At 55.3% G+C, this 229,206-nt stretch carries 223 protein-coding genes, 5 tRNA genes, 1 other RNA gene and 3 pseudogenes (2 of these 232 cut by a window edge); 134 read left to right on the forward strand and 98 right to left on the reverse strand.

The genetic code is table 11. From position 1 onward, the window contains the following. The 9 genes from D9K61_RS21510 to D9K61_RS21550 all read left to right on the forward strand — a co-directional run. Positions 1-360, forward strand: partial view of an aminotransferase class V-fold PLP-dependent enzyme gene (locus D9K61_RS21510; RefSeq protein WP_120635249.1) — the end only. It extends 867 nt beyond the left edge of the window; the window shows 360 of its 1,227 coding nt (coding positions 868-1,227); its start codon lies beyond the left edge, outside the window; its stop codon occupies positions 358-360. Between the two features lie 48 nt (positions 361-408). Next, positions 409-1,833, forward strand: a complete 1,425-nt coding sequence (locus D9K61_RS21515; protein ID WP_120635250.1) for a deoxyribodipyrimidine photo-lyase — start codon at positions 409-411, stop codon at positions 1,831-1,833. Positions 1,834-1,902: 69 nt separating this feature from the next. Then, positions 1,903-3,111 (forward strand): cyclopropane-fatty-acyl-phospholipid synthase family protein, encoded by a 1,209-nt coding sequence (locus D9K61_RS21520; protein WP_120635251.1) that lies wholly within the window; start codon positions 1,903-1,905, stop codon positions 3,109-3,111. A 15-nt stretch (positions 3,112-3,126) separates the two neighbouring features. After that, positions 3,127-3,567, forward strand: a complete 441-nt coding sequence (locus tag D9K61_RS21525) for a TrgA family protein (RefSeq protein WP_120635252.1) — start codon at positions 3,127-3,129, stop codon at positions 3,565-3,567. A 30-nt stretch (positions 3,568-3,597) separates the two neighbouring features. After that, positions 3,598-4,713 (forward strand): NUDIX domain-containing protein, encoded by a 1,116-nt coding sequence (locus D9K61_RS21530; RefSeq protein ID WP_120635253.1) that lies wholly within the window; start codon positions 3,598-3,600, stop codon positions 4,711-4,713. Between the two features lie 68 nt (positions 4,714-4,781). Continuing rightward, entirely contained in the window at positions 4,782-5,816 is a 1,035-nt protein-coding gene (locus tag D9K61_RS21535) for a cysteine synthase A (protein WP_120635254.1), read from the forward strand. After that, positions 5,816-8,251 (forward strand): DUF3772 domain-containing protein, encoded by a 2,436-nt coding sequence (locus tag D9K61_RS21540; protein ID WP_120635648.1) that lies wholly within the window; start codon positions 5,816-5,818, stop codon positions 8,249-8,251. Before D9K61_RS21535 ends, D9K61_RS21540 begins: the two co-directional genes overlap by 1 nt. 158 nt (positions 8,252-8,409) lie before the next feature. Next, positions 8,410-8,499 (forward strand) — tRNA-Ser (locus D9K61_RS21545). A 120-nt stretch (positions 8,500-8,619) separates the two neighbouring features. Further along, positions 8,620-9,888, forward strand: a complete 1,269-nt coding sequence (locus D9K61_RS21550) for a tyrosine-type recombinase/integrase (protein WP_120635255.1) — start codon at positions 8,620-8,622, stop codon at positions 9,886-9,888. A gap of 693 nt (positions 9,889-10,581) precedes the next feature. Here the strand turns inward: D9K61_RS21550 and D9K61_RS21555 are convergent. From D9K61_RS21555 to D9K61_RS21570, 4 genes are read right to left on the reverse strand one after another with little or no spacing between them, the layout of a single operon-like run. Further along, positions 10,582-12,090 (reverse strand): DUF1524 domain-containing protein, encoded by a 1,509-nt coding sequence (locus tag D9K61_RS21555; RefSeq protein ID WP_120635256.1) that lies wholly within the window; start codon positions 12,088-12,090, stop codon positions 10,582-10,584. After that, positions 12,090-13,205, reverse strand: a complete 1,116-nt coding sequence (locus D9K61_RS21560) for a hypothetical protein (RefSeq protein ID WP_120635257.1) — start codon at positions 13,203-13,205, stop codon at positions 12,090-12,092. The genes D9K61_RS21555 and D9K61_RS21560 overlap by 1 nt, the downstream gene beginning before the upstream one ends. Positions 13,206-13,207: 2 nt before the next feature. Beyond that, positions 13,208-14,041, reverse strand: a complete 834-nt coding sequence (locus D9K61_RS21565) for a hypothetical protein (RefSeq protein ID WP_162946989.1) — start codon at positions 14,039-14,041, stop codon at positions 13,208-13,210. Next, on the reverse strand, positions 14,041-15,534 hold the full coding sequence (locus D9K61_RS21570) for a hypothetical protein (RefSeq protein ID WP_162946990.1): 1,494 nt from the start codon (positions 15,532-15,534) through the stop codon (positions 14,041-14,043). The genes D9K61_RS21565 and D9K61_RS21570 overlap by 1 nt, the downstream gene beginning before the upstream one ends. Positions 15,535-15,793: 259 nt before the next feature. Here D9K61_RS21570 and D9K61_RS21575 point away from each other — a divergent pair, with 259 nt between their 5' ends. After that, the gene (locus tag D9K61_RS21575) at positions 15,794-16,024 is read left to right on the forward strand and encodes a hypothetical protein (protein ID WP_120635260.1); all 231 of its coding nucleotides are present in this window, start codon (positions 15,794-15,796) and stop codon (positions 16,022-16,024) included. A 111-nt stretch (positions 16,025-16,135) separates the two neighbouring features. Then, entirely contained in the window at positions 16,136-17,494 is a 1,359-nt protein-coding gene (locus D9K61_RS21580) for a hypothetical protein (RefSeq protein ID WP_120635261.1), read from the forward strand. A 172-nt stretch (positions 17,495-17,666) separates the two neighbouring features. Here the strand turns inward: D9K61_RS21580 and D9K61_RS21585 are convergent, their stop codons facing one another. Together D9K61_RS21585 and D9K61_RS21590 are read right to left on the reverse strand one after the other, a co-directional pair. Continuing rightward, the gene (locus tag D9K61_RS21585; RefSeq protein WP_120635262.1) at positions 17,667-18,755 is read right to left on the reverse strand and encodes a hypothetical protein; all 1,089 of its coding nucleotides are present in this window, start codon (positions 18,753-18,755) and stop codon (positions 17,667-17,669) included. A gap of 78 nt (positions 18,756-18,833) precedes the next feature. Then, entirely contained in the window at positions 18,834-20,651 is a 1,818-nt protein-coding gene (locus D9K61_RS21590; protein WP_120635263.1) for a hypothetical protein, read from the reverse strand. Positions 20,652-20,809: 158 nt separating this feature from the next. On the opposite strand from D9K61_RS21590, the gene D9K61_RS21595 reads away from it, so the two are divergent. After that, on the forward strand, positions 20,810-21,391 hold the full coding sequence (locus D9K61_RS21595) for a hypothetical protein (protein WP_120635264.1): 582 nt from the start codon (positions 20,810-20,812) through the stop codon (positions 21,389-21,391). A 110-nt stretch (positions 21,392-21,501) separates the two neighbouring features. Here D9K61_RS21595 and D9K61_RS21600 read toward each other — a convergent pair whose 3' ends face one another. The 3 genes from D9K61_RS21600 to D9K61_RS21610 all read right to left on the reverse strand — a co-directional run bounded on the left by D9K61_RS21600 (position 21,502) and on the right by D9K61_RS21610 (position 26,503). Then, positions 21,502-22,335, reverse strand: coding sequence for an alpha/beta fold hydrolase (locus D9K61_RS21600; RefSeq protein WP_120635265.1), 834 nt, complete (start codon positions 22,333-22,335; stop codon positions 21,502-21,504). A 353-nt stretch (positions 22,336-22,688) separates the two neighbouring features. Next, on the reverse strand, positions 22,689-24,857 hold the full coding sequence (locus D9K61_RS21605) for a DEAD/DEAH box helicase (RefSeq protein WP_120635266.1): 2,169 nt from the start codon (positions 24,855-24,857) through the stop codon (positions 22,689-22,691). Next, positions 24,848-26,503, reverse strand: a complete 1,656-nt coding sequence (locus D9K61_RS21610; RefSeq protein ID WP_216825840.1) for a Hachiman antiphage defense system protein HamA — start codon at positions 26,501-26,503, stop codon at positions 24,848-24,850. Before D9K61_RS21610 ends, D9K61_RS21605 begins: the two co-directional genes overlap by 10 nt. 872 nt (positions 26,504-27,375) lie before the next feature. On the opposite strand from D9K61_RS21610, the gene D9K61_RS27065 reads away from it, so the two are divergent. From D9K61_RS27065 to D9K61_RS21630, 4 genes are all read left to right on the forward strand, one after another. Further along, on the forward strand, positions 27,376-27,528 hold the full coding sequence (locus tag D9K61_RS27065) for a hypothetical protein (protein WP_162946991.1): 153 nt from the start codon (positions 27,376-27,378) through the stop codon (positions 27,526-27,528). Positions 27,529-28,019: 491 nt separating this feature from the next. Continuing rightward, positions 28,020-29,156 carry an AAA family ATPase gene (locus tag D9K61_RS21620; protein WP_120635269.1) on the forward strand — a complete coding sequence of 379 codons (1,137 nt, stop codon included), beginning with the start codon at positions 28,020-28,022 and terminating at the stop codon, positions 29,154-29,156. Positions 29,157-29,388: 232 nt separating this feature from the next. After that, positions 29,389-29,685, forward strand: a complete 297-nt coding sequence (locus D9K61_RS21625) for a hypothetical protein (RefSeq protein ID WP_120635270.1) — start codon at positions 29,389-29,391, stop codon at positions 29,683-29,685. A gap of 98 nt (positions 29,686-29,783) precedes the next feature. After that, the gene (locus tag D9K61_RS21630) at positions 29,784-29,996 is read left to right on the forward strand and encodes a hypothetical protein (protein ID WP_120635271.1); all 213 of its coding nucleotides are present in this window, start codon (positions 29,784-29,786) and stop codon (positions 29,994-29,996) included. A 154-nt stretch (positions 29,997-30,150) separates the two neighbouring features. Here the strand turns inward: D9K61_RS21630 and D9K61_RS21635 are convergent, their stop codons facing one another. Together D9K61_RS21635 and D9K61_RS21640 are read right to left on the reverse strand one after the other, a co-directional pair. Further along, on the reverse strand, positions 30,151-30,729 hold the full coding sequence (locus D9K61_RS21635; protein WP_162946992.1) for a GIY-YIG nuclease family protein: 579 nt from the start codon (positions 30,727-30,729) through the stop codon (positions 30,151-30,153). A 514-nt stretch (positions 30,730-31,243) separates the two neighbouring features. Then, the gene (locus D9K61_RS21640; RefSeq protein WP_120635273.1) at positions 31,244-33,337 is read right to left on the reverse strand and encodes a tetratricopeptide repeat-containing sulfotransferase family protein; all 2,094 of its coding nucleotides are present in this window, start codon (positions 33,335-33,337) and stop codon (positions 31,244-31,246) included. A 273-nt stretch (positions 33,338-33,610) separates the two neighbouring features. Between D9K61_RS21640 and D9K61_RS21645 the strand changes: the two genes are divergently transcribed. The 5 genes from D9K61_RS21645 to D9K61_RS21665 all read left to right on the forward strand — a co-directional run bounded on the left by D9K61_RS21645 (position 33,611) and on the right by D9K61_RS21665 (position 40,560). Next, positions 33,611-35,239: a hypothetical protein gene (locus D9K61_RS21645; RefSeq protein WP_120635274.1), complete on the forward strand. Its 1,629-nt coding sequence runs from the start codon at positions 33,611-33,613 to the stop codon at positions 35,237-35,239. A 107-nt stretch (positions 35,240-35,346) separates the two neighbouring features. Continuing rightward, positions 35,347-38,430: an autotransporter domain-containing protein gene (locus tag D9K61_RS21650; RefSeq protein WP_120635275.1), complete on the forward strand. Its 3,084-nt coding sequence runs from the start codon at positions 35,347-35,349 to the stop codon at positions 38,428-38,430. Between the two features lie 364 nt (positions 38,431-38,794). Further along, on the forward strand, positions 38,795-39,664 hold the full coding sequence (locus tag D9K61_RS21655) for a DUF1989 domain-containing protein (RefSeq protein WP_120635276.1): 870 nt from the start codon (positions 38,795-38,797) through the stop codon (positions 39,662-39,664). Positions 39,665-39,787: 123 nt separating this feature from the next. Beyond that, a complete protein-coding gene (locus D9K61_RS21660; RefSeq protein WP_162946993.1) occupies positions 39,788-40,060 on the forward strand; it encodes a hypothetical protein in 273 nt (90 codons plus the stop codon). Positions 40,061-40,191: 131 nt separating this feature from the next. Then, positions 40,192-40,560 carry a group 1 truncated hemoglobin gene (locus D9K61_RS21665; RefSeq protein WP_120635278.1) on the forward strand — a complete coding sequence of 123 codons (369 nt, stop codon included), beginning with the start codon at positions 40,192-40,194 and terminating at the stop codon, positions 40,558-40,560. A gap of 225 nt (positions 40,561-40,785) precedes the next feature. Here D9K61_RS21665 and D9K61_RS21670 read toward each other — a convergent pair whose 3' ends face one another. The 11 genes from D9K61_RS21670 to guaA form a co-directional block, all read right to left on the reverse strand. After that, on the reverse strand, positions 40,786-41,400 hold the full coding sequence (locus tag D9K61_RS21670; RefSeq protein WP_120635279.1) for a TetR/AcrR family transcriptional regulator: 615 nt from the start codon (positions 41,398-41,400) through the stop codon (positions 40,786-40,788). Between the two features lie 114 nt (positions 41,401-41,514). Then, on the reverse strand, positions 41,515-42,465 hold the full coding sequence (locus D9K61_RS21675; RefSeq protein ID WP_162946994.1) for a sterol desaturase family protein: 951 nt from the start codon (positions 42,463-42,465) through the stop codon (positions 41,515-41,517). A gap of 211 nt (positions 42,466-42,676) precedes the next feature. Beyond that, a complete protein-coding gene (gene ppk2, locus D9K61_RS21680; RefSeq protein WP_120635281.1) occupies positions 42,677-43,546 on the reverse strand; it encodes a polyphosphate kinase 2 in 870 nt (289 codons plus the stop codon). 49 nt (positions 43,547-43,595) lie between these two features. Beyond that, entirely contained in the window at positions 43,596-44,555 is a 960-nt protein-coding gene (locus D9K61_RS21685) for an alpha/beta fold hydrolase (protein ID WP_162946995.1), read from the reverse strand. Beyond that, positions 44,539-45,456, reverse strand: coding sequence for a homoserine O-succinyltransferase (gene metA, locus D9K61_RS21690; RefSeq protein WP_120635282.1), 918 nt, complete (start codon positions 45,454-45,456; stop codon positions 44,539-44,541). The genes D9K61_RS21685 and metA overlap by 17 nt, the downstream gene beginning before the upstream one ends. 38 nt (positions 45,457-45,494) lie before the next feature. Further along, entirely contained in the window at positions 45,495-46,367 is an 873-nt protein-coding gene (locus tag D9K61_RS21695) for an ATPase (protein WP_120635283.1), read from the reverse strand. Between the two features lie 48 nt (positions 46,368-46,415). Then, entirely contained in the window at positions 46,416-47,312 is an 897-nt protein-coding gene (locus D9K61_RS21700; RefSeq protein ID WP_120635284.1) for a DMT family transporter, read from the reverse strand. Positions 47,313-47,413: 101 nt separating this feature from the next. Beyond that, positions 47,414-48,511, reverse strand: coding sequence for an OmpP1/FadL family transporter (locus D9K61_RS21705; RefSeq protein WP_120635285.1), 1,098 nt, complete (start codon positions 48,509-48,511; stop codon positions 47,414-47,416). A gap of 127 nt (positions 48,512-48,638) precedes the next feature. Then, positions 48,639-49,544, reverse strand: coding sequence for a DMT family transporter (locus tag D9K61_RS21710; RefSeq protein ID WP_256386774.1), 906 nt, complete (start codon positions 49,542-49,544; stop codon positions 48,639-48,641). A 129-nt stretch (positions 49,545-49,673) separates the two neighbouring features. Next, complete coding sequence (locus D9K61_RS21715; RefSeq protein ID WP_120635287.1) at positions 49,674-50,735, reverse strand: SGNH/GDSL hydrolase family protein; 1,062 nt, start codon at positions 50,733-50,735, stop codon at positions 49,674-49,676. A gap of 339 nt (positions 50,736-51,074) precedes the next feature. Next, on the reverse strand, positions 51,075-52,634 hold the full coding sequence (gene guaA, locus D9K61_RS21720) for a glutamine-hydrolyzing GMP synthase (RefSeq protein ID WP_120635288.1): 1,560 nt from the start codon (positions 52,632-52,634) through the stop codon (positions 51,075-51,077). 119 nt (positions 52,635-52,753) lie between these two features. On the opposite strand from guaA, the gene D9K61_RS21725 reads away from it, so the two are divergent. After that, complete coding sequence (locus tag D9K61_RS21725; protein ID WP_120635289.1) at positions 52,754-53,503, forward strand: MgtC/SapB family protein; 750 nt, start codon at positions 52,754-52,756, stop codon at positions 53,501-53,503. A gap of 145 nt (positions 53,504-53,648) precedes the next feature. Continuing rightward, the gene (locus D9K61_RS21730) at positions 53,649-55,193 is read left to right on the forward strand and encodes a trimethylamine methyltransferase family protein (protein WP_120635290.1); all 1,545 of its coding nucleotides are present in this window, start codon (positions 53,649-53,651) and stop codon (positions 55,191-55,193) included. Here D9K61_RS21730 and D9K61_RS21735 read toward each other — a convergent pair whose 3' ends face one another. Beyond that, on the reverse strand, positions 55,194-55,493 hold the full coding sequence (locus tag D9K61_RS21735; protein ID WP_120635291.1) for a DUF6477 family protein: 300 nt from the start codon (positions 55,491-55,493) through the stop codon (positions 55,194-55,196). It lies immediately after the preceding gene. A 240-nt stretch (positions 55,494-55,733) separates the two neighbouring features. Here D9K61_RS21735 and D9K61_RS21740 point away from each other — a divergent pair. Together D9K61_RS21740 and D9K61_RS21745 are read left to right on the forward strand one after the other, a co-directional pair. Continuing rightward, a pseudogene (locus tag D9K61_RS21740) lies at positions 55,734-56,815 on the forward strand (DUF6456 domain-containing protein). 50 nt (positions 56,816-56,865) lie between these two features. After that, positions 56,866-57,789 (forward strand): LysR substrate-binding domain-containing protein, encoded by a 924-nt coding sequence (locus tag D9K61_RS21745; RefSeq protein ID WP_120635292.1) that lies wholly within the window; start codon positions 56,866-56,868, stop codon positions 57,787-57,789. A gap of 45 nt (positions 57,790-57,834) precedes the next feature. Here the strand turns inward: D9K61_RS21745 and D9K61_RS21750 are convergent, their stop codons facing one another. After that, positions 57,835-58,383: a peroxiredoxin gene (locus D9K61_RS21750; protein WP_120635293.1), complete on the reverse strand. Its 549-nt coding sequence runs from the start codon at positions 58,381-58,383 to the stop codon at positions 57,835-57,837. A 262-nt stretch (positions 58,384-58,645) separates the two neighbouring features. On the opposite strand from D9K61_RS21750, the gene lipA reads away from it, so the two are divergent. Beyond that, positions 58,646-59,596, forward strand: a complete 951-nt coding sequence (gene lipA / locus D9K61_RS21755) for a lipoyl synthase (RefSeq protein ID WP_120635294.1) — start codon at positions 58,646-58,648, stop codon at positions 59,594-59,596. Continuing rightward, positions 59,593-60,735, forward strand: a complete 1,143-nt coding sequence (locus tag D9K61_RS21760; protein WP_120635295.1) for an amidohydrolase — start codon at positions 59,593-59,595, stop codon at positions 60,733-60,735. The genes lipA and D9K61_RS21760 overlap by 4 nt, the downstream gene beginning before the upstream one ends. Before the next feature lie 5 nt (positions 60,736-60,740). Here the strand turns inward: D9K61_RS21760 and D9K61_RS27070 are convergent, their stop codons facing one another. Then, positions 60,741-60,914, reverse strand: a complete 174-nt coding sequence (locus D9K61_RS27070; protein WP_162946996.1) for a hypothetical protein — start codon at positions 60,912-60,914, stop codon at positions 60,741-60,743. Next, entirely contained in the window at positions 60,915-61,457 is a 543-nt protein-coding gene (hpt, locus tag D9K61_RS21765; RefSeq protein WP_120635650.1) for a hypoxanthine phosphoribosyltransferase, read from the reverse strand. Between the two features lie 72 nt (positions 61,458-61,529). Between hpt and D9K61_RS21770 the strand changes: the two genes are divergently transcribed. Both D9K61_RS21770 and D9K61_RS21775 read left to right on the forward strand, forming a co-directional pair. Further along, complete coding sequence (locus D9K61_RS21770) at positions 61,530-61,976, forward strand: type II toxin-antitoxin system RatA family toxin (RefSeq protein WP_120635651.1); 447 nt, start codon at positions 61,530-61,532, stop codon at positions 61,974-61,976. A 37-nt stretch (positions 61,977-62,013) separates the two neighbouring features. Beyond that, the gene (locus tag D9K61_RS21775; RefSeq protein WP_120635296.1) at positions 62,014-63,309 is read left to right on the forward strand and encodes an MmgE/PrpD family protein; all 1,296 of its coding nucleotides are present in this window, start codon (positions 62,014-62,016) and stop codon (positions 63,307-63,309) included. Here the strand turns inward: D9K61_RS21775 and pyrC are convergent. Next, positions 63,306-64,343 (reverse strand): dihydroorotase, encoded by a 1,038-nt coding sequence (gene pyrC / locus D9K61_RS21780; protein WP_120635297.1) that lies wholly within the window; start codon positions 64,341-64,343, stop codon positions 63,306-63,308. The two genes, D9K61_RS21775 and pyrC, sit on opposite strands and share 4 nt — an antisense overlap. A 179-nt stretch (positions 64,344-64,522) precedes the next feature. Here pyrC and D9K61_RS21785 point away from each other — a divergent pair, with 179 nt between their 5' ends. Both D9K61_RS21785 and D9K61_RS21790 read left to right on the forward strand, forming a co-directional pair. Next, complete coding sequence (locus D9K61_RS21785; protein ID WP_120635298.1) at positions 64,523-65,431, forward strand: MoxR family ATPase; 909 nt, start codon at positions 64,523-64,525, stop codon at positions 65,429-65,431. Positions 65,432-65,489: 58 nt separating this feature from the next. After that, positions 65,490-66,746, forward strand: a complete 1,257-nt coding sequence (locus tag D9K61_RS21790) for a VWA domain-containing protein (RefSeq protein ID WP_120635652.1) — start codon at positions 65,490-65,492, stop codon at positions 66,744-66,746. A 3-nt stretch (positions 66,747-66,749) separates the two neighbouring features. Here the strand turns inward: D9K61_RS21790 and D9K61_RS21795 are convergent, their stop codons facing one another. Then, on the reverse strand, positions 66,750-67,250 hold the full coding sequence (locus tag D9K61_RS21795) for a hypothetical protein (protein ID WP_120635299.1): 501 nt from the start codon (positions 67,248-67,250) through the stop codon (positions 66,750-66,752). A gap of 234 nt (positions 67,251-67,484) precedes the next feature. Here D9K61_RS21795 and D9K61_RS21800 point away from each other — a divergent pair, with 234 nt between their 5' ends. The 5 genes from D9K61_RS21800 to D9K61_RS21820 all read left to right on the forward strand — a co-directional run bounded on the left by D9K61_RS21800 (position 67,485) and on the right by D9K61_RS21820 (position 73,414). Then, complete coding sequence (locus D9K61_RS21800) at positions 67,485-68,453, forward strand: XdhC family protein (RefSeq protein ID WP_120635300.1); 969 nt, start codon at positions 67,485-67,487, stop codon at positions 68,451-68,453. After that, on the forward strand, positions 68,450-69,451 hold the full coding sequence (locus D9K61_RS21805; protein WP_120635301.1) for a molybdopterin-binding protein: 1,002 nt from the start codon (positions 68,450-68,452) through the stop codon (positions 69,449-69,451). Before D9K61_RS21800 ends, D9K61_RS21805 begins: the two co-directional genes overlap by 4 nt. Positions 69,452-69,601: 150 nt before the next feature. Then, positions 69,602-70,087: a (2Fe-2S)-binding protein gene (locus D9K61_RS21810; protein WP_120635302.1), complete on the forward strand. Its 486-nt coding sequence runs from the start codon at positions 69,602-69,604 to the stop codon at positions 70,085-70,087. A gap of 81 nt (positions 70,088-70,168) precedes the next feature. After that, complete coding sequence (locus D9K61_RS21815; protein ID WP_120635303.1) at positions 70,169-72,529, forward strand: xanthine dehydrogenase family protein molybdopterin-binding subunit; 2,361 nt, start codon at positions 70,169-70,171, stop codon at positions 72,527-72,529. Between the two features lie 93 nt (positions 72,530-72,622). Next, positions 72,623-73,414 (forward strand): xanthine dehydrogenase family protein subunit M, encoded by a 792-nt coding sequence (locus D9K61_RS21820; protein ID WP_120635304.1) that lies wholly within the window; start codon positions 72,623-72,625, stop codon positions 73,412-73,414. A gap of 53 nt (positions 73,415-73,467) precedes the next feature. On the opposite strand, the gene D9K61_RS21825 is transcribed toward D9K61_RS21820, so the two are convergent. Continuing rightward, positions 73,468-74,364, reverse strand: coding sequence for a MurR/RpiR family transcriptional regulator (locus D9K61_RS21825; RefSeq protein WP_120635305.1), 897 nt, complete (start codon positions 74,362-74,364; stop codon positions 73,468-73,470). A gap of 87 nt (positions 74,365-74,451) precedes the next feature. Here D9K61_RS21825 and D9K61_RS21830 point away from each other — a divergent pair, with 87 nt between their 5' ends. The 3 genes from D9K61_RS21830 to D9K61_RS21840 all read left to right on the forward strand — a co-directional run bounded on the left by D9K61_RS21830 (position 74,452) and on the right by D9K61_RS21840 (position 77,043). Further along, positions 74,452-75,246 carry a 3-keto-5-aminohexanoate cleavage protein gene (locus tag D9K61_RS21830; protein WP_254055838.1) on the forward strand — a complete coding sequence of 265 codons (795 nt, stop codon included), beginning with the start codon at positions 74,452-74,454 and terminating at the stop codon, positions 75,244-75,246. Next, the gene (locus D9K61_RS21835; protein ID WP_120635306.1) at positions 75,243-76,559 is read left to right on the forward strand and encodes an aspartate aminotransferase family protein; all 1,317 of its coding nucleotides are present in this window, start codon (positions 75,243-75,245) and stop codon (positions 76,557-76,559) included. The genes D9K61_RS21830 and D9K61_RS21835 overlap by 4 nt, the downstream gene beginning before the upstream one ends. 76 nt (positions 76,560-76,635) lie before the next feature. After that, positions 76,636-77,043 carry a hypothetical protein gene (locus D9K61_RS21840; protein ID WP_120635307.1) on the forward strand — a complete coding sequence of 136 codons (408 nt, stop codon included), beginning with the start codon at positions 76,636-76,638 and terminating at the stop codon, positions 77,041-77,043. Between the two features lie 21 nt (positions 77,044-77,064). On the opposite strand, the gene infC is transcribed toward D9K61_RS21840, so the two are convergent. From infC to cobA, 7 genes are all read right to left on the reverse strand, one after another. Then, positions 77,065-77,613, reverse strand: a complete 549-nt coding sequence (infC, locus tag D9K61_RS21845; RefSeq protein WP_120635308.1) for a translation initiation factor IF-3 — start codon at positions 77,611-77,613, stop codon at positions 77,065-77,067. A 157-nt stretch (positions 77,614-77,770) separates the two neighbouring features. Further along, entirely contained in the window at positions 77,771-78,604 is an 834-nt protein-coding gene (locus D9K61_RS21850; protein WP_120635654.1) for a ferredoxin--NADP reductase, read from the reverse strand. Positions 78,605-78,709: 105 nt separating this feature from the next. After that, positions 78,710-79,117 carry a DUF934 domain-containing protein gene (locus tag D9K61_RS21855; protein ID WP_120635309.1) on the reverse strand — a complete coding sequence of 136 codons (408 nt, stop codon included), beginning with the start codon at positions 79,115-79,117 and terminating at the stop codon, positions 78,710-78,712. Beyond that, entirely contained in the window at positions 79,114-79,875 is a 762-nt protein-coding gene (locus D9K61_RS21860; protein WP_120635310.1) for a phosphoadenylyl-sulfate reductase, read from the reverse strand. The genes D9K61_RS21855 and D9K61_RS21860 overlap by 4 nt, the downstream gene beginning before the upstream one ends. After that, entirely contained in the window at positions 79,865-81,529 is a 1,665-nt protein-coding gene (locus D9K61_RS21865; RefSeq protein WP_120635311.1) for a nitrite/sulfite reductase, read from the reverse strand. Before D9K61_RS21865 ends, D9K61_RS21860 begins: the two co-directional genes overlap by 11 nt. Positions 81,530-81,592: 63 nt before the next feature. Then, on the reverse strand, positions 81,593-81,907 hold the full coding sequence (locus D9K61_RS21870) for a DUF2849 domain-containing protein (protein WP_120635312.1): 315 nt from the start codon (positions 81,905-81,907) through the stop codon (positions 81,593-81,595). Next, entirely contained in the window at positions 81,907-82,683 is a 777-nt protein-coding gene (cobA, locus tag D9K61_RS21875; protein ID WP_120635313.1) for a uroporphyrinogen-III C-methyltransferase, read from the reverse strand. The genes D9K61_RS21870 and cobA overlap by 1 nt, the downstream gene beginning before the upstream one ends. A gap of 144 nt (positions 82,684-82,827) precedes the next feature. On the opposite strand from cobA, the gene D9K61_RS21880 reads away from it, so the two are divergent. Then, complete coding sequence (locus D9K61_RS21880) at positions 82,828-83,307, forward strand: Lrp/AsnC family transcriptional regulator (protein ID WP_120635314.1); 480 nt, start codon at positions 82,828-82,830, stop codon at positions 83,305-83,307. Between the two features lie 5 nt (positions 83,308-83,312). Here D9K61_RS21880 and D9K61_RS21885 read toward each other — a convergent pair whose 3' ends face one another. Beyond that, a complete protein-coding gene (locus tag D9K61_RS21885) occupies positions 83,313-84,494 on the reverse strand; it encodes a cytochrome P450 (protein ID WP_120635655.1) in 1,182 nt (393 codons plus the stop codon). A 47-nt stretch (positions 84,495-84,541) separates the two neighbouring features. On the opposite strand from D9K61_RS21885, the gene D9K61_RS21890 reads away from it, so the two are divergent. The 7 genes from D9K61_RS21890 (at position 84,542) to D9K61_RS21920 (ending at position 92,027) form a co-directional block, all read left to right on the forward strand. After that, entirely contained in the window at positions 84,542-86,275 is a 1,734-nt protein-coding gene (locus D9K61_RS21890; protein WP_120635315.1) for an ATP-binding protein, read from the forward strand. After that, positions 86,272-87,501: a sigma-54 dependent transcriptional regulator gene (locus D9K61_RS21895; RefSeq protein WP_120635316.1), complete on the forward strand. Its 1,230-nt coding sequence runs from the start codon at positions 86,272-86,274 to the stop codon at positions 87,499-87,501. Before D9K61_RS21890 ends, D9K61_RS21895 begins: the two co-directional genes overlap by 4 nt. A gap of 365 nt (positions 87,502-87,866) precedes the next feature. Next, positions 87,867-88,868 carry a DctP family TRAP transporter solute-binding subunit gene (locus tag D9K61_RS21900; RefSeq protein WP_120635317.1) on the forward strand — a complete coding sequence of 334 codons (1,002 nt, stop codon included), beginning with the start codon at positions 87,867-87,869 and terminating at the stop codon, positions 88,866-88,868. Positions 88,869-88,983: 115 nt separating this feature from the next. After that, positions 88,984-89,661, forward strand: coding sequence for a TRAP transporter small permease (locus D9K61_RS21905; protein WP_120635318.1), 678 nt, complete (start codon positions 88,984-88,986; stop codon positions 89,659-89,661). Further along, on the forward strand, positions 89,661-91,037 hold the full coding sequence (locus tag D9K61_RS21910; RefSeq protein WP_120635319.1) for a TRAP transporter large permease: 1,377 nt from the start codon (positions 89,661-89,663) through the stop codon (positions 91,035-91,037). Before D9K61_RS21905 ends, D9K61_RS21910 begins: the two co-directional genes overlap by 1 nt. A gap of 154 nt (positions 91,038-91,191) precedes the next feature. Next, entirely contained in the window at positions 91,192-91,503 is a 312-nt protein-coding gene (locus D9K61_RS21915; RefSeq protein WP_120635320.1) for a multidrug efflux SMR transporter, read from the forward strand. Positions 91,504-91,580: 77 nt separating this feature from the next. Next, positions 91,581-92,027, forward strand: coding sequence for a nucleoside deaminase (locus D9K61_RS21920; RefSeq protein WP_120635321.1), 447 nt, complete (start codon positions 91,581-91,583; stop codon positions 92,025-92,027). Positions 92,028-92,051: 24 nt separating this feature from the next. On the opposite strand, the gene tpiA is transcribed toward D9K61_RS21920, so the two are convergent. After that, entirely contained in the window at positions 92,052-92,801 is a 750-nt protein-coding gene (gene tpiA / locus D9K61_RS21925; protein ID WP_120635322.1) for a triose-phosphate isomerase, read from the reverse strand. A 151-nt stretch (positions 92,802-92,952) separates the two neighbouring features. Further along, complete coding sequence (locus D9K61_RS21930) at positions 92,953-93,318, reverse strand: iron-sulfur cluster assembly accessory protein (protein ID WP_120635323.1); 366 nt, start codon at positions 93,316-93,318, stop codon at positions 92,953-92,955. Positions 93,319-93,536: 218 nt separating this feature from the next. On the opposite strand from D9K61_RS21930, the gene D9K61_RS21935 reads away from it, so the two are divergent. Next, on the forward strand, positions 93,537-93,878 hold the full coding sequence (locus tag D9K61_RS21935) for a hypothetical protein (RefSeq protein WP_254055839.1): 342 nt from the start codon (positions 93,537-93,539) through the stop codon (positions 93,876-93,878). 246 nt (positions 93,879-94,124) lie between these two features. Here D9K61_RS21935 and D9K61_RS21940 read toward each other — a convergent pair whose 3' ends face one another. From D9K61_RS21940 to D9K61_RS21950, 3 genes are all read right to left on the reverse strand, one after another. Then, positions 94,125-94,487, reverse strand: a complete 363-nt coding sequence (locus tag D9K61_RS21940; protein ID WP_120635324.1) for an SUF system Fe-S cluster assembly protein — start codon at positions 94,485-94,487, stop codon at positions 94,125-94,127. A 94-nt stretch (positions 94,488-94,581) separates the two neighbouring features. Continuing rightward, positions 94,582-94,860: an NfeD family protein gene (locus D9K61_RS21945; protein WP_120635656.1), complete on the reverse strand. Its 279-nt coding sequence runs from the start codon at positions 94,858-94,860 to the stop codon at positions 94,582-94,584. Then, entirely contained in the window at positions 94,860-95,750 is an 891-nt protein-coding gene (locus D9K61_RS21950) for an SPFH domain-containing protein (protein ID WP_120635325.1), read from the reverse strand. The genes D9K61_RS21945 and D9K61_RS21950 overlap by 1 nt, the downstream gene beginning before the upstream one ends. Positions 95,751-95,925: 175 nt before the next feature. Here D9K61_RS21950 and D9K61_RS21955 point away from each other — a divergent pair, with 175 nt between their 5' ends. From D9K61_RS21955 to D9K61_RS21985, 7 genes are all read left to right on the forward strand, one after another. Then, positions 95,926-96,837, forward strand: coding sequence for a nucleoside hydrolase (locus D9K61_RS21955; RefSeq protein ID WP_120635326.1), 912 nt, complete (start codon positions 95,926-95,928; stop codon positions 96,835-96,837). A 63-nt stretch (positions 96,838-96,900) separates the two neighbouring features. Next, positions 96,901-98,031 carry a tRNA guanosine(34) transglycosylase Tgt gene (tgt, locus tag D9K61_RS21960; RefSeq protein ID WP_120635657.1) on the forward strand — a complete coding sequence of 377 codons (1,131 nt, stop codon included), beginning with the start codon at positions 96,901-96,903 and terminating at the stop codon, positions 98,029-98,031. Positions 98,032-98,122: 91 nt separating this feature from the next. Next, a complete protein-coding gene (locus tag D9K61_RS21965; RefSeq protein WP_120635327.1) occupies positions 98,123-98,530 on the forward strand; it encodes a DUF6636 domain-containing protein in 408 nt (135 codons plus the stop codon). Between the two features lie 224 nt (positions 98,531-98,754). Next, complete coding sequence (lon, locus tag D9K61_RS21970) at positions 98,755-101,163, forward strand: endopeptidase La (RefSeq protein WP_120635328.1); 2,409 nt, start codon at positions 98,755-98,757, stop codon at positions 101,161-101,163. A gap of 256 nt (positions 101,164-101,419) precedes the next feature. Next, positions 101,420-102,979, forward strand: a complete 1,560-nt coding sequence (locus D9K61_RS21975; protein WP_254055851.1) for a phage integrase SAM-like domain-containing protein — start codon at positions 101,420-101,422, stop codon at positions 102,977-102,979. A gap of 195 nt (positions 102,980-103,174) precedes the next feature. Continuing rightward, complete coding sequence (locus tag D9K61_RS21980; protein WP_120635658.1) at positions 103,175-103,930, forward strand: SDR family oxidoreductase; 756 nt, start codon at positions 103,175-103,177, stop codon at positions 103,928-103,930. Positions 103,931-104,134: 204 nt separating this feature from the next. Further along, the gene (locus D9K61_RS21985) at positions 104,135-104,398 is read left to right on the forward strand and encodes a hypothetical protein (protein ID WP_120635330.1); all 264 of its coding nucleotides are present in this window, start codon (positions 104,135-104,137) and stop codon (positions 104,396-104,398) included. A gap of 437 nt (positions 104,399-104,835) precedes the next feature. Here D9K61_RS21985 and D9K61_RS21990 read toward each other — a convergent pair. Then, positions 104,836-104,910, reverse strand: a tRNA-Val gene (locus D9K61_RS21990). A 213-nt stretch (positions 104,911-105,123) separates the two neighbouring features. Here D9K61_RS21990 and D9K61_RS21995 point away from each other — a divergent pair. The 3 genes from D9K61_RS21995 to uvrA all read left to right on the forward strand — a co-directional run bounded on the left by D9K61_RS21995 (position 105,124) and on the right by uvrA (position 108,367). Then, positions 105,124-105,200: transfer RNA gene (locus D9K61_RS21995), tRNA-Asp, on the forward strand. Between the two features lie 43 nt (positions 105,201-105,243). Next, positions 105,244-105,320: transfer RNA gene (locus tag D9K61_RS22000), tRNA-Asp, on the forward strand. A 188-nt stretch (positions 105,321-105,508) separates the two neighbouring features. Beyond that, positions 105,509-108,367, forward strand: a complete 2,859-nt coding sequence (uvrA, locus tag D9K61_RS22005) for an excinuclease ABC subunit UvrA (RefSeq protein ID WP_120635331.1) — start codon at positions 105,509-105,511, stop codon at positions 108,365-108,367. A 15-nt stretch (positions 108,368-108,382) separates the two neighbouring features. On the opposite strand, the gene D9K61_RS22010 is transcribed toward uvrA, so the two are convergent. The 5 genes from D9K61_RS22010 to D9K61_RS22025 form a co-directional block, all read right to left on the reverse strand. Continuing rightward, positions 108,383-108,712, reverse strand: coding sequence for a hypothetical protein (locus tag D9K61_RS22010; RefSeq protein ID WP_120635332.1), 330 nt, complete (start codon positions 108,710-108,712; stop codon positions 108,383-108,385). Positions 108,713-108,820: 108 nt separating this feature from the next. After that, a complete protein-coding gene (gene mmsB / locus D9K61_RS27630) occupies positions 108,821-109,693 on the reverse strand; it encodes a 3-hydroxyisobutyrate dehydrogenase (RefSeq protein ID WP_254055840.1) in 873 nt (290 codons plus the stop codon). A 3-nt stretch (positions 109,694-109,696) separates the two neighbouring features. Continuing rightward, positions 109,697-110,737, reverse strand: coding sequence for an enoyl-CoA hydratase/isomerase family protein (locus D9K61_RS27635; RefSeq protein WP_254055841.1), 1,041 nt, complete (start codon positions 110,735-110,737; stop codon positions 109,697-109,699). A gap of 7 nt (positions 110,738-110,744) precedes the next feature. After that, positions 110,745-111,887: an acyl-CoA dehydrogenase family protein gene (locus D9K61_RS22020; protein WP_120635333.1), complete on the reverse strand. Its 1,143-nt coding sequence runs from the start codon at positions 111,885-111,887 to the stop codon at positions 110,745-110,747. A gap of 125 nt (positions 111,888-112,012) precedes the next feature. Further along, on the reverse strand, positions 112,013-113,128 hold the full coding sequence (locus tag D9K61_RS22025) for a carboxylate-amine ligase (protein WP_120635334.1): 1,116 nt from the start codon (positions 113,126-113,128) through the stop codon (positions 112,013-112,015). A 143-nt stretch (positions 113,129-113,271) separates the two neighbouring features. On the opposite strand from D9K61_RS22025, the gene D9K61_RS22030 reads away from it, so the two are divergent. Together D9K61_RS22030 and D9K61_RS22035 are read left to right on the forward strand one after the other, a co-directional pair. After that, positions 113,272-114,123 (forward strand): class I SAM-dependent methyltransferase, encoded by an 852-nt coding sequence (locus D9K61_RS22030; RefSeq protein ID WP_120635335.1) that lies wholly within the window; start codon positions 113,272-113,274, stop codon positions 114,121-114,123. A 70-nt stretch (positions 114,124-114,193) separates the two neighbouring features. Then, positions 114,194-114,670 (forward strand): fasciclin domain-containing protein, encoded by a 477-nt coding sequence (locus D9K61_RS22035; RefSeq protein ID WP_120635336.1) that lies wholly within the window; start codon positions 114,194-114,196, stop codon positions 114,668-114,670. Positions 114,671-114,725: 55 nt separating this feature from the next. Here the strand turns inward: D9K61_RS22035 and D9K61_RS22040 are convergent, their stop codons facing one another. Beyond that, positions 114,726-115,325, reverse strand: coding sequence for a L,D-transpeptidase (locus D9K61_RS22040; protein WP_120635337.1), 600 nt, complete (start codon positions 115,323-115,325; stop codon positions 114,726-114,728). Between the two features lie 290 nt (positions 115,326-115,615). Further along, the gene (locus tag D9K61_RS22045; RefSeq protein ID WP_120635338.1) at positions 115,616-117,115 is read right to left on the reverse strand and encodes a CoA-acylating methylmalonate-semialdehyde dehydrogenase; all 1,500 of its coding nucleotides are present in this window, start codon (positions 117,113-117,115) and stop codon (positions 115,616-115,618) included. A gap of 104 nt (positions 117,116-117,219) precedes the next feature. Between D9K61_RS22045 and D9K61_RS22050 the strand changes: the two genes are divergently transcribed. From D9K61_RS22050 to coaD, 3 genes are all read left to right on the forward strand, one after another. Beyond that, positions 117,220-118,122 carry a LysR family transcriptional regulator gene (locus D9K61_RS22050; RefSeq protein ID WP_120635339.1) on the forward strand — a complete coding sequence of 301 codons (903 nt, stop codon included), beginning with the start codon at positions 117,220-117,222 and terminating at the stop codon, positions 118,120-118,122. Positions 118,123-118,182: 60 nt separating this feature from the next. After that, entirely contained in the window at positions 118,183-118,620 is a 438-nt protein-coding gene (locus D9K61_RS22055; protein WP_120635340.1) for a CBS domain-containing protein, read from the forward strand. Between the two features lie 85 nt (positions 118,621-118,705). After that, positions 118,706-119,197, forward strand: a complete 492-nt coding sequence (gene coaD / locus D9K61_RS22060) for a pantetheine-phosphate adenylyltransferase (RefSeq protein ID WP_120635341.1) — start codon at positions 118,706-118,708, stop codon at positions 119,195-119,197. On the opposite strand, the gene gap (D9K61_RS22065) is transcribed toward coaD, so the two are convergent. From gap (D9K61_RS22065) to gap (D9K61_RS22070), 3 genes are all read right to left on the reverse strand, one after another. Beyond that, the gene (gap, locus tag D9K61_RS22065; RefSeq protein WP_120635342.1) at positions 119,189-120,193 is read right to left on the reverse strand and encodes a type I glyceraldehyde-3-phosphate dehydrogenase; all 1,005 of its coding nucleotides are present in this window, start codon (positions 120,191-120,193) and stop codon (positions 119,189-119,191) included. The two genes, coaD and gap (D9K61_RS22065), sit on opposite strands and share 9 nt — an antisense overlap. Before the next feature lie 93 nt (positions 120,194-120,286). Beyond that, positions 120,287-120,430: a hypothetical protein gene (locus D9K61_RS27075; RefSeq protein WP_162946997.1), complete on the reverse strand. Its 144-nt coding sequence runs from the start codon at positions 120,428-120,430 to the stop codon at positions 120,287-120,289. Positions 120,431-120,501: 71 nt separating this feature from the next. After that, positions 120,502-121,503, reverse strand: a complete 1,002-nt coding sequence (gap, locus tag D9K61_RS22070; protein ID WP_120635343.1) for a type I glyceraldehyde-3-phosphate dehydrogenase — start codon at positions 121,501-121,503, stop codon at positions 120,502-120,504. Between the two features lie 181 nt (positions 121,504-121,684). On the opposite strand from gap (D9K61_RS22070), the gene D9K61_RS22075 reads away from it, so the two are divergent. Further along, positions 121,685-122,647 (forward strand): DUF808 domain-containing protein, encoded by a 963-nt coding sequence (locus D9K61_RS22075; RefSeq protein WP_120635344.1) that lies wholly within the window; start codon positions 121,685-121,687, stop codon positions 122,645-122,647. 143 nt (positions 122,648-122,790) lie between these two features. Beyond that, positions 122,791-123,081 carry a hypothetical protein gene (locus D9K61_RS22080; RefSeq protein WP_120635345.1) on the forward strand — a complete coding sequence of 97 codons (291 nt, stop codon included), beginning with the start codon at positions 122,791-122,793 and terminating at the stop codon, positions 123,079-123,081. Positions 123,082-123,130: 49 nt separating this feature from the next. On the opposite strand, the gene tkt is transcribed toward D9K61_RS22080, so the two are convergent. Next, complete coding sequence (gene tkt, locus D9K61_RS22085) at positions 123,131-125,152, reverse strand: transketolase (protein WP_120635346.1); 2,022 nt, start codon at positions 125,150-125,152, stop codon at positions 123,131-123,133. Between the two features lie 236 nt (positions 125,153-125,388). Here tkt and D9K61_RS22090 point away from each other — a divergent pair, with 236 nt between their 5' ends. From D9K61_RS22090 to D9K61_RS22100, 3 genes are read left to right on the forward strand one after another with little or no spacing between them, the layout of a single operon-like run. Continuing rightward, the gene (locus D9K61_RS22090) at positions 125,389-126,246 is read left to right on the forward strand and encodes a hypothetical protein (protein WP_120635347.1); all 858 of its coding nucleotides are present in this window, start codon (positions 125,389-125,391) and stop codon (positions 126,244-126,246) included. Beyond that, on the forward strand, positions 126,246-126,641 hold the full coding sequence (locus tag D9K61_RS22095; RefSeq protein ID WP_120635348.1) for a cell division protein ZapA: 396 nt from the start codon (positions 126,246-126,248) through the stop codon (positions 126,639-126,641). Before D9K61_RS22090 ends, D9K61_RS22095 begins: the two co-directional genes overlap by 1 nt. Further along, on the forward strand, positions 126,638-126,988 hold the full coding sequence (locus D9K61_RS22100) for an MliC family protein (protein WP_120635349.1): 351 nt from the start codon (positions 126,638-126,640) through the stop codon (positions 126,986-126,988). Before D9K61_RS22095 ends, D9K61_RS22100 begins: the two co-directional genes overlap by 4 nt. 6 nt (positions 126,989-126,994) lie before the next feature. Here the strand turns inward: D9K61_RS22100 and grxD are convergent, their stop codons facing one another. The 5 genes from grxD to D9K61_RS22125 all read right to left on the reverse strand — a co-directional run bounded on the left by grxD (position 126,995) and on the right by D9K61_RS22125 (position 133,729). Then, positions 126,995-127,357: a Grx4 family monothiol glutaredoxin gene (grxD, locus tag D9K61_RS22105; protein WP_120635350.1), complete on the reverse strand. Its 363-nt coding sequence runs from the start codon at positions 127,355-127,357 to the stop codon at positions 126,995-126,997. Between the two features lie 182 nt (positions 127,358-127,539). Continuing rightward, positions 127,540-127,776, reverse strand: coding sequence for a BolA/IbaG family iron-sulfur metabolism protein (locus D9K61_RS22110; protein ID WP_120635351.1), 237 nt, complete (start codon positions 127,774-127,776; stop codon positions 127,540-127,542). A 145-nt stretch (positions 127,777-127,921) separates the two neighbouring features. Further along, positions 127,922-130,081 (reverse strand): phosphoribosylformylglycinamidine synthase subunit PurL, encoded by a 2,160-nt coding sequence (gene purL, locus D9K61_RS22115; protein ID WP_120635352.1) that lies wholly within the window; start codon positions 130,079-130,081, stop codon positions 127,922-127,924. 197 nt (positions 130,082-130,278) lie between these two features. Next, positions 130,279-132,543 (reverse strand): mechanosensitive ion channel family protein, encoded by a 2,265-nt coding sequence (locus D9K61_RS22120; protein WP_120635353.1) that lies wholly within the window; start codon positions 132,541-132,543, stop codon positions 130,279-130,281. A 277-nt stretch (positions 132,544-132,820) separates the two neighbouring features. Further along, a complete protein-coding gene (locus D9K61_RS22125; protein ID WP_120635354.1) occupies positions 132,821-133,729 on the reverse strand; it encodes a LysR family transcriptional regulator in 909 nt (302 codons plus the stop codon). Between the two features lie 169 nt (positions 133,730-133,898). Here D9K61_RS22125 and D9K61_RS22130 point away from each other — a divergent pair, with 169 nt between their 5' ends. The 10 genes from D9K61_RS22130 to D9K61_RS22175 all read left to right on the forward strand — a co-directional run bounded on the left by D9K61_RS22130 (position 133,899) and on the right by D9K61_RS22175 (position 145,310). Further along, positions 133,899-137,318, forward strand: a complete 3,420-nt coding sequence (locus tag D9K61_RS22130; protein ID WP_120635355.1) for an indolepyruvate ferredoxin oxidoreductase family protein — start codon at positions 133,899-133,901, stop codon at positions 137,316-137,318. Positions 137,319-137,396: 78 nt separating this feature from the next. Continuing rightward, complete coding sequence (locus D9K61_RS22135; RefSeq protein ID WP_120635356.1) at positions 137,397-138,275, forward strand: lysophospholipid acyltransferase family protein; 879 nt, start codon at positions 137,397-137,399, stop codon at positions 138,273-138,275. A gap of 8 nt (positions 138,276-138,283) precedes the next feature. Beyond that, the gene (locus tag D9K61_RS22140) at positions 138,284-139,093 is read left to right on the forward strand and encodes a glutamate racemase (RefSeq protein WP_120635357.1); all 810 of its coding nucleotides are present in this window, start codon (positions 138,284-138,286) and stop codon (positions 139,091-139,093) included. A gap of 94 nt (positions 139,094-139,187) precedes the next feature. After that, positions 139,188-140,216, forward strand: coding sequence for an N-acetyl-gamma-glutamyl-phosphate reductase (argC, locus tag D9K61_RS22145; protein ID WP_120635358.1), 1,029 nt, complete (start codon positions 139,188-139,190; stop codon positions 140,214-140,216). A 7-nt stretch (positions 140,217-140,223) separates the two neighbouring features. Then, positions 140,224-140,670 carry a cytochrome c maturation protein CcmE gene (gene ccmE / locus D9K61_RS22150; RefSeq protein ID WP_120635359.1) on the forward strand — a complete coding sequence of 149 codons (447 nt, stop codon included), beginning with the start codon at positions 140,224-140,226 and terminating at the stop codon, positions 140,668-140,670. Between the two features lie 118 nt (positions 140,671-140,788). Then, a complete protein-coding gene (locus D9K61_RS22155) occupies positions 140,789-141,400 on the forward strand; it encodes a holin-associated N-acetylmuramidase (RefSeq protein WP_120635360.1) in 612 nt (203 codons plus the stop codon). Continuing rightward, entirely contained in the window at positions 141,391-141,969 is a 579-nt protein-coding gene (locus D9K61_RS22160; protein ID WP_120635361.1) for a holin family protein, read from the forward strand. The genes D9K61_RS22155 and D9K61_RS22160 overlap by 10 nt, the downstream gene beginning before the upstream one ends. A gap of 74 nt (positions 141,970-142,043) precedes the next feature. Next, positions 142,044-144,008, forward strand: coding sequence for a heme lyase CcmF/NrfE family subunit (locus tag D9K61_RS22165; protein ID WP_120635362.1), 1,965 nt, complete (start codon positions 142,044-142,046; stop codon positions 144,006-144,008). Continuing rightward, positions 144,005-144,460, forward strand: coding sequence for a cytochrome c-type biogenesis protein (locus D9K61_RS22170; RefSeq protein WP_120635363.1), 456 nt, complete (start codon positions 144,005-144,007; stop codon positions 144,458-144,460). The genes D9K61_RS22165 and D9K61_RS22170 overlap by 4 nt, the downstream gene beginning before the upstream one ends. Before the next feature lie 73 nt (positions 144,461-144,533). After that, positions 144,534-145,310, forward strand: coding sequence for an enoyl-CoA hydratase-related protein (locus D9K61_RS22175; protein ID WP_120635364.1), 777 nt, complete (start codon positions 144,534-144,536; stop codon positions 145,308-145,310). 6 nt (positions 145,311-145,316) lie between these two features. On the opposite strand, the gene bmt is transcribed toward D9K61_RS22175, so the two are convergent. Both bmt and D9K61_RS22185 read right to left on the reverse strand, forming a co-directional pair. Further along, positions 145,317-146,330, reverse strand: coding sequence for a betaine--homocysteine S-methyltransferase (gene bmt / locus D9K61_RS22180; RefSeq protein ID WP_120635365.1), 1,014 nt, complete (start codon positions 146,328-146,330; stop codon positions 145,317-145,319). Between the two features lie 124 nt (positions 146,331-146,454). Next, a complete protein-coding gene (locus D9K61_RS22185; protein WP_120635366.1) occupies positions 146,455-146,775 on the reverse strand; it encodes a DUF1476 domain-containing protein in 321 nt (106 codons plus the stop codon). A 186-nt stretch (positions 146,776-146,961) separates the two neighbouring features. On the opposite strand from D9K61_RS22185, the gene purC reads away from it, so the two are divergent. The 8 genes from purC (at position 146,962) to D9K61_RS22230 (ending at position 156,953) form a co-directional block, all read left to right on the forward strand. Continuing rightward, positions 146,962-147,717: a phosphoribosylaminoimidazolesuccinocarboxamide synthase gene (gene purC / locus D9K61_RS22190; protein ID WP_120635367.1), complete on the forward strand. Its 756-nt coding sequence runs from the start codon at positions 146,962-146,964 to the stop codon at positions 147,715-147,717. A gap of 147 nt (positions 147,718-147,864) precedes the next feature. Next, entirely contained in the window at positions 147,865-148,539 is a 675-nt protein-coding gene (locus tag D9K61_RS22195; protein WP_120635368.1) for a MarC family protein, read from the forward strand. A 117-nt stretch (positions 148,540-148,656) separates the two neighbouring features. Beyond that, a complete protein-coding gene (purS, locus tag D9K61_RS22200) occupies positions 148,657-148,887 on the forward strand; it encodes a phosphoribosylformylglycinamidine synthase subunit PurS (RefSeq protein WP_120635659.1) in 231 nt (76 codons plus the stop codon). A gap of 4 nt (positions 148,888-148,891) precedes the next feature. Then, positions 148,892-149,935, forward strand: coding sequence for a zinc-dependent alcohol dehydrogenase family protein (locus tag D9K61_RS22205; RefSeq protein ID WP_120635369.1), 1,044 nt, complete (start codon positions 148,892-148,894; stop codon positions 149,933-149,935). 11 nt (positions 149,936-149,946) lie between these two features. Next, on the forward strand, positions 149,947-150,615 hold the full coding sequence (gene purQ / locus D9K61_RS22210; protein ID WP_120635370.1) for a phosphoribosylformylglycinamidine synthase subunit PurQ: 669 nt from the start codon (positions 149,947-149,949) through the stop codon (positions 150,613-150,615). Positions 150,616-150,651: 36 nt separating this feature from the next. Next, positions 150,652-152,430 carry an ATP-binding protein gene (locus D9K61_RS22215; RefSeq protein ID WP_120635371.1) on the forward strand — a complete coding sequence of 593 codons (1,779 nt, stop codon included), beginning with the start codon at positions 150,652-150,654 and terminating at the stop codon, positions 152,428-152,430. 12 nt (positions 152,431-152,442) lie between these two features. After that, positions 152,443-153,777 (forward strand): sigma-54 dependent transcriptional regulator, encoded by a 1,335-nt coding sequence (locus D9K61_RS22220; RefSeq protein ID WP_120635372.1) that lies wholly within the window; start codon positions 152,443-152,445, stop codon positions 153,775-153,777. Between the two features lie 476 nt (positions 153,778-154,253). Further along, on the forward strand, positions 154,254-156,953 hold the full coding sequence (locus D9K61_RS22230; protein WP_120635660.1) for a ribonuclease E/G: 2,700 nt from the start codon (positions 154,254-154,256) through the stop codon (positions 156,951-156,953). Positions 156,954-157,011: 58 nt separating this feature from the next. Here D9K61_RS22230 and D9K61_RS22235 read toward each other — a convergent pair whose 3' ends face one another. Beyond that, positions 157,012-157,245 carry a sulfurtransferase TusA family protein gene (locus D9K61_RS22235; RefSeq protein WP_120635661.1) on the reverse strand — a complete coding sequence of 78 codons (234 nt, stop codon included), beginning with the start codon at positions 157,243-157,245 and terminating at the stop codon, positions 157,012-157,014. A gap of 105 nt (positions 157,246-157,350) precedes the next feature. On the opposite strand from D9K61_RS22235, the gene D9K61_RS22240 reads away from it, so the two are divergent. The 4 genes from D9K61_RS22240 (at position 157,351) to D9K61_RS22255 (ending at position 161,682) form a co-directional block, all read left to right on the forward strand. Continuing rightward, positions 157,351-158,103, forward strand: coding sequence for a cytochrome c biogenesis CcdA family protein (locus D9K61_RS22240; protein ID WP_120635374.1), 753 nt, complete (start codon positions 157,351-157,353; stop codon positions 158,101-158,103). A 63-nt stretch (positions 158,104-158,166) separates the two neighbouring features. Then, positions 158,167-159,381 (forward strand): hypothetical protein, encoded by a 1,215-nt coding sequence (locus D9K61_RS22245; protein ID WP_120635375.1) that lies wholly within the window; start codon positions 158,167-158,169, stop codon positions 159,379-159,381. Then, positions 159,378-160,727: a cytochrome P450 gene (locus D9K61_RS22250; protein ID WP_120635376.1), complete on the forward strand. Its 1,350-nt coding sequence runs from the start codon at positions 159,378-159,380 to the stop codon at positions 160,725-160,727. The genes D9K61_RS22245 and D9K61_RS22250 overlap by 4 nt, the downstream gene beginning before the upstream one ends. Positions 160,728-160,800: 73 nt before the next feature. Next, positions 160,801-161,682 carry a fructose bisphosphate aldolase gene (locus tag D9K61_RS22255; protein WP_120635662.1) on the forward strand — a complete coding sequence of 294 codons (882 nt, stop codon included), beginning with the start codon at positions 160,801-160,803 and terminating at the stop codon, positions 161,680-161,682. A 27-nt stretch (positions 161,683-161,709) separates the two neighbouring features. Here D9K61_RS22255 and D9K61_RS22260 read toward each other — a convergent pair whose 3' ends face one another. From D9K61_RS22260 to fumC, 4 genes are read right to left on the reverse strand one after another with little or no spacing between them, the layout of a single operon-like run. Then, the gene (locus D9K61_RS22260) at positions 161,710-162,312 is read right to left on the reverse strand and encodes a DNA-3-methyladenine glycosylase I (protein ID WP_120635377.1); all 603 of its coding nucleotides are present in this window, start codon (positions 162,310-162,312) and stop codon (positions 161,710-161,712) included. Positions 162,313-162,370: 58 nt separating this feature from the next. Then, positions 162,371-162,592, reverse strand: coding sequence for a ribbon-helix-helix domain-containing protein (locus D9K61_RS22265; RefSeq protein WP_120635378.1), 222 nt, complete (start codon positions 162,590-162,592; stop codon positions 162,371-162,373). After that, positions 162,589-162,765 (reverse strand): DUF4169 family protein, encoded by a 177-nt coding sequence (locus tag D9K61_RS22270; protein ID WP_120635379.1) that lies wholly within the window; start codon positions 162,763-162,765, stop codon positions 162,589-162,591. The genes D9K61_RS22265 and D9K61_RS22270 overlap by 4 nt, the downstream gene beginning before the upstream one ends. Continuing rightward, on the reverse strand, positions 162,765-164,159 hold the full coding sequence (gene fumC / locus D9K61_RS22275; RefSeq protein WP_120635380.1) for a class II fumarate hydratase: 1,395 nt from the start codon (positions 164,157-164,159) through the stop codon (positions 162,765-162,767). The genes D9K61_RS22270 and fumC overlap by 1 nt, the downstream gene beginning before the upstream one ends. 234 nt (positions 164,160-164,393) lie before the next feature. Between fumC and D9K61_RS22280 the strand changes: the two genes are divergently transcribed. Beyond that, the gene (locus tag D9K61_RS22280; protein ID WP_120635381.1) at positions 164,394-164,930 is read left to right on the forward strand and encodes a hypothetical protein; all 537 of its coding nucleotides are present in this window, start codon (positions 164,394-164,396) and stop codon (positions 164,928-164,930) included. 30 nt (positions 164,931-164,960) lie between these two features. Here D9K61_RS22280 and D9K61_RS22285 read toward each other — a convergent pair whose 3' ends face one another. The 10 genes and pseudogenes from D9K61_RS22285 to D9K61_RS22330 all read right to left on the reverse strand — a co-directional run bounded on the left by D9K61_RS22285 (position 164,961) and on the right by D9K61_RS22330 (position 172,651). Further along, on the reverse strand, positions 164,961-165,419 hold the full coding sequence (locus D9K61_RS22285; protein ID WP_120635382.1) for an SspB family protein: 459 nt from the start codon (positions 165,417-165,419) through the stop codon (positions 164,961-164,963). A 76-nt stretch (positions 165,420-165,495) separates the two neighbouring features. After that, positions 165,496-166,749, reverse strand: a complete 1,254-nt coding sequence (gene chrA / locus D9K61_RS22290; protein ID WP_120635383.1) for a chromate efflux transporter — start codon at positions 166,747-166,749, stop codon at positions 165,496-165,498. Next, the gene (locus D9K61_RS22295) at positions 166,746-167,561 is read right to left on the reverse strand and encodes a sulfurtransferase/chromate resistance protein (protein ID WP_120635384.1); all 816 of its coding nucleotides are present in this window, start codon (positions 167,559-167,561) and stop codon (positions 166,746-166,748) included. The genes chrA and D9K61_RS22295 overlap by 4 nt, the downstream gene beginning before the upstream one ends. A gap of 129 nt (positions 167,562-167,690) precedes the next feature. Then, on the reverse strand, positions 167,691-168,122 hold the full coding sequence (locus D9K61_RS22300; RefSeq protein WP_120635385.1) for an ester cyclase: 432 nt from the start codon (positions 168,120-168,122) through the stop codon (positions 167,691-167,693). Positions 168,123-168,220: 98 nt separating this feature from the next. Continuing rightward, positions 168,221-168,592, reverse strand: a transfer-messenger RNA (tmRNA) gene (gene ssrA / locus D9K61_RS22305). Between the two features lie 36 nt (positions 168,593-168,628). Next, positions 168,629-168,991, reverse strand: a complete 363-nt coding sequence (locus tag D9K61_RS22310; protein WP_120635386.1) for a DUF4345 family protein — start codon at positions 168,989-168,991, stop codon at positions 168,629-168,631. Positions 168,992-169,009: 18 nt separating this feature from the next. Then, positions 169,010-169,660 (reverse strand): TenA family protein, encoded by a 651-nt coding sequence (locus D9K61_RS22315; RefSeq protein ID WP_120635387.1) that lies wholly within the window; start codon positions 169,658-169,660, stop codon positions 169,010-169,012. A gap of 59 nt (positions 169,661-169,719) precedes the next feature. Beyond that, entirely contained in the window at positions 169,720-170,373 is a 654-nt protein-coding gene (locus D9K61_RS22320) for a hypothetical protein (protein WP_120635663.1), read from the reverse strand. A gap of 13 nt (positions 170,374-170,386) precedes the next feature. After that, a pseudogene (locus tag D9K61_RS22325) lies at positions 170,387-171,787 on the reverse strand (selenium-binding protein SBP56-related protein). Between the two features lie 132 nt (positions 171,788-171,919). Continuing rightward, positions 171,920-172,651, reverse strand: a complete 732-nt coding sequence (locus D9K61_RS22330; RefSeq protein ID WP_120635388.1) for a FadR/GntR family transcriptional regulator — start codon at positions 172,649-172,651, stop codon at positions 171,920-171,922. Positions 172,652-172,749: 98 nt separating this feature from the next. Here D9K61_RS22330 and D9K61_RS22335 point away from each other — a divergent pair, with 98 nt between their 5' ends. The 18 genes from D9K61_RS22335 to D9K61_RS22415 all read left to right on the forward strand — a co-directional run bounded on the left by D9K61_RS22335 (position 172,750) and on the right by D9K61_RS22415 (position 188,905). After that, positions 172,750-173,529 carry a DUF2182 domain-containing protein gene (locus tag D9K61_RS22335; protein ID WP_120635389.1) on the forward strand — a complete coding sequence of 260 codons (780 nt, stop codon included), beginning with the start codon at positions 172,750-172,752 and terminating at the stop codon, positions 173,527-173,529. Positions 173,530-173,533: 4 nt separating this feature from the next. Further along, positions 173,534-174,238 carry a DUF1326 domain-containing protein gene (locus D9K61_RS22340; RefSeq protein ID WP_120635390.1) on the forward strand — a complete coding sequence of 235 codons (705 nt, stop codon included), beginning with the start codon at positions 173,534-173,536 and terminating at the stop codon, positions 174,236-174,238. Beyond that, positions 174,238-174,744, forward strand: a complete 507-nt coding sequence (locus D9K61_RS22345) for a DinB family protein (protein ID WP_120635391.1) — start codon at positions 174,238-174,240, stop codon at positions 174,742-174,744. Before D9K61_RS22340 ends, D9K61_RS22345 begins: the two co-directional genes overlap by 1 nt. Beyond that, the gene (locus D9K61_RS22350) at positions 174,745-175,848 is read left to right on the forward strand and encodes a dimethylsulfoniopropionate demethylase (RefSeq protein WP_120635392.1); all 1,104 of its coding nucleotides are present in this window, start codon (positions 174,745-174,747) and stop codon (positions 175,846-175,848) included. A gap of 103 nt (positions 175,849-175,951) precedes the next feature. After that, complete coding sequence (gene acuI / locus D9K61_RS22355; RefSeq protein ID WP_120635393.1) at positions 175,952-176,947, forward strand: acryloyl-CoA reductase; 996 nt, start codon at positions 175,952-175,954, stop codon at positions 176,945-176,947. A 184-nt stretch (positions 176,948-177,131) separates the two neighbouring features. Beyond that, on the forward strand, positions 177,132-177,695 hold the full coding sequence (gene frr, locus D9K61_RS22360; RefSeq protein WP_120635394.1) for a ribosome recycling factor: 564 nt from the start codon (positions 177,132-177,134) through the stop codon (positions 177,693-177,695). 9 nt (positions 177,696-177,704) lie between these two features. Next, the gene (locus D9K61_RS22365; RefSeq protein ID WP_120635395.1) at positions 177,705-178,436 is read left to right on the forward strand and encodes an isoprenyl transferase; all 732 of its coding nucleotides are present in this window, start codon (positions 177,705-177,707) and stop codon (positions 178,434-178,436) included. Then, entirely contained in the window at positions 178,433-179,215 is a 783-nt protein-coding gene (locus D9K61_RS22370; RefSeq protein ID WP_120635396.1) for a phosphatidate cytidylyltransferase, read from the forward strand. Before D9K61_RS22365 ends, D9K61_RS22370 begins: the two co-directional genes overlap by 4 nt. Next, complete coding sequence (dxr, locus tag D9K61_RS22375) at positions 179,215-180,387, forward strand: 1-deoxy-D-xylulose-5-phosphate reductoisomerase (RefSeq protein WP_120635397.1); 1,173 nt, start codon at positions 179,215-179,217, stop codon at positions 180,385-180,387. Before D9K61_RS22370 ends, dxr begins: the two co-directional genes overlap by 1 nt. Positions 180,388-180,391: 4 nt before the next feature. Further along, complete coding sequence (rseP, locus tag D9K61_RS22380) at positions 180,392-181,744, forward strand: RIP metalloprotease RseP (RefSeq protein ID WP_120635398.1); 1,353 nt, start codon at positions 180,392-180,394, stop codon at positions 181,742-181,744. A gap of 80 nt (positions 181,745-181,824) precedes the next feature. Continuing rightward, positions 181,825-181,953 carry a hypothetical protein gene (locus tag D9K61_RS27720; RefSeq protein WP_256386775.1) on the forward strand — a complete coding sequence of 43 codons (129 nt, stop codon included), beginning with the start codon at positions 181,825-181,827 and terminating at the stop codon, positions 181,951-181,953. Between the two features lie 128 nt (positions 181,954-182,081). Continuing rightward, the gene (gene bamA, locus D9K61_RS22385) at positions 182,082-184,442 is read left to right on the forward strand and encodes an outer membrane protein assembly factor BamA (RefSeq protein WP_120635399.1); all 2,361 of its coding nucleotides are present in this window, start codon (positions 182,082-182,084) and stop codon (positions 184,440-184,442) included. A gap of 6 nt (positions 184,443-184,448) precedes the next feature. Continuing rightward, positions 184,449-185,039 carry an OmpH family outer membrane protein gene (locus tag D9K61_RS22390; RefSeq protein WP_120635400.1) on the forward strand — a complete coding sequence of 197 codons (591 nt, stop codon included), beginning with the start codon at positions 184,449-184,451 and terminating at the stop codon, positions 185,037-185,039. A 73-nt stretch (positions 185,040-185,112) separates the two neighbouring features. Next, on the forward strand, positions 185,113-185,586 hold the full coding sequence (gene fabZ, locus D9K61_RS22395; protein WP_120635401.1) for a 3-hydroxyacyl-ACP dehydratase FabZ: 474 nt from the start codon (positions 185,113-185,115) through the stop codon (positions 185,584-185,586). Next, positions 185,583-186,368: an acyl-ACP--UDP-N-acetylglucosamine O-acyltransferase gene (gene lpxA / locus D9K61_RS22400; protein ID WP_120635402.1), complete on the forward strand. Its 786-nt coding sequence runs from the start codon at positions 185,583-185,585 to the stop codon at positions 186,366-186,368. The genes fabZ and lpxA overlap by 4 nt, the downstream gene beginning before the upstream one ends. Before the next feature lie 4 nt (positions 186,369-186,372). Next, on the forward strand, positions 186,373-187,167 hold the full coding sequence (locus D9K61_RS22405) for an LpxI family protein (protein ID WP_120635403.1): 795 nt from the start codon (positions 186,373-186,375) through the stop codon (positions 187,165-187,167). Next, positions 187,167-188,324, forward strand: a complete 1,158-nt coding sequence (lpxB, locus tag D9K61_RS22410; protein WP_120635404.1) for a lipid-A-disaccharide synthase — start codon at positions 187,167-187,169, stop codon at positions 188,322-188,324. Before D9K61_RS22405 ends, lpxB begins: the two co-directional genes overlap by 1 nt. Next, the gene (locus D9K61_RS22415; RefSeq protein ID WP_120635405.1) at positions 188,324-188,905 is read left to right on the forward strand and encodes a hypothetical protein; all 582 of its coding nucleotides are present in this window, start codon (positions 188,324-188,326) and stop codon (positions 188,903-188,905) included. Before lpxB ends, D9K61_RS22415 begins: the two co-directional genes overlap by 1 nt. Here D9K61_RS22415 and mnmA read toward each other — a convergent pair. Further along, the gene (gene mnmA, locus D9K61_RS22420; protein WP_120635406.1) at positions 188,902-190,047 is read right to left on the reverse strand and encodes a tRNA 2-thiouridine(34) synthase MnmA; all 1,146 of its coding nucleotides are present in this window, start codon (positions 190,045-190,047) and stop codon (positions 188,902-188,904) included. The two genes, D9K61_RS22415 and mnmA, sit on opposite strands and share 4 nt — an antisense overlap. A gap of 129 nt (positions 190,048-190,176) precedes the next feature. Between mnmA and D9K61_RS22425 the strand changes: the two genes are divergently transcribed. The 5 genes from D9K61_RS22425 (at position 190,177) to D9K61_RS27725 (ending at position 195,842) form a co-directional block, all read left to right on the forward strand. Then, on the forward strand, positions 190,177-190,470 hold the full coding sequence (locus tag D9K61_RS22425; RefSeq protein ID WP_120635407.1) for a DUF1153 domain-containing protein: 294 nt from the start codon (positions 190,177-190,179) through the stop codon (positions 190,468-190,470). Between the two features lie 84 nt (positions 190,471-190,554). After that, complete coding sequence (gene ctrA / locus D9K61_RS22430; RefSeq protein WP_120635408.1) at positions 190,555-191,271, forward strand: response regulator transcription factor CtrA; 717 nt, start codon at positions 190,555-190,557, stop codon at positions 191,269-191,271. 123 nt (positions 191,272-191,394) lie between these two features. Continuing rightward, positions 191,395-193,521, forward strand: a complete 2,127-nt coding sequence (ligA, locus tag D9K61_RS22435; protein WP_120635409.1) for an NAD-dependent DNA ligase LigA — start codon at positions 191,395-191,397, stop codon at positions 193,519-193,521. Further along, on the forward strand, positions 193,518-195,608 hold the full coding sequence (recG, locus tag D9K61_RS22440) for an ATP-dependent DNA helicase RecG (RefSeq protein WP_120635410.1): 2,091 nt from the start codon (positions 193,518-193,520) through the stop codon (positions 195,606-195,608). Before ligA ends, recG begins: the two co-directional genes overlap by 4 nt. A 111-nt stretch (positions 195,609-195,719) precedes the next feature. Beyond that, positions 195,720-195,842: a hypothetical protein gene (locus D9K61_RS27725; RefSeq protein ID WP_256386776.1), complete on the forward strand. Its 123-nt coding sequence runs from the start codon at positions 195,720-195,722 to the stop codon at positions 195,840-195,842. A 183-nt stretch (positions 195,843-196,025) separates the two neighbouring features. Here the strand turns inward: D9K61_RS27725 and D9K61_RS22445 are convergent, their stop codons facing one another. Next, positions 196,026-196,664 (reverse strand): MarC family protein, encoded by a 639-nt coding sequence (locus D9K61_RS22445; protein ID WP_120635664.1) that lies wholly within the window; start codon positions 196,662-196,664, stop codon positions 196,026-196,028. Positions 196,665-196,722: 58 nt separating this feature from the next. Then, a complete protein-coding gene (locus D9K61_RS22450) occupies positions 196,723-197,175 on the reverse strand; it encodes an iron-sulfur cluster assembly scaffold protein (protein ID WP_120635411.1) in 453 nt (150 codons plus the stop codon). 48 nt (positions 197,176-197,223) lie between these two features. Between D9K61_RS22450 and hisI the strand changes: the two genes are divergently transcribed. Continuing rightward, positions 197,224-197,613 carry a phosphoribosyl-AMP cyclohydrolase gene (gene hisI / locus D9K61_RS22455; RefSeq protein ID WP_120635412.1) on the forward strand — a complete coding sequence of 130 codons (390 nt, stop codon included), beginning with the start codon at positions 197,224-197,226 and terminating at the stop codon, positions 197,611-197,613. Positions 197,614-197,623: 10 nt separating this feature from the next. Here the strand turns inward: hisI and gluQRS are convergent, their stop codons facing one another. From gluQRS to D9K61_RS22475, 4 genes and pseudogenes are all read right to left on the reverse strand, one after another. Next, positions 197,624-198,511 (reverse strand): tRNA glutamyl-Q(34) synthetase GluQRS, encoded by an 888-nt coding sequence (gene gluQRS, locus D9K61_RS22460; protein ID WP_120635413.1) that lies wholly within the window; start codon positions 198,509-198,511, stop codon positions 197,624-197,626. Next, on the reverse strand, positions 198,508-199,122 hold the full coding sequence (locus tag D9K61_RS22465) for a class I SAM-dependent methyltransferase (RefSeq protein ID WP_120635414.1): 615 nt from the start codon (positions 199,120-199,122) through the stop codon (positions 198,508-198,510). Before D9K61_RS22465 ends, gluQRS begins: the two co-directional genes overlap by 4 nt. A gap of 37 nt (positions 199,123-199,159) precedes the next feature. Continuing rightward, complete coding sequence (gene trmFO, locus D9K61_RS22470; protein WP_120635665.1) at positions 199,160-200,500, reverse strand: methylenetetrahydrofolate--tRNA-(uracil(54)-C(5))-methyltransferase (FADH(2)-oxidizing) TrmFO; 1,341 nt, start codon at positions 200,498-200,500, stop codon at positions 199,160-199,162. A 260-nt stretch (positions 200,501-200,760) separates the two neighbouring features. After that, a pseudogene (locus tag D9K61_RS22475) lies at positions 200,761-201,555 on the reverse strand (enoyl-CoA hydratase); the annotation flags it as partial. Positions 201,556-201,604: 49 nt separating this feature from the next. On the opposite strand from D9K61_RS22475, the gene D9K61_RS22480 reads away from it, so the two are divergent. Further along, positions 201,605-202,048 carry a PaaI family thioesterase gene (locus D9K61_RS22480; RefSeq protein ID WP_120635416.1) on the forward strand — a complete coding sequence of 148 codons (444 nt, stop codon included), beginning with the start codon at positions 201,605-201,607 and terminating at the stop codon, positions 202,046-202,048. 63 nt (positions 202,049-202,111) lie between these two features. Here the strand turns inward: D9K61_RS22480 and D9K61_RS22485 are convergent, their stop codons facing one another. Beyond that, entirely contained in the window at positions 202,112-202,336 is a 225-nt protein-coding gene (locus D9K61_RS22485; protein ID WP_120635417.1) for a DUF1127 domain-containing protein, read from the reverse strand. Between the two features lie 99 nt (positions 202,337-202,435). Between D9K61_RS22485 and D9K61_RS22490 the strand changes: the two genes are divergently transcribed. Then, on the forward strand, positions 202,436-203,839 hold the full coding sequence (locus tag D9K61_RS22490) for a PLP-dependent aminotransferase family protein (protein WP_120635418.1): 1,404 nt from the start codon (positions 202,436-202,438) through the stop codon (positions 203,837-203,839). Between the two features lie 4 nt (positions 203,840-203,843). Here the strand turns inward: D9K61_RS22490 and D9K61_RS22495 are convergent, their stop codons facing one another. Beyond that, entirely contained in the window at positions 203,844-204,209 is a 366-nt protein-coding gene (locus D9K61_RS22495; protein ID WP_162946999.1) for a nuclear transport factor 2 family protein, read from the reverse strand. Positions 204,210-204,452: 243 nt separating this feature from the next. Here D9K61_RS22495 and rplM point away from each other — a divergent pair, with 243 nt between their 5' ends. From rplM to D9K61_RS22510, 3 genes are all read left to right on the forward strand, one after another. Then, positions 204,453-204,911, forward strand: coding sequence for a 50S ribosomal protein L13 (rplM, locus tag D9K61_RS22500; protein WP_120635420.1), 459 nt, complete (start codon positions 204,453-204,455; stop codon positions 204,909-204,911). A gap of 5 nt (positions 204,912-204,916) precedes the next feature. Further along, entirely contained in the window at positions 204,917-205,402 is a 486-nt protein-coding gene (rpsI, locus tag D9K61_RS22505) for a 30S ribosomal protein S9 (protein WP_074736371.1), read from the forward strand. A 210-nt stretch (positions 205,403-205,612) separates the two neighbouring features. Beyond that, complete coding sequence (locus D9K61_RS22510) at positions 205,613-206,332, forward strand: class I SAM-dependent methyltransferase (protein ID WP_120635421.1); 720 nt, start codon at positions 205,613-205,615, stop codon at positions 206,330-206,332. 48 nt (positions 206,333-206,380) lie between these two features. Here D9K61_RS22510 and D9K61_RS22515 read toward each other — a convergent pair whose 3' ends face one another. The 9 genes from D9K61_RS22515 to D9K61_RS22555 form a co-directional block, all read right to left on the reverse strand. Next, complete coding sequence (locus D9K61_RS22515) at positions 206,381-207,541, reverse strand: ABC transporter substrate-binding protein (RefSeq protein WP_120635422.1); 1,161 nt, start codon at positions 207,539-207,541, stop codon at positions 206,381-206,383. A 25-nt stretch (positions 207,542-207,566) separates the two neighbouring features. Then, positions 207,567-209,453: a long-chain fatty acid--CoA ligase gene (locus tag D9K61_RS22520; RefSeq protein ID WP_120635423.1), complete on the reverse strand. Its 1,887-nt coding sequence runs from the start codon at positions 209,451-209,453 to the stop codon at positions 207,567-207,569. A gap of 5 nt (positions 209,454-209,458) precedes the next feature. Then, positions 209,459-210,232, reverse strand: coding sequence for an ABC transporter ATP-binding protein (locus D9K61_RS22525; RefSeq protein WP_120635424.1), 774 nt, complete (start codon positions 210,230-210,232; stop codon positions 209,459-209,461). Next, complete coding sequence (locus D9K61_RS22530; protein ID WP_120635425.1) at positions 210,229-210,993, reverse strand: ABC transporter ATP-binding protein; 765 nt, start codon at positions 210,991-210,993, stop codon at positions 210,229-210,231. Before D9K61_RS22530 ends, D9K61_RS22525 begins: the two co-directional genes overlap by 4 nt. Beyond that, positions 210,990-212,087: a branched-chain amino acid ABC transporter permease gene (locus D9K61_RS22535; protein WP_120635426.1), complete on the reverse strand. Its 1,098-nt coding sequence runs from the start codon at positions 212,085-212,087 to the stop codon at positions 210,990-210,992. Before D9K61_RS22535 ends, D9K61_RS22530 begins: the two co-directional genes overlap by 4 nt. A 4-nt stretch (positions 212,088-212,091) precedes the next feature. Beyond that, complete coding sequence (locus D9K61_RS22540; protein WP_120635427.1) at positions 212,092-212,967, reverse strand: branched-chain amino acid ABC transporter permease; 876 nt, start codon at positions 212,965-212,967, stop codon at positions 212,092-212,094. A 74-nt stretch (positions 212,968-213,041) separates the two neighbouring features. After that, on the reverse strand, positions 213,042-214,070 hold the full coding sequence (locus D9K61_RS22545) for an alcohol dehydrogenase catalytic domain-containing protein (RefSeq protein ID WP_120635428.1): 1,029 nt from the start codon (positions 214,068-214,070) through the stop codon (positions 213,042-213,044). Positions 214,071-214,281: 211 nt separating this feature from the next. Further along, positions 214,282-214,872, reverse strand: a complete 591-nt coding sequence (locus D9K61_RS22550) for a hypothetical protein (protein ID WP_120635429.1) — start codon at positions 214,870-214,872, stop codon at positions 214,282-214,284. Between the two features lie 260 nt (positions 214,873-215,132). Next, a tRNA-Ser gene (locus D9K61_RS22555) sits at positions 215,133-215,222 on the reverse strand. 123 nt (positions 215,223-215,345) lie between these two features. On the opposite strand from D9K61_RS22555, the gene D9K61_RS22560 reads away from it, so the two are divergent. The 9 genes from D9K61_RS22560 to D9K61_RS22600 all read left to right on the forward strand — a co-directional run bounded on the left by D9K61_RS22560 (position 215,346) and on the right by D9K61_RS22600 (position 222,842). After that, positions 215,346-216,188 (forward strand): DUF2059 domain-containing protein, encoded by an 843-nt coding sequence (locus D9K61_RS22560; RefSeq protein ID WP_120635430.1) that lies wholly within the window; start codon positions 215,346-215,348, stop codon positions 216,186-216,188. Next, positions 216,188-216,988, forward strand: coding sequence for a DUF2059 domain-containing protein (locus D9K61_RS22565; protein WP_120635431.1), 801 nt, complete (start codon positions 216,188-216,190; stop codon positions 216,986-216,988). The genes D9K61_RS22560 and D9K61_RS22565 overlap by 1 nt, the downstream gene beginning before the upstream one ends. A 220-nt stretch (positions 216,989-217,208) precedes the next feature. Next, positions 217,209-217,853 carry a 50S ribosomal protein L21 gene (locus D9K61_RS22570; RefSeq protein WP_120635432.1) on the forward strand — a complete coding sequence of 215 codons (645 nt, stop codon included), beginning with the start codon at positions 217,209-217,211 and terminating at the stop codon, positions 217,851-217,853. An 11-nt stretch (positions 217,854-217,864) separates the two neighbouring features. Further along, positions 217,865-218,134: a 50S ribosomal protein L27 gene (rpmA, locus tag D9K61_RS22575; RefSeq protein WP_120635433.1), complete on the forward strand. Its 270-nt coding sequence runs from the start codon at positions 217,865-217,867 to the stop codon at positions 218,132-218,134. Positions 218,135-218,227: 93 nt separating this feature from the next. Next, positions 218,228-218,836, forward strand: a complete 609-nt coding sequence (locus D9K61_RS22580; RefSeq protein WP_120635434.1) for a LysE family translocator — start codon at positions 218,228-218,230, stop codon at positions 218,834-218,836. Then, the gene (locus D9K61_RS22585; RefSeq protein ID WP_120635435.1) at positions 218,833-219,369 is read left to right on the forward strand and encodes a GNAT family N-acetyltransferase; all 537 of its coding nucleotides are present in this window, start codon (positions 218,833-218,835) and stop codon (positions 219,367-219,369) included. The genes D9K61_RS22580 and D9K61_RS22585 overlap by 4 nt, the downstream gene beginning before the upstream one ends. Positions 219,370-219,406: 37 nt before the next feature. After that, a complete protein-coding gene (gene obgE / locus D9K61_RS22590) occupies positions 219,407-220,441 on the forward strand; it encodes a GTPase ObgE (RefSeq protein WP_120635436.1) in 1,035 nt (344 codons plus the stop codon). Then, positions 220,429-221,535: a glutamate 5-kinase gene (proB, locus tag D9K61_RS22595; protein ID WP_120635437.1), complete on the forward strand. Its 1,107-nt coding sequence runs from the start codon at positions 220,429-220,431 to the stop codon at positions 221,533-221,535. The genes obgE and proB overlap by 13 nt, the downstream gene beginning before the upstream one ends. Before the next feature lie 44 nt (positions 221,536-221,579). After that, positions 221,580-222,842, forward strand: coding sequence for a glutamate-5-semialdehyde dehydrogenase (locus tag D9K61_RS22600; protein WP_120635438.1), 1,263 nt, complete (start codon positions 221,580-221,582; stop codon positions 222,840-222,842). Here the strand turns inward: D9K61_RS22600 and D9K61_RS22605 are convergent. Further along, positions 222,839-223,435 (reverse strand): histidine phosphotransferase family protein, encoded by a 597-nt coding sequence (locus D9K61_RS22605; protein ID WP_120635439.1) that lies wholly within the window; start codon positions 223,433-223,435, stop codon positions 222,839-222,841. The genes D9K61_RS22600 and D9K61_RS22605 overlap by 4 nt on opposite strands. 42 nt (positions 223,436-223,477) lie before the next feature. Here D9K61_RS22605 and D9K61_RS22610 point away from each other — a divergent pair, with 42 nt between their 5' ends. From D9K61_RS22610 to tsf, 5 genes are all read left to right on the forward strand, one after another. Further along, entirely contained in the window at positions 223,478-223,660 is a 183-nt protein-coding gene (locus D9K61_RS22610) for a DUF3553 domain-containing protein (protein ID WP_120635440.1), read from the forward strand. A 106-nt stretch (positions 223,661-223,766) separates the two neighbouring features. Beyond that, positions 223,767-224,522 (forward strand): GNAT family N-acetyltransferase, encoded by a 756-nt coding sequence (locus D9K61_RS22615; RefSeq protein ID WP_120635441.1) that lies wholly within the window; start codon positions 223,767-223,769, stop codon positions 224,520-224,522. 4 nt (positions 224,523-224,526) lie between these two features. Then, entirely contained in the window at positions 224,527-225,363 is an 837-nt protein-coding gene (locus D9K61_RS22620) for a 1-acyl-sn-glycerol-3-phosphate acyltransferase (RefSeq protein WP_120635666.1), read from the forward strand. A gap of 167 nt (positions 225,364-225,530) precedes the next feature. Continuing rightward, entirely contained in the window at positions 225,531-226,340 is an 810-nt protein-coding gene (gene rpsB / locus D9K61_RS22625; protein WP_120635442.1) for a 30S ribosomal protein S2, read from the forward strand. 77 nt (positions 226,341-226,417) lie between these two features. Beyond that, complete coding sequence (tsf, locus tag D9K61_RS22630) at positions 226,418-227,293, forward strand: translation elongation factor Ts (RefSeq protein WP_120635443.1); 876 nt, start codon at positions 226,418-226,420, stop codon at positions 227,291-227,293. 361 nt (positions 227,294-227,654) lie between these two features. Here tsf and D9K61_RS22635 read toward each other — a convergent pair whose 3' ends face one another. From D9K61_RS22635 to D9K61_RS22645, 3 genes are all read right to left on the reverse strand, one after another. Next, entirely contained in the window at positions 227,655-228,410 is a 756-nt protein-coding gene (locus tag D9K61_RS22635; RefSeq protein WP_120635444.1) for a LuxR family transcriptional regulator, read from the reverse strand. Then, positions 228,407-228,856 (reverse strand): type II 3-dehydroquinate dehydratase, encoded by a 450-nt coding sequence (gene aroQ / locus D9K61_RS22640; RefSeq protein ID WP_120635445.1) that lies wholly within the window; start codon positions 228,854-228,856, stop codon positions 228,407-228,409. Before aroQ ends, D9K61_RS22635 begins: the two co-directional genes overlap by 4 nt. Before the next feature lie 117 nt (positions 228,857-228,973). Next, on the reverse strand, positions 228,974-229,206 hold the final stretch of the coding sequence (locus D9K61_RS22645; RefSeq protein WP_120635667.1) for an NADPH:quinone oxidoreductase family protein. Its footprint extends 763 nt past the window's final position; the window shows 233 of its 996 coding nt (coding positions 764-996); the start codon falls outside the window, past its right edge; the stop codon is at positions 228,974-228,976.

Raw genomic sequence — 229,206 nt, forward strand, 5'->3', positions numbered from 1 at the left:
ACAGGTGCAGCCGAGCAGGGAGCCTTTGTTCATGATCTGATGCGGGCGCATGAGGTTGCATTGCTGCAACCGGTGTTGGACGCTGTGAAAGATCGAAATGCCGTTCGTTTGATTGGCCCGTCAGACGCATCTATGCGTGCGCCAACGATAGCCTTATCCTTGAACCGCCCGGCAGAACCAGTTGCGGCAGAGCTCGCGCAGCATGGTATCATGGCTGGCGGCGGAGACTTTTATGCATCGCGCCCATTGCAAGCTATGGGGGTCGATCCAGTGCAGGGCGTTCTTCGGATCAGTTTTACCCACTACACCACTCAAAACGAAATTGATCAGCTTTTAGGAGCACTTGAACGCATTTTGTGATCCGAAATTCGCCCTGCCTCGTATATCTAAGAAAACAGCAGGGCGAATATGGCGCAGGGGCAGTCACCGATTATTTTATGGTTCCGACGGGATTTACGCCTGTCGGACCATCCTGCGCTAACGGCGGCCGTGGAAACAGGCCGCCCTATCATCCCTGTCTTCATTTTGGACGATCTGGCCCAGCAAATGGGTGCTGCCCCAGTTTGGCGCCTTGGACTTGGCCTAGAAGTCTTTGAGCGGTCGTTAAGTCAAATTGGCAGCCGACTGATCCTGCGTCGCGGCAATGCGTTGGGTCAATTGCAGCAATTGATCTCAGAAACGGGCGCCAAGTCCGTTTACTGGTCTCGTGCTTATGATCCGGAAGCGATCGAACGGGATACATTGGTCAAGTCGACCTTGGGCACTCAGGACGTGCGGGCCAAGTCGTTTGCCGGCCATCTGCTGTTCGAACCCTGGACCGTTGCAACCAAAGCAGGACAGCCGTTCCGCGTTTTCACACCAAGGTGGCGAGCTGTTCAAGGGCAGGAGGTCTCGGTCGCGGATGCGCCTCCGACGCGGTTGCCAGCGCCGACGCATTGGCCCGTTTCTGACGATCTGGAAATCTGGAATCTAGGCGCAGCGATGAACCGCGGGGGTCGCTTCGTTCGCCGCTATGTTAAGCCGGGCGAAAAGGCGGCGCTCGATCACCTAGACGGGTTTCTGGACCGCGTGAGCCGGTATTCCAACGATCGGGACAGTTTGGGCCTGGATGGGACATCGAACCTGTCAGAGTATCTGTCGTTGGGGGAAATCGGGCCACGCACCGCATGGCATACGGTGCAACGCGCGGGCATGATGGGCGTGTCCGGGACCGAGGCGTTTCTGCGGCAGCTTGTGTGGCGCGAGTTTGCGTACCACCTGATGTTCCACACGCCGCGCCTTTTGACCGGCAACTGGAAGCCGGAATGGGATGGGTTTCCCTGGACCACCGATCCCGACCACCCGGATGTCGTTGCATGGCGGCAGGCAAGAACAGGTATTCCGGTCGTCGATGCCGGTTTGCGGCAGATGTACGTCACAGGCCGCATGCACAACCGCGCACGGATGATCGTTGCCAGTTACCTCACCAAACATCTTATGACCCATTGGGGGATTGGCATGGATTGGTTTGCGGACTGCCTGATTGATTGGGACCCGGCGGCCAACGCAATGGGGTGGCAATGGGTGGCCGGATCCGGCCCGGACGCGTCGCCTTTTTTCCGGATATTCAATCCGCAGACCCAACAGGACCGATTTGACCCTGATGGCGCTTATGTACGGCGGTGGATTGCGGAAAATCAGACAGAACCCAGTGATACGGCGCTGGCCTATTTTGATGCTGTTCCCAGGTCCTGGGGCATGCGGCCGGACGCAAAATATCCGAAACCTGTCGTTGCATTGTCCGATGGGCGACGTCGGGCATTGGCCGCGTATGAATGCCGAAAAAGTCAGTAAGGAACTGAAAACTTGCCAGAAACGGAATCGCGGCCTAGCTTTCTACAGGCACCGCAAAGGGGAGAGCGGATGATCTTAACGACGACTGAGGGGCAGAAAAACCTACCCAGGTATTTCGCCCAGGTTTTTAGGATGCTGGGCGAGATGGAGTCTGGCCGTCTGGATATCACGTTGCCGGATGGTCGCACCTTTCGGACCGAGGGGGGCAAACCGGGTCCGGTTGCTCAGGTCAATATCCACGACCTGGATGTTTTTGCCCGTCTGATCCGCGAGGGTGAGCTGGGTTTCTCTGACGCCTATCTGGATGGGCATTGGAGCACGCCGGATCTGCGGTCCTTTATGGATCTTGTGCACTTGGGAACTGAAACAGTGTACGACGGGTTCACGGGTAAGTTTCTTATTCAGGCTTACGAGCGGTTGCGCTTCTGGCTGCACCGTAACAACCGAACACAGGCGAAAAAGAACATTTCTTACCATTATGATCTGGGGAATGACTTTTACGGTCTTTGGCTGGACGACACGATGACCTATTCCAGCGCTCTGTTTGAAACGGGGCAGGAAAGCTTGGAAAAAGCGCAAACGGCCAAATATGCAAGCCTGGTGGACGAAATGGGTGCCAAGCCCGGTGATCATATCCTTGAGATCGGATGCGGTTGGGGTGGCTTTGCCGAATATGCCGCGAAAGAGCGTGGCCTTCGCGTAACAGGTCTGACCATTAGTGAAGAACAGTTGAAGTTTGCCTCTCAACGTATAGAAAAAGCAGGACTTTCTGATCTTGTGAAATTCAAGCTGCAGGACTACCGGGATGAGCGAGGACACTATGACGGGGTCGCCTCGATCGAAATGTTCGAAGCGGTGGGCCAGAAGTACTGGCCGGTCTACTTTGAAACCGTAAGGGACAGGCTGAAGCCAGGGGCACAAGCCACTTTTCAGATTATCACTGTTGGGGACCATAGGTGGGATTTCTACAAGAACGGCGTTGATTTCATTCAGAAATACATTTTTCCGGGTGGAATGCTGCCGTCGCCTACGGTTTTGCGCGAACAAATTGATCTGGCGGGGCTGAAACTGGTGCGCTCCAAGGAGTTTGGAAAAAGCTACGACCTGACTTTGCGACGCTGGTACGAGACGTTCAACGCCAAGTGGGATCAGGTCTCGGAGTTGGGTTTTGATGAGCGTTTTCGCCGCATGTGGAATTATTATTTGACCGCATGCGGAGCGGCCTTTGACACAGGCAATTGTGATGTGACACAGATCACCATAGCAAAGCCCAGTTAAGGAACGGAATTCAGGATGCCCAGTGCCTCACGTCTAGTTGCCGCTATCTGTCTGGTGGCGATTGCCTTCTTGGTGTCGAGCATGATCATCGAAAACGGTGAAGAGGGTAAAGACTATGGCTATTTCACCATTGTAAACATCGCGTTGGGCTGGATCTGCGGATGGAAGATCATGGGCAAGCGTGCGGGTCGTGGCTGGACTGCGGGGGTCAATAATGGCCTGACGGGTGTTGCCTCGTTGGTCTTCTGGGCGCTGTTTGTGCAAGGCTGCTATGAGATGTTCCGCCTGGCGATGCGCCACCGTTATGACGGCCCATTTGAAGCGTTATTGGCCATCTTCAAGATTGGGCTCGAATATGGTCAATTGCTACTTGTTCCTGAAATCCTTGTGACATTGGGCGTCGGCGCTGTTGTCGCCGGACTGGCAACCGAAGAAGCAGGTCGCCGTTGGCGCTGAAATTCACCATCCGGCGCGAAAGCCTGAACAATGACTGATCTTTTCTTCTATGGCACGTTGCGACATGAACCTCTTTTGCAGCGCGTCTTGGGGCGTGATGCCAACACGCTGTCTGTAGATGCTGCAATCCTTTCCGACCATATGGTTTATTCGGTGCAAGGGCAGGACTTTCCAATGATCCTGCAGGAAGCCGGGGCAAATGCTCAAGGTATATTTGTACGGGGGCTGTCGGCTGAGGATTTGGCCAGGTTGGCGTTTTACGAAGGCGGATTCGACTACGATCTGCAGCCGGTCACGGTTGTTCTGGAGGACGATCGTGAGGTCCAAGCACAGGTGTTTTATCCGGCTCCCGGTGCTTGGATGCCGGGTGATCCCTGGTCCTTGCGGAATTGGGCCGATCGGTTGGGCGAGGTGACCGCGCTCGCAGCGGAAGAAGAGATGGCCTATTTCGGTAAGGTCGACGCCCGGGCGATGTCGCGCAGCATGCCTGCGATCCAGACCCGGGCATGGGCCAAGCTGTTTGCGCGGCAACGCAAAACAGGTGACCCGCGCAATGTGGCCAACGATGTTGTCGTGCATCGTCACACCCGAGCCTATGTTGACTACTTCGGGTTGGAAGAAATCGAACTGCAGCATCGCCAATATGACGGTACGATGGGACCAGTGCTGAACCGTAACGGGCTGTTGCAAGGCAGCGCAGTAGTTGTGTTGCCCTATGATCCGGTGCGCGATGTCGTTCTGATGGTCGAGCAATTCAGAACACCGTTGTTTCTGATCGATGACCCTGAGCCCTGGATGTGGGAACCCGTGGCCGGGATGATCGATCCCGGAGAAACGCCAGAGCAAGCTGCATATCGCGAGGCGACAGAAGAGGCGAAAGTTGCTTTGGATGCGCTTGAATTTGCCGGCGGTGCGTATTCATCCAGCGGATCGTCGACCGAATATGTTTACCTTTACGTTGGAAGCGGCGCATTGACCGAAACAACTGACGCGGGCGGGCTGGAAACCGAGGGGGAGGATATCCGCACGCGGATTCTGCCGTTTGAAGAATTCATCAGTCTTGTTGATCAGAACGTTTTTAAGGATTTGCCCTTGTTGACGCTCGCTCATTGGCTGGTCCGTCACAGGGACCGGCTTCGCGCATGACTATGACGCTTGTGGTCGCGGCAGCGCGGCTGTAAATCTTCCATGATACCAAATGACATGAGGGTGCTATGCGCATTGCACGAGATCTTGCTGAGGCAGTAGGAAAAACACCGTTGATCCGGCTGCGCCGCATCAGTGACGAGACCGGATGCGAAATCCTCGGCAAGGCCGAGTTCATGAATCCGGGCCAGTCCGTCAAGGACCGTGCGGCGCTGTACATCATTCGCGACGCCATCGCCCGCGGTGATCTGAAGCCCGGAGGCACGATTGTAGAAGGTACAGCAGGGAACACTGGCATCGGATTGGCGCTTGTTGGCGCCTCGATGGGATTCAAGACCGTGATCGTGATCCCGGAAACCCAGTCGGAAGAGAAAAAAGACATGCTGCGTCTCGCGGGGGCGCAGCTTGTGCAGGTGCCAGCGGCACCGTATCGCAACCCGAACAACTTCGTGCATTACTCTCGCCGTTTGGCCGAGGAATTGGCGCAGACTGAACCAAATGGCGCAATCTGGGCCAACCAGTTTGACAATGTCGCTAACCGCCAGGCCCATGTAGAAACGACCGGCCCGGAAATCTGGGAACAGACAGGTGGCAAGGTTGATGGGTTCATCTGCGCCGTCGGATCTGGCGGTACATTGGCAGGCGTGGCCGACGCGCTGCAGCCCAAAGGCGTAAAAATTGGCTTGGCCGATCCGATGGGGGCAGGGCTCTTTTCCTACTACACAACTGGTGAGATCGCGATGGAAGGCAGCTCGATCGCTGAGGGCATCGGGCAGGTCCGCGTGACCAAAAACCTGGAAGGGTTCACGCCGGACCATTCTTATCAGGTTACCGACAACGAAGCGCTGCCCTATATCTTTAACCTGTTGCGCGAAGAAGGTCTGGTCATGGGGGGATCGACCGCGATCAACATTGCGGGCGCGGTACGGTTGGCCAAGGATCTGGGACCGGGTCATACCATTGTGACTATCCTATGTGATTTTGGTACGCGCTATCAGTCCAAGCTATTCAATCCAGAATTCCTGCGTGAAAAGGAATTGCCTGTACCTGACTGGATGACCGAAGCGCCGCGTAGCATTCCAGGCGTATTCGAGGACGTATGATGCTGCGACAGGTCCGCCTGTTTCTTGTCCTTGTTATCCTGTCTTTGGTCGGGCTTGGCAGCATTGCTAATGCGCAGCTGTCCGATCGGCAAAGCGAATACTATCAGACATGGATAAAAACAGCGAACCGGGCCGAGGCCGTGATCGACGTGAACCGCGCGTCGAGTGCCGCGTTGGAAAACTTACGTTCAGAAATAAACGGTTATCGAGATACCTTTAATAAATCTCGGGGAGAAAACACCGAGCGGATTGAGACGCTGGAAGGGCAGCTGAAAGCCCTTGGACCGAAACCCGAAGGGGATGCGACCGAACCAGAAGACATCGCCAAGCTACGCGCGCACCTTGAAAATCAACTGAACAGCTTGCGCGTCCCGCGCATCATTTCAGAAGAGGCGTATAGCCGCGCGGCGGGACTGATCAGCGAAATCGACCAGATTATTCGGAATCGCCAAAAGAAAGAGCTTTTGGAGAAAGGCCCGTCCCCAATCAACCCGGTGTATTGGGCCCCTGCGTGGGTGGATGTCGAGAGTGCGGCCCGCAGCCTGTTCAACGAGACGGTCAAGAACATGAAGTCCGACGTGGTTCGCGAACAGTTTCGTGAACTGTGGCCAGCGATCTTCGTACTGCTGGCGATTGCGACCGTGTTGCTGGTCTTTGGCAAATATTGGTCAGAGAAGGGCGGTGACTACCTGAGGCGGTTTGGCGGCGCGGGTAGTGGCGTCTGGACTTTTGTTATTTCACTCCTTCGGATAATTTTACCCTGGATCGGTGTGTTGGCAGTGGTTGTGGCGCTTTACCTCACCGATGTATTGGGCCTGCGCGGATCACTTCTGGTTGACGAAATCCCTTACTGGGCGGCGATTTTGTTGTTCTATGACTGGATCGGCCGCCAGATTTATCTGATGGGAGCTGCCAATAACTTTAAGCGCCTGTCAGCCGGAAAAATCATGGAACTGCGTGTTTATCTTGACCTGTTGGCGGTCATGCTGATCCTTCATGAGCTGGTGCTACTGTTTGAGCAAATCGAGAACATCTCGGATGCGACCCGCGCTGTGGTCAGTTTTCCGATCATCGTCGCAACTGCGCTTTTGTTGCTGCGCGCGCGTCACATCCGAACCAGTGACATTCAGAAAGACGGGTCAGATCAAGTCATTTCGACACGGGCCGCAGGATTTAGCCAGCTGGTCGAGTTTTTGCGCCGCGCCTTGTTTATGCTGGGCATGGCAGCGCCGTTTCTAGCTATTCTGGGCTATACGAACGCAGCGGAAGCTATTGTTTTTCCTGCTGTGAAAACGTTGGTTTTGATTGCGGCTTTGATCATTGTCCAACAGTTCATTTCGCAGATCTATGGCTGGCTGAGCGGGCAGGGTGATGGTGCCGGAGATTCGCTTTTTGCTGTTCTGGTGGGGTTTGTGCTCGCGATCCTGGCGTTGCCGATCCTGGCGGTCTACTGGGGCGCACGCGAGGCGGACCTGCTCGAGGCATGGTCTCAGCTGCTGCAAGGGTTTGATATTGGCGGCGTCACGATATCGCCCAGCAACTTTCTGACATTTGTTGCAGTGTTTGTGATCGGCTACGCGATAACGCGGCTTTTGCAAAGTGGGCTGCGCAACTCGCTGCTGCCAAAAACAAGCATCGACCCCGGTGGTCAAAATGCAATCGTTGCAGGGTCCGGGTATGTAGGGATTTTCCTGGCCGCCTTGGTCGCTATCATGGTGGCGGGATTTGATCTGTCTTCGCTTGCCATTGTAGCTGGCGCTTTGTCTGTGGGTATCGGTTTTGGTCTGCAAACAATCGTTTCGAATTTCGTTTCTGGCATCATCCTGCTGGTCGAACGCCCGATTTCCAAAGGCGACTGGATTGATGTGAACGGGATGATGGGCTACGTGCGCGACATCTCGGTCCGGTCGACCCGGATTGAAACCTTTGACCGAACGGATGTGATTGTCCCAAATTCGGATTTGATCAGCGGCGTGGTCACGAACTACACGCGCGGGAACACGATTGGCCGGGTGATCGTCCCGGTGGGCGTGGCCTATGGGACCGATACACGACAGGTCGAGGAGATATTGGGAGAGGTTGCAAACACTCATCCGATGGTTCTGGCCAATCCGGCGCCCTGTGTGGTGTTCCAGGGCTTTGGTGCCGACTCCCTAGATTTCGAGATACGTGCCATCTTGCGGGACGTGAACTGGGTTTTGTCGGTAAAGTCAGACATGAACCACGAGATCAACCGTCGCTTTGCAGAAGCAGGGATCGAAATTCCATTCGCACAGCGCGATTTGTGGCTGCGGAATCCAGAGGTGCTGCATTCGCCTGATAGTGCTGCCGAAACCACCGCTAAAACTGCGCAGGAGCGGCCCCAAAAGACGTCGAGCCGACCAATGGACATGCAGGAATCTGATTTGGACCCTGATGGTGGGGACGAACTCTGATCCATTGCGCAAAGACAACGAGCCTCATTAAAAAGGGCGGTTGTTCATCGACTGTGGCACGCTGACTCATCTGCGTGGTCTATTTGCTCAGAAGGCATCAAATTCCCGGAATTCGGGCCTTGCAAATCTGATTGTGTTGGTTCACATATCGCCTCCACGGAGAGGTGGCCGAGTGGTCGAAGGCGCACGCCTGGAAAGTGTGTAGGCGGGAGACCGTCTCCAGGGTTCGAATCCCTGTCTCTCCGCCATTACCCACACCCAGAAGCATTATAAGTGGCTTTATTTAATCAGAAACACCTAAGAACCTAGACTAGCTGAGCGCCAGATGATACACTTCTTGATGCACAAAGTGTTACACGCGAACCAGTATGTCAAAGACCCCGATAACTTTACGATCCGAAACCTGGTACTTGCGGCGACGAGTGCCCAAAAGGTATTATCCTGTCGAAAAGCGGCGAACTATCCTTCTGTCGCTTCATACCGACAGCAGAGCGCAAGCTGAAACGAAATGGCGCTTGGTCTGGGACAAATTGCTCGAGGGATGGGAAGCGAGACTTTCAGGCAATAGCGGAGACGCCACAAGGAGCCATTTGGCCGCTGCTCAAGTGGCTGCTGTGCGTGGGTTTCGCTATTTGCCTGTTGGCGACGTTACCGAGCTACCGATGGACAAGTTATTGGAGCGTATTGAAAGTGCTTCGGATATGGCTGAAGCTGCTGCCCTTCTCGGAACAGCAGGGTTACCAAAACTAACCGTTAGCGAAGCCTTAAATGAGTATTGGACGCTTTCGAGAGATAAGACGCTTGGTATGACCGAAAACCAGCTACGCGTTTGGAAGAACCCTCGAAAGAAGGCTGTTAACAACTTCATTCAAGTTTGCGGTGACAAAGCGCTTGATGAGGTGACTAGAGACGACATGCTCGATTTTCGTAGCTGGTGGTTGGACCGGATTGAAACTGAAGGCCTGACACCAAATAGCGGAAACAAAGATTTTACTCACTTGAGCCAGCTGTTGAAGTCGGTAAATACTCTCAAACGCCTAGGCTTAGATCTTGGGCCTATTCTCAGTGAGTTGGCATTCAAAGAGGGCGAAAAGAGAAGCCGACCACCGTTTTCGACTAGTTGGATAACATCCAAAATCTTGGCACCAAACGCCCTGTCGGGTTTGAATAGTCAAGCACGATGTATCGTTTTGGCTATGGTAAACACAGGTGCCCGACCATCAGAGTTGGCAACGCTAGACTCCTCGACAATCGATTTGGCAGGTTCTGTCCCATCACTTACTGTTTCTTCAGATAGAAGAAGACTGAAAACTGGAAGTTCAAAGCGCACAATTCCTTTGCTCGGAGTTTCGCTTGAAGCTTTAAAGGAATGCCCTAACGGCTTTCCTCGCTATTTCGACAACCCTGGACTATCTGGCACTATCAATAGCTACTTTTCGGAAAACGGACTAAAAGAAACGGACCAGCATACTCTGTACTCTTTTAGGCATAGCTTTGAAGATCGCATGCTCGCCGCAGGCATCGATGAACGCGTTCGTAGAGATTTGATGGGACACAGTCTTGGCGGTCGCCAACGCTACGGCAAGGGAGCCGAACTAAAATTAGCCGCCGATCTGTTGGATCCAGTTGCACTTTGATTGGCAAGCTTTCTTGCTCTCTCCAAAGCGCCTTGGCGTGATCGAAATTCATCCAACTCTTGCTCAAGTTTCTCAAACACCGGAAGAAATTCAGAATCGTTCGCCGCATAAACAGCGACTTTTTCAATCGCTCGTTGGAGCCTTTCTTCGGTAATCGCGCTCAAATACTTCACAGTAAAAGCTCTTTGATTTGGTGATGCGACTGTCGCTACCCGTATCCGAGAAACTCGGCCGCTCAACGTCTTGGAGCAATACCTTACCCGGGAACGCAGCCTTAAAGTCAACGCATAAATCAATGATTATAAACGTTATTCTTTCCTATTCTTTGTTGGTGCCTAAACGTAATGAATAGCCAAGAATTGTCTAGTAAGTAATGTCGCGCTCAGGTTGCCGAGTTCCCTATTATGCACCATCGGTCGCTTTCACTACGTCCATTCGATTCGCTGTGAGTCGTCCTGAATCCGAGACCTGGCGGGTAATGCGACGTGGGGTGGGTCTCTCAGCCGCTGTCGTTACATCAAAACCATCTTGGATATGCACATCGATGTCGAGAACTTGGGCAATGGCGGGTGGACTTGCTGTGACCTGCCCCCGAGACTTCCTTCGTTCTGATGTAGAGGCGGCCCTTGTTGATAATCTGTACTCTTGCCGTCAGCTTTCTGTCAGTAGGCCGTTTCTTAGAATTGAACTTAGCTACTCACACAAACTCGTTCGTAGCGCACCAATCTCCGCTTGTTCAGCATCAGACATCTCTAAACTGTATTTCTGGGCTACACGAACGAACCGGGTTACGTACTGACAATGAAATCCACCTAGAGGTGGAAGCCAATCAATCGGTCCTTTCGCGCCTTTGTCTTGGTTGACGTTACTCGACACCACAAACAAATTTGCCGGATCATTGGCGAATTCTGACTTTGTTTCATCAGGCCATGAATGAGCGCCTCGATCCCACGCCCACTTCAAAGGGACCAAGTGATCGATTTCGACGTCCCGAGCATTGGTGAAAACCTTGCCCGTATATGGATCTGCCCACTTACCCCGCAAGACGATGCAATTGCTTTGGGAAATGGTTGTACCTCCTGTCGACATCTCCTGTAGCAATTCGTGTCGAGTGTTTTGACAGTCGTCATCAATGTCCGCCCACCCACCAAACAGAGAACGGTCATAACGTGCGATCTTGGCTTCAGTCTCGATCTCTTCAATCAAAGACTGCCTGTTTGGCGTGGCACTGAACACTACCCTACGCGACGACGCTTGATCTTCATTGCCATCTTCTCCCAGTACTGGACGCACCGATGAGTACCCTACTGCGATCAAGTGCTTTCTGGCCCATTCCAAGAGCTCCGTATCACGGACAAAATCCAGGCAAGTCCTTAGTACAGCTTGCGACCGTCTCTGACTAAGATCCAAATTTCCTAAGAACGCCGCTCTAGGGGACGAACCGCTCCTCCATTCCGATGAGGCGTGACCCTCAATCTTAACTTCTGCAATATCAACTCCGGAATTGCGCAAAGTTGACAACCAAGGCTGACAAGCATCCGCCAAAAACTTTGCCAAGCTGGGCGTAATATTGGCCTTACCCTGGCTGAAAAGAACCCTGTCCGGAAGGATGATCGCACCCGAGTCATCTATATGACCGCCTATGCTCGCCACAATATTCCCAAGTTCCGATTTCAACGCGCCAACAAGAGCTGCTTCTTGCACCTCAGCGTCTCTAATTTTCCCTGAGATCCCCTCTAAGGTTTGTCCGGCTTTAACTAGGTCTTCCAAGGCAGCCATTTCTCGCAATAACCTCTTTGCCTGCCCTGCTTCAACAAGATCGGCAAGATCTCTTTGGATATCTTCCGGCAGGCCTGCTGCTGCGTCTGTCAGGCGGAGCAGTTCATCTTCATCAATAAATCGCCACTTCTCTTGGGGATTTTCGATGCTGGCTGGCGTAGAAAAATCCATGCCCTTTCCTCGGAGTGCAACGAATGCGTCCATTGACCCGTCTTCGACAGAATTTAGAACGGTCTGCCTTTGCTCTTCGGTCAGTTCTCTGAACGCATGCACATCCGGAGTGTTCTGCTTTTCCACTTCCCACTGCCAGAAGGCAAATAAGAGAAGGAGTGCAAAGGCAATCAGGATAAAGGCCTCCGCCATCGTGAGCCCCATAATGGCACCACGACGGTAATTCCGATCTGACTGCTGAACATCAGACACTAGGTATCAGACCTTTTTGAACCCCAAAACCGTGGTTTTGCTGGTGAGACTGTGATTGGCTTCTCAACGGTCGCATCTAGATCCTCTGAAGAGGCAGTTTGTTCGGACTCATTGTTCTCAAATGTTGCGTCCTTGGGCAACTCGTCCAGCCTGTCCTTGAAACTGTCCAAAGCTGGTACAATCTTTTTTGTCATCGCGTCTGCGGCCCGACGAGTGATTTTTATATACGCCAACATTGCGTCGTCATGAGCCTTAAGTCGCTTTGCTGCGGTCTCAAGCTCGGCATTCAACCGTTTCCTTCGGTTCTCGATATCTTCAAACGATTGACTTTCTTGCTCATTCAGTCTGTTCTTAAGCTTTTGGATATCGGCTACCAACTCCCTGAGCGCTATCTGGTTTTCGTTATTGGTTTCTTGAACTGACGCAGCTATGTCACTTACTGCTTTCTTAGACGCCGCCAAAAACGATTTCTCAATATTTTGAGCGAGAGTATCGGCTGCCTGTTGTAATGCCTTTTGATGGTCAATCACAAACTCTTCGGTGGACTCTCGAAGCCTTTTGTCACGCTCTGCCGCCAACTGTATAGACTCGGTCGAAAACGCTTTCATCTGCGAAAGAGTTCCAGAGAGATTTTTGCGGAATTCTGCATATGAGTGATTAAGGTCTGCTCGAACGGCCCGGTCTTTAGCTACAAAGTCCGGGCGCATCTGCATCAACAGAACCCTCAAGAATACGCCAAAAATAGTTGACGACAGCGCAACTCCAAATCCGGAAATTACTTCCGGAATGGCTATGGGTTTGCCCGCATTTGTCGTCGGATCCGCCATTTGATAAAGCGTTAAAGCCAAGCTGGCTAAGGTAAACAGAAACCCAAGATAGTAGCAATTGTCACCAATCGCTTCGGGCTCGATCTTGACCCGCCCGCCAGCCCAAGCAATCAATGCATAGGAAACCAAGATCGCCCCTGAGTATCCCGCTGCTATAAACGGGTGTGCTCCCGTAAACTTGAGAATAACACCGCCCGAAACCCCCAAGATGAAGGCCAAAACAAACGCAAAGCGGTCTAGGTTTTCCCGCGGCGCGACATCGTGAAGTCTTGATGTTCTCAACGCCATAGTTACAGGTCTCCCAAGGAAGTAACGGTAGGTGGGCGACTGCCCTGTCTGTCAAAGTATCTCACCCAGAAGTCTTCAACGATTTCATTCGGGGGGATGTTTACGGCCGTTCTGGGGATCCGCAAAATCTCGATGGATGCACTTGAGAGATTTCCAGCGAGCCTTTGTTCCCCGTTATGCTGGGTGAAGTAGTCCCATCCTTGGTTCCTATAGAAGCTCAAGTTGTCACTGTGTTGGAGCATGTCCGATACCATGATTATCTTACGATGGCCGCGAGCATCTGCGAAACTTGGTGTTTGGGAGATGAGAGACTGAAGCGCTTCCATTATCGGAGATTGATTTTCGGTCGCACCCGTCAGCATTGAATTCAGTGTTAGCTGAATAGGTTTGGTAAATTCTTTCTCATAGCGTTCGGCTATTATTGCCGGGTTCTCGTAAAGACCGTTGGCGTCGTCACCAGTAGCGGGTTTGCATTTCGCAAACTTCGCCCCCCAGTTGACACTGTCTTCACTCACAACGCCAAGTGCAATCATCGTATCAACGGAAGCTTCTTCTACTTCTCTGGAAATGATAGTCTTCAGCCGGGATTGCTGAGTCACACTCAAGGGATCCGTTAAATCCAGGAGTATTGAGGTTACGTTAAGAGCGCCGTCCGAATGGCAAAGAGTCGCCTTATCAACCACCCCTTTCGCAATTAGTTTTTGAGAAACAAACCCCACACCCACCAACAAACCAACACATGCAACAATAACAATCGTCCAAACGAGATTGCTTGTCTCAGACCCTTTTTTGCGTTTGGATCTGCGACGTTTGGATTTTGTTCGATTCCTTGCCATCATGCTGTTCCATGATCGTCATCAGGGACAACCTTGAGAGGCGGTTCTCCCTTTTCACCGGAACTCCGGGATGTAGGGCTTTTACCCCGGTCGATATATGTACCTTCCAACTCATCAATTTCGTAGTGCGCCTTCACTGCATCATGAAAGACCTCGAAAATCTTGTGGATCGATTGGGTCACCAATTCCGAAACTTCTTTCGCCTGCACCTCCGCCTCCTGGCGCCTTGCGATGTCTTCTTTTGGTGTCTCGAAATTCTCAAAAGTGTAAGGTCTGTTGAAGTATTCGGGTGGTTCTTCCAAACGCGCCGCTTTGTTCGCGTCACGATAGATCGACAACAGGTAGTTGGCAGCGATATTGCACTGTTCCAAAAATGGATTCAGATTTGATTGGAGAGCTTTTTGACCATACAGCGCATCGATTGAGTCATTAATGTTTCTGTGAACTTCATCGTTGGCTGCGCGAAGACCGTTTACTGCATCGTCGCGGTGCTCAGCGAGCACCTCAATAGAGTCTTCCAAATTGTCCACATAATCATCTCGAGCATCAATCACATCTTGGGCGACTTTTGCATATCCAGGGTATGGATCCGAGTGGCTGTAACCTTTGAGAAATGCCAAGATCGAAATAAACAAACCGAGGAGAAACAACACATAAGATTCCATAGTGTTTAGACTTATGGGATTGTCCACCATGGTCTGAATGGCTGAGGTGCCAGCTTGACGCCAATCACCAATCCGTTCCACGGCATCCCTGAAATGTGCAACGCCTGCATTATAGGTCAGCGCAAAAACGACCCACGACAAGAAAAAGACCAAACCGACAACTTTTTTTAGGATGTTGGCGAAGCCTCGGCAGTTGGCATATCTGGAGCCCATGCCAAACAGGGTACTCAATGACACGTTGGCCAACGAAACCAGAAGCGCAGCTAGTAAGCCGCCCAAAAGTCCCAGGGTGTTCTTTTGAGCAAAGAGATATGCGTTGCCGCCAGATTCCAGTATAATCAGTACGAGTGACAAGCCAATCAACGCGACCCAACTCGAAGCCTTTTTTGCGGGTCGCTCCAGCTTGTTGATTTGTCTAAATTTGTTGCGCCATTTGAAAGTCTCCTGAACCCGCTCTCGTGGGGTGACCATCAGTGATTTCCACTTAGTCACTTCTTCAGCAAATTTCGCCTTTGAATCGCTTGCTTCCATTTCCACCAGCATCCGGGCCGACACAGCCTTGTTTAGACGCTCAGCATAAACTCGGCGATTGGTCTCATAGTTTTCAAGCCCGCGGCGCCGGAGATCTTCCACCCGAGCTACTGCCTTCAACTCCATATGATCGAGCGTCTTCGAAGAGGTCTCGGGCTGGTTTGCCGATCCTCTGGATGCCCCCTCTGATTTCAGATCCAGGTCTTTTGCAAGTCGATCTTTGTCAATGTCTGGAAACACTGCGGAAGTTGGTAAAAATTCATCTGATTTGAAAACTTCTGACAGTGATTTCAGCAACAGTGTGCCCTCTTACCTAGTTCGCCCTTGGGCACCTCGAGCCTGTCACCGGGTTGGTCCGATCTCACTAGGCCAAGCCTATGCATCAACCAAGTTCCAAACAGCAGATGCGCTCGCTAAAATTGCACAGCATCTCGTCTGAATCGTGCAAGGCGAACGCTATCACACTGATATTTAGCTGCAAGAATGAACTGAATGGACTTGTCGCGGTTTGATGCTGCTCCTTTGATAGCATTTACCGCACCAAAGGAGACTGACTATGGGACTGAATCGGACGGACGAGTTCCGCCAAGATGCGGTGCGTATTGCTCTGACCAATTGGCTAACGCGTAAGCAAGTGGCGGATGATCTTGGCCTTGGCATCCTACACTGGGTTGGAAAAGCCCTGTCGCTTTCGAACGCAAGGTGGCCTAAACGAGCACTTGGGGCGGCATCAAACCCCGACAGGTCCACTACTCCTATAAGAGCGTGGTCTATCGAGCACGCTTGAGGCCGTTTCCCTGTACGTTTTGAGGACGGTACTTCATTGAAAACTTGACGGAAAGCTGCGTTGGTTGTCTATTTGAGACATGATTTTCAATTTCAAGTTGTAGGCACATAGATGAATGAGAAGTTGCCAGATTATCTGGCTCAAGGCGAAGCCGCCCGTTTGTTCCCAGTTCTCTCAACCACGTCAAAGGAAGGTCGCACAACGTCCATTGTGTTGGCTTGCATGGTTCAGATTGAGGAACTAGGAGCCGCGTTACTGCAATCATTAGGCCAGAAGCGCGGAAAACGGGCCCAGGTTCATTCGTTCACTGAAGTCGTATTCAAGAACCAGTCCAAGACAATCAAGGATCGGCCCGACGGATTAATAGTCCTGAAGGTTGGTTCTCGTGAGTGGAGGGCTCTAGTTGAAACCAAAGTTGGGAACAACACCCTCGATGCCGAGCAAATTGAAAGATACCGTGCTCTTGCCAAAGAGAACGGCGTCGATTGCGTCATCACGATATCTAATCAATTCGCCACTACCGCCACAGCGCACCCTGTTGAGGAAGTTAGGAAGAGCAGATCCAAGATACCTGTGTATCATTGGTCATGGATGCACGTTGTTACGACTGCGGAGTTACTGATCAGCAATGAGCAAGTCGAGGATAAGGACCAACTACTGTTGCTCAATGAACTTCGGCGTTTCCTCAACCATGAGAGCGCTGGGGTTCAAGGCTTCCACAGAATGCCGAAGGAATGGGGTGATCTCAACAAACTGGTGTCATCTGGCGGCGTCATTCCGGCGCGGTCGCCAGAGGCGCAGATCGTAATTGACGCTTGGCATCAGGAAACTCGCGATCTGTCGCTAATCCTGAGCCGCCTTGTTGAAACATCAGTCAGTGAAAAACTGTCGCGCAAACACATCAATGATCCAGCACAGCGGAAAAGGGACGAGCTGTTGTTGCTTCGTGAACAGCACCAACTGCAATGCACACTGGATGTCCCAGACACCGCCGCCCCTATCGAGGTTACCGCAGATCTAAAGCGGCGGAGTGTAGACGTCGGAATGACCATCCGCGCGCCTGAAGATAAGAAGTCGTCGAAAGCCAGGCTGAATTGGCTTCTTCGGCAGATCAAGGCCGATAACATGGATGGGCTGTATATTCGCTTGCTTTGGCCTGGTGCCAGCGAGCCGACGCAGCACTCGGTCTCAGAACTCCGGGAAGACATTGATATCTGCCAAGAAGGCAAGGACCATCTCGTAACGCACGGCTTTCATGTATTCCTATCCAAGCGTCTCGGTGGACGTTTCACCCAGCAGGCCAATTTCATATCCGACTTAGAGGAAGTCGTGCCTCTGTTTTATGGCGAAGTCGGCGCGAATCTTTCCGTCTGGAAAAAAGCTGCACCGCAGATCAAACAGGACAAGCCAACAGCTGAGGACGTTTCCATAGACGCGATTGCCGAGGATGCGGAGGACTTCGAAGGATGACAAAGCTTCAGAAAAATTGCTCTCAGAGCGCCCCCAAATACAAGAGGGATTCAGCACACCAACAGCCCTAACAGGACATTCTCAACCGAACTTTGCAAATCCCGATGCGGACAAAGCAGCCATCGTCAACACACACTCGAAGGTCTCCTGTTCCCGTTACACTATTGGAAGGCTACGCTTCGTTTGTCACTTCAAGGCAACTGAACTCACCTGAAACACCGAATGAGTAAAGCGATAAATACTGACCTCGCCCGTGACCACCTACTGCTGCGTAACGTCGTTTCGTTACTTCTTCCCCGCTGCCTATCTTTCCGAAGTCAAAATCAAGTTCAATTTTTCTTAAATATTCCGACACCACGAATTGCGAAATAATTGAGATTATTTTTGGCCCTCCCGGTACGATGGCGAACAAGTGGTCTTTCCGGTCGCTCAGGCGATCTAATGACCTTGATGCCAAATCTCTCAACCAGTAGAGAGCATGCTCTTCATCGAATACGAAGCTCTTACTGACTCTATCTTGAAGTGTTGTGCTAGAAAAAAGCTCTTGCTGACGAATAGCACTGTCCCAGAACAGTCCGAAGCGATTTGGCCTGAGAAAACTGATGAATTCGAGTTCAACATCTCTTACCGGTGCATTTTTCTTTACTGTACCAAGTACGTGAAACGCGCTTTGAGTGCTGCCGCTGCCAAAAAGCACCACATCAGCGCTGGAATATCTAGAAATTACGTCCGCAATCGGTTCTTGGCGGACATGATCGACTACTTCACCAACGGACTCGTGTTCAAGTAGATCGCTGTAGGACTCCGCCCAATTATAAATCAAGTAAATCTGCTGTGCGCGAGAGCCGGGTCGGGTGTGCAACTCTCCATTGTCTACATAGTCCAAAAGCCTCCACAAAAAAGTTCGCGGCAAACCACTAACGTCTATGACAAGATTGTATTCTCCTATCCCCTTTTCCAGGGTTGTGAAAAGCTGCCTTAGATCAGCTTCTACGATTGGGTTTTCGAGCGACTGGTGGTGTAGGTTTGCTCCGAGTGTAAAGCCTGCCAGTTCGAGATTGCGAACGCATCGGTTACAGTTTCTCGCCTTTATTAGGTCTCTGGCGTCGTACTCCTCTTTGCCTTGGAGGGTAATTACTCCCAAAATTAGTCTGTTAGTTTTCTCATTTTTGTGGATGCAAATGTCCTCTGCCACGGCAAGCGAACGGTCCTCGAAATTTGGTGCTAGAATGGCGACGAAAGAGGAGCTCTCGTCCAACATTTGCGTACGTATGGAGTCCCAGTTCCGTACATGAACACGTGACGGCCATTGGTCATCTTGTGGTCTTATAGATGTCATCTACACGTCACTCATATTTCTTAACCAAGATTGTTCCTTAGCGCTCACCAAAGTACCCCAGAGATCTGCGGTCTGTTCAATGACCTGTTCGCCAATACGAGAATGGACTCTTGGGAATGGCCCGCTGTACTTGTAGCCAGCCTTTCCAGTGCCGGAATGCCAAAGAAGGGGCAATGAGTCTGTTGGGCAGTTGTCCTGCCTTGCGATCAACAATCCTGCTGAACGGTAACCGAACTCCAAGTTATCGCCACTTTTCCGGCGCATACGACCTAACCAACCGTCGTCAACTATGAATTCAGATGCGAACCAGGCACTAAGGTCTCTGAGATCTTGAAGGACTTCAGGGTCGGATACCAAGTCACAACGGTGATCTGAAACATTGTAGCCGTCACCTAACCCGATTGCGTAGTCTATGCTAAGTGAACCATCACGAAGCAGAGCGTCTAAAGCCTCGGACTTTCGAAGTGCTTTCAATGCTGTTTGAGTAGCGATTTGTGCAGAAACCATGATCCTTATGGGATGGGTAACATGTTCCTTTATTTGACCGTGAAACCAAGCGATGCGCTCCAAGTCGCCAACTAACGAATGTCCACTAAGTGTTTGATCAACAAGAACTACCCAAACCTTTCGCTCTGCGAGCATCCGCAATCGTTGAATTGCTTGGTCGTGAAGGGGGCTTTCTGGCATCCCTGCGTCAATCAGAGCTCTGCCAAGTTCCTCGACGCCGTCTATACGTATGTTCTTATCTTGGTCGAGGCGGCCATGAATGTCATTGACCCGAAAAAAGTCTTCCGCAAGTGCGCCCGGATCGTTGGAGAAAACATGAAAGGAAGTTCGAGGTTCGTCAAACTCAACAACGCTCTTCCAAACCTTCATATATAGGAACCTAATGCTACTTTTTAGCAGCTCGTTGGGAAAGTAGGTACTGGCAGCAAATGCCACTAGAGCGGCCTCGACCCAGCGATTAGGAACATCCGGGTGGTTTGCCAACTGGGAAAGTGACTTGGAAATTCTCTGGATCAATGACTCCTTCGAGTTTCGGTATCGATCAGTTTCATCAAGTTTACTTAGTAAACGAAGCTTCGCTACAATGTTCTCCCCCTCCATCGTTGCAGAGCTGATGCTCGACCAAGGGGCAATTGAAGCACGCGAGAAAGTAGATTTCACTTCGAGTTCTTCGTCGCTGGAAGCAATTTTCAATCTTGTTGAAAAAACACTAAGCAATTTTGCATCAAAGCGGTTGAACTGGCCAGAGCGGACACCAGAATCGACGTCTATTGCATAGGGTCGGTAGTCTCTCACTATTGCTTCAACGTTGAGAGAGTTCAATCCTCCTGCAACCATGAGCTTCGCACTAGGCTGTCTTACCATGACATAGTCTAGAAAGCGTTGGTTGAAGGTTCTTCCTGTTCCGCCTGCTTGCCAGTCACAAACAAAGAAGTCCGCTTCCAGCTCCAAGACCCGATTAATTTCATTCTTAGTAAACTCATACGCCAGCAAACTTCCAATTCGTGTATTTGGAAACAGTTTCCGAGCCAACTCGATTGTGGTGGTGTCATGAACGGAATGAAGCATCAAAAAATCTAGAGACTTGAGTTTCAAGTCATCTGAGAATTGTGCAAGGTCGATGCGATCAGTTAAAATTGCCAACTTAGGCGAGCTTTGAGGCGCACAGTTTACGAGCTTGGTGATGTCCTCTAAAGGTAAACTTCCACGTCCTCCCGCCAACGCTCGCACACCTGCGACGTCAACTCCTGACGAAGACAATAGCTCATACTCCTTGTGAGAACGAACGTTGCACGCTTTAAACAAGGTCATAAATTAGTCCTGCGTGGATATTGGTTGGCCGTATCGAAATTGGCTAAATCTGTTCTTCAGCTTACCTTACCAATTAGACCATGCAAGAAGTACGTTGAGCGAAGACACTTTTCGAACGCTTGGTTCAAGTTCGCTCGATTTCTTGAGTTGGAGGTAACATGAATCTGGTCATCTGTGATGTTGATGAAGTTGTGCTTCAATATTTCACCTACTTGAAAAAACAGTTGAATCCGGCCCAATTTGCCTTGGAACCGGATGGTTTTGATCTCAAAATCAAGGATTTGAACACTGGCCAGTGGTTGGAGCAAGAGAAAAGTGATCAAATTTCTGATGAGATTCTGCTGAAAGTGGTCAGCACGCAGGAAGCGATTTCTGGGGCAATCAGATGCTTGACGCAGCTTTCCGAAAACTATGAGATTGTCTTCTTGACCAATGTCCGAGAGGAATTTCTGGAACTCAGAAAAGACTGCCTTAAGCGCCATGGTCTGCCTTTTTGTGTAGTGGAGAACGTCGGTGGCAAGGGTCATTCGGTTTCAAGGATAATACAGGATATTCGCCCAGAACGAGTGTCCGTAATCGATGACTCCATTCGCCAACTGATTAACATTCGAAAGCATGTGCCCGACGTGGACTTAGTAAGAGCGGTATTGACTACGGAGACACAGTCGACTGCTGAAAACGATCAATTTCATGAGGCTTCAACGTGGGATCAAATCCTAAATTGGATTGAGCGTGCCTAAAGTTGGATGGGTGAAGAAGGTTGACCGTGGGGATGTCGGTCTAACTTGAGACTCGTGATCCGATTCCTACAGAATGAATACCCAACTTTGATCAGAAAAGGGGCTGACGGCTAAGTCTTGGGACTTACGCCGCGTCGAACGAATTTTTTCACCAAATTGGTGACAGTATCCAGATCGTGCGTATCGGTGAACGAACCAAACGCATGATCAGTTTCAATTAGATCGCAAGTACTACCGAGTTCGAGAACTATGCTGTTAAAGAAATCCTGTTTGGGCAGCACCATATCTCTTGTTGCTTTGATGATATGAACGGGTATTGGGACCCGTGAAATCGCATGTGCTTCGTCAATCGCAAACATCTCGTGAAAAAATCCAGCCAGCACTCTTCTAGTCTTTCCAGAAGCCACTTGGATTTCGAGAAATGCGTCTGGTTTGGACGCAAGCGCTTTGTCACACGCTGACTTACCGTACACGTGAGTTAGTGTGGTCCTGTAATCAACGAAGGGGTTCAAGAGTACAATTCTCGAACATCCTTGCAGTCCTAGTAAGGTTGCATGAGTTGCCGCGACAGCTCCTTGACACCAGCCGACAAGAACGAACCCTCGCCCCAAAACTGCTGCCAGTTCCGTAGACGCCCCCAAAGAAAGAACGTCCTGTACCATGCTTGTTGGGGTGCATGCGCCTAACGGAAGGCCGCTGCTTTCACCGCAGCCCCTGAAGTCGATCCTCACTGTTGATATTTCACACTCAGCAAATTTTTCCGCTAGAACTTCAAACATTCCTGCGTTTTCTGTGGCAACAGGGATCTCTCGGCGATTGCTCAAGAAACCATGCAGCAAAACCACTGCGTCGTGCGAACTACCTTCGACTTCAACAATCGAACAAGCAATCGAACCTTGCGAACAAGGGATTTTTATCTCTGAGCGGATAGCCTTGAGTGACATAGCAGGTTATTGGACGCTGTGTTCAGGGTTCTTGATTGTCAGATCGTATCACGCCGAGTTGCGTCGTTGAAGTCTGTCAATATCAGTTTGCTTCAATGGTTTCTAATTACAATAGAAAGTTCAAGAACCGTCCGTTTCTGAGGAATGTGTAGGCATACTCAGTTAGCTAATTTTGGTCTCTTCAAAAGTAACGCCAAGGGATGCTTCAATAGCATTGCGGATATTTAAGCAGATTGCAGCATCGGTGACACTAAGCTATATGTTTTCCGGTACGCGCAACAAAGTAACGGTCATTTTTACAGTGAAAGAGACCTTCGCAGGCAATGAGTGCCTACAGAAGCGTAAAAAACGCATTAGTCACCGTCGATGTTACGTGCAAGTAGGCCCTGAAGGGAACGAATAAGCCCAATTTCAAATGGGCTAAAATCTTGAGGCGATACGTCTAGCTGTGAAAGCTGGTCCAATGCCGTATCCAAGTCTTCAGGTTGACCTATGAAGCTCTCCAATCGAGCAGCGGTTTGAATCGGTATACCGTATTCATCCAATGCAAAGAGGTTTGCAGGAATAAATAGATGCTCTAATTGTTCACAGAATTTCGAGTAATCGCCACAATCCCTACCATATCGAGGCAGAATTTCAGATTGGATCTCTTGAATGACCTTTATGTCTTTGGGGAGTCTGTGGCAGATCACATTACGTACAAACCTCAATGCGCGTTCGATTGCATCGCTGACTTCATCATCTATACCCCTATTCTCTACGCAGCTTTCGATGTATGTGCCGAGGGACTCACTTGTTCTAAGTTCATTGATGTGCCAAGCGAGTTGCTTTCCAGAGAATATCCCATAGTACCTAAGTGTGCTTTCGGACAAATACTCAAAGATCAGCTCTGCCAAGGCCTCAAGTTGGTCTTGCTTGGGAACGCCCTTCCAGTTCAGGACGTCTTCATAGAGAAAGAGATCGTTAACGATCACGCTAGCGATCCAGTTTTGAACATCTGGGGAAACGTGACGATTGGCTCGTATGGTATCAATCGAAAGCAGGCTATCATCCCTGATCTTCAAAATTCTCTCCTTAGACTTTGGTATCAAACTCTCCTCTGGAAGTTCTAGAAGCAGACTAAGTGGTGTTTCATCAGGTTGGTCTTCAATCACCAAGTCGACCGAATACTCTTTTTCTTCCGGTGGTTTCTCTAGAATAAATACATTACCAACGAAGTACTCGTTCATTCTGCCTGCACGGCCTGATATGTTCTTGTATGTGAAATGATCCACCAAGTTGGTGCTTTTTCTTCTATCGTAGATCACAACGTTCTTGGCCACGGTGTTTACTCCCTCGATGATCGTCGAGGTGCAGACAAGATACTGGATCTTTCGATCATTGAATTGTTGAATGAAGTGCTGCTGTAGTGCTCTAGGCACGCCTCCGTGATGGATACCGACACCTTTCATTATCGCACGATAGACAACCCATTCTTTGTGGTATTCGCGAGCAATCCACTCAGCAGCATCTCGCGTCTCAGACTTATCTGGTAAGGCGAGTTCATCAATCAAATGGTTTGCCACTTCAGCTGCCTTGCTGGGGGATTGGCAATATACAATAGTCGGTTCACTAAAGGTCCTGCATAGGTCGATAAGTTTATTTTTTCGCGCGTTCCCGTTTGTTGGTAAGTCAAAGTTTTTGATGTCTACAGCGACGGTCGAAAAATCCGTCTGAACAAAGCAGTAATCATAACTGTTTATTCCGTTGATCGATTGTATGTTTGGGCCAAGCAAATAAAATTGCGCGCCTGTGCTTGCGAGGCGCGAAAATGCCAAATTCAGGTCTACTGAACGATCCCGATCCTTGCTATCAGAGGGAATGTTCAGCTTGTAAAACTCGTCAAGTACAAAGAACTCTACATCGTCTAAATCATTTCGATCTAACACTCGCTCTTGCGTCAACACATATAGGTTACAGACACCAGAAACGGCTGTTTGGCTCGGGTGGGTCAAGACTTTGCAGCTTTCCCCAAACTTACTCAAAAACCTGCGTCTAGTCTCGTCGATCAGCGCAATTGTCGGAACTATTATTACAGCCTTGTAAGGCTTCTTTTGTGAAATGAATGCATCGACTATAAGGCTTTTCCCGACACTAGTCGGAGCACTAAATATTACGTTTGCTCCTGAAAGTAGCAGGTTCAGAACTTTTGACTGCTCGCTGTGTAGAGTTACCTTTTGATCAGCCACAACAGAACTGTGCATTTCATAGGCGAGCCTATCTTCAAAGTTCTTTTGAAGCAGAAACCTTGACAAATACGGATGTAAACCTGTTGAGCGAACGAGGCTCGCCAGCAATTGTTGGCCTACATCGCTAAATGCTTCAAAGTTTGCCAGAGAACGTATCACCAAGTCTCGCCCCTGAGAATGCGTTGAAGCATTGTTGGTCAAAGCGACGATGTTCTTTAGCGCTTGGAACTCCTGTTCGCGAATACTCTCAGAGCGTGCGAGGATTTCTTTAGTCTCTATATAACTTACTTGCATAGGCTTCGAAGCTTTGTTTCAAATTGCTTAAAAAGCGTGGCTGCACATTCAATCGGGACCGCTATCAAATGCACTTTTACGGAATGCTCATCAACTTCTGAAGGCAACATGCCTTTTAGTTCGTCATAGCCTTCTTTGACTTCACGTATGAGCGCTTCCTTATAGCTATCTGAGAATCCATCTTTTAGTACTGAACTGTCATACCCAATAAGGATCGGTATACAGATATGACTCAGCAAGCGATCAAACGGGACACCTCGATCAAAGGCGTCCTCAAGATTTGTCGGCAGAAGATGCTGGGGTTCGCGTAAAGAAATGATTATGTCTTTTTCTTTCAAAAAAATGTCCGGATGGAGCAATTTTTTTAGATCTTCTACAATCTGGTCGCAGATTTCAGAGAACTCGCGTGCCGCTACAACTGAAGAGCGCCCAAGCCAAAGCTCGTCGCCGCATTTGCCGTGAACAATATGAGCGTTTCCAAAGTGCCTAATGCCTTCAGTGCTACCCGAGAAAATCTTACATGCAATTGGCTCGCTGTCGAAAAAGTTTCGAATGATAGCATGCAGAAGTGTCTCCGACATGATAGTAAGATAGTCTAGCGATGTGTCCTTCGTGATCTGGGTAATTGCAGAGCTGAACTTTTCATCCCAACTGAACTGGTCCGCACTGACTATTTCGCTGGCCTTGAGGCTAATCTCAGGAATCCACTGAACAAGGTAGTCAGCAAGTTTTCGAGACCGCCATCTCTTCAACTCAAATTCAACATCATACGACGACATCGATCTTTTGATATCCTCCTCAGAAAATGTCGTCAGGACCGTGAAAAAGTTTGGCGTCGCGTAGCGGTATGGTTTTAAAAATTGAGACCTCGTTGCGATAACAGTGGCGGTTTGCCCCTTTACCCACTGTTCAGCGGCCACTCTGCTAATAATCTTCTTACTGGGTGATGTTCTCCGAGACGCTTCGGCAGCCTCGTCAACCCAATTCAGTATTTTGGCGTACAGGTCTTTTAGTTGAGCATGATCAGGGATAGCGCCATAGCGGTCACACACCTCGCTGAGTGCAATGAGGTTCTTTGCTTCAACAGATGCCTTGTCTCCAGTCACATCCCAGAATGCATTTTGCACCCAGTACTCAAGATTGTTTCCGTTCTCAGATCGTGTGGTTTTTCTTTTTTTAAGAATTACTTCCGCTAATTTATCCACCCCACAGATATCTGTCCGCTCTGAGAATGGGATGGTAAGTGGCAACAAGGACCTATTTACAGCCCTGAGCGTAACTACTCGAAACATCGCTTTTGCTTCGTACTTGTCACAAAGTAGAGAGGCTTCTGCTACTGATGAGGGCGTGTTCTTGTTGGAACGATCAGTAAGCTCTTTTATTGACCACTTCCTGCTGTCATTTTCAGTTGTTTTTACCTGAATGTACTCATTCAAGATTTGACTTTCATTTTGCCAAACCACCAGTATGTCGTCCGCTGTCTCGCATTCCATTCTAACACACAACACGTTTGTAAGCATTTCAATGAAGTGCTTGGCAGCAATGTGATCTTGGTATTTGAACCCATGCCTGGCGGGTACTCCTCCAACATCTGATTTGCTTGGAGCAGTTTCCGATATTTCTTCTGGTTGTGTGATAGCCGCCATCCTGTCCAAATATAACCAATTCATGCACGTGTAAAAGATTGATTAAAATGCATGTTTTCAATGTATACGCTAAAAGAAAATGTAAGCATTGAACAGCATATTGCGGTAAAGCTTGCGCTGTCGAGGTAATTCTACAACTTACAATTGTTCACCCTGGCGACTACAGACGCTCAGAACTTTCCCTGTTCCTTACTTAATTTTCGGACTTCAGAGTCACACTTGTCATATTTCACGAAACCTACTGAGCTGAGACACCTGCCGTCACGTCAAAACGATTTGAGATGCCACGGCAAGTGTATGCAGCGCAAAATGCCATAGCAAGCGACGTCGCTTCGTCCTCCCATGGGCCGCCCGCTAGACTTTGTAAAGCCCGCTTTCTGCGCTTTGCTGCCATCCGGGGGGTGTTCACTACTGCGACCGCGGCGAACGACGGGTAACGCCATCCGCGAGTTCGAGTACCCACGATTTTTCGGTGGCTATGAGCGGCAGGGGCCATGGGCTGGGCCGATCTGCCAGATGCAACGAATCGGCCTGTCGGCGTCAGGACGAAATAGTCTAAATCACCTAGTTCATGGGTTGAGTGGTGCGCTTTCGCACCCGCTCTGATAGAAGGGTCCCGGACCTACGCGGTGGAAATCCAAAAACTTCATTCATGGTCTTGACGCCGAGCATCAGTTTACCGCAGCCTTAGCTCATGACCAACGCACGCAACATCTGCCAACGAATATCGGCCTGAGGTCGATACCCCACACGAAACCTGTGGGAGGCAGCATTGGTATGCGGGCGAGGTTTATGTCCTTGTAATTGCTCCAGATTAGAGTGCACGAGTCGGTTCGATCCCGACGCCTCCTACCATCTCTTGGAGGCAAAGCATGTCATTGAAATTCAATAACTCTGAAGACCTTAGGGCTGCCGTGGCAGCGGAAACGAAAGAAGGCTTGCGCCGGTTCGTCACCTCGCTGCGCGACAGTGATTCAGACGTAAAACCCAAGGTCAGTGCAGAAGTGGAGCACACCGATGACTGACAGGTTCGACTATGACGACATCCGCGGTTCCGTAGAGAAACACCTCGCAAAAGACAATGTCGGCTGGATCCGGATTGTCACGGAGTGCCTTGAAGATATCAAAGAGCATTGTGACGGGGAGGAGAAAACCTACCCCTCGGTTAGCCAGATCAAACAGAAATTTGGCGCGCTTAGAATTTACTTGGGCGGCGTAACAGACGACCCATTCATCCAGTCGAGCTTGGAGGATGCCGTCCAGAAAGCGGGCAGAAGTTGTGAGCGCTGCGGAAACGTTTCGAGAATTCAATGCATCGGCGCCTGGTATGCCAACCTGTGCTGTTGGCACGCGCATGAGGCCGCAGTCGAACGCTCGGAGAAGTTCCCCAAAATCGGGCTAAACCTGCGGTCGAAAAGCGCGACCCTTCAGTGCCGGAGTTGCGGCTATCTCGGGCAGATTGCCTGGGGCGTGTCGGGCCACAGATGCCCCGCCTGCGTCTCGAAAGGCTGGTGAGATGAAAAGCGACACAACATGGGCTGAGGGAGAGGTCTTTGCTTTGGCGGGTTTTGACCACGAAAAGGCGGAAATGCTGCGCCGTATTCTGAACCCATTGCATTCCCCCAACGAATGGCAGCGCGTCAAGCAGATGGTCCTTCAGAATGCCTGTGCCGACGATCTTGGCGATGTGCTGCGCAAACGGTGCGAGGAAGCTGCGGCTTACAGCGATGAATCCAAAAACTGGCGGCAGCGTGAGATTGAGCGTTTGGAGAAAATTGATCCGACCTTGGCAATCTTTGGCGCTGACGCAGTGAACCAGATGTTTAGCCGGGATATCTGGCGGGGCGTCATGCGTGTCATCGCTGAAGCCCATGCAAAGGCAAGCTCTCCAGAAACCAAGGCTGACGAGAAGGTAGAGCCCGCCCGGTATCTCGTCGATAAAAAGGATTTCAAATACCTGCCGCCCACCCTTCAGAAGGAGATGCCGAAACACATCCAGCAGCTGACAGAATGGAGCGACCAGTTTGCTCGCTTGGGGGCACCGGCGGATCTCGACAAGCTTCGTGCACTTTCCGACAGGTTCCCACATTGCGACCACGTCATCGAAGGGATCGCCGAGGGCATCGAGCGAACCTGGGACATGGGCTCGAACATCATTCACATTCAACCAACACTGCTCGTCGGCGAAGCGGGCCTTGGCAAAACGGCTCTGACCCGGGCGGCTTGTAAGGCGCTTGGCCTTCATGCGCAGATCGCTAACGTGGGTGGCAAGTCCGAAAACCACTTGTTTGGCCTCAGTGCTGGTTGGCACAGCGCACATGCTGGCATCGTCACGGAGGCCGTGGCCACGGCACGCGTGTTGAACCCAGTGATCGTTCTGGATGAGATCGACAAAACGCATGCCGGCCGCAACGGAGACATCACCGGTGAACTTCTTGGTATGTTGGAACCGATTGAGGCCCGGAGATATCGAGAAAAGTATCTCGCTGCTGATGTGGATGCCTCACATGTGAGCTGGATCCTGACGGCAAACGATCTGGGGTGCATTCCTGCTCCGTTGCGCAGCCGCTGCACAATCTATGAGGTTCCGGAACCAACGCCGGAGCAACTGCCGGCGATCATGCAGAAGCATGGTGAGCGAATATGCTGCTGAGTACGGTCTGCGGCGTGAGTTCTTTGCGCTTGACTTGGGCGACGTCGAAGCCCTGGTCGAGACCTTCAAACAGCACAAATCGGTACGGGTTTTGCACCGGCTTGTACGCGGGCTCCTGCATCAGAAATCGAAAAGTCAGGAGCGGAATTGATCCCGGCAATATCACCTTCAAGAGGGTACTTGGACGAACTGGTGCTGCCCAGAACTTATTGGAACAGACAGCTTGGAAGGGATGAAGATGCTTAGAATTGTCGTTTACGCAAATCAGACACCAATCGCGGAAGCTCGGGCCGGCAACATGTCCATGCTGGCAGACATCAGCGACTACAAGGTGCGGGCCGTCGAGCACGCCGCGCCCAAACTCGACATCCCAGCCGCTGATGTAACGGGTTGGGTGAAAGATCATCCACGGCGGACGAGCGTTTGGCATCTGGTCCGCAAGATCGCAGAGCTGGCCGTCGGTGAGCGTGATGAAGCAATCGCGGTGCAAGGAGATACACCGTCAACTACGGCTAGCAGTACTGATTGAGACCGGTCGATGATCGCTTCAATTATCACCAGATCACGACAGATCATATTGTCGATCACCCGATCAGACGACAAACCCCCTTTGTGGTATAGTAGGCTATGAGCACCGAAACCCTGATCAGCATAACCGTATCGTTTGTTGTCACCTGTCTCTGCCTTTGGCTGGTCCGCCATGTGGTGAAACATGCTGGTCAAGACAGGATAGTGGACCCAGAGGGCGTAGAAGAGTTGATGCGAACCATTGACTGGTCGCGGCTCGATAAGGTCATGGATCGGCACAGCGTCAGGCATCCCGATACCGACAAACCATAACGTTGGCTCACGGAGATCCACAACGTGCCCAACGACCAGAGATCCGCGTCAAGGTGGATGGATTTGTTGAACACAATTCCGGGTCCTACAGCAAATCATTCATCAGAATACTGGGTCAAAAACTTTTGGTCCACACAGTCCTTTGCATTACCCCTCATGTGGTTGGCCGAAATTTCTCGATCCTAAGGTAAGGCTTGATCATCTCGGACACCGCCGATTCCGAGACGTAAAACCACTCTGTTCCGAGAGTTCCAGTATATTGCTGACCTATGAGTTTGAAACGTTCGTGCAAGCAGGCTTCAACGAAATAACCGTCTCTGCAATTCCACATCCCTTCATATTCCAACAAGTCCGGCATCGTGGCTCTTTTCATGCCGCGGTTGCAGGTATCCAATCTCTCTTTGTGATGTGCAGTGGATCCGATTTTGCGTAGATTCTGCATCGCCGGAGCGCGCATGACATAGACCAGTTCATTCTTTAAAGTTGGGTCGGTATCTCGTCGCCTTCTCGATTGCCGAGTAACTCGGTAGGTTGCGAGGTCGATCTTTTGAAACTGGAGGCAACGTCGCAGCTCATCGGCCAGTGTAGCTTCCCATCTTGGTTTACTTCGAAGCCCTGGACGCGCTTTATCCTTGTGTTCTAACAATCGAACCAATTGATCTACCCAGGCGACCATATCAACTATCTCTTTTTTTGAAACTTTCTCCCCATGCATAAGCTCAGCAGCCAACATTAGTAGGTGCCTAGTTCTCGAAGCAGTGGATGGCGAGAGCTTTGTTCGTCGTGGCATCGCGCAGCAATTCTCTTGCCTAACAAGTAGAGAAAATGTTGATGCTATTTGTTTGGTTCGTCAAGGATTGCGTGCGTAACAAGATTTTGTGTTGGGTCTTCACGCCCTGAGGCTCTAAATACTAAGAACAGAAGAATCTTTTTGGGGTCGAAGAATCTCGAATTTTGATACACAAATTGATATACATTAGTGTGTATGATTTTGATAAAACATATTTATAACAGCGCTATAAGCCTCAGCATGACGGACTGTCTCTCCGCCACCCAAACCAACCGAACTCTTCACTTACTTCCTGATGAGCCGTCTGGTCTAGTTTGTCTTTCATCATCACTTCGAAACCCCACGTGGACAAAATTCGCGCTTGCGCTCTCTTTGAATCCAACCATTTGTCGCGAGGCATTGTAAGGCGGCCATTGCTGCTGCCAAACTGACAGGTCAGTTCTTATTAAGGTCAGAGTTACGGTCTGCTATTGTCTTGGCCAATCGTCTCGATCAATGGCTGTAGATGCTTCTCATACCGACGCCATTTCTGCTTTGAAGACGCGTAGATGGGCTGCCGAACCTGCTGCACACTCGCGGTGCGGACACGTCGCTGACCAGTGTGAAACTCAAGGCAGGTGTCATTCCAGTCCAGACCGCAGTAATCGATGATCCCTCGAGCCACCGTTTCAGTGTCATCCACCAGCTCTTCGTATTGAATGCTACGGAATGCCTCGGGCGGCAATACAGCGCGCCAATGTTCCATCATGCGGTCGTAGTTGTTGTAGTATCGGCCCAACTCAACCTGATCGTAACTGTGCAGTTGGCTGCGCTCGAACAACCGTGTGAAACAGGACAGACAAATATCCAGCGGGTCGCGAGCAACATGAATGATCCGAGCGTTTGGCATTAAACCGTGGATCAAGCCGATCAGTTGAAAATTCGCAGGCATCTTGTCGACTACGCGCGCCGCGTCTGGCGCGTGGTGCGAGAGGGTTGCGATGTAGTCTTCCGCCCGACGTCTCAATGTTGCATCCGTCATGGAACGCAACGCAGCCGGAACATTTGACCGCCCGTCCTCTAGTCGGCCGAAAAGGGTCTGTAGATCATTCAATTCTCCGGCGCCAAACACGTTGGGATGGGCGTCCAGAATGGATTCGGTCAATGTGGTGCCGGATCGTGGCATTCCCAGCACAAAAATCGGCTTGGCGCTGGAAACCGAATTCTGGTGTAATCGATCGATCATCTTTCTGTCGAATGCCGCGATCAGATCCTCTGTCAACTGGTCATTTTCCGACGGATCATAGCTGACCAATGATCGTTTTATCCGCGCACCGTTTTCGTATTGCGCAAATGCCGCATCATACCGTTTTAGCTTTTCATAACACTCACCTAACGCATAGTGAAAGGCCGTTGCCTTTTGCGGCAACATTTGGTCTGCATCGGGCAAGGCGGCCTCTAGCGCGTGAAAAGCTGGGCTGTCCTCGGTGATTTTTTCCAAGCGGGCCAATGCAATTTGGGCGCTCAGGTCGTCATCGGCAGATTGCGCGGCGGTTTCAAAATGTTGGCGCGCTCCCTCAAAATCACCTTGTTCCAGGGCAAGATGACCTAGCGCCAACCGGCTGGCCGCAAGTTCGGGTTTAAGAGACATCGCTTTGATGTAAAGCGATTTTGCAATATCGATGTCCCCAAGATGAGCCTTGACCAACCCCGCCTGATGACAAGCAGCCGCGCTTTCAGAATCAAAGCGCAACGCCTGGTCCGCTTCGACCAAGGCCAGTTTGGGGTGGTTCTTTTCAAATAGCACCTGAGATAAGCCAACATAGCTTTCTGCTTTTTGATCGTTCAGACCAATGGCATTCCGAAATGCGGTTTCGGCCTTGTCCAGATCGTTTTCAAGCATGAAGATACGCCCGAAATTCCTGTGCAGCTCCGCATCTTTCGGAGCGGTTTTAAGATAGCTTTCTGCAACTGAACGGGCCTCGGCAACCTCTTCTTTTTCAATAAGAACAGAAATCAGGTTGTTGGTTGTCTCAGACGAAGCTGGATTGATACGAAGCGCTTGCCGGTACAAATCAGCCGCGCGGGACCGGTCCCCGTGATCCCGCGCGATGCTGCCCAAATTGTTCAACGCCCGGTCGAAATCCGGTTGTAATGCTAGCGCACGTTCCTGGGACGCCCGTGCCTGGTCCAGATTTTTCTGATCATACAGTACAAGCCCGAGGTTCGAGTGCGCCGCCGCGTGCCCGGGCGCCAACTGCACGGCGCGCTGGCCAATCTCATGTGCCCGATCAAGTTCACCGGCACTGCGCAGGATCTCGGTGAAATTTGTAAGAAAATTCACATCTTCCGGTTGTAATTTTACGGCTTGATCCACCGCTTTCACAGCGGGGTCATGTTGACCAGTCTGAAACGCAATCAACCCCAACATGTGATGTGCATGGGCGTGCTGTGGGACGATTCGCAGGATTTCGGAAAAGATAGACACAGCCTGCCTTAGCTGCCCGCTTTCATAGTTGGACATAGCCAATTTGAATGCGTCTTGTACGGGCATCTGCTGTTGTTGTGTCACGCGATCTTCCTCGGTCTGTCGGTACGATCAAAATCAACAGTCGTTGGCTTTTCACGTAGCGCCTGGCGCGTGGTAGACCATTCTTTAAGCGTCGTCTATCCGTGAGAATAGGTCATTAAGCCTAAGTATCAAAACGATATTTAGTGTGTTGTTTGTGCAATATCACCAAATCTTGGGCCTAGTTGGCGTTTTGTCATAATTGCGCCCAGCTTCGTCTCTAGCTAACGCTCCGCTAATAGTTAACAAAAAAATATCCGTAAGGGGTCTTCGGAAATGAGTGAATGCGCAAAATTGCGCACACGGGAACGTGTGGCGCGCGGCGGTCGTGTTGTGAAATGGAAAGGTCAGGTGGCAAGTATGGCGCCATCTGTGTTTCTGGCTTCGGTGTCGGTTGTCGCGCTGTCTGTAGGTACTGTTTCAGCCGAGGTAATTTCGACTCCTCAAAATTCGCGGGTTGTGTTCATAAACGACGAAGACAACACAATAACGTCCACCGGATCGGTCAGCCTTACAACGGAAGGCGGTCCCGCCGTTGTTGTCGCTCCGAACTACTCAAGCACGTTTACAAATAATGGCACGATCACGGGCCCTGCAACGTCCAGCCCATTGGGGACTGGTGTTCTGGTTGACGGAGAGCTTCAGGCATCAGGTCAGATTGTGAACAATGGCACCATCGGCGTCGACATCACAGCGTTTGCGCGCGTGAATGGCGTCGGTATCGAGCTACATGAAACAGTCGCAGGTCGTGTTGCAAACACCGGAACTGTCACTGTGAGTGTCGCGGCGCGAACCAGTAGTGATGCGCAGGCCGCTGGTGTGCTGTTTGATGATGTGGTGCAGAATTCTGCACAAGTGAGTAACTCAGGGGTCATAACGGCAAGTGCTGCCTCTGCTCTCTCAAATGCGGCCAACGCATCAGGTTTGTCTTTCACTTCAGATGTCAACGCAGGCATAACGAACAGCGGCACAATCGGCGCGACCGCCAGAAACGGCGCGAAAATCTCTGCTTATGGCATTCAAGTCGCCGGACAACTGAATGGAAGTATCAATAACGCGGGCACAATTCAGGCCACAGCGACACAAAACGGAAGGTCTGCTGATGCCATTGGGGTCAGGGTCACAGACAGGGTCACCGGCAATATTCACAACAGTGGGACGGTATCTGCCAATGCGAAAGCCAAGACTTCAGCCGCCGCGTGGGCCTTTCATTTGGTTGGCGGTTTAACTGGCAATTTCACGAACACCAAAACGTTAAACGCAACTGCAACCGGGGTGTCTTCGTCTGCTGATGCCGCAGGCGTGTACATTCAGAATGGCGTTACGGGCAATTTGTCGAATGGTGCGACGATCACGGCCACTGCATCCTCTCCGACTGCTGGAAACGGCAGCGCCACGGCCGCTGGTTTTTATATCCAGGGGGGTATGTCCGGCGATATCAATAATTCAGGCACACTGGATGTGACTGCTCTGTCCCCAAAGGATGACGCCGAAGCCAACGGTGTGTATGTCAGCGGCGGGATGACAGGAAACATCACCAACTCTGGCAGAATTGATGTCAAGGCTCTGACCGAAGGGGATGAGGCCGAAGCGAATGGCGTCCGTGTCAGGAACGGCCTAACGGGAAGCATCCTGAACTCTGGGATTGTCAATGTGCGGGCGGAAGGTGTGGACTCTGCGACCGCAATAGGTTTCTACGTCAGCGGTGGTCTCACTGGGAACTTCACAAATACCGGATCAATAACAGCGGTTGGTATTGACCATGTAAATGAAGAGGTCGAAACCTATGGCCTCTATGTGTCCAGGGGCATGACCGGGAACATCACGAATATCGGAACCGTGAACGTTCGGGGGAAGGGTATTCTTCTGCAACCGCCGCCGGCTATTACATTAGTGGCGGCTTAACAGGTGATTTCAGCAACTCTGGGTCGATCACCGCCTTCGCTTCGGATCAGACGGAATCGGCTGAAGCCTATGGCCTTTACGTGTCCAGGGGCCTGGACGGCAGCGTCATGAACACAGGAACAATCACCACGCAAGCCGTTGCCGAGGAATCCGATGCCAATGCGTACGGTGTTTATTCCTCGAGAGGTGTCACCGGCAGCTTCGTCAATACCGGGACAATAACCGCGAAAGCCATCTCGCGCCAAGACGATGCAACTGCTGTCGGCTTCTACGTGTCTGATTCGATGGATGAAAACATCGTCAACACAGGAAGCATCTCGATTAGCGCTACTGCTGCGGACTCGGCCGAGGGCCGCGGTATTAAGGTAAGCGGAACCTTTGACGGGGATTTCGTGAACACTGGGTCCATCAGTGTAAACACAACCGTTTCGTCGTCTCCAAGCGCGCCTACCGGCCCCAGTGGCCCGCCGAGACCACCTTCTGCAACCAGTCCGGAAGCAATTGGTGTCTATGTCAAAGATAAAGTGACCGGAAATCTTGTCACAACGGGTGCGATAGATGTCACGGCTGCTTCCAACGAGGATGTTGCCGCCGCTGCGGTTTACCTTGCAGGGGATCTGAACGGAGATTTTACCAACACCGGTTCGATTTCAGTCTCTACCAGCTCCAGTGATGGCAAAGGGACGTCCACGGGCCTTCTTGTCAAAGGCGCCATGACCGGGCGTGTTGGGAACAGCGGAAACGTCAACATCAGTGCCCTTGATACAACCTCGGCCGAAGCTGTTGCGTTTGATTTAGAAAGCGGTCTTACCGGCAGTTTCGTCAACACAGGCACGATCAACGTACATGCCAGAGATACCGTTGAAGATGAGGTTGAGGCGTTTGGTTTGCGTGTGGCGAACGGCATGACGGGAAACATCGTCAACACAGGTGTGATGAATATCCGTGGAGAAGGATATTCATCGGTCACTGCAACTGCGTTTGAAATCAGGGGTGGCCTAACAGGGGATTTCACGAATACCGGTACAATTAACGCAGTCGCCATCGACCAAACAGACGAGGCCTACGCCTATGGCCTTTACGTTCGTGACGGTATGGACGGCAACATTGGCAATAGCGGTACCGTCTCTGTGCGCGGTGACGGAAATTCTTCTGCGACAGTTGCAGGGTTTTACATTTCTGGTGGATTGACTGGTAACTTTGTGAATACCGGCTCGATTTCCGCTGTGGCCACAGATGAGACTGAAGAGGCCGAAGCCTATGGCCTCCATGTTCGCAGTGGTATGACTGGAGACATTACGAATACCGGATCCATCAGCGCGCGCGGCGACGGATATTCTGAGGCGACAGTTGCAGGTATCTACATCTCTGGCGGTCTGACTGGAAATGTATCGAACACGGGTTCGATCACGGTTCACGCGACCGACAATACCATCTCGGCCGAGGCTTACGGCCTGTATGTCAGCGGCGGTCTGACTGGCAACGTCACGAATAGTGGGTCGATCACGGTTACCTCAGATGGCGGTACCAGCGCAGATGCGACATCTTACGGCATCTATTCAAGCAGTGGATTTGATGGAACCTTATCCAACTCGGGCTCGATCACCGCGACCAGCGTATCAAACACCGAAGAAGCCACGGCCCGGGGAATCACGTTGCGCAGTAAGGTTGACGGTAGCATTTTCAACGGAAATTCGATTTCCGTTTCGGCAACTGGTGCAACCGAAGCGGATGCACAAGCTATTTATCTTAGCGGAGTAACGACAGCGGATATCACCAACTCGGGCACGCTGACAGCAACAGCAATGCTTGTGAATGGAACACCCGGCGCCGACGCCGACGCGACGGGTGTCAGTGTTCGGGACATGCAAGGTGTGTTCTCGAACACCGGGATGATCACCGCAACCGCCAGCGGGGGCGCGAACGCAGACGCATATGGGTTGTATTTCGACAACTTCGACGGGGTGATTACGGATGTTGGCGAAATCTCCGCCACATCTGACGGGGGCGATGCCTATGCGATCTACCTTGGGACCGGAACCGGGACATTGAACGTTGACAGTACGGACAAAGTTTCCGGCCTGATCCGCGTCCAGGATCACAATGTGAACCTTGACGCGCAGGGCGGCAGCGCGGTTTTCCGCTTTGAAGACGCCGCGCCCGGTGTTGGGTCTTTTGCTACAACCGTTTCAGATTCGACCTTAGCCTGGTACGTGCAGGATGAGAATGGTGCGGCACCGATTTATGCCGTTGTCGACAGTGCGGGTATTGCCCCATCAGGAGACGTTGTGGCGTTCTATGGCAGCGTCATTGGCGGTTCGACCGGTGCGCTTAGCTATGGTCAGCAGGATCAGGTTTCACGTTCCAGTTCCTTTGATCCAGCGAGAGGTGCAATCGGCGCGTTCCGACCTTTTGTTGAGGTAGAAGCAGCGGACCGGCGTTTCAAAGCAAGCTCGGGTGCGGATACGGATGTTTCTGTTGCCAACGGTAGTGCGGGATACTCGGGTCAACTTGAAAATGGGTTGGCACTGGCGTTGAGGGCAGGTGTTTTCCATGCCGATGGTGACAATGCATCTGACTTTGACACCGACGGTTTCTATCTGGACGCTGCCCTCGGTCGACAGATCGGAGCCTACACTTTCGAAGCTGGTCTGGGATATGGCTGGTTGTCCACGAACAGCACCCGGGAAATCACAGGTAGCCCAAATGCAAGTGGTGAGTACGACAGTACCTTGCTGACTGCCTATGTTGGTGTTGATCGCGTTTTCGAGGTCAATAGCACTTTGGACATGGTTGGTTTTGCTGATGTGCGATACACGCGGCAGGAAAACGATGGCTACACGGAAACAGGCTCCATCGCGAATGCAACAGTTGGAGACAACACAGTCGAAGTTGTCGAAGCCCGTTTGGGTGTCGAGGCTGAGATGAGCGTTGGACATGGTGGTTTGGTGTTCGGGCAACTCAGTGGTGTGGTGCGACGCGATCTCGGGGACTCTGAAACCAGCGTTACAGTGTTCTCTTCGACAAATAATCTGACCTTTGCATCGACGGATTTCACTGGCGCGAGTGTCTCGGTTGGCTACGAGCAAGAAATCAAGCACGATTTGCTGCTGGAAGTAACGGCTGAAAAAGAGATCGGTGACGCAGCGCAGGGACCGTTCTTCCAAGCCGGGCTGAGGTGGTCGTTCTAAGCTCGAACCACTGTGCCATGACCAGTTGGTCGGTACGGGTCATGCTCTCCCAATAAATTGGGGGAGCATGTTTTTTTCCTGTCGACTGACGAGGTGATGTCGGGACGTGAACTATCGGCTCTGTAACCATTTTGGCCTGTAAATGTCGCCTAACCTTCTGTTGAATGAGGCCGCGGAGTTCGGCGGCGGAACGAACAGGAATTTGTACGAAGAAAATGATCAAAACCAGCCAAGTGCAGCGTATGCGTGTATGACAGCATTTGCTTAGAAAACTCCTTTCGACAACTCGGATGGCATCTAGAACGAAGTTGCCCTATCTCTGTCGACGTTAGGCGCTTGTCTCGCAACCAACTGGAGGTCTCACGTGAAATCAGAAAATCCAAGCTTCACGCCGCCTCAGGATGCCGAAACGCGTAAGGGTATTCTGCCAGTTATTTGTTACCCGCCTGATAGCCTCGATCCACCCGATTTGAGTGGTCTCAGTGAACTGAGGCGGACGGCTCAAAAATCTGCAGAAACCACGGCGGCTCCGCGCGATGCGGCTTGCATAGACGTGCCCGCCGGGGCGTTCTTCCGCATCGTCTCGGTCGAAGGCGCACAGGTTGGTGATCTGAACCTTTGGAACAAGCATGACCTGACCGAGCGGTTCTACTCGGGAAAAACCCGGGCGCTGCACGGCACGCATCTGTCGACCGGCGACCGAATGTGGTCAAGTTTTCCAACTATGCACCCAATGGCAACCATCGTCGAAGACACGCTTGACTGGTATGGCTTTGATGAGTTTGGAGGATCAGTGCATGACGTCATTGGCACCCGCTGCGATCCTTACACCGGACGGTTGCTGTCTGGCCATGACTATCACCATTGCTGTCATTCCAATCTGACGCGCGCCTTGGCCAGTCATTGCAATCTGCCTTTGCACGAAGCTGAGATGCACGTGCACGACGTTTTGAATGTTTTCATGTGCACCGGTTTTACCCGCGATACTGGTCAGTACTTCATGAAGGCAAGCCCAGTGCGTCCCGGGGATTACCTGGAGTTTCATGCAGAAATTGACCTTGTGGTTGGTCTTTCAGCATGTCCAGGCGGCGACTGCTCATCCGAACATTCTTCGGACATTGCGTCCTGCTATCCACTTTTGATCGAGGTGTACGATCCCGGAGAAGATGTTCGCGCGGCGCATCGACAACCCAAGGTATCTGCATACAACCGGACCCACGGCATCGCGGGGTAAGAGATTCGTGGCGCCAAATGCCACCGCTTACATCGTTTCTGATGAAGAGTGTCGTAAGCTTTTGTCATGGTCGGAAACCTACTCTGATCATCTGGATGACTAGGTTTCAGCGCCACGCCGGGGTTGACGGATGTACTAGGGTTTTCTGACATCGGTGTGCAGATGATCTGGTGCAGACAACATGTGCAAAGTGCGGTGCAGATCAAAACCAGCGAACACGAGCAAGATCAAAAGACCAACCGGGGGTTGGACAAAGGTCCGCTTTGGTTCCGCATCCGGCGCGAGCTGCAAGCCGCGCAGCGCAAACTGGGATGGCAGTTGGGCGGTCAGACACAGGTGTTGAAACAGGGCGGTCACGTTGGCTTCATTCCATGCGCGGACGATTTGCAGGTTTAACTAGGACTTTGGCGTGAGCATCGCTGCTTGAGTTCCTGGCCAGCCCCCCGAAAAACATCAATAACGTTAACAAAATACGCGTTTTGATATAGTGTTATTATGTTCGTTAGAGGCAACGCCGGGGTGGTCGTGTGGCGCAGACGCTTTATGAAAAATATGGTGGCTTCAAAACGATTAGCCGGGTTGTGATGTTGTTTTACGAAATGGCTTTGGATTCGGACCAGATCGGCGACTATTTCGAAGATATTGATATGCCACGCCTGATTGATCACCAGACGAAGTTTGTGTCTTCGCTGATTGGTGGCCCAGCCTCGTTCGGCGATGACCGGATCGAAGCAGTTCATCGTCACTTGAACATTTCCCATACCGATTTTGATGAGATGGCCGCCCTGTTTGGCGAGGCTTTGGCAGAGCATGGGATGTCAGACAGCGATGTAAAAGCGGCGATGGTCGCGATTGAGGGGAAACGATCCATCATTGTTGCCCGACACGCTGCATGAGTTTTGACCATCAGTCCACAGCCACAACCCGCTATCGAGGTCTGTACTGTTATCGTTGTCGCATCCGGCCTGATGTTTATGCTTCACAATGGGCAATCTTGACTGGCGCAATGAGAGCCACCCTCCTGAATGACGGGCGTGCATTGGGTTAGGGGACGTCGTGGAAACGGTCATCGGCATTCAGAAACTGTTCCCGTTGGGTTCCGTCCGGCTCTGAACATCGCGTCACTCGTCCTGAGGAACCAAACCCAGACCTCTGAGGTAAATGCCAATACCGCTTTCCAGCAGATCCTCCGGCGGGAAAGGGGATGTCGCGCCGGTGTTACGCGCATAAAGCTCTACAACACCATGGCTCATCGCCCAGATATGCGCACTGAACATCGCAGCAGGAGGGCGCTTTTCCGGTGGGATATGTTGGGATAAATCATCGGCGGCTTTTTCAAGCACGCTTTTTGCGCGGTTGGCCGCCAGCGACAATTCAGGGGTGCGGTTCAGCGAAATCCCACTTTCGAACATCGCGATGTAGTGGCCGGGATGTTTTCGCGCAAAGGCCAGATAGGCGCGGCCAGTGGCTTCGAAGGCGGCAAGGGCTGATGGCTGCCCCTTGTCATAGGCGTATTGCATCAGATCGGCAAACATCTCAAAGCCTTGCCTGGCAGCTTCTGCAATCAGATCTTCGCGGCCGTGAAAATGTCGATACACGGCCGCTGGCGTCACGCCCGCCGTTTTAGCCGCCTCAGAGAGTGTGAAACCTGTCGGCCCCTTTTCTTCGATCAGAGACAAAGCAGCCTCGATCAAGGCTTGTTTCAGGTTTCCGTGGTGATAACCGCGTTTCGTCATCCCGGGCTCAGGCACCTTTGCGCTAAAGACAATTGAGACCAAAGAGATAGTGTATCAGGATAGGTTCGTCCAACGCTTGAGAGGTCGCAGGCCCATTATTTCATGACCTGAGGATTAGTTGCTCTCGGCAGAGTTCACATGTGTGGCTTCTTGTTCCGACCGGATTTCGGCGGTGGATCCTGTCAAAGCACCTCGGGGATCCTTCTTCAAAAGGGCGTAAGCGTTTCTGAATGGGCGAAAATACAAAACAACGGGATCATTCCACGTTCCGTCTTCGCCATTTCCCAAACCATAATCTATGTTTTCTTTCGATTTTGGCGAGTACAGTGTTCCAGCACTCCAATCCCATATCGCAAAGATAAAGCCCATGTTTTTATCCCAATGTTTACGGGCCTTTGAGTGATGAATTTGATGTTGTGCAGGGCTTACAAAAACATGCTGAACCCAATCGGGATATTGCAGCCAGACATGGCTGTGCCGGAGATTGAAGGCGGCGATGAAAAAGACGAAGACAATGATGTTCAAGCCAAACAACGTAAATGCTCGCGCATCATTTCCAAAATATTGATCAAGGAGCGCCACAGCGACCCCAACGAAAAAGCCGCTTAATAACGACGAGATGATTTCCTCGACCGGATGCATGCGTGAGGCGGTGAGCGGTGTCATGACTTCGGCAGAGTGGTGGACTTTGTGGAACTCCCACAAGAAGGGGATCTTGTGGAAAATGTAATGCCCAAACCAAAGCGCCCCGTCGAATACGAGGACAGCCACCGCTGTATAGAATACCGACACAGCAAGGGAGGATTCATATGGCCCATCCGTTGCAGGCCCCAGGATTTTCTCGACGACATCGTACCAGAACGGAACCTGTAACAAGATCGATGCGTAGATCGCGCCGATGATAGATTTGTTCAAGAAAAACATGACGTAATCAGCTTTTGCTGATTTATGGGTCAGCACGTCCCAAGGAAGCAGCCAATTGAGCAGATCTTTCAGAGATTTGCCCTGCCGCACCTTTCTGGTTCGATAGAAGACAAAAATCGCTGCCGCCAGTGCCGTGCCCATGTGAACCAGGGACAAACGGTTTGTCGGATCAAAGAACAACTCAAAAGGGTGCCGCAGCGCGGCGAATATTTCCTCAACCATCGAGAGAACCTGTCTGCATCTCGCTTTTTAAGCTGAAAACCTGACGCATGTCGACGGCTTCTCGGCGGCAGAAATGCGGCGGCGATGTGTCATTTTCTACATGAACTTGCTTTAATTGAGGGCCGCAATTCTATGCATCCCAGATTACCGGTCCGCCGCAGATTTTTCTATCAATCGAGCCAAGATTCTTGGTCTTTTTCTCTTCGTAATCAAGCGCGTGCAGCACGGTTCGAATCGCTGAAAGACGGGCGCGTTTCTTGTCATCGGACCGTATGATCGTCCAGGGGCTGCTGTCAGTATGAGACCGTGTCAATGTTTCTGAAATGGACTGAGTGTACGCGTCCCATTTGTCCAGACCGGCAACGTCAATCGGGCTTAACTTCCATTGCTTCAACGGGTCAGTCTCGCGTGCCAGAAAACGGTTCAATTGCTCAGCCCGCCCAACGTTCAGCCAGAACTTGAACAGGTGAATTCCATCATCCACCAATCCAGTCTCCAATGGCAGGACCTGTCGAAAAAAGCGTTCTCTTTCCTTTGGTGTGCAAAATCCAAAGACATTCTCAACTACGCCGCGGTTGTACCAGCTGCGATCGAAAAACACGATTTCCCCGGCTGCAGGTAAGTGCGGGATGTAGCGTTGAAAGTACCACTGACTTCGTTCTGTATCCGACGGTTTGGATAGTGCGACGTTTCGGGCACCGCGTGGATTGAGGTTTTCACGAAAGCGCTTGATGGTTCCGCCTTTGCCGGCCGCATCCCGACCTTCAAAGATAATCGCAACTCTTTGACCGGTCTCCTTTACCCAAGACTGCATCTTGACCAACTCGATCTGCAGCGCGTCCATCTGATCTTGATAGTCGCTGGATTTCATTTTTTCGGGGTAGGGATAGGTGGGGTTCAGGATATCGCCCTTATTGGCGTTTTTGATTTCTTCGCGTACGCTTTTGGGTGCGCCCTTGCGATAATACTTTTCGATGGAACCTTTTTCCGACCGGGCCATGTGCTACCTCGCAATAAAATCCAATTCTTACTATGGATTAGGTGTCGGCTTAACGCAAACCTGCGCGCTCGGTGGCGCGGTCGATCGCTGCCGCAACCTCTGGTGCTGCGACAACCTGCGGCATATGCCCGATGCCTGGCAATGCGATCAGTTCGGCGCCTGGGATCTGTTCGATCAGACGTTCGGAATGCCAACCCAGCCCGACAGTGTCATCTGCCGTGCCGTGCACGATTTCGGTCGGAACAAAAATCTCGCCATATCGGGGTTGCAACTGGGTGATCTCATCCAGAAGGTTTGCGCGCTGTTTGGCATTCGCGTGCATTGAGGCGCGGCGAACAGTCAGTTGAGGCCCGAAATGTTCAGCGTAGCCGTCAGGCGCTTTTTGGGGTGCGAAGACCGTATCGAGCGCTTGAGTTACATACCAATCGGGAACAAATGCCGTAATCAGGGGCAGGACGAGAGCGCTCCCTGCCGAAGTCGACGCCAGCCTGTTGAAGCCATCCAGTGGCGTTTCCCATGGTATCGCAGCCGGAGCAATCAGGACCAGCGCCGAGATGTTGTCAGGGCGCGTGATGGCCCAGGCCAATGAAACCGAACCGCCATAGCTTTGCCCGGCCACGATTGGTTTGTCGGCGCCAAGCAGCGCGGCGGCCCGCTGTAATACATCCGCCTGCTCGATGATGGTTTCTCCATCCGGGTTGAAACTGTCGGAATATCCAAGACCGGGTCGGTCAAAAACGATAACGCGGTAGTGCTCGGCCAGGATCGGGGCGAGGGCGAAGGTCATGTCACGGGTGTTTCCGCTGGATCCGTGGATCAACACGACATCGGGGCCTTCGCCCATCACGACAGCATGAACCGCGACACCGTCGATATCCAGCATTTCACCTTCTGGCGGAAAGGCGGCTTCGGCCAGGGCCTCTTGTTGCGCCGCGCGCCACATCGATACCAACGCAAGGCCAAGGACCGCAAGGCCCAAAGATATCAGTAATTTAACGGCCAATGTCATTCATATCGAAAGGGGTGGTCTGGTAGATTTCATTGATCCAATTCCCATACAAAAGATGCCCATGACTGCGCCACCGGTTCTGTGGGGTCTGGGCCGGATCATCGTCTGGGTAGTAGTTGATCGGTACATTGATCGGCGTGCCATTGGCCACATCGCGGTCATATTCCTGTTTCAACGTATCACTGTCGTATTCGAAGTGGTTGAAGATATAGAGCGCCCGATGCGATCTGTCCTCGACCAGACAGGGGCCAACGTCATCGCTGCCCAGCAACGTGGTCAGACCGGGCGCGCCATCAATTTCGGCCTGCTTCATTTCCGTCCAACGACTGACAGGGATGACGCAATCATCTGAAAACCCACGCAAAAACGGAGAGGCTTGGTTCAGGTTCTGGTGCCGAAAACACCCAAATGCCTTGGCGTCCAGCATGTGCTTTTCAACGCCGTGGAAGTGGTTGATCATGGCCATCCCACCCCAGCAGACACCAAAGGTCGAATGGACGTTGGTTTGGGTCCAGTCGAAAACTTCGCTGATTTCATCCCAGTATGTCACGTCGGCAAAATCCAAATGCTCGATAGGCGCACCAGTTATGATGAGACCATCAAACTTCTGATCCCTTATCTCCTGAAAGGGGCGATAAAACTCGGCCATATGAACCGCTGCGGTATTCTTTGTCCTGTGCTCGGTCATGCGGATCAGCGACAGATCGATCTGCAAAGGGGTGGCGCCAATCAACCGGGCAAACTGGTTTTCGGTCTGGATCTTCTTGGGCATCAGGTTCAACAACCCGATGCGCAAGGGGCGAATATCCTGACGCATTGCCTGATCTTCGTCCATGACCATGACACCCTCTTGGGTCAGGACGTCATAAGCGGGCAGGTCTGAAGGGATCTTAATGGGCATATGCTCAGGCTTTTAAAGAGGTCATAGAAAGCTGGTAGTTAGGCGCAATTGGCTTGGGTCTCAAGGGTGCGTTCGATCAACTCATCGAAATCAGGGGCATCACGCACCTTGCTGACATCGCCTGAAGTGATTGTGACACCCCAATTCTTGGCCATGGCTTCGTATCTGGGCTGACGATGAGCGAGGGCTTGAGCGTAGGTCCAGCGAATGAAATCATCGGGGTCGACATCCGCCTCGGCGCATCCGTGTTGGTCCAGGTATTCCTCCCAGACGCGGGTGAGAAATTCGCCCTGGTAGGACATTGGTTTAGGGGCTTTGTCGAACCGCTTTATCAGCTCGGCGGTATGATCTTCGTCACCCTTCAGCCATACCATCAGAGTGTGTCGGGACAGTTCGCTCAGCAATTGATCGCCGGGATCGTTTGGGTCTGCCCATTCGCAGATGGATCCGCCGGTATCGCAGATGAAATGGGGGTATTGATACAGCCGCTGCGCTCGGTCGATGAAATACTCGGTGTCCAGCAGGGCATGAATTTCAGCCAGGCGAAACTGCTCTTGCCGGCGGCGGTACTCTGACATCTCAAGCCCGCCGAGATCTGGATTCCCTGGCTTTCCCAGATACGCCGCGACCGGGGTCAGGTTGTTAAATGATATGTTGGAGCCGATATAGATCGAATCTGACAGTAACAGATCACGCAGGAACGGGATCTTCATGGCCTCGGCCTTGGCATTGTCGGTGATGTATTCGCCCATGTAGCGAGTGCCAATCCGGTAGTCGATTGAGTAGTGAAACCAACCGCCCGAATCCCTCAGAATGTTCGACACATAGGTTTTACCCAGACCCGACATGCCGAAAAACAGCACTTTTTTTCGCGGCGCATTGCGCCAGTCTTCTGCCGAGCCGTAGATCATGTTCCACTGTCCCTTTTTAGCCTTTGCTAAATCGGGCAAGGGGCGGCGTCAATTGCGAGAACCGGAACGATTTAAGATCAACAGGCCCAGCGCAAGGACAGCGAAGCCGATGAAAGCCCTCGGTTCAAGGGCCTCGTCCCGCACTGCGGCGCCCAAAATGATCGCAACGGGCGGGATAACCAGCGTCACCAGCATCAGGTTGCCGCTGCCGGCCATGGCAAGCACTCGGTAGTACAACAGATATGCGCCGGCGGTGGCGATGATGGCGTAATACCCGATGGCGACCCATGTCACGAAAGGCAGGGCCAAGGTGGGGATGCCGTCGACCATCAGCGTGACCGGTAAGATCAGCACGGTCGATCCGGTGAGCATTCCGGCCGCTGCGACGATAGGCGAGAGACCGGACAGTGATTTCCGGGCCCATGCAGCGGCCAAAGCATACGAGATTGTTCCTGCAACAATTGCGAGTTGGGCTGTGCTTTGCAGGCTGAAGCTTGAGAAGTTCTGTATTCCGATCGCGATCGAAACGCCCAAAAATCCTAGTCCAACGCCTAAGAGGCGGGCTTTGGTCAGGCGTTCATCTTTGAAGAACATGGCCGCAATCAGGACACCGAACACTGCCGTAGCCGCGTTCAGAATCGCCGTCAGACCTGTGTCGATATAAAGCTGACCCCAAGCCATTAATGTGAACGGAATAGCGTTGTTCAACAAGCCCATCACTAAGAAAGCCAACCAGATTTTAGGACTGTTGGGGAGGCTCTGACGTTGAATCAATACGACCAACCAGAGAACCAGCATGGCCCAGAACGTGCGGTGTAAAACCGACGTCATCACCGGAATTGTATCCAGGGCAATGCGGATCGACAAAAAAGACGCGCCCCAGATCAGGCCCAGCAACAAAAGTTCGGACCAAGCGCGAGGAGAGAGGTGTTTCTGAGTTTCCATGGCACCACCTTTTCATTCGAATGGTCCCGGGGCGACCCGAAACTTGCGAAAAAAAAGGCCTCGCGAAAATCGCGAGGCCTTCCTACCCTATGAGGGTTTGATTAGTCCAAAGCGTAAGTGACTTGAATACCAACGCTCCAAGCACTGTTACCAGTGAAGGTCGCGCGCGCACCGGGGCCAGCGCCATTAGCTGTCGCATCACCGATGTCCGTGTAGCGGACGCCACCCGAAATCTTTGCCTTGTCCATTGAGTATGTGCCACCCAAACCGATGCTCCAGAACCCATCGGTTGGTCCAAGGTTTGATACCGGCTCACCTTCGTCGGTTTCATATCCTAACGTCACGGCGCCAGAAAACTCTTCAGAGAACTGGTAACCCAGACCTAACGTGTATGTGAAAGTCGCGTTGTTATAGTCAACCAGGTTCGAGGTCGGCGGGTAGTTAGGCGGATTGTACACAAGCTGTGGCCAGTCAACCCAGCGAATAGAGCCAAAGAGCAGAGTCTTTGGTGCAACGCCCGTCTGGAAATCCAGGTTTACCGATTGCGGCGTTTCGATCTCACTTGACGATTGTACAGGCCTGCCTCCGGTTAGAAGGCTGGTTTCCGTTTGCGAAAGATCGTGCGAGATTTTCGAGTTGTATGTCAATGAAACCCGGGCTGCGATCTCGGGTTTTTCCCATGCAACACCAAGTACATAACCCAAATCGGTCGACGCATCCGTATTGACCGAATAAGCTGCAGCCACGGGAACATTGACCCTGGCTTTCACCCTTTGAGCCCGAAGACCACCAATCGCGCTGAAGCCGTTGTCGAATTTGTAGCGCAAGAGGGCCGTGATCGCATCAGTGTCAGCTTTGGCATCTAGAACGCCGCTACCACCCTGAGACAATCTATAACCAGGAGCGTACGAAATGTCCGCGCCGTACGGTTGATCGTACATGATGGCAAAGTCCAAGCGATCGTTCAGCGACGTCTTGTAGCCCAAATGCGGGGTGAAGAAATCGTTTGCGACATCACCGGAGTCCGTACCCAACAAAGTACCGCTCACGCTCGGGTCAGTGTAACCCAGTCGGAACTGAACAACCGAGCCTTCTTCAAAAATCAGATTGATGCCCTGACCACTGCGGTCTAAGCCACCCGCCTGCACTGTCGTTGCCCCTACGCATAGGGCGCAAGCTTGTAGAAGCGCCTTTTTCATTTATTCCTCCCATACTGTCTCTCGTGGGTCTTATTGGCAGTGCCAGAGTGTGCATCGCCGGGCCCGTTATTTGTGGTGCCCGAATACTCACTCGTGACCCATTTTAACGTCAACTGGTGACCATGCGTTACTTAGGAGTTGTTACGTTACGAACTGTTGCCAAACTGTTACGATTTTCAGACCACACGTTCAAAAAGATACCGGCAAAGATTATTGCTGCGCCCAATAGCGTCCAGTGGTCGATCGGCTCGTGATACAGGATCATACCGACCACAGCGATGGTGGGCAGGCGCGCGAAATCGAAGGGGATCACAATGGTCGCCGGCGCGATGGCCAGTGCGTTGGTGATGCAGAAATGCGCCAGTAACCCAGCCAAGCCTACAAGCAGTAGAAACGGAGCGGTTTGTGCATTGGGTATGGTGATCTGCCCGTCAAATCCAGCTGCGGCAGTACCCAGGATCGCCTGCATGGCCGTCAACCAAAACACGATGCACCCGATGCTGGCAAACCTTGTGAGCTTCTTGGTTGTGATCGTTGTAAATGCGAAGAAAATTGCCGAGGCAGCGGCCATCACGATGCCGGGGCTCAACGGTGCGGCCCCGGGTCGGGTCACGAACAGTACTCCGGCGAACCCAATCAAAGCGGCCGTCATTTTCAGCGCTGTCAGGCGTTCTTTAAGCAATAGCGGTGATAGCAAGATGACCCAGATGGGCTGTGTGAATTCAAGCGCGAACACCTGCGCCAGAGGTGCTACGCCGACAGCGTAAAACCAAAGGTTTTGCCCGGTGAAATGCAGTGTGTTTCTGATGGCGTGCAGGCCCAGACGTTCGGTTTTGACCTGATGCCATTTGCCGGTCGCACTCAGGACCAGCGCGACGACGACAAAGCCCACAAAGCTACGGTACATCATAATTTCGAATGTATCGTGATAGAGGCTCAACTCGCGCCCGGCCACCGCCATTGACGAGAAAGACGCGATGGCCCCGATCATCCAAACGGCCGCTTTACCGACCTGAGGTGACGCACTCTCCACCCGATGCCTCCGTGTTTGCCATCTTGCCTGTCAGAGGCGTGTCTGACTTGGATCTAATGGAAAGTCATCAAAATTCAGTATTTTCCGTGGGCGATGAATTTTGGAAGGCGGTGCAGTTCACCCAGAACCCTAGTTCAAGTCTTTTGCAAATTGCCGAGCAATTTCCAAGTTCCCCTTCGCGTTCACATGGCAACAATGATCGATGTAGTGGTCTTCTTCAAAAAGTGTCGAATAGTCTTTGAAACATCCAAGGTCCTGCGCCTTTTCCCGTATCTTCGGGTACACCTGATGGATTTGAGTTTCGTAATTGGAGTTATGGCTGAAGGGTTCTGAACTCAACGTATATGGGTTCGGTTGAAGCACACATATAAACCGCGCGCCTTTGGATTGGACGATGGCTTGGGTCGCGGCCCAACTGTCTACAAGGAAACTAGCTACGTCTTCCGCGTATTCCTCTTCGCCACAACGATTGAGCGCTGAGAAGTTTGTATCGTTCTTGCTTGAATCCAACTTCTGCCCGACGCCTCGGGCAAATCGATTGAGGGATGAGGATTGAATTATGGTCCAAAGCGCGGAAGTAGATTGCGACTTGTTTTCCAACGCCGCCTTTATGAAGCCTTCACGGGGGTGGCCGTTAGCAGAGTTCAAGCCAAGGCAATTGTGGTAGACGTCATTCACGCCGTCAAAAAACACCACAGTGTCTCCGCTTTGGATGTCCGACAGATTATTCAGAAGCCGGTTGAGGCCTTGTCGTGAATTGTATGCTTGTTCTCCGTAGTTGATAGACGTCTTCCTGGACAATTCCGCAAATTGTGAGGGGATTGTGTTTTTGTCGGAAACACTGTGGCCCCACATGGTGGACCCGCCGAAAAAGTGAACTTTCGTGGCACTTTCTGGTTCAGGGTTGGTCGTAACGCGCCTCAGGTCTTCGTCTATGTTTAAGGTTTTGCTGGAAATCATGGGGGATTCCCAACCAACGAAGGCTTTGTATGGGTAACCTTGAAAGCTCTCGGTGTCGTTTTGAAATTGAAATGTCTCTTCGTTTTGGTTCGGGTTGTCCGTCTTTTTTGAAGCACTGCTATCACTTGTCAGATCCCGAACTGACATTGCGACAAACAGGATGACTTCGAGCGTGACCAAAATCGCTAAAGTTAACAGACAGACGAAAAAAATGTTCTTGATCAGTGCCATAAAATACCTTGGGCGTTACTTGCTACAATTTGAGGCGTCACTGCAATTCAGAAAAGGTCTTGTAAGATCCTTAGGGTCTTCTAGCAAAACATGCTGTGAGATCGGGATGCGGAATGCAAGTCAAACGTCGTTGCAGCCACTTTGAGCTACAGAGAAATTTGACGGATTCAACGGTTTCCGATTTCTGCGCCGAAGGATGAACAAGTAAGCCGCGAGTTCAGCTGAGGGCAGGGCGCCCGTCGCGGTTTCTCGGACCTGGCCGTGCCAGATCAGAACGCGTCGTAGTCGCACCTACGGTAAAGCCTGCTACGTGATCAACGCGTTCCTAGACCTGTTAGGTTATTCCCACTCGATCGTGCCCGGAGGCTTTGATGTGATGTCATAGGTGCACCGGTTGATGCCCTTCACCTCGTTGATGATGCGTGTTGCAGTCTCACCGAGGAACTCATGGCTGAACGGATAATAGTCGGCTGTCATTCCGTCGACCGAGGTCACAGCGCGTAAGGCGCAAGCGTAGTCATAGGTCCGACCATCGCCCATGACCCCAACTGTACGCACGGGAAGAATCGCGACAAAGGCCTGCCAGATATCGTCATAAAGCCCATGTTTGCGGATCTGGTCGATATAGATCGCGTCGGCCTCGCGCAGGATTTCCAGTTTTTCGGGGGTGATTTCACCGGGACAACGGATCGCTAGGCCGGGCCCTGGGAAGGGATGGCGTCCGATGAAGCTGGGCGGAAGGCCCAGTTCGCGGCCCAACGCGCGAACCTCATCCTTGAACAGCTCGCGCAGGGGTTCAACCAGCTTGAGGCCCATCTTCTCCGGCAGGCCGCCAACGTTGTGGTGCGACTTGATCGTGACCGATGGACCGCCCGAGAAGGACACCGATTCAATGACATCAGGGTACAGTGTGCCCTGCGCCAGGAACTCGGCGCCGTCGATCGTGTCAGCGTGTTTCTGGAACACGTCAATGAACAGTTTTCCGATGATCTTGCGCTTGGTCTCAGGATCGCTCTGACCGTCGAGTTCGCCCAGAAACAGATCGCTTTCATCCGCGTGGATCAGTTGGATGTTATAGTTATCGCGGAACATGCCCACGACTTCCGTAGCTTCGTTTTTGCGCAACAATCCATGATCGACAAATACGCAAGTTAGTTGATCGCCGATGGCTTCGTGAATCAGGATCGCTGCGACCGAGCTGTCGACGCCGCCGGACAGACCACAGATGACGTTCTTATCACCCACCTGTTCGCGGATCTTGCGGATCATCTCTTCGCGATAGGCCCCCATGGTCCAGTCGCCCTTAAACCCAGCCAGTTTCACAAAATTTTCGTATAGTTTCGCGCCTTTAGGGGTGTGATGCACTTCGGGGTGGAACTGCACAGCGTAGAAGTGGCGATCTGGATCTGCCGTGATGGCATAGGGCGCGTTCGGGGACGTGCCAAAGACCTCAAATCCCGGTGCGATTTCACTGACATGATCGCCGTGGCTCATCCAGACTTGTTCGTCGCCATCCGCGAACCAACCATCCAGAATGTCCAGCGTCTTGTTCGGGGTCACGAAGGCGCGCCCGAACTCGGCCGTGCCATGGCCGCTTTCGACCGTGCCGCCCAGCTGATGCATCATCACTTGTTGACCATAACAGATGCCCAGGATCGGGACGCCATAGTCGAAAATCTCTTGCGGTGTGCGCGGCGAACCTTCACGCGTCACACTGTCCGGACCGCCCGAGAGGATTACGGCGCGCGGGGACATTTCCCGCACGAAATCCATCGTCACGTTCTGATAGGGGTGAATTTCACAGTAGACATTCAGTTCGCGGAGGCGGCGAGCAATCAGCTGCGTCACCTGGCTGCCAAAGTCGATGATCAGGAGGCGGTCATGGGATTTTTCACTCATGTGCGCGCCATAGGCCAAGCAAGGTGATTTCGCAAGAGCAAGGTCATTGTCCGTGCATGGGAAACGGTGTCGGACCCGGTTCTTTGATTGATCTGTTGTAAAAGTTTTGTAACAGAAATATGACGATCTTCGGCCAGCTGTCAGAGTTGGCGCAAACGACTTGGGAGGCGCGCGTGCCAATCGCGATTGAAATTGCCGCTCTGAATCTGGCGCTTGCGCTGTTTTGCGGTGCGTTGATCGGGTCCGAGCGTCAGGTGCGCCAGCGGATGGCGGGCCTGCGAACCAACGCCTTGGTGGCGTTGAGTGCTGCGGCTTTTGTGGTGTTCTCTGCGCTCTACCCGAATGAAGTCAGCCCGACCCGGGTGGCTGCTCAGGTCGTGTCGGGGATTGGTTTCCTGGGTGCTGGTATCATCTTTCGGCATGGGTTCACTATTCACGGCCTGAATACAGCCGCGACCCTGTGGTGTTCAGCCGCAGTGGGAATGATGGCTGGAAGCGGAGCATGGATTTTTGCGCTGATGATGACCGGATTCGTCATTTTCGTGAATCTGGGATTAAGACCGCTGGTGAAGTGGCTGAAGCGCACAACGCGCGCCGGAGTTCCGCTTACACAGGAATTCCGCATATTGGTTAAATGCGCCGCAGATGCGCAGATCGAAGCGCGGGCTTCAGCGTTGCAGGCCCTGGCGCAAAACGGTGTGCGTATCGTTGGATTCCAAAAAGGGGCAGAGGAAGAGGGCATACAAACGCTCGAAATTCTGGTGTCCACTGAGGAGCAGTTGGAAGATGTTCAGCACAAGATTGCTTCCCCCCTTATTCTGGAACCCGGAATTCTGAGCGTGGACTGGGAAGTGGTGCCTGAAGGTTAACGTGGCGGTTCCGGACGTCGCGTTTGTCTGTTTGACCGCGGATATGTCGCTTTTATGTTCCAATCGCCGTTATCCTCCAATGGTCGTCATCGACGGCGGGCTAGACAGGACCTCAATCAAGACTTCCTGATCATGGGGAAAGAATATGGCTGAACCAGCAGCACGTCGCCGGGGTCGCGGTGGAGGCGGAGCCGCCCGTAGGGCGGAGCGTACCGCAGTTCGTATCGAGACAGCGAAATACATCGAACGCAACATACCCAATTTCGAAGTTCTCAACGAAGAAGCGTTAGAGATCATCGAAACCAATGCAGAAACCGTGTTGGAAGAGATCGGTGTCAACTTTGTTGACAACCCGGCTGCTTTGGAGCGGTGGCGCGATGCGGGGGCCGATATCGACGGCGAACGCGTGCGCATACCGCGTGGACTGGCGCGTGAGCTGATCAAGACAGCCCCCAGCCAATTTACGCAACACGCCCGCAATCCTGAGAAGTCGGTTGAGATCGGCGGACGCAGTCTGGTTTTGGCGCCTGTCTATGGCCCACCATTTGTGCGTGATGCCGAGGGTGGCCGCCGCTATGCGACCATGGATGATTTCAACAAGTTCGTGAAATTGGCCTATATGTCCAAGTGGCTGCACCACTCGGGCGGTACAGTATGCGAACCCACCGACGTTCCGGTGAACAAGCGGCATCTGGACATGCTGAAAGCGCATATGACGCTGTCGGACAAGCCGTTCATGGGGTCGGTAACCGATCCCAGCCGCGCGCAGGACTCGGTCGAGATGTGCGAAATCCTGTTCGGCAAAGAGTTCGTGCAAGAAAACACGGTGATGACGTCCCTGACCAACATCAACTCGCCGATGACCTTCGACGATGTGATGATGGGGTCTCTTGAGGTTTATGCCCGCAATAATCAGGCCTGCATCATCTCGCCATTCATTGTGGGCGGTGCGATGGCGCCGGTTTCTGTGGCAGGGACGCTGACTCAGGTTCTGGCTGAGGTTCTGGCCGGTGTTGCGTATAGCCAGATCATTCGTCCGGGCGCCCCGGCGATCTTTGGGGCCATGGTGACTTCCATCGACATGAACTCTGGCGCGCCGACATTTGGAACGCCTGAGGCGTCACACATTACCTACGGCGCGGGCCAGCTGGCGCGGCGTTTGAACCTGCCTTACCGGTCAGCCGGGTCATTCTGCGGATCGAAACTGCCGGATGCGCAAGCCGCCTATGAAACCGCGAACTCGCTGAACATGGGTTTGCTGTCTGGCGTGAACTTCATGCTGCATTCCTGCGGCTGGCTGGAAGGTGGTCTGGTGGCGGATTTCGAAAAATTCGTCATGGATGCCGATCAACTGGGCGTGTTGCACGGGTTGGCCAAAGGCGTGACGTATGACGAAAATGCTCAAGCGATGGATGCAATTCGCGAGGTTGGTCCAGGTGGCCACTATCTTGGGTGTGATCACACGCAGGAAAACTTCAAAGAAGCCTTCTGGAAATCTGAAGTGCTTGACTACAAGCCGTTTGAGACTTGGCAGGAAGAAGGGTCTCGTGACACCCGTACGCTTGCGTCGGCTCGTGTCGAACACTTGCTCGCCAACTATCAACAGCCGCAAATCGACCCGGATGTTAATGCAGCGCTAGAGGCTTATGTCGCTGAGAAGAAAGCCTCTATGCCGGATGCCTTCACCTGATCAATTTAAGTGCGAGGCGCGGCTGGCCTGATACAGCTGCGCCTCACCCAACAGCGCGATCAAAAGAACCAGATGTCGGACCAGAGAATAACCTGCGTCTTCTTCTTGCCGCAGCTCATTCACTTCTTTTTCCATCTCCATCAATCGTATCAGGGCCGCGCCCGTTCCCGGCAGCGCGCCATAGCCCAGAATGCGTTGTAGATGCCGATCCCGATTGTAATCCAGCGCTCCGAATTTTGCGGCCCGGGCCAATAGGCGGGGGCGGTGGAGTGTTGTGATCATGGTCATCAGGTCCTGCATGTCGTGTGTCCCTTGTTCAAGTTTTATCGCCTTACTTGTCACACAACTTTAGCGGGCGTTGCCTTGATCGGACTCCCTCCGAACGATGGTTTCACGACTGTTTATCTTTTTGAATCAAATCTGGTTCTTGCTCCTCGGGGTTAACGAACGAGTAACGAAAGCATCTCTAGTTAGATTTGGTTAACTCAAATTCCGAGGGCGAAAAGTGGCAGTCTGTTTTGTCGACGAGGGCAAATAATTATGGAAAACAACATGGCTTTCCCCATTCCGACGTGGGTTCCAGAAGGGGCGCAAAGATACCTTGCTCATACCGAAACCGGTCGATCGATCCGGGATATCGCAAGATCGGCAGGGTGCCATGCTTCAACCATTCTCAGGCAAATCCGACGTATAGAAATGCGGCGGGACGACCCTTTGGTTGATGCCGCTTTGCAATCCCTGGCTGAGACGCATTTTTCGTTGGCAAAAGATCAGCGGTCCCTGGCGCCTCTGCCCGATGTAACCAGCGAAGAGGAAGAGTTCGCGAACGAGGCTTTGCGCATTCTCCGACGTTTGTGCGAGACGGGGTCGGTTCTTGCGGTGGCCGAGGATATGGATAAGGCCGTTGTTGTGCGTGACACGGCGAGGCGGGCGCGACAAGAACAGCGGTCGTAGATTGCAAGATCGCGCAAGCTCTGGCGTTGAAAGATTGGATTTCCTGTGACAATCCCGGGCGCATTTCCCGGTATCGTATATCAACCTCGGGTCGATCCGCTTTGGGCATGTTGGTCGCTGAGGTTGAAAACAAAGCACGGTCCCGCAATGAATTCGGAATGGCCGAGGCGCAAACCCCGTTTCAGGCGAACGCCTCGGGCGCGCAATCTAATCGTGTGCAGCGCATGCGCTACAGCGCTGCCGAAAGCCCGCTGATCGCCTTGTCCCGCCGCAGGGATCGTGATGGAAAGCCCTTTCTGGATGAGGCTTTGGTCAGTGCTGGCGAGCGTCTTCGTGAAGATTTTGAGTTGGCGCAGATTGGCCCACAGGTCACACAGAATTGGGACAGTTTTCTGACAGGGGGTGCCTGAGGAAACTTTGACAGCGCCTCGCAGGACGGGCGAGGGTCATCGGACGCAAGGGATCGAGTCGCACGTGCCTTATCTGACCTCGGCCCGGGGTTGAGTGACGTTGCCCTAAGGTGCTGCTGCTATCTCGAAGGGTTGGAACTGGCAGAAAAGAGAATGGGATGGTCTGCGAGGTCCGGCAAAATCGTTCTGCGTATCGCGCTGCAACGTCTCATGCGCCACTACGAGGATCAAGCAGAGCGCAACTGCATGATTGGGTGAAATTCATTTGAATCGCTTGCGGATTTGCGCGGGATTGATAATCAGGGCTTATGGGTTTCACACTAAGACAGCTCCAGTACTTTCAAGCCGTTGCAGAACAACGAAACTTCGGCCGGGCGGCTCAGCTTTGCAATGTGTCCCAACCAGCGTTGTCGGTGCAGATCAAAGCGTTGGAGGAAAATCTGGGCGGCATTCTGTTTGAACGTCAGGCCAGGGATATCCTGCTGACGCCGCTGGGGCGCGACGTGTTGGACCATGCGCGCCAGGTTTTGGGGGCAGCGGATCGGCTAGATCAGTTTGCCCGGGACCATTCCGGTGGGCATCGATCCCTTTCGATCGGGATCATTCCAACGATCGCGCCTTATCTGCTGCCCGGTGTTCTGGCAGGGTTGCGGGCCGGCGACGTCTCGCTAAGAGTCCAGATCCGAGAAGCACGAACCGACCGTTTGCTGGCGCTGTTGCGCAGCGGCGATATTGACGCCGCAGTTCTGGCATTGCCCGCAGGTGGACGTGAGTTCCAAGAGATTCCGTTGTTTCAGGACCAGTTTCTGCTGGCGGGAAGTGCGGCGCGTCTGAAAAAGTTGTCCACCAGCCCTGAGATGCTGCGACCTCTTGATCTAAAAGCAGCACAGTTGATGCTTCTGGAAGACGGGCATTGCCTGACCGATCAGGCGTTGGAGGTCTGTGGGCAGGATCGCGGCAGTGGGCAAATAAACATGGGGGCATCGTCATTGCCAACATTGTCGCGCCTTGTCGCCGAAGGATTTGGGCTGACGCTGATGCCGGAACTGGCTGCTCGTTCGGAGACAGATGCCGTTTCAGGATTGAAACTGCTGCGCTTTGGCACTCCTGAACCGGCCCGCACAGTCGGGTTGGTGTTGCGTGACTCAACGTCTGAGGAGGATTGGTCAGGTCGGCTGGCGCAGGTCATTCGGGACGTGGGCGAAAAGATCGTATCGGCCACGCGCACGTAAAAAGGCCCGCCAAGGGCGGGCCTGATATCAACCTGTGGTCTGTGTTCAAACCAACTCTGGTTCTGCAGTTTTTTCCAGATGAGCCATCAGGTTTTCAGGGGATGACGCGCCATATGGGTCTTCAGGGCAGTTGTCCATCAGACCAGGCTCTTCAAACCATGCTTCAACAACACCGTCATTGATGATGGCCGCATAGCGCCAGGACCGCATGCCGAACCCCAGATTATCCTTGTCGACGAGCATCCCCATCTTGCGGGTAAACTCACCAGACCCATCCGGGATGACCTTGACCTTGTCCAGACCCTGGTCTTTTGCCCACTTGTTCATGACAAAACTGTCATTCACGGACATGCAGTAAACCTCATCGATTCCCTTGGCCGCGAAATCAGCGTGCCCGTTTTCAAATCCCGGCAATTGATAGGTCGAGCATGTGGGCGTAAACGCACCAGGCAATGAGAACAGGATCACCCGCTTGCCAGCAAAATAGTCCGCTGTTGTCATGTCTTGCCAGCGAAACGGATTGGGCCCTTCGAGCGAGTTGTCGCGAACGCGGGTATGAAAAGTCACGTCGGGCAGTTTGGCACCGGATTTCATGTTCAATCTCCTGTGATTCACATGTGTTTGGCCCGAGACCTAGTTCAGTTCCAAACCGCCTTCAATCGAAGAAATGCCGCATTTGCGAATTTGATATTAGGCTTCTTACCAGTTGAAATAGATGGGTAAAAGTTACTGCGATCAAAGTTATTCTGCGGTCGCACAGTGTGATTGCATAGCGGATATGCACGGCTGGTGTAATCACAGCGGCTGGTTTATGTTATAGGTACACAGAGTTGACCCAAAGTCAGGAAAACTGCCCGTGCGAGATCTGAAGGTCCCCGAACAACGTCACCCGGAAAAAGCCCATCGTCCGGACAATGCGCAGCCCAAAAAGCCGAGCTGGATTCGCGTTAAAGCCCCCGGTGGTAAAGGGTACGCCGATACCCGTCGGATCATGCGGGACAACAACCTTGTCACCGTGTGCGAGGAAGCCGGGTGCCCCAATGTCGGAGAGTGTTGGAGCCAGGGACACGCGACGATGATGATCATGGGCGAAATCTGTACGCGCGGTTGCACGTTCTGCAATATCGCAACGGGTCGTCCGGACGCTTTGGATGTGTTCGAACCGGGGCGTGTGGCTCATGCCGTTGAAAAGCTGGGTTTGAACCACGTCGTGATCACCTCGGTGGATCGGGATGATCTAAAGGATGGCGGTGCGGAACATTTTGGCCAGACCATTCGTGCGATACGGCACCGGTCTCCGAAAACGACGATCGAGATTCTGACGCCCGATTTTCTGAAATGCGACGACAAAGTTCTTGAAACTGTGGTCGAAGCCAAACCTGATGTGTTCAACCACAATCTTGAAACCGTGCCGGGGCTATACCTCGAAGTGCGACCCGGTGCGCGCTATTTCCATTCGCTGCGCCTGCTGCAAAGGGTCAAGGAGCTGGACCCGTCGATCTTCACCAAATCCGGTATCATGGTTGGTTTGGGTGAGAGCGAACAACAAGTACGCCAGGTGATGGACGACATGCGTGCCGCTGATGTCGATTTCCTGACAATTGGTCAGTACTTGCAGCCAACCCCCAAGCACCACGGGGTGGATCGCTTTGTCACCCCCGAAGAGTTCGCATCGTACGAAAAAGCAGCCTATGGCAAAGGGTTCCTGATGGTTTCGGCGACGCCATTGACCCGGTCTTCGTACCACGCGGGCGATGATTTCGCGCGTTTGCGGGCCGCACGGCAGGAAAAACTGGGACAAGTGTGACGCCGGGAACAGTCAAACGTCTGACGGCCCTACGTCACGAGCTGCACCAATTCCCCGAAGTCTCGGGGGATGAGAAAAACACGGCCGATCGGATTACCAACCTGATGCAGAATGCGGGTGCTGATCTGGTCGTGACCGGGCTCGGCGGGCATGGCGTTGCTGCGGTGTTCGAAAGCGGCATAGAAGGGCCTGGTGTCGGAATTCGTTGCGAGTTGGACGCGCTGCCAATTCAGGAAGAATCTGGCCTGCCTTACGCGTCGCGCATTCCTGGAAAGGGTCATCTGTGCGGCCATGATGGCCATATGGCGATGGTGGTGGGTGTGGCAGAGGCTTTGCGCGCGGCACGCCCACGATCAGGCCGTGTGACCTTGATCTTCCAGCCGGCTGAAGAGACTGGAAAGGGCGCTGTTGCGATCCGAAGTGATCCGCGTTTTGCAGAGTTTGCCCCCGACCATGTATTTTCCCTGCACAACCTGCCGGGACTGGATCTGGGCGTTGTCGAGATTTGTGGTGGGCCTGCCAATTGCGCGTCTCGTGGGATGCGGATTGTTTTGACGGGCAAAACTTCGCATGCCGCTGCGCCACAGGACGGGGTTTCCCCGGCTTCTGCATTGTCGAAGCTCATGCCTGCTTTGGCAAAGCTGGGGCAGGGAGGGCAGCTGGATCAAAACTACGCACTGACCACCGTGACCCACGCAAATCTTGGGGAGCAGACATTTGGCGTTGCACCGGGACGGGCGGAACTGTGGGTGACCCTGCGCACGGTCTCGGACACGCGCATGGCAGACCTGATTGCCGAAGCGGAAGCACTGGTTGGAGAGACGTCTCGGTCGGAAGGTTTGGCATCAGAAATCACCTATGACGACGTCTTCGAAGCCTGCACCAATCACTCGGACGCCGTCGATGTTCTGAAGCAAGCGTGTATTGAACAAAACGTCCCGGTCCGTTTGGTGGACGATCCGCAAAAGTTCTCGGAAGATTTCGGGCAATTCGGCACAAATGCAAAAACGGCTATGTTCTGGCTGGGTTCTGGGCCGGATCACCCGCAGCTCCACAATCCGGACTATGATTTTCCGGACGCGCTCATTCCAATCGGGACAGGGATTTTTCTCGCAGCGATCCGTCGGATACTCGGGTGACAGGATCAGCGCGGCGCGCGCGTCCATTCACCCGTCGCCCAATCGGGCCACCAGCCTAGGTATTCGATCCCGAAAATCAGGAAACACAGCAGAATAACTCCGAACACAAGCTGTACCCGCCGTTTCGAAGGCGGGTTTTTGGCCCATTGGGACATGCGCAGGAAATGGCGCGGGTTCATCTATGCCTCGGTAAATCTGACCTTGCCGATAAACGGCAGGTTGCGGTTACGCTGAGCGTAATCGATCCCGTAGCCCACGACAAATTCGTCCGGGATCTCAAATCCGATCCAATCAGAGCGGAAATCAACCTCTCGTCGGCTTGGCTTGTCCAGAAGTGCGATGGATTTCAGGCGTTTTGGGTTGCGGCTGACCAAAAGGCTCGTGACATGGTTTAGGGTATGGCCCGTATCTACGATATCTTCTACCACCAGCACGTCACGCCCTTCAATTGCGCCGCGCAAGTCTTTGAGAATTCGTACTTCTCGGCTACTCTCCATCGCATCTCCGTAAGAAGACGCCTCAAGGAAATCTACTTCGATCGGCAGGTTCAGTTCGCGCACAAGATCGGCAATAAAGACAAAACTGCCGCGCAAAAGACCGACAACAACCAGCTTGTCTGTATCTCCAAACTCATCCGTTATTTCGCGACAAAGCTCCTCGATCCGGGCGGCAATCGCCTTGGCCGAGATCATCTCATCTATCACATATGCGCGGTCACTCATCCCAGCCCCCTTGATCTTTGGCGCGCAACATACGACATGACGCGCCATTGTCATCTGAAAATACCGGACGCCATGCCTATCCATTCGGAAACACGTCACCTGCCTTACACCGCCCAGCAGATGTATGATCTGATCGCAGACGTCGCCAAATACCCCGAGTTTCTGCCTTGGTGTGCAGCGGCACGCATTCGCAAAACCTATCAAACCGGTGAGGCCAAGGTGCTGGAGGCGGATCTGGTCATTTCGTTCAAAGTGTTTCGGGAACGGTTCGGTAGCCGGGTCACGTTGTTTGGGGACCAAAAAAGAATCGACACCGAAAATCTGGATGGCCCATTCAAGTACATGAAATCCGACTGGCAGTTCGCGGACGCGCCGGACGGTGGCTGTAATATCTCGTTCCACGTCGATTTCGAGTTCAGGAACGCCATCCTGCAAGGCATTATCGGCGTTGTTTTCAACGAAGCCATGCAGCGGATCGTTCGTGCGTTCGAAGCCCGCGCAAAAGAACTCTATAGCTAAGCCTTTACCAATGATTGGTGCACGTTAGACTGTGCGCATGCATGATCTGACCACATCCTTGGCGGCCTTTGCTGCCGGTCCTGTAACGACATCCGCCCAGGCGCGGATCGTGACGTCCTTGTCAGCGCTCGACTGGATCGCTGTGGGGCGGGTTGGTGCGGCTGAACCGGTCTCATCAGCTGTCCGAGACTTGGTTCTGGGTGAAGAAGGGGCAGGCCAGGCGCATCTTTTCGGCGGTGGCGCGGCCCCACTACGCGCGGCGGCGTTAGTCAACGGAACCGTCTCGCACGCGTTGGACTATGATGACACGCATTTCGCCCATATCGGCCACCCTTCGGTGGTTGTTTTGCCCGCGGCGCTGGCGGTTACGGAATGGGATGACCGCATATTGGTGGACTTTCTCGAAGCCGCTCTGATCGGGATGGAAACATCGATCCGTATTGGGTTGTGGCTTGGGCGCGGGCACTATCAGGCCGGGTTCCATCAAACCGCTACTGCAGGCGCTTTCGGCGCTGCAGTGGCCGTTGGGCGGGTGTTTGGATTTGATGAAAAACAGATGCAGCATGTCCTTGGATTGACCGCAACGCGTGCTGCAGGTTTGAAAGTGCAGTTCGGGACCATGGGTAAACCATATAACGCCGGGCTTGCATCTTCTGCCGGGGTCGAAGCCGCCCTGCTGGTGCAACGCGGTTTTGAACCAAATGCCGGTGCGTTAGAGGGTCAATACGGTTTCGGGTCCACCCATCAAGGCGCATCCGACGTGGACGCGGCATTGGATGGCTTAGGAGAAGAGTGGCTGTTCGAATCCGTCAGCCACAAGCTGCACGCTTGTTGCCATGGGCTGCACGCCGCGCTTGAGGCTGCTCGGGATTTGGATATTGCCGAGCCGGAAGTGGCTGAAATTAGGATCAAAACGCACCCACGCTGGATGAGTGTCTGCAATCAGGTCGCCCCGACAACCGGGCTGGGTGCCAAGTTCTCCTACCGCACAGTCATAGCAATGCATGCGCTGGGGTTTGATACAGCCTTACCGATCAATTACTCCAAGAAGGTCTGCGCCAATCCGCGTATCACGTCCCTGGGGGATCGCATCACTGTCGAAGCCGACGATACTCTTTCCGAAACCCAAGCGCATCTGGAGCTGCTGCGTCGCGACGGGGTCCGGCGCGAAGCGACGCATGACCTGCTGGCGCCTATGTCGCTTGCTGATCGCGAAGATCGCGTGCGTGGAAAGGCCGCCAAGTTGATTGGCAGCGATGAAGCGGACGCGATCTGGTCGATGCTACGTACCGGAGGACACGCCCGCGATCTGGCGGAAGGATTGACGGACTAGTCGACGCGCCAATGCAATGGAAAGCCCGGGTCAAAAACGGTTACCGGTCCGTCAGGTGTCTCGATTTTGGCCGGGTAATCCACCGGGCCGCCCTTGGTTAGGGTCAGCGTGTCTGCGTTTGCGGGTAACCGGTAAAAAGCTGGCCCATTAAGCGCCGCAAACCCTTCTAACTTGCCCAACGCGCCTTCACGCTCGAACATCTCCGCCAACAAGGACATGGTATTGGTCGCGGTGAAGCACCCGGCACATCCGCAGGCCATTTCCTTGTTATCATCGGTATGGGGCGCACTGTCGGTGCCCAGGAAATACCGATGGTCGCCGGAAGTCGCGGCTGCCAGCAAAGCCAATCGGTGTTCTTCGCGTTTGGCGACGGGCAGGCAATAGTAATGCGGTTTGATCCCGCCAACCAAAATGTGGTTGCGATTGATGATCAGGTGGTGTGCGGTAATGGTCGCGCCCAGATCGGTATCATTGGCTTTGACGTACTCAACACCGTCCTTGGTGGTGATGTGCTCCATAACTACACGCAGGCCGGGCGTCGACTTGCGGATTGGGTCCAGCACGCGATCGATGAACACGGCTTCGCGGTCAAAAATGTCGATCTCAGCATCTGTGACTTCACCATGCACACACAAGGGCAGGCCAATTTCAGCCATCTTTTCAAGTGCCGGGCGTACTTTTTCGAAATCCTGCACACCCGAGGCAGAGTTTGTTGTCGCCCCGGCCGGGTACAGTTTGATCGCTTTTATCAGGCCACTGGCATGTGCAGATTCGACATCCGCGGGGTCTGTATCTTCGGTCAGATACAGGGTCATCAGCGGTTCAAATGTCATCCCGTCCGGCAGGGCCGCCAGAATACGGTCTCGATAAGCGGCGGCCTGTGTGCCGGTCACGACGGGGGGCACAAGATTGGGCATGATGATAGCACGGGCAAAGTGGCGCGCGGTTTCGGGCAGGACGGCTTGCAACATTGCGCCATCGCGCAAGTGCAAATGCCAGTCGTCGGGGCGGCGGATCGTGATGCTTTCGGTCATGGGCCATCCGCTAACACAGCCGCTTGCCTCGGGAAAGAGCCGCGTTGCAGCAAATGACGTAACCAAGGCGCGGGCATGTCTGCAGCTTGTTAATCAAGCGGATCGTCGTACGTGGTTCATCGATCAGTGACTTGACGCGTGGCGTGCACCATGACCTGTTAGGCCCAAGGAGAAACTACATGCACCAACCCCAATCAATTGATGCCGTTCAGCAGGTTCTGGGCGCTCAAGGCTATGTCTGTGGTCGTGCCCTGGCAACGGTGGTGTTTCTTGCCCTGAAACTGGGCCGACCGCTGTTTTTGGAGGGTGAGGCGGGCGTTGGAAAAACCGAAATTGCCAAAGCACTGGCAGGTGGCCTTGGGCGTCGGCTGATCCGTTTGCAATGTTACGAGGGGCTTGATGCCTCCTCAGCCGTTTACGAATGGAATTTTCCGGCGCAAATGGTGGCAATTCGCACAGCCGAGGCATCCGGCGGGGCAGATCGCAATAGTTTGCAGACCGAATTGTTCTCGGACGAGTATTTGATTGAACGCCCGTTACTTCAAGCCATGCGGCCGGACGAAAATGGTGCGCCGATCTTGCTGATCGACGAACTCGACAGAACCGATGAACCGTTCGAGGCCTTCCTGCTGGAAGCGCTCAGTGATTTTCAGGTGACCATCCCCGAACTCGGGACAGTGAAAGCCCCGGAACCACCTATCGTGATCGTCACCTCGAACCGCACCCGCGAGGTGCATGACGCGTTGAAACGCCGTTGCCTGTATCACTGGGTCGACTATCCCGATTTTGAACGAGAAATCGAAATTCTGCACGCGCGTGCGCCCGAAGCTGCAGATGCGCTAAGCCGCGAAGTCGTGGCCTTTGTTCAGCGCCTGCGGACCGAGGATCTGTTCAAAAAACCGGGTGTGGCGGAAACCATCGATTGGGCCAAATGCCTGCTCGCCTTGGATGTCATTAATCTAAGCCCGGAAGTCATCGGCGATACTTTGGGGGCGATCCTGAAATACCAGGACGACATTCAAAAACTGCAAGGGTCCGAGGCGAAACGTATTCTGGATCAGGCAAAAGCCACACTCGAACCGGCCTGATGCTTCACCTTTTTCGAAATACTCCGGGGGTATGGGGGCAGCGCCCCCATGATGTATGATGGCAGAACAACTCCCAATCGATATCCCGGATGATCCGAAATTGGCACAGAATATCACGCATTTCGCGCGGGCTTTGCGGAAGGCTGGATTGCCCATTGGCACAGGTCGGGTCGTGGATGCCATTCGCGCGGTTCAGGCGGCGGGATTCACCGAGAAACAGGATTTTTACTGGACGCTTCACGCTTGTTTCGTCAATCGACCCGATCATCGTACTGTTTTCGCGCAGGTTTTCCGCCTCTACTGGCGTGATCCACGTTACTTGGAACATATGATGTCCATGATGCTGCCTGCAATTCGCGGGGTGCAGGAGGACCGCAAGGCCGAGGCTGGAGAAAAGCGCGCGGCGGAAGCGTTGTTGGATGGCGTGGAACGCGACCATCCAGATTCCAGCGAAGACGAAGGCGAGACCGAGCTTGAAATCGATGCGTCGCAAACCGCGTCATCCGAGGAACGTTTGCGCAGCCTCGATTTTGAACAGATGAGCACCGCTGAAATTGCGCAAGCCAAACGTCTGCTGGCGCAATTGAATTTGCCCGTCAAACCTATCGCCAGTCGCAGGGGTCAGGCCAGCCATCTGGGGCACCGCATTGACCGAGGGCGCACGTTGCGCGCAGCCATGCGGCAGGGCGGTGAACTGCGCGATATTGCCCGGATGAAACCCAAACCACGCTGGCCCAATCTGGTGGCCTTGTGCGATATCTCAGGTTCGATGAGCCAGTACAGCCGCATTATTCTGCACTTCCTGCACACGGTTTCGAATACCAAGGGCGCTGGATGGGCCAAGGTTCACGCCTTCACCTTTGGTACTCGACTGACCAATATTACCCGTCACCTGCAGCAGCGTGATGTCGACGCTGCGTTGGCGGCGGCAGGTTCAGAGGCTCAGGATTGGGAAGGTGGCACACGGATCGGGGACTGCCTGCACGCTTTCAACCGGGATTGGTCGCGCCGGGTCATGGGGCAGGGCGCTGTGGTTTTGTTGATCACGGATGGTCTGGACCGTGGGGAACCCGACGCGTTGGCGAAAGAGATGGAGCGGTTGCACCTGTCCTCTCATCGTCTGATCTGGCTTAACCCGCTGCTACGCTGGGATGAGTTTGCACCCAAGGCGCGGGGAATCGTATCAATGTTGCCGCATGTTGACAGTTTCCGCGCGGGTCATTCCATCGCCTCGCTGGAAAATCTGGCGGCTGTCATTTCAAAGCCCGACGATGTGGGTGAGAAAGCGCGGTTGATGTCCGCGCTTTCTGCCTGAGCTTTAATCAAGCTGTTTTTCGTTGCACTCGCGTGCCATTTCCATCGCTTTATAGGTGCCCGTCAGATCGACTGTGAAAGCAAATTCTTTCTCGGGGAATACGATCATGACCTTTTTCTTGGCCAGATCATCGGCGAATTGAGGATCGTCTGACAGGACGTAACCGCCGGAATATCCTTTGGTAATGTTGCCTTTCATGCCGGTCGCTTCGCCCAGATAGATGTTGTCACCCAGCAGGATCGCCACAGCCTCTTTCTCACCGCGTTTGATATCGGTTTTGGCTTTGGTGAAAACACCGACATAGCCAACACCGCGATCCTCGGTCAGGCCCATCTGGACAACGTTTTCAGCGTCATCAACAGCTTCGATCAGGCAGGATTTCTTTTCATTGTCGATGAACACCTTCCAGCCCTCGACTTCGCCATAGCGTTCAAATGTATCAGCCCATGCGGCGGTTGAGGTCAAAAGACCGATCGCCGTTCCCAGTGTAAGAATGCGTTTCAACTTTTTGTCTCCGATGTAAAATGGTCAAAGCAGGCAGCCGGTTGATGACCGGCTGTTCCAGCAGGCTAGAGGCTGGAACATCGACATTCAATGCTCTGCTTCTGAGAATGTGAGGATATGCCCGCACTACTTTGCCGCGAAGTCTTTTTCAAAGGCATCGCTTTCATGTGCTGATCTTACTTTTTATTGCCTTAAAGCGCCTTATGTTGGGTCGGAATACGCCGGGAGGGTTCAATGGATCGATTCGACAATAGTCCAGAGACAGCGTTGGAATGGTTTCGCCGCGGGCGCAGTGCGGCCCTTGCGACCGTTGTTGAAACCTGGGGCAGTGCCCCACGTCGTGTCGGGGCGCAACTTGCCATTGGCGGGGACGGTCGGATCGAAGGGTCGGTTTCGGGCGGCTGTGTCGAAGGCGCTGTAATCGTTGAGGCGTTGGAAGCCATCGAGGAGGGCGAAGCCCGCCTGCTTGAGTTCGGTGTCAGCGACGAAGACGCCTTTTCTGTCGGGCTTGCCTGCGGTGGAACCATTCGGGTTCTGGTTGAACCCATTGGTCAGGTCTTGCCCGAGCCAATGCTGGCCGAACTGGTTGATGCGCGGGCGGCACGCGAACCGCTGGCCTATGAGGTCAACGTTGACACCGGCCACCGCGCTCTGCGCCGAAACGGTTATAGTCAAAGGCTGCGTATGGATCGCTCTGGTTTCGAAGAGGATGGCAAGACTTTTGTGGCGGTACACAATCCACCGCTGCGGCTGATCGTTGTCGGGGCGGTACACATCGCGCAAGCTTTGGTGCCGATGGCGCGGATCGCGGGGTATGATCCGGCGATTGTTGATCCGCGCGAGGCATTCGCCTCTGACGACCGGTTTCCCGGTGAAACGATCCTGACAGATTGGCCCGATGAGGCAGTCGCCAAATTGGGATTGGATTCGCGCACGGCTGTGGTTCTTCTGACCCACGATCCGAAACTGGATGATCCTGCACTGCAAGCTGCACTGGGCGCAGGCGTGTTTTACATCGGCGCGCTGGGGTCCAAGCGAACCCACGCGAAACGGGTCGAGCGAATGCAGAATGCAGGCGTCACCGACGCCCAGATTTCACGGATCTATGGGCCCGTGGGCCTTGATATTGGTGCATCGGACCCGGCAGAAATCGCGGTTGCAATCCTGGCACAGATGACCGCCGTGCTGAGGGGGCGGGTGTGAAATTCGGGCCGGTCCCGGTTGCAGAAGCCGAAGGCGCGATCCTGGCACATTCTGTAACAGCCGGTGGCCGGAAACTGCGCAAAGGCCTGTCCCTTTTGCCCGAACATGTGGCTCAATTGACCGAGGCGGGTGTTGATGATGTTATCGTCGCCCGGCTGGGGCCCGACGACAGTCACGAGGACGAAGCTGCCCGTATTCTGGCTGCGGCGCTGGCGACGGATCCCGCATCTGCCAATCTTCGGGTGACCGAAGCTTTCACCGGTCGGGTAAACCTGCTGGCTGACGGACCTGGCGTGGCCGTGTTGGATGTCGCGGCTTTAGAACGTTTCAATCAAGTCAATCCGATGATCACCGTCGCGACCGTTCCGCAGTACCAGCAAATGGGCGCGGGAGGCATGGTGGCGACCATCAAGATCATTTCATACGCTGTGCCTAAAGCAGATGTATTGCGTGCCGTAGATTTGGCCCAGGACGCGATCCGTCTTGCCCGTCCCTTGCACGCCAGCGCCGGTTTGGTTGTCACCGATATCCCTGGTGGTCCGCCAAACGAGAAAGGCGTCGCCGCAATCCGGGGGCGGATCGACGCGTTGGGCATGGATCTGTGTGATGTTCAGATCGTTCCGCACGAGACCGAGGCGCTCGCAGCCGCAATCTCAGACGTAGGTGGGGAACTGGTGATGATTCTGACCGGGTCGGCCACCTCGGATCTTGACGATGTCGCGCCCGCCGCTGTTGGTGCCGCCGGCGGCACCGTAGACCGCTTTGGCATGCCGGTTGATCCTGGGAACCTGTTGTTTTTGGGGGCGCTTGGGGGTCGTTCTGTTATCGGTTTGCCAGGGTGTGCGCGGTCGCCTGCGTTGAACGGCGCCGATTGGGTTCTGTCCCGCGTCGCTTGCGGAATCGAGACGACAGGAGCGGATATCGCAGCAATGGGTGTTGGCGGTTTGCTCAAAGAAATCCCAACCCGTCCGCAGCCTCGGGCACAACGGAAGAAGTGACACGGTTGATATGCGCTGACGGCTTCACGTGGATTGCCCCGTGAAACTTTTGCGACTTTTGTCTTGCATATCGCGACAAGATTTTTGTTCTCAAACGAAAATTCCCGTGCTTAACTCGAAATAAGCAAAAACATAAAATGGGAGGAATCTATGACACAGGTCTCCATGACCGTGAACGGTAAGTCTGTGAGCGGCGAGGTCGAAGGCCGGACGTTGTTGTCTGGGTTTTTGCGAGATCATCTATCACTGACGGGGACGCATGTTGGGTGTGATACGGCGCAATGTGGCGCGTGTGTTGTGCATGTGAATGGTGAGGCAGTGAAGTCTTGCAACATGCTGGCGCTTGAAGCGGATGGTGCTGATATTGGCACGATCGAGGGTCAGGCGAATGCGGATGGGTCTTTGAATGTGATCCAGCAGGCGTTTCAGGATCATCACGGTCTGCAATGCGGTTTTTGTACGCCGGGCATGGTGATGAGCGCGGCTGCGCTGTTGAAGAACAATCCGCGCCCGACCGAAGCAGAGGTGCGCAAGTACCTTGAGGGCAATCTGTGCCGCTGCACCGGCTATCATAATATCGTCAAGGCGATCATGGCCGCATCGGGTCAGGACGTCAGCAGCATCGCAGCTGAGTAATGCCGCTGCGGGCGTAAGGGAGACGCCCGTGGGAGAAGAGAGGGTGCGCTATCGCATCCGTTTATGGGAGGAGAACAAGCAATGCCCAAAGACAGTGGCATCGGAGCCAGTTCCAAGCGGCGCGAAGACGTACGCTTTCTAACCGGAGCTGGCAATTACACCGACGACATCAACGTACATGGCCAGGCCTATGTGCATTTCCTGCGGTCTGACATTGCTCATGGACGCATTAAGAACGTGGACACCTCGGCGGCAGAAAGTATGCCGGGTGTGGTCAAAGTGTTCACGGGCAAAGATTTTGAAGGCGTCGGCGGTATGCCCTGCGGCTGGGAAGTGACCGACAAACACGGCGCCCCCATGCAAGAGCCGCCGCACCCCATTCTGGCGCAGGGTAAGGTTCGCCACGTGGGTGATCCCATCGCGGCCGTTGTCGCCGATAGTCTTGAACAGGCGCGCGACGCCGCCGAGGCGATTGATGTGGATATCGAAGAACTGCCTGCCGTCATGAACATGAAGGTTGCGGCGCAGGACGGCGCGACGCTGGTGCATGACGATCTAAAAAACAACATCTGCTACGACTGGCAATTGGGTGAAGCCGACGATGCCAAGGTGAACGAGGTCTTTGCCAATGCGGCGCATGTGACCACGCTGGATTTGATCAACAACCGTTTGGTTGCCAACCCGATGGAACCCCGTGTGGCGGTGGGGGAATATGCCCGCGCGACCGAGGACTATACGCTCTATACCACCTCGCAGAACCCACATGTGATCCGTCTTTTGATGTGCGCCTTTGTTCTGGGCCTGCCGGAACATAAGGTGCGTGTGGTAGCGCCCGATGTGGGCGGAGGTTTTGGCACCAAGATCTTCCACTATGCCGAAGAGGCGTTCTGCACATTCGCCGCCAAGGCCTGCAACCGTCCGGTCAAATGGACGTCCAGCCGATCCGAGGCGTTCATGTCGGATGCCCATGGCCGCGACCATGTAAGTAAGATCGAACTGGCTCTGGATGCGGATAACAACTTTGTCGGCCTGCGTACCAACACCTATGCCAATCTAGGGGCCTATCTGTCGACCTTCTCCAGTTCGGTTCCGACATGGCTGCATGGCACGCTGATGGCGGGCAACTACAAGACGCCGGTCATTCAGGTAAATGTGAAGGCGATGTTCACCAATACGGTGCCGGTGGATGCCTATCGTGGCGCAGGCCGCCCCGAGGCAACCTATCAGTTGGAGCGCGTCGTCGATAAGGCTGCGCGCGAGTTGGGTGTCGATCCGATTGCGTTGCGGCGACAGAATTTTGTAACCCAATTCCCATATGACACTCCGGTCGCGCTGACCTATGACACTGGTGACTACAACGGGACGATGGACAAGCTTGAGGCTGCTGCTGATCTGACAGGCTTTGCCGCGCGTCGTTCGGCCAGTGAAGCCAAGGGCAAGTTGCGGGGCCTGGGCATCAACTGCTATATCGAGGCTTGCGGCATCGCGCCGTCGAACATCGTTGGCATGCTGGGGGCCCGTGCGGGTCTTTATGATGCTGCAACCGTTCGGGTGAATGCGACCGGATCAATCAGCGTCATGGTGGGGGCGCACAGCCACGGCCAAGGGCATGAGACTGCATTCCCGCAGGTTGTGGCCGAGATGATCGGCATCGACGAGTCGATGGTTGAGATCGTGCATGGCGACACCTCGAAGATCCCGTTTGGAATGGGCACCTATGGTTCACGCTCGCTGGCTGTATGTGGCTCGGCCATGGTCAAGGCCACCGAGAAGGTGATCGACAAGGCCAAGAAGATCGCGGCCCACCTGCTGGAGGCGTCCGAGGCGGATATCGAGTTGAAGGACGGTCAGTTCAGCGTTGCGGGCACCGACAAGTCGGTGGCCTGGGGTGATGTGACCCTGACAGCCTATGTGCCGCACAACTATCCTTTGGAGGTTGAGCCGGGGCTGGAGGAGACCGCGTTCTATGACCCGGCCAACTTTACCTTCCCGGCAGGCGCCTATGCCTGCGAGGTCGAGGTGGACCCCGAGACCGGTCAGGTCAGCATCGAGGCGTTCACGGCAGCGGATGACTTTGGCAACATCGTCAATCCGATGATCGTGGACGGACAGGTGCATGGTGGAATCGGTCAGGGCATCGGTCAGGCTTTGCTTGAGAACTGCGCCTATGACGAGAATGGTCAACTGCTGAGTGCATCCTTCATGGACTATGCGATGCCGCGGGCCGATGACGTACCGTTCTATGGCGTCGACCATTCCAGCCAGACGCCCTGCACCCACAATCCGCTGGGTGTGAAGGGCTGTGGCGAGGCCGGTGCGATCGGCTCGCCACCGGCTGTGGTCAATGCGGTTCTGGATGCGCTGAACTCGGGTGGTAAGGCGGTCGATCATATCGACATGCCGGTGAGCCCGTCGCGCGTCTGGGCGGCGATGAACGGGTGAGTTATGGGGAAGGCTGGGGGTGCTGCCCCCAGACCCCGGAGTATTTCCAAAAAGATGAAGAGCGGAAGGGTGCTCTTTGGAAAGGAAGACGAAATGTACAATTTCGAGTTTGAGAAGCCCTCGACCATTGCTGATGCGGTTGCGGCACTGGGGAGCGAAGATGCGCAGGCGCTGGGAGGTGGGCAAACCCTGATCCCGACGTTGAAACAGCGCCTGGCAGCCCCGTCGTCGCTGGTGTCACTGAGCGGCATTGCTGAGATGCAAGGGGTTTGTGTCGAGGATGATGGCTCTGTCGCCATTGGCGGCGTGACGACCCATGCGGCGGTGGCCGTTGATGCGGCTGGCAGTTATCCGGCGCTGGCAGCGCTGGCCGGTCAGATTGGCGATCCTGCGGTGCGCAATCGCGGCACCATTGGCGGCTCGGTCGCCAATAATGATCCGGCGGCCTGCTACCCCGCGGGCGCGTTGGGATCGGGGGCCACGATTGTCACCAATACCCGGCAGATCGCGGCGGATGACTTCTTTCAGGGCATGTTCACCACAGCGCTGGACGAGGGCGAGATCATCACTAGCGTCCGGTTCCCGGTGCCGCAGGCGGCCAGCTATCAGAAGTTCCTGCAACCAGCATCACGCTTTGCGCTGGTGGGTGTGTACCTGGCCCGGTTTGCGGACGGTGTGCGTGTTGCTGTCACCGGCGCCAGCGAAGACGGCGTCTTCCGTTGGTCCGAGGCCGAACAGGCGCTGAGCAAAGAGTTCCGCGAAGACGCGCTGATGGACCTGAACATCAACCCTGCCAACATGATCGCCGATCTGCACGGCAGCAAAAACTACCGTGCACATCTGGTCAAAATTATGACCAAACGCGCCGTCCAAGCCACCATGTGAACAATACAAAATCAACAAAACAAAGCCCCGGTCCAAAAAAACCGGGGCTTTTGTTACGGCCTGCGCAGTTTGGGGAGTTTTGATGGCTGCCAATAGGCATTGGTGTCTTCTCGGGCTTTTTCGTAGTCTTCGACCCGCTGGCGGGCATCATCTCCTCCGGCAGCGAAAAGATGCCCTAGCAGGCATTCCAAAACCGCCATCGCTCCGGAAAAACTTGTGAAGTGATGCATTGACCGAGCACTGATCTGAAAGGCTACATCGGGTCTGATACCAGGCGCAATCACATCACTGTCCGAGATCAGAACGATCTGCATACCTTTGTCCCGCGCAAAGCGCATCGACCGGATGGTATCCGCTGAATGGGGGTGAACGGTGATAGCAAACAGGCAATCGTTTTCGTCTGCGTCCAACAGATCGTCAATCGCCGATCCCATATGGCGCGGAATCAAGTGCAGATCCGGATGGGCCATACGACCAGCATAGTGAAAATAGTAAGCCAGCGCATGGCTGGCGCGGGTTGCGGTGACGAAACATCGACGGGCACCAAGAATAATCTCTGTGGCTTGCTTGATTTTTTTGGGGTCCATCAGGCGCAGTGATCTTGTGACCACATTCAATTCGTTTTGAGCAAGGGCTGCCTGGGTTTGGCTTAACTGATCGGCCGACTTCATGCGTGCTAACCAATCCTGTTGCAGGCTGTCTTCTTTGTCCGTGACGAGCGCTTGCCGAAATGGCTGCCGGAACGCATCAAAACTGTCAAAGCCCAGTCGCTGGGCCAGCCGAACCAAAACGTTCGAGCTGACGCCGATCTTTTCCGCAGTGACCCGAATGGGGTCGATGCCGAAATCTGCGGGGTGATCGATGATGTACTTGGCCGCCGCTTGAAGCTGTGGTGGGAACAGATCAATTTTGCGACGTAAGAGTTTGACCAACTGACTAGGTGTATCCATTACCACAGAAAAACATATGTTTTTAGATCAGCAAATAGAAAACATCTAGCCAGTGGATATATAATGTGGACGGCAGGAGAACTAGCAATGTCAAATCCGCTTCAACCGCAAAATGTTGGCCCACCGATGTCACTTGAAAGACCCTATGTTTTGGTTGCCCCAAACGGGGCGCGGCTTGACCGATCGGACCATCCGCAGCTTCCGGTTTCCTTGGACCAGATCGCAGACGTTGCGCGGACATGCTTTGACGCAGGTGCGCGGGGTTTGCATTTGCATGTTCGAGATGATCAGGGACGGCATTCGCTGGATGCAGGGCGATACCGCGCGGCAATCACCGCGGTTCACTCGGTCGTTCCAGACCTGGATGTGCAGATTTCGACCGAGGCGGCAGGTGTCTTTGATGTTGAAGCGCAGTTGGATTGCCTTCGGGAGGTTCAGCCAACATGGGCATCGATTTCCGTGCGCGAAATCGCGCGCATCCCCCAATTGGCCGAGCGTGTTTATGGACTTTGCAAGGAACAGGGTACGCGGGTTCAGCACATCCTGTACGACGCAGAGGATGCGAAGCTGTTAGAGCATTGGAAAGCCAACAAAATCGTTCGGACCGGGCAGGTCGATCGTTTGCTTGTGTTGGGCCGGTATGCGACCGGTCAGGTGTCAGCCCCGGAAGACATCGATCTTTTCCCTCTGGATGCGGCACCTTGGATGGTGTGCGCCTTTGGGTCGCAAGAACACATTTGTCTGCAAGAAGCCGCCTTGCGCGGTGGGGATGTGCGCGTAGGATTTGAAAACAGCCTGACCGATCCAAACGGTCGGCATTGGGGTGACAATGCCGAATCTGTTGCAGCGCTGATCTCTAGGATCGAAAGGACGCAAACATGAGCCATGTTTTTCCAAGACACACCAAAGCCGAACTTGTGGTCGCGGCCAGTGGCGATGAGTGCTATCTGATCGACGCGCAGGGCAAACGCTATCTGGATTGTGGTGACGCGGCCGTGTCCTGCCTTGGGCATTCCAACCCGGCCGTGATTGCAGCTGTTCAGAAACAGGTGGAACAGATTGCATTTGCGCATAGCGGTTTCATGACTTCAGAGCCGGCAGAAGCGTTGGCCGATCTCTTGATCCAGCACGCGCCCGGAGATCTGGATCGGGTGTACTTTGTGTCCGGAGGGTCAGAGGCGACCGAGGCGGCAATCAAGCTGGCGCGTCAGTATTACCTTGAAATCGGTCAGCCCGAGCGTCGCCACGTCATTGCCCGACGCCAAAGTTATCACGGAAACACTCTGGGCGCTTTGTCGGCAGGTGGAAACGCATGGCGGCGGGCGCAGTTCGCCCCGATGCTGATCGAGATGACGCATATTGCCCCGTGTTATGAATATGCCGAAAAGCCCGACGGTGAGAGCAGTTTTGAGTTTGGCCAGCGCGTTGCCAATGAGTTGGAGGATGAAATCCTGCGGTTAGGCCCGGAAACGGTCATGGCTTTCATGGCCGAACCGGTTGTGGGGGCAACGCTTGGTGCGGTTCCGGCGGTCGAGGGGTATTTCAAGCGTGTACGTGAAATCTGTGATCAATACGGTGTGCTGTTGATTTTGGACGAAGTCATGTGCGGCATGGGAAGAACAGGGCATCTTTTTGCCTGTGATCACGACGATGTTGTCCCTGACATTCTATGTATCGCCAAAGGGTTAGGGGCCGGGTATCAGCCGATTGGCGCCATGCTGTGCTCGGGGCAGATCTATGACGCGATCCGGGATGGATCGGGGTTCTTTCAACATGGTCATACCTATATCGGCCATCCGGTGGCAACTGCGGCGGCTTTGGCGGTTGTGACCGAACTTACAACGCGCGATCTGCCCGCACGCTCCGGTGTCATGGGGGAACAATTGCAATCCGCCCTGGAGGCCGCTTTCGGGCAACATCCAAATGTCGGCGATATCCGGGGACGAGGATTGTTCCGAGGTATAGAGCTGGTTGCCGACCGAGCGGCGAAAACTCCGTTCGATCCCGGCTTGGGCATCGCTGGAAAGATCAAAAAGGCTGCCATGGCCGAGGGGTTGATTTGTTATCCCATGTCAGGGACCCGAGACGGCAGAAACGGGGATCACATTCTTTTGGCCCCGCCGTTCGTCATCGCAGACCAACAAGTTGAAGAACTGGTCGAAAAACTTGGGCGCGCACTGACGTCTGTGATCTGACAATGATGTGACCGGCCTTCCGGTTCAGGAAGAACCGTATAGTTTGGCCTCACGGACCATAGTCTTGGGGTAAGACATGCTGCTTGATATCTGGACGAGTTTTCGGAACTTGCCGTTGTGGGTTCAGATCTGGGTGTCGTTCATTCTAGTCCCAGTGAACCTGATACCGTTGGCGTTTCTGGATCAGCCGCTGGGGATTCTGGTCACGGTTCTCGCAATTGCAGGAATGGCGTTCAACCTGCCGATCATGCTGGTGACCCGCAGTATGTCCGGCGCGATGGCGTTGCCGCACCTCGTTTTCTGGACGCCTTTGGTTGTGATCGTCTTTGGTGTGTTGCTGAGTGGCGCAGAATTGTCGCCGACTTACTTTTGGTTCCTTGTGATCCTGTTTGTTGCCGACGCCATTTCGCTTGCCTTTGACCTCCGGGATGCTGCCCGGTGGTTCGCAAACAAAAAAGCCCTCGCCAATGGGCGAGAGCTTTGAAATACGAAAGCTGACAGCAGCTTACTTCTGCGGAAGCGGACCGATCATCATGATCATCTGACGACCTTCCATCTTTGGCATGTTCTCGACCTTGCCGATGTCTTTGGTGTCTTCCGCCACGCGTTCAAGCAATTCGCGGCCCAAATTCTGGTGGGCCATCTCGCGGCCACGGAAACGCAGGGTGACTTTCACCTTGTCGCCGTTTTCCAGAAACTTGAACACATTGCGCATCTTGACGTCATAGTCATGCGTGTCTGTGTTGGGCCGGAATTTGACCTCTTTCACCTCGATGATCTTCTGCTTTTTGCGCGCTTCGGCTTCCCGCTTTTGCGTCTCGTACTTGAACTTGCCGAAATCCATGATCTTGCAGACCGGGGGATTTGCGTTCGGAGAGATCTCTACAAGATCAAGGCCGGCGTCGTCGGCCATCTGCATAGCTTTCGCGGGATGAACCACCCCGACATTTTCGCCTTCAGCGCCAATCAGGCGGATTTCGGGGGACCGGATCTTGTCGTTTACGCGTGGGCCAGTGTCTCGTTGCGGCGGCGCGTTGTGGGGTCTGCGAGCTATTGGTTCATTCCTTTGATTATTGCAGAATTTCGAGCCCGGAATTTAGACTGGTGCGCGCATTGTTTCAAGCAGCATAAGTGCCGGGAAACGCGAAAATCCAAGGATTTATAGCGGGATTTGGCTGGCTAGGTGTTGAATTCCCGGCCAGCCACGCCGATCAGCCGACAAATGCCTTTTCGATCACAAACTCTTTCGGGTCGGAATTGGCACCTTCGCGCAGTCCGAATTCTTCCAGGATCGCTTTGATGTCGAGGTTGAACGCCAAGGAACCACAGACCATTGCACGGTCTGTTTCGGGCTTGATACCACCTTCGACACCCAGATCCGAAAACACGGTGCCGTCTTTCAGCAACTCGGTAATACGACCCATCTTTGGGCTCTGTTCCCGGGTTGTGGTCGGGTAATAGCGGATCTTGTCGGCAAAACCTTCACCGATCAGTTCGGCCAGCAACTCGTCCTGACGGATGTTTTCGATCAACTGACGACCATATTCCAACTCGGCCACTTCGCGGCAGGTGTGGGTGATGATGATCTCGTCATAATCCTCATAGGTCTGCGGCTCGCGCAGCAGCGAGGCGAACGGCGCAAATCCTGTACCGGTGGCAAAGAACCACAAGCGTTTGCCGGGCAGCAGGGCGTCATGCACCAAAGTGCCAACAGGCTTGGGGCGCAGGATAATCTGATCACCCGGTTTGATGTGTTGCAGTCTCGACGTCAGCGGACCGTCCTGCACTTTGATCGAGTAGAACTCCAGCTCTTCGTCCCACGACGGCGAGGCGATGGAGTAGGCGCGCAGCAGCGGTTTGCCGTTGTCGCCCAGCAGGCCGATCATCACGAACTCGCCCGAGCGAAAACGCAAGCTGGCGGGGCGGGACACCTTGAAGGAGAACAGGCTGTCGGTCCAATGCTTCACATCGGTTACAGTCTGGGCGTCCGGCAGGACAGGGGCCTTAACGGCTGTGGCTTCGGTCACGGGCATCATCTCTGTCATCATTTCACTATCGGTCTGTTAAACCGACATCTCCGTTTAAGCTTTGATTCAGGTCATGAAAAGGGGCGGATTGCCCCCTTGTGTCACAAGCTGGCGAGCGGCGCGTTAACCGCGCAGGCGGGCCTGATAGTTGTTGTCCTGCCAATTGGCGCGGGCAAGCCATTGATCTTCCGTTTGGCGAGAGGCCAGATCCTGATTGATTTCCACCTCGTCAAACCCGCTGCGGCGGGCCATCGCATACTGATCGGCCAGCACATGCCCTTTGGCACGCAAACGTCCGGTGTATCCTTTCAAGCGCAATGTACGGGCAATGGTGAAACCACGCCCGTCCGCAAATGAGGGGAAATCCACCCGAACCATTTCTGCACTGCCTAAACGGTCAATCAGCTCATCTGGGTCCGTGTCCGAGGCGACGTCCAGTGCAACAACGTCATTCGCGGCGTCTTCCAACGTTACATAGCCATTGGTCCAATCGTCGGGTGCAAACCCTTCATCGTTTACGATTACAGTCATGTTTTCTCTCCTGCGCGCACCATTTTTCCATCAACAAAGTGGATGCCGCATTCTTCTTTGCTCTGATCGCGCCAGCGTCCGGCGCGGGGGTCTTCGCCTTCTTTGACGGGCGAGGTGCAGGGCGCACAGCCGATCGAAGGGTATCCTTTGGCCACCAGCGGATGCCGGGGCAGATTGTTTTCGTCCATATAGGTGCGCACATCTTCGGGCGCCCAATGGGCCAGCGGGTTGACCTTGATCCGGCCGGTTCCGTCTTCGACCTCAAAAAACTCGAGCGTGGTGCGGGTGCCCGCCTGAAACCGCTTGCGCCCGGTGATCCAACCGCAATAGCCCGACAAAGCCTGTTGCAGCGGGAAGGTCTTGCGCAGGTTGCAGCACGCATCCGTATCCCGCAGGCGCAGCGCGCCATAGGGGTCTTCGCGCTCCACGTCCTCATCATCCGCCCGGATGATCTTGACGTTCCGCAAACCCAGACGCTCGCTGACCACTTGCTGGTACTCCAGCGTTTCGGTGAACAGCATCTGCGTGTCGATGAACAGCACTGGCGTCATCTTGTCGACCACCGCTGCCATATGCAGCAACACCACCGATTCCGCGCCAAAGCTTGAAACCAAGGCGAGCTCGTCGATTTCTTCTATGGCACCATGCATCACATCATGGGCGCTGTGATGGCGGAACCGGGTATTCAGCGCTTCGACTTTTTCAGTCAGCTCGGCGCGGTCTTTACCCAGTTCCGTCTGGATCAGATCAAGCGGCATTGGCCTGCGCCTCAGGGTAGAGTGCCGCCTTGAACGGCGTCATTCCAACCCGGCGATAGGTTTCCAGGAAAGTCTCCTCGGCGCTTTCACGTTGTTCCAGATAGGCCTCGACGATGCGTTCTACTGCGGGCACGATTTCGTCATAGGCAAAACCTGGACCAGTGCGGTCACCAATGGCGGCAGTTTCAGTTCCGTCACCACCCAAAGTGATCTGATAGTTCTCCACGCCTGCGCGATCCAATCCCAGAATGCCGATATGGCCGACATGATGGTGACCACAAGCGTTGATGCACCCCGAGATCTTAATTTTCAGGTGGCCGATGTCATGCTCCAGCTTCATGTCTTCAAAGCGGGTCGCAATTTCCTGGGCAACCGGGATCGAACGGGCCGTCGCCAGCGCGCAGTAATCCATGCCGGGGCAGGCAATGATGTCGCTGATCAGGCCGATATTTGCGGTGGCCAACTCATGTTCTTTCAGCCTGGCGTGGATCGCGGGCAGGTCCGATTTATGGACATGCGGCAGGATCACGTTCTGCTCATGGCTGATGCGCAGCTCGTCATAGGCGAACTCTTCGGCCAGGTCGGCCATCACGTGCATCTGCTCGGCAGTTGCATCGCCCGGTGTTGCGCCGTGCTTCTTGATCGAGATCGTGACGATCGCATGATCCGCGTTCTTGTGCGGTGCGATGTTGGTGTCGACCCACGACCGGAATACGGGATCATTGGTGTATGCGGATTCAAAGGATGCAACCGAACCTTCGCGGAAGGCGGGCGCCGCGAAGTGGCCCTTGATCTCTTCCAGCAGATTCATGTCGGCGCCTATGAACTGCGGGCGGACTTGCAGGAAGCGCTCGTTGACCTTGGCACGGATGGCGTCGATGCCATGCTCGTGCACGGTGATCTTAATGCGCGCCTTGTATTTGTTGTCGCGGCGACCGATCTGGTTCCAGACGGAAACGGTGGCCTCAAGATAGGCCAGCAGATCGTCAAAGGCGACGAATTCGGACAATTCCTTGCCGATCATCGGGGTGCGGCCCAGGCCGCCACCTACGATAACACGGGCACCAAGAACGCCATCACGCTCGACCAGTTGCAGGCCGATGTCATGTGCCTTGATCACGGCCCGGTCATTCTCGGACCCGGTGATGGCGATCTTGAACTTGCGCGGCATGAACTGGAATTCCGGATGATCAGTCGACCACTGGCGCAGCAGTTCGGCATAGGGGCGCGGGTCCGCGACCTCATCCGCGGCGGCACCGGCGAAATGGTCGGCGGTCACGTTGCGGATGGTGTTACCCGAGGTTTGAATGGCGTGCATGCCAACTTCGGCCAGCGCGTCCAGCATGTCCGGAACGTCGTTCAACTTCGGCCAGTTGTACTGGATGTTCTGCCGGGTGGTGAAGTGGCCGTAGCCCTTGTCCCACTTCTGAGCCAGAAGGGCCAGTTGGCGCATCTGTGCACTGTTCAGCGTGCCATAGGGAATGGCGACCCGCAGCATATAGGCGTGCAGCTGCAGATAAAGGCCGTTCATAAGGCGCAGAGGCTTGAACTCATCCTCGGTCAGAGACCCGTCAATACGACGCTCGACCTGCGCGCGGAACTGTGCGTTACGCTCGGCCAGGAATGCGGTGTCGAATTCGGAGTAGCGATACATATCTAGCTGTCCTTATTTGCAGCCCCGAACCTGGGGCCATAGAGGGGAGAAGGGGGCCTGAGGTCAGGTCCGGGGCTGCGGGGAAGATTCCTGTTTGCCGTGGGCATAGTTGGACGGGCCAGTCCGGCGGAAATCTTCCCGGAAATGGGTGGGTTCAGGGCCGCTTTCACCAGCTGCTGCGTCGGCAAGGTATGCCCCGACGATCTTGCTGGCCTGACGGGCCGCATCAAGCAGACGTACCTGTGCGTGTGCCTCGTCAGTGATCAGCTCTGCTTCGGACAGATCACGCGACCAGCGGTCATCTTCGGTCTGATAAATCACATCGCCTTCCAGCAAATCGTTTGCAGTGACGACTTTGGGGGTAAAAGCGCGGGCCATCAGGCAAGCTCCTTATTGAATTCGGTGACGGCCTGCGCCGCGTCGCGCGGGGCAAGGCCATAAAATGTCAGGGCCGGACCGTCCATTTCGGCGGCCGCCAGATCGGTGGGCAATTGGTCCAGCGTGGTGGACAGAATACGTTGATCGGGGCGCGATGCGTTTTCGACCAGAGTGACCGGCGTGGCGCGATCTGCACCGTGCATGATCAGGCGACCCTGAATGAAACGGGCGGATTTCTTGCCCATGTAGATTGCAGCCACAGAACCTATACGCGCCAGCGCGGCCCAGTCGTGATCGGCAAAGCCCCTCATGTCATGCCCGGTCAGGAACCGGATGGAAGAGTTTCGGCCACGGCGGGTCAGGCTTTGACCTATTCCCGCAACAGCTGCGGATGCGGCGGTGATGCCCGGAACGATACGCCACGAGATACCGGCGGCCTCGACCGCTTCGATTTCTTCGTCCAGACGACCGAATACGGTGGGGTCACCGGACTTCAGGCGCACGATACGCTTGCCCCGCAAGGCATGCTCGACCAGGAGCTGATCAATGTCTTCTTGTTTCCACGACGGCCTAAACCCAGCTTTGCCAACATCGACCAGCACAGCACTTTGTCCTGCCAGCGCAAGAACTTCATCACTGATCAACCGGTCGTGCAGGACAACATCTGCCTGATCAAACGCAGACAGAGCCTTGAGCGTCAGCAATTCTGGATCACCGGGGCCGGCGCCGACAAAGTCGACATGTCCTGTGTCTTTTGTCTCATGTGGATGCTGCATCAGATCGTCTCAAGCTTGGTTTGACTTGCCTCTCAATATAGGAAATATTCCCACCAAAGCGCCATATGGCCACCTAAATAAGAACAAATGTTCTAACGGGGTGGTGTTTTGGAACGCTGGTTTCGAAACGGAAGGAAATTTGGAATGCCGGTGCGCATAGACGACATGGATCGGAAAATTCTGGCCGAGCTGCAGCGCGATGCCAGTCAGTCACTGGATGAAATTGCGGCTCAGGTCGGCAGTTCCAAGACGCCGGTGTGGAATCGCATTCGCAAAATGAAAGGGGCCGGGATCATCGGTCAGCAGACTGTTTTGCTGGATGCTGAAGCGCTGGGTTTTGAGGCGACGTTTTTCGTATTGATCCGAACGTCCGAGCATGAAGCGGAATGGCAGCACAAATTCCTGAAAGCCTTGCGGGATCACCCGGAAGTGCAAGAAGCGCACCGGCTGGCGGGGGACATCGATTACATCCTGAAGGTCAGGGTCAAAAACGCCCGTGCCTACGATCAGTTTTACCAATCCCTGATCTCAGAGGTACGGGTCCATAACGTAACGGCCTTGCTGTCGATGGAGGAGATCAAGTCGACAACAATGCTGCCACTGAATGCGTTGGTTGAGGCCTGATTGCCTCAGGCGCACACCAACAGGCGTTCCAAGCCATGAAAGTGATAGCTGTTTGAATAAACAGGTTGTTCCGACAACCGCAGGTTTGGGCATCTTTGGAACAGAACCGGCAGAGCAATCCGCATTTCCAGCCTAGCAAGGGGTGCGCCGACGCAGAAATGCAGTCCTCCGCCGAAGCTAGTGTTGGTTTGAATCGCGCGCGTCGGATCGAACCTGTTTGGATCTGGCCAGATTGCAGGGTCACGATTCGCCGCGCCGAGCAGAAGGGCCACCTGATCCCCCCGCTTGAAGGCGTGTCCAAATAGCTCGACATCCTCATAGGCGTAGCGCGTGAACATGTGCAAAGGCGGATCATACCGCAAGACTTCCTCGACGGTTTTGTCGATGGCATCTGCGGCGAACGCTTGCGGGCTGGTTCCAGTCTGCAACAACGTTTTCACACCGTTGCCAAGGGAATGGACCGTGGCTTCGTGGCCCGCGTTCAGGATAAGTATGCAGGTTGCCACCAACTCGTCGCGGGAAAGCTTCTCGCCTTCTTCTTCGGCAGTGATCAGGCGGGTGATCAGGTCATCGCGTGGATCATTGCGACGCCTTCCGATGTAATCGTCGAGAAAATTGGTGAAGTCCTGCGCAGATTGCGCGGCCATGTCTTCGGTCTCACGGGTGCGGCTGGCCTGATACATAGCAACCATGTCATGCGACCAGCGAAGCAGGTTGGGGGCCATATCCTCTGGGACGCCTAGCAGACGGCAGATCGTTATGACTGGAACTTGCGTGCAATAAAATTCCAACAGATCGAAGGGTTCATCAGGGAAGGCGTTAACAAGGGTGTTGCATAGGTCTTCGATGGATGGCGTAAGCGCCGCGATGGCGCGCGACGTGAACGCCCGCATGACCAAAGCGCGCAGGCGCGTATGTCGGGGCGGTTCGGCTTCCAGCAGAGAATGCGCTTCGACCGCAAGCCAAGGGGCGAGGTGGTCTGGACCAGCTCGCGCCAATTCGGGCGGAACTTCGCGACCAAACCGTCGATCGCGAAACAATGTCTGAACGGCGTTGCGAGAAACCGCGGCGACCATGTTGTAGTCGTTCCAGTACACCAAACCGCCATATTCACGAGCAGTGTCGTAGAACAGGTATGGGTCTTGTACGAAACCGGCGTCAGTCGGGGATTGGTGCAATGTCTTCATGCGGCGCAGACTTGCCATGCGCTGCTCTGAATGCAAGACCCTATGTCATGCAAAGGATTTGGGTCATTATCGGTTTCCTGTTTGCCGTCGGGCTGTTGTCAGCGGCAGTTTGGTCCCATGGCTACCGGCAGGCGGTGTCGCAACTAAGTGAAAAGGCCGAGGCGGACCTTGAGCTGGCCGCGGACCGGCTGAGCACTCAGATGCAGGTGTACCAGGAACTTGCGGTGCTGATGGCCAATCATCCCACCCTGCGCGGGATAGAAACCCCCGAACAACGTCAAGACGCCGAAAAGATGCTGTTGGATGTGGCTGACAAAACAGCGGCTGTGAACATGATGTATCTAGACTTGAACGGCCAGATCTTAGCCTCGGCCCAACCGGTGGCACAGCGCAGCATGGTCGGGCATCCGGCGTTCGAACGTGCCTTGCAGGGCGCAATGGGTAGCGCGCGTGGTGTCCAACCCCTCAGCGGTGCGCGCATTTATACCTATGCGGCCCCAACCTTTGGTCCCGAAGGGCAAGTGGAAGGGGCGTTGATGGTTGTCGCTGATGTGCAAGATGTGGAACAAACCTGGCGCGGCAGTACCGAAGCGGTCTTTTTTGTCGATACGGACGGAGTGGTCTTTATCTCGAACCGATCTGACCTTCTGTTCTGGCATCGTGCCGACGGGCAACCGGGACTGACGCCACCTGACGGTGAGACAGTTGAATTCGCCTCATCCTGGGTCGATGAATATGAGCTGTGGACACTAAACTGGGGTCGCTATCTCCCGCGCCACGCGCTGCATCATACGCTTGACCTACCGGTGATCGGTATGACGGCTGAGGTTCTGGTGGATGTCGCCCCGGCCCGACGCCTGGCGGGGTTGCAGGCTGCGACAGTTGCCGCGATTTGCCTGGCCTTTGGTGCTCTGCTTTTTCTGGCGACCGAGCGACGGCGCACTTTGGCTGAGGCGAACACCGTTCTCGAAAGCCGTGTCGCAAAGCGAACCCGTGATTTGACGGTTGCCAACACCGCCCTTCGACGAGAGGTGGCGGAACGGCAAGAGGCCGAAGCGGCGCTGAAACAAGCGCAAGCTGATCTTGTTCAGGCCGGTAAACTCAGCGCTCTGGGGCAAATGTCGGCTGGTATAAGCCATGAGCTGAACCAGCCCCTAATGGCAATCAGGCAGTTTGCCGACAATGGCACGGCTTTCATGTCGCGTGGTCAGGGCGAGAAAGCCCACGAGAATTTGGGGCGCATTTCAGAAATGGCATCTCGGATGGCGCGGATTATCAAGAATCTGCGCGCATTTGCCCGAAACGAAAGTGAACCGGCAGGACGGGTTGATCTGATACATATCCTCAATACCGCCGTTGAACTGACCGAAGCGCGCCTGCGCGCGGAAGGCGCGTCATTGGATTGGGACCCGCCCACCAACCCGGTCTATGTTTGGGGGGGCGAAGTGCGTCTGGTTCAGGTGTTCGTCAACCTGATCAACAACGCGTTGGATGCCATGGAGGATCGCCCGCGCAGGCAGGTCACGATCGCTTTGTCCGGGCAAACGAGGTTGAGGGTCTCGGTGCGCGACACTGGCCCGGGGATCGCGGACCCGGATCGTGTGTTCGAGCCGTTTTATACAACCAAAAGCGTTGGATCTTCGGATGGGATGGGGCTGGGCCTGTCAATCTCTTACGGTCTGGTCCAAAGTTTTGGGGGCGATATTCGCGGTTCGAATACAGCGGACGGGGCCGAGTTCACGGTGGAACTGGACCCTTTTGAGAAGGAAGATGCTGCATAATGCGGAAGGTCTTGTTGGTTGATGATGATGCTGCCGTACGTGAGGCTTTGTCACAGACGCTAGAGCTGGCGGATTACGCTCCTGTCACCGCCGGGTCTTTCGTTGCCGCCAAAGATCACATTCGTGCCGATTTTCCCGGAGTAATCGTCTCGGACCTTCGTATGCCCGGGCGGGATGGGTTCCATCTTTTGTCATATGCCCGTGACATCGATCCGGACCTTCCGGTTATCCTGTTGACCGGAGAAGGCGATGTTCCCGTGGCCGTTCAGGCCATGGGTCAGGGGGCGTTTGATTTTCTGGAAAAACCCTGTGCCGCATCTGACTTGTTGGCGGTATTGGATCGGGCATTCACCGCCCGCAGACAGATTATTGAGCAACGCATGATGAAATCCGAACTCGAGCGCGGCGACCCCGCGGCGCGATTGTTGTTTGGCCTGTCCGATCAGGCGGAGGCGTTACGGGATCGGGTGCGCAATGTTGCCGGGACCGGGGCCGAGGTTCTGGTCAATGGTCCGCCCGGAAGCGGGATTTCAAAAGTGGCCGAAGTGGTTCACCTGATGTCAACTGTCGGTCAGGGGCCTTTCGTCAAACGCCCGGCCTCGGGCCTCAGCCCGGATGATTTGGCCCGTGCTTGTGAGGACGCAAGTGGTGGGTCCCTGTTTCTGGACGAAGTTTCGGCAATGTCGCAGGCCACGCAATACGCCGCGCTCGAACTGGTAGAGCGGGGCACTGATGCACGGATCATCGCCGGGACCACGGCTGATCTTTTGGCGCGAGTGTCCGAAGGACAATTCAACCCAGACCTTTTCTACCGTTTGGATGTAATGCGCATCTTGATCCCATCACTGTCCGAACGGCCCGAGGATATTCCGGTGATCTTCCGTCACTATGTGTCACAGGCCGCCGAGCAGGCTGGGATTGCCGAGCCTGAAATAACGTCCGAGCATCTGGCCGCTTTAATGGCCAGTGATTGGCCGGGCAATGCGCGATCGTTGATGTCAGCGGCGATGCGGTTTGTCTTAGGTATGCCAGAAGAGGTTGCAAAGGCGGCGAACCTTGGATTGAGCGAGCAAATGGCGCAGGTCGAGAGGTCATTGCTCATTGCGGCACTGGGCAGACACAACGGTAAAGCATCAGACGCGGCGAAGGCGCTAAAACTGCCCCGCAAGACGTTTTATGACAAGCTGACCCGCTATCAGATTCGACCAGAAGACTATCGCAGGTAACGGAGGCTCACGCCCACTTTGACTGTACTTTGAAGCAGCAAAAGAGGTTGGGCCAGGCAGCCCGCTGGAGCGGGCTGCGGTCGGCGTGGGATTTCTACGCTACGATTCGTGTGATTGATTCGTGAGTAGTGCGGAAATCCGCACAAACAGACGTTGAGGTGTGCGGTTTTCCGCACTCTGTTAGCGCTCAACGAATCTTTCCTGTAATGGTTAATCATTAAGGCACTGATTAATAGATATAAAAATAGATTTCAGACCCGATTGATCAACCCGTTGTGTGGTCAGGCTTGATTCGCTTCACTTCCGCCGTCTGGTGCTGTTTCAGCGCCAATGGGAAGGTTCAAAGAAGTCTGGGAGGAAAACAGATGAAAATTCTGACAACAGCCGCAACCGCGCTGGCGCTGACGGTGACAGCAACCGCTGGCATGGCAGCCTGCGACGAAGGCGAGATCGTCGTGAAGTTCGCTCACGTAACAAACACCAACAAACACCCTAAGGGTATCGCCGCATCCATGCTGGAACAGCGCGTCAACGACGAGATGAACGGCGTGATGTGTGTGGAGGTCTATCCTAACTCTACGCTGTACAACGACGACAAGGTGCTCGAGGCGATGCTGCAAGGCGACGTACAGCTGGCCGCCCCTTCGCTGTCGAAGTTCGAAAAGTTCACCAAGCAGTTCCGCCTTTTCGACCTACCGTTTATGTTCAAGAACATCGAAGCTGTGGACGCGTTCCAGGCCTCAGATGACGGCCAAGCCCTGAAAGACAGCATGCAGCGCCGCGGCCTTCAGGGGCTGGCATTCTGGCACAATGGCATGAAGCAGATGTCTGCGAACAAAGCGCTGATGGACCCGTCTGATGCAGAAGGCCTGAAGTTCCGTGTTCAATCTTCGGACGTTCTTGTCGCGCAAATGGAAGCCATCGGGGGAAGCCCGCAGAAAATGGCTTTCTCGGAAGTTTATGGTGCGCTGCAGCAGGGCGTGGTCGACGGGCAGGAAAACACCTGGTCGAACATCTACGGCAAAAAGTTCTTTGAGGTGCAGGACGGCATCACGGAAACCAACCACGGTATCATCGACTATCTGGTTGTGACCTCGGTTGACTGGCTGGACAGCCTTGATCCCGAAGTGCGTGATCAGTTCCTGACGATCCTTAGCGAAGTCACTGAAACCCGCAATAAAGAGGCATTCTCGGTGAACGAAGCAGCCAAAGCGTCGATCACCGATGCGGGTGGTATCATCCGTGATCTGAACCCGGAACAGCGTCAGGCATGGGTTGATGCCATGAAGCCTGTTTGGGACCAGTTCGCTGGTGACGTCGGTCAGGACAAAATCGACGCGGCGCAGGCGATCAACGCCGGGTTCTGATCCAAGAACAGACCGCGCGTCCGGGGACTGGGGAGTTATGGACGCACAGGTCGGGCGGGCCGGAATAGGCCCGCCATTTTTTAACTCTCATTAATGAAAATGTGGGGACAGAGAGATGTCTGGTGCGAATTCCGGCCAAGGCGGGCTGGTCGACCATATCGAAGAAACCTTGATTGCGTTGTTGCTGGGCCTGATGACGGCCATAACCTTTGCCAACGTGATTGCGCGGTTTGTTTTCAATTCCAATATCCTTTGGGCGCTCGAACTAACTGTTTTTGCCTTCGGGTGGCTGGTTCTTTTGGGTGCGTCATATGCGGTGAAAAAACACGCCCATCTGGGTGTGGATGCGATCCTGAACATGCTGGCACCTGCACCAAGGCGGATCCTTGCATTGGTATCCGTCGGCTGCTGTTTGGCGTTTTCACTGTTGATGCTGAAGGGCGCCTATGACTATTGGGCTGTCTTTGCGGATCTTCCGCCCACCTCGGGGCGATGGTTCCCGACCGGGTTCAATTTCGATGCCCGTAGTCAGAGCTTTTACGAAGTTGATGACATCCCCATGATCGCCCCGCTGCGTTTTCTGGAAGAGATGATCAACTACGGCGAATACTACGAAAAGCTGCCAAAAGTTGTGCCTTACTTCATTCTTCCTCTGTCGATGCTTTTGCTGTTCATCCGCTTTGTCCAAGTTGCAATGCAGATCTGGCGCGGCGAAACCGACCGCCTGGTTGCCAGCCACGAGGTTGAGGACGAGATCGAAGAAGTTCGCGCCCAGCAGGGAGAACACGACTGATGGATGTTGTTCTTCTTTTCTCGATGGTCATCGGCCTGCTGCTGATCGGTGTTCCGATTGCGGTGGCGTTGGGCCTTAGTTCGACCTTGTTCCTGCTGATCTATTCTGACAGTTCGCTGGCTTCGGTCGCAGGGACGCTTTTTGAGGCGTTCGAGGGCCATTTTACCTTGCTGGCGATCCCGTTTTTCATTCTGGCATCGTCCTTCATGACAACGGGCGGTGTAGCGCGGCGGATTATTCGCTTTTCAATTGCTTGCGTCGGACATTTGCCCGGAGGGTTGGCAATCGCGGGTGTGTTTGCCTGTATGCTGTTTGCGGCTTTGTCTGGGTCTTCTCCGGCCACGGTTGTGGCCATTGGGTCCATCGTTATCGCAGGTATGCGGCAGGTAGGATATTCGAAGGAATTCGCAGCTGGTGTGATCTGTAACGCAGGTACATTGGGCATCCTTATCCCACCTTCAATTGTGATGGTCGTCTATGCGGCGGCTGTCGAAGTCTCGGTCGGCCGCATGTTCCTGGCTGGCGTGATACCGGGCCTGTTGGCCGGATTGATGCTGATGATCACAATCTACGTCATGGCCAAGGTCAAAAACCTGCCCAAGGGAGATTGGAAAGGGTGGGGGGAGGTCTTCGTTTCAGCCCGTGAAGCCGGTTGGGGCCTGTTTCTGATTGTCATCATTCTGGGCGGGATCTATGGCGGGATATTCACGCCGACCGAAGCTGCAGCGGTCGCCGCTGTTTACGCCTTCTTCATTGCAAGCTTCGTCTACAAGGACATGGGCCCGCTCAGTACCGAAGACGGAACGCCGAACCGGTCCTTGCTGTCCAAGCCTTATGCGCTGGTCACTGCATTGTTCCATCCCGACACAAAGCACACCTTGTTTGAGGCGGGTAAGCTGACGGTGACCCTGCTGTTCGTCATCGCAAACGCTCTGATCCTCAAGCATGTTTTGACGGACGAGCAGGTGCCGCAGCATATCGCCAGCGCTATGCTTTCTGCCGGTCTTGGGCCTGTCACTTTCCTGATCGTTGTCAATGTGATCCTGTTGATCGGGGGTCAATTCATGGAACCTTCAGGCCTGTTGGTGATTGTTGCACCGCTGGTCTTCCCGATCGCCATCGAACTGGGGATCGATCCGATCCATCTGGGTATCATCATGGTGGTAAACATGGAGATCGGGATGATCACACCACCAGTCGGGTTGAACCTTTTTGTCACCTCCGGCGTCGCTGGAATGCCGATGATGAGTGTTGTGAAGGCAGCGTTGCCATTTCTGGCCGTGTTGTTCGTTTTCCTGATCATGGTGACATACATACCGTGGATTTCGACTTTCCTGCCCAACACCTTCATGGGACCGGAAATCATCACGAATTAGCCGGTACAGATTCGACAATAGACCGGGCGGCTGAAGCTGCCCGGTCTATTTGTGTCTTGATCCTGTATTTTCAGGTCTTATCTAACAGTCAGAGGACGACCTCCCCTCACCGGGAAATCAGTCGGGACGACCCGACCTGATCAAAGGTGTTCTTATGTCTTGGATTTTTCTTTTGTTCGCTGGCCTGTTGGAAATCGTTTGGGCTGTTGCCATGAAGCAATCTGCCGGGTTCACGCGCTTTTGGCCCACGGCGATCATGGGCGTGTCGATGATCGGATCCTTTGGTCTGTTGGCACTGGCGATGCGCACTCTGCCGCTCGGGACAGCCTATGTCATCTGGACCGGCATCGGCGCTGTTGGTGCGTTTATGGTTGGCATCATGTTTTTGGGTGAAGCCATCACCCCATTTAGGATTCTTGCGGCCGTTCTGATTGTGTCAGGTCTTGTCGTTATGAAGATGTCTTAGCTGGATTATCCTGCCGTTGACGCATTCCGATGCCTTCGGCAGGATGGCGAGCAAGGACCGCACAAGGAACCCCCAGCATGTTTACCGAAACCGACGCACGTTTGCTGCGCATCGCCTATGACGAAGCCAAGGCGGGGTTTGATGAAGGTGGTTGCCCGATCGGATCTGTACTGGCCCGAGATGGGCAGGTTGTCTCACAAGGGCGCAACCAGCGTGTCCAGCGCGGCGACCCGATTGCGCACGGCGAAATGGATGCGTTGCGCAAAGCTGGACGGCAACGAACCTATCGCGACACGGTGCTCTATACGTCTTTGTCACCTTGCATGATGTGCGCTGGAACCATTGTTCAGTTTGGCATTCCGCGCGTTGTCATCGGCGATACGCAGAATTTTGGGGGTAATGAAGACTTCCTGCGTGAACGAGGTGTCGAGGTCATCCTGGCGGAGGACCCCCAATGCATTGCACTGATGAAGCGCTTCATCGAAGAAAAGCCAGAGCTATGGGCTGAAGACATCGCAGAATAGACCACGGACCCGTTTGGGCCGCGCTCAGATACTTTCCAGCGCCTGAATAATGCCCGAAAAGTCTTCGGCCTTTAAGCTTGCGCCACCAACCAATGCACCGTCGACATTTGAGACGCCGAAGATTTCAGTGGCATTGCCTGGCTTGACGGACCCACCGTACAACAGACGCACGGATCGACCGACGCCTTCGCCAAATCGGCGTTCCAACCGGGCGCGGATGAAATCGTGAACCTCACCAATCTCTTCCAGTGTCGGAACCTTACCGGTGCCGATGGCCCAGATCGGTTCATAGGCAACCACCAGATTCTCGCCGGTCGACTGATCCGGGATAGACCCGGACAATTGGCCGCCAATGATGTCCAGCGTATTGGCCACGTCGCGTTGTTCAAGGCTTTCACCAACACAGATGATCGCCTGCAACCCTGCATCCATAACTGTCCGCGCTTTTGCGCGCACGTCTTCGTTCCGTTCCCCGTGATCCACGCGCCGTTCAGAATGTCCTAGGATCACGGCGCTTGCACCTGCGTCCTTTAGCATTTCAGCACTGATATCACCGGTATGAGCACCCGAGGCGTCCGCATGACAATCCTGACCGCCAACCGAAACACTGGTGTTCTCAACCGCACTGGCGGCGCGATGGAGCAGGGGCGCAGGTGGGCAAATCAGAATATCAAGGGAAGGAGAGGGATGTTTGGCCGCCAGCAGGTCAAGCTCACTCAGCGCAGCGCCGGTTCCGTTCATTTTCCAGTTTCCAGCCGCCAGCTTACGCCGCATATCCAATCCTCTCGTAACACTATGTCATTTGATAGATCGGATAGCACCGTCTGGACAGCCTGACAATTCCGGTTGCAGATAGCAGGCGCAGCGTTTGAAGACGGCGCCTGAAGGACAGCCCAAACGAAATTCAACTCTGTTGCAGGAGAGTTCAGCGCTGTGACGCAAGGCTTTCATCGAATTTAATCGATTCACCGCAGCCGCAGGCATCGACGACATTCGGGTTTTTGAACTTGAAACCCGCTTCCAGCAAGGAGACCTCATAGTCGATTTCAGTGCCAAACAGGAACATCTGCGCCATTGGGGCGATCATCACACGCGCGCCGTCTTGTTCGACAACCTCGTCATGTGGGTCAGGCTGATCGACATATTCCATGGTGTATTCCATGCCAGCGCATCCGCCTTTTTTGACACCAATGCGCAACCCGGCATGACCGCCGGATGACATCAGGCGGGTGATCTGCTCTGCAGCTTTGGGCGTTATGGTCACGGCTTGCTTGCCGGGAATGCCAAACATCTGAGTCTCCGTCGTCGCGCGTTACCTTCAATTTAGGGCCGACTGAGGTGAGGCTCAAGTATGTGTGTGGAAAAGAACAGATTTTCCCATCGATTATGGCTTTTTGGGTGTTTCGGAATCCACAGCTTGTTTGGTTGTGGTGATCGCCTTAGCTTGCCAATGTGCGACCCACTTTGATTGAATGCTGCAATGCAACCCGATGAGAAAGGTGACGTGGAATGAATGTGCTAAACATCAAGGTTAAGGTATTGGCGAAGCTGATGCCTGTGTTCTGTGTTGCAGGTGTTATGGCTATTGGCCCAGCGTTTGCCGCGTCGGACACTGAAAGACATCCGGTCAATTGCGCAACAGCCGAGGGCGATCTGCGCGCCATCGATGCGGAAAAAAAGCATGCCGAAGACAAGCAACTTGAAAGTGTGGCTGCCATTACGCCTGCTGGTGCATTGCTTGGGTTGGTGACGGGAACCGAGAATAAGAGGCTCAGGATGTTGTCAGGGGACTACATTAAGCAGCTTGATGCCAGATCGGCCGAAATCAAAGCGACCTGTGGTCTGAAATAGATCTGGCCGTAGGAAACGTTACCATGAAAAAGGACCGTTCTCGGGCAAGAACGGTCCGTATTTGGGCCTAGGTCTTTTGGGGGCGGCAATCAATCAGTCGGCCCGCGCATCTAACGCGCCAAGTGATCGAGATGACGATAATGCCCCCCATGTGTCCCACAATTGTATGACAATGATTTTACGGTTCAGTAACAGAGAAGAAACCGTTTTGTGACAACGACTGGAGTGCGATCACGCGAAGCGGGCTTACATAAAGCCGAGTTCCAGACGAGCTTCGTCCGACATCATTTCCATGCCCCAGGGCGGTTCCCAGGTCAGTTCGACGTCAACTTCTTTTACACCAGCGACGGGTTCAATGGCTTCCATGATCCATCCGGGCATCTCACCGGCAACGGGGCAGCCGGGGGCGGTGAGCGTCATGATCACCTTCACGGCGTTGTCGCTGGCGATATCGATCGTATAGATCAGCCCAAGGTCGTAGATGTTGACGGGAATTTCAGGATCAAAAACCGTCCGGCACGCTTCAACCACGAGCTCGTACAAGGGGTGTTCTATTGTCGACGGCGCAATCAGCGGTGTGCCTTCAAACTGTTCGCTCGGGTGGGTCATTGGTGCCTCGGGTCAGTTGCCTGAGTGATTATATAGGGAATGCCTGCTACAGCGTCCAGTGGGGCAATAGCGCCCAGTTGAGCGCCAAAGCTGTTTAGTCATTGATATCGTGTTCAAAGGTCTTCACCTGACCATGCGGCCGGGCGAACATCCGACGCAGGATAAGCCAGGCCACCAAAGACAGAACCGCGAATATCAGCAACAGAAAGGACAATGACGGTACAAACCCCGGAATGACCAATAGAAGGCCCGTGATCGCTGCGCCGATTGCAAAGCCCAGAAATATGAAACCGGGCAGGGCAACTTCAAGGATCGCCAGCGCAAGTGCGGCGGCCAGCCAAATCCACCACGTCAGCCAAAAGGGATCCGCCATCATTTTCCTCCCTTGAGCATCTTGAACGCATCCCCAAAGGCTTCAATTGCGTTTGCAGGAACGATGATCGTCTGTTTTCCAGAACCGTTGCCCAGCGCGTTCAGGGATTCAACTTGCTTCAGTGCGACCTGATACTGCGCCGCTTCGATGCCATTGTCCTGAATGGCTTTGGCAACAACACCTGTGGCGTAGGCCTCGGCGTCAGCTTGGATACGGCGGGCCTTGGCAGTTTGCTCGGCCGCGTATAATTCGGCGTCGGCTTGCAACTCGACCGATCGTTTTAGACCTTCCGCTTCGGTCACCTGCGCCCGGCGTGCACGTTCGGCGTTCAGCTGCTGTAACATTGCGTCCCGTGTCGCCTGATCCAGATTCACGTCCAGAATCTCTGCGCGGGTGACTTCAATGCCCCAATCATCGACAGCGGTTTCAACGCTCTCCTGAATACGATTAATCAGTTGCGATCGGTTCGATTGGACCTCGTCCAGATCCATCTTACCAATTTCCGCCCGGACGATGCCGGCAACGGTTGTGGCAATGGCGCCGTCCACGTCCCGAATACGGTAGACTGTCTTTTCCGGCTCCAAAATACGGTAGAAGACCGAGGTGTCGATTTGAACCAGAACATTGTCCTTGGTGATCGCGTCCTGAGTGGCGTTCGGAAGCTGGCGTTCCAGGATCGAAATTTTATGACGCGCAACATCCAGAAATGGAACGATAAAGTTGATGCCGGGGCCGAGGACCGAGTGCAGGCGCCCGAACCGTTCGACCACATACTTTTCGGATTGCGGGACGATCTTGATGCCCTTGAGAATAACGACAACCACCAAAACGGCGGCCAAAACGTAGATGATGTTTGACGAAAGCAACCCAATAATCTGGTCTTCGGTCATATCTGTCCTCTTTTATTGTGTACGATGGTATACATTTATGAGTTGAGTCGTGTGATTTCAACTCTGGTATGGATGGAAACAAGGCGAATGCAAACGTTCAAATAGAGTAAGTTGAGGCCGTGTTTATGTATTGTGACCGCTTTGCATCCTTATCAGACTACGATATCGGGGCGCTATGAAACTGATAATCGACACCGACCCGGGCATCGATGATGCAATGGCCATCGCATATGCCGCTGCGGCCCCTGAAATCGAACTGGTTGGCCTGACCACCGTCTTTGGCAACACGCATGTGCACCAATCAAGTCGCAACGCGCGGTATCTGCTGGACAAATTGGGGCTGGATATTCCCGTAGCTCAAGGCGCGCCCTTCGCGCGTGGAGCAGACGGCCATGCGCCGTCCGAGCATGTCCATGGCCCAGAAGGTTTTGGCGACCTGACAGAAATCCCTGAAATCGGTGACAATCACACTTTGCCTGCTGCTGAATATCTTGCTGAAATGGCCCGCGCCCACAAAGGTGAACTGGTGGTCTGTGCAGTCGGACCTTTGACCAACATTGCGGATGCAATCCGCCTTGATCCCGAGTTTTCGTCGAATCTGAAGCGGCTGGTGATTATGGGCGGAGCGGTGTTCTGCCCGGGGAATGTTACTCAGCACGCTGAGGCGAACATCTATCACGACGCGCTGGCCGCCAACGAAGTCTTCGCGACCCCGCCGGAAACTGTTCTGGTCGGGTTGGATGTGACCCTGAAAACCCTCTATGAGCCCGCCGATTTCGAAGTGTTAGCCAATCGATCCCCGGATATGGGGGCGTTCCTGCGCGATATTTCCCGGTTCTATCTGAAGTTCTACAAGGAAATTGGTGGGCTTGAAGGGTGCGGATTGCATGATTCAACAGCTGTGATCGCCTGCACCCATGATCCGATGTTCGACATGGTTTCAACTGGCCTTCAGGTCATTACGCAAGGGCCTGAATTAGGGGCGACGCGGCCGAATCTGTCCCGCCCGTCAATCTCGGTTTGCCGCAATGTGGACGGGGCAGGGGTGGTGCGTTTGTTTACGGACCGCGTCGCCTCATTGCCCTGACGGGTTGCATTGGGTGGGTGGATCGGGCAGATGCTGCCCGGTTCCGCGATCCGAGATGATAACATGACCCTGCGATTTTCATTTGAACTGAAAGCCACTGATGGCAAAGCCCGCAACGGCGTCATCAAGACTCCGCGCGGCGACGTGCGTACGCCCGCTTTTATGCCGGTCGGAACAGCGGCTACGGTTAAGGCGATGATGCCCGAAAGCGTGCGCGCCACGGGCGCGGATATTCTGCTGGGCAACACATATCACCTGATGCTGCGTCCCACTGCAGAACGGATCGACCGTCTGGGCGGGTTACATAAGTTCATGAACTGGGATCGACCGATCCTGACGGACTCGGGCGGGTTTCAGGTCATGTCGCTGGCGGGGCTGCGTAAACTGACCGAGAAGGGTGTGACCTTCAAATCTCATATTGACGGCTCCAAACACGAATTGTCCCCGGAACGATCTATGGAGATCCAACGGCTGCTTGGATCCGATATCGTCATGTGTTTCGACGAATGTCCCGCATTGCCAGCTGATCGCGACCGTATTGCCGAATCTATGCGCCTGTCGATGCGGTGGGCAGACAGATCTCGTGAAGCGTTTGGAGACCGTCCGGGGCACGCGCTGTTTGGTATCATGCAGGGCGGGTTAGAGCGTGATTTGCGCGAAGAAAGCGCCGAAGCTTTGAAGGGCATTGGATTTGAAGGCTACGCAATAGGAGGTCTGGCCGTCGGCGAGGGGCAGGAGGCGATGTTCTCTTGCCTCGATTATGCCCCTGATTTCCTGCCTGATGATAAGCCGCGGTATTTGATGGGGGTCGGGAAGCCTGATGATATCGTTGGGGCGGTTGCACGCGGCATCGACATGATGGATTGTGTACTGCCTTCTCGATCTGGTCGCACAGGCCAGGTGTTCACGCGGTTTGGCGTTGTGAACATCAAAAACGCAAGGCACGCCGATGATCCGCGCCCCTTGGACGAGGCATGTTCCTGTCCTGCGTGCTCAAACTACTCGCGTGCCTATCTGCACCATGTCTTCCGCGCGAATGAGATGATTTCGGGCATGCTTCTGACATGGCACAACCTGCATTACTTTCAGGAAATCATGCAGGGTATGCGCGATGCGATTTCTGCGGGAACATTTGAGACGTGGCAGCAACAGTTCCATGCGCAGCGCGCGCAAGGAGATATCAGGCCACTTTAATCTCTCTTTCCGGTGACAATTCGCCTCAAAAACAGTACACTGTTTCAAGATTTAGGCCGTGCTATTTTGCGAATTGACCTCGGAGGCTGTGATGTTCCGCCCACTGATCGGCGCGATGATTGTATGTGCCACGCCCGCTTTTTCCGATGTCTGGACGTTTGAAACCCCGTCAGAAAACATACAATGCTCGGTCGGTGAAAGTGCAGGCGTTTCGGACATTCAATGCACGATCATTGAACGCAAAGGCCCGCCGGCCTTGCCGCGACCGGCCAATTGCCAGGCCGATTGGGGCCACGAGTTCTTGATGAACAACACCGGTACTGTTCAGATGATTTGCGCGCCCCTTAGCCGTCATCGCGACGGGTATCACCGGGCCGAATACGGCGTAACGGGTCAGTTTGGTGGTTTTGTGTGCAATTCATCGAAAAAGGGGCTTGAGTGCAAAAATCAGGACGATCACGGATTCTTTTTGTCCCGGGCGGTTCAACGCGTCTTTTGATGCCACGCTGACAAATCTAAGTCGCGTGTTTCGACAATTTTCGGTGGATATGTCACGCGGACATCTTGCAGTCGGTAACACCTCGGTTCATTCTGATTTTTGATACATGGCGGTAAGGTTGAAAAAGGGCGATGAGGCCCCACCTTTATTGTCCAAGACAGGAGACTGCCGAGTGTTGCCTCGATGAGGGACCAGAGCCGTCTTGCCAACGATAAGGATAGAGCATGCAAGAGCCTCTGAATTCCTCATACCCCGTCCTGCCACTGCGCGACATCGTGGTGTTTCCACATATGATTGTGCCGCTTTTCGTGGGCCGCGATAAATCGGTCCGCGCGCTGGAAGAGGTGATGCAGGATGACAAGCAAATTCTGTTGTCCAGCCAAATTGATCCCGGCGTCGATGACCCGGATGTCGACGGTATCTACCGTTCAGGCGTTTTGGCCAACGTTCTGCAATTACTGAAGCTGCCGGACGGCACTGTTAAGGTGCTGGTTGAAGGCCAGGCACGCGTGCAGATCACGGAATTTCTGGAGAACGACAATTTCTTTGAAGCCCGCGCCGAGTATCTGACCGAGATGCCGGGTGACGTGACCACGACTCAGGCGCTGCTGCGTACTGTCGCGGATGAGTTTGAACGTTACGCAAAAGTGCGCAAGAACATCCCCGAAGAAGCTCTGACCGCTGTGGGTGAAACCACCGAGCCCGCCAAACTGGCGGACCTTGTGTCCGGTCATCTGGGTATCGAGGTCGAGCAAAAGCAGGAACTGCTGGAAACCCTCAGCGTCAGCGAACGGCTTGAGAAAGTCTATGGCCTGATGCAGGGCGAAATGTCGGTTCTGCAGGTCGAGAAAAAGATCAAAACCCGCGTCAAATCCCAGATGGAGAAGACGCAGCGCGAATACTATCTGAATGAGCAGATGAAGGCCATTCAGAAGGAACTTGGCGATGGCGAAGACGGCTCGAATGAAGTCGCCGAGCTGGAAGAGAAAATCGCCGAGACCAAGCTGTCGAAAGAGGCGCGCGAAAAGGCCGAGGGCGAACTGAAGAAGCTGCGCAACATGAGCCCGATGTCGGCTGAAGCCACAGTTGTGCGCAACTATCTGGACTGGATTTTGGCTCTGCCGTGGGGCACCAAATCTCGTGTCAAAAAAGATCTGAGTCGCGCGCAAAAAGTTCTGGATGACGACCACTATGGCCTTGAGAAGGTCAAAGAGCGGATCGTTGAATATCTGGCAGTTCAGCAGCGTTCGAAAAAGCTGAAAGGCCCGATCATGTGCCTTGTCGGCCCTCCGGGCGTGGGTAAGACCAGCTTGGGTAAGTCCGTTGCCAAGGCCACGGGGCGCGAGTTCATTCGCATCTCGTTGGGTGGGGTACGAGACGAATCCGAGATTCGCGGTCACCGCCGGACATATATCGGCTCGATGCCTGGCAAGATCATTCAGGCGCTGAAGAAAGCAAAAACCACGAACCCGCTGATCTTGTTGGATGAAATCGACAAGATGGGGCAGGATTTCCGGGGTGACCCGGCATCTGCCATGCTTGAGGTGTTGGATCCTGAACAGAACAACACGTTCATGGACCACTACTTGGAAGTGGAATATGACCTGTCGAACGTGATGTTCCTGACGACGTCCAACAGCTACAACATGCCGGGGCCGTTGCTTGACCGGATGGAGATCATTCCGCTGGCCGGTTACACCGAGGATGAAAAGCGTGAGATTGCCAAGCAGCACTTGATTGACAAGCAGATCAAAAACCATGGTTTGAAAGCCAAGGAGTTTGAACTCACAGATGAGGCGCTACAGGCGATCATTCGCACCTACACCCGCGAAGCTGGCGTGCGGAATCTGGAACGCGAAATTGCCAAAGTAGCGCGTAAATCGCTGACCAAGATCATTAAGAAAGAGGCGGAAACCGTTGAGGTTACGCCGGAAAATCTTGATGAGTTCCTGGGCGTGCCAAAGTTCCGCTATGGTCTGGCCGAACAGGATGATCAGGTCGGTGTTGTCACCGGTCTGGCTTGGACATCGGTCGGTGGTGATCTGCTGCATATCGAGGCGCTGAAACTGCCGGGCAAGGGGCGGATGAAAACCACAGGTAAGCTGGGCGATGTGATGAAGGAATCCATCGACGCAGCCTCGTCCTACGTGCGGTCCATCTCGCCTCAGATCGGGGTGAAGCCACCCAAATTCGACAAGTTGGACATCCACGTCCATGTGCCGGACGGTGCTACACCAAAAGATGGCCCAAGTGCGGGTCTGGCAATGGTGACATCGATCGTGTCGGTGCTGACCGGTATTCCGGTGCGCAAGGACATTGCCATGACCGGCGAGGTCTCGCTGCGTGGCAACGCCATGCCAATTGGCGGCTTGAAGGAAAAGCTGTTGGCGGCGCTACGTGGGGGTATCAAAACCGTTCTGATCCCCGAGGAAAACGCGAAGGATCTGGTCGAGATTCCGGACAACGTGAAAGAGGGTCTGGACATCATCCCGGTGACGCATGTCTCAGAGGTTCTGAAACAAGCTTTGGTGCGTGCGCCTGAGCCTATCGAATGGGACGAAGCCGCCGAGGAAGCAGCCGCGGCGGCAGCCAAAGCCGCAGAAAGCACAAGCCCGTCTGCTACGGCCCACTAAATTAATCTGTAACCAATAAAAGGGCGCATCTTATGGGTGCGCCTTTTTTCGTTTCTCACAATGCAGCTAGCCGGCTGTTACCTAACGGCCCGAGGAAAGAGAGACAAAGTCAACGATTTACCGGGGAGGGCGTGGTGGGTGATAAGAGATTTGAAAATGTGACTTGGATAAATCGAGCCATATTACCTTGATTATATGGGTTGTCGCTTGTTTTGAGTGCCAAAAGCGTCCTACATGGGATGGCCTAGTGTCCTACATGGAGCTTTTCCGGATGCCCACAAAGAACGACATTCCTTACCTCAAAGTCGCGGCTAAGACTGGCCTTTGCAAGTACATCCGCCGCGTCCCGGAAAGCATGCAACAGGCGGTGGGGAAGAAGGTATGGGAAAAACGGCTTGGTTCTGATTTCGACGAGGCCGTTCGTAGGTGCCACAAACTTACCGACGAGCACGATGCACTGATTGAATCCCTGTCTGACCCCGATGCCCGCGCTGCACGTGTCAGGCAGAATGAGAACAAGAGCGCAGCCAAGGTGCTGGACTTAACTCTGGACCACTCGTCGAATCCAGCCTCCGATTTCAGCAATCCCGAAGTGATTTCTAAAGAGCGCTGGCGCGACACTGAATCCGTGATGCAGAAAGCGGTGAAAGAAAGCGCCCAGCGTGAGCGGGAAATCCTAGCGGTCTTCATGGCGTACGCCTTCGGTGATCACAGTTACATCGAGGCCCAACCTGTTGACGACGCATTCGGCATGACTTTGGTGCGGCACTTGCGCCCTCAGCGCCCGAATGACGGAACGAGCGCAATTATGTTTGATGCGCTAAAAGGCATGGTCGCAACCCGCCTGCGCCAGCTTCAAAGGGTGGTTACCAGCAATTCAGAGAACACGCTTTTGAAGCTTTTAGACCGCTACAAAGGTCTGGAATCCTTGTCCGACAACACCGCCCGCGCATACCGGAATGGTATTCAGAGATTCATTGATCGTGAAGGCGACTTAGACGCCCGCGAAGTTACCTCAAGGATGCTCAAGGACCACCGGGACCACCTTGTTGCTTTTGGCCTTGAACCGACCTCAATACGGACCCTCTTCGCCGGGATTGGTTCGGTCCTGTCCTTTGCGCTCGACGAGGAAGTGATAGAGGTCAATCCTGCACTGGGCCTTAAGTTCCCTCGCGACACGAAGTCAATTGAGGATCGAAAGCAAATTCCCTTCAAGCCGGATGAAGTGGTGAAAATATGGGATGCAGCGCAGGCGCGTTTCGCCCCAGATGGCAAAACCAGACTGAGCAAAGAACGCCGACGCGCGTACCTTATGTGTATCAAGACGCTAATCTTGACTGGCATGAGGCCGCATGAGTTTTTTCGTCTTCGGGATGATGATGTTTGTGATGTTTCCCAGATCGACGCCTATCAGGATGAATGGCGGGGCATCGGAATAAACATATGTTTCAGCAAGAGCGGCAATCGTCTTATGCCGCTGCCAGAGGGGCTTGCAGACCTTCCGGCGTTTATCAATGGTGGTGGGCTGGCCTGTGTCCGTGACGCTGATGGCAAGCTGATCAAGGATGTGGTGAAGAACTTCTCCGAAAAGCAGTTTGACCCGATCTTGATGGAATTGAAACTTAAACGCCCGCGCGTGTCTCTGTATTCGACGCGCGGCACGTTCAATATGGCTATGAAGCGTCAGGGCGTTTCAAAAGAGATACGGCAACAGATCATCGGACATAAGCCAGATGGAAAGATGATGCGCCACTACACGGACCCGGAGACCATGGACGCAATGGCTGACGCCATGAACAAAGTGTCGTTCTGGTAAAGTGTAAATGACTGCTCTGAGCCCTTAGTTCCGGATGCTGCGCGAAATATGAGTGGCGGCTTCCAGCTTACTCCCCTCACCTGACCCATTTCTTGCTATTTCGAATTTGCGCTTTCATCAGGCGCAAGAAACGGGTCGCTCCATCCTCTCCAGATACATTAAGTGCTCAGCATGCTACTAATGAAAGGCATCAGCATGGAACTCAAAGACAAAACGATAATCATCACTGGAGCGAGCAGTGGAATTGGAGCAGCAGCAGCACTGTTGTTTGCCCAAGAAGGAGCCAATGTAGTGCTTGGAGCGCGGCGCGAAGTTGAATTGAATACGTTGGTTGGGCAAATCACTCAAAGCAATGGGAAAGCAGCCTGCCTTGCTGGAGACGTACAGGATGAAAACTATGCATTGGCTCTCGTCGAATTGGCAGAGCAACGTTTCGGTGGTCTTGATGGAGCCTTCAACAATGCAGGTATGATGGGTGAAATGGGCCCAATTCCTGCAATGGAAGCAACGAATTGGCAGTCTGTAATTGCAACCAATCTCTCTAGTGCATTTTTCGCGGCCAAAGCTCAACTTCCGGCGATGGAAAAACGGGGCAGCGGATCGATGGTGTTTACCGGAACGTTTGTCGGGTTTAGCAATGGAGGAATGCCGGGCATGGGAGCCTATGCCGCGTCCAAGGCAGGGTTAATCGGTTTGGTACAGTCTTTGGCATCCGACCACGCTTCCCAAGGCATTCGTATCAACACGATTCTCCCGGGTGGGACAAAAACTGGTATGGCGGGTGACGATCCGGCAACGCATGAATTCATTGCTGGTTTACATCCCATCAAACGGATGGCGGAACCGAAAGAGATTGCTCAGGCAGCTCTGTTTTTGCTGTCTGATCGATCAAGCTTCGTCACGGGCGCTCCGTTGGCAGTTGATGGCGGCATGGCGACGCGGTTACTTTAATAGTTCTGCCGTTGGCCAATGATTGGCCAACGGCAACTTTGTCCGCATAGCCGACCTTCCTCAATTTCATATATTGCTAACGCTCTGACATACCAGAGTGAATGCGGACTGCGCCAACTTGCTTCCTGCCGATATTGAGCTTCTGGTTTCGCCGATCTACTAGAAAGAGCATTGAGAATTCGAAATACTCCATGGGGTTTAGGCATGATTTTTACGAAACTTGGTCGAATTCTGGCCGTTCTTGCTATCGCGTTTGGTGTCTTGCGTATTGTGATGGCTATTACCGTTCTGTTTTCAGAAGACCCCGGTAGTACCGCGCGCTATCTCGGTTCCAAGACCACCGGGCAGGCAATCGACCAAGGCCTCTACACTATTGTCTTTGGTATATTGGTTGGTGTGTTGACTGACGTTACAACAATAGATAGCAGCCATAGAAAGGCATTCTTTCATACGAGTTCTCAGCTTTGAATGCACCGACGCAGTCGCCAAATAGCCTTCGCCGAAGACGAATACAGTCAGCCGCTGACGCAGACGCAGCATCGCAGCGGGCAATTCAGTCTAATCGCTCACAAAGGAACCAGTATGATCTTTGAACCGATAAAACATGCCACCGCATCTGTTCCGGTTACATGAGTCGAGATTTTACGAGCCGAAGCGTCAGCGCGGGCTCGATGGTAAGGGCTTTCCGATACAGCGGGAACCTGAACCAGAAGATGGAGACGAGCAGTGCGAATCCGAGAACTGCTAACGCGGACTATCACCCCCGTTTTCTATCCATCAAACGGCTGAATTTACCACACCATTTGTAACAGGAATGTCCCACAAGAACCGCCTTAGTGTCCCACATGGATGTTCGGCGCTTTAAAGATATAGTTAAAAAACAATAATCTACAAGGCTTGTTGATTGGTGGGTGATAAGAGATTTGAACTCCTGACATCTTCGATGTGAACGAAGCGCTCTACCACTGAGCTAATCACCCTCGCGGCGCGCTTCTACAGCGGCTTCGGAAGTTGCGCAAGACCGCGAGGCATCGAAGTGTGCCACCAAGGCCGAATAGTTCGACCTGTTCTTGTTGCTCCTACCAGCAGCCCGGGAAAAAATCGGCTGAGCGCAAAAAACTTCAAAACGCCGCTTGACGATACCGGGACGGACCCATAATACACCCCAACGTTCAGCAATGAACGGGCAGCGGGCGGTTGTAGCTCAGATGGTTAGAGTACCGGCCTGTCACGCCGGGGGTCGCGGGTTCGAGCCCCGTCAACCGCGCCACTGCTGTCAGCCTGGATCCGGGTCAAGGGATCACCTAAAATGCGCGGTTGTAGCTCAGATGGTTAGAGTACCGGCCTGTCACGCCGGGGGTCGCGGGTTCGAGCCCCGTCAACCGCGCCACTTTCTTCAAAATGTTGACACTCGAACGACGCCTGCAATTGGGCGGCTCTCTTTGACGTTTGTGGATTGCCTTGGAAACAGGAACCAGTTCGGCGAAAACTCGTTCGTTCATACTTTGTTCTAATTTTTCTATTGGAGACTCAGCGCCACTCGCCTATCTCTAAGAAACTTGTTTGTTGGGGGCCGAAATGGCTGAGTTGAAGAATATCGAGGTGCGCGGCGCGCGCGAGCATAACCTCAAAGGTATCGACGTGGATATTCCGCGCGATCAGTTGGTTGTGATCACCGGGTTATCCGGTTCGGGTAAGTCGTCACTGGCATTTGATACCATCTATGCCGAGGGTCAACGCCGCTATGTCGAAAGCCTGTCAGCCTATGCGCGGCAGTTTCTGGACATGATGGAAAAGCCCGATGTGGATCACATCAGCGGCCTATCCCCGGCAATCTCCATCGAACAGAAAACCACGTCGAAGAACCCGCGTTCGACCGTCGGCACAGTCACTGAGATCTACGATTACATGCGCCTGCTGTTTGCCCGCGCTGGCACGCCATACAGCCCCGCAACCGGCCTGCCGATTGAGGCGCAGCAGGTGCAAGACATGGTTGACCGGATCATGACGATGGAGGAGGGGACGCGGGGCTATCTGCTTGCTCCGATCGTGCGGGACCGTAAGGGCGAGTACAAAAAAGAATTCCTCGAACTCCGCAAACAGGGGTTCCAACGCGTCAAAGTAGATGGCGAGTTCTACGAGCTGGACGAACCGCCCACACTGGACAAGAAGTTTCGGCATGACATTGATGTTGTTGTGGATCGTCTGGTCGTGCGCGAGGGTATGGAAACGCGGCTGGCCGACAGTCTGCGCACCGCTTTGGATCTGGCCGACGGTATCGCCGTTCTGGAAACTGCGCCCAAGGAAGGCGATCCGGAACGCATCACCTTCAGCGAGAATTTTGCGTGCCCTGTCAGTGGCTTCACCATCCCCGAGATCGAACCGCGCCTGTTTTCATTCAACGCGCCTTTTGGGGCCTGTCCGGATTGCGACGGGTTGGGGGTAGAGCTGTTCTTTGACGAGCGCCTCGTCGTGCCGGATCAGACGCTAAAGCTGTATGACGGAGCATTGGCGCCGTGGCGTAAGGGCAAATCGCCCTACTTCCTGCAGACAATCGAAGCCATCGCCCGGCACTATGAATTTGACAAGAACACACCCTGGAAAGAGTTGCCTGAAAAGGTTCAGCAAGTATTTTTGCGCGGTTCAGGCGATGAAGAAATCCAGTTCCGCTATGACGAAGGCGGACGGGTCTATCAGGTCACGCGTAGTTTCGAGGGTGTAATTCCAAATATGCAGCGGCGCTATCGCGAGACCGACAGCGCCTGGATCCGGGAAGAGTTCGAACGGTATCAGAACAATCGTCCCTGTGGCGCGTGCAATGGTTTCCGCCTGCGAGCTGAGGCCTTGGCCGTCAAGATGTCGGGCCACCATGTGGGTCAGGTGGTTCAGATGTCGATCAGAGAGGCTTTGGCCTGGGTCGAGGACGCACCAAACCATTTGAATACGCAGAAGAACGAAATCGCACGTGCTATTCTCAAGGAAATCCGTGAACGGCTGGGATTCTTGAATAACGTTGGGTTAGAGTATCTTACCCTGTCACGTTCAAGTGGAACTTTGTCTGGGGGCGAGAGTCAACGAATCCGATTGGCATCCCAAATTGGGTCTGGGCTGACGGGCGTGTTGTATGTACTCGACGAGCCCTCAATTGGTTTGCACCAGCGCGACAATGACCGGCTGTTGGGGACGCTCAAGAACCTGCGGGATCAGGGCAACACGGTCATCGTCGTCGAACATGATGAAGAGGCGATCCGCGAGGCTGATTACGTCTTTGACATTGGTCCGGGTGCTGGTGTGCACGGCGGTCAGGTGGTCAGCCAAGGAACACCTGCCGAGATTGCGGCGGATGCGGCTTCGGTGACTGGTCAATACTTGGCCGGAACCCGCGAAATCGCGGTGCCATCCACACGTCGCAAAGGCAATAAGAAAAAAGTCTCGGTGGTCAAAGCCACTGGCAACAATCTGAAAAGCGTCACTGCTGCATTCCCATTGGCGAAATTTGTGTGTGTAACCGGTGTCTCGGGTGGCGGTAAGTCGACTTTGACCATTGAAACGCTGTTCAAGACCGCCTCAATGCGCCTGAACGGCGCGCGCCAAACGCCCGCACCATGCGAAACGATCAAAGGGCTCGAGCATCTGGACAAGGTCATCGACATTGACCAGCGACCCATCGGGCGAACTCCGCGTTCAAATCCAGCAACTTACACAGGAGCCTTCACCCCGATTCGAGACTGGTTTACAGGTCTGCCCGAGGCCAAGGCGCGCGGTTACAAGCCCGGTCGGTTCAGCTTTAACGTCAAAGGCGGACGGTGCGAGGCGTGTCAGGGTGATGGTGTCATCAAGATAGAGATGCACTTTCTGCCCGATGTTTATGTGACCTGCGAGACCTGCAAAGGCGCCCGATACAACCGCGAGACGCTGGAGATCAAGTTCAAGGGAAAATCCATCGCCGATGTTCTGGATATGACCGTTGAAGATGCGCAGGACTTCTTCAAAGCTGTTCCGTCAATCCGTGACAAGATGGATGCGCTGGCCCGCGTGGGTCTCGGTTACATCAAAGTTGGCCAGCAAGCCACGACGCTGTCCGGCGGCGAAGCGCAGCGGGTGAAGCTGTCGAAAGAGCTCAGCAAGCGGTCGACCGGGCGGACATTATATATTCTGGACGAGCCGACGACGGGTCTTCACTTCGAAGATGTGCGTAAGCTGTTGGAAGTGCTTCACGAATTGGTTGATCAGGGCAATACCGTAGTTGTGATCGAGCACAATCTGGATGTCATCAAAACCGCGGATTGGATCATCGACATTGGCCCTGAAGGCGGCGACGGAGGTGGCGAGATCGTCGCCGAAGGCACGCCCGAGAAGGTCGCGGATAACGAGCGGAGCCATACGGGGCGATATCTCAAACCCATGCTTGACGCGAAACGCGTCGCGGCAGAGTAGCGGGTTGATCGCGCCTTAATAGAGGATATCGGCAATAGCCCCAATCAGGTTCAGAACTTTTCGCGTGTCCGGGTCTATTCGATAGACATAGTCTCCGGCATGCACATAGTTGCCGCCTCGTGCAAGGCCATAACGGCCTGGATCGTCAATCCAAACGTAATCTTGGTCAATCCGGTCGCCGGCCCGATACAGTTTGTTGACCTGGCCGGGCGGGACGCAGGGCACGGCCTTTTTGGCCAACCCGGGTGGGCAATGACCAGCTTTGCCTTTTCCGTTGCCCGCTATCACTGCGGCTGGGCTGAGCGCCAGCAATAGAATTGCGCCAACAAAACCAAGCTTTTTCATCGTGAATCCTTACATGCGCCACGCAAGGACCGTATCCTGTACTGTCTTGGTGAAGAAGGCGGGACCGGCCTTTAACCTTCGGACTGGCGGGTTCCCGCTTTCGAGGTCTTAACTGCGCCCGCGTTTTTCGAAACGCGGCAACATGGCCGAGAAATCCTGCCCCAAGCCATCCTCAGTTTCGACGAACTGTTCGTAAAGCGCCGTTGCCGCATGTCCCATAGGCGTGTCGGCATCCGCGCTGTCGGCAGCTTGTTGGCTGAGCCGCAGGTCCTTCAGCATCAATTCAGCAGCAAATCCGGGCTGATACCCGTTGTCTGCCGGGCTGCTCGGGCCAACACCGGGGGCGGGGCAATACGCGTTCATTGTCCAGCTGTAGCCTGATGACGTGCTGACCACATCGAACATCTTCTGACGATCCAAACCCAGCTTGTCGGCCAGCGCGAAGGCTTCACAAGTTGCGATCATGGTGACGCCGAGGATCATGTTGTTGCAGATCTTGGCAGCTTGCCCAGCGCCAGCCTCACCGCAATGCACGGCCTTCTGGCCCATGATGTCGAACAGGGGATCAGCCTTGGCAAACGCTAGCCCCGAGCCACCCGCCATGAAAGTCAGGGTGCCTGCAGACGCGCCACCAATGCCGCCCGACACCGGAGCGTCCACCGACAGCAACCCGACAGAGGTCGCCTGATCGGCTACGGCGCGCGCGCTGTCCACATCTACTGTCGAGCAATCGATAAACACCGCGCCGTTCTGCATGTGCGGAATGATTTGATCAGCAACGGCCTGCAGAATGGCGCCATTGGGCAACATGGTGATCACAGCCTCTGCGTTTGCGGCAGCTTCGGCGCCTGTTTGTACTTGTGTTACACCCTCAACAACCACACCGGCTGTATCAAAGCCACGAACCTGATGGCCTGCCTTGACGAGGTTGGCCGCCATGGGCGCGCCCATGTTTCCCAAGCCAATGAATCCGATTTGCATGCCTTACTCCTCCTCGAATGTCAGCGCTTCTGCACCCAGGGGCTGCAGCATTTTTGAAACGGCCACCGCAGGCACGTTCATATCGGCGAACTGCCAGTTCGGATTGCGGTCTTTGTCGATGATTTGGGCGCGGATGCCCTCAAGAAAGTCGCCATGTTCCATTGACCGATAGGTAAACCGGTATTCCATATCCAATGCGCGGCGCATGATCAGGGCGGGGCCGCGCAAACGGTGCAACATTTCAACCGTACATGCCATCGATAACGGGGCATTACGCTGCAGCGCCTTAAGCGTGTTTGACGCGAAATCCTGATCGCTGCCCCGAAGATTGATCAAAATGTCGCCAAGCGTTTCACCGCCAAAGAACTGGTCGATATCACTTTGCATGCTGGAGAGTTCACCTCCTGGCGGTGTCTCTGCATGGTTCAGCAGCAGGTCCGCGTTGCCAGAGGCTTCAAGCATCTCAATCAGGTCAGACCACTGCGCAAGTGGGATGAAGTGATCGGCAAACCCGGCGAGGATGGCATCCGCAGGCCCCATGCGATGACCGGTCATGCCCAGAAACTCACCCAGTCTTCCGGGCGCCAGCGCCAACATCAGCGTGCCGCCTACATCCGGTACCAGACCAATCGAGCATTCGGGCATCGAGATTTTGGAGCTTTCACCGACAATGCGGTGGCTACCATGACAACCGACACCGACGCCGCCACCCATGGTGAAGCCTTGCAAGAAACTGATCACCGGTTTGGGATACTCAAAGATCAATGCGTTCAGGCGATATTCGTCGCGCCAGAACGTCTGGCCAAAACCGAAATTTCCCTTGGTGCCGGTTTCGTAAAGGTCGGCGATATCCCCGCCGGCGCAAAACGCTTTGTCGCCCTCGGCGTCCAATATGATCAGGTCCACCGCGTCGTCTTCACGCCAATTGCGCAGGGCCGCATCGATTGCCATGCACATCTCATAGGTCAGTGCGTTCAGGGCCTTTTGGCGCGTCAGGGTGATGCGCCCGGCGCGGCCGGTCGTGCGGATATCGATGTCAGACATTGGATCCTCAGCTCTCGACAAGCATCTGTCGCGCGACGATCACGCGCATAATCTCATTGGTGCCTTCCAATATCTGGTGCACCCGCAGATCGCGCACAAGCTTTTCGATCCCATAATCCGCCAGATAGCCATAGCCACCATGCAATTGAAGGCATTGATCAACCACATTTGATCCGGTCTCGGTCACGAATTTCTTGGCCATGGCGCAGAACTTGGTGGCATCCGGCGCGCCCTGATCCAGTTTCCAGGCAGCTTGTCGTAGGAAAGTGCGGGCGGCCTGAAGCTCGATCTCCATGTCCGCCAGGCGGAACTGCAGGGCTTGAAACTGATCGATGGATTTGCCGAAGGCCTTGCGCTCGGACATGTATTGCACGGTCATATCCAGACCTGCCTGCGCGGCACCCAGCGAACAGGACGCGATGTTCAGCCGCCCGCCATCCAGGCCCATCATGGCGTATTTGAAACCGTCGCCCTCAGTTCCGACCAGATTGCCGGATGGAATCTTGCAATCGTCGAATTGCACCTGCGCAGTGGGTTGGCTTAACCACCCCATCTTCTTCTCTAGGGCGCCAAAGCTGAGGCCGGGCGTACCATCTTCGACATAGACCGTGGAAATGCCTTTGGGCCCGTCTTGACCGGTGCGGACCATGCAGACATAGGCGTCAGAATACCCACCACCCGAAATGAACGCTTTGGTCCCGTTCAGCGTGTAACCTTCATTCGTGCGTTCCGCGCGGGTTTTCAGCGCTGCGGCGTCCGAGCCCGATCCAGGTTCGGTCAGGCAATAGCTTAGCACCGTGTTCATCGTCAGCACGTCTGGCATGATGCGGGATTTCAGGTCATCATCCGCAAAGCTGTCCAACATCTTGGCGCACATGTTGTGGATCGACAGGAACGCCGCAACCGAGGGGCAGGCCATCGACAAGGCCTCGAACACCAGCGTTGCATCCAATCGAGTCAGACCGGACCCGCCGCCGTCTTCCGAGACATACAACGCGCCAAATCCAAGCTCTCCGATCTTGGGCCACAGATCCTTGGGGATCGTGCCATCTGTTTCCCACTGGCGGGCAAATGGGCCGATGTTTTCCTGTCCAAAGGCGTAAGCCATATCAAAGATGGCTGTTTGTTCCTCGCTCAGCGCGAAATCCATAGCGCTCCCTCCCGTCGGCATAGAATTGAACGGTTGTTTATTTCCCAATCGTTACAGAAATTTTGCAGGCTCAGCAATCGTTCGACTTGAATTCAATCGGCGTCTTTGCGCGGATCTACCAACCGTCACAGATCGGCGTGAAATTCTTCGATCAGATGCCGAACAACTGCTTTGCCCGGGTCTTCGTCCTTGGCCGCAGCCTCGGCATGAACTCGACGCTGGCGGGTGGCGGATGTGCCATTTTCAGCGATCTGCCGCAAACGAGCGAGTTCTTTCATGGAGCCCAGGGCCTCGGAATCCTCGGCCAGCAGGCCCATCAAATCTCCGATCAGTTCGGCCATCGGCTTGATCGAACGATCACCAAAATCAATCAGCCCTTCACCTACGCCATAGCGCTGCGCGCGCCAGCGGTTTTCACCGACCAGAAATCGATCATACTGGCGCCAACGCAGGTTGCGATCCTTCAAGCGGCAGAGCATCCGCGTCAGTGCCTGCGCCAAGGCCGCCAACGACAGCGTGTGTTCCAAACGCGGTTGCACATCCATGATGCGCGTTTCCAGTGTCGGGAAGCTGTGTGAAGGGCGCAGGTCCCACCAGATTTTCGATGTATCTTCGATAACGCCAAGCTCGACCAGTATCCCTGTCGTTCGCTCGTATTCTGCCCAGCTGTCAAAGTCCGGTGGCAGGCCGGTGCGCGGCAGATTGTCGAACACGGTCAGACGATAAGACGACAACCCGGTGTCCTCGCCATTCCAGAAAGGGGAAGATGTGGACAGGGCCAGAAGATGTGGCAGAAAGTAAGACAGCTGGGGCATCAGGTCTGCCCGCAGCGCCTTGTCCTCGACGCCCACGTGGACATGCATGCCGCAGATCAGCATCCGCCGGGCCACCCCGCCCAGCGCGTGTTGCAGTGCATCATAACGTTCTTTGCGAGTGTGGTGCTGATCCTTCCAGTTCGCAAAAGGGTGGCAGGATACGGCGATGGGGCTCAGGTTGTACGCGGCAGCATGTTTCGAGACGCAGGATCGCAACCGCTTCAGATCCTCGCGCGCGCTGCTGATCGTCGTGTGGGGGCGGGTGCCGACTTCGATCTGACATTGCAGGAATTCGGGGCTGACCTGTCCTTCGAAATCGGACTGGCAGGCGTCCATCAGGGCTTCGGGCGCTTGGGTCAGTTGCAGGCTGTCGCGATCAACCAGCAGGTATTCTTCTTCGATGCCCAGCGTGAAATCCTGCTGCATCCGCGGACCTCCTCTTCCCGTGTCTGACCAGTGAATACGGAAATCAACGTTTTGCCAAGGGTTTGAGGTTCTGCTTCTTGCAGAGGCCAGGCAAGCAACGGTATGGAGCGACAGTCGCAAAACACCAAATCGGAGCCCGCCGCGTGAAACCCAGAAAATTTCCACGGATCAACGCCGCCCTTGATCGGTTTGGTGTAAAACTGGTCGACAAGGTCACCGAACGCGACGAACGCACCCGGCTAGAAGCCTTTGAGCGGGCGGGGGGATTGACCAGACCTGCTTACGCTCTGTCTCCGGGCATGGATGAGTTTGATATCGGACAGCTGACCGAGGAGTATCGTAAGCATGCAGAATCTCTGGTCGCGCTGAAGGACCCCGCGCGCAACCAGACCGGATATCGCATTGGCAACGGGTATTATGACAGCCCCGATGCGGATGCGCTGTATCTGATGGTCCGCAGATATCAGCCTAAACGCGTGATCGAAGTCGGGTGTGGAAACTCCACACGTGTCACCCGTCAGGCCATAATCGATGGTGGTCTGCAAACCCAGATCACAGCGATTGACCCCTATCCGCGCGCCGACATCGCCCATGTCGTCGATCAGTTTGAACAGAAACGGCTGGAAGAGGTCGACCCTGCACTGTTCGATCAGCTTGAGGCGGGGGACATTCTGTTCATCGATTCCAGTCACGTTGTGCGGATGAGCAATGATGTCGCCCATCTGTTTTGCCGGATCATCCCTGCGCTAAAGCCGGGTGTCGTGATCCATGTGCACGATGTTTTCTTACCCTACGAATATCCCAAGCGGTTTTTCTATGACTGTCCCGGGTGGGGAGAGCAGTACATGTTACATGCTCTGCTGCAATCTGGTGGGTATTCAATGCTTTGGCCCGGATTTTTCCTGCAACAGGCCCGTCCGGATGCCGTCCAAGCCTTGCCGTTTCTGAAGGACGGACGCGCTCAAAGCATCTGGATTCAGGTCAAAGAAGCTTGATCTAAAGTGATCCGGGCCTGAACAACGCCCGTAACCCTTTTCATAACAAGCTGGAGAGGAGAAGACAGCCATGTTCCGTCGCACATTTATCGGGGCCGCCGCCGCACTCGCATTTGCAATGCCACTGAAGGCCCAGGCCGCAGACATTGTCGACACCGCCGTTTCTGCTGGGTCATTCAACACACTGGTTGCCGCGGTTCAGGCCGCAGGTCTGGTCGATACGCTCAAAGGAAGCGGGCCGTTCACTGTATTCGCCCCAACAGACGAAGCATTTGCTGCGCTTCCGGAGGGTACCGTGGAAACCCTGCTGCTGCCTGAGAACAAGGATCAGCTTGTTGAAATCCTGACCTATCACGTCGTACCGGCCAAAGTGATGTCCGGTGACATCGCTGGCAAACGTGCGAAGGTCCTTACTGTTCAGGGGGACCGGTTGAGCGTCAACGCCAGAAACGGTGTGAAGGTCAACGGTGCCGAAGTTATCCAGGCTGATATCGAAACCAGCAACGGCGTGATCCACGTCATCGATGCGGTTATCATTCCCGACTAAGACTGACGGCTTTGCCAACAAAAAGCCCCGGTCCATTTGGCCGGGGCTTTTTTGATTATACCAGTCGGACCTGCGTGCCGATTTGCACCAGCGGATACAATTCCTCGACATGCTGATTATAAAGGCCAATGCAGCCGGACGAGCTTTGGCGTCCAATCTTGCGGGTGTCATGGGTGCCGTGCACCAGATAAGCTGGCCAATCCAGATACATTGCTCGAGTGCCTAGTGGGTTGCCAGGATCGCCGCCTTCCATACGCACGGGCAGCTCTGGATCACGTTCCCGCATCGATGCGGTCGGGGTCCAGCTGGGGAACTCTGTTTTGCGCACCACTTTGGTATAGCCGCGCTTGGTCAGTTCTTCGCTCATCGGGACCGAGCTGGGGTATAGCTTGTACGAGCCATCGGCTGCCCAGTAATGCACCGCTCGGCTGGTGATGTCTGCCAGCAGGCAGCCCACGCCAAGCTGATCGAAATGATCTTGCCAGTTTTGCTGAGAAAATGACGACACGTTGCGACGCACCGGAAGTTGGGTGCTGATGGCCTCTTCCGTTTGCGGGAATGCATCGATACTTTGCGCCCGCGCCAGAGACGGAATGGCCAGAGCCGAAGCAACGCCCAGCAGGGCCTTGCGGCGAGTAATACGAGAATTGGACACGTGAGCCTCCTCAAAGACTGCTCGGGTTTTGGGGCAATTTATGGTGTGTTGTGGGGAAGAGCCAGACGTTCAACCTGAAATTTTCGTGAACTTAACATGAAATGAACGGAAATCCGCCTGTCCCGACGGTGTTTTCCCTGTGTGCGGACACGAAGTTACGACCTACCGGACACTGCTCTGACACCCATACAGACCTTTGAGTTTGTCGAGTTTCTGCAGCACTCTTACCTAATCGCTGAACTAGAAAGGCCACCCAATGGGCGGCCTTTGGCAGTGATAGGGCTGGAGACTTAGTCCATGGCCTTGAAGTTGAACTCGCCACCTTCTTTGATACCCGACGGCCAGCGCGCGGTGACGGTTTTGGTGCGGGTATAGAACTTGAAGCTGTCAGCACCATGCTGGTTCAGGTCGCCGAACATGGATTTCTTCCAGCCGCCAAAGGTGTGGTAGGCCAGTGGCACTGGGATCGGCACGTTGATGCCAACCATGCCGATATTCACGCGGCTGGCAAAGTCACGTGCCGTATCACCATCGCGGGTAAAGATCGCGGTGCCGTTGCCATATTCATGGTCCATGGCCAGCTTCAGCGCTTCTTCGTAAGATCCTGCACGTACGGTCGACAGGACGGGGCCAAAGATTTCCTGACGATAGATGTCCATGGCGGGTGTCACGTGATCAAACAAATGTGGGCCAACAAAGAAGCCGTCTTCATAGCCTTGCAGATTGAAATCTCGGTTATCGACAACCAGTTTCGCGCCCTGTTCCACACCGGAGTTGATCAGGCCTAGGATGCGTTCTTTTGCAGCGCCGGTCACAACCGGGCCCATATCCACGTCATCGCCAGACGTGTAGGGGCCGACTTTCAGCTTTTCGATGCGAGGCACCAGTTTTTCGATCAGGGCGTCGGCGGTTTCGTCACCCACTGGCACGGCAACCGAGACGGCCATGCAGCGTTCGCCTGCCGCACCAAACCCGGCACCGACCAGCGCGTCAGCGGCCTGATCCATATCGGCATCCGGCATCACGATCATGTGGTTCTTGGCGCCACCAAAGCACTGGGCGCGCTTGCCGTTCGCGGTTGCGCGGGAATAGATGTACTGTGCAATCGGGGTTGAGCCGACGAAGGACACACCCTGAATGATCTCGCTGTCCAGTAGCGTATCGACGGCTTCTTTGTCGCCATTGACGACCTGGAACACGCCCTTGGGCAGGCCCGCCTCGACAAACAGCTCTGCCAGCATCAGCGGCACGGAGGGGTCACGTTCTGAAGGCTTCAGAACCACAGCGTTGCCGCAGGCAAGGGCAGGGCCGACGTGCCATAGCGGCATCATGGCCGGGAAGTTGAACGGCATGATCGATGCCACAACGCCCAATGGCTGGCGCATCGAGTACATGTCGATGCCCGGTCCGGCACTGTCGGTATATTCGCCCTTCAGCATCTGAGGCGCGCCAATGCAGTATTCGATCACTTCCAGGCCGCGCTGCAGATCGCCTTTGGCATCCGGGATGGTCTTGCCATGCTCACGGCTCAGCGCTTCGGCCAACTTGTCCATATCGCGGTTCATCAGGCCAACCATTGCCATCATCACGCGGGCGCGTTTTTGCGGGTTGGTCGCGCCCCATGCGGGTTGTGCGATGGCTGCCTGTTCAACGGCGGCCGTTGTTTCTGCGGCGCTGGCCATAGGGCACTTGTACTGAACTTCGCCCGTTGCCGGGTTGAAGATGTCGTCAAAACGGCCAGATGCGCCGGCTACGTATTCACCGTTGATGAAGTGGGTCAGGTCTTGCATCGAATACTCCTCCGATAAAGTTGGGCGCAGAATAGGCTTGCAGAAATCCCGGGAACAGAGGCAATGTCTCAAAAGAGCATTGCAAAAATGCAAAGGGGGCTGTGATGAACCCAAATTGGGATGACATGCGGATTTTTCTGGCGGTAGCACGCGAGGAAAGCCTGTCGTCAGCCGGACGGGTCCTCAAGATTGATCCGGCAACGGTGGGGCGGCGCATTGCCCGGCTGGAAACGACGCTGGATGCGTTGCTGTTCACCAAATCCCAACAAGGCTATGTGCTGACGGCTGCCGGAGAGCGACTGTTGGAACATGGCCTGCAGGCAGAAGAGGCGATGCGCGCTGCGGCTGGCGCCATGACTGGCTCGACAAAGTCGTTAAGCGGTCAGATCAGGATTGGGGCCCCTGATGGCAGCGCCAATTATCTGTTGCCACAGGTCTGCGCCAAGATCAGTGACGCGAACCCCGATCTGGATATTCAGATTCTGGCCTTGCCCCGCATCATCAACCTGTCGCGGCGCGAGGCGGATATGGCCATCACCGTCAGCGCACCAACAGCCGGTAAGCTGTTGGTCAAAAAGATCAGTGATTACAAACTGCATATGGTTGCCACGCAGGACTATCTGGATCGCAAGGGGCCCATTCGGTCGGTGGCAGATCTAAGTCGCCACCGGCTGATCGGTTATATTCCGGACATGATCTTCGACCGAGAGTTGGACTATCTGAACGACATTGGCGTTGATCGTGTCGCACTTGCATCGAACTCTGTCTCGGTTCAGCTGCGGCAGGTGTCGTCGGGGACAGGCGTAGGTGTGGCACATGACTTCACGCTGCCCTTTCATCCGAATCTGCAGAAAATCCTGACGGATCAAGTGAGTTTGACCAGAAGTTTCTATCTGGTCAGACATCAGGGGGATCAACGCAATGAGCGGTTGAACCGCTTTGCCGAGGCTCTGACACGCGGCATCCGCGACGAGGTGGCGCGGCTGGAAGCTGCAGCAGAAACTTGACAGGTCGAGACAATCGCGCAACGCTTTGGAAAACAGTACGTTATTTCGGAGGTTTTCCCTATGCTTGTTCAGGCCATTCTCAAGTCCAAGGCAGCGGGTGGGGTCGTAACGGTTGGGTCCACTGCCACGGTTTCCGAAGCGGCGAAGATATTGGCAGAGAAACGGATCGGCACCGTGGTGATTTCAGACGATGACGGGCAAACCGCCTCTGGGATATTGTCCGAACGAGATATCGTTCGCGAGTTGGCCAAAAATGGCAGCGGCTGCCTGACGCAGCCGGTAAGCTCCTACATGACGCAAAAACTGATAACGGCGACCCGCCAGACGACGGTTCAGGACATCATGTCCCGCATGACAGAAGGTCGTTTTCGCCATATGCCAATCGTAGAAGAAGGCAAGTTGGTCGGGATCGTGACACTGGGCGATGTGGTCAAGGCACAACTGACAGAGCTTGCTATGGAAAAAGATGCCCTTGAGGGCATGATCATGGGGCACTGACGACGCGGGTTTTTGACGAGGCCCCTTGCAGCCGCAGCAGAGTTATGTTTGCTTGCGCAGAAATTTTGTTGCGCAGGAGGGCGCGATGCGGGTTGGATTGTATCCTGGAACTTTTGATCCGATCACCCTGGGTCATATCGACATCATCCGCCGCGCCTCGGCCTTGGTGGACAAGCTGGTTATCGGCGTTGCCATTAACCGGGACAAGGGTCCTCTGTTTGCCTTGGAAGAACGTGTGGACATGATCGAGGCAGAATGCGCACATCTGTCCGAACAGACTCAAACAGAAATTGTCGCCCACCCATTCGAAAATCTGCTGATCAACTGCGCCCGAGACGTCGGTGCGCAGATCATCGTGCGTGGCCTGCGGGCTGTGGCAGATTTCGAATACGAATTTCAAATGGTTGGCATGAATCGCGCCTTGGACGACTCGATCGAGACGGTGTTCCTGATGGCCGAAGCGCGGCATCAGGCCATCGCATCAAAGCTGGTCAAGGAAATCGCCCGGTTGGACGGGGACGTGTCGAAATTCGTCACGCCCCGCGTCAATACGGCGCTGCGCGAAAGGTTAGGTTAGGGCACCCATCGCGGCGGCTGTGTCCAGCATCCGGTTCGAAAAGCCCCATTCATTGTCGTACCATGCCAGAACGCGCACAAGCGTGCCATCAGTGACTTTGGTTTCGGCCAGCGACACGGTCGAACTGTGCGCGTCGTGGTTGAAATCCATGGATACCAATGGACGTTTCTCGGCTGCCAGAACGCTAGGGATCTTTGCAGCGGCTTCGACAAACAGCGCATTAACTTCGTCTTCAGTGGTGGGACGCGAGACCTCGGCCACCAGATCAACGACTGAAACGTTTGGGGTTGGAACACGAATGGCCTGACCGGTCAGTTTGCCGGCCAAGTGCGGCAGAACCAATCCGACGGCCGAGGCCGCACCGGTGGTGGTCGGGATCATTGACAGAGCCGCCGCGCGCGACAAATAGGGATCTTTGCCTGCGGTGTCGTGAACCGGCTGGCTTGCCGTATAGGCGTGAACGGTCGTCATATTGCCGTGCAGGATGCCCAAACCGGCGTCCAATGCTGCTGCAACAGGCGACAGGCAGTTTGTTGTGCAAGATGCGTTCGACACAACCGCGTCTGCTGCCGTCAGCTCGTGATCGTTAACGCCGAAGACCACAGTTTTAACACCACCATCGCCACGCGCTGGGGCAGAGATCAGAACTTTCTTTGATCCATTTTTGAAGTGACGCTCGGCCGCTTCGCGCGTGCGAAAAACGCCGGTGCATTCCAGAACCACATCCACATCGGACCAGTTCAGTGCCTCGGGGTCACGCTCGCTGGTCAGGCGGATCGGACCAGCGCCCACGTCCAGACCAGACTCGGTCAGCGTAACAGACTTATTGTAACGCCCGTGCACACTGTCGAATTCAAACAGATGCGCATTCATCTCGGGTTTCGCCAGATCGTTGATGGCAACGATCTCCACGTCGATACGACCCGATTCCATGACCGCGCGCAAAACACCGCGCCCGATCCGTCCAAAGCCGTTGATTGCCAGTTTGAGTGTCATGGTGCGCTCCGTCTGAATAGCCTGTCGGCATCGGTTAAAATTCAGTTAGCGCTAACAAGATCAGATGAACGGAAAAGTCAAGGGGAACCTCTGTCATCGCCAGAAAGCCAGCCAGTCCAGAAAGGTGTAAAGTTTTTTGCTGAGAAACAACAAATGCTCGGGTCCGAACACAGCGTAATCAAGCATCATACCACCAATAAGCAGTATTCCGAGCCAGATGGCGATTTGATTGGTCATCCTGTCCTCGAACGAAAACGCCCGCCCAGATAACCTGAGCGGGCGAAGCTGTTCAAGCGATCAAGGGAAAGTCAGTTAAGACGACCCATCGCAACGGCCACATCGGCCATACGGACCGAGAAGCCCCATTCGTTGTCGTACCACGCCAGAACGCGGACCATACGGCCATCGACAACGCGGGTCTGGTCAGGGGCGAAGATCGAGCTTTCTTCGGTGTGGTTGAAATCGGTCGACACCAGCGGCGCGGGCTCATAGCCCAGAACGCGTTGCATTGGGCCTTGGGCGGCTTCCTGCGCGATCGCGTTCACCTCTTCGACTGTCACGTCGCGCGCGGCGCGGAAGCTCAGATCAACAGCGGACACATTCGGAGTTGGTACACGGATTGCAGATCCGTCCAGACGACCCTTGAGGTTCGGCAACACTTCTCCCAGCGCAGCAGCAGCGCCTGTAGTTGTGGGGATCATCGACATTGCGGCCGCGCGGGCGCGGTACAGGTCGCTGTGGCGACGGTCCAATGTCGGCTGGTCACCGGTATAAGCGTGGATCGTGGTCATGATGCCGTGTTCGATTCCGATGCCTTCGTCCAGAACCTTGGCAAGCGGCGCAAGGCAGTTCGTGGTGCAAGAGCCGTTGGACACCATGTTGTCATTGGCGGTCAAGCTGTTGTGGTTGACGCCAAAGACGATGGTCTTGTCAACGTTGATGCCCGGTGCCGACAGTAGAACTTTTCGTGCGCCACGCTCCATATGGGTTTTGGCTTTGCGCCCATCGTTGAACTTGCCGGTGCATTCCAGAACGACATCGCAACCGTCCCAGTCCAACTCATTCATATCATAGGTCGAAAACATCTCCATCGGGCCGCGGCCCAGGTCCATGGTGTTGCCGTTAATGGATACGTCGCGTGGAAAACGCCCATGGATACTGTCGTATTTCAGCAAGTGCGCCGAGGTTTCCAAAGGTCCGGTCGCGTTCACCTTGATCACTTCAATGTCGTTCCGCGCCGATGCGGCGATGTGCGACAGGGTACAGCGGCCAATGCGGCCAAAACCATTGATACCGACCTTGATGGTCATCTGACGTCTCCAAATGCGCTTGCTTTGGACGCCATATAACGGCGAATGGTGAATCTCAAAAGGGCAAAAATGGCATATTTTTAAGGTGTTAGCGCAAACCTATCCCGGTTGCGCTAACGCTTGCGCTAGCCGTGGGATCAGGTAGGTTCCAGATGCGACAGGTGACAGGAAAGGACGCGCGATGAGTGGTCTGTTGGCCCTTTTGGACGATGTGGCAGGAATCGCCAAGGTTGCGGCGTCTTCCGTGGATGACGTAGTTGCGGCGGCTGGCAAAGCCGGGGCCAAGACGGCTGGTGTCATAATCGATGATGCCGCAGTTACACCCAAGTACGTTCAAGGTTTTGCGCCAGCACGCGAATTGCCGATCATCTGGCGCATCGCACGCGGGTCCGTTTTTAACAAGATCGTTCTGCTGTTGCCGGTTGCATTGTTGTTGGCCAATTTCGCGCCCTGGCTCATAACACCTTTGCTGATGATCGGGGGATCATACCTTTGTTTTGAAGGGGCCGAGAAGATATTCCATGTTTTGTTCCCACATGGCAGTCATGTGATTGAAGAAGACTTGAAGAACCCGGACCCGGGTCACCTGGAAGAACAGAAGGTCAAAGGCGCGATCAAGACCGATTTCATACTGTCAGCGGAAATCATGACCATTGCACTGGCGGCTATTGAGGCGCCGAATTTGTGGATGCAGGCCGCGACGTTGGCGGTAGTTGGCCTTGGCGTGACTCTGGCCGTTTATGGTTCGGTCGCCTTGATTGTGAAAATGGATGATGTCGGGCTTTATCTGGCCAACAACGCGCCAACCCCAATTGGACGCGGGTTGGGACGCGGGTTGGTCAAGGGCATGCCGGGCGTGATGAAATTACTTTCGATTGTCGGCACGGCGGCGATGTTGTGGGTGGGTGGCTCGATCATCATTCACGGGCTCGAGGTTCTGGGCTTTGGCTGGCTGGGCCACCACATCCATGATTTGGCCTATGCTGCCGGCCATGCCGTTTCTGCTCAGTGGGAAGGGTTTGTCGAATGGACTGCCAAGGCCACGATGGATGGCATTTTTGGCCTGGCGTGGGGTATGGTTTTGATCCCTGTTGCGACGAAGGTGATCGCACCGATGATCTCCCGCAAAACCAAGTCGCACTAACAAAGCGGAACTAGCCTGACATGTCTGACCGCCCAATAATCAGGATCATCTCTGGGCCGAGCCCAACGCAGAAAGCTTTGCAAAATGCAGCCAGTGATGGTTTGGCGAAGGTTGTTTCAAGCACTAGCGCTGCTGCAGACTTGATGCCATTCGATGCCAAAGCTCTCTTTGGCGTTTTGCATTTTCGTCTGCATTCGGTCGAGCAAGCCAAGAAACGCCAAGTGTGGTTTGGCGGACGACTGTTCAACAAGTTCAGCGGCCAATCAGCAGACTATATACCGTTATCTGGCGTGCATCTGAGGCAAGTGTTTTCGGCGGCAGGGATCGATGCACCCAAGTTCATTGTGGCGCGCGGCCAGTATGAGCTGCGGGTTGATTACGCCCAGCGCGCCTATGATACGCTGAAGGGGCAGGTGGGCGCGGTGGCAGAATAGAAAAGGGCGGCAAGTGCCGCCCCTGAGATTCGTTGCGATTGCGAAGCGTTTAGCCCAACAGGTCTTTGACCTTGGCAACCGTTGCCTCTGCGGTAATGCCGAAATGCTTATACAGCTCGCCAGCCGGGGCGGATGCGCCAAAGCTCGACATGCCGATGAAGTCAGACTTGGCCTCGCGACCCCGCTCACCCAATAGCCAGCGGTCCCAGCCACCGGCGCGTACGGCGGCCTCAATGCCAACACGGACGGCACCGCCCGGCAGAACGCGTTTGCGGTAGGCTTCATCCTGCTGGGCGAACAATTCCATACACGGCATCGAGACAACTCGGGTTCCGATACCATCCGCCTCGAGCATCGCCTTGGCTTCCATAGCCAACGAAACTTCGGAACCGGTCGCGATCAGAATGGCCTGACGTTTGCTTTCAGCTTCAGCCAAAACATAGGCACCCTGCGCGGTCAGGTTCTTCGATTTGTGTTCGGTGCGAACCGTAGGCACACCCTGACGTGTAAGCGACAGAACCGAGGGGCTGTCCTTGAACGTCAGCGCCAATTCCCAAGCCTCGGCCGTCTCAATCGTATCGGCGGGACGGAACACATAGGTGTTCGGCGTCGCGCGCGAAATCGCAAGATGTTCAACCGGCTGGTGGGTCGGACCGTCTTCGCCCAGACCAATTGAATCGTGTGTCATCACGAAAACCGTGGGAATCTTCATCAACGCGGCCAAGCGCATGGATGGCCGCGCATAGTCGGTAAACGCCATGAATGTACCGCCATAGGGGCGGAGACCACCATGCAGCGCCATGCCATTCATGGCCGCGGCCATACCGTGTTCGCGAATCCCGTAGTGGATATAGCGACCTTTGCGATTTTCCGGCAGGAACACGCCCATATCGGCCGATTTGGTGTTGTTCGATCCGGTCAGGTCCGCCGAACCACCAACCGTTTCGGTCATGATCGGATTGACGATGTTCAGCACCTTTTCCGAGGACGCGCGGGTGGCCAATTTCGGCTGATCTTCCGACATCTGCTTTTTGAACGAACGGATGGCGCCGGTCAATTTTTTGGGCGCGTCAAACGCATAAGCGCGGTTGAATTCACCCTGTTTGCGCTCAGACAGTTCTGAGAAGCGCCCTTCCCAGGCGGCCCGTTCATCTGCACCACGGGCTCCGATGGCTTCCCATGCGGCTTTTACGTTGGCGGGAACCTCAAACGCGTCATGAGGCCAATCATAGGCCTGTTTCGCGGCTTTCAACTGGTCCTGATCGGTCAAGGCACCATGCCCTTTGGACGTGTCCTGAGCGGCGTGCCCTAATGCAATGTGGCTTTCGCAGGCGATCATGGTCGGCTTGTTCGACTTTTTCGCCTTCACAATGGCTGCGTCGATGGCTTCGGGATCATGCCCGTCAATCTCGATGACCTGCCAGCCCGATGCGGCAAAGCGGCGAACCTGATCGGTGCGATCCGCCATGTCGACAGTGCCGTCGATCGTGATGTTGTTGTTGTCCCAGAAGACAATCAGTTTGCTCAGCTCGTGGCGACCGGCAAGGGTGATCGCTTCCTGGCTGACACCCTCCATCAGGCAACCGTCGCCTGCGATCACATAGGTATAGTGATCGACAACTTTCTTGCCGTAATGCGCGCGCTGGATCTCTTCCGCCATGGCAAAGCCGACCGCGTTCGAGATGCCCTGACCCAGCGGACCGGTGGTGGTCTCGACACCGTTGATCAGGAAGTTTTCCGGGTGACCGGCAGTTTTGGCACCCATCTGGCGGAAATTCTTGATTTCTTCCAGTGTCACATCCGCATTGCCGGTGAGATACAGCAATGAATAGACCAGCATGGAACCATGGCCTGCGGAAAGAATAAACCGGTCGCGGTCGGGCCAGTGTGGGGCTGAAGCGTCGAATTTCAGATGCTTTTCGAACAATACTGTCGCGACATCAGCCATGCCCATGGGCATACCGGAATGGCCGGAGTTGGCGGCGGCGACGGCATCTAGGGTCAATGTGCGGATGGCCGCAGCTTTGTCCCAGTGTTCGGGGTTGGCATTGCGCAGCGCAGTCAGGTCCACGGGCGTTGTTCCTTCGGATTACAAGCAGATTGCGGGCTCAATACCATCCACCCCTCAAAGTGCAAGCGGAACCGGGTATTACAGGGTTGACCTGCTTGAAGAGTGCTGCCCAAGTGATTGAAACCAAACAGTGGGTATTTTCTGTCGCATTCCGTTAGACTACGCACAGGCGGGGCCGGGTTTTGATTCGGATCATCTCGCAATAGAATGAACCTTGATAAAGAGGTGACAGGGGCATGAGCCAGATAGAGGAATTACAGCACCGCATCATCGCTGCGATGGCGCGCATCGGCAGTGGCGTTGAGGCTTTGCAAGACGAAGCTCCGGGCGACGGTGCGCAGGACGAAGCGTTGCAGGCGTCATTGGAAGAAGAACGTGTTGCCAATGCTCAGCTTCAAGAGCGGTTGAAACTGCTGAAAGACCAGCATGAACAGGAAGCGGACGAGCTGCGTAACGAGCTGGAGCAGCTGCGGTTAACATCCGGTGAGGGCAGCGAAAGTGCCGCGCTGCGGGAAGAACTGGCGCAAGCAACCGCAAAGCTTGTATCGGTCGAGGCTGCAAGGGCAGAATTGGCAGATGCCAAAGCTGCGCTGGAAAACAGCGAAGAGCTGGACACGCTGAAAGCCGAGAACGAGAAGTTGCGCTCGGAACTGGATACCCGTGAGGATCCCGCGCCGCTGCGTGCCGAATTGGAACAACTTCAGGCGTTGATGTCGCAGGCGAAACAGATCGAAGCGGAAAACACCCGGTTGCGGTCAGAACTGGCCGACACGGAACGGGTCGGGGATCTAAGCGCAGAGTTAGAGATGTTGCGCGCGGAACGCACCAGCCACGGTGCCGCAATGTCGCGGCTGGATGATGATCTTCAGCGGATGCGCAAGGCCAATGAACAGTTGCGTAGCTCGATTGACGAATTAAGGGCTGCAGCAGCAGACGGCGTGCCAGATGCCGAATTGCTGAACCGGGCCACCGTCGCCGAGCTTGAGGCAACGCGGGCCGCGCAGGCGACAGATGCAGCCGAGGCACATGCCGTACTGGCGCGCCTGGAACCCTTGCTGTCGCAGGCGAAACTGGCAGAAGGTGAGGTGGAGTGATGCCTGAATTGACCATTCATATCGGTGGGCGCGGCTTTGAAGTGTCCTGTCAGGAAGGCGAAGAGAGTTTTCTGCAGTCTGCTGCCAAGATGCTGGATGACGAGGCACAGGTCCTGTCGGATCAGATCGGGCGGATGCCGGAATCGCGGATGTTGCTGATGGCGGGCCTGATGCTGGCGGATAAGACGTCGGCCACAGAAGAAAAAGTACAGGTGCTGGAGGCCAAGTTGGCCGAAGTAGAAGCAAAACTGAACGATTTGCGTACAGCACCCCCGCCAGAACCCGAGCGCATCGAGGTTGCCGTGGTTCCTCCGTCCGTTACGGACACGTTGGCCGAACTGGCCGCGCGCGCCGAGGCGCTGGCATCGGTCGTTGAGGAGAAAAAGGCACGATGATCAATCTGCGCAACATCGCCGGCGGGGCAGTGATGGCAATGTCGGCCTCGGCGGCAGTGGCCGAAATCGACATTTTGTCAGTAACCTTCACCTGCGAAAACGGGGTGCCGTTACCGGTGACGTATTTCAATGCCTCTGACGGACCCGGCGCGGCGGCAACTCTGGTAGATAACAAACTGGTGCCAATGCGCCAGGTCGCAAGCGGATCCGGCATTCGGTATGAATCCACCGACGGCGAGGGCATCTACATCCTACGTTCCAAGGGGTGGAATGCGTCGATCAGCTATCAGGCGGCAGGTGATGCCGCCAGCGAGCAGGTCATTTACCAGGATTGCTCCAGCCGCTAAGCCGGATCAGGCGTTTGCTTCGCGGATTTTGTCGGCCGCTTCTTTGTTGTACTCGACGCTGTTCTCTTCAAACAGCGTGTCCAACTCACCCGACAAGGTCATTTCGGTGATGATGTCGCAACCACCGACAAACTCGCCTTTGACGTAAAGCTGAGGAACGGTCGGCCAGTCGGAATAATCCTTGATACCCTGGCGAACGTTTTCGTCTGCAAGTACGTTCACATCGGTGTATTCGACACCCATGTAGTTCAAAACGCCAGCCACGCGCGAAGAGAATCCGCATTGCGGCATCTCTTTGGTGCCTTTCATGTAAAGCACCACGGTATTGGCTTTGACGGTTTCGTCGATCTGGGATTTTACGTCGGTCATGTCGTAGTTCCTTTACATGTCACGCTTGTGGCTATCGTTTATTCCTTGCCGCCAAGCGTTATCGTTGTTCGTTTTCTTAACGAGATTCAGGTCAGTCGCTTCCATTCCCAATGGAGGTTTTTCATCGGGGTTTGGGGGCGTCCAGCCACCCATTGATTTTAAGACTTCGCAAATAAACTTGATCATTCCGGCACTTTAGTGGTCAGCGCCAGCGCATGCAGGTCTCCGTCCGGGCCATCCATCTTGCCCTTAAGTGCTGCATAAACTGCACGCTGCTGCTGAACCCGGTTCTTGCCGCGAAAGCTCTCGTCCACGACCATCGCGGACATATGAACGCCGTCCTGACCGCCCACCTGTATATCCGCATCGGGAAAGGCATCGCGCAGCAGGGTTTCGATTTCGTGGGCGCTCATCGGCATGTAGGTCACTCCTGAAGGTCTTTGCCAAGATGTAGAGCGATGAGCCGGGCCGCGCAAGATGTGCCAGCTCGCCGCATAAGGTTATTCCTGCGCTTACACCGCAGCGCGGAATTGCCAATCGGGCAGCCTGCAGAGGTTCAGAGGGTCAGGCGACCGCCGCTGCAAAGCTTGTGCGGAAGGTTTCGGTCATTTCGGCCAATGGGGCTTCGGACCCGCCAATCTTGACGGCATCCCCAGTGAAACGACCGACCGAGATCAGCGGAACGCCAGCTTGACCTGCCGCAATCATCAGCGCCTCGGCCTGATCGAAGTTGCAGGCGACCAGATAACGGGCCTGATCTTCGCCAAACAGGAATTCAGTCGAAGCGTCGTCGAGTTGGATGCCAACTTCCGCCGCTTCAGCCAGTTCGAAGGCCGCAAGAGCCAAGCCGCCGTCTCCCAGATCGGTGCAGGCTTTGATCATCTCGCGATTGGCGCGGATGAAATCGCCATTGCGCTGTTCGGCATCCAGATCCACATGCGGGGCGTCGCCGTCTTCGCGGTTGAAGACCTCGGCCAGCAGCGCCGATTGGCCCAGATGGCCGGTCGTTTCTCCGATGACAAGCGCCACATGCCCTTCACGAACTTCGTTTCCGATGATCTCATCCGTATGGTTCAGCAGGCCAACAGCGCCGATGGTTGGGGTGGGTAAGATCCCCTGACCGTCAGTTTCATTATACAGTGACACGTTGCCCGACACGATCGGCATATCCAGTGCCGCCACCGCCGCACCGATGCCCTTGATCGCGCCGACGAACTGACCCATGATTTCGGGTTTTTCGGGATTCCCGAAGTTCAGGTTGTCGGTTGTTGCCAAAGGCTTGGCACCAACGGCCGTCAGATTGCGATAGGCCTCGGCCACCGCCTGTTTGCCGCCTTCTTCCGGATTTGCCCGCACGTAGCGAGGCGTCACGTCCGATGTAAAAGCCAGCACTTTGTCGGTGCCATGAACACGCACCATCCCGGCACCCAGCCCAGGCGTGCGAGTGCTGTCGGCCATGACCATTGTATCGTATTGTTCATAGACCCACTGCTTGCCTGCGTAATTGGGCGAGGCCAGCAGGGCGCGCAGACCGTCGATTGGATCGATCTGAGGTACCTCGGTCAATTCTTCCGCGGCCGGGGTCGGTTCCCAAGGGCGGTCATATTCCGGCGCGGTCGAGGACAGTTTTGACAGAACCAGATCGGCCTTCACCTCGCCATTGTGGACGATCAAAAAGCGGTCTTCGGCAATGGTTTCGCCGACGATAGCAAAGTCGAGATCCCATTTCTCGAACACGGCGCGTGCTTCGGCCTCAAGCTCGGGTTTGAGGACCATCAGCATCCGTTCTTGGGATTCCGACAACATCATCTCATAAGCGGTCATGTCTTCTTCGCGCTGGGGCACATTTTCCAGATCCAGGCGCACACCCAGACCACCTTTGTCGCCCATTTCCACGGCGGAACAGGTCAGGCCAGCCGCCCCCATATCTTGAATCGAGATCACCGCACCGGTTTGCATCAACTCCAGCGTTGCCTCCATCAGGCGCTTTTCGGTGAACGGGTCACCAACCTGAACGGTCGGGCGTTTTTCCTCGATCGTGTCGTCGAATTCGGCGCTGGCCATGGTCGCACCACCGACGCCATCACGGCCGGTTTTGGCGCCAAGATAAACGACGGGCATTCCGACACCTGAGGCGGCAGAGTAAAAGATCTTGTCGCTGTCAGCGAGGCCAGCTGCGAAAGCGTTTACAAGGCAATTGCCATTGTAGGCTGGGTGGAACCGAACTTCGCCGCCAACGCATGGCACGCCAAAACAATTGCCATAGCCGCCGATGCCTTCAACAACCCCGTTCACCAGTTGGCGCGTCTTGTGGTGACCAGGTTCGCCGAATGACAACGCGTTCATTGAGGCGATCGGGCGCGCTCCCATGGTGAAGACGTCCCGCAAGATGCCGCCAACGCCGGTTGCCGCGCCTTGGTAGGGTTCGATGTAAGACGGGTGGTTGTGGCTTTCCATTTTGAAAACCACGGCTTGCCCGTCTCCAATATCCACAACGCCTGCGTTTTCGCCGGGGCCGCAGATGACTTGCGGCCCGGATGTTGGCAGGGTGCGCAGCCATTTCTTGGAGGATTTGTAAGAGCAGTGCTCATTCCACATGGCCGAGAAAACGCCCAGCTCGGTAAAGCTCGGCTCGCGCCCGATGATCTCGAGGATCATGTCGTATTCGTCGGATTTCAACCCGTGGGCGGCAATCAGATCCGGTGTGATGGCTGGCTCTTGCATCCTGTATCAGTCCCCGAGATGGCAATTGTTGGCGCCTTTTAGGGGAACGGGCCGCCGGGGGAAAGGGCAAAGGCGTTTTGTCCGGTTTGTGCATGTTTTTCACGGGTCATGTTCCGTGTTGTACAAAAGCAAAGAGGCGCTAAATAGCGCCTCTTTGTTGGCATCCGAACTGCCATGCCAGAGTGTCTTGGAGTGTCCTACTTCTGCTGGTCCTGTTGAACCTTTTGGGCCACTGCGTCTCCTGCGGCGGCACCCACAGCTGCCTTCTGTTCTTCGCTGAGGTTTTCAGCCTCTTCCAATCCGGGAATTGCAACGCGAACCTCGCGGCGGGCAAAATCGATGCCGTTGGCATTGAATTCGGCCTTTACGCGGTTGAAGATTTCTTTGCGCAGCGTGAACTGTTTACCGGGTTTGGCCATGAACTTGCCACGGATGATCATACCCACATCATCAAAGTCGAAAACGCCTTGCGATTTGAAGGGCTGTAGGAACCCATCTTTGTGGGTTTCGTCCGCTATCATCTCGGCACCGATCTTTTTGAAGATCTTCTTGACTTTGTTCGGGTCGGTGTCAAACGGAACGGTGAACTTGAGCTTCATGATCACCCAATCGCGGCTGAAGTTGGTCAGCTTCTGAATTTCTCCATACGGGATGGTGTGAACCGGTCCACGATGGTGGCGGAGTTGCATCGAACGGATGGAGATTTTCTCGACCGTGCCCATGGTGCCACCGACATCGACATACTCACCAACGCGGAAAGCATCGTCGATCAGGAAGAAGACACCGCCGACAATGTCGGCCACCAGTTTCTGAGCACCAAAGCCGATCGCCAGACCCAGAACACCGGCACCAGCCAGCAGCGGGGTGATATTGATACCCAACGCACCCAGCGCCAACAGGCCAAAAATGACAACAATCGTTGCTTGAGCGGTAATTCGGAGCAGCGGCAGAACCGTGGCCAGACGCGATCCACCAGCCCCTCCGCCTTCACCGCCGGCTTCCTCATCCAGCGCTTCAGCCGCGGTTTGTTCTTTGGCCAGGCGGCGGTTGATCCACAGTGATACGACCTCGTTCATGATGTAGCCGACAGCGATGATGAGCAGGAATTCGATCACTGCGCCGCCAACCTCGGCACCAATGCCCGCTGATGCAACGTCGCGCAGGTCAAGTTCCCAAGTGCGCGAAATCATAAAGACAACGAACAACCCGGCCAGAACGCGACCAATCCGAATGTAACTGCGTTTGGTCGACCGATAGGCTTGTTCAGCCAGCGACCCTTCGCCGGACATCGGAGGCTGAAGGTGACGCACGAGACCACGAATGAGCGTATCCAGCGCAGGCGCTATCAACAGCCAGAACATGGTTGTGAAGTGTGGTCCCTTGGAAAGCAGAGCGAGGGTCGAAGGATCGCGCTGTGCAATAAGAAACTCGACAAGCAACCAGACCGCCGCTGAAACACCGATCGCGAAGTAGGGGTAATAATGCGCTACCTCTTCATCGAATTTGGTGTGATCAGGATCAGTGCCCAGCATCATCTGAGACAAGCCCTCTCGGGCCGTCCATGCGATTACGCCGATATAGATGTGTATCGCGGCATTAAGCCAGAAACCAATCCGGGTCTCAGCAGGCGTGACGCCATTAAGCGCATTGAACCGGACGATAAACAGAGTGAATCCGACCAGAAGAAGCAGGCCAATCAAATTTCGGTGCAGATATTTTGCCCAGTGGTCGTCTATGTTGACCAACCGATAATGTGGTTTGCTGGGAGCAAGTATGAAACGTGAGGCTGCAGCGCCCAAGCGTGGAACCCAGATCAGGTAAAACACAAATGGCGCGGCATATGTAATCTGTTCTGGTGTGAGCAAACCGCGTCCAAGTGCGCGTATCACGACATAAAACACAATGAGCCCGGCGATCTCGCGGCAGAAACGGCGAAACAGATATCGGACTGCGCCCCAAAGGTCGGCTTCCTCTTCTCCACCGGACTGTTCGTGCCATTTGCGGGTGAGCAGTCCAAACAGTTTTTCGGCTGCGTATCCGGCCACCAGAACCGTCAAGATCAACCCAAGCAGCTTGAACACGCCGTTTGATCCGAAGGTTGTTGAAAAACTGTCGAACGCTTTGACCTGCGCGCTGACGATATTTGGTAAAGTCGTCAGAACCTGGGTCCATGATGTGACCATCTCGGCCCAAATTTCGCTGATCTCGGTGAGTGGATCTTCGACATCTTCCTTGGCTGCTGCTTGTTTCTTCGCGACAGCATCAAGGCGTTCCAGCAGAATTGCGCGAACCTGATCGTCCGACATCCGCGCGACCAGACCATCGACTTGTTCAGGCGTCAGGTCTTCGGGAATGCTAACACTGGAGGTTGAACCCGTCGTGCCGGTCACTTGCGCGTGCAGCGGACCTGAGAGCAGTAACACTGATAGCAACGCCATCAGTATGCGAATTGGGTGGAACATCGGTTTTGTCCTCGATCACAAAAATTTGTTTTTTTCACGATCATAGGGCTGCGCTTACGTTTTTCCCAGAAGATTCAGCGGCCTATTGGTGTGCAAAAGGCAATAAACCAAAAAAAAGGCCGAGCACGAAGCTCGGCCGTAGTCCAACAGGGAGGTATGAAGATGATGAGCGTTACAGCATCACCGCCTTCGAGTGCTCATTTAGGGGTCAGTTTGTTAACGTTCAAGGTATTTTAACCTTACTTTAGGGCATGTCCGATATGCGGTCGCTGCATACCTATAGTTTTCCCATTTGCTTCAGTTGCTTGCGTTGCGCGATGATCTCGTCCTGAACGAAATCTCGGAACGCAGCAACCCGCTGTGATTGGCGCAATTCCTCGGGGTAAGCGAGGTATACCGGCACATCCGCAGTTTCGATATCCGACAGGACAGGAACAAGATGGGGGAAGTCCTGAGTTACATAATCCGGCAGAACGCCGATGCCCAGATTGTGCAGCACCCCTTGCAGGACACCGAAGTAATTATTGACTGTCAGCAATGACCTGGGGTTGTACGTCATCAGATGCCCCACCATCGATGCGCTTGCCCCGACCTGCGGCGCGGCGGGTGTTTGACAGATCAAACGGTGGTTTTTGATGTCTTCCAGATGTTCCAGCATACCCCCGTGGGTTTCGATGTACTCTTGCGTGGCATACAGCATCATCTGCACAGTCATCAGGCGCTTGCGGACAAGATCGGCCTGGCTGGGTTCTTTCATGCGGATGGCAACGTCCGCCTCGCGCATGGGCAGGTCCAGCACACGCTCTTCCAGCATCAGGTCAATGTTGAGGTCGGGGTATTGTTCATACAGTTTCGGCAGACGAGGGGCCAGCCACAGGGTCCCAAAACCGAAGGTCGTTGTGACGCGCAGAACGCCAAAGACTTCTTCTTCGCTGTCGCGAATACGGGCGGCGGCGGCATCCAGACGTTTGGACATGGCAGAGGTGGCATCGAACAACAGCTCGCCCTGTTCAGTCAGGATCAGGCCGCGCGCGTGCCGGTGAAACAGTGTCGCGTCGAGTGATTCTTCCAGCGCGCGGATTTGACGACTGACGGCGGATTGCGACAGGTTCAGCTTGTCGCCCGCATGAGTCAGGCTGCCTGCGTCTGCAACCGCGTGAAATATTCTAAGCTTGTCCCAATCCATCGCCGCAACTTTCGTTATCCTCGGGAAGGCCTATATGAAATAGGTAACAAGTTCCACATTCAAACAGTGAAATCGTTACGTTTCAGGGGATAACCCCTATACAGGTCAGAATATATGACCTAAAATGCCCGAAGATGAAGCACACTGATCTGACGAGGGGAGACGTTTGATGAGTCAGCCACAAATTTCGCTAACCGACCGGTTCGATCTTGCTAAAAACCCTGTTCTTCTGAACGGCACTCAGGCGCTGGTGCGTTTGATGCTGATGCAGAAGGAACGTGACCGGCAGGCGGGGCTAAACACGGCAGGGCTGGTGACGGGGTATCGCGGATCGCCTTTGGGTGCGGTGGATCTACAGATGACCCGCGCGCAGAAGCAACTGGCACAAAGCGACGTTACCTTTCAGTACGGTTTGAATGAAGACTTGGCCGCGACTGCCTTGTGGGGCAGTCAGCAGGCCGGTTTGCGGGGCGATGGTCGCTTCGACGGTGTCTTTGGCCTGTGGTACGGCAAAGGCCCCGGCGTTGACCGGTCCGGCGATGTGATGCGTCACGCCAATATGGCGGGCACGGCGCAGCATGGTGGTGTGCTGATGGCGATGGGCGATGACCATACCGGCGAAAGCTCGACCGTGTTGCATCAGTCCGAATGGTCGCTGGTAGATATGTATATGCCGGTGGTCAGCCCTGCTGGTGTGCAGGAGATTCTGGACTACGGTATCTATGGCTTCGCGCTTAGCCGATTTGCCGGGGTTTGGGTGGGTCTGAAGACGATGAAAGACACGATCGAGGTGACCTCGGTCGTGGATGGCAGCCCGGATCGGATGCAAGTTGCCGTTCCCGACTTCGACATGCCCGAAGGTGGGCTGAACATTCGCTTGGGCGACACGCCGCATCTGCAAGAGGCGCGGATCATAGATTACAAACGGTTCGCGGCCGAGACGTTTTCCCGCGCCAACAAGCTGGACAAATGGGTCTGGGGCAAACCGGGTGCCAAGATCGGTCTGGTTGCGGCGGGTAAAAACTGGCTGGACCTGACCCATGCTCTGTCTCTGCTGAACATTGATGAGGCCGAGGCCGAGCGACTGGGGATCACCACCTACAAGATTGGCCAGACATTCCCGTTGGATATGACGGGGTTCCACGATTGGGCCGAAGGGCTGGACCTGATTGTTATCGTTGAGGAAAAGCGCAAGCTGATCGAGGTTCAGGTCAAGGAAGCCATCTTTGACGACCGGCGCGGTCGCCGGGTCTATGGCTGGTACAAAGGCGGTGCCGGGACATTGCATCGCGAAGAGCTGTTCCCAACACGCGGCGCGCTAGACCCGATCATGATCGCCGAGAAACTGGGCGATATCCTGATCGAAGAGGGGCGCGATACAGACGGCGTGCGGGCCGGGCTGTCCAAACTGTCCGAGGCGCGCAGGGCGGATAATGCCCAAGAAATCGCGACCCGGCTGCCCTATTTCTGTTCGGGGTGCCCACATAACAGCTCGACCAAGGTGCCGGAAGGCAGCCGGGCTTATGCGGGGATCGGCTGTCACTATATGGTGCAGTGGATGGATCGCGAGACAACCGGCTTCACGCAGATGGGCGGTGAAGGGGCCAACTGGATCGGGGAAGAGCCGTTTTCCACCACCAAGCACGTTTTTCAGAATCTGGGCGACGGAACCTATAACCATTCCGGTGTGCAGGCCATTCGGGCGGCATTGTCGGCAGGCACCAATATCACCTTCAAGATCCTGTTCAACGACGCGGTCGCAATGACCGGGGGGCAGGATAATGAAGGTGACCTGACCGCTGAACGCATCGTGGCTGAGGTCAAGGCGATGGGCGTCAAGGATGTCGCTTTGGTCTATGACGAAAAGGAAGACGTGAATTTCACCGCGCTGCCTGCGAGCGTCGAAACCTTTGAGCGCGCCGAATTGATGCAAGTGCAGGAACGGTTCCGCGAGATCGAGGGCACCTCGGTCATTGTTTATGTTCAGACCTGTGCGGCTGAAAAGCGCCGCCGCCGCAAGCGGGGGACGTTCCCGGATCCGGACAAGCGGGTCTTCATCAACACTGATATTTGCGAGGGCTGCGGCGATTGTGGCGTGCAGTCAAACTGTGTCTCGATCGTTCCCAAGGAGACGGAACTGGGCCGCAAACGGGCGATTGACCAATCCAGTTGCAATAAGGATTTTTCCTGTGTGAACGGGTTCTGTCCGTCTTTTGTTACTTTGGAAGGCGCGAAGATCCGTAAAGAGGCCACCACCGAAATCGACCTGCCGGATCTGCCGATGCCAGTGCTGCCCGAGATCAAAGGCACGCATAACGTGGTGATCACCGGGGTCGGCGGCACAGGTGTCGTGACACTTGGTGCCGTCTTGGCGCAGGCCGCACAGATCGATGGCAAGGGCGCAGGCATGATGGAGATGGCCGGGTTGGCCCAGAAGGGTGGCGCCGTGCATATCCATTGCCGCATTGCCAACCGCCCGGAAGACATCAGTGCCATTCGGGTTGCAACTGGCGAAGCGCATGCGTTGATCGGGGGCGATCTGGTGGTTTCGGCCGGGGCAAAGACTCTGGGTCTGACGCGAACGGGTCAAACAGGCGCAGTTGTGAACAACCACGAGACGGTCACGGGCGATTTCACCCGGGATACCGAATTCCGCATCCCCAGTGATCAGCTTGAACTGGCTTTGCAGGCGCGGTTGAAAGATGGGGTTTCGACATTCGATGCAACCGATCTAGCCCGCGCATTGATGGGGGATTCAATCTATTCGAACATGATGGTGTTTGGCGCTGCCTGGCAGCGTGGCATCCTGCCGGTCAGCCACGAAGCTATCTTACAGGCGCTGGAGTTGAACGGCACCGCGGTTGAGCGCAACAAACGCGCCTTTGATCTTGGGCGGTGGGCGGTTCTGCACCCGGATGAGGTTCAGTCCATTCTGTCGCCATCCGTGACCGAATTGCCTAAAACGTTGGACCAGATCATCGAATTCCGGGAACAGCACCTAAGCGCGTATCAAAGCGCCCGACTGGCGAAGAGATATCGCAAACTGGTGAACTCGGTCACGGATGAGAGGGTGCGCGAAGCCGTGGCCAAAGGGTATCATAAGCTGCTGTCCTACAAGGACGAATACGAGGTTGCCCGACTGTTGCTTACAAGCCGTGACAAAGCCGCGTCCGAGTTTGACGGCGATTTCAAGATGACCTTCCATCTGGCCCCACCGATCTTTGGTGGCAACAGCGGCAATGGCCGTCCGCGCAAACGGGCATTTGGGGAATGGATGCTTGGCCCATTGAAGCTTTTGGCAAAGATGAAGTCTTTGCGTGGCACGCCGCTGGATGTCTTTGGATATTCAGCAGAGCGGAAGATGGAACGCGCTTTGATCCGGCAATATGAAAAGGACATGACAGAGGTTCTGGCGTTGCTGTCGCAGGACACGCTTGATGCTGTCGTGGCTCTGGCTCGGCTGCCGTTGGATATTCGTGGTTTTGGCCCGGTTCTGATGGAAAATGAAGAAAAAGCGGCCAAACGCCGCGAAGAATTACTGGCGACCATCCGCAGTGGTGGCCCGGAAGTGCGCGCGGCGGCCGAGTAGCGCGTCACAAACCTGTCACGTTACCTAGGCAAAATTGCTGCCTGCACTTATACTGCAGGCAGCAAACCGGAGACCCGTATGCCCTCGCGCCGCCACATCGTTCGTGACATTTCTTATTCTTATTCGGCCGCGACCAAAGGCGGGCGGATGGTCATCAAACTGATGGAGAACACGACCGGTCGGCTGCGCCTGATCAAGCGCGCGGACGGATATGAGAGAGAGGTCGCCAAGGGCCGTGATTTTTGGGCCGTTATGGTCGAGCGCTATGGCTTGACACTGGACGTGGTCGGCGGGTCCTTGTCCAATATCCCCAAGGACGGGCCGCTGATCCTGATTGCCAACCACCCTTATGGCATTCTGGATGGTTTGATGATGGGGCATATCCTGTCCCAGACACGGGGTGATTTCCGAATTCTGGCCAATCGGGTGTTTCGCAAAGCCGAGGATTTGAACCGTATTATCCTGCCAATCTCGTTCGACGAGTCGAAAGAAGCGATGAAGTTGAACCTGGAGACGCGAAAGACGGCGTTGAACTATCTGGGTGAGGGCGGCGCAATGGGGGTTTTTCCCGGTGGCACTGTCAGCACCGCCGTCAAGCCTTTCTCGCAGCCAATGGATCCAGGCTGGCGCGGGTTTACGGCGCGGATGGTGGCCAAATCTGATGCAGCTGTTGTGCCTGTGTTTTTTGACGGGCACACGTCGCGCCTGTTCCAGATTGCCAGTCATTTGCACAACACGCTGCGGATGGGCCTGCTGATCAAAGAGTTCAAAAAACGCGTTGATACGCCCGTCAAAGTGGTCATCGGTGAACCCATACAGCGCGATGTTCTGAACCCTATGGGCAAGGATACGCGCAAGATGATGGATTTCCTGCGCAAAGCCACGTATGAGCTGTCTCCGAAGCCGTTAAAGTCCTATGACTACGGCTATGAATTCGAGGAACGGCATCGCGCCTAAAGGGGCAAATGGCAGTAGGCATCTTTGATTCTGGATTGGGCGGTTTGACCGTCCTGAACGCCGCGCAGAAACATCTGCCGGACGTGGATTTTCTGTATTATGCGGACAATGCGCATGCACCCTACGGTGTGCGCAACGCGGACGATATTTATCAGCTGACCCGCAAAGCCGTTCAGGACTTGTGGGCGCGGGGCTGCAATCTGGTGATTCTGGCCTGCAACACCGCCAGTGCTGCGGCATTGCGCCGGATGCAGGAGGAAGGCGTGCCCGAGGGCAAGCGCGTTCTGGGCGTCTTTGTGCCTCTGATCGAGGCCCTGACCGAGCGGCAATGGGGCGACAACAGCCCGCCGCGCGAGGTCGCGGTCAAAAACGTGGCTCTGTTCGCGACGCCTGCCACCGTTTCCAGCCGTGCTTTTCAGCGTGAATTGGCGTTTCGGGCCATAGGTGTGGACGTCGAGGCACAGGCCTGTGGAGGCGTTGTGGACGCGATCGAAGAGGGCGACATGATCCTGGCCGAAGCGCTAGTACGGAGCCATGTGGATGCGCTGAAGCGGAAAATGCCCGAGCCTCAGGCCGCCATTTTGGGCTGTACCCATTACCCTTTGATGGCAGACGCGTTCCAGAAGGCACTTGGCCAAGATGTTCAGGTGTTCAGCCAGGGCGATCTGGTGGCCGAAAGCCTCGGTGACTACTTGCAACGGCACCCCAACATGCTGGGCAATGGCGCGGGTGGTTTTGTAACCACTGGCAAGCCGGGCTTTGTCAGTGACCGGGCAACCCAGTTTCTCCGACGACAAATCGCATTCGAGGCGGCCTGACTTAGGTCAAGGACTGCGCCCGAAACTTTCCTTAACTCGAAGACCGTCGCATCGGCGGTCGTGATATGTGACACACTGAAGTAAGAGGTCTGACATGACCCATAAAATCGCAATTCTGGGCGCATCTGGTTACACCGGGGCAGAACTGGTGCGGCTGATCGCCGAGCACCCGAACATGGAAATCGTCGCGCTGGCCGCCGAACGTAAGGCGGGCCTAACGATGGCGCAGGTTTTCCCGCATCTGCGCCACATGGACCTGCCGGACCTATGCAAGATTTCCGAGATTGATTTTGCCCAGATCGACCTGTGCTTTTGCGCATTGCCGCATAAAACCAGCCAAGAGGTGATCAGGGATCTGCCCAAGACCCTGAAAATCGTTGATTTGTCGGCTGATTTCCGGCTGCAAGACGCTGGTGAGTACGAAAAATGGTATGGCAATCCACACACCGCACTGGAGCAGCAGGAAGAGGCTGTTTATGGTCTGACCGAGTTTTATCGGGATGAAATCCGCACCGCGCGCCTGGTGGCTGGCACGGGTTGCAACGCGGCAACCGGGCAATTTGTGTTGCGGCCGCTGATTACGGCGGGTGTCATCGATCTGGACGACATCATTCTGGATTTGAAATGTGCCGTGTCCGGGGCAGGGCGGTCGTTGAAAGAGAACCTCTTGCACGCCGAGATGAGCGAAGGCTCGAACGCTTATGCAGTGGGGGGCACCCACCGTCATCTGGGCGAATTCGATCAGGAGTTTTCGAAACTGGCGGGGCGGTCTGTTCATATACAGTTCACACCGCATCTGATCCCGGCCAACCGGGGGATTCTGGCCACAACTTACGTCAAAGGTGATCCGCACAGTGTCTATGAGACACTGGCCAAGGCGTATCAGGATGAACCTTTCATCCAGATGTTGCCGATGGGCGAGACACCGTCGACCCATCATGTGCGTGGCTCGAATTTTTGCCATATCGGCGTTGTGGCCGATCGTATCGAACGCCGCGCCATCGTGGTCGCGGCGCTGGATAACCTGACAAAAGGTAGCAGTGGACAAGCCTTGCAGAACGCAAACCTAATGTTAGGTGAGGATGAAACCCGGGGGCTGATGATGGCCCCTTTGTTCCCGTGAGGACGGTATGAAAACGCTCAAGAAACGTCGTCGAATTCAAGTCATTTTGCTGGCCGTTGTTGCCTTGGCTGTGTCGACGGCGTTGATTGGCTATGCGATGCGGGATGGGATCAACTTTTTTCGCTCGCCCAGCCAGGTGATCGCGGAACCGCCGACACCAAACGAGGTGTTTCGCATCGGCGGGCTGGTCGAAGACGGATCGATCGTGCGCGGTCAGGGTGAAACGGTTCGATTTGTCGTGACCGATGGTGGCGAAAGCGTTCCCGTGGCCTTTACCGGGGTTCTGCCGGACCTGTTTACTGAAAACCAGGGCATGGTTGGTACTGGAAGTTACGTAAATGGCGTCTTTGAAGCGACTGAAATACTTGCCAAACATGATGAAACATACATGCCGAAAGAGGTGATGGATGCCCTCAAGGAACAGGGCGTTTATAAAGAACCCGGCGAAAGCTGAGTTTCAACACAATTAGCCTAGGGGCGTTGCGTGTTTTGGACAGGCAGCGCCCTTTGTTTTGTGCAGGTCTTAACTGTTGTTCGGGATTGTCTGACGCACCAGGAATTGGGGGTGTGGCATGCAGACGGTTCGGCAAATCGCCAAAGAGATTGTGGCACGGGAAGGCGGGTTTGTAGACGATCCGGATGACCCCGGTGGTGCGACCAATTTTGGCGTCACGATTCATACGATGCGCAGGTTGGGGCTGGATCTGACGGGGGACGGGGTTGTGAACTCGGCGGATGTCAGATCGCTGAACCATCGGCAAGCTATTGATATATTTGTCAAACATTATTTCAAAAAGCCGCGCATCTCACAATTGCCCGAGGTGCTGCAGCCTTCGGTGTTCGACATGTATGTGAATGCTGGCGCACAAGCGGTCAGGATCCTGCAAAACCTGCTGCGGGATATGCGGTTCGATATCTCGGTGGATGGTGTGATCGGGCCGCAAACCGTGCAGGCGTGTACTCGCGCAGCGCAGCCTGATCCATTCGCACTGCGCGATGCCTACGGTGTGGCACGCAGGAACTACTATTTTCGGCTGGCGGATCGACGGGCAGCGTCACGCAAATACGCACGTACACGGGCCGGTGGCAAAGGCGGCTGGATCAAACGCGCCGAGGCGTTTTTGTCGCCGAGATATCATATGTCGGAAGTCGAGTTTCAAAGGAGGGTCGCGGGATGGGCTTGATCTCGGGCGTGTTGGCTTTGTTGTTTGGCGGCGGGCGCAATGTTGTTCAAGAAACTGCTGAAATCTTTCGGGAAAACTCTGAGGCGGGCGCCGAGCGCACTCTGGCGGTTCAGACTCAGGCGATGACACAGTTCGGGGCCGAGTTTCAGGTGCCGCGCAAGGGCGGGTTTGATCGCTTCATGGACGGGTTGAACCGCTTGCCCCGTCCGGCCCTGGCGTTGGGCACACTGGGCTTGTTTGTCGCCGCCATGGTCGATCCCTTGTGGTTTGCGGCCCGAATGCAGGGAATAGCTTTGGTGCCCGAGCCCCTGTGGTGGCTCTTGGGGGTGATCGTGTCCTTTTACTTTGGTGCCCGTCACCAAGCGAAAATACAGGATCTACAAAGGGATATCTCGACCACGATGCGTCGTGCTCCGACCGTGATGGCCAATCTGGAAGCGTTGCAAAAGCTGCGATCGGACAGTCCGGGTGTCGCCGATCCGGGCCCTGATGCCGGGTTGTCGATGGCGATAAGTCAATCGGACGCCAACCCCGCGTTGGAGGACTGGCAGCGCCTGCGCAAGGCATGAGCCGCGACACTATGTGCCTTTGAATAAGGCGAAAGTTATTGGTGCTTGGGTCCGCCCAAGAGTATATCTTTCGCATGATTACAGAATTTGGTCACTTCGCCCTAATCCTCGCCTTTTTCGTAGCCATCGTGCAAAGCGTGGTGCCGCTGATTGGTGCCTCGAAGCGCTGGAACGGCTGGATGCTGTTTGCGGAACCGGCGGCGATCACGCAGTTCCTGCTGACGGCATTTTCCTTTGGCGCACTGGTCTGGGCGTTTACCACCTCTGATTTCTCACTGCGGATCGTGGTGGAAAACAGCCACTCGGCCAAACCGATGCTGTACAAGATCAGCGGAACATGGGGGAACCACGAAGGCTCGATGCTGTTGTGGGTGTTGATCGTGACCCTGTTCGGCGCCATGGCGGCGTTCTTTGGTGGCGGTTTGCCCCCGACGCTCAAGGCGCGAGTTCTGGCGGTGCAATCCTCGGTCGCGGTGGCGTTTTTTGCCTTCATCCTGTTCACCTCGAACCCGTTTGACCGGCTGGCCATTGCCCCATTTGACGGGCGCGATTTGAACCCATTGCTGCAGGACCCGGGTTTGGCCTTTCACCCGCCGTTTTTGTACCTGGGCTATGTGGGCCTGAGCATGGCGTTCAGCTTTGCCGTTGCGGCGCTGATCGAAGGCCGGGTCGACGCGGCTTGGGGCCGTTGGGTGCGACCTTGGACCCTTGCGGCATGGATATTCCTGACGATCGGCATCGCTCTGGGGTCGTGGTGGGCCTATTATGAGCTGGGTTGGGGCGGTTTTTGGTTCTGGGATCCGGTCGAGAATGCCTCGTTCATGCCGTGGTTGCTGGCAGCAGCTTTGCTGCATTCTGCCATCGTGGTGGAAAAACGCGAGTCGCTGAAAAGCTGGACCATCTTGCTGGCCATAATCGCGTTCGGATTTTCGCTGATCGGGACATTCATCGTGCGTTCAGGCCTACTGACATCCGTGCATGCCTTCGCCACCGACCCTGAACGCGGTATCTTCATCCTGCTGATCCTGGTGGTGTTCATCGGCGGGGCGCTGACGCTGTTTGCTGCGCGCGCCCAAGCGATGGAGGCCAAGGGCGTGTTTGGCATGGTCAGCCGCGAAAGTGCGCTGATTGTGAACAATGTGCTGCTTGCGGTCAGCTGTTTCGTGGTGTTCGTGGGCACGATGTGGCCAATGGTGGCCGAGATGGCGTTTGACCGGAAGCTTTCGGTCGGAGCGCCGTTTTTCAATGCAGCCTTCACCCCGTTCATGGTTTTGCTGGGCCTTGTTCTGCCAATTGGTGCGATGTTGCCCTGGAAACGAGGGCGTCTGGGTCGGGCCGCCTGGTCGTTGCGCTATATGTTTGGGCTCGCTCTGGCGCTGGCGTTGCTGGTTTGGACGATGCAGACAGGACGCAGTGCTTTGGGGCCGGTTGGCGTGTTCCTGGGGTCCTGGATCACCTTTGGTGCGATAGTCGATCTTTGGAGCCGCACAGGGCGTAATGGCAGCCTAAAACGGCTGATCCGGCTGCCGGGCGCTGATTGGGGCAAGGCTGTCGCGCATACAGGTCTGGGCGTCACGATATTTGCCATCGCAGGCCTGACCGCGTGGGAGGTTGAAGACATTCGTGTCGCGCAGCCCAATCAGCCTTTTGAAGTCGGGCAATTTACTTTGACATTGCAGGATGTCCGTCGCGTTCAGGGGCCGAACTACTTCTCGACAATAGCCGATGTGCTGATCGAAGAGAACGGACATCCGGTGACGACCTTGCAGCCCGAAAAACGGGACTATCCGGTTGCGCGTATGCCAACGACCGAGGCGGCCATCGACTACCGGTTCACGCGGGATTTGTACGTGGTGATTGGGGATCAGCAACAAGATGGCGGCTGGGTGATGCGCACCTACATCAAACCTTTTGCCAACTGGATCTGGGCGGGGTGCTTGATGATGGCACTGGGCGGCCTTCTCAGCCTGTGTGACCGTCGCTTTCGCGTTGCTGCCGGGGCACGCAATACGGCGACAGGTGGGGTACCCGCAGAATGAAGCGTATTGTCCTGATCTTTATGCTGATGGCCTCGCCGCTTTTTGCGGTGCAACCCGACGAAGTTCTGGAGGATCCGGTGTTGGAGCAGCGGGCCCGCAACCTGAGCACCGGACTGCGGTGTTTGGTGTGCCGGAACGAAAGCATCGACGAAAGCAACGCAGATCTTGCCCGCGACCTGCGGCTTTTGGTGCGGGAACGTCTGGTGGCGGGTGACTCGGATGACGAGGCTATTGCATTCATCGTGGATCGATACGGTGAATACGTACTGCTAAAACCGAAAACCTCGGGTTCGAACCTGTTTCTGTGGCTGTCTGGTCCGATCATGCTGCTCATTGCTGCTGGTGTGGGTTGGACGTTCCTGCGCAACCGATCCAAGGCTCATGAGCTTGGTGAAGTCGACACGCTGAGCGACGACGAAAAAGAGCACCTGCGCCAAATTCTCGAAGACTGACGCGTGGTTCCGCTTTTCCTTGGCGCGCGAATGCGTCAGGGTTCGGCAAAACACGGCGCGAGGGAGGCTTTCCATGGAATACGAAACGATCCTATTGGACATCACGGACGGATTGGCAGTTCTGACATTGAACCGCCCCGACAAGATGAACGCGTTGACGACTCAGATGCGGGCCGAGATTACCCATGCGATGAAACAGGCCGCCAACGACGCCCGTTGCGTTGTGTTGACAGGGGCAGGGCCTGCGTTTTGTTCCGGTCAGGATCTTGGAGATGCGTCAAGCACCGGCAAAATCGATCTGGAGCGGTCGTTGCGTGACGAGTACGAACCGATGCTAGAGGCCATTCACAACTGTCCGGTTCCAACAATTGCTGCCGTAAATGGCCCGGCTGCGGGGGCCGGGGCCAATCTAGCGCTGTGTGCCGATGTGGTGATTGCGACCGAAAGTGCCTATTTCCTTCAAGCCTTTGCGCGCATTGGGTTGCTGCCTGACGCGGGTGGCACCTGGTTCATGCCACGTCAGATGGGGCTGGCTAAGGCGATGGGGGCCGCACTTTTCGCAGATAAGATCAGCGCGCGTCAGGCAGATGACTGGGGCCTGATCTGGGAGGCGATCGCAGATGATGCGTTTGACGCCCATTGGCGCAAGCGGGCCGCGTATCTGGCCAGCGGTCCAACCGCAGGCTTTGGCGCCATCAAACAGGCGTTGCGCGGGACCTATGAACAGACGTTGCCGCAGCAATTGGCGACCGAAGCTCACTTGCAGGGGAATTGCGGCCGTACACGTGATTTCTCGGAAGGTGTTGTCGCCTTTTTGGAAAAACGCCCCGCAAAATTTGAAGGGCGCTGATACGTATTAAGCGCGACGGCGGCGGCGCGTGCGCCGTTCTGGGGTGGCATCGTCACCGGTGCCGTCGGACGCCGACGAAAACGGCCCCAGCGCATCGGTGATCTGATCCAACGTTGGACGATCTGCCCGCGGGACAGAATCAAGGGCTTCGCGCATCTTCTCAAGATGCGCAGGCATGGTTCCACAGCACCCGCCGATGATTTTCGCACCGGAATCTCGGGCCATCGCCGCGTACTGCCCCATCAGTTCAGGGGTACCATCATAGTGAATGTGGCCATCGACATATTTCGGAATGCCTGCATTGCCCTTTGAAATCAGTGGGCGCTCAGTGCCCTGAGCGGCAAAGCCCAGCACGGTACGCAAGATGTCCGACGCTCCGGTACCGCAATTGGCACCAAAGGCAATCGGCGGGTTGGGCAGCGTTTCTACCAACAACGCCAGATCAGCCGAGGTCACACCCATCATGGTGCGTCCGGCGGTATCAAAGCTCATCGTGCCGCACCATGGCATGTCGGCAAGGGCAAAAGCCTCGGCTGCAGCGCGGAATTCTTCGGGTGCGCTAATAGTCTCGACCCAAAGAACATCGACTCCGCCGTCTTTCAGCGCTTCGGCCTGTTCATGAAACATCTCGACCGCTTCGGCATGAGACAGGCTGCCAACGGGCTGCATGATCTCGCCGGTAGGACCGACAGATCCGGCAACCACAACCGGACGCCCGGCCTTGTCCGCGATGTCACGACCAAGTTCGGCCCCTGCGCGATTCAGTTCAGCGACGCGGTTCTGAGCGTCATGCAGTTTCAATCGGGCTGAGGTGCCGCCAAACGTGTTGGTCAGAAACAGATCGCTGCCCGCGTCGACGGATCCTTTGTACAAGGACCGGATTTTGTCGGGGGCGTCCACGTTCCAAAGTTCAGGCGCATCGCCGGATTGTAAGCCCATATTAAACAGATTGGTCCCGGTTGCACCGTCAGCCAAAATAGAGTCCGCAGTGTCCAGAAGTTTGCTCAGCGCATTTGTCATGGGGTTTTCCAAAAAATAGGCGCAAAACGCCGTTTTAAATCAGAGACGTCCCGTGTCTCATGACCGGGACGTCAAATCAAATTCATAAAACTCATGAAGATCATGAATTCGGAGTTTTAAGGACTCAGGCTTCGGCCTCTGCCATCACCTGTTCTTTGGCCTCGACCAGTAATTCTGCCATCTTCTCGCGAATCTTTTGCTCATCAGCCAGATCTCCAAGATAGCTGGCGACTGCCTTGACCACGTCGACTTCGCTGACATTCTGAAGGTCAGTCTGCACCAACTCCTGGCCGTATTTACGTGCTTGTTCCACGGTCTCGCCCTTCAAGGTCGAAGCCCAAACAGCCATGAACCGGTTGCGGCGCATCCGGGCAATGAATTGCATCTTCTCATCATGGGCGAACTTGTTTTCAAACGCGGCTTCACGCTGGTCAAATGTGGTCATGGGTTGGGGACCTCTTGGATTAAACTTCTTTCCTGATGATATGGCTATACAGGGCCGCAGGCGCAAGGTATTTGCGCTGCATCAAAGCCTCTTGGTCGTGCGAACTTGCGGGAAAGGGGGGCTTGGACTATGAGGGCGCCACCGGAGAGGGACTCATTCACTCACCCAGGACTGGAAAGGTCGCTTATGGCGCGTCGCAAGAAGATCTATGAAGGCAAAGCCAAAATTCTGTATGAAGGCCCCGAACCGGGCACGATTGTGCAGTATTTCAAAGATGATGCCACTGCGTTCAACGCCGAAAAGAAAGACGTGATCGACGGCAAAGGTGTTCTGAACAACCGTCTGAGCGAGTTTTTCATGACCGGCCTTACCCAGATTGGTGTGCCGACCCATTTTATCCGTCGCCTGAATATGCGCGAGCAGTTGGTGCGCAATTGCGAGATTATCCCGTTGGAAATCATCGTGCGCAACTATGCTGCCGGATCGATGTCCAAGCGTTTGGGTATTGCCGAAGGCACGCAACTGCCGCGTCCGATCATCGAATATTGCTACAAAGACGATTCCCTGGGCGATCCTCTTGTCTCGGAAGAACATATCGCGGCCTTTGGCTGGGCCAGCCAACAGGATATGGACGATATCCTGAGCCTGGCGCTGCGTGTGAATGATTTCATGAGCGGCGTGATGCTGGCAGTTGGTATCCGCCTGGTCGATTTCAAAATCGAAATCGGGCGCGTTTATGAGGGCGATTTTCAGCGCCTGATCGTGGCCGACGAAATCAGCCCCGATAGCTGCCGTTTGTGGGATATCGAAACCGGCCAAAAGCTGGACAAGGATGTGTTCCGCCGCGATCTGGGCAACCTGACCGATGCTTACTCCGAGGTCGCGCGCCGTTTGGGCGTATTGCCCAAAAGCAACGTGGCCAAGCCAACGCTGATCAATTGACCTGGTTGCGGGTCTGACCCCAAATCAAAAAGCGCTGCTTCCAAGGAAGCGGCGTTTTTTTATGTTTGCGTGATCGCCTAATTTGGTAATCAGTACGTGCAAAGGGACATTTGCCCGATAAGTTTGGCAAAAAAGGTGGCGCAATACATGGCTGAATTCTTTGATCAGGCTGTTTTTCTGAAGTTTCTGGCCGCTGTTCTTGCGATCTTCAACCCGCTCTACAACATTCCGATATTTCTGAGCATGACGCGAGAGTGCTCTCCGCCAGAACGAAGACGCGTTGCAATGATCGTCATGGCCTCTGTCACGGTTATCGCATTGATCGCCGTTTTGATTGGAGAAGAAATTCTTGCTGTATTCGGGATTGATGTCCCGTCGTTTCGTATCGCGGGCGGGATCATTGTCTTTGGGATCGGCATGTCGATGCTGAATGCCGAGGACCGCCCGCCCGGAGATCAGGCGGCCGTTGCGGATGGGCATGAACGTAAGCTCAATTTTGCTGTGGTGCCTTTGGCCATACCGCTGACGATCGGCCCGGGAACAATCGCTATCACCATCGTCTTTTCACATCAGGCGACGCCCGGTACGGAAATTGTGACATTGGGCTCAGCGGTCGTCATTGCATGCTCGATTGTCGGTGTGGGATTGCTATTTGCAGATCAGATTTCGCGGTTCCTTGGCGAAACGATGATCAATGTTCTGACCCGTATCATGGCGATCTTGCTGGTGGCTGTTGCTGTCGAGATGGTCCTGACCGGCGTGTTCAACGCAATTGACACGCACTATCCGGGTTTGACGACGGGGCAGGGCGCGCAGGGGTAGTGCGTGGTCACTGCGGCAAACTGCACGGTAAACAGGGTTGTCCAAGCGCATCAGGCGCGCTATCCCCCGCGCAAACAAATGGGCCCAAACGCGCGGCCCGCAGGTGGAGTTGCGAATATGAAAGCACGGGTGCATGTGATGCTCAAAAAAGGGGTGTTGGACCCGCAGGGCGAAGCGGTGCGGCACGCATTGGGCGCCATGGGCTTTGATCAGGTCGAAGGCGTGCGGCAGGGCAAAGTGATTGACCTTGAACTCGCCGAAGGCGCGACCGAGGCGGACGTGACCGAAATGTGCGAAAAGCTATTGGCTAACACCGTTATCGAACGCTACGAAATCGAACTGGTCTGAAGCAATGCGGGCAGCGCGCCTCACCAGCTATCGCCAGCCGCTTGAGGTAAGCACCGTTCCTGACCCTGAACCAGCCGTAGATGGCGTCGTTGTTCGGGTGCTGGCATGCGGTGTTTGCCGGTCGGACTGGCATGCCTGGTCAGGCGCGGACCCTGACGTAGCGCTGCCGATCACGCCCGGGCACGAGTATTGCGGCGAGGTTGTTTCTGTAGGGGCACAGGTCACACGTTGGCGCGTTGGGGACAGGGTGATTGCCCCTTTCATTCTGGCATGCGGCCGGTGTAGCGATTGTGCGCAAGGTCATCAGACCATTTGCGCGGATCAGATCGTGCCCGGCTTTACCTGCGATGGGGCATTTGCTGAATACATTGCCGTGGCTCATGCGGACGCGAACTTGTCGGTCTTGCCGGAAACTCTTGCTCCTGAAATCGGAGCTGCTCTGGGGTGCCGTGTGACGACGGCATGGCAAGCCTTGGTGGGTCGTGCACAATTGCAAGGCGGCGAATGGCTGACCATTTTTGGCGGCGGCGGTGTTGGGATTTCCGCGCTTCTGCTTGGAAAAGCGTTGGGCGCGCGTGTCGCAGTTGTCGATATCGACGATGACAACTTGGCCTATGCCAAAGCGCTGGGGGCGGATGCTGTTCTTAATGCTGCCACGTGCAACGCACCAGAAGCGGTGAAAGACATCACCGGCGGCGGCGCGCATGTGGCAATCGAGGCACTAGGGGTTGAGTCCACCACCGTGTCGGCCTTGCGGTCTCTACGCAAACTTGGGCGGATGGTGCAGATCGGCATGCCAACGGGTGAACACGCGCAGATGTCGTTGCCCATCGATATTCTGTATTCCGGGCAGCTGTCCGTTTATGGAACCCGTGGAATGCCCAGTTGGCGCTACCCATCACTTTTGTCACTGATTTCGGGTGGAGGTGTTGACCTTAGCCCGTTAGTGACACGAAAGATATCACTGAACCAGGTAAGCGACGAGCTTGCCGCTTTTGACACTCCGACTCCTCCGGGCGTTGCTGTTGTCACTGATTTTGTCTCTTAGGAGGGTCCGCAATGCGCGCAGCCGTCATCGTATTCCCCGGTTCAAACTGTGACCGGGATCTTGCCGTTGCCTTTGAACAGGCCGGATTTCAGGTCGATATGGTCTGGCACAAGGATGCGACATTGCCGAATGGTATCGACATCGTGGGCGTGCCCGGCGGGTTCTCGTATGGCGATTACCTGCGCTGCGGCGCAATTGCGGCGCAATCGCCGATTTGCAAGGCCGTGGTCGATCATACCGAGCGTGGTGGTTATGCAGTTGGGGTCTGCAACGGGTTTCAGATTTTGACCGAAACCGGGATCCTACCCGGTGCATTGCTGCGCAATGCGGGACTGAAATACATCTGCAAGACAGTTGGCCTGAAAGTGGAAACCTGCAACTCGGCCTTTACCGAAGGCTACAATGCCGGCGACGTGATCGGCATTCCGATCGCTCATCACGATGGAAACTATTTCGCCGATGACGCAATACTGTCCTCGCTGAGGGATCAAGATCGGATCGCGTTCACCTATACCGAGAATCCGAATGGCTCGGCCGGAGACATAGCAGGCATTTTGTCGGAAAACCGCCGTGTTCTCGGGATGATGCCCCATCCGGAGCGCGCAGCTGACGAAGGCCATGGCGGGACCGGCGGGGCGGCGCTGTTCCGCGCATTATCGGGTGTTCTCGCACCTGCGTGACTTGAGGTCGGGTCGATGCAAGCGTAACTTCTGGGGATGAGTACCGAAGTTAGCTCTGGCTGGTCCAAATTGAAGAACCCGTTCCGGGGTGCGCCACTGGGGTGGCGGTTGCGTTTTGCGATCATCGTTCTTTTGCTGGCCACGGTGTCAACGGTTTGGATCACCAACCGGTTGCTGACGGATCGGTTCACCGAATCCACGCGAAACCGGGCCGAGCTGCGCTTGGCGCTGTATTCCGGAAACCTGCTGAGCGAGCTGCGCCGCAACGCCATCGTGCCGCAATTGCTGGCGCGCGATCCAACGCTGATCTCGGCGCTGCGATCCAGCGACTATACGCTGTCGACGCAGCGGCTGATTTCGTTTGTGGAAGAAATCGGCGCCGCCTCGCTGATGCTGCTGGACGGGGATGGGCGGTCAGTTGCCGCCACCGACCGAAATCGGCTGGGCGAGGCGCATCGGAATTCGGCTTATTTTGTGGACGCCATCCGGTCCAACGCCACTATCTTTACGGTGATACCGAAGGAATCCGGTGGATACAGCTTTGTTTATTCGCGCCGACTTCAGGCCGGAGCAGAAATCCTGGGCGTCATCGTCGTAGAAGTTGATTTGCAAAAATTCGAGCGCGCCTGGGCCGGGATATCGGATGCGGTGATGGTGACTGACAGCACCGGTAACATCATTCTATCGACCGAACCACAATGGCGCGGGCTGGACGAAAACGCCGCGATGCTGCGGCAACCGCCGCAGAGCGCGATTCAGCGGGCCATTCGGGCCACCACCGATTGGACGGCACTGCCGCCGGATGCTTACCTTCAGGGTGAGGCGGTGATGCGGATGAAAACCCGCATTCCGTTCCGTGGCTGGCAAATGACCTCGTTCACCACCTATGCGTCGATCCGGGAAAAGGTGAACAGCGTGCTGGCGCTGGAAATCATGGGATTTGCGATTCTTCTGGCGCTGACCTTCTATGCGCTTAGCCGTCGCGCCACGTTGCGGATGGCGCTGTTCCAGCGTGAGTCGGCAGAGCTTCGCGCATTGAACGCAAGGCTGCAGCGGGAAATTGCTGAGCGGGAACGGGTTGAAAAGACGTTGGATCTGGCCGAACAGACCCTGGCGCAAAGCTCGAAACTGGCGGCGTTGGGTGAAATGTCGGCAGCCGTCAGCCACGAGCTGAATCAACCGCTGGCTGCAATGAAAACCTATCTGGCTGGTGCGCGACTTCTGTTGCGTCGAAACCGCCCCGAAGAGGCGCTGGCCAGCTTTGGTCGCATTGATGGGCTGATCGAACGTATGGGCGCGATCACGCGCCAGCTAAAATCATACGCGCGCAAGGGTGCAGATGCGTTTTCACCAGTAAACCTTGGGGAGGCGCTGGCCTCGTCCCTGTCAATGATGGAGCCACAGCTGCGCCAACGGGAGGTCAAGATCACCCAGATTCTGCCCGAGGACGCGGTTGTTGTAATGGGCGACCGCATGCGGATCGAACAGGTGATGGTGAACCTCTTGCGAAACGCGTTGGACGCCACCAAGTCAGTACCCGAGCCGGATTTGGAAATCATCCTGGCGGCTGGCGACATGGCGGTGCTGACGGTGCGCGACAATGGTCACGGGATCGAAAACATCGAAAACCTGTTCGAACCCTTCTATACCACCAAGCAGCCCGGCGACGGGGTCGGGCTGGGGCTTGCCATCTCGTCCGGGATCGTGAACGACCATGGCGGACGGCTTACAGCTCGAAACGGCCAATCAGGTGGCGCGGTGTTCGAGATGCAACTGCCGATACTAGGAAGCGACGGCCTTGAGGCCGCTGAATAACGGGGAAGACATATGGCACAAGCCATGAAAATCGCCATCGTAGACGACGAACAGGACATGCGGCAGTCGATCAGCCAATGGCTGGCGCTGTCAGGCTATGACACTGAAACCTTTGGCAGTGCAGAAGATGCGCTGAAAGTTCTGGGGCCGGACTACCCCGGCATCGTCATCTCGGACATCAAGATGCCGGGAATGGATGGCATCCAACTGCTGAAAAAGCTGATGGGTGCCGATAGCACGCTGCCGGTCATCATGATCACCGGTCATGGTGATGTGCCGATGGCGGTCGAGGCGATGCGGGTTGGGGCGTTTGATTTCCTCGAAAAACCGTTCAACCCGGACCGGATGTCTGAATTGGCAAAGCGTGCCAGCAATGCGCGCCGTCTGACTTTGGACAACCGGGCGCTACGGCGCGAACTGTCCGGTGGCACTCAGATTATGAACAAACTGATCGGTGCCAGCCCGGTTATGGAGCGCTTGCGCGAGGATATTCTGGATCTGGGTCAGGCCGATGGTCACGTTCTGATCGACGGAGAGACTGGAACCGGGAAAACTCTGGTCGCCCATGCCCTGCATGCGGTTGGCAGCCGGGCGGGTAAGAAATTCGTGCTGGTGTCTTGTGCGGCGTTGGAAGAAGAGGCGCTGTCGAAGCGTCTGTTTGGCCCGATGATGCCTGAAGACGCCCAACTGCCGGCCATCGAAGAGGCCCGCGGCGGTACTCTGGTGCTGGAGGATGTCGAGGCGCTGAGCGATACGCTTCAGGCCAAGCTACTGAGTGTTATGAATGATCAGGGTACGCCTGCGGAAACCCGGATCGTCGCGATTTCGAACCTGCAGGAAGCGGGAAAAACCAGCGAGGATGTTCTGCGTCCTGATCTGTTCTACCGACTGGCCGCTTTGCGCATCACAATGCCGCCGCTGCGCCAGCGCGGCGAAGACATTCTGACGCTGTTTACGCGCCTCAGTGAGCAATTTGCCGAGGAATATGGCTGCGATGCCCCTCAGGTCAGCGCTCAGGAAGCAGCGCAACTGTTGCAGGCGCCTTGGCCGGGCAATGTGCGTCAGCTTATCAACATCGCGGAACGCGCCGTGCTGCAATCGCGGCGTGGTTCAGGTACGATTGCATCCTTGCTGATGTCTGATCACGAAGAAATGCAGCCGGTGATGACAACCGAAGGCAAACCGCTGAAGGAATATGTCGAAGCGTTTGAGCGGATGCTGATCGACAACACAATGCGCCGCCACAAGGGCTCGATCGCGTCGGTGATGGATGAATTGTGCCTGCCGCGTCGAACGTTGAACGAAAAGATGGCCAAGTACAGCCTGCAACGGTCGGACTATCTCTAACGGGCAAGTCCCACCTTAACAGCTACACCATTTGGAACGCCGGCGGTCTTAACTGATTGCCGGCGATGCAGTTTGCCCATTGTGTTTTCCACAGGACTGCTTTTAATGTGTCCGGACGGGCCGGATCCTTTTTTGCGTCTTTAAGCCCCGAATCAACGAGTTTCGCTGCTTTGCCGCAGGTGATGATCAATCTTTCACCGCAAAGCAGACCGATTGTGCCCCGCATGGGGCAGTGGAGTGCCTGAGCCCGACGCGTCGGGCGAAAGGAATAAATGGGCAGGAGGCGGCTTGGATCGCGCCTGTCGGAGAAGAACCGCGATGACGCGCGCGCAACGATTGAGAGAACGGGCAGGGGGCCAGAGCGCCAGACCCTGCCGCGCGCCGTCCGATATCGCCCTGACAAGACACCACCCCAAAAGCGCCTGTCCGCCCGGACGGGTCAGGACAACGCGTTTGGCGCGGTGCACCAAGGACACATGGCTAAGAAAATGCTTATCGATGCCACCCACGCAGAGGAAACTCGCGTTGTGGTGGTCGACGGAAACAAGGTCGAGGAGTTTGACTTTGAATCCGAAAACAAACGCCAGCTTGCTGGCAACATCTATCTCGCAAAAGTAACTAGGGTTGAGCCGTCGCTGCAGGCGGCCTTTGTGGACTATGGCGGCAATCGCCACGGGTTCCTCGCGTTTTCCGAGATCCATCCGGATTACTATCAGATCCCCGTTGCCGACCGCGAGGCGTTGATGGAGGAAGAACGCGCCTATGCCGAGGCCATGAAGGCCCGGGATGAGGCAGAAGAGTCCAAGCCCAAAAGACGCCGTTCGCGATCCCGGACCAAAGCGGCGGATGTGAAATCTGACGATGCTGTCGAGTCAATCGAAGTGTCATCAGAGCCATCCGGCATGGAAACCATCGATCTGGAAGATGGCGAAAACACAGACGAAACTACGGAAATGGATGTGCCCGAAGGCACGTCTCCGGTTGAGTTGGTCGCGGATACACCTGTTGAAGAGCCGGTTGATGAAACGACAGCTGAAAAGTCTGATGACGACGCACCGGCGGAAGAGGTCGTAGCGGCCCCTGCGGCGGAGGTTGACGACGGCGCAGAAGCTGCTGAAGCGGATGCGAAAGACGCCACTTCGGAAGAAGCAGAGCAGACAACGGATACAGACGGCAAAAAAGCCGACGCTGAGGATGGCGACGAGGGCGATGCCCGCTCGGACGCGACCAGCAAGGACGATTCAATCGAATCCGTTGCTGATGAAGACGACAGCGAGGATATCCGTCCGCCGCGCAAGCCGCGCCCGCGTCGATACAAGATTCAGGAAGTCGTTAAAGTCCGCCAGGTGCTGCTGGTTCAGGTGGTCAAGGAAGAGCGCGGCAACAAAGGCGCAGCGCTGACCACCTATCTGTCACTGGCCGGTCGCTATTGTGTGCTGATGCCAAACACCGCACGCGGCGGCGGGATTAGCCGCAAGATCACCAACGCACCGGACCGCAAGAAGCTCAAGGAAATCGCCTCGGAAATTGATGTTCCGACGGGTGCGGGGCTGATCATTCGCACCGCGGGCGCGAAGCGGACCAAATCCGAAATCAAGCGCGACTATGAGTATCTGCAGCGCTTGTGGGAGCAGATCCGCGAACTGACCCTGCAGTCCATTGCGCCTGCAAAGATCTACGAGGAAGGCGACCTGATCAAGCGGTCGATCCGGGATCTGTACAACCGCGATATCGACGAAGTTCTGGTCGAAGGCGAAGGCGGATACCGCATCGCCAAGGACTTCATGAAGATGATCATGCCGTCCCACGCCAAGAACGTGAAACGGTATGAGGACGCGCTGCCCTTATTCGCGCGCTACCAGGTGGAAAGCTATCTGGCGGGCATGTTCAACCCGACCGTCCAGCTGAAATCCGGTGGCTATATCGTGATTGGTGTGACCGAAGCGCTGGTGGCCATCGACGTGAACTCGGGTCGTGCAACCAAAGAAGGCTCGATCGAGGAAACGGCGCTCAAGACCAACCTTGAGGCCGCCGAGGAAGTGGCGCGCCAATTGCGCCTGCGTGACCTGGCCGGTCTGATCGTCATCGACTTTATCGATATGGATGAGCGCAAGAACAACTCGGCCGTCGAAAAGCGCATGAAGGACAAGCTAAAGACCGATCGCGCGCGCATCCAGATGGGCCGCATCTCGGGCTTTGGTCTGATGGAGATGAGCCGTCAGCGTCTGCGTCCCGGTATGTTGGAGGCGACGACTCAGCCATGCCCCGCGTGTCATGGGACTGGTCTGATACGGTCCGACGACAACATGGCGCTGTCGATCCTGCGTCAGATTGAAGAAGAAGGCACCCGTCGTCGTTCGCGCGAAGTTTTGGTGCGCTGCCCGGTCAGCATCGCCAACTTCCTGATGAACCAGAAGCGGGAACATATCGCTCAGATCGAAGCGCGCTATGGCTTGTCAGTGCGCGTAGAAGGCGATTTGCATCTGGTGAGCCCGGATTTCTCGATGGAGAAGTTCAAGACGGCCAGCCGGATCGTACCCGAGGCAACAGCACCTGTCGTCTCAGTGGATGCATCGCTGATGGATCTGGTGGACTCAACCGACGAGGAAGAGGTCGAGGTCCCAGAAGAGGCCGTTCAGGCCGAAGACGAGACCAAGCCCAAGCGCAAGCGTCGTCGGCGCCGTCGGAAAAAGAACGGTGGAGGGGCTGACGCGCAGGAAGCGGGTTCCGAAACCGACGATACGCCGACTGAAGACGGCGAAGCTGCGGCAGAACCAACGGAAGCTGCAATCTCTGAAGCACCTGCAGAGCCGCAGGCTGAAGATGAGGCCCCAGCCAAGCCCAAAAAACGCCGGGCGCCACGTCGCAAGAAGAAAGAGGCCGAACCTGTTGCGGCTGACGCGGTGACTGAGGCGGACGCGACGACTGCGCAAGAGGTCGCGCCTGAGCCCACGCCTGAACCGGAAGCATCGGCTGAGCCGGTGGAAGAAGCTCCTGCAGTTGTTGATGCAACGCCCGAGCCAGTCGAGGTTCAGGAAGTTGCAGAAGTTTCGGGTGAAGCAAGCGTAGAAGACACGCCTGCGGAGCCTGTACTTGCGGCGACCGCGCCGGAACCTGAGAAACCAAGTGAACCCGCTAAGCCTAAACGGCGAGGCTGGTGGTCATTGGGCCAGTAATCAAGCAAAAAGGCGGGCCAGTGGGTCCGCCTATTTCTTTTTCAGGCCCGGCGTCTGGTCAGCCTGATTTCTGAATGAAGTAAACCTGGTGTCCGTCGGAGTCTTCCTGAGACAACAGACGATGGCCGCTTTCAGCGCAATAATGCGGGACATCGATGATAGCGGCGGGGTCATCAGCCAAGACGCGCAACACAGCCCCCGCAGGCATGGATTTAAGGCGTTTGCGGGCCTTCAGGACGGGCAGCGGGCAGAGCAGGCCCAGGGCGTCCAGCGTTTCGGTCGGGTTTGACATAGAGATCAAATATTTCCACTTTGCCATGGTGTCCAGCGTGCAACCACGATGATGTGACCGATTGGCCCCGTGACGGCGGCGCATTGATACCATATGTGCTGATCTATGTTCGGAATCGAAATCATAGACGCAGGCCTGCTTCCTGCCATGTTTGTCGCCCTGCTCGGCGGGCTCATCAGCTTTCTATCGCCTTGCGTGCTACCCATTGTGCCGCCGTATCTGGCGTATATGAGCGGTGTGACGATCAACGAAATGCAGGACGAAGCACGCGCACGTCGCAAGGCAACCTTGTCGGCGCTGTTCTTTGTTCTGGGTCTGTCCACTGTCTTTCTGTTGCTCGGTTTCACGGCGTCAGCTTTTGGTGCGTTTGTGCTGCAAAATCAGGTGTTGTTCGCCAAGGTTTCAGGCGCGGTTGTGATTGTCTTTGGTCTGCATTTTCTGAACGTCTTTCGCATTCCCCTGTTAGACCGGGAAGCCCGTGTTGAGACCGGCGATTCCGGCGGATCCGTGTTTGGCGCGTATATTCTGGGGCTTGCCTTTGCCTTCGGTTGGACACCGTGCATTGGCCCGCAACTGGGCGCGATCCTGTCCTTGGCCGCATCCGAGGCTTCCGTGGCGCGGGGCACATTGTTGCTTGGCGTCTATGCTGCGGGGCTGGGGATTCCGTTCCTGCTGGCGGCGATGTTCCTGAACCGCTCGATGACCGTGATGAACCGAATCAAACCCTATATGGGCACGATCGAAAAGGTCATGGGCGCGCTGTTGCTGTTCGTGGGTATCATGCTGGTCACTGGTCTGTTTACCGAGTTCAGCTGGTGGCTTCTGGAAACCTTCCCGGGGCTGGCACTGCTGGGCTGATCTGCTGAACCATCTTACCTTGGCCGCAATGCTGGGTTAACCTGTGCAGCAGAAGGTAAGGCCATGAGCAGTCAGACAAATCCTCGTCAGGTGTGCAGACGCCGGGTGTTTTACATCCCCGGTTACGACCCGTTTCCTCCGCGGCGCTATCGCGAGTTGTACCGAACCGAAGCAAGCGAGCAGGCTAAGGTATCTGGATATGATATTGCTGTCTCTGCCAAGTCCGGTGACGGGCCATTTGGTTGGCGTGTCGTCTCGCATCAGGATGGGACGCACATTCAAACGGATGTCGAGGTTCTGGTTTGGTCCGACATCGTACGCGACAGCATGTCAGGTTCGATTCCAGCGACCTACCTGCAACTTGCAAGAACCGCCTGGGCATATATCTCAACCGGAACTCTGCAGCGATTGATGCGCCTGCGCAAAGGGCCGGTGATTGCGGCGCTCTATCCCGTCGGGATGCTGTTGGTACAACTTATGATGGCTATGGCAGTGGCCGCAGCGGGAATCGCCTTGTTGTGGCCATCAACTGGATGGTTGGGACTATTGCCTGCGCTTGTCGTTGCTTACGCGCTGCTGCGCTGGTTCCGTAAAATCGACAACAGACTGTTCGCGTATTATCTGATGCATGATTACGCCTATTCTGCCCAGTTACTGGGCGAAACCTCGGTCGAGCTACAGGCGCGATTGGACAGCTTCGGAAAGCTGATCAGGCAGGCGTTGGATACGGATGTAGATGAGGTTCTGGTAGTGGGCCACAGTTCGGGCGCGCATCTCGGGGTTTCGGTTCTCGCCGACGTGATCCGGGCCCAAGGGATGGCAGAACATGGTCCGGTGCTGTCTTTTTTGACATTGGGGCAAGTGGTTCCAATGGTCTCGTTTCTGCCCAAAGCGGACCAGTTGCGGGCGGATCTTCAATTTCTGTCTACTCAGCAAAGAATAAGTTGGGTGGATGTGTCCGCGCCGGGGGATGGCTGTGCGTTTGCCTTGTGCGACCCGGTGGCGGTAAGCGGCGTGGCAGGTCCGGAAAAGCGATGGCCTTTGGTCTTGTCGGCAGCGTTCACTCAGACTCTTTCACCCAAACGTTGGCAAGAACTGCGTTGGCGATTCTTCAGACTTCACTTTCAGTATCTCTGCGCCTTTGATCAGCCCGGCCAATATGATTATTTCCGTATCACCGCAGGTCCCCAGACCCTCGGGCACAGGTTTCAGGGCAGCGCCCCATCCAAGACACGTATCGAAAAGGCTGTGTCCAAATTCACCTCGGTCCACGCATGAACCCTCCCAAGCCGCAACCGCGCCCGGACAAGGTATCGCTGTGGCAGTACCTGAGGCTGTTCCGTCAGGATTTGCTGTCGGCCCAACCCCAACGCTTGTATCGCGCCTGGATGGCTGAATTCCGCACACCGTTTTTCCGATCTTACATGATCAACCAGCCGGATTTGATTGAAACCGTTCTGAAAAAGCGCCCGGACGACTTTCCAAAATCCAGTCGGATCAGCGAAGGGCTACGCCCGTTGCTGGGCGACTCCGTGTTTTTGACCAATGGCGAGGCGTGGAAGCGCCAGCGACGGATTATCGATCCGGCCTTTGAAGGCGGGCGACTCAAGGATACTTTCCCGGCCATGCTCGAGGCATCTCGGGCCTGTGTGGATCGTTTACGTCAATATGTCGGTACCGAAGTTGAGTGCGAGGAAGTGACCAGTCATGCGGCCGCTGATGTCATCGTTCGCACCTTGTTTTCGGTCCCGATCGAGCATGAGGTCGCCGCACAGGTGTTCGAGAAGTTCCGCACCTATCAAAGGGAGCAACCGCTGTTGAACCTCGCGGCGTTTGTTCCGCTGCCTCGCTGGATGCCACGGTTCCATTCCCGCAATACCCGCCGGAACGCCGCTGATATTCGAAAGCTGATCGGAAGACTGACCGCTGATCGGGCTGCTGCCATAGCGGAGGGATTCGCACCGGATGATCTGGCGACCAAGATCATGACCACACCTGATCCGATGACCGGTCAGTGCTTTGAAACGCATGAGATGATTGATCAGGTGGCAATTTTCTTTTTGGCCGGGCACGAAACCAGCGCGTCGGCCCTTGCCTGGACGCTGTACCTGATGGCGCTGTATCCCGATTGGCAGGAGAAGGTTGCAACCGAAGCGCAGGCGCTTGAGGATCCCACATTTGCGACCATGTCCAAGCTCAGGATCAGCCGCGATGTGTTCCGCGAGGCGCTGCGGCTTTACCCCCCGGTTCCGATGATGGTGCGTGAGGCCGGATGCCCGGAGCAGTTTCGAAACCGGGACGTGCCAAGGGGATCGCAAATTGTCATCAGCCCGTGGCATCTGCACCGGCAAGAGCGGCTGTGGGACAACCCGGACGGCTTTGATCCGTCTCGCTGGGCCACCGAGAATGGCAAGACCTGCCAACGAGAGGCTTACATCCCGTTTTCAACCGGCCCCCGTGTGTGCACGGGGGCGGGATTTGCCATGGTCGAAGGACCATTGATCCTGTCGATGCTGCTGCGCCATTTCAAATTCGAAACAATCAGCGGTAAAACGCCGGTTCCGGTCGCTCATTTGACGGTTCGATCCAAGGATGGAATTTGGTTGCGACTGGTTGAGCGCTAACAATCTACCATCGTTGATCGCCGTGCTGTATGCGGGTGAGGAAATCGGAATCAATATTGAACGGGAAAGCATTATGTCCAAAGCAGAACAGCGCGCGCAGATGTCCAATGGAGCAGGTTTTATCGCAGCACTGGATCAAAGCGGCGGATCGACACCCAAGGCCTTGGCGCTTTATGGGGTGGAGGCATCCGACTATAGCTCGGACGAAGAGATGTTCGGTGAAATCCAGAAGATGCGGGCGCGGATCATACTGGCCGATGATTTCACCAAGGGAAAAGTCATCGGCGCAATCCTGTTCGAACGCACATTGGGCGAAGAAATCGATGGCCGTAAAGTGGCTCACTATCTTTGGTCGGTGAAAGGTATCGTTCCGTTCCTGAAAATCGACAAAGGTCTGGAAGAGCAGGCCAATGGCGTTCAGGTGATGAAACCGATCCCGGGCCTGGCCGAGACCTTGGCCAAAGCTGATGGCGTATTTGGCACCAAAGAACGGTCTGTCATTCACGAAGCAAATGCCGATGGCATCGCCGCCGTCGTCTCACAGCAGTTCGATGTTGGGCGTGAGGTGATCAATGCAGGCATGATTCCGATTATTGAGCCCGAGGTGAACATTCATTCCGAAAGCAAGGCAGCAGCCGAAGACATTCTGAGGGCAGAACTGCTGAAGAACCTGGACCAATTAAATGATGATCAGGATGTCATGCTGAAGCTGACGATCCCCAACCAGGCGAACCTGTATGATGATCTGGCAGATCACCCGCGCGTGCTGCGCGTTGTGGCCCTTTCTGGCGGATATTCGACAGAACAGGCCTGTGATCTTTTGGGACAGAACGGGAAGATGATTGCATCGTTCTCGCGCGCATTGACCGAAGGTTTGTCCAAACAGCAGTCCGAAGCTGAATTCAACGCGGCCTTGGGTGGAAACATAAACAAGATCTTTAGCGCGTCCGCGTGATTCCGGGCGCCTTGCGGGGCGCCTTTTTCATTCCGGTTTGAGGAATTCGCGGCGCAAGTGTGAAGCCTTTTCGCGCATGACACAGCCCGTGGCGTGATCATTGACCAATCCCATCGCCTGCATGAAGGCAAATACGGTCGTGGGGCCGACAAACTTCCAGCCACGTTTCTTAAGGTCTTTCGACATCGCCACAGATTCCGGCGAAGTTGATGCGGTTTGTGGGTCTGGCGGTGTTTCAGCTTCGTATTGCCAGACATAGGCAGCTAAAGATCCTTCAGTTTCGATCAACTCTTGCACACGGCGGGCATTGTTAATCACAGCCTCGATCTTACCGCGATGCCGTATGATGCCTTTGTCTTGCAATAGGCGCTCGATATCTACATCAGTAAACGTGGTCATCTTGTTGAAATCAAAGTCATAAAACGCGCTTCGAAAATTTTCGCGTTTGGACAGAATCGTGCGCCAGCTGAGGCCGGACTGAAAGCTTTCAAGGCACAGTTTTTCGAACAACCGCTGATCATCAGCCACCGGGTAGCTCCATTCATTGTCATGGTATTCGAAGAATTCAGGCGCAGACTGACACCATGCGCAGCGGGGTTGCCCATCCGGGCCGGAGATGGTCTCGCTCATGAATGTACCCTTTTTGTTCCTGCCAGCTTAAACGCAGGATCAGGAACAACGCAAGGGGTCATCGCCGTTCGCTATACCAGTTTAGTACAAACACGCGAATGGCCGACGCCAGACCGGTTTCTGGATCGCGCGCCACATCAATCTCCGCAGCCAACACATTGATTGGAATATTTTTCTGCTTGGCGATATTGCGAAATGCCTGCCAGAATTCATCCTCAAGCGAGACCGAGGTCCGGTGGCCCTTGAGTGTCAGCGAGCGTTTGATGGGACGGCCGCTCATTCATCCAGCTCGTGATTGTCCAGATCACGGCGCGTTTTGTCCTGCTGCAGCTTCACAATCATTTTCTCAGGTTTTGAGCGACCGAATTTCACGGCATTTTCGTCTGCACGGGCCTTTTTTTCGGCCCGCACTTTTTCTTTTCGATACCGGTTCAGGCTGACCGGCTTACCCATCAGTCTTTCGGGCCAATCATTTGTTCGGGACGCACAACCGCATCGAAGGTTGCTTCGTCTACAAAACCCAGCGCGACGGCCTCTTCCTTGAGGGTTGTGCCGTTTTTATGGGCAGTTTTGGCGACGGTGGTGGCGTTGTCGTAGCCGATGGTCGGGGCCAGTGCGGTGACCAGCATCAGTGATTCCTTCATGAGCTTTTCGATGCGCGGCTCATTGGCCTGAATGCCCAGCAACATCCGCTCGGTAAAGCTGTCGGCGGCGTCCCCCAGCAGTTGGATTGACTGCAACAGGTTGTAAGACATCATCGGGTTGTAGACATTCAACTCGAAATGACCCTGGCTGCCGGCAAACTTGATTGCGGCGTCATTGCCCATCACATGGGCCGCAACCTGCGTTAGCGCTTCGGCCTGTGTCGGGTTCACCTTGCCGGGCATGATGGACGAGCCAGGCTCGTTTTCCGGCAAAACCAGCTCACCCAGACCCGAGCGTGGGCCCGAGCCCAGAAACCGGATATCATTGGCGATCTTGTAGCAACTGCCTGCAATCGTTGCCAAAGCGCCTGACAGGAAAACCATGGCGTCATGGGCGGCCAGCGCTTCGAACTTGTTTGGTGCAGTGACGAAGGGCAGGCTGGTGATGTCGGCCATGTGGGCCGCGACGGACTCGCTCCAACCTTTTTGCGTGTTAAGGCCGGTGCCCACCGCGGTGCCGCCCTGGGCCAGTTCATAGATCCCTGGCATGGCAGCCCGCACCCGGGCGATGCCCTGACGAATCTGATGGGCGTATCCGCCGAATTCCTGACCCAGTGTCAGGGGCGTCGCATCTTGCGTATGCGTGCGGCCGATCTTGATGATGTCTTTGAATTGCTCGGCTTTCTGTTCCAGCCCTGAAGCCAGTTTTTCAAGGCCAGGCAGTAGCACATCGCGCACGCTCATCGCTGTGGCGATATGCATTGCGGTTGGGAAGGTATCGTTCGACGACTGGCCCATATTGCAGTGATCATTGGGGTGAACCGGGTCTTTTGAACCGATCACGCCGCCCAGAATCTCAATCGCGCGGTTGGCGATCACTTCGTTCGAGTTCATGTTCGATTGGGTGCCGGACCCGGTTTGCCACACGACCAAAGGGAAGTTGTCGTCAAACTTGCCCTCGATCACCTCACCTGCGGCAGCAATAACCGCATCTGCGATAGTTGCGTCCAGCTTGCCTGTTGCCTTGTTCTGCATGGCGCAGGCCTTCTTGATCACACCCAGCGCGCGCACGATGGCCACCGGCTGCTTTTCCCAGCCGATGGGGAAGTTCATGATCGAACGCTGTGTTTGCGCGCCCCAGTATTTATTGGCGGGAACCTCCAGCGGGCCAAAGCTGTCGGATTCGGTGCGGGTTTGAGACATCGGTCACTCCGTCTGGTATGCAGTCGTATGCCGTTTAGCCCCAGAGAAGCTGCGACGCAATCGGCCAGTTGCGCGCACCATAAACATAAGGGCGTCAAAGGTATAGGCGCGGGGGTGCGTCATTTTTATTGTCCCAGCTTCAGAATGCGCCATTGTGAACCGTACCCGCTTGGCTACAATGTCAGGACCGCCGACTTGGAGAACTAAATGCTCGTATCTCAACGGATTTCGCCTATGAAAGTCGCCGCAACTGCTGTTGGTTTTCTGCTTTGGATCGTTGTGCTGGGCAGCGCCGCAAGGGCCGCCGAAATCACACCCTTTGTCGGCAGTTATGTCGGATCCGCTGATGTGGTTGATGTTGATGGCACGTCCACGCCCCGAGACATGAGCGTGTCCATCCATGAAACAAGCAAAGGATTCAATGTCAGTTGGAAAACGACGACCTATAAATTGGATGGCCGGGTGAAAGAACAAAAGTTCTCGGTCGATTTTCAGCAATCAGATCGCCCTGATGTCTTCTCGGCGGCCATGAAACGCAATGTGTTTGGGCATGAAGTCCCGCTGGATCCGATAAAGGGCGAGCCATTTGTGTGGGGTCGGATTGAAGGGCAAACACTGACCGTGTTTTCATTGTTTATCGACGAGGATGGCGGTTATGAACTGCAACAGTTCGATCGCACCTTGGCGGATGGCGGTCTGAACCTGGCTTTCTCGCGCTTTATCAACGGCGAAAAGTCCCGATCTGTCGAAACATTCCTGATGAAGCAATAAACCCCGCGTTTCGCGGGGTTTTAGTCGGTCTTACTTTCGGAAGCTGTCCAGCGACACCACGTCTGCGTCGTGATGCTCTTCCTCGTCTTCAACCTCGATCATTTCCTCAACTACGGGATCTTCGTCCATCTCATCGTCTGGGCTTTCAAACCTAAGGCCGAATTCGACTGACGGGTCCACGAAGGTCTTAATCGCCTCATACGGGATGTAGAGAGGTTCTGGCTTGTCACCGAAGTTCAGAGTGATCGCAAAGCCGTCATCTCCGACGTCAAGGTTATCGAACCAGTGTTGTACAACGATTGTCATCTCTTCTGGATATCGTTCGCGCAACCATTCCGCGATATCCACGCCATCTTCACGCGTGTCAAAGGTGATGAAGAAATGATGGGATCCGGGCAAACCGGTCTCGGAAACCCCGGTCAGCACGGTTTTTATCAAACCGCGCATGGCGGTGTGCATCAGGTTTCCATAGTCGATGTCTTGCGACATGTGTCATCCTCGAAAGTGGTTGATCTCAGCATAGGGGTTTTGTTCGGAAACGAAAGGGCAGGTATGACCGGATTGATCAGATAAAATATGCAGCCAATCCAGCAACGGCCATCAACGCCAACACAGTCGCCATCCCGAATTTCATGCGGAAAATCAATACTCCGGCGACAAGTGTCAAGGCCAACGCCGTAAAATCCAAACTGCTGACATCCGGAACAGGAAGTGCCACCGGGCCCCATGACTTTTGCGGTACGGATCCGAAAAGAACGTTCAAGGCAAACCACAAGGAAAGATTGAGAATCACTCCAACAACCGCCGCGGTGATTCCATGCAGTGCGGCAGACAATCGGGGGCGGGCGGCAAGGCGGTCGAGATAAGGGGCCGCCAGAAATATCCAAAGGAAACAAGGAACAAACGTCGCCCAGAGTGCCACGGCACCTGCTGCAAGCGCCAGCGAGAGGCCTCCGTTCATTTGGCCGGTCAGCATTGCCACGAATTGGGTGACCAGAATGAGAGGGCCAGGCGTGGTTTCCGCCAGCCCAAGCGCGTCGATCATCTGGTTTGTGCTGATCCAGTGATACTGATCGACCACCGTTTGCGTCATGTAGGCCAGAACGGCATAGGCCCCGCCAAAGGTCACTACGGCCAGCCGGGCAAAGAACCAGCCTAAGTCACTGAGCAGCTGTTGCCCGGTGAAGCTGAGCAAAAACAAGGGACCCAGCCATAAAACCAGCCAAATGGCGGCCGTCCGCACGGGGCGCGCCAGGCTTGGGGCTGCCTGTGTGTCGGTCAGCGGAACTGTTCCCTTGAACGACACATACCCCCAAACTGCAGCCGCCAGAATAATAAACGGAAAGGGGAGGTTCAGCAGAAAGATGGCGACAAATCCCAGCCCTGCAATCATTCGGTGTTCAATATCCGTCAACGCCTTGCGCGACAGGTTGCGCAGGGCCTGCTGGACAATCACGATGACAGTCGCTTTGATCCCAAGGAATGCCGATTGAACAAGCGGCAGATCGCCAAATGCCGCATAAAGCGAGACCAAAACGGCGATTACGATGGCGCCGGGCAGGACAAAAAGACTACCCGCAATCAGGCCACCGGTCACGCCGCGCATTTTCCACCCGGCATAGGTCGCCAGTTGCATCGCCTCGGGTCCCGGCAACAACATGCACAGCGACAAGGCCCGTAGATAAGATTGTTCGTCCAGCCACGGGCGGCGTTCGACAAGTTCTTGATGCATCAATGAGATTTGCGCCGCTGGCCCGCCGAACGACAAAAGGCCAATGCGACCAAACACATGGATCAGTTCTTTCAATGTCGGTGTCATGACTGGCGACCTGTTGGCCAGTCATGACCTTCATCAAACCCATCGCGCGCCCAGCGATACAGCGCATCGTACAGATTCATACCGGCGTCGAGGTTTTCATGATCGTCACGGAATTGGCGCGACAGTCCAACGGAAACGGCGAGCAAACCAGCCGCCTCGGGTGCCAGATCATGTCTGTTGGTGTCCGCAGCTCTTACCACCTGCGCGAGCCGGCCCAAAGGAGCAGAGGAAAGGTTGAATTCCTCCAGCAATGTATCAAACGTGCATCTATCGCCGCGATGGGTCCAAAAGGTGTTTTCGACATCAAAGGGGATGGCATCAAATTTCTCAGCGACGCTTTCAACTTCGGCAGGTGCAACGAACAGAAAACGGGCATTGGGATCAATGAACCGCCGGATCAGCCAAGGGCACGCAATGCGATCGATCTTTGGTCGATGGCGGGTCACCCAGACTGTGCCGCCGGTCGCCAGTGCGGGCAGGGGGGCAACAGGGATGCGCAACGCCTCTGGCAGGTCGCGCCACGCGTACATTCCGCCTTCAAGATATTCAGCTGATTGACCCTCACTGCGCAGCCACGAGACCATTCCCTGACTCAGTTTTTTGCCTTTTTGGCAGATGATGACACAGGGGCGTCCCGAGAGCAGTTGAATCAAACCCGGTATGTCTTTCGCCGGGTGCTGGACGGATCCTGGGATCAGATACGGATCGGCCTCAAAATCCTCGTCGATACAAATATCGACCAGCATTGGTGCTTGCGGCGTGCCGATCAAACGCAGCAGCTGTCGGGGGGCAATTGAATTTGGCGATGCCATGGCATGTTTCCTTATACTGTCGGATACATGCGAAACTTGGGCTGTCGCCTCACGGGGCGTTCGCAATCTTACCCCATGGCACTTGCTAACGTGCAAGCGCCTTGGGGGTCAAGATTGGTTTGCGTCTGATCAGGCCCAGTCGAGCCTTTGCCCGGTCATGCAAACCGGCAATGTGTCCTGCGGAAACTGACCAAGTTGTTCAAACAAGGACACAAAATCGAATTGGTTATAGGCCTCAACCATCTTGTTGTCTTTAAATCGCGCCATGACCTGACCGGTCACCTCAAGCGGTGCGCCATTGTCCGCACGAAATGTTTTGACATGCAGAATGGCCGAAACCCAATCGCCATTCTCGATGATCTTGGGCAAGTTAACCTTGATTTCACCCAAGACGTGCCGGAACGCCATGACCAGATCGCGGAAATCATCTGCACCAACCTGCATTTCCGGAATCAACCCCTCGGCCATAGTTTCGGGCGCGAAGAACTGATCGATAGCGTCAGTGTTTCCATTTTCCCAAACCTCGGAATACCATGTTTTGAGTATGTCTGAATTTGCCATCCCTGCTCTCCTGTCTGTCCGGTCAGACGTTGGCAAAAAGGAATGAACAAACCCTAAATATGCATAGGGAAAGCCAGAAACGCAGACAAATAGGGGGAAATGCAGGTTTCTGTTGCCAGGTACCTGCGAACCCCGCCTTACGCGGCTAGGCGCAAGGGCTTAAGTTTCGGTCTTGCTACTGCTTACGCAGCAACTGCAACCGGAGCACGATTGTCATTTGCAATTGTACTATTTTCGCCGGTAACGGTGGCAGACAGCCGAGACAAAGCTAACCCCTTTAGACGTTCGTCGATCCTATTTCGGCCCCCCGGTTCTGACGAAATCCTCAAATGAAGGATATCTCCAGAAGATATATGGTGGAGCCGCCGGGTACCGCCCCCGGGTCCGATCCGCTTATGACGAGCGCGTTTATGTCCATAGTCCCGAAGGACAAGACTTATATAGGTGAGGTGTCGACCGGATGCAAACTCAGATTACATCCGGTCGACCTTAAGCATAACAATATGTTACGGAGTTCTGTTGATGTTGGCCGCAATTAGCCAGATCGCCAGGACCAGTTCGATTCCACCAAATGTCACAGCCTTGGCCAAAGGTGGATGGTCCAGAAACACGGACACGAACCGCCCCAAAGCCGCCCCGGCATAGACAACACCCAGCATGGCATAGGCCATCGGGTTGTTCAGCCACAGCACGGCGATGCCGGTCACGACGAACAAGCCACCAACCGAGGCGCGCATCTCGCTTAGACCCATTGTGCTGTTGGTGGGCGCCAAATCCAGAGAAGCGGCCGTCCAGGCGGGCGCCAGAAACCCAAACAATCCAAAGCCGATGGTCAGCACGGCGGCGATGACATTCAGTGTTGTGACCATAAACGGATCTTTCCCGTATCAGGCCGCGTATGCGGCGTCGAAAAATTCACGCTCCAACTCGATCGCGCGGTGGAAAAACCGTGTGACCTCGACCTGGGCGCTGGGATCCAGCGTGGGCCAGACCTTGTCGAGTTGACTTCGAAGGTAGTCCACAACGCCCTCGAACCCGTCGCCCGCATGTAGCGTGATCCATTCGGCAAACCAGAACGGAAGCTGATCTTTGGGCGGGTTTTCTGGGCGGGCCCAGGTCAGATACACCCATTCGGCCACCACGAGGACAGCGAGCATGTTCTCATATCGGCCTGATGCCGTCGCCTCGGCCATCAGGTCCTGAAATGCGCGGGTGGCCGGGGCGGCATCATTGCTGGGTTCGGTGCCCAGAGCCTCCATCGCGCGCAGGAAATAGGTGTTTTCAGGGCCGGTGATGACCGCCAGAAATTGCGCCGCAGGGACACTGTCGGCCAAACTCGGGGCATGGGCGATGGCGCTCGCCAGCAGGCGCACGAAGCCATCGACGAATTGATAATCCTGTTCCAGATACCAGCGCATCTTATGCACGGACAGAGTGCCGTCGGCCATTTCACGCGTGAAGGCGTGTGTGGTTGCGGCCTGCCAATCGGCGGATTTGCCCTGACGCAGCATGTCTGTCGGGCGCGTGCTGTCTTGCATTCGGAAGCTCCATGAAATGTCCTCGGCAGACAAAGCGTGTTTGAGATGCAAGTGCAAGGTCACCCGAGCGCAGACCAGAGCCCCAACACACCAACCAAAATCAGGCTAAGCGCCCAGATCAGTTCGAGATTGAACCAGCTGCGCGATAGAAACTGCAGGCCCAACCAGCGATAAACGGCATAGGCGAGAAGACCGCCGCCCAGGATCATCGCGGCGGTGTGGATCGCGGCGACCGCAAGAACCAGCAGGCCATTTGTGGCCATGATCTCGGAGACGGCGCGGTGGCCTGCGTCCAGTTCATCCAGCCCGCAGAGCCCGAGGTAGATGGGCACCAGCATCAGGGCGGCCCCGTGCGCCAATGCCACCAGAAAGGACCACAGGGCCAGTTTGCTGGGCGGGATGCGGGACAGCATCCGCGGATGGCGGCGCGTGATAGCGATATAGAGGCCCATGGCGATGACAATCAGAGCGGCGCCAATGCGGATTTCCTTTTGGTAATCCACCAGCACCGCCATCAGCGCGAAGGGCAAAAGCACCCCCAGCATGGCCACAAAATGCCCGCCCGCCAACGCCGCCAGCGCGCGCCACAGCGCCGATTGTCGTTGTTCCATCAATGCGGACGATACCGCCAGCGGCCATCCCATGCCGGGATTCAACCCGTGATAAGCGCCGCTGACTACAACGGCCAGCCAAAGGCCAGCCGTTGATGTCATCAACCATTCCAAATCAGACGGAGGGGTAGCAGAAGCTGTCCGTCGAACAGTCGCCGCCTTCTAGCCGGATTTGGTGGGCACGGTAGCCGTCAGGAAAGTCGACCCAGAATTTCGGATCCAGTGTCAGACCTCCGTTCTCGCCGACATCAGCCTTGACCATGGCCGCGCCACGTTCACCGGGGTAGAATTGATCATCCCAGGTGGAATACAGCGAATTGGTCCAGTAGACCCGTTTGCCGTCACGGCTGATTTCGACCATTTGCGGGCCGTAGCCAAAGTCCTGACCGTTTGGGTGTTTGGTCTTTTTGACGATCCCGCCGACCTCGACCTTACCGGCCAGTTTCGGGTTCATCGGGTCTGAGACATCGTATTGATGCATCTCACCGGTGCCCCAGCAGGCAACATACAGGTATTTGTCGTCCAGACTAAGGTCGATATCCGTGACCAGTGGTGGCACAGCCGAGAACCCCTTGAGCAACTCGGGCAGGTCATTCGGGTCTGCGGCTTGCGGGTCGATGGTGATGGTTTTCTTGGCTTCGAACGTGCCATCATCATTGCGCCACCATGTGAAGATCGCGCCTTGCAGGTTGGTCGTGTCCACAACCACGCCGCAGAACCCATATTGCTTGACCGGGTCATGAGCAGGGCGGATCTCCAGCGCCATCTGATGGTTTTCCCCCAGATCAATGGTCTGGATATTGGTCCGGTTTCGCAGGTTCCAGAAATGGATGCTGTGCCCGTATTTGTTGGACAGCAAATCCTCGGCCACAATCCCGTTTTCATATTGCGGCGGCAGGCCCCATTCGGAACTGACCATGTAGTCGCGCGGCAGATTCCACCAGAAATCATAGTGTTTGTCCTGTACGCCACGTTCGATTTCATAGCGTCCGATGATCTCAAAGCTTTCACAATCCATGATGAAGATGCCCGGAGGGCCATCTGTACCGTCCTTACCCGCACCGCCCAGGGTGCTGACATAGATGCCTTCGGGGCCGCAATGGATCGTATGTGGGCGGGAATACCCTGTCTTAGCAAAGACTTCTTCGGGTTCGATAATCTTGTGGATCTTCGCCTCCAGCGGGTTCTTCACATCGATGATGTAGATCCGGCTGGATCGAATGCCGGGAATGATCAAATACCGACGCTCGAGGAAGGCATGGCCACTAAGGGGCGACAAGGAAGACGAACAGGCGTTTCATCCGAAGTGGTGAAACTCATCACCTTTTTCCGGCATGATCACCTGATGCACGATTTTGCCAAAGTCGTCCGATGTCGGATCGACATTCACAACCGCCAGCCCATCAGGTTGCGAAAAGTCAGGACTGAGCATCAGCGTAAAAGCAAGTGTCTCAGTCGGGCCCTCCATTGCCAGTTTGGCCGATGGATAAAAGGTAGGGTCCGGTCTTTGGTTCATAACGTCCTCCCGTAAGCAATTGATATTCAATTTTTATTGAGAGTTCCGGTCTTGATGCCGGATGACATCCTTCTGCGTGCTCGTGTGCCCTTGTGCCTGTTTCTTTGCCTCGAATTCGGGCCTGATGTGGGATCAGGCGGGTTTGCGTCGCCGCTCAGCCACATCATGGGCTAGCAGACGTGTGTAGGATTCAAGATCGACCAAAGTATTGTCTACGGTCTCGGCGTCCCGCGCCTCAAGCGCGTCGGCGATTTTCTCATGCAACAGAATGATTTCTTCGCGGGAACGCGCAGTGAAGGTGATCATGTTCATCAAGGGCTGCATCGCTTCGACAGCGCCAGCCAGTTGGTAGGACAACACCGGGTTGCCTGCGCCATCGACCAGGGCCCGGTGGAAGGCCACATCTGAGGCGCAGAAAGCCTCATCCGTCAGACCGGGTTGAGACTGCCGAAAAATCTCGGCGCGCATAGTGGCCAGTTGATCCGCTGTGCGCCGTTCCGCCGACATAGGCGCGCAGGCCCGTTCCAGCGCATATCGCGCCTCGCATGCTGTGTCGAAGGTCACCGCATTCATCGACAGCAACAGGGTCGAGGTGGTGACTTGCTGCGAATAGGCGTCCTGAAAGCTCAGCCGATTGACAAATGCCCCCCCGGAAGCGCCGCGTTGCGTCCGGATCAGCGATTGCGCGGCCAGACGTTTCAAGGCTTCTCGTACGGTGGGGCGCGAAACCTGAAACTGATCCGACAATTCGGCTTCGGACGGCAAGCGTTCATCGACGATCAACTCTCCGGACACAATGGCATCGCGGATGGCCTGTGCAATTTGGGCAGACAGGTCAGCAGGTTTTTGAGGGTCGATTTTCATGTTTCGGGAACCGTGGATCAATTTTTATTTGTCTGACATTTAAAAGTCTGACATTTGAAAAGCAAGAGATGAGTCGGGAGGGACACGTGAGTCGCGCAATGCTTCGCAGCGGTTTATGGCTGGGCTTTTACGCCATGATCCTGTGGTCATGGTGGATCATGTTCTCGATGAGCCGGGACATGGATCTGGATTGGATTGGTCGTCCGGGCCCAATGGGCGAGGCGATGCGCGCCATGGACCCGCGCATGGACATGTACATGCCCATGGCCAAGTTCGGCCCGTTGTTCTGGATGTGGGCAATCATGATGGCGGCGATGATGCTGCCGACGTTGGTGCCCACCTTGCGCAGCTATGAAGACCTGATCCGCAGCGCTGACGGGTCGCGCGCCGGGTGGTTGGGCGTATTGACCGGTTATTTCGTAGTGTGGGTTGGTTTTGCCGCCCTGATCACGGGTATTCAGCTTGTATTGCTGTTTGGCGGCGTTGTGGACATGCTGGGCATAGCCAAATCCAACTGGATCGCAGGCGGATTGCTGATCGCTGTTGGCGCTTTCCAGTTCACCCGTGCGAAAGAGGTCTGTCATGGCGTGTGCCACGCCCCAATGACCTATTTCCTGGGCCACTGGAAACCCGGTTTTACAGGCGGCCTGCGCATGGGTCTTGGATTGGGCGCGTTCTGTGTCGGCTGTTGCTGGGGCTTTATGGCGCTGGGGTTCGTTGGCGGTGTCATGAGCCTGTTGTGGATGGGGCTGGCAACCCTGTTCATGGTTTTGGAAAAACTCCCCCAGATCGGTCATGTCGTGACCCGACCGATGGGGTTCTTATTGATCGCAGGCGGCGCCGCACTGCTGATCTATCCCATTGTATACGGAGGATAAGCCTATGGCTAAAAACAGAAAACCAGAATCCGACAGGTTGCCTATTAGTCAACGGATCGACAGTCGCATGCCCAACCCAAAGCGGCGCGAGATGAGCCCGACGGAATGGTCTATCAAAGGTGAGCTGATCCTGAACTGTTCCTGTGATGTGTTTTGTCCCTGCGTTGTGTCTCTGGGCGCGCACCCGCCGACCGAAGGGCATTGCCACGCTTGGATGGGCGTGATCATCGATGAAGGCCATTTCGAAGGTGAGGACCTGTCGGGTCTGAATGTGGGTCTGCTGGTCGATATCCCCGGACGCATGGGTGAGGGGCAGTGGAAGGTCGCGGCTTATGTGGACGAGCGGGCCAGCGGCAAAGCGTACAATGGTCTGCTACAAATCTTCAGCGGTCAGGCGGGAGGAACCACGGGTCTGTTCACCATGCTGGTCAGCGAAATCATCGGTGCCGAACGCGCCCCGGTCCAGATCGAGCGGGACGGCAACAAGCGTCGGATCGCGATTGGGCGCAAGATACAGGGCGAGATCGAAATGCTGGCGGGTCAGGACCCGGAGCACCCGGTCATGGTGTCGAACTCAAAATACTGGATGGGTCCGGACATCATCGTAGCCCGTGGGACCAAATCGCGGGTGCGTGACTATGGCCGCATTTGGGACTTTGGCGGTAAATCCGCCGAAATTTGCCCCATCGACTGGCATGGACCAAAGTGATGATCACCCGTGCCTATGTCCGCGAAATGGCGCGCTATAACACGTGGCAAAACAACCAGTTGGCAGAGTTCTTTGGAGGCTTGACCCAAGAAGAATTAACACGCGAGCGTGGGGCTTTTTTCGGGTCGATCCTGGGGACGGCAAACCATTTGCTCTGGGGCGACTGGATCTGGATGTCGCGCTTTGACAAAGGCGAAGGCCCCAATTGCGGAATACCGGAAAGCACCGCGATCTGCGCGGATCTGAGCGAATGGCAACCGCTGCGAAGCACCATGGATTCGCGCATAACAGACTGGGCCAAGAGCTTGGGCGATGGCCCTTTAACGGGTGAGTTCACGTGGTTTTCAGCTGCGAAACAAGACGATGTTACAGTGCCTTACGCACGAAGCATCATCCATTTCTTCAATCACCAGACCCATCACCGGGGACAAATCCACAAAATGCTGACTGAAACCGGCTCAGCCGCGCCTGTCAGCGATCTTGTCTTTATGCCAAAGGAGGTGTGAATGCCGCAGATTTCCTTGTCGCGCCGCTTGCGGCGAACACCATTCTCCGACGGTGTCCAAGCTGCAGGCGTGAAAGCGTATACGGTTTATAACCATATGTTATTGCCCACGGTTTTCGAAAGCGTACAGGTTGATTATCGACACCTGAAGGACCATGTTCAAGTTTGGGATGTGTCCTGCGAGCGGCAGGTCGAACTGCGCGGCCCCGATGCGGCGCGGTTGATGCAGATGCTGACGCCCCGAGATTTGCGTGGCATGCTGCCGGGCCAGTGCTTTTACGTGCCTATCGTCGATGAAACAGGTGGCATGTTGAACGATCCGGTCGCTGTTAAACTGTCCGAGGATCGTTGGTGGGTTTCTATCGCCGACAGCGATTTGTTGCTGTGGGTCAAGGGCTTGGCCAACGGCTATCGACTGGACGTGTTGGTGGATGAGCCGGACGTGTCACCGCTGGCTGTGCAGGGACCAAAGGCCGAAGACCTGATGGCGCGTGTCTTTGGCGACCGGGTGCGGGACATTCGGTTCTTCAAGTTTGACATGTTCCAGTTCGAAGGTCGGGATCTGGCCGTCGCACGCTCGGGGTATTCCAAGCAGGGCGGTTTTGAGATCTATGTCGAAGGCGGGGATATCGGTATGCCTTTGTGGAATGCGCTGTTCGCTGCGGGCGAGGACCTTCAAGTGCGCGCCGGATGTCCGAATTTGATCGAGCGGATCGAAGGTGGCTTGCTGTCTTATGGCAACGACATGACCGACGATAACACTCCGCATGAATGCGGGTTGGGCAAGTTCTGCAACACTCATACAGCGATTGGCTGCATCGGTCGGGACGCCTTGCTGCGCGTCGCCAAGGAAGGACCTGTTCAGCAAATCCGGCCAATCGCGATCGAAGGAGACGCAGTGCCGCCATGTGATGGTCCCTGGCCGGTATATGCAAATGGCAAACGGGTGGGGCAGGTGACATCTTCTGCCTGGTCCCCGGATTTCAAAACAAACGTGTCGATCGGTATGCTGAGGTTGAGCCACTGGGATGCCGGTACGAATGTGGAGGTCGAGACACCTGACGGCATGCGCCGCGCAACGGTGCAAGAGAGGTTCTGGATTTAACGTGGTATGGGGGCTCTGCCCCCGTTGCTGCGCAACTCCCCCGGGATATTTTTGGCCAGATGAAGTGTGAATCCGGTCGCGAAACAACGAAAGGAAGCTTTGGATGTTCAATGCATTGGTGATGGAAAAGGATGAGGAAAGCGGTTTGGCGAGCGCCTCGGTTCAGCAGCTTTCTTTGGATGCGCTGCCACATGGCGACGTGACTGTGGCTGTCGAGTATTCCACCGTGAACTATAAAGACGGTTTGTGCATGTCGCCAAAAGGGGGCGGGTTGGTGCGGTCTTATCCTCATGTGCCCGGCATCGATTACGCCGGTACGGTCGAGGCGTCCTCGGATGATCGTTACAAGCCCGGTGACAAGGTTGTTCTGACCGGTTGGCGCGTGGGCGAGGCGCATTGGGGTGGCTATTCACAGAAAGCCAACGCTTTGGCGGACTGGCTGGTGCCCTTGCCAGACGGTCTGGATGCGCGTCAGGCTATGGCAGTCGGAACCGCTGGCTTTACCGCGATGCTGGCCGTTATGGCTTTGGAAGATCATGGCATGACACCCGATCACGGGCCCGTGCTGGTGACTGGCGCTGCGGGTGGCGTCGGATCGGTTGCGACGGCTATTCTGGGTCATCTGGGCTATGAGGTTGCGGCTGTCACGGGCCGCCCGGAAACCGGAGATTACCTCAAATCCCTTGGGGCCACGACAATTGTTCCGCGTGATGAGCTGAACGAGACCACCAAACGCCCGCTGGAGAGCGAAAACTGGGCGGGTTGTGTTGATGCGGTTGGCGGCGAAATGCTGGCGCGTGTGTTGGGGCAAATGAAGTACGGCGCGTCCGTTGCCGCGGTTGGTCTGGCGGGCGGGGCGGCATTGCCTGCAACCGTTATTCCGTTCCTGTTGCGGGGGGTGAACCTGCTGGGTATCGACAGCGTCATGCAGCCTTATGACAACCGCGTTCGGGCCTGGCAGCGCGTCGCCACAGACTTGCCGATGGACAAGCTGGAAGCGATGGTTCACCCGGCCGCTTTGTCCGATCTTTCCCAGCTGGGCGCAGACATTCTGAAAGGTCAGGTCAAGGGCCGTGTGGTTGTTGATGTGAACGCCTGAAGGCAAAACACACCCTTTAACCGGCTGACCCGCAGGTTGGCCGGTTTTCCAACTAAGATGTTGACGAAAAATGGCCGAAACAACTCTGGCCATTGGTACAATTCCTGATCATGATTGCTATACATCCCAATTGTGATGGCTTAAGACCCATCCAAACATCACCTGAAGACGGGGAGTGAGCAGCATGTCTGACGACTTTGAATTGGACACCGATGATTTGAAACGCCGCATGGATGGCGCGATGGCTAATCTCAGAACCGAATTCGCCTCGCTGCGGACCGGTCGCGCGTCGGCCTCGATGCTCGAACCTGTGATGGTGGACGCCTATGGCGCGATGACACCGATCAACCAGGTGGGCACAGTAAACGTCCCGGAACCGCGTATGGTCACGGTCAATGTTTGGGACAAGGGCCTTGTGGGCAAAGTGGAAAAAGCGATCCGCGAAAGCGGGTTAGGGATCAATCCTCAGCTGAATGGCACGATCATCATGCTGCCGATCCCGGAACTGAACGAAGAACGCCGCCGCGAGTTGACTAAGGTGGCCGGGCAATATGCGGAAAGCGCGCGTGTGTCCGTTCGCAACGTTCGTCGTGACGGCATGGACCAGATCAAGAAGGCCAAGGCCGACGGCATGTCCGAAGATGATCAGAAATTCTGGGAAAGCGAAGTTCAGGACCTGACGGACGAGATGATCAAGGCCGTGGATGCCGCGCTTGAGAACAAGCAGTCCGAAATCATGCAGGTCTGAACCGGTACAATGCCCAAAGATCCCCAACCCGAACAGCATGCCGGCCCGCGCCACGTCGCCATCATCATGGATGGCAATGGCCGCTGGGCACAAGCACGCGGGCGGCCTAGGCTATTTGGTCACCATGCAGGCGCACGCCGCGTGCGCGAAGTGGTCGAGGCCTGTCCGGGATTGGGCATCAAATATCTGACGGTGTTCGCTTTTTCGACAGAAAACTGGAAACGGACGCAGGTTGAAGTTGCCGGATTGATGAGCCTGTTTCGGCGCTACATTATCAAGGAAACCACAACGCTGGCAAAAAACGGCATTCGCGTGCGTTTCATTGGCGATCGGGTGCGACTGGATACCAAGCTGACCGATTTGATGGATACGCTGGAAGAGGAAACCAAAAACAACGATCTGGTTCATCTGACTGTCGCGTTGAACTACGGGGGCAGGGATGAGGTGGCGCGGGCGACCAAACGCCTCGCCCTCGACGTGGCCGAAGGCCGGTTGCGGCCCGAGGATGTAGATCAGGAAACGCTACCGAAATACCTGGATACACGTGTTCTGCCGGATCCGGATCTGGTGATCCGGACCAGTGGCGAAGCGCGGATTTCGAACTTTCTGCTCTGGCAATCGGCGTATTCGGAATACGAGTTCATCGACACGCTCTGGCCTGATTTCACCGCGGATGAGTTGGAACGCCTGTGCCGCAACTACGGGTCGCGCGAACGGCGGTTCGGAGCGGTTCCGGCATGAGCGACGGCCGATGGTCTGATCTGACCACACGGGTTCTGTCTGCGATCGTTTTGGTTGCGATTGGCTCGATCGAAGTTTGGCTGGGCGGAATCTGGTTCGAGGTATTCATCGCCGCAGCCTGCGGTCTGATGGCCTGGGAACTGGTCCGCATGATTGAACCACAGCGGGCAGGCATGGCTGTGCAGTTGGGCATTCTGACTGGTGTCGGGGTCATTCTAAGCTATCACCTACCACCCCTGTACAAAGTACCGTTTCTGCTCGCTCCAGCGTTGGTCGGAGCAGGGCAGGTCAGCCATTCCCGTGGATTGTATGCCTTGTTCGCCATCTGGATCGCAGCCGCGGGGCTAGGGTTCATATCCATTCGCGAAAACATGGGTTTTGGCTGGATGATTTGGCTGATCTCGGTCGTGGTGGTCACGGATGTTGCTGGCTATTTCGTCGGCAAAGCCTTCGGCGGCCCTAAGTTCTGGCCAAAGGTTAGCCCTAAGAAAACATGGTCCGGCACCGCCGGGGGATGGGTTGCTGCGGCGCTTGTCGGGACACTGTTTGCCCAGCACGGCGGGTTTGGTGTGGCCTTTGTGGTTGTCTCGGTTCTGGCGTCGATGGCTAGTCAGGCGGGCGACATAGTCGAAAGCGCTATGAAACGCAAATTTGGCATCAAGGACAGTTCGAACCTGATCCCCGGACATGGCGGGTTTCTGGACCGTTTCGATGGTATGATGGGGGCCGCGTTGTTCGTGCTGATTGCCGGCTTGATCTACGCGCCCGGAGCCATGTGATGCGGAAAGTATCGATTTTTGGGGCAACCGGCTCGATCGGTCAAAACACGATCGATCTGATCGCACGTGATCCCACCGCCTACGATGTTATCGCGCTGACGGGCGGGGCGAATATCGCGCAACTGGCGGCAGATGCCCGCAGGTTGGGTGCTGATCTCGCGGTCACCGCCCATGAGGACCGACTGCACGATCTGAAGGATGCGCTGCAAGGCAGCGGTGTCGAAGTTGCTGCCGGTGAGAGTGCCATTGCCGAGGCTGCAGCACGGCCAGCCGATTGGGTAATGTCGGCGATCGTTGGCGCCGCTGGCTTGGCGCCGGGGATCGAGGCCTTGAAACAGGGAACAACGCTGGCGCTGGCAAACAAGGAAACGCTGGTTTGTGCTGGTGCGCTGGTTTTGGACACGGCGCGGACACATGATGCCAGTATCCTGCCGGTGGACAGCGAACATTCGGCAGTGTTTCAGGCGTTGGCCGGTGAGGATATGGACGCGGTTGAGCGGGTGATTATCACCGCCAGCGGTGGCGCATTTCGGGATTGGCCTTTGCAGGAGCTGGCCAAAGCCACTGTCGAGCAGGCGTCAAACCATCCAAACTGGAACATGGGTCAACGCATCACGATCGATAGCGCATCCATGTTCAATAAGGCATTAGAGGTCATAGAGACCCGAGAGTTCTTTGGCATTGACCCGGATCAGATCGAAGTTCTGGTGCATCCGGAATCCATAGTGCATGCGATGGTGGGGTTTCGCGACGGGGCGGTGATGGCCCATATGGGCGCGCCTGATATGCGTCATGCCATTGGATATGCACTGCATTGGCCAGAACGGCAGGCTCTGCCTGTGCAAAGGCTGGATCTGGCGAAGCTGGGGCAGTTGCGCTTTAGCGACCCGGACCTGGCGCGGTATCCGGCGCTGAAACTGGCGCGCGATGTCATGGCGCGCGGCGGTTTGTCAGGTGCCGTGTTCAACGCAGCCAAGGAGCGTGCGCTGGACCATTTCATTGCACGCCGGATCGAATTTCTGAATATGGCCGAGGTCGTGGACGCGGTTCTGGAACGGTTCGACGCAACGGGTGGTCTTATTGATGCCCCTATGACACTTGATAACGTGTGGAAAACAGACCATCTGGCACGTCAATGGGTTGATGATGCCGTGATCAAACGAGCAGGATAAAATTTTGGACGTACTTTCTCTGATTCCACAGTTTGGCAATTTGCTTTGGACTATTGTGGCCTTCGTGATCGCTTTGTCGGTGATAGTCGCAGTTCATGAATACGGCCATTACATCGTTGGCCGGTGGTCTGGAATCCATGCCGAGGTGTTTTCGATCGGGTTTGGCCCCGTACTCTGGAGCCGTATGGACAAGCGTGGCACGCGGTGGCAGGTCGCTCTGTTGCCGTTTGGTGGATACGTCAAATTTCTAGGCGATGCCAATGCCGCTTCGGGCAAAGACGAAGAGGCGATGGAAGAAATCACCGAACAAAGCCCGGAAGAGCTGCGACGCACGATGCATGGCGCCCCCCTTTGGGCCCGCACGGCGACAGTTGCAGCAGGGCCGGTGTTTAATTTCGTCATGTCGATTCTGGTGTTTGGGATGATCTTCTGGTCGCAGGGCGTATCACGCGAGCCTTTGACCGTCGGAACACTGCAACCTTTGCCGGGAACAGAACAAGGGTTGCAGGAAGGCGACGAAATCGTTGCGATCGCCGGGATCCCGACACCTGACTTCGATGAAGAAGGGGCCTGGGGTGACTTCACGGATTCGCTGCCGGTGGAACCCATTCTGGATTACACTGTCATCCGCGACGGCCAGACGATTGACGTGGCCGCACCCTGGTTGTTCCCGCCCTTGATCCGGCAAGTGACCCCCCGCAGCGCCGCCATGGATATCCAACTGGCGCAAGGGGACGTGATTACCTCCGTGAACGGAGAGCCGATCTTTGCGTTTGAACAACTCAAGGACTTTGTCGAAGGCTCGGACGGGCGGGTTTTGTTGCTGAACGTCTGGCGAGACGGCGCTGATCTTGAGTTTGCCCTTGCACCGCGTCGAACCGACGAGCCGCAAGCTGATGGTGGGTTCGTAACCCATTGGCGTATCGGTATTGTCGGCGGCATGATGCTGGAGGCCGCGACCGAGCCTGCAGGTTTGATAGAATCGCTTTCTGGTGGTGTGCAGCAGACCGTACGGATCATCGAAGGGTCGCTGTCCGGGATGTGGCATATGGTGACGGGGGCGATCAGCACCTGCAACATATCCGGTCCGATTGGAATCGCCGAAACCTCGGGTGCGATGGCCAGTCAGGGTGCGCAGAACTTCATCTTTTTCATTGCTGTTTTGTCTACGGCCGTTGGGTTACTGAATCTGTTTCCGATCCCGGCACTGGATGGGGGTCATCTGGTGTTTTACGCCTACGAGGCAGTCGCCGGAAAACCGCCAAGCGACAAAGCGCTGCGGGTTCTGATGGGCGTCGGCATCACGCTGATTCTCAGTCTGATGTTGTTTTCTTTGACCAACGACCTGTTTTGCTGATTGAGGCGGGTGCGGCATAGAAATGCCGCACTAATGCCGCATTCTTGGGCTACTGAAATCGCGCTGGTTGAGGGTCTATTATGACAAATACGATGCAAAAATCCTATCAGAGCCTGAGTTTCCTGTTCATGCTGAATTGGGACATGCTTTTGAGCTTTGCAGTCACCGCTTTGGCGCTGGCGGGCGGCGCATATCTGGCTGGCATGTGATTCTTCACTCTCTTCTCGATAGACTGCGGAACTGATCAATATTTCGGTGCGAATGTTGGCCTTTTGACAAGACCAACTATTCCCGTTACTCAGCATTAAATTCTTGAAATGCTGGGTAGAGAACAAAAATGACCAAAGGGCGTGGCGCGGGTACATCCTGCGGGGGGCAAAAGCCAACAAACAAGATTTTGTGGCGGACGCTAACGTTTTTTTTCCTGTTTGCAGCAGCAAGTTTACTGGCTTTGCCGCAAGAAGCACGGGCGCAGAACTTCACCATCAATTCTTTTGATGTCGACGGCAACCGCCGCATCGAAACCGGGACAATCATAGCGCGAACAGGCATTGAGCCTGGTCAGACCGTGACCGCAGGGCAGTTGAACGATGCCTATCAGCGTTTGCTTGACAGTGGTGTTTTTGAAACAGTCGAACTGACACCGCGCGGCAGCACGCTTGTCATCGAAGTTCAGGAATACCCGACGATCAACCAGATCAGTATCGAGGGGAATCGCCGCGTAAAGGATGACGTTCTGATGGATGTCATCTCGTCTCAGCCCCGTCGTGTGTTTACACCTCAGGTTGCCGAAGCGGATGCGGATTTGATTGCCGAGGTCTATTCGGCTCAGGGCCGCGTGTCCGCGACCGTTATCCCGCGCATCATCCGACGCAGCGACAATCGCGTGGATCTGGTTTTCGAAGTGGCCGAAGGTACAGCCATCGAGGTTGAACGCGTTAGTTTTGTGGGCAACCGTGCATATTCCGACCGCCGCCTGCGTCGTGTTCTTGAGACCAAGCAGGCGACATTCCTGCGGACGTTCTTCCGGAGTGACACATTTATCGGCGACCGGATCGAGTTTGATAAACAGGTCCTTCGCGATTTCTACCTGTCACGCGGATACATTGATTTCCGTGTGAACAGCGCCAACGTTGAATTCACACGTGAGCGGGATGCATTTTTCCTGGTCATGAACATCACCGAAGGCCAGAAATTCTCGTTCGGGCAGATCAGCACCGTCAGCGAAATTCCGGGTGTTAACGCAGCAGACTATCAAAACGCCCTGAAGATCAAGCCCGGCGTGACTTATTCGCCGACCCTGATCGAAAACTCGATCGCCCGTCAGGAGCGTTTGGGTGTCAAACAAGGCGTTGATTTTCTGCGTGTCGAGCCGCGTGTTACACGCAATCCTCGCGATCTGACGCTGGATGTTCAGTTTGTTCTGACCAAAGGACCGCGCGTCTTTGTCGAGCGGATCGATATCGAAGGCAACACCACAACACTTGACCGTGTGATCCGCCGTCAGTTCGACACCGTCGAAGGTGACCCGTTCAATCCGCGCGAAATCCGTCAGGCGGCAGAGCGCATCAATGCACTGGGCTTCTTTGCCACTGCCAATGTAGAACCGCGTGAAGGGTCGACGCCGAGCCAGGTTATTCTGGATGTGGATGTCGAAGAACAACCCACCGGGTCGCTCAGCCTCGGCGGTAGCTACTCGGTCACTGACGGTTTCGGTTTGGCCGTGGGTCTTAACGAAGCTAACTTCCTTGGACGCGGACAGAACCTTGGTATTTCGATCTCAACGGCCCAGGATTCCGAGCAGTATACGATCGACTTCACCGAACCTTACCTGTTGGGACGGAAACTGCGCTTTGATCTGGGGCTGGGTCTGGCGTCTACGAATTCAAGCTTTGCGAGCTATGATACCAAACGTGTTTTCTTCAACCCACAGCTCAGCTACGCGATTGGCGAATTGTCAGCGGTCCGTTTGCGCTATGGCTGGGAACGCAGTGAGATGAGCCAGCAGGATGACGAAACCAATGGCGCGGTCATTTCCTCGGAAATCGATCAGGGGAAACGAATCTCAAGCTCTTTGGGTCTGTCCTATGTCTATGACAGCCGTATCGGTGGTTTGAATCCAAACGCAGGCGTTTTGTTTGAGGTTGGTGTTGACGCTGCCGGACTTGGCGGTGACAACAAATTCGTCAAAACCACTGCGCGCGGCGTCGCTCAGACAAAAGTGCTTAGCGAAGAAGTGACCTTGCGCGCGTCGCTGGAACTTGGCGCCCTGCATTGGAGCGGCAATGACTTCAGTCGAACCATTGACCGTTTCGTTCTGGGACCGAATACATTCCGAGGCTTCGAGCCTGCCGGCCTTGGTCCGCGCGACTTGTCCAACGGGCAGGATGACGCCATCGGAGGCAACTATTACTGGGTTGCGCGTTTTGAAACGGACTTCCCTCTGGGGCTGCCCGAGGAACTGGGTTTGCGTGGCGGTCTGTTCTACGATGTGGGCAACCTGTACAACATCGACAACGTGAATACTGCAGGGGCAAATATTGTTGGTGCAAACGGTGCTATTCGTCACGTTATCGGCATATCAGTTCTGTGGGATACGCCGTTCGGCCCGCTGCGTTTCAACTTCTCGAAGGCACTGAAGAAAGAAGACTTCGACAAGGAACAGAATTTTGACCTGACCATTCAGGCCAGGTTCTGATTTGCGATGCTGAGTGTCTTTTTGACGCAACGACAGGGCCCGCTTCGGGCCCTGTGTGTTTTCCTGGCCTTTTTTCTGGCCGTCCCAACCTTTGCGCAACAACTGGAACTGGGTGTGCCCCAACCGGGTGTGTTGACGATTTCCAGCGAAAGGTTGTTTTCTGATTCCGAATACGGCCAACGGGTTATGGGCGTGATCGAACGAGAAAGCACGTTGTTGGCTGAAGAGAACGAACGGATCGTTGCAGAATTGAGCAAAGAGGAAAAAGATCTGACGGAAAAGCGCGCGAGTCTTGAAGCAGATGAGTTTCGCCCATTGGCCGAGGCATTCGACAGAAAGGTCCAGTCCCACCGCGAGGGTCAGAGGGCCAAACTTGATGCGTTGGCAAGACGTAGCGAAGAGAACCGGCAGAGCTTTTTTCAGCTGGCGCGCCCAGTTCTGATTGACCTGTTGCGTGAAACTGGCGCGTCGATGATCCTTGAGCGTTCGAACGTTTTTCTAAGCTCGGATACATCCGACATCACCGATGCCGCTATCGCTCGCATTAACGCAACAATCGGCGATGGCACAGGGTTGCAGGACGGCACCGGCGAATAGGTTTGCTTGCCCTCGGGTTCTGGTATTGCTAACCACGCTGGCAACAAGACATCCAGAACGGGACATCTGCATTATGACCACGGAAACCAAAAGCGCCGACATTCAGCTGATTCAGCGGATATTGCCGCACCGCTACCCGTTTTTGCTGGTCGACAAGGTGGTGGATATCACCGGCTATCAATCCGCTATTGGCATCAAGAACGTGACGATGAACGAACCCCATTTTCAGGGGCACTTTCCCGGCACGCCAATTATGCCAGGCGTCACCATTGTCGAGGCAATGGCCCAGACCGCAGGTGTGATGTTAGGCGTTGGCATGGACGTCATCGACACCGAACTGCTGATTTACTTCATGAGCATCGACAAGTGTAAATTCCGCCGGAAAGTTGTTCCGGGGGATGTGCTTGAGATGCACGTGGAAACCCTGCGCGGCAAAAAGGGTGGCAAGCTGTTCAAATTCAGCGGTCGCGCGACCGTAGAAGGTGAAGTGGCGGCCGAGGCCGAGTTTTCGGCCTATGTCGACTGGGAGATGGAAAAAACGGCATGAGCGGCATTCACCCAAGCGCAATTATCGAAGACGGCGCAAAGATCGGGCAGGACTGTGTGATCGGTCCGTTCTGTTACGTGGGCGCACGGGTCAAGCTGGGTGACCGGGTCGAACTTAAATCTCATGTGGTTGTGACCGGGAATACATCGGTCGGCGAAGACACGGTGATTTTCAATTTCTCGGTCATTGGTGAGATCCCGCAGGACCTGAAATTCGGTGGCGAAGACACGCGTCTGGAGATTGGCAATCGAAATCGCATTCGCGAGCATGTCACTGTGAACACCGGCACAGATGGTGGCGGCGGCGTTACGCGGATCGGTGACGATTGCCTTTTGATGGCGGGGGTCCACGTGGCGCATGACGTACAGATGGGCGACCGCGTCATCATGGTGAACAATGCGGGTGCCGCAGGGCACTGCATCATCGAAGACGATGTGATCATCGGCGGTATCTCGGGTCTGCATCAATGGGTCCGGGTTGGCCGAGGCGCCATTATTGGTGCGCTGACCATGGTGCCAAATGATGTCATTCCATACGGGCTGGTGCAGGCCCCGCGCGGCGAACTGGATGGGCTGAACCTGGTTGGGTTGAAGCGCAAGGGCGTGTCGCGTGAAGACATTTCGGCGCTGCGCGGTGCGTTTCGCGAACTCAGCAAAGGTGACGGCACCTTCATGGACCGCGCCCACAGGGTTGGTGCGGACAATGAAAGCGAATATGTGCAACGCATTGTCGATTTTGTCACCGGGCACAGTGACCGGTCCTTCCTGACACCGGGAAAGTAGAGCCATGCTGGCGCTGATTGCGGGAACGGGCGCATTGCCGAACGAAGTTGTTGCAGACCTTGCCGAGACACCGGTGATCTGCGCGATGGAAGGGTTCATTCCGGACGACTTGTCCGTCGATATTGTTTTTCCTTTGGAACATTTGGGCAGTTTTATCTCTGACCTGAAAGACCAAGGCGTGACGGAAATCTGCATGGCTGGCGCAGTTCAACGTCCGACCGTGGATCCAAGCCGCATTGATGCGGCGACCATGCCATTGGTGCCGGTTCTACAGCAGGCGATCATGACAAGCGATGATGGCGCGTTGCGTGCAGTGATTGGAATATTCGAGAACGCCGGCTTGAGCGTGCGGGCCGCGCATGAAATCGCTCCGACGCTGTTGCCGCCGCTTGGATGTCTGACCGATGCGCAACCCTCGCAAGCGGATCTGGCAGATGCGGATCGCGGCGCAAGTGTTCTAAGCGCCATGGGATCAGCCGATGTCGGCCAAGCCTGTGCGGTGTCAAAAGGGCAAGCGTTAGCGGTTGAGGGCATCTTCGGCACAGCCTGGATGCTGCAATCGCTGACGCAACGACCGGACGCGGGTGGTGGCATCCTGTTCAAAGGGCCAAAGCCGGGTCAGGATCGGCGGGTCGATCTGCCTGCCATTGGGCCCGAGACGGTGACGGGCGCTGTTGCCGCAGGGCTGTCAGGTATTGTCATTGAAAAGGGTGGGGTGATCGTCCTGCAAAAAGACCGTGTGATAGCCGAGTGTAATCGCCTGGGCTTATTCCTCTTCGTGCGCGAGCGTGCTGTCTGATGCGCGTTTTTCTGGTCGCTGGAGAACCGTCTGGCGACCGTTTGGGCGGTGCGCTGATGGAGGGTTTGAAAACCCTGGTGCCGGATATTGAATTCGACGGGGTCGGTGGACCTCTAATGGGAGCCGAAGGCCTCGCCAGCCGCTTTCCAATGTCCGAGCTGAGCGTGATGGGGTTGGTCGAAGTGCTGCCAAAGTTCTTCCACCTCAAACGCCGGATTTCGGAAACGGCGCAGGCCGTTCTGGACACGCAGCCAGACGTTTTGATTACAATCGACAGTCCCGATTTCAGCCTACGGGTAGCCAAACTGGTCAAAGCCAGCAGCACCATTCGCACCGTTCACTACGTCGCGCCCAGCGTTTGGGCCTGGCGTCCGGGGCGGGCGGATAAGATGGCCAGGGTCATCGATCATGTTTTGGCTTTGCTGCCATTCGAGCCGCCCTACATGGAACGCGCCGGGATGGAATGTGACTTTGTAGGTCACCCTGTCGCAAGTGAGCCGGTTGCGACACAAGATGAAATTGCCGCCTTCCGCGCGACCTTTGAATTGGGCGACGCGCCGATTCTTTTGGCATTGCCCGGGTCGCGACGGGGTGAGATTGAACGGCTGTCTGAGTGTTTCCGGGATGCGCTGCACCAGTTCATCTCGGACAGGCCAGAATTCCGTGTTGTCGTGCCGACGGTTGGCGCTGCAATCGATCTGATCAACTCTGTGGTTCCAAGCTGGCCGGGAAACCCGGTTGTGCTGGACCCACGTCACATTGGTGCCGACCAAGCCAGTGCCTACAAACGTGCGGCCTTTGGAGCCGCCGATCTGGCGCTGGCCGCCTCTGGCACGGTCTCGCTGGAACTGGCCGTGCAGAACACACCCATGGTGATCGCTTACAAGCTAAACTGGTTGACGCAGAAAATGGCCGAGCGGATGGTCAAACTGGACACCGTCACGCTGGTCAATCTGGTGTCTGATACGCGCGCCGTGCCTGAATGTCTTCTGGACGATTGCGTGCCCGACAAAATTGCCGCAGCGCTGAATCAGGTCGCTGACGCGCCTGATGCGCAGAGACAGGCCATGGATCTGACAATGGACCGTTTGGGGCGCGGAGGCGAACCGCCGGGCCTCAGGGCGGCAAAGGCTGTTCTGGAACGGATGAACGCCTGATGTTGGACTATGGGGTCTTTGCGCTTTCAGCGTTTATGGCGCAGGTTCTGACAAACTTGGACAACTTGGCCGCGTTGTTGGCGTTGGTTCTGGTGACCGGACCAAGGCGTTCGGTTTTTGGGTTCTTAGTGGCGCAATTCATCGTCATCGGTGCCGCGTTTCTTTTGGCGACCGGGGTTGGCGATATCATCCCCCATTGGGCCGGGTATCTGGGCATTGTGCCGCTGTCCCTCGGCTTGCTCGGCGTTGTGAGACAATTCCGCGGCGCGTCTTCAGAAGCCGAACCGGCAGTCCAGGCAGGTGGTTCGACCATCGTGATCTCGATGTTGTTCGTAAGCTTGTCGATGGACACGTTTGCTGTACTCGGACCGTTGCTGGCAGACTCGACCCCAGGATACAGGCTGGCAGGGCTTTTCGGCGCAAGTGCGGCTGCGATCAGTTTGGCTATCGTCGCGCTGTTGGGCTCGAAAGTACCTTTCATGACCGGCGGGCTGGCGCGCAAGCTGGAACGGCTGGTGCCTTATGTGATGATCTGTGCCGGGCTCTATATTCTCAGCAACTCGTGGACTGACGCGATCTAGTAACCACGCCAGATCCAGCCGCCGCCAAAAATACGGCTGCCTTCGGATTCATAAAACACGCAGGCCTGTCCGGGCGAAACGCCTTCTTCAGGGGTCAGCAATTCGACCTCGGCTGTTGTGTCTGACAACGGGCGGACAATCGCTTCGCGCGGGGGCCGGGTCGAGCGGACTTTGACCGACAGATGCCATTCCTTTTGGGACGTGAAGGGAACATCGCCCAGCCAGTTGATTTCGCGCACAGGTATGGTCCGGGTGGCCAGCATGTCTTTGGGACCAACCACGACCTGTTTCTTATCCACGTCCAGTTTCACCACGAACAGCGGCTCGCTAAGGCCTCCAATGCCCAAGCCTCGGCGTTGTCCGATCGTGTAGTGAATAACACCGTTGTGCTGCGCCAGAACTCGGCCATCCGCATGCACGATGTCTCCGGGTTCGGCAGCACCGGGCCTCAGTTTCTCGATCACGCTGGCGTAGTTGCCGTTGGGCACAAAGCAGATGTCCTGACTGTCGGGCTTATCCGCCACGGCCAGCCCGTATTGTGCCGCCATTTCCCGCGTTGCGTCTTTTGAGGGCAGGTGGCCCAAAGGAAAGCGCAGGAACGCCAGTTGATCCGGCGTTGTCGAAAACAAGAAATAGGACTGATCGCGGTTGGCATCCTCGGCACTGTGCAGTTCTGCACCGTTGGATCCAATCTTGCGCTGGATATAGTGACCGGTGGCCATGCAATCAGCCTCAAGATCCTTGGCGGTTTCCAGCAGGTCCTTGAACTTCACCCTCTCGTTGCAGCGAATGCAGGGTACAGGGGTGGCGCCCGCCAGATAACTGTCGGCAAATTCATCGATCACTGCATCTTTGAAGATGTTCTCGTAATCCAGCACATAATGCGGAAATCCACGCTCCTCGGCCACACGGCGCGCATCGTGGATATCGATCCCGGCGCAGCATGCGCCTTTCTTGGCCAGCGCTGCCCCATGATCATAAAGCTGCAGGGTCACGCCCACCACGTCATACCCCTGATCCGCCAGATGTGCGGCCACGACCGAACTGTCGACACCACCAGACATGGCCACAACCACCCGGGTTTCCGAGGGCGGTTTGGCAAAGCCAAGCGAGTTTAGCGGTGTGTCGGCATCGAGGGCCATGGGGGTTCCAGTCCGGATTAAGGAAGACCGGCAGAATATAGGAAAATTCTACACACTCTCAAGGGGCGATTTCACCGCGAATTAAGTAGGCTGATGTCAGCTTTGTCGCAGCAAGAAAAGGGTTAAGAGATGTATTTGCACAAAGTTGAAGGGCCACGGTCGGTAACCCTGCCGGATGGAACGGTTTTAACGCGCGCAGATCTTCCGCCTGCGGAAACGCGGCGCTGGGTGGCATCACGCAAGGTCATTGTGGTTCGTGGCGTGCTTTATGGTCTGATCACGCTATCCGAAGCCAAAAAGCGATACGGCATCAGCGATGAGGAGTTCAATATCTGGGTATCGGCAGTCGCCGAGCACGGTGTGGACGCATTAAAGGTCACAGCGTTAAAAAAATATCGACAACCTAAGATTGAAAGTGAATAAATGATTCAACGGTAACGTCAGGTTAACCATTCTTGGTCAGGTTTATTTTTAATTGGAATAGTTGACCCGAATTGGAGCAGGTAAATGCGAATACTTCTTGTCGAGGATGATCCTACAACATCTAAAAGCATCGAATTGATGCTGACACATGCGAATCTAAATGTGTATGCGACGGATCTTGGCGAAGAAGGCATCGATCTGGCGAAACTCTATGATTACGATTTGATTCTGCTGGATCTCAACTTACCCGATATGAACGGGCATGAGGTTCTGCGCCAGCTACGGATCGCACGGGTCGAAACTCCGATTCTGATCCTGTCGGGCGCGGATGATACTGAAAGCAAAATCAAAGGTTTCGGCTTTGGAGCGGATGATTATCTGACCAAGCCATTCCATCGCGAAGAACTGGTTGCACGTATTCACGCGATCATTCGACGGTCGAAGGGACATTCGCAATCGATCATCCACACAGGTCGCGTGGCCGTGAATTTGGATGCGAAAACTGTCGAAGTTGAAGGGCAAACCGTTCACTTGACCGGCAAAGAATACCAGATGCTCGAGCTTTTGAGCCTCCGCAAGGGTACAACCTTAACCAAGGAAATGTTCCTTAACCATCTCTATGGCGGAATGGACGAACCAGAATTGAAGATTATCGATGTCTTCATCTGCAAGCTGCGCAAAAAGCTCAGCAATGCGACTGGCGGCGATAACTATATCGAAACCGTGTGGGGGCGCGGCTATGTGTTGCGCGACCCGCAAACCAACAGCCTTGACGAGACCCGGATGGCGGTTGGCGCCTGATCAGACCCAAGACATGCCGTCGTCGGTCCAGGGCGGCACCTCCACTCACGGCTCAGCACGACTGGACCTGGCCATGACCTCGCCCTATCACTGAGGTCCAAGAATTCGTGACAGGGCGAGGCCATGAGCAACTCTATTTCAACACCAGAGCTCACAGAAAACGAGGCGCGCGAGGAATTGGCACGCCTTGCTGAGCTTCTGCAGCGGGCAAACACGCTGTATCACGCAGAAGACGCACCCGAAATTTCAGATGCGGAATACGATTCATTGAAACGGCGCAATGCCGAGATTGAGATCCGATTCCCGCAATTGAAACGTCAGGACAGCCCATCAGAGCAGGTTGGCGCACGCGTTTCTGTTGGGTTCTCAAAAGTCACCCACGCCGTGCGCATGATGTCGTTGGGCAATGCCTTTGATGATGAAGATGTTGCGGATTTCGACAAATCGATCCGGAAATATCTTGGGTTGGCCTCGGATGCGCGATTGGCGTTCACGGCAGAGCCGAAAATCGACGGTCTATCATTGTCACTGCGCTATGAGAACGGACAGCTGATTCAGGCCGCAACACGTGGGGATGGAGAGGTCGGCGAAAATGTAACGGCCAATGCGCGCATGGTTTCGGACATTCCGCAACAAATCGAGAATGCCCCTGAAATCCTCGAAGTGCGGGGGGAAGTTTACATGTCGCACGAGGATTTCGAACGACTGAATGCACGCCAAGCCGAGACCGGTGGTAAGCTTTTCGCCAATCCAAGAAATGCGGCGGCGGGTTCATTGCGGCAGTTGGATTCCGAGATCACACGCTCTCGCCCCCTACGCTTTTTTGCCTACGCCTGGGGAGAGCTGTCTGCACCTCTGGCGGACTCGCAAATGGGTGCGATTGAGCAGCTTAACAGCTTTGGGTTTTCGACCAACGAGCTGACCCAGCTTTGCGAAACAACCCAAGAGATGCTGTCGCATTATCGCGATATCGAAGCGCAACGTTCGACCCTTGGGTATGACATCGATGGTGTCGTCTACAAGGTAAACGATCTGGCCTTGCAGGCACGATTGGGTTTCAGATCAACGACCCCGAGATGGGCGATTGCCCATAAATTCCCGGCCGAATTGGCGTGGACACGGCTTGAAGCAATAGACATTCAGGTCGGCCGCACAGGTGCGCTTAGCCCTGTTGCACGATTGCATCCGGTGACCGTGGGCGGCGTTGTCGTGTCGAACGCCACATTGCACAACGAAGATTACATTGTGGGGCGCGACTCCAAGGGGGAAACCATCCGCGATGGCAAGGACATACGCGTTGGCGATTGGGTGCAAGTCTATCGCGCGGGCGACGTGATCCCGAAAGTCGCTGATGTGGATGTATCCAAACGCCCCGGTGAGGCAAAGCCGTACGTTTTCCCCACCAAATGCCCGGAATGCCAAAGCGATGCCATTCGCGAAGAAGGCGACGCCGTCCGACGCTGCACCGGAGGGTTGATATGTCCGGCCCAAGCCGTTGAGAAATTGAAGCATTTTGTATCGCGCAAAGCGTTCGACATAGAAGGTCTGGGTGCCAAGCAGATTGAAATGTTCTATGATGATCCCGATTTGCCGATCAAAGCGCCGGTTGATATTTTCACATTACAGCAACGCGATGCGGCCAATCTGAACAAGATGGCCAACCGCAAAGGGTGGGGCGCGCAGAGTGCGGGAAACCTGTGGGCTGCAATTGATGAAAAACGCGCGATCCCGTTCGGACGCCTGCTGTTTGCATTAGGCATTCGACATACCGGCGAATCCTCCGCCAACCTGATTGCCAACCACTATGGCTCATGGTCGGAATTCGAACGTGCCGTTACTGCCGCATCAGATCTTTCCGGTCCCGAATGGGAGGATCTGCTTGGCATCGATGGGGTCGGAGAGGTCATGGCGCGCGCGTTGGTGTCGGCGTTCTCCCAATCTGCCGAGCGCGAGAGTATTGACGATCTGGTGCGGCAGCTACAGGTAAAGGACGCCAAACGACCTGATAGCTCGGGCAGCCCGGTGGCCGAAAAGACCGTTGTCTTTACCGGCACGCTGGAAAAAATGACCCGTGCCGAGGCCAAAGCCCGTGCCGAGGCGTTGGGGGCAAAGGTTTCAGGGTCGGTCAGCAAGAAAACCGATCTTCTGGTGGCCGGGCCCGGGGCTGGATCGAAAGCCAAGAAGGCGGCAGAACTGGGAATTGAAACTCTGGATGAGGATGGCTGGTTGCAGCTGATCGAAGGCGCATGAGCGGACGATCGGAACAGCTTTTCCCTCTGTTTGCCGATTTGGAGACACTAGAGGGTGTCGGACCAAAGACCGCCCAGATCATGGAGCAAACCGGGATCGAAAACCCGCGCGACGTGCTGTTTGGCTTGCCTTATGCGGTCGTGGACCGGCGCCGACGGGACACGATCCAGGGGGCTGATCTACCGACGACGCTGACCGTTGAGGTGACCGTGGGCACGCACCGGCCGTCCCGAAACAAGGGCGGCGCATATCGTGTACATGTCGAGGATGCTCAGGCCGATTTCCAATTGGTCTTTTTCCATGCGCGCGGGGACTACCTGAAGAAAGTTCTTCCTCAGGGATCCCGTCGCGTGATTTCTGGCAAGCTCGAACTGTTCGACGGTATGGCGCAGATGGTGCATCCAGATCATATCCTGCCGGTGGAACAGGCAGGCGAGATCCCTGAATTTGAACCTGTTTATCACCTGACACATGGTCTGACGCAAAAGACGGCCTTCAAAGCCTCGCGGAGCGCTTTGGCCCGTGCGCCCGAGTTGTCAGAATGGATTGATGCGGCGCAGGTTGCCCAAAAGAGTTGGCCTAATTGGGCAACGGCCATTCATGCGGCCCACAACCCGCAAGGCGCTGATGATGTTGCAGCTTTTGCTCCTACACGCGAGCGTCTGGCCTATGATGAGCTGTTGGCCCATCAACTGACTTTGGCGCTGGCCCGGCAAAGGGAGCGTAAAGCGCGTGGGATCGTCAGTATCGGAACAGGTGCGCTGCAGTCGAATGTTCTGTCCAGTTTGCCGTATCGTCCTACCGGTGCGCAGACCCGGGCCATTGAAGAAATCTCGCTAGATATGGCGGCCGAGACACGCATGAATCGCCTGCTTCAGGGCGATGTTGGCTCAGGGAAGACGCTCGTGGCGTTCATGGCTTTGCTTGTGGCGGTTGAGGCCGGCGGGCAGGGTGTCATGATGGCCCCGACCGAGATCCTGGCGCGCCAACATCTGGAGGGGCTACGACCGCTGGCGGTAGAGGCCGGGGTCGTCCTTGAGATCCTGACAGGCCGCGATAAAGGCGCTGAGCGGCGGTCGAAACTGGAGGCTTTGAAACGCGGTGACATCCAGATTCTGGTGGGGACCCATGCGGTGTTTCAAAGCGATGTCGAATTCAAAGCCCTGCGTCTGGCAATTGTCGATGAACAGCACCGCTTTGGTGTGCGTCAGCGGATGGAATTGTCTGAAAAGGGGCAGGGTGCCGACGTTCTGGTGATGACGGCGACGCCAATCCCGCGCAGTCTGGCGCTGGCGCAATATGGCGATATGGATGTCTCGGTACTGGATGAAAAGCCGCCGGGGCGTAAGCCGATCAAAACCGCAATCATCAGCACCCAACGCATAGACGATGTGGTGGCGCATCTGCGGAAAGCCATTGCGGAGGGGCGACAATGTTATTGGGTGTGCCCTCTGGTCGATGAATCCGAGGTTTCGGACCTGACGGCGGCGGAAGAGCGGTTCAAACGGTTGCGCGCCATCCTGGGGAACGACGTCGTGGGATTGGTTCATGGCCAGATGCCGCCAACCGACAAAGACGCGGCGATGACCGCGTTCCAATCCGGACAGACCAAGGTGTTGGTGGCCACAACGGTCATCGAAGTGGGCGTGAATGTACCCAACGCAACCATCATGGTGATCGAACGGGCCGAGATCTTCGGCCTGGCACAGCTGCATCAATTGCGCGGTCGTGTCGGGCGGGGCGAGGCCGAGTCCACCTGTTTGTTGATGTATCAGGCGCCGCTGAGCGAAGGCGGACGCAAACGGTTGGAGGTTCTGCGCGAGACCGAGGATGGGTTTCGCATTTCTGAAACCGACCTTCAGATGCGTGGCGCTGGTGATCTGATTGGCACCGCACAATCTGGTTTACCGCGATTTCGCATCGCTGATCTGGAGAGACAAGCAGGTTTGATGGCAGTTGCCCAATCGGATGCGCGCGCTTTGTTGAACGCAGACCCGAAACTGACCTCAGACCGAGGGCAGGCTGCACGTGTTCTGCTTTGGCTGATGAAACAGGATCAGGCGATCCGTTTGATTTCAGTGGGTTAGACGAGATGTTCCACAAAGTTCACAAATGTTCTCAAAAGTTCTTTACCGACTCGGGAAAATATGAGAACAAAAGGTCAACAAAGGATTAAAACTCTGACCGGAGGTGACCCTATGCTGACCCAGATCAAGACCGTTTTCAGCCGTTCGCAATCAACCATCCTACAGGATGCGGCGGGTGTGATGTCTTTGGTCGTGATTCTGGTCGTTGCCTTACATCTGCCCGTCGGTATCTAAGCCTTTCTGCCTGCGCTCTCGTGCCGATTGTCTCGCGCGTGTTATCCCCATCTCAGTCAAGGGTGACCTGCCTGTCCCATTTCCCTTGAGGGGCCATGCCTCGGCCCCGCGGAGACCCGGACCCCACACGAGAAACGCATTACCTGCCGCCGCCCTTTCCGCCCGGAAGGAGCGGCGGCTTTTTTACAGCTGTCCGGTTTTCATAATTTCCATTAATGCCGACAAGACAGAGTTAACCGCGACCGAGGCCAAGATCATGCCCATCACGCGGCTTATGATGGCCGCGCCGGAATGGCCGATCAATCGGATGATCGGTTCAGCCAACAGCATCAAAACAAATGCCACGACCAGCACCGACAACATGACCAGCGCGGTAATGCCCTGATCCACCATGCTGTAGCGGTGATTGTCGGTCAGAATGACAATCGCCAGCATTGCGCCGGGGGACGCCAAAGACGGCACGGCAAGGGGGAAAATCGCAGGGTTTTGCTTGTGGGTTTTATCTTCCAGGTCTTCTTCGGCCTGACGTTGTTCGACGTCCTGTTTGCTTTCGCCGAAAATCATCGTCAAGGCGAACAGGAATAGGATGATGCCCCCGGCGACTTGGAAAGAGTTCAACCCGATATCCAGCGCCTCGATCAGCAATTGTCCGAATATGAGGAAGAACAGTAAGACGCCAGCGCTGATCAGCGAGGCAAGCAACGCCATGCGACGGCGGGCGGCGGCTTCGACCCCGGCGGTTACTGCGATGAAGACGGGAATTGTACCTATCGGGTCAATGACGACCCAAAGCGTAACAAAATGCTCAAGCAAGTTATTCAATCCCGTCACTCCTCAATTTTTTCCAGAGGTTAGACAGGTTTGTATTAAAACGCCATGTTCAGGCGCAATTTGCCTGTTCGGCTTGTTCCATGGCCTCGGACGTTGCATCCAGCGCCAAAAGGATTGACGCGTGGCGGTTCTTATAGTCGCGCGCAGGCATCAGTACCTCGAGCCCGTCAAATGGCGCATCTGGGGCAGGGCCATCCTTTTTCAGCATCGCGGTCAGTTGATCACGTGCAGTTTCAACCTGGGCCCGTGTGGCGCCAATGACGGCATTTCCCACAACAGATGCTGAGGCCTGACCCAAGGCGCAGGCTTTGACGTCCTGACCAAACTCGCTGATCCGACCATCGCGCAACTTCACGTCTACGGTTACGGTCGATCCGCACAAAGGTGCACGTTTCTTGACCGTTGCATTAGGGGCGTCTAGTCGGTCCAGATGCGGGATTTCCGCGGCCAGCGCCAGAATACGTCCGGAGTAGAGCTTAATAAGGTCGTTCTCGCCGCTCATGGCTTTCCCTCGTAGCGTGTTCCCCATACATAGTGGCCAGCCCCCGGGATGCAAAAGGTTTTTATCATGTCCGACCCTGTCGTCTTTGACCCCTCGACCCTTAAATACAATGACGCTGGATTGGTCCCTGCAATCGCGCAGGATGAGGCATCCGGTGAGGTTCTGATGATGGCCTGGATGAACGCGCAGGCGGTCGAGCGCACGTTGCAGACGGGTCGCGTAACCTATTGGTCACGCTCGCGTCAGGCGTTCTGGATCAAGGGCGAAACATCCGGTCACGTGCAGGAGCTCGTGGATTTACGCGTCGATTGCGACCGGGATTGCCTGCTGGTTCTGGTGCGCCAGACCGGGGCAGCGTGCCACACCAATCGCAGGACGTGTTTTTATACGGCCGTGCGCGACGATGAAGAGGTTGAACTGATGTCACCGATGGGGTGATCGGCACGGATCAGAGCCCGACCATGGCCCGGATATCTAGGGGCGAGGCGCCATCAGCGCGATATTTGGCGATTGCACGAGCATCATCGCGCTTTGCCAGTCGTTTACCAGCCTCGTCCCGGATCAGGCGATGATGAAGATACGCGGGCGTTGGCAGGTCTAGCAGCGCTTGCAACACAACATGAATGCGCGTGGCTTCAAACAGATCCTGACCGCGCACAACACGGGTGATCTTTTGGGCCGCGTCGTCCAGAACCACTGACAGGTGATAGGATGTGCCCATGTCGCGACGCGACAGGACGACATCGCCGATGGTGGCCCTTAACTCTTCTGGTGTGAAGACGATATGGCCGCTTTCATTCAATGGCCCAAGACCAAGTTCTTGAAAACAGCCACCGGGGTTCGTGTCACCAAAAACCAGATTGGCGGCCTTTGCGATGTCCAATCTCAGCGGTTGATCCTTGGGGCGCGCGCGCTTGCTTAGATCGGTACCTTGCCAGCGAACATGGCACGTGCCCGGATAAATGATTCCATCCGGTCCCAGCAGCGCGGCACCTTCTTGCGGAGCGCTGGCCGCAGCGGCGATGTCTTTTCGATTGCACGAACACGGATACAACAGGCCACGGTCCCAAAGATCGTCCAGGGCCTGATTGTAGGTCTGCTGTCGTTCGGATTGGCGCATCACTGGTTGCGGCCATGTCAGACCCAGCCATTTGAGATCACTATAGATCTGGTCTTCCCAATGGGCGCGGGATCGGGACTGATCGATGTCTTCGATCCGCAACAGGAAATCCCCGCCTTCGGATTCAGCCATGTCGTAAGCCACGATTGCAGAATAGGCGTGCCCAAGGTGTAGTGGACCTGTTGGAGATGGGGCAAAACGAGTGGTGAAAGTCACGTCTTTTCTAGTACATACACGTCAGATTTAAGGTCCATACCCGGCAAATGCGGACCATGTTCGCGGAACAGCAACCGGGCGGCCCCCATATCGAGCCAATCATTCAAACGGCAGGTATAAGTATGATCCGCAAGCGTATGATCGTTAAAGGAAAACGCAAGCATCCCACCTTTCGGAAGCGCCTTCATCAGCAGATCCAGTGTTTCAGGCGGCGCGGCACCAGTGCCAATCACTCCGATGGCGGTGATTACAGTATAAGCGTCCTGCGTCAGCGGTTCGGGATCGGTGATCTCAAAGCTGGACAGGTCGTGATAGACACCTTTGGCGGCTGCAACTTCAAGCATGTTGGGCGTCGGATCCATCCCATCGATCACTTTGAACCCCGCCGCGTGCAGCGCAACGCCCGACAGGCCTGTTCCGCAGCCATAGTCCAGAACAGGAATGTCCGACTGCGGTATCTGCGACCACAACGCTTCGGCCACGCGACCGGGTGTGGCATAGCCTTGTGCGGCAACCTCATCCTCGTAGGTCGCGGCCCATTTCTGATAGTGTTCCTGAGTGTCCTCGGGCGTTTCAAGGTCGTAGGTACTTTGGAAAAACTTGTCGTTCATGTAACCATGCTAGGCCGAGCGAGCATGGCGCGTCCAGTCAGCATTGTTCCAGCCAGCTAGTCCATTCGGCCTTAGCGCGATCTGTATAGGCTTTATAGCGGTCCTTGCGGCCCCGGCGCCCACCCTTTAGGCCCTCTACCGGGCGGAACAAGCCGAAATTGACGTTCATGGGCTGAAACGTCTTGGCTTCGGCCCCACCAGTGATGTGATGGATCAAAGCACCCATGGCGCTGTCGTGCGGTACATCCGGCAGCGTGTGACCCAGAATCTCAGCCGCAGCCAATCGGCCTGCCAACAATCCCATCGCAGCACTTTCAACGTAACCTTCAACGCCGGTGATCTGACCTGCAAAGCGAATATTGGATTTGGATTTCAGCCGCATCTGCGCATCCAGCAATGTGGGCGAGTTGATGAACGTGTTGCGGTGAATGCCACCCAACCGCGCAAAGCTGGCGTCCTGCAAGCCGGGGATCATACGAAACACCTCGGTCTGCGCGCCGTATTTCATCTTGGTTTGGAACCCGACAATGTTGAACAACGTGCCAAGGGCATTGTCCCGTCGAAGTTGGACCACCGCATGGGGTTTGACGTCAGGTTGATGAGGGTTGGTCAGGCCAACCGGTTTCATCGGCCCATGACGCAAGGTTTCGCGTCCACGTTCCGACATGACCTCGATCGGCAGGCAGCCGTCGAAATACCCGGCCGTCTCGCCTTCGTGGAACTCGGCTTTGTCCGCAGCCAACAGTGCATCAATGAACGCCTCGTACTGATCTCGATCCATCGGGCAGTTCAGATAGGCGGTGCGTTCTTCCTCGGTCTCACCCTTGTCATAACGCGACTGCATCCAGGCTTTGCTCATATCGATGCTATCGGCATAGACAATCGGGGCGATTGCATCAAAGAAGGCCAGCGCCTCAGCACCCGTTTGGGTTTTGATCGCTTCGCCCAAAGCCGGAGAGGTCAGAGGGCCCGTGGCAAAGATCCATTGGCCATCATCCGGCAAGGTGGTGACTTCTTCATCCGTGATTGTAATGCGAGGATGCGCGCGCAACTTGGCAGTCACACCTTCGGCAAACGGATCGCGATCGACAGCCAGGGCACCGCCGGCGGGCAAACGGTACGCGTCAGCGGTGGTCATTATCAGACCGTTCGCAGCGCGCATCTCCCAATGCAGCAGGCCAACGGCGTTCTGCTCATCATCATCCGAGCGGAAGGAATTCGAACACACCATCTCGGCCAGATTACCGGTCTGATGGGCGAATGTTCCGACAGTAGGGCGCATTTCGTGAATCACGACATCGACGCCCATTTCAGCGGCCTGCCAGGCAGCTTCGGACCCGGCCATGCCGCCGCCCACGATATGCAAAACTTGTGTCATGCGCTGCCACATAGGGCAGAGAACCGACGGACGCAACTCAGGCGCGGGCTTACATTCGCGATTTTGTCAGGAGGGGTCTTGGGGTCGCCGCTGCGGGAATGTCAACGCTGGTGAGAGAGACCAGCTCGGAGGGACCTTCCGCCCACGGCGACCCAGAAGTATGTTCAAGGCCTCGGCCTCGACCCAGCTTTGCCACAGTGTTGCCCTTTTGAAAAGTGCTAAAATGCGAACAGTCGTAAAAAAAGTAGATGACAATTGCGTTATTGGGTCCAATTGGGCGGACGTTTTTCAATAAATGCAGAAATGCCTTCTTCTGTATCCCGATGCAGCATATTCTGTGCCATTACCTCGCCAGTATAGGCGTAGGCCTGGTCAATCGGCATTTCAAGCTGTTGATAATATGCTTCTTTTCCGATTTTGACGGCAGTGCCAAGCTTGGCCGCAATCTGCTCGGCCAACGATATCGTCTCATGCTCAAGCAGCATTTCCGGTACCACTCGGTTCACCAGCCCCAGCTCTGCTGCGCGTTCGGCAGAGATGAAGTCCCCGGTCGTCAGCATCTCAAACGCTTGTTTTCTGGGGATGTTCCGGCTTAGCGCAACCATCGGGGTCGAACAGAACAGGCCGATATTCACGCCGTTTACACCAAATCGCGTGCCTTCGGCGGCAACAGCCAGGTCGCATGTGGCCACCAATTGGCATCCTGCTGCGGTCGCGATCCCATGAACCTGGGCAATGACAGGTTGGGGCAGGGACTGGATCGACATCATCATTTTGGCGCAGCGACCAAAGAGATCCTGAAAATAGGCTTTGCCACCATCTTCTGAGCTGCGTCCGGCCGTCATTTGTTTCAGGTCATGGCCAGCGCAAAACGCCTTACCCGATCCAGACAGCGTAACCGCACGGATGGAACTGTCTTCGCGCAGCGCATCAAACTCGGCCTGCAAAGCCGCCAGCATCTCGTCGCTCAGGGCATTCAGCCGGTCAGGAGCGTTCAGTTTCAGCTGTGCAACCGCGCCTGTGTCGTTACGTTCCAGAATTGCCATCTTGCCCTCCTGCTGGCTATCGGGCCAACTCTAGGACGGTAATTGAAGGAGGGGAAGCATGGCGTTGGCAATGACCAAGGACGAACTGTCACAATATCTGACAGAGGTCTTTCCGCAGATACACAAAGACTTTGTCGTCGAGGATTTGACCGAAGACAGCATCACCATGCGGCTTGTCGTGGATGATCGCCATCTGCGACCCGGTGGTACCGTTTCAGGTCCATCGATGTTCGGGCTGGCTGACGTATGTGTCTACGCCATGGTACTTGCACGAAAAGGACGTCAGTCTTTGGCGGTCACCACCAACAGCTCACTGGATTTTCTGCGCAAACCAGAAGGCGATGCGGACATGATTGCTAAATGCCGGTTGCTTAAGTTGGGTCGCACTTTAGCGGTTGGAGATGTGCTGATGTACTCAGACGGGTCTGATCATCCGGTTGCACGGGCCAGCATGACATATTCATTGCCTCCCGCGGGGTCTGCTGCCGCCAATTTCGGATAAAAAAGGGCCGGGGACTTGCCCCGGCCTAGGAAGAGGTCCCTGAATGGGACTGGGGATCGTTCGTTAGTTCCAGAAATAGCGTTTCACTTCTCGGTGGGCCTGATGCCGTGTTAAACCGACATCCTCGAGCAGCCTGTCATCCAGATAACCTAGATTAATCCGGCTGCGCCGACGGCGTTCCCATTGAGTGACCGCCGCCGCAAACCGCACGGCCAGCGCGGCGATCAACGGCAGTCGGGGACTGTCATTCAGCAGCAAGAGGGCGGGGTTGTGCATTGTGCGTGTCATCTCAGTGTTCCTTTCAAATTGTATTGACACAAATCATAAATGTTCGGTACATCTGCTTGATACATTCGAAATTGTGTCAAAATCAAAGGAAGAATTGTAATGGATACAATTTGGCCAGACTCTCTGCCGAAATCCAAAGGACCGAAGTATACTCTGGTCGCTGACACAATAAGAAAATCTATTGAAAACAAATCTCTGAAAGTAGGTGTTAAGCTTCCTCCAGTGCGGGAACTGGCCTATAGGTTACAAATTACGCCAGGAACGGTTGCGCGGGCTTACACCATCCTGACGGATGAAGGCTTGCTACAAGCTGAGGTCGGACGTGGTACATTTGTCGCCCCGCCAAAATCCCCGATTCTGGACGATGTCTGGTCCAGGCAGCTGCATTTGCGAGACGATAAGTACGAAGCAAATGTTAGCCTGTTCAGTCCGCGCTTGCCGGATGTGGGGCAGGTGGCCCTGATCCGCGCATGTCTGGCAAAGATCGCCCAAGGCGACCCAAGGATGTTCATGAACTATCCGACACGTGACGCTTATCAGTTGGTGCGGCAAGTGGTGGTCGACTGGTTGTCGGATTTACCGTTGGGCGTGCTGACGGCAGATGACATCGTGCTGACCCATGGCGGGCAAAGTGGCCTGTGTGTTGTGTTTCAAACCATTTTGAGCGGCCCAAAGCCTGTCGTTTTGGTCGAAGACCTGTCTTATGCTGGGTTTCGTCGGGCGGGCGAATTGATGCGGGCGGATGTCATCGGCGTGAGAATGGACAAATGGGGGATCAGCCCCGAAGCGCTGGACCAAGTCCTACGGCACACACAGGCTCAGGCGATTTGCGTTTCACCCGAGGTTCAGAACCCAACTGGGGGACATTCCCCGTTGGAACGGCGCAAGGAAGTTGTTGAGATTGCGCGGAAATACGACCTTCAGGTTATCGAAGACGATTGCTATCGCATGGGAGAGGCGCGCGCGCCCAGCTATCGCGCGCTTGCGCCAGAACGGGGGTGGCATGTGTCATCCATTTCCAAAACTCTGACACCGGCGCTGCGCGTCGGGTTTGCGATCGCCCCAAAGGAACGCAGCGGCGATTTGCGGCGGTCTGCTGAATACGGCTATTTTGGGCTGGCGCAGCCCTTGGCAGAATTGACCCGCTTGATGCTTGGGGACTCTAGTGCGCGGCAGCTGGCTGCGGATGTTCGGTCTAAAATGGGTGAATATGTCCGAGTGGCCGTGAATGCCTTAGGCGGGTTCGATTTGAACTGGGATCCCGATATTCCGTTTGTCTGGTTGAACCTGCCATCTGGCTGGCGATCTGCCGCATTCAGCCGCGCTGCCGAGAGAGAGGGGATACAGCTACGATCTGCAGATGAGTTTGCCCTGCGGGACGGGCGCGCGCCCAACGCCGTACGCATCGCAGTGAACGGGCATATCTCGCTGCGACAGTTTGAAGACGCGATGTTGCGATTGCGCGCTTTGCTGGACAATCCGCCCGAACAAATCAGCGTCTGACCCCTCAGGTCAGAGGATCGGGATCACCAAAGAAGCCTGACAAGTATGAGATTTTGCCATCCGCACCCAAACGGACAAAATCATGACCTTCGACCATTTTTGATCCATCATCGGCAACCATATGCCAGGTAAAGTGAACAACATCGTGATGCGAGTTCGGGGCACTGGTGATTTCTACCCGTCCACCAGCGCTTTGCAGCACTTCTCCGATGTGAACGCACAGGTTCTGCCGCCCACTGATCGCAGCTGTCGGATCGGAGTATTGCCCTGTGTCTGCGAAGCAGCGCGTTAGCAATTCCAATCGTCTATCTGCATCCATTTCCTGCCATGCAGCGCCATAATCATAAATGACTTGGTTCAGATCGGACATTGGATCTTCCTTCAATATGGTGGCAAGCATATGCAGAGATGATAGCAGGCTGCCTGCGAAGGTGCGAATTCACCTGTAAATGGTGGGGTATTTTAATACCTATTTTATAAGGCATTGTTTTCGATCACTTAAAACAGCTTTGTGTGTGTTGACGCGCTTCCCGACTAGGTCTAAACCCCATCCATCGAATTCGGGCCGCTCCGCACGTGGGCGGTCTTTCACATCAAACAGGACTATCCTGCCATGAAAACCTTTTCTGCAACACCTGCAGACATCGACAAGAAATGGATCCTGATCGACGCCGAGGGCGTTGTTCTTGGTCGTCTTGCCTCGATCGTCGCCATGCGTCTGCGTGGCAAGCACAAAGCGTCGTTCACCCCGAACATGGACATGGGCGACAATGTCATCGTGATCAACGCTGATAAAATCCAGATGACCGGCAAGAAGCGCGAAGAAAACTTCTACTGGCACACTGGCCACCCGGGCGGCATCAAATCCCGCACCAAGCAGCAGATCCTTGAGGGTAAACACCCCGAGCGTGTTGTGACCCAAGCGGTCAAGCGCATGCTGCCGGGCAACCGTCTTGCACGCACTCAGATGACCAACCTGCGCGTTTACGCTGGTGCCGAGCATCCCCATGAGGCGCAAGCGCCCGAAGTTCTGGATGTTGCATCCATGAACAAGAAAAACACCCGGAGCTAATGACCATGGCTGATCAGATCAATACTCTCGAAGAGCTGAGCGCCGTTGCAGGCGTTGAAGCTGTGGCCGAAGAAGTCATCGTGCGTGAGCCCGTACGTGACGAACTGGGCCGTTCGTATGCCACCGGCAAGCGTAAAGACGCTGTTGCTCGCGTTTGGATCAAGCCGGGTTCCGGCAAGGTTACCGTAAACGGCAAAGACCAGGACGTGTATTTCGCACGCCCCGTTCTGCAGCTGATCCTGCGCCAGCCGTTCCAAATTGCTGGTGTCGAAGGTGAGTTCGACGTTGTTGCAACCGTCAAAGGCGGTGGCCTGACCGGTCAGGCCGGTGCGGTTAAGCATGGTATTTCCAAAGCGCTGCAGCTGTACGATCCGTCCTTGCGTGGTGCCCTGAAAGCCGCTGGCTTCCTGACCCGCGACAGCCGCGTTGTGGAACGTAAGAAATACGGTAAGCGCAAAGCGCGTCGTTCGTTCCAGTTCTCGAAGCGTTAATTTCAAATCGCTTTGTGATCCCAGATTTTGGGGCGTCCGCGTGTATGCGGGCGCCCTTTTGCTTACGGACTAAGCAGCATCATGCCGCTTTGGATGAAGTCGTTAGATAATCAACCAAGAATTTGTAAACCTGTTTCGTGAAGGCGGGTCATTACCGGGAAGAGCGTAAGTTCTCTTCCGGCTGGTCGCCGCGATTGAGGGCGAAACACCATGGTTGAAACATCAATCGATGACATCGTTGAACACGCCATCACCTCCAGCGAGAACCGGCATCAACTATGGGTCAGGCTGGTCTCGGACCTGAACTGCGTATTGTTATGCGAGGTTGGCGTCTGGAAGGGACAGTTTGCTGAGATGCTGCTTGGACAAATCCCGGCAATTGAAGCCTATACACTGATTGATCCATGGCGGAATTTACCGGATTGGAACAAGCCCGCCAACAGATCGAATATCGAGTTTGAACAGATCAGGGAAGAGGCGCTGTACCGCGTGCGCCCGCATATGGACAAGGTCATCGAAATCCGGGACACGACCAAAAACGCGCAACAGCACATTCCGGACGGCTCGCTTGATTTTACATATATCGATGGGGATCATACGCTGCGCGGGATCACCATGGATTTGTTCTCAATGCTGCCGAAAATTCGGAAGAATGGCTTCATCGGTGGTGACGATTTTACCAAAACGATCTGGCAGCACAGCAATGAGTTCAGCCCCAGCGAAGTGTTTCCTTACGCGATTTACTTTTGCGAGGCGCGGGGTTTGCCGATTTACACGCTGCCATTCAACCAGTTCCTGATCGTCAATGACCCGAGCGGTTTTCGCGTTATCGACCACGGCGGGTATGCAGATCTGACACCGGCGCAGATATACACACAGCCCAAATTACAATCCTTGCGGAAGAAATTGAAGAAGATGTTGAAATCATGAAGTTTCCGAAAGGGGCGACGGCCCCTTCCGGTTGATACTCAGACTTGGTTATTCTTCGTAAACCAACTTCCAGGCGCCATTTTCTACGACGTTCACAAACACCGTATCGGCCCCCTGATGGTCATCAGGCCCATATGAAATATGGTTTCCAACCAGCTCATCCTGATAATTGAGGGATTCCATTGCGGCGATAAAGCTCTCATGCGTAAGGTCAGGGCCTGCCGCATCCAGCGCTTTGACCATCATCTCGGCCGCTGAATAGCCAAGCATCGCAAACCCGACCGGATCTTCGCCGGTTGCTGCTTTGTATTCTTCGATAAACGCGGCAGGAACCGGTTCGTCGGCGCGCGCCCACAGATCTTGCCAAGACGCAGCGGCATAGAACCCGTCGGTCACGCCACCGGGCACCTGAGCTACAACGGTCAGGAAACTGGCAGAGGTGCCGAGGAACTTCATATCCTCAAGACCCATCTTTTTGGCAGTTCCAACAACGGTAATCGCCTGACGCACACCAAGTGCCATCGTGACGATGCCACAGCCTTCGTCCTTAAGCTTGCTGAGCGAGCCAACAAAGTCCGTCTCATCCGGTTTATGCGTGGTTTCCGCCGCAAATGAGATGCCAGCCTCTTCGGCACCGGCTTTGCTGCCTTCCAGAATTTCCTCACCAAAATCAGTGGGCAGGTACATGGTGCAAACTGCCTGAGAGCCGAACTGATCGGCCAGGTATTTCACACCGATGCGGCTCTGATCAAAATAGGTCGAGAAGGATGTGAACTTGTTGTCCATCGGCTCTTGCAGCATCTGCCGGGCCGCGGTCAGGGGGGCGACGTTCGGGATGCCCTTGGGATCCAGCAGTTTGAACCCGGCCACGTTCATCGGTGTGCCCAGCGATTGCAGCATGGCAAACACTTTGTCGCGGTTCAGCAGCTTGTTATACCCCTGCATCGCGCGCGGCATCTGATAGCCGTTATCCTCGACCACAAAGCGGATGGTGCGGCCATGCACACCGCCTTCGGCGTTGACCCGATCAAAGACCACATTGGCGCCCTTGGTCGCCGGGACGCCGACCGCGGCAAAAATCCCGCTCAGGTCATTGACCGAGCCTATGACGATTTCATCGTCGGATACGCCTTGCGTGTCTGCCCAAGCCAGCGTCGCTGACGCCGTCAAAGCGGTGGCCGTGGCCAGCCGTTTGAAAATGGTGCTCATCTTTTTCCTCCCTTTAATCCCTTGTCTAATTGTACATGTCTTCAATGAGATGTCCGTGTTTCTTTTCCACCAGCCCGCGTTTCAATTTCATTGTCGCGGTCAGCTCATCGTCTTCAGCGGTCAGCAAAACGTCGATCAGCCGAAAATCCTTGATCTGTTCAACGCGCGCGAACTCCTTGTTCACCGCAGCCACTTCGGCGCCGATCAGTTCTTTCACTGCGGATGCCGCGCAGAGAGAAGCGAAATTCGAGAACGGAATTTTCCGATCCTGTGCGAATTTTTCAACATTTTCCTGATCGATCATGATCAGAGCCGACAGGAACTTTCGCTGATCTCCGATAATCACAGCATCAGAAACATAGTGACTGAACTTCAATCGGCTTTCGATCTCGGCCGGGGTGATATTCTTGCCGCCCGCAGTGATGATGATGTCTTTCAGACGGCCGGTGATGGTGATGTAGCCGTCTTCATCGATATGGCCCAGATCGCCCGTGCGCAGCCAACCGTCCGAGGTAAATGTTTCTGCGGTTTTGGCATTGTTGCGCCAATACCCCTGAAAGACATTCATACCCTTCAGTTGGATTTCACCCTGATCCGAAATGCGGATGTCATTGCCTGCGACAGCCCGGCCAATTGTCCCGATTCTGTTTTCCTCTGTCGTGTTCAGTGACGCGAGACCTGCCGTTTCCGTCATCCCGAACCCTTCGACCAGAGGAACGCCAATGGCCCAATACCATTTTAGCAATTCCGTCGAAATCGGAGCCGCACCCGAACCACCGCGCCGCAGTCTGTCCATTCCCAGCATCCGTCGCACATTTTTTAGGACCAGATGATCCCAAACCCAATACCGGGCGGCAACGCCGACAGGGACGGGTGTGCCGGTTGTCAGATATTCCGCCCGCGCCAGCCCCGCCTTCAAGGCCATCCCAAAGGCCAGACGCCCCAAAGGTGTCGCGTCTTGGGTCAGGATTTGGACCTGAGAATAGATCTTCTCCCACACACGCGGCACCGCTGTGAAGGTGCTGGGCGACACCTCTTGCAAGTTGGCAAACACCGTCTCGGGGCTTTCCGCGAAATTTACAGTGCATCTGCCCGCCAGCGGGTAAAAGACCGATACATCGCGTTCAAGGATATGACACAGCGGCAGAAAACACAGCTGTTCGTCACTTGCCAAAGTAGGCAGGGCGCGGGCACCAGATTCGATGGCGGCGAGTATGTTTTCATGGCTTAGCATTGCGCCTTTGGGCTGGCCGGTTGTTCCGGACGTATAGACCAGCAACGCGGTATCTTGCGGTTTTGCCAGCGCAATTTCTGCTTCAAACATGCCAGAGTGTTCGGCCTCAGCCTGTTTGCCGATGTCGTACAGGTCTTTGATCATCATGCAGCGCGGGTGATCCAGATCGTGCAGGCCTTCGTCTTCCAGGATGATGACTCTGAGCAGATCGGGAACTTCGGCCTCGATCTCCAGAAACTTGTCCAGCTGTTCCTCGTCCTCGACGATCAGAAATCGGCTGCCGCTGTCATTGATCAGGTACTGCAACTGGCTGGCGGCATCCGTGGTATAGACACCCGAGGAGATCCCGCCGATCCCTTGAATGCCCATGTCGAACCAGGCCCACTCCTTGCGATCCTCGGACAGAACCGAAACCACGTCACCACGTTCCAGCCCCAATTGACGCAAACCCAGTCCGATCCATTTGGCATGCTGCCAGTAGTCGCTCCAGGAATAGGATTTCCAGACACCGAGGTCTTTTTCTCGATGTGCAGTGCGATCACCCAACTCGGCGCAGCGACTTTGGAACAGCTGGCAAATCGTGACGCACCCATCCACACGCAGCGGGCGCTGTCCCGGAGTTGCGTTGAACTGAACACCGTTGATCGTGATCTGCGCGGGCAGGGGGCTGTTCTCCATCCGGGTCACCTCCACGTCTTTTTACGCTTCCAGCGGCGATTTTCGCGCGCGCCATCTTGCTGAGCGCCAAGGTAGAAATCCTGAATGTCTTCGGATTCTAGCAGAACATCTGCCGCGCCATCCATGACAATGCGGCCAACCTCCATGACATATCCATGATCGGCCAGTTCCAATGCTGCGTGGGCGTTTTGTTCAACCAGCATCATTGTCATGTTCTGTTCTTCGTTCAGGCGTTTGAGGATGCCGAAGATCTCTTGCACCAGCAGCGGAGAAAGCCCGAGGGAGGGTTCGTCCAACAGCATGATTTTGGGATTGGCCATCAGACCACGTCCGATCGCCAGCATCTGCTGTTGCCCGCCGGACAAGGTTCCGGCCTCTTGCTGGCGACGGTCTTTCAGAACCGGAAAGTAATCGAATACCAGTTCCCGGTCGCGTTCGATCTGCGCTTTGTCCTTGAGTGTGTACGCCCCAAGGCTCAGGTTGTCATTCACTGTGAGCAGGGGAAAGACTTCGCGCCCTTCGGGGACATGGACGATGCCTTTTTGTACGACCTTATGCGGTTCAGACCCTTGGATGTCCCGCCCATCAAAGGTGATCTTGCCCTTTTCAGGGTCCATCACACCGGACACGGTCTTCATCAGTGTTGTCTTGCCCGCACCGTTGGCCCCAAGAATAGAAACGATCTGACCTGGGTGAACATCCAGCGAGACACCGCGAATGGCCATGATCGGACCATAGAAACTCTCGATATTGCGGATCTTCAGGATTGGCTCGCTCATGAAGCTTTCCCCAGATACGCCTCGATCACGGCGGGGTGCGACTGCACCTCGACTGGGGTGCCAAGGGCCAGTTTTGCCCCGTCGGCCATGGCCAAAACGCGATCAGACACGCCGGACACCAGCCCCATGTCATGCTCAACCATCAACACCGTGATTCCCATCTGCCGCCGGATATCGTCGATCCACCAACGCATGTCCGTAGTCTCTTCGACCGACAGGCCCGAGGCCGGTTCGTCCAGCAGCAATAATTTGGGGTCGGTGGCCAAGGCACGGGCGACCTCGACCACTTTGCGCACACCGTAGGGCAGGCCCGAAATCATCTTGTCGCGGAAGGCCTGCAGGTCAAGAAAATCGATGATTTCTTCGACTTTTTCGCGGTTCTCCAGTTCTTGCCGCCGCGCCGAGGGGCTAAACAGGATCTCTGAAATCAAATTGGTCTTGCGATGCCGATGCCGCCCGACCAGCAGGTTTTGCAAGACGGTCGCGTGTTCGAACAGCTCGATATTCTGAAACGTGCGCGCGACGCCATATTCAGCGACGCCCGAGGGTTTCACCTGCAACAGGTCATGCCCGTCAAACCGGATCGATCCCGCGTGTGGATCGTAAAAGCGCGAAATCAGGTTGAATACAGTGGATTTACCGGCACCGTTGGGGCCAACGATGGCAAATACCTCGCCTTCTTGAACCTCGAACGACAGATCATTCACGGCAGTCAGGCCACCGAACTTTAGCGTGACGTTTTCAAACTCCAGCATACTCATCTCAGACGCTCCGTCTTGAGATAGGATTTCTGCCGTTTGAACATGTCCTTGCGGTAGAAGGGGAAAAGCTCGAACCAGGTGCGGATTTTCAGCCAGCGGCCATACATGCCCATGGGTTCGAACAGGATAAAGCAGATCAGGATCACGCCGAAGATGCCAAATTCCAGCCCCGGAATGGCGACCGTGTTGCCACCAAACGCGGCGGCAACGTATTCCTTCGAGATCGACAGGAACTGCGGCAGAAATCCGATGACGATGGCACCAAGAAAGGCGCCATGGATCGAACCCAGCCCACCGATGACGATCATCATCAGCAACTGGATCGAGATCAGGACGCTAAACGTTTCGTTGTTGAACGCGCCGGCATAAAGCCCCATCAACGCACCCGCCCATCCGGTCACGGCGCAAGACAGTGCAAACGAGAGGGTCTTGGTTTTGGCAACATCCACGCCCATCGCCTGCGCCGAGACTTCGGAATCGCGCACGGCAATGAAGCTGCGCCCCAACGGCGCGCGCAGCAGATTGATGTATCCAAGGGTGACCACAATGGCGACGATCAGGACCAGCCAGAAAAACTGATCCGGTGTCGCCCAACGGTCGACCAGATGACCGAAGATTTCCACGCCACCTAGATACTTACCCGCGACACCGCCGGTGATCGGCTCGGCCAATACAATGACATCGTCCATCAGAATGGACAGGGCCATGGTGAATATCGCGAGGTATATGCCATGCAGGCGCAGGGCAGGGATGGCAACCGTCACTCCGGCAACCCCGGTCAGGATACCCGCCAGAGGGAAGGCAATCAGGAAGGGAACCCCGGCCTCGATCAGGATGGCATTGGCATAACAGCCAAAAGCCAGAAAGGCTGCGTGGCCCAGGCTGACCTGACCCGTGTGCCCCGTCAGGATCATCAAGCCAAGACCGGCGATGGCCCAGATCAGGACGTTGGTCAGCTCGCCAAGGTAGAAATCGTCCAGCAGCCAGGGTGCTGCGGCAACAATTATCAGCAAGATCAGGTACATGGTTAGTTGAAAACTGTCCTTCCACGGCCTGATATCCTGCATGTAATCCGTTTTGAAAACAATCCGCATGCGTCTAGACCTTCTTGACCCGAACCTGACTGAACAGCCCGTTGGGGCGGAATATGAGGACGGCCAGAAGTAAGGCGTAAGGTGCAATCTGACTGTAACCCGCAGCAATGTAGCGGCTGGCAAAGGGTTCGATTACGCCAACGATCAACCCTCCGGCCAAGGCACCGGGCAGGCTGCCGAACCCACCGATCACGGCGGCAGCAAAAGCTTTGATTCCCAACAGGCCAGTGGTTGGATCGACAGACCCTTTGGCCGCAAAGAGAATGCCGGCGATACCGGCAACCACTCCGGCTAAGGCCCAGATAATCCCCTGAACACGTTTGACGGGGACACCCATGTAATAGGCGGCCAACTGGTTCTGCGACGCGCCCTGCATCGCCAGACCCAACTTGGTTTTGCTGAAAAAGACATACAGGCCCCAGGTCAGCAAGACGGTAACGACAATGACGGCCACATCCTCCATCCCCAGCACCAACCCGCCAAACCGAACTTCTTTGCCAGCCAACGGGTTTTGCAGCGTCTGCGGTTCGTGACCCCAGATCAAACCGGCAGCAAATCGGATCACAAAACCCAATGCGATGGTGAGGATAACAACAGCGGTCTGACTTTCCCCAAACAGGCGGCGGATGATCAGGCGATCCAGAAGGTAGCCCAAAGCCCCCATGATCCCCAGTGAGATCGGCAGGGCCAGCCAAAAGGGCAAGCCCATATATTCGGTATTTGTCAGGCCAATGGTCACAAAGGCGCCCAGCATCATGAAATCGCCTTGCGCGAAGTTCACAGCCTCGGTCGCCTTGTAGATCAGAACAAAACCAAGCGCGATCAGGCCGTAGACACAGCCATTCGCCAGCCCGCTGATCAGCAGCTGCGCGTTATCCAAACTCTCCTCCCCATGTCGGTTGGCCGACGTTTGAACCGCGCGCTGATTTGCTTAGATGCGCGGGTCTTGTTCTACTATGGCGTGATAATCACCTTTCCGTCACTCTTTTTCAGCGCATCTGCGAGATTTGGGATCAAATTTTTCAACGTAAGCCGTTCCGAGACATCGGTTTTCCACCGGCCATCGGCAAAACGCGCCTGAACCTCGGCCACCACACGCATCTGATCGGCGGGGGGCGTGGACATCATCCATTGGGTCAGCCAGAACCCCTCGATCCGCTTGCCCATGAAGATCAGCTGCCCCGGCTGGGTCAGGGTAGGGAGTTCACTGCCCAGCTTGCCATAGCAAACCCAGCGCGCCTGATTGGGCATGGCGCAGAACAACTGTTCCGAAAGCTGATCCATGACGGCGTCCAGGAACACGCGCGGTTTCATCGTTGCGCTCAGATCCGCGAATTTCTGCGTGACGTCCGGATCGGTGGTGACCAGAACTTCGGATGCCCCGAGGTTTTTCAGCGACTCCACCGTCTCTTCACGGCGGACCAAAGCGATAGGCTTCAAACCAAGATCCCGGCCCAGGCTACACATCAGTTTGCCAAGCTGACTGGTCGCGGCAGAAACGACAAACGCCTCGCCAGCTTCTTTCGCCATATCGACCATTGCCATCGCGGTCAGCGGGTTCACAATCTGTGCGGCCCCGTCATCGTCCGAGATATCTGGGCGCAGCGGGATGCACATTTGCATCTGGGTAACAACATATTCAGCCCAGGCCCCGGAACCTGCCGCAACAAAGGCGACGCGCTGGCCTTGCAGCGCCTCGGCGCCCTTGCCTGTTGCGACGACATCCCCGCACCCTTCGAAACCGGCTGCTGTACCCTTGAAGCGCGGCTGACCGTACTCGCCTTTGATGAAATGTATGTCAGACGGGTTGACCGAGGCGGTCCGCAAACGGATCAGAACCTGACCCGGACCCGGCTCTGGAACAGGCAATTCCGCCTCTGCCAGCCAATCCGCAGCGTCTTCGATCACCGGCCCCGTCATCGCACCGGAGTATCCATCGTATTTCAAAGTTGTAGCGAACATCGAAGAAGGCAGAGCAGACATTTTTTCATCCTTAAAAAGCGTATGTATAACACGCGATCGGGTAACCGATAACCGGGGTTCAGGCGGGGAAGCTCTAGCTGTGGTACAGGCTGGAGTTTGAAGCAAATCAAACAAAAGCCGCGCGCCGGGTCAACCAAACCGGGCACTGACGTCGCGGCACCTTATCAGAAGCACGGCAAAGGGCCGACCCGACGGGTCGGCCCGATGGTTTTTATTGTTGTGTCAACAGGTTGCGCAGATCCTGCATTTTTTCGACAACCAATTCCGGCGAGGCCTTGATGTCATCAAGGATCCGGATTGCGCCAGTCTTAATGTCCTGGGTCAAAGTGCTGTTCTCGACGGAAGCGACCATGGTCTCATAATCGAAATTCTGTGCTGTCAGCATGCCTCCCTGAATCCAGGAATTGAACAGGTCCTGACCTTGACCTGCGACTGCAGCAACTTGATCGCCGGCCTGTTCGGCAACATCCGAGGCCTGATCAGCAACCGAAGACGCAGCTTCGGACGCTTGTTCGGTCAGTGAGGACGCGGCATCGCCAACTTGCTCTGCAGCGGCGTCAACGGCATCTGCAGCTTGATCCGTCAAAGACGTGGCCGCGTCAGCAGTTTCGTCCGTGGCGGTATCTGCCGCATCCGTCGCGGCGTCCTGAGCGGCCGAAACGGTTTCGTCCACCGCATCATTAACATCCTGTTCCGCGGCCTGAAGCTGTTCGGCCGGGGTTGGCTCGGCTTGGTTGAGGTAAAGATATCCGCCAGCGCCGATTGCGGCGATGACGACTGCAACAATAAGAGTACGCGACATGTGTGTCTCCTTTGGAAAATGTGTCGCCGGGATGGGTCAACGCTAGCGAGTCGCAAAGGGGAATTCCCGAGAAATGTCAGCAGAATACGGGCATGAGCCATGCTACGCTGATCTGGCAGGTGGGGCGTGGCGATAACACGCCAACACACTTGCGCACAGTTATTTTCTTGCTCTGAACACCTTGCAACCATCACGATCAGTCCAACAGGCGGCGATGCGGTTGATTTGCACTGTCGGAAGGGTTTGCAACTCTGGAAGAGTGGCGGAGAGACAGGGATTCGAACCCTGGGTAGGCTTGCACCCACAACGGTTTTCGAGACCGCCCCGTTCGACCACTCCGGCACCTCTCCGCGGGGGGCTGTGAGGGGGGGATTTAGTGAGGAACGCACAACGGTGCAAGCAGAAAATTCCGCAAATCGCCAAAGCCCGGATTTTCCATTGCCTGCAGGCATAAAACTCCTAGGCTATTAGGTATGACATATTTTGCACGGCGTCTCGCCATTCCGTTTCTTGTGCCGCTTGCGGCTTTGGTCCTGATCCCGCTTCAGGTCGCGGCCGCCAACCGTGACCGTGTTGAGGCGTTTTTGACAACAACCGGGTTTGACGTGGCGCTGGAAAGCATTGCGTTGGCTTCGGGATCAGCGCCGCAAATGCTGGGCATTGATCCGGACGGGTTCGGGTCGGATTGGACACGGTTGACCGAAGAAGTATTTGATACCGTGGACATGCACGAAACTGCCGTGGCAATCCTTGAACAAACCCTGAGCGACGAAGCTTTGGGGCATGCCGTTGAGTTTTACGCCTCGGATCTTGGTCAACGGCTGGTCGAGGCCGAGAATGCATCGCATTTGATAGATGACGACGAGGCCAAGCAGCTGGAAGGGCAGGAAATTGTTGCCGGCCTGATCCAGAACGGGTCGCAACGAGTCGAAAGCCTGAAACGGATGAACCGCGCGATCGATTCCACCGGAACGGCTTTGCGCGCGTTGCAGGAGATTCAATTGCGCTTCCTGCTGGCCGCCAGCGCGTCTGGAGTAATTGATCTTCAGCTGGGTGCAGACGAGCTGCGTCAGATGATGAAGCGCAACGAAACCGCTATGCGCCAGTCTTTGCACTTATCGGCACTGGCAGGGGCGGCATACACCTATCAGGATTTCTCGGATTCGGATGTTGATGCCTATGTCGAGGCGTTGGAACAGCCGTTGATGCAGGAAGTGTATGAGCTGTTGAATGCTATTCAATACGAGATCATGGCGATGAAATTCGAAATTCTGGCGGCAAGAATGGCTGATTTGCATCCCGCACAGGATATCTGATGCGTCTTAATTGCCTTTTAGCTTTTCTGGCTTTTTGGGCCCCGCCATTGATGGCCGACGAAAAGGTCAACCGTTTGGCGGATGCCATGCACCTGTCGCAGGTCATGGACATTCTGGTCGACGAAGCCATGGTCCAGCGCCGCGAGTTGGATGAAACGCTGCTGGACAACACTGGCGGCGCCTTTTTCGAAGCGCAGGTTGAAGACATCTATGACCCGATCTGGATGCAAGAACGCGTGACAGAAGCCTTCGAACGCGGGTTGACGGACAGTCAGTTGGATCAGGCGATCGTGTTCTTCGAAAGCGACTTGGGCCAAACGATCATCTCGCTTGAAAACTCGGCCAGACGCGCAATTTCCGACGATGCGATCGAAGAGATGGCGCGCGAGGCTTATGAAAATACCGCAAGGGACTCGGTGCGCTATGAACTGGTCAACGAGTATATTGAGATCAACAACCTGATAGAACAGAATGTAGAAGGGTCGTTGAGCGCGGATTTCAACTTTTTCCGGGGTCTTGCCTATGGCGAGCTATCGGATGAAGGCGAATTGCTGGCCGAGTTGTTGTCAGAAACAGACAGCAAGACAGAAGAAGCCACGACCTGGTTGTACTCGTTCCTGTTGTTGGCCTATCGACCGATGGACGAAACGCAGATGCGCGAGAACATCGCTTTCTCTCGTACCGATACGGGGCAGGCCGTGAATGAGGCCTTGTTTGACGGGTTTGACCAGATGTTTGACAGCATATCCTTTCGTCTGGGCGAGGCTGCTGCTCAGGTTCTCAGAGGATCAGATATCTGACGCAGGTTGGGTGTTGACTTTCACTGGCAATCTATGGATAAGCGCGCATCCCGGCCGGTTTTCCGCGCCGGGTATCGTTATTATTTGACCCATTGGGCATGTCCCACAGGTCAGTCACACAGCCCGAAAAGGGCGCGCTGTTCGAGGTGGCCTTCAAGTTCATTGGGGCCAAAACACCCAGACGGGGACCACAGAACGCGGGAATGAAAAGGAAAGACGCATGTTTGCGGTCCTCAAGACTGGCGGCAAGCAGTACAAGGTTCAGGCGGGCGATATGCTCCGCGTTGAAAAATTGGCTGCCGACGCAGGTGAAACAATTCAATTCAACGACGTACTGATGCTGGGCGGTGACGCACCGGTTGTTGGCGCACCGTTCATCGAAGGTGCCGGCGTTCAAGCCGAAGTTGTCGAACAGATCAAAGGTGACAAGGTCATCAAGTTCGTCAAACGCCGTCGTAAGCACAGCTCGAAGCGTACCGTTGGCCACCGTCAGAAGCTGACACTGGTCAAAATCACTGACATCCTGTCGTCGGGCGCTGACAAGTCGGGCATCAAAGCGGCAACCGGTTCGGTTTCTGCAGCAGCTGTTGAAGCAGCAGCACCCAAGAAAGCAGCTCCGAAAAAGGCACCCGCCAAGAAAGCCGAAGCACCCGCTGCTGAAGCTGGCGCGGATGACTTGAAGAAATTGTCCGGTGTTGGCCCCGCACTCGAGAAGAAGCTTGTGGCAGCAGGCATCACCACCTTTGCCCAGATCGCGGCATGGACGGATGAAGACGTAGCTGCTATGGACGAGAAACTGTCGTTCAAAGGCCGGATCGAGCGTGAAGGCTGGATCGAACAGGCCAAAGAACTGGCTAAAGGCTAAGGAGAGAGAGAATGGCACATAAAAAAGCTGGCGGTTCCTCCCGTAACGGTCGCGACTCAGCGGGTCGTCGCCTTGGCGTGAAACTGTATGGTGGCCAGGCCGCCATTTCAGGCAACATCATCGTGCGTCAGCGCGGCACCAAGTTTTGGCCGGGCGAAGGCGTAGGCATCGGTAAAGATCACACGATCTTTGCGACCGTCGATGGCGCTGTAAAGTTCCACAAAGGCCTCAAAAACCGCACGTTTATTTCGGTCCTGCCAGTGGCGGAGGCCGCAGAGTAAGCCGAAACCCATAAGGTTTGAAAATTCATGGGGGACCGGCAGCAAATGCCGGTCCCCTTTCTCGTTTTAACGCAGATTTGATCGAATGGTCTGATGACAGTCGCAACCACCAGTTTCCTGATCTTTGCCGCCAGTCAGGTCGGCACGCCGGGGCCGGCCAATATGGTCCTGCTGGGGACAGGTGCGCGCTATGGTTTTCGCGCCGCGTTGCCGTTTGTGGCAGGTGTTGTTCTGGGCAAGCAGCTGATCATCTGGCCCGTTGGGTTTGGGTTGATGCAGGTCGCCGATCAGACTCCGATGGTGTTTGCTGCGCTGAAATATGCTTCGGCGGCATATATTTGCTGGCTTGCGTGGAAAATCGCCAATCTGCGACTTTCGCGTGACGTATCCGTTCAGGACGTGCCCGGTTTTTGGGCCGGGCTGATCGTGCATCCGCTTAATCCCAAGGCCTGGGCGATGATTATTGCAGGGTTCACCGGTTTTGTTGCCGCAGGCACGCCCAGTCTTAACGCGACGTTTACAATCGCTCTGTGTCTATTGCTCTGCCAGATTGTATTGCACCCGATCTGGACTTTTGCAGGCGACAGAATTGCCCATGTGGTTGAAGGAAGGCCTACGGAAAAATATCTGATGTGGACGTTAGCCAGTCTGACTGTTGCGTCCGTATTATTCGTGTTGTTCGGAGGAGGAACGCACTCATGAAACTTGAGACAATTATAAATCAGCCGGTCATCGAAACCGAGCGGTTCGACCTGCGCCCTTTGCGTCGTTCGGATATGGGTCTCGTCGAACATTATGCAGGCGATGAACGCGTTGCGCGTATGACCACCAGCATTCCCCACCCGCTGCCGCCCGGTTCGATCGAAGCCTTCGTGACGCGTTCGATGGCAGACGAGCGGGACGAAGATGTCTGGGCCATGGATGCCACCAAGGATGGTGGTCCGGAACTTATCGGTCTGATTTCCCTGACTCGACTGGATCGCAACCAGACCGAGGTTGGGTACTGGGTTGCACCGGTCTACTGGAACACCGGCGTCGCCTCATTGGCGGTCGAGGCTTTGGTCAATACCAACCCGCTGAAGAACGCGAACATGTTCGCCAGTGTATTTCAGGACAATCCGGCCTCGGCCCGGGTGTTGATTCATTGCGGGTTTGAATACCTCGGCGACGCTGAGAGCTATTCGGTGGCACGCGACGCAAATGTGCCCACCTGGACATATAGTAAGAAACTCTGACTTGTGGCCGGTGGGGCCTTTGCAGTAGGGGACTGACATGAAATTTCTCGATCTTGCAAAGGTCTACATCCGGTCCGGGGCCGGCGGTGGCGGGTGCGTCAGCTTTCGGCGTGAAAAATACATCGAATACGGCGGCCCCGATGGCGGGGACGGCGGCAAAGGCGGGTCTGTCTGGGCCGAGGTTGTGGATGGGCTGAACACCCTGATCGATTTCCGTTATCAGCAGCATTTCTTTGCAAAAAGCGGCCAACCCGGTCGCGGCCAGCAAAGGACTGGCAAAGATGGTGACGACATCATTCTGCGCGTCCCTGTTGGCACCGAGATTTTGGACGAAGACGAAGAGACCGTGATCGCTGACCTGACGCAGGTGGGCGAACGCGTCTTGCTGGCCAAAGGTGGCAATGGCGGCTTCGGCAACCTGCACTTCAAATCGGCGACCAATCAGGCGCCGCGCCGCGCCAATCCAGGGCAGGGCAGCATCGACCGGACCATCTGGCTGCGCCTGAAACTGATCGCTGATGTTGGGCTTTTGGGTATGCCGAATGCCGGGAAATCGACCTTTTTGGCAGCCACATCAAATGCGCGCCCCAAGATTGCTGACTATCCCTTTACAACGCTGCACCCGAACCTTGGCGTTGTCGGCGTGGACAACGTGGAATTTGTCGTCGCCGACATCCCCGGTCTGATCGAAGGGGCGCATGAAGGGCGCGGGATCGGTGATCGCTTTCTGGGTCATGTGGAACGCTGCGCGGTCCTGTTGCATCTGGTTGATGGCACCTCTGAAACGGTCGCCGAGGATTACCGGACAATCATTCACGAGCTTGAAGCTTATGGCGGGGCGTTGGCAGAAAAGCCGCGGATCACAGTGCTCAACAAGATCGATGCGTTGGATGAGGAAGAGCTTGAAGCGGCCAAAGCCGAACTGCAAGAGGCTGTTGGTGGCCCGATCATGACCATGTCCGGCGTCGCCCGTCAGGGGGTCACCGAAGTGCTGCGCGCCCTAAGAACCCAAATTGACGAAGATAGGCTGCGCCAGAAGCCTGTCGAGGAGACGACGACGTGGCGGCCCTAACGGCTGCAAACCGATTGGTCGTCAAAATCGGATCCGCCCTGTTGGTGGATCGCGAAACGGGTTTGTTGCGGTCGGATTGGTTGCAGTCGCTTGCACAGGATGTTGCCTGGCTCAAAGGGCAGGGCACAGACGTCATTCTTGTTTCCTCGGGGTCCATTGCTCTGGGACGCGGTGTCCTGAACCTGCCTGCAGCCACATTGGCGCTCGAACAATCTCAGGCTGCGGCGGCAGTTGGGCAGATCCGACTGGCCCGCGCCTATGAGGAAGCGCTGACGCCGCACCAAATTACGACCGCTCAGGTCCTGGTTACACTGGAAGACAGTGCCAATCGTCGCCGTTATCTGAATTCGCGCGCAACGCTAGAGACCTTGTTGGGTTTGGGCGTGGTTCCGATTGTGAATGAGAATGACACCGTAGCAACGGATGAGATCCGCTATGGCGACAATGACCGTTTGGCGGCTCAGATCGCGGTGACCGTTGGCGCGGATCAGTTGATCCTGCTCTCGGATGTGGATGGGTTCTATAGCGGCAATCCCAGCGAAGACGCCTCGGCCAGGCGCTATGACGTGATTGATCAGATCACGCCCGAGATCGAGGCGATGGCGGGCGACGCCGGATCCGGCCTGTCAAAGGGCGGTATGAAAACCAAATTGCTTGCGGCGAAGATGGCGATTGCCGCAGGCTGCACAATGGCTATAACTGAAGGGTCGACGCTGAACCCTTTGAAATCCCTTAATAATGGTGCAAACTGCACTTGGTTCACAGCGACACTCGATCCGCATGCAGCCCGGAAACGTTGGATTTCAGCGATGAAACCTCGTGGCGAAATTACCGTTGACGCGGGTGCGGCGAATGCGTTGGCAAATGGCAAAAGTTTGCTGCCTGCCGGAATTGTTGCAGTAAACGGAGAGTTCGGGCGCGGTGATCCGGTTGCGGTTCTAGATCCTCAGTCCCGACGACTGGCACAGGGCCTCAGCCGTTATACGGCGCAGGAAGCCGACGCAATCAAAGGGCGCAGATCGTCGGAGATCGAGGCGACTTTGGGCTATCCGGGCCGGGCGGCACTGATCCACCGCGACGACTTGGCGCTTTAGCGGCGCATTGTTACAGAAAGCTACCGACCAGAAAGGCACGTGATATGAAGGATTTCGATAACATCCCCGCCCTGATGACCGATCTTGGGACACGCGCCAAGGCAGCATCAGCGGAACTCGCCTTTGCAAGCGCGGAACGCAAACACGCGGCCTTGATCGCAGCGGCCGAGGCGGTTTGGAACAATCGCTCTCAGATCATCGCGGCCAACCAGAAGGATATGGAGTTTGGTCGCAACAAGGGCCTGAGCCCTGCGATGATGGACCGTCTGATGCTGGACGAGGCGCGCATTCAGGGCATGGTCGATGGCTTGCGTACCGTCGCGGAACAGGGCGATGCGGTGGGTGAGGTGCTGACGGAATGGGATATGCCGTCAGGTCTGAATATTCAGCGCGTGCGTACCCCGCTGGGTGTGATCGGTGTCATCTATGAAAGCCGCCCGAACGTAACTGCAGACGCAGGTGCTTTGTGCCTGAAATCCGGCAATGCCGTGATCCTGCGGGGTGGGTCCGAAGGGTTTCATTCGTCCGCCGCCATTCACGCCTGTCTAGTCGAAGGTCTGAGGGCTGCGAACCTGCCCGAGGATGCCATCCAACTGGTCCCAACGCGCGACCGCGCTGCGGTTCAGGAATTGCTGACCTTGACCGACTACGTTGACGTCATCGTTCCGCGCGGTGGCAAGGGGTTGGTCGGCTTGGTCCAACGCGAAGCGCGGGTGCCGGTTTTTGCCCATCTCGAAGGCATCGTTCACATCTATGTCGACAAAGCCGCTGATCCGCAGAAAACCCTGGATGTCGTGCTGAACGCAAAGACACGCCGCACAGGTATTTGTGGCGCGGCTGAATGCCTACTGATCCATGAGGATGTCGCTGAGACGCTGGGGCAAGACATCGTCGTCGCCCTGTTGGCGGCAGGTGTTGAGGTTCATGCCGAAGGCTCTTTGGCTGTGGAGGGCACTGTTTCGGCCTCGGCCGATGATTGGGGTAAAGAATACCTGGACAGCATTATCGCCGCCAAACCTGTCGCTGACATTGATGGCGCCATCGCGCATATTCGCGAATATGGCTCGAACCATACGGATTGCATCATGACCGAAGATGCCTCTGCCGCCGCCAGGTTCTTTGAACGGTTGGACAGTGCAATCCTGATGCACAACGCATCAACTCAGTTTGCTGATGGTGGTGAGTTTGGAATGGGTGCTGAAATCGGGATTGCGACCGGCAAAATGCACGCCCGCGGCCCGGTGGGGGCAGCCCAGTTGACCAGCTTTAAATATCTTGTCCGCGGAAACGGGACGACCCGCGCCTAGAAACTGAGGGTAACGCGGGTCGGGGCGGTCTCGACCGTAATTCTTCGGCCCATGGCCGCGGCGCTTTCGGGCAACAAGGCAAATTGCACCTGAGCAGGTGTGATTTTGTTGGGAAAACGCCCGGTCGCGACGTTTTTCCAAAGGTCACTGTCGACATTCAGTTTGTCGGCGGTGCCTGTCACCTCCCACTTGTCGCCATGCGCGGTAATCCGGACCTCACCACCCATTGGCATTGCAGTTTCGCAGCACATAAGCGCCAAAAAGGCCAGTTTGACCTGATTGCGAGGTATTGCATCCGTCAGGTGCCAATGCACTCGAACACGACCTGCGCGTTCAACGTCTTTCAGAAGATCTGCCACCTCGGTCCGACCCAGGGGCTGATCGCTGGCGGGCCCAAAGGCAACCCTGAAAAAGCGGATCCGCGCCCCGGCGCTGCCGACACTGCCCGAAATAAGTTCCATCTCCGGGCCTTGCACTGCACCAACCATATCCAAAAGCTCTAACCCGTTGGTAATCGCCCCAATCGGGCTGATCAGATCGTGACAGATCCGAGAGCCGATCAACTCGGCCAGGTTGACGTCTGATGCGCCCATGCGTACCTCCTGCTGTATCTGACGCCGGACCGGAGCCCAAGCATGACAGATCTGAATGCCATTTTCGCACCGGGCATGTTCGTGCGCCACCCGGATTTTCCCGACTGGGGCGTCGGACAGGTTCAGTCCAACATCGCAGGCAAGATCACCGTGAACTTTCGCGAGCAGGGGAAAGTGGTAATCGATGGAACACGCATCGCCCTGATGCCCGTCTTTGATCCGTGAAACTGGTTTAGGAATAGTTAACAGGATAGCCGGTTGCCGTCTGGTTGCCTTTGCCTGAAAAACTGCGATATCTGCGCATCAGATACATAGGATCAAACTTTCTGACATGCCCGACGCAGGCCCTTCGTTCACCATTCGACTTGCTGACTCAGCCGAAGACCTGCGCGCAGCGCAACGACTGCGCTATGACGTGTTCGTGCGCGAACTCGGCGGCGGCGGAGAGATGGTCGACCATGACGCGGGGTTGGAGCAAGACAAGTTTGATCCGTACTTCGATCACATGCTGGCTTATGACGATACAACTGGCGAAGTTGTCGGCGTTTACAGGCTTTTACCGGGTGATCGTGCCGCAGAATTGGGGCAGTATTACTCCGAGGACGAATACGATCTGACCGTCCTGAAACAAAGCGGTCGCAAGTTGCTGGAGCTCGGCCGCTCCTGCCTGCACCCGGATTACCGGGGCGGCACCGCCATGTACCACCTGTGGAACGGGCTGGCTGGCTACGTCGCAGAGCGTCAGATCGAAATCCTGTTTGGTGTGGCCAGCTTTCACGGCACAGATGTAACCGAACTGGCTCAGCCATTGTCGATGCTGCACCACAATCACTTGGCCCCGAGCGATCTGCGAGTCCGTGCGCAACCGGATGTGTTTCAATCCATGAACTTGGTTGAGCCTGAGGCTTTGGACCGTCGCGCGGCGATGATTCAGGTGCCTGCACTGATAAAGGCTTATCTGCGGCTCGGCGGATTTGTGGGCAAGGGGGCGTTCATCGACCAGGCGTTTAACACCACCGATGTCTGTTTGATCCTGGACACCGCGCGCATGAACGACCGGCAGAAACGAATTTATGGCGGAGCGTGACCCGATGACTGCGCCTCTCTGGAACAGTGAAGACGCACCTGACCCGATAGACTTGGGTGTTGTTGGCTGGTGCTTTGTGGTGGTGCGCGGGTTACCTTTGGCGATTTTCGTCTTCGGTGGGCTGATCGTTCTGTTGGTCCTCCGGCTGTTTGAACGTCCGTTTTTTGGTGTCCGCCGTCCTGTCACGCCTTTCATAACCCAGTTTGTGTGCCGAAACGCGTTTCGCATTCTGGGCATCGGATTCCAAACGTCGGGTAGTTTGATGCGGGAACACGGGGCCGTGGTGGCAAACCATTCATCATGGCTGGATATTTTTGCCCTCAACGCGCGCAAACGGATTTACTTTGTCTCCAAGGCAGAAGTCGCGAAGTGGCCTGGTATCGGCTGGCTGGCCCGGGCAACTGGCACCGTCTTCATCGAGCGAAACCCCAAAAAAGCACGCGAACAAACACGGATTTTCGAAACACGGTTAAACGCTGGCCATAAGTTGTTGTTCTTTCCCGAAGGCACGTCGACCGACGGGTTACGTATTTTGCCATTTAAAACAACGCTTTTTGCGGCGTTCTTCGCAGATGAGTTGCGCAATAAAATGTATGTGCAACCCGTATCCGTGGTCTTTCACGCACCCAAAGGTCAGCCCGACAGGTTTTACGGCTGGTGGGGCGATATGGAATTCGGACCACATCTGTTGAAGACGTTGGGCGCGCGCCGACAAGGTTCGGTTGAGTTGATTTACCACGCCCCGGCCCGGGTGAGTGATTTTGAAAACCGCAAAGCCCTGGCGGCATATTGCGAAGAGGCGGTCCGGCACGCGCATGCGCTGGCCCGACTTGAAAAATAAGGGCATTTGGCCCTTGCACAGCGTTAAATCCTGCCGTATACGCGCGCCATTCAAACCCGCAGGCGGGGTTTGGGCTTTGTAGGGGAGACATCCTTATCTGGCCCGCCGGTTGGAGCATCCGCTTCTTTCAACCCCCGCCGAGGCGTAAACCGGAAAAGGAAAATAGCATGGCTCTTCCCGAGTTCACCATGCGTCAGCTGTTGGAAGCTGGCGTTCACTTTGGTCACCAGACACAGCGTTGGAATCCCCGCATGGGCCCGTTTATCTACGGCTCGCGCAATGGCATCCACATCATGGACCTGACCCAGACTGTTCCAATGCTGGATCAGGCGCTGCAGGCTGTTCGTGACACCGTTGCCAAAGGTGGCCGCGTTCTGTTCGTTGGCACCAAGCGTCAAGCAGCTCAGCCGATCGCCGAAGCCGCTGAAAAGTCGGCCCAGTACTACATGAACCACCGCTGGCTGGGCGGCACGCTGACCAACTGGAAAACCGTTTCTCAGTCCATCAACCGTCTGAACCAGATCGACGAAGCGATGGAATCCGGCGCCGAAGGCCTGACCAAGAAAGAGCGTCTGGGCATGGAACGTGACCAGGGCAAACTGCAGTCGTCGCTGGGCGGTATCCGCGAAATGGGCGGCGTTCCTGACCTGCTGTTCGTCATCGACGTCAAAAAAGAAGCACTGGCCATCGCCGAAGCCAACAAACTGGGCATCCCGGTTGTGGCTGTTGTCGACACCAACTGCTCACCCGATGGTGTGGATTACATCATCCCCGGCAATGACGACGCAGCGCGCGCGATCTCGCTGTATTGCGATCTGGCCGCACGTGCCGCTCTGGACGGCATGACCGCTCAGATGGGTGCTGCTGGTGTTGACCTGGGCGCGTTCGAAGAAGCGCCGGTTGAAGAAGTCGTTGCGGAAGAGCCCGCGGTTGAAGAAGCCGCAGAAGCCGCGCCGGAAACCAAAGCCGAAGCGTAAGCTGCCCGTCACGTAAATGACATATGGGGCAGGGTATGACCTGCCCCTAATCCGTTTGAATTGAGGAGAGCCAAGAGATGGCAATCACAGCAGCAATGGTGAAAGAACTGCGCGACACAACCGGCGCAGGCATGATGGACGCAAAGAAAGCACTGACCGAAACCGGTGGCAACATGGACGAGGCCGTCGATTGGCTGCGCACCAAAGGTCTGGCCAAAGCGGCCAAGAAATCGGGCCGTACCGCAGCCGAAGGTCTGGTTGCAGTGCACGTTAACGGCGGCACCGGTGTTGCAGTCGAAGTGAACTCGGAAACCGATTTTGTCGGCAAGAATGCCGAATTCCAGGAAATGGTCGGCAAGATCGCATATGCCGCTGAAGGCGTTGATAACGTCGAGGCTCTGCTCGCTGCTGATCTGGGCGGCAAATCGGTTGCCGACACGCTGACCGACAAGATCGCGACAATCGGCGAGAACATGTCGGTGCGCCGCATGTCCAGACTGTCGGGTGACACCGTTGTGTCTTACGTGCACAACGCGGCCACTAACGGCATGGGTAAAATCGGCGTTCTGGTCGCTCTGACTGGTGGTGACGAAGCGATCGGCAAGCAGATTGCGATGCACATCGCCGCTGTGAACCCCGCAGCCCTGTCCGAAGCGGACATGGATCCGGCTGTTGTCGAGAAGGAAAAGCAGGTTCAGATGGACATCGCCCGCGAATCCGGCAAGCCGGAGCAGGTGATCGAGAAGATGATCGTTGGCCGTATGAAGAAATTCGTGGCGGAATCGACACTGATGAACCAGGCGTTTGTTGTGAACCCTGACCTGACCGTAGAAGCAGCGGCCAAAGAAGCAGGCGCAACCATCACTGGCTTTGTCCGTCTGGAAGTTGGCGAAGGCATCGTGGTTGAGAAGGAAGACTTCGCAGCCGAAGTTGCAAAAGCCGCTCAGGGCTAATCAAAAGTGTAGGGGCCGTTCAGGGCCCTATCACCAAGCTGGAACGGGTTACGCGTCGCGTAGCCCGTTTTTTTTTAAGCCAACTCAAATCCGCCATTGAACAAGAAGTTGAATGGAGGGCCCCGCATGATGGGGATGGTCGAGGCCCCCCAAAATTCCGACACCGGTACGCGGATAAATAAACGCCCCCTTGTCAGAGTGATTGGAGAGCTCTGTTATTGCAAAGATCCAACCGAATGTTCCCTGGCTAAAGCCACCACTCACGGAACAAGGATACTGTGCAACTTTCCTGCCAGATTCGGATAGTCATGTTTTCCTTACCCTAGGTAAAGTGACGCAGTCTCGCGTCAACTCAGCTGGTTCAGGCTTCGACGACAAACATCTGATTGTGCAATGATGCCTTAAGAACAGCCTGCGCCGTGGTTTCAACGGACAAGGCTTCCCGGGCAAGTCGCAGGTGTTTTTCAACCGTCGCCGAGGTCAACCCCATAAGCAACGCAATGTCTTGTGTTGTTTTGCCATCGCCGACCCATTGCAACGCCTCGCGCTGGCGTTTGGTCAGGCCGCGATTTGGCGGGCTGTGGGGCAGGGTCAGGATCTTCAGATGGGCGACATTGTTCATCAGAAGAATGTCATTTCCATGATTCTCCCAAGCTTCATCAACGTCATCCTGGGTTCTGCCATCTTCTGCAGACAGCGAGATCGCGCCTTTTGAGCGGATGGAGACGGAGTTGAAGCTGACGGTATACCCCGCAACAACCCCCTTGGATTTATTGAAATCAATGACGCGCTGCTCCTGAGGCGTTAGCACCCCACTGGAAACCATGTCCTGAATCATATTCCAACTTGCCGCACCTTCATGATCCAGCGCCCATTTCAGCATTGGCGCATGGAAATACAATCCGTCGCCCAGAAAACCGTCTACATACGACCGGCTGTGGTTCGTAAGAATTGTGAAGTCTTCAGGATCCCCCAGCGATGTCGCGGTCCGAAACTGCGTGTACCCATAGATCAACCGGTCAAACCCATACTCGGCCATCTGCCGGCAATGCGCGTCCCAAAGCTCTTCCAGGGTCTTGGCGTAGGTTACAAAGTGCAGGTATTCCTTAAGCTTCATGCGCCGCTCCCCGGAGTCAGGTGGGCTGCCAGCGCGTCCAACGCGAAGATGTAGCCTTGGGCTCCAAACCCGCAGATTTGGCCCAACGCAACCGGGGCAATGTACGAACTGTGGCGGAATGCCTCGCGCGCATGGATATTCGACAAATGCACTTCCACAACCGGCAATTCGACAGAGGCAAACGCATCCATCAGGGCAATCGAAGTATGCGTCAAAGCGCCTGCATTCACAATCAAACCATCCTGAACACCCCGAGCGGCGTGGATCGCATCAATCAAAACGCCCTCGTGGTTGGATTGAAGATGTGACACATTCAGCCCGACAGATGCACCGTGTTTGGTGCAGCGATCTTCGATCATCCCTAGAGTGGTTGCACCATACACCTCTGGCTGGCGCGTACCCAGCAGATTGAGGTTCGGTCCATTCAGTACCAAAACGTCATGCATTACTAATTTATCCCCATTACAAGGTTCATAGACATGAATTGGTATGGTTGTCCACCTGACTTTACCTCAGCGGGTTAAGGGTATTCGGGATACATGTTTTTGGCGTAGGGAACGGGTTTAATCCATGGTCACTACAAGTTTTCCCAAGACAGATCGCTGAGATAGATTTTCCAGCGCTTCAGGCGCGTCTCGTAGTGGAAACCGGGCGCTGATACGTGGCTTGATCTGACCCGCCGCGTAATAGTCAAACAGCTCTTTGACGTTCTCCGCATGCGCCTGTGGGTCCCGAAAGACGGACGCCCCCCAAAAGACGCCTATGATCTGACAGCCTTTTAGCAACGGAAGGTTAA

The sequence above is a fragment of the Ruegeria sp. EL01 genome (assembly GCF_900313035.1).
In the GTDB taxonomy this organism is placed as follows: domain Bacteria; phylum Pseudomonadota; class Alphaproteobacteria; order Rhodobacterales; family Rhodobacteraceae; genus Ruegeria.

Bases quoted from the DNA above. Each gene is read 5' to 3' on its own strand.
- D9K61_RS21515 (WP_120635250.1), top strand. From the start codon at position 409: ATGGCGCAGGGGCAGTCACCGATTATTTTATGGTTCCGACGGGATTTA.
- D9K61_RS21520 (WP_120635251.1), top strand. From the start codon at position 1,903: ATGATCTTAACGACGACTGAGGGGCAGAAAAACCTACCCAGGTATTTC.
- D9K61_RS21525 (WP_120635252.1), top strand. From the start codon at position 3,127: ATGCCCAGTGCCTCACGTCTAGTTGCCGCTATCTGTCTGGTGGCGATT.
- D9K61_RS21530 (WP_120635253.1), top strand. From the start codon at position 3,598: ATGACTGATCTTTTCTTCTATGGCACGTTGCGACATGAACCTCTTTTG.
- D9K61_RS21535 (WP_120635254.1), top strand. From the start codon at position 4,782: ATGCGCATTGCACGAGATCTTGCTGAGGCAGTAGGAAAAACACCGTTG.
- D9K61_RS21540 (WP_120635648.1), top strand. From the start codon at position 5,816: ATGCTGCGACAGGTCCGCCTGTTTCTTGTCCTTGTTATCCTGTCTTTG.
- D9K61_RS21550 (WP_120635255.1), top strand. From the start codon at position 8,620: ATGTCAAAGACCCCGATAACTTTACGATCCGAAACCTGGTACTTGCGG.
- D9K61_RS21560 (WP_120635257.1), bottom strand. From the start codon at position 13,205: ATGGCGTTGAGAACATCAAGACTTCACGATGTCGCGCCGCGGGAAAAC.
- D9K61_RS21565 (WP_162946989.1), bottom strand. From the start codon at position 14,041: ATGGCAAGGAATCGAACAAAATCCAAACGTCGCAGATCCAAACGCAAA.
- D9K61_RS21575 (WP_120635260.1), top strand. From the start codon at position 15,794: ATGGGACTGAATCGGACGGACGAGTTCCGCCAAGATGCGGTGCGTATT.
- D9K61_RS21580 (WP_120635261.1), top strand. From the start codon at position 16,136: ATGAATGAGAAGTTGCCAGATTATCTGGCTCAAGGCGAAGCCGCCCGT.
- D9K61_RS21585 (WP_120635262.1), bottom strand. From the start codon at position 18,755: ATGTTGGACGAGAGCTCCTCTTTCGTCGCCATTCTAGCACCAAATTTC.
- D9K61_RS21590 (WP_120635263.1), bottom strand. From the start codon at position 20,651: ATGACCTTGTTTAAAGCGTGCAACGTTCGTTCTCACAAGGAGTATGAG.
- D9K61_RS21595 (WP_120635264.1), top strand. From the start codon at position 20,810: ATGAATCTGGTCATCTGTGATGTTGATGAAGTTGTGCTTCAATATTTC.
- D9K61_RS21600 (WP_120635265.1), bottom strand. From the start codon at position 22,335: ATGTCACTCAAGGCTATCCGCTCAGAGATAAAAATCCCTTGTTCGCAA.
- D9K61_RS21605 (WP_120635266.1), bottom strand. From the start codon at position 24,857: ATGCAAGTAAGTTATATAGAGACTAAAGAAATCCTCGCACGCTCTGAG.
- D9K61_RS21610 (WP_216825840.1), bottom strand. From the start codon at position 26,503: ATGGCGGCTATCACACAACCAGAAGAAATATCGGAAACTGCTCCAAGC.
- D9K61_RS27065 (WP_162946991.1), top strand. From the start codon at position 27,376: ATGTCATTGAAATTCAATAACTCTGAAGACCTTAGGGCTGCCGTGGCA.
- D9K61_RS21620 (WP_120635269.1), top strand. From the start codon at position 28,020: ATGAAAAGCGACACAACATGGGCTGAGGGAGAGGTCTTTGCTTTGGCG.
- D9K61_RS21625 (WP_120635270.1), top strand. From the start codon at position 29,389: ATGAAGATGCTTAGAATTGTCGTTTACGCAAATCAGACACCAATCGCG.
- D9K61_RS21630 (WP_120635271.1), top strand. From the start codon at position 29,784: ATGAGCACCGAAACCCTGATCAGCATAACCGTATCGTTTGTTGTCACC.
- D9K61_RS21635 (WP_162946992.1), bottom strand. From the start codon at position 30,729: ATGTTGGCTGCTGAGCTTATGCATGGGGAGAAAGTTTCAAAAAAAGAG.
- D9K61_RS21645 (WP_120635274.1), top strand. From the start codon at position 33,611: ATGAGTGAATGCGCAAAATTGCGCACACGGGAACGTGTGGCGCGCGGC.
- D9K61_RS21650 (WP_120635275.1), top strand. From the start codon at position 35,347: ATGAACACAGGAACAATCACCACGCAAGCCGTTGCCGAGGAATCCGAT.
- D9K61_RS21670 (WP_120635279.1), bottom strand. From the start codon at position 41,400: ATGACGAAACGCGGTTATCACCACGGAAACCTGAAACAAGCCTTGATC.
- D9K61_RS21675 (WP_162946994.1), bottom strand. From the start codon at position 42,465: ATGGGCACGGCACTGGCGGCAGCGATTTTTGTCTTCTATCGAACCAGA.
- ppk2 (WP_120635281.1), bottom strand. From the start codon at position 43,546: ATGGCCCGGTCGGAAAAAGGTTCCATCGAAAAGTATTATCGCAAGGGC.
- D9K61_RS21685 (WP_162946995.1), bottom strand. From the start codon at position 44,555: ATGACATTGGCCGTTAAATTACTGATATCTTTGGGCCTTGCGGTCCTT.
- metA (WP_120635282.1), bottom strand. From the start codon at position 45,456: ATGCCCATTAAGATCCCTTCAGACCTGCCCGCTTATGACGTCCTGACC.
- D9K61_RS21695 (WP_120635283.1), bottom strand. From the start codon at position 46,367: ATGATCTACGGCTCGGCAGAAGACTGGCGCAATGCGCCGCGAAAAAAA.
- D9K61_RS21700 (WP_120635284.1), bottom strand. From the start codon at position 47,312: ATGGAAACTCAGAAACACCTCTCTCCTCGCGCTTGGTCCGAACTTTTG.
- D9K61_RS21705 (WP_120635285.1), bottom strand. From the start codon at position 48,511: ATGAAAAAGGCGCTTCTACAAGCTTGCGCCCTATGCGTAGGGGCAACG.
- D9K61_RS21715 (WP_120635287.1), bottom strand. From the start codon at position 50,735: ATGGCACTGATCAAGAACATTTTTTTCGTCTGTCTGTTAACTTTAGCG.
- guaA (WP_120635288.1), bottom strand. From the start codon at position 52,634: ATGAGTGAAAAATCCCATGACCGCCTCCTGATCATCGACTTTGGCAGC.
- D9K61_RS21725 (WP_120635289.1), top strand. From the start codon at position 52,754: ATGACGATCTTCGGCCAGCTGTCAGAGTTGGCGCAAACGACTTGGGAG.
- D9K61_RS21730 (WP_120635290.1), top strand. From the start codon at position 53,649: ATGGCTGAACCAGCAGCACGTCGCCGGGGTCGCGGTGGAGGCGGAGCC.
- D9K61_RS21735 (WP_120635291.1), bottom strand. From the start codon at position 55,493: ATGCAGGACCTGATGACCATGATCACAACACTCCACCGCCCCCGCCTA.
- D9K61_RS21745 (WP_120635292.1), top strand. From the start codon at position 56,866: ATGGGTTTCACACTAAGACAGCTCCAGTACTTTCAAGCCGTTGCAGAA.
- D9K61_RS21750 (WP_120635293.1), bottom strand. From the start codon at position 58,383: ATGAAATCCGGTGCCAAACTGCCCGACGTGACTTTTCATACCCGCGTT.
- D9K61_RS27070 (WP_162946996.1), bottom strand. From the start codon at position 60,914: ATGAACCCGCGCCATTTCCTGCGCATGTCCCAATGGGCCAAAAACCCG.
- hpt (WP_120635650.1), bottom strand. From the start codon at position 61,457: ATGAGTGACCGCGCATATGTGATAGATGAGATGATCTCGGCCAAGGCG.
- D9K61_RS21770 (WP_120635651.1), top strand. From the start codon at position 61,530: ATGCCTATCCATTCGGAAACACGTCACCTGCCTTACACCGCCCAGCAG.
- D9K61_RS21775 (WP_120635296.1), top strand. From the start codon at position 62,014: ATGCATGATCTGACCACATCCTTGGCGGCCTTTGCTGCCGGTCCTGTA.
- pyrC (WP_120635297.1), bottom strand. From the start codon at position 64,343: ATGACCGAAAGCATCACGATCCGCCGCCCCGACGACTGGCATTTGCAC.
- D9K61_RS21785 (WP_120635298.1), top strand. From the start codon at position 64,523: ATGCACCAACCCCAATCAATTGATGCCGTTCAGCAGGTTCTGGGCGCT.
- D9K61_RS21790 (WP_120635652.1), top strand. From the start codon at position 65,490: ATGGCAGAACAACTCCCAATCGATATCCCGGATGATCCGAAATTGGCA.
- D9K61_RS21800 (WP_120635300.1), top strand. From the start codon at position 67,485: ATGGATCGATTCGACAATAGTCCAGAGACAGCGTTGGAATGGTTTCGC.
- D9K61_RS21810 (WP_120635302.1), top strand. From the start codon at position 69,602: ATGACACAGGTCTCCATGACCGTGAACGGTAAGTCTGTGAGCGGCGAG.
- D9K61_RS21815 (WP_120635303.1), top strand. From the start codon at position 70,169: ATGCCCAAAGACAGTGGCATCGGAGCCAGTTCCAAGCGGCGCGAAGAC.
- D9K61_RS21820 (WP_120635304.1), top strand. From the start codon at position 72,623: ATGTACAATTTCGAGTTTGAGAAGCCCTCGACCATTGCTGATGCGGTT.
- D9K61_RS21825 (WP_120635305.1), bottom strand. From the start codon at position 74,364: ATGGATACACCTAGTCAGTTGGTCAAACTCTTACGTCGCAAAATTGAT.
- D9K61_RS21830 (WP_254055838.1), top strand. From the start codon at position 74,452: ATGTCAAATCCGCTTCAACCGCAAAATGTTGGCCCACCGATGTCACTT.
- D9K61_RS21835 (WP_120635306.1), top strand. From the start codon at position 75,243: ATGAGCCATGTTTTTCCAAGACACACCAAAGCCGAACTTGTGGTCGCG.
- D9K61_RS21840 (WP_120635307.1), top strand. From the start codon at position 76,636: ATGCTGCTTGATATCTGGACGAGTTTTCGGAACTTGCCGTTGTGGGTT.
- D9K61_RS21850 (WP_120635654.1), bottom strand. From the start codon at position 78,604: ATGACAGAGATGATGCCCGTGACCGAAGCCACAGCCGTTAAGGCCCCT.
- D9K61_RS21855 (WP_120635309.1), bottom strand. From the start codon at position 79,117: ATGACTGTAATCGTAAACGATGAAGGGTTTGCACCCGACGATTGGACC.
- D9K61_RS21860 (WP_120635310.1), bottom strand. From the start codon at position 79,875: ATGCCGCTTGATCTGATCCAGACGGAACTGGGTAAAGACCGCGCCGAG.
- D9K61_RS21865 (WP_120635311.1), bottom strand. From the start codon at position 81,529: ATGTATCGCTACTCCGAATTCGACACCGCATTCCTGGCCGAGCGTAAC.
- D9K61_RS21870 (WP_120635312.1), bottom strand. From the start codon at position 81,907: ATGGCCCGCGCTTTTACCCCCAAAGTCGTCACTGCAAACGATTTGCTG.
- cobA (WP_120635313.1), bottom strand. From the start codon at position 82,683: ATGCAGCATCCACATGAGACAAAAGACACAGGACATGTCGACTTTGTC.
- D9K61_RS21880 (WP_120635314.1), top strand. From the start codon at position 82,828: ATGCCGGTGCGCATAGACGACATGGATCGGAAAATTCTGGCCGAGCTG.
- D9K61_RS21885 (WP_120635655.1), bottom strand. From the start codon at position 84,494: ATGAAGACATTGCACCAATCCCCGACTGACGCCGGTTTCGTACAAGAC.
- D9K61_RS21890 (WP_120635315.1), top strand. From the start codon at position 84,542: ATGCAAAGGATTTGGGTCATTATCGGTTTCCTGTTTGCCGTCGGGCTG.
- D9K61_RS21900 (WP_120635317.1), top strand. From the start codon at position 87,867: ATGAAAATTCTGACAACAGCCGCAACCGCGCTGGCGCTGACGGTGACA.
- D9K61_RS21905 (WP_120635318.1), top strand. From the start codon at position 88,984: ATGTCTGGTGCGAATTCCGGCCAAGGCGGGCTGGTCGACCATATCGAA.
- D9K61_RS21910 (WP_120635319.1), top strand. From the start codon at position 89,661: ATGGATGTTGTTCTTCTTTTCTCGATGGTCATCGGCCTGCTGCTGATC.
- D9K61_RS21915 (WP_120635320.1), top strand. From the start codon at position 91,192: ATGTCTTGGATTTTTCTTTTGTTCGCTGGCCTGTTGGAAATCGTTTGG.
- D9K61_RS21920 (WP_120635321.1), top strand. From the start codon at position 91,581: ATGTTTACCGAAACCGACGCACGTTTGCTGCGCATCGCCTATGACGAA.
- tpiA (WP_120635322.1), bottom strand. From the start codon at position 92,801: ATGCGGCGTAAGCTGGCGGCTGGAAACTGGAAAATGAACGGAACCGGC.
- D9K61_RS21930 (WP_120635323.1), bottom strand. From the start codon at position 93,318: ATGTTTGGCATTCCCGGCAAGCAAGCCGTGACCATAACGCCCAAAGCT.
- D9K61_RS21935 (WP_254055839.1), top strand. From the start codon at position 93,537: ATGAATGTGCTAAACATCAAGGTTAAGGTATTGGCGAAGCTGATGCCT.
- D9K61_RS21940 (WP_120635324.1), bottom strand. From the start codon at position 94,487: ATGACCCACCCGAGCGAACAGTTTGAAGGCACACCGCTGATTGCGCCG.
- D9K61_RS21945 (WP_120635656.1), bottom strand. From the start codon at position 94,860: ATGGCGGATCCCTTTTGGCTGACGTGGTGGATTTGGCTGGCCGCCGCA.
- D9K61_RS21950 (WP_120635325.1), bottom strand. From the start codon at position 95,750: ATGACCGAAGACCAGATTATTGGGTTGCTTTCGTCAAACATCATCTAC.
- D9K61_RS21955 (WP_120635326.1), top strand. From the start codon at position 95,926: ATGAAACTGATAATCGACACCGACCCGGGCATCGATGATGCAATGGCC.
- tgt (WP_120635657.1), top strand. From the start codon at position 96,901: ATGACCCTGCGATTTTCATTTGAACTGAAAGCCACTGATGGCAAAGCC.
- D9K61_RS21965 (WP_120635327.1), top strand. From the start codon at position 98,123: ATGTTCCGCCCACTGATCGGCGCGATGATTGTATGTGCCACGCCCGCT.
- lon (WP_120635328.1), top strand. From the start codon at position 98,755: ATGCAAGAGCCTCTGAATTCCTCATACCCCGTCCTGCCACTGCGCGAC.
- D9K61_RS21975 (WP_254055851.1), top strand. From the start codon at position 101,420: ATGGAGCTTTTCCGGATGCCCACAAAGAACGACATTCCTTACCTCAAA.
- D9K61_RS21980 (WP_120635658.1), top strand. From the start codon at position 103,175: ATGGAACTCAAAGACAAAACGATAATCATCACTGGAGCGAGCAGTGGA.
- D9K61_RS21985 (WP_120635330.1), top strand. From the start codon at position 104,135: ATGATTTTTACGAAACTTGGTCGAATTCTGGCCGTTCTTGCTATCGCG.
- uvrA (WP_120635331.1), top strand. From the start codon at position 105,509: ATGGCTGAGTTGAAGAATATCGAGGTGCGCGGCGCGCGCGAGCATAAC.
- D9K61_RS22010 (WP_120635332.1), bottom strand. From the start codon at position 108,712: ATGAAAAAGCTTGGTTTTGTTGGCGCAATTCTATTGCTGGCGCTCAGC.
- mmsB (WP_254055840.1), bottom strand. From the start codon at position 109,693: ATGCAAATCGGATTCATTGGCTTGGGAAACATGGGCGCGCCCATGGCG.
- D9K61_RS27635 (WP_254055841.1), bottom strand. From the start codon at position 110,737: ATGTCTGACATCGATATCCGCACGACCGGCCGCGCCGGGCGCATCACC.
- D9K61_RS22020 (WP_120635333.1), bottom strand. From the start codon at position 111,887: ATGGATTTCGCGCTGAGCGAGGAACAAACAGCCATCTTTGATATGGCT.
- D9K61_RS22025 (WP_120635334.1), bottom strand. From the start codon at position 113,128: ATGCAGCAGGATTTCACGCTGGGCATCGAAGAAGAATACCTGCTGGTT.
- D9K61_RS22035 (WP_120635336.1), top strand. From the start codon at position 114,194: ATGTTCCGTCGCACATTTATCGGGGCCGCCGCCGCACTCGCATTTGCA.
- D9K61_RS22045 (WP_120635338.1), bottom strand. From the start codon at position 117,115: ATGCAAGACCTGACCCACTTCATCAACGGTGAATACGTAGCCGGCGCA.
- D9K61_RS22050 (WP_120635339.1), top strand. From the start codon at position 117,220: ATGAACCCAAATTGGGATGACATGCGGATTTTTCTGGCGGTAGCACGC.
- D9K61_RS22055 (WP_120635340.1), top strand. From the start codon at position 118,183: ATGCTTGTTCAGGCCATTCTCAAGTCCAAGGCAGCGGGTGGGGTCGTA.
- coaD (WP_120635341.1), top strand. From the start codon at position 118,706: ATGCGGGTTGGATTGTATCCTGGAACTTTTGATCCGATCACCCTGGGT.
- gap (WP_120635342.1), bottom strand. From the start codon at position 120,193: ATGACACTCAAACTGGCAATCAACGGCTTTGGACGGATCGGGCGCGGT.
- D9K61_RS27075 (WP_162946997.1), bottom strand. From the start codon at position 120,430: ATGACCAATCAAATCGCCATCTGGCTCGGAATACTGCTTATTGGTGGT.
- gap (WP_120635343.1), bottom strand. From the start codon at position 121,503: ATGACCATCAAGGTCGGTATCAATGGTTTTGGCCGCATTGGCCGCTGT.
- D9K61_RS22075 (WP_120635344.1), top strand. From the start codon at position 121,685: ATGAGTGGTCTGTTGGCCCTTTTGGACGATGTGGCAGGAATCGCCAAG.
- D9K61_RS22080 (WP_120635345.1), top strand. From the start codon at position 122,791: ATGCCATTCGATGCCAAAGCTCTCTTTGGCGTTTTGCATTTTCGTCTG.
- D9K61_RS22090 (WP_120635347.1), top strand. From the start codon at position 125,389: ATGAGCCAGATAGAGGAATTACAGCACCGCATCATCGCTGCGATGGCG.
- D9K61_RS22095 (WP_120635348.1), top strand. From the start codon at position 126,246: ATGCCTGAATTGACCATTCATATCGGTGGGCGCGGCTTTGAAGTGTCC.
- D9K61_RS22100 (WP_120635349.1), top strand. From the start codon at position 126,638: ATGATCAATCTGCGCAACATCGCCGGCGGGGCAGTGATGGCAATGTCG.
- grxD (WP_120635350.1), bottom strand. From the start codon at position 127,357: ATGACCGACGTAAAATCCCAGATCGACGAAACCGTCAAAGCCAATACC.
- D9K61_RS22110 (WP_120635351.1), bottom strand. From the start codon at position 127,776: ATGCCGATGAGCGCCCACGAAATCGAAACCCTGCTGCGCGATGCCTTT.
- purL (WP_120635352.1), bottom strand. From the start codon at position 130,081: ATGCAAGAGCCAGCCATCACACCGGATCTGATTGCCGCCCACGGGTTG.
- D9K61_RS22120 (WP_120635353.1), bottom strand. From the start codon at position 132,543: ATGTTCCACCCAATTCGCATACTGATGGCGTTGCTATCAGTGTTACTG.
- D9K61_RS22125 (WP_120635354.1), bottom strand. From the start codon at position 133,729: ATGGATTGGGACAAGCTTAGAATATTTCACGCGGTTGCAGACGCAGGC.
- D9K61_RS22130 (WP_120635355.1), top strand. From the start codon at position 133,899: ATGAGTCAGCCACAAATTTCGCTAACCGACCGGTTCGATCTTGCTAAA.
- D9K61_RS22135 (WP_120635356.1), top strand. From the start codon at position 137,397: ATGCCCTCGCGCCGCCACATCGTTCGTGACATTTCTTATTCTTATTCG.
- D9K61_RS22140 (WP_120635357.1), top strand. From the start codon at position 138,284: ATGGCAGTAGGCATCTTTGATTCTGGATTGGGCGGTTTGACCGTCCTG.
- argC (WP_120635358.1), top strand. From the start codon at position 139,188: ATGACCCATAAAATCGCAATTCTGGGCGCATCTGGTTACACCGGGGCA.
- ccmE (WP_120635359.1), top strand. From the start codon at position 140,224: ATGAAAACGCTCAAGAAACGTCGTCGAATTCAAGTCATTTTGCTGGCC.
- D9K61_RS22155 (WP_120635360.1), top strand. From the start codon at position 140,789: ATGCAGACGGTTCGGCAAATCGCCAAAGAGATTGTGGCACGGGAAGGC.
- D9K61_RS22160 (WP_120635361.1), top strand. From the start codon at position 141,391: ATGGGCTTGATCTCGGGCGTGTTGGCTTTGTTGTTTGGCGGCGGGCGC.
- D9K61_RS22165 (WP_120635362.1), top strand. From the start codon at position 142,044: ATGATTACAGAATTTGGTCACTTCGCCCTAATCCTCGCCTTTTTCGTA.
- D9K61_RS22170 (WP_120635363.1), top strand. From the start codon at position 144,005: ATGAAGCGTATTGTCCTGATCTTTATGCTGATGGCCTCGCCGCTTTTT.
- D9K61_RS22175 (WP_120635364.1), top strand. From the start codon at position 144,534: ATGGAATACGAAACGATCCTATTGGACATCACGGACGGATTGGCAGTT.
- bmt (WP_120635365.1), bottom strand. From the start codon at position 146,330: ATGACAAATGCGCTGAGCAAACTTCTGGACACTGCGGACTCTATTTTG.
- D9K61_RS22185 (WP_120635366.1), bottom strand. From the start codon at position 146,775: ATGACCACATTTGACCAGCGTGAAGCCGCGTTTGAAAACAAGTTCGCC.
- purC (WP_120635367.1), top strand. From the start codon at position 146,962: ATGGCGCGTCGCAAGAAGATCTATGAAGGCAAAGCCAAAATTCTGTAT.
- D9K61_RS22195 (WP_120635368.1), top strand. From the start codon at position 147,865: ATGGCTGAATTCTTTGATCAGGCTGTTTTTCTGAAGTTTCTGGCCGCT.
- purS (WP_120635659.1), top strand. From the start codon at position 148,657: ATGAAAGCACGGGTGCATGTGATGCTCAAAAAAGGGGTGTTGGACCCG.
- D9K61_RS22205 (WP_120635369.1), top strand. From the start codon at position 148,892: ATGCGGGCAGCGCGCCTCACCAGCTATCGCCAGCCGCTTGAGGTAAGC.
- purQ (WP_120635370.1), top strand. From the start codon at position 149,947: ATGCGCGCAGCCGTCATCGTATTCCCCGGTTCAAACTGTGACCGGGAT.
- D9K61_RS22215 (WP_120635371.1), top strand. From the start codon at position 150,652: ATGAGTACCGAAGTTAGCTCTGGCTGGTCCAAATTGAAGAACCCGTTC.
- D9K61_RS22220 (WP_120635372.1), top strand. From the start codon at position 152,443: ATGGCACAAGCCATGAAAATCGCCATCGTAGACGACGAACAGGACATG.
- D9K61_RS22230 (WP_120635660.1), top strand. From the start codon at position 154,254: ATGGCTAAGAAAATGCTTATCGATGCCACCCACGCAGAGGAAACTCGC.
- D9K61_RS22235 (WP_120635661.1), bottom strand. From the start codon at position 157,245: ATGTCAAACCCGACCGAAACGCTGGACGCCCTGGGCCTGCTCTGCCCG.
- D9K61_RS22240 (WP_120635374.1), top strand. From the start codon at position 157,351: ATGTTCGGAATCGAAATCATAGACGCAGGCCTGCTTCCTGCCATGTTT.
- D9K61_RS22245 (WP_120635375.1), top strand. From the start codon at position 158,167: ATGAGCAGTCAGACAAATCCTCGTCAGGTGTGCAGACGCCGGGTGTTT.
- D9K61_RS22250 (WP_120635376.1), top strand. From the start codon at position 159,378: ATGAACCCTCCCAAGCCGCAACCGCGCCCGGACAAGGTATCGCTGTGG.
- D9K61_RS22255 (WP_120635662.1), top strand. From the start codon at position 160,801: ATGTCCAAAGCAGAACAGCGCGCGCAGATGTCCAATGGAGCAGGTTTT.
- D9K61_RS22260 (WP_120635377.1), bottom strand. From the start codon at position 162,312: ATGAGCGAGACCATCTCCGGCCCGGATGGGCAACCCCGCTGCGCATGG.
- D9K61_RS22265 (WP_120635378.1), bottom strand. From the start codon at position 162,592: ATGAGCGGCCGTCCCATCAAACGCTCGCTGACACTCAAGGGCCACCGG.
- D9K61_RS22270 (WP_120635379.1), bottom strand. From the start codon at position 162,765: ATGGGTAAGCCGGTCAGCCTGAACCGGTATCGAAAAGAAAAAGTGCGG.
- fumC (WP_120635380.1), bottom strand. From the start codon at position 164,159: ATGTCTCAAACCCGCACCGAATCCGACAGCTTTGGCCCGCTGGAGGTT.
- D9K61_RS22280 (WP_120635381.1), top strand. From the start codon at position 164,394: ATGAAAGTCGCCGCAACTGCTGTTGGTTTTCTGCTTTGGATCGTTGTG.
- D9K61_RS22285 (WP_120635382.1), bottom strand. From the start codon at position 165,419: ATGTCGCAAGACATCGACTATGGAAACCTGATGCACACCGCCATGCGC.
- chrA (WP_120635383.1), bottom strand. From the start codon at position 166,749: ATGACACCGACATTGAAAGAACTGATCCATGTGTTTGGTCGCATTGGC.
- D9K61_RS22295 (WP_120635384.1), bottom strand. From the start codon at position 167,561: ATGGCATCGCCAAATTCAATTGCCCCCCGACAGCTGCTGCGTTTGATC.
- D9K61_RS22300 (WP_120635385.1), bottom strand. From the start codon at position 168,122: ATGGCAAATTCAGACATACTCAAAACATGGTATTCCGAGGTTTGGGAA.
- D9K61_RS22310 (WP_120635386.1), bottom strand. From the start codon at position 168,991: ATGGTCACAACACTGAATGTCATCGCCGCCGTGCTGACCATCGGCTTT.
- D9K61_RS22315 (WP_120635387.1), bottom strand. From the start codon at position 169,660: ATGCAAGACAGCACGCGCCCGACAGACATGCTGCGTCAGGGCAAATCC.
- D9K61_RS22320 (WP_120635663.1), bottom strand. From the start codon at position 170,373: ATGACATCAACGGCTGGCCTTTGGCTGGCCGTTGTAGTCAGCGGCGCT.
- D9K61_RS22330 (WP_120635388.1), bottom strand. From the start codon at position 172,651: ATGAAAATCGACCCTCAAAAACCTGCTGACCTGTCTGCCCAAATTGCA.
- D9K61_RS22335 (WP_120635389.1), top strand. From the start codon at position 172,750: ATGCTTCGCAGCGGTTTATGGCTGGGCTTTTACGCCATGATCCTGTGG.
- D9K61_RS22340 (WP_120635390.1), top strand. From the start codon at position 173,534: ATGGCTAAAAACAGAAAACCAGAATCCGACAGGTTGCCTATTAGTCAA.
- D9K61_RS22345 (WP_120635391.1), top strand. From the start codon at position 174,238: ATGATCACCCGTGCCTATGTCCGCGAAATGGCGCGCTATAACACGTGG.
- D9K61_RS22350 (WP_120635392.1), top strand. From the start codon at position 174,745: ATGCCGCAGATTTCCTTGTCGCGCCGCTTGCGGCGAACACCATTCTCC.
- acuI (WP_120635393.1), top strand. From the start codon at position 175,952: ATGTTCAATGCATTGGTGATGGAAAAGGATGAGGAAAGCGGTTTGGCG.
- frr (WP_120635394.1), top strand. From the start codon at position 177,132: ATGTCTGACGACTTTGAATTGGACACCGATGATTTGAAACGCCGCATG.
- D9K61_RS22365 (WP_120635395.1), top strand. From the start codon at position 177,705: ATGCCCAAAGATCCCCAACCCGAACAGCATGCCGGCCCGCGCCACGTC.
- D9K61_RS22370 (WP_120635396.1), top strand. From the start codon at position 178,433: ATGAGCGACGGCCGATGGTCTGATCTGACCACACGGGTTCTGTCTGCG.
- dxr (WP_120635397.1), top strand. From the start codon at position 179,215: ATGCGGAAAGTATCGATTTTTGGGGCAACCGGCTCGATCGGTCAAAAC.
- D9K61_RS27720 (WP_256386775.1), top strand. From the start codon at position 181,825: ATGACAAATACGATGCAAAAATCCTATCAGAGCCTGAGTTTCCTGTTC.
- bamA (WP_120635399.1), top strand. From the start codon at position 182,082: ATGACCAAAGGGCGTGGCGCGGGTACATCCTGCGGGGGGCAAAAGCCA.
- D9K61_RS22390 (WP_120635400.1), top strand. From the start codon at position 184,449: ATGCTGAGTGTCTTTTTGACGCAACGACAGGGCCCGCTTCGGGCCCTG.
- fabZ (WP_120635401.1), top strand. From the start codon at position 185,113: ATGACCACGGAAACCAAAAGCGCCGACATTCAGCTGATTCAGCGGATA.
- lpxA (WP_120635402.1), top strand. From the start codon at position 185,583: ATGAGCGGCATTCACCCAAGCGCAATTATCGAAGACGGCGCAAAGATC.
- D9K61_RS22405 (WP_120635403.1), top strand. From the start codon at position 186,373: ATGCTGGCGCTGATTGCGGGAACGGGCGCATTGCCGAACGAAGTTGTT.
- lpxB (WP_120635404.1), top strand. From the start codon at position 187,167: ATGCGCGTTTTTCTGGTCGCTGGAGAACCGTCTGGCGACCGTTTGGGC.
- D9K61_RS22415 (WP_120635405.1), top strand. From the start codon at position 188,324: ATGTTGGACTATGGGGTCTTTGCGCTTTCAGCGTTTATGGCGCAGGTT.
- mnmA (WP_120635406.1), bottom strand. From the start codon at position 190,047: ATGGCCCTCGATGCCGACACACCGCTAAACTCGCTTGGCTTTGCCAAA.
- D9K61_RS22425 (WP_120635407.1), top strand. From the start codon at position 190,177: ATGTATTTGCACAAAGTTGAAGGGCCACGGTCGGTAACCCTGCCGGAT.
- ctrA (WP_120635408.1), top strand. From the start codon at position 190,555: ATGCGAATACTTCTTGTCGAGGATGATCCTACAACATCTAAAAGCATC.
- ligA (WP_120635409.1), top strand. From the start codon at position 191,395: ATGAGCAACTCTATTTCAACACCAGAGCTCACAGAAAACGAGGCGCGC.
- recG (WP_120635410.1), top strand. From the start codon at position 193,518: ATGAGCGGACGATCGGAACAGCTTTTCCCTCTGTTTGCCGATTTGGAG.
- D9K61_RS27725 (WP_256386776.1), top strand. From the start codon at position 195,720: ATGCTGACCCAGATCAAGACCGTTTTCAGCCGTTCGCAATCAACCATC.
- D9K61_RS22450 (WP_120635411.1), bottom strand. From the start codon at position 197,175: ATGAGCGGCGAGAACGACCTTATTAAGCTCTACTCCGGACGTATTCTG.
- hisI (WP_120635412.1), top strand. From the start codon at position 197,224: ATGCAAAAGGTTTTTATCATGTCCGACCCTGTCGTCTTTGACCCCTCG.
- D9K61_RS22465 (WP_120635414.1), bottom strand. From the start codon at position 199,122: ATGAACGACAAGTTTTTCCAAAGTACCTACGACCTTGAAACGCCCGAG.
- trmFO (WP_120635665.1), bottom strand. From the start codon at position 200,500: ATGACACAAGTTTTGCATATCGTGGGCGGCGGCATGGCCGGGTCCGAA.
- D9K61_RS22480 (WP_120635416.1), top strand. From the start codon at position 201,605: ATGGCGTTGGCAATGACCAAGGACGAACTGTCACAATATCTGACAGAG.
- D9K61_RS22485 (WP_120635417.1), bottom strand. From the start codon at position 202,336: ATGACACGCACAATGCACAACCCCGCCCTCTTGCTGCTGAATGACAGT.
- D9K61_RS22490 (WP_120635418.1), top strand. From the start codon at position 202,436: ATGGATACAATTTGGCCAGACTCTCTGCCGAAATCCAAAGGACCGAAG.
- D9K61_RS22495 (WP_162946999.1), bottom strand. From the start codon at position 204,209: ATGTCCGATCTGAACCAAGTCATTTATGATTATGGCGCTGCATGGCAG.
- rplM (WP_120635420.1), top strand. From the start codon at position 204,453: ATGAAAACCTTTTCTGCAACACCTGCAGACATCGACAAGAAATGGATC.
- rpsI (WP_074736371.1), top strand. From the start codon at position 204,917: ATGGCTGATCAGATCAATACTCTCGAAGAGCTGAGCGCCGTTGCAGGC.
- D9K61_RS22510 (WP_120635421.1), top strand. From the start codon at position 205,613: ATGGTTGAAACATCAATCGATGACATCGTTGAACACGCCATCACCTCC.
- D9K61_RS22515 (WP_120635422.1), bottom strand. From the start codon at position 207,541: ATGAGCACCATTTTCAAACGGCTGGCCACGGCCACCGCTTTGACGGCG.
- D9K61_RS22520 (WP_120635423.1), bottom strand. From the start codon at position 209,453: ATGGAGAACAGCCCCCTGCCCGCGCAGATCACGATCAACGGTGTTCAG.
- D9K61_RS22525 (WP_120635424.1), bottom strand. From the start codon at position 210,232: ATGAGCGAGCCAATCCTGAAGATCCGCAATATCGAGAGTTTCTATGGT.
- D9K61_RS22530 (WP_120635425.1), bottom strand. From the start codon at position 210,993: ATGAGTATGCTGGAGTTTGAAAACGTCACGCTAAAGTTCGGTGGCCTG.
- D9K61_RS22535 (WP_120635426.1), bottom strand. From the start codon at position 212,087: ATGCGGATTGTTTTCAAAACGGATTACATGCAGGATATCAGGCCGTGG.
- D9K61_RS22545 (WP_120635428.1), bottom strand. From the start codon at position 214,070: ATGTCTGCTCTGCCTTCTTCGATGTTCGCTACAACTTTGAAATACGAT.
- D9K61_RS22550 (WP_120635429.1), bottom strand. From the start codon at position 214,872: ATGTCGCGTACTCTTATTGTTGCAGTCGTCATCGCCGCAATCGGCGCT.
- D9K61_RS22560 (WP_120635430.1), top strand. From the start codon at position 215,346: ATGACATATTTTGCACGGCGTCTCGCCATTCCGTTTCTTGTGCCGCTT.
- D9K61_RS22565 (WP_120635431.1), top strand. From the start codon at position 216,188: ATGCGTCTTAATTGCCTTTTAGCTTTTCTGGCTTTTTGGGCCCCGCCA.
- D9K61_RS22570 (WP_120635432.1), top strand. From the start codon at position 217,209: ATGTTTGCGGTCCTCAAGACTGGCGGCAAGCAGTACAAGGTTCAGGCG.
- rpmA (WP_120635433.1), top strand. From the start codon at position 217,865: ATGGCACATAAAAAAGCTGGCGGTTCCTCCCGTAACGGTCGCGACTCA.
- D9K61_RS22580 (WP_120635434.1), top strand. From the start codon at position 218,228: ATGACAGTCGCAACCACCAGTTTCCTGATCTTTGCCGCCAGTCAGGTC.
- D9K61_RS22585 (WP_120635435.1), top strand. From the start codon at position 218,833: ATGAAACTTGAGACAATTATAAATCAGCCGGTCATCGAAACCGAGCGG.
- obgE (WP_120635436.1), top strand. From the start codon at position 219,407: ATGAAATTTCTCGATCTTGCAAAGGTCTACATCCGGTCCGGGGCCGGC.
- D9K61_RS22600 (WP_120635438.1), top strand. From the start codon at position 221,580: ATGAAGGATTTCGATAACATCCCCGCCCTGATGACCGATCTTGGGACA.
- D9K61_RS22605 (WP_120635439.1), bottom strand. From the start codon at position 223,435: ATGGGCGCATCAGACGTCAACCTGGCCGAGTTGATCGGCTCTCGGATC.
- D9K61_RS22610 (WP_120635440.1), top strand. From the start codon at position 223,478: ATGACAGATCTGAATGCCATTTTCGCACCGGGCATGTTCGTGCGCCAC.
- D9K61_RS22615 (WP_120635441.1), top strand. From the start codon at position 223,767: ATGCCCGACGCAGGCCCTTCGTTCACCATTCGACTTGCTGACTCAGCC.
- D9K61_RS22620 (WP_120635666.1), top strand. From the start codon at position 224,527: ATGACTGCGCCTCTCTGGAACAGTGAAGACGCACCTGACCCGATAGAC.
- rpsB (WP_120635442.1), top strand. From the start codon at position 225,531: ATGGCTCTTCCCGAGTTCACCATGCGTCAGCTGTTGGAAGCTGGCGTT.
- tsf (WP_120635443.1), top strand. From the start codon at position 226,418: ATGGCAATCACAGCAGCAATGGTGAAAGAACTGCGCGACACAACCGGC.
- D9K61_RS22635 (WP_120635444.1), bottom strand. From the start codon at position 228,410: ATGAAGCTTAAGGAATACCTGCACTTTGTAACCTACGCCAAGACCCTG.
- aroQ (WP_120635445.1), bottom strand. From the start codon at position 228,856: ATGCATGACGTTTTGGTACTGAATGGACCGAACCTCAATCTGCTGGGT.